The organism is Pseudomonas asiatica, assembly GCF_009932335.1.
In the GTDB taxonomy this organism is placed as follows: Bacteria; Pseudomonadota; Gammaproteobacteria; order Pseudomonadales; family Pseudomonadaceae; genus Aquipseudomonas; species Aquipseudomonas asiatica.
This window is the reverse complement of sequence record NZ_BLJF01000003.1, coordinates 56,535-281,471: the sequence shown is the minus strand read 5'-3', so window position 1 is coordinate 281,471 and position 224,937 is coordinate 56,535. Positions and strand designations below refer to the sequence as shown.

Sequence of the window (224,937 nt, the reverse complement as noted above, 5' to 3'; positions counted from 1 at the left end):
CGGTAAGGTTCGGGATACGCTGAGCTTTCTCTGAACCGAGCGAGGCATCGCTCTTGTCGATCTGTACCACGGCCTGGCGCATTTCTGCGGTCTGATCGAGCTTCGCCAGCAGCTCTTCAGTCCGCGGTGGCAGTCCCGGGGAGAGGGTTGGCGATTCGAGTCGATCAAAGACGGTGACCGAGCTCCCGGTAATTTGAGCGAGTTGCTGGTAAGCGGTCGTCTTTTCGGTTTCGGCACGTCGAACTTGCAGCTTTGCTTCGGCCAGTTGTACTTGGGCGCGGGTGGCCTCTACTGGAGACGATTTACCTGCGCGAACACGACCATCGACGATGCGGAGACCGCGCTCAGTCAGTTCGAGAGATTGCTTGGCCAGGTCAAGGCCTGTCTGGGCCCGCAATGCGGCGTAGAAGGCCTGTACGACGTCTGCCCGCAGACCGTTCACGCGACGGTCCAACTCCAGCTGTGCGGCGGTCTGCCCGTAAGTGGCGACGTCAACACGAGCTCCCCGCTTACCACCCAGCTCCAGGGTTTGGCTAAGCGACACGGTCGTCGTGCTGGTGTTACGACGGGTGTCTTCCACGTCGTACGAAATAGTGGGGTTGGGGATAAGCCCGGCCTGCTTGCGAGCACCATCAGCGATGCCAATCTCTTGCCGGGCCGCGGCCAGGTCAGGGTTGGCATCCATGGCCGTCGAAAGCGCCTGGGGCAAGCTGATGCTTTGAGCAAGAGCTGCAGGTGCCATCAATCCAGAGATGACTGCACAGAGTGCAGCGATCTTCCAGGGCGAGACGGAGGTCTTGGATAAGACATTGCGGTTATACCGGGGCACTTTGATGGTCCTCGTGCACAAACTTCGATAAAGCTTGGCGAGAACGCCGAAACAGCTGCCAAGCCCCACTTGATTAGGTGATGGCACTCTAATGAGCGGTAGCTATCAGAGGGGTGGCTAGAAAATTACAATTTCGTAAGAAAGTCCTGTAATGCCCGAAAATACTGGGAAACCAAACCCGGCACTAGGATTTCGTTACAAGCAACGGAGATGGCAAACACGCGGTGCGAAGGCGCCGAATAACAGGCAGATGACGAAATTGTAATTGTCCTATCACCCTCCCGTTATCTTCGGCCTGCAAATATGAGCTCGCGCTACGCTAGGCGCGCCGCCGGGTCAGAACAATTAACGACACCCGCGCCGGTAAACATAATAAAAACTGCCGTGAATCAAAGGAGCATCGGATGAAAATCAAAGTACCACTGTATTTGGCGGCAGTTTCTGCGCTGTCTGGAAGCTACGCTATTTCGGCACAAGCTGAAGACAAGCCAGAAGGCTTCATTGAAGGCAGCAGCCTTACAGTGTTGAACCGTAACTTCTACTTCAACCGTGATAATCGCGACAGCACCGCCCCCACTTACAACAGTGGCAAGGGCAATACCAACGGCTACTCCGAAGCCTGGGCGCACGCGATCATCAGTAAATTCAACTCTGGGTTTACCCAGGGTACCGTTGGCTTCGGCGTTGATGCCTTCGCCATGATCGGCCTCAAGCTCGACACCGGTGATGGGCGCAACGGCGGCCGTAGCTCCTTCGACGTGCTACCCGTTGATAACAAGGGCGAAGCTCGCGACGAATACACCAAGGTCGGCGGTGCAGCCAAAGTCCGCTTGTTCGATACCATCGTGAAAGTAGGTGATGTTTTCCCATCGACTCCGGTCGTTGCATCCGGTGACTCTCGCCTGCTGCCAGAAAGCTTCCGCGGCGTGACCGTTGAGAACACCAGCATCCAAGGCCTCACCCTTCAGGGTGGTCGACTGCACGCCATGAGCCAGCCAGTCTCCAGCAACCTGAACGACAACTTCGTGACCTTCTACGGCGGCCCGGTCAACTCGCCATGGATCGGTTACGGTGGTGGTGACTACTCGATCAACGACAACTGGACTGTGAGCGTCTACGCCAGCCAGCTGAAAGACGTCTGGAATCAGTACTACGCCGGCACCAGCGTTGTTTACCCGCTGAGCGACGATCTGGCGCTGATCGGTGGCTTCAACTACTACAAAGCCGTAGATGAAGGTAAGAAGCGCCTGGGTGAATTCGACAACAACATCTGGAGTGCCAAGGTCGGCGTGCGTTACGGCGCCCACACCCTGGCCCTGTCGCACCAGCGCAACAACGGCGACGACGATTTCGACTATCTGCGTCAGTCGGACTCGATTTTCGTCGACAACTCCATCCAGTACAGCGACTTCAACTCGCCGAAAGAGCGTTCCTGGATGCTGCGCTATGACCTGAACTTCACCAGCTACGGCATCCCAGGCCTGACGTTCATGACCCGCTACGCCAGAGGCTCGGGCGCGGATTACTCGAACGCTAACCAGTTCTACATGCGCACCGACGACAACGGCAACCCGCTCGACAATCAGAAGCGTTGGGAGCGTGACGTCGAAGTCAAATACGTTGTGCAAACCGGTCCGGCAAAAGACTTGTCCTTCCGGTTGCGCCAGGCAACCACGCGTGCCACTGCTTTCGAATCGGATCTGGATGAAACTCGTGTAATCATCGAGTACCCGCTTTCGATTCTGTAATTCGCTGAGCGGGCCAGTCTTTCGACGGCTGGTCCGATTAGTAAAACGAGCATTACGAATTCACCTTGAGTGGCTTAATTGCTCCTTTGGTAAAAGGTGGATATTTGGCGCCCATTGGGCGCCTTTTTTTTGCCTAAAATTCAAGTAAGCGTTCGATTGTACGCATTGCATGCCGGTGAAGTTCATGACTACACCAATGACCAGTCTCCTCAACATGAGCGACCTCGCCGTCATCCGAACGGAACGAAGCTAGCACAAAGAAGAAAATAACCCAGTATTTCATATGGTCAAATCATCCGCTGGAGAGAGGGCCCGCAACTGTCAAACCCAAGCCGCGACAAGATATACCTCCAGACTATCAACTGTATTACCTAGAAATTACAAATCCGTCATTTGAACCCCAACACGCTCATTTTGATTTACCATCCATTTCAATAATGCCGGCGCGCGTGCGCGGTTAATTGCTCAGTGATATCGAGACATAATCCCATGCGAATTCTGGTAATTGAGGATGAAGTAAAAACTGCGGAGTATGTGCGTCAAGGCCTTACAGAGTGTGGCTATGTCGTAGATTGCGTCCACACCGGATCAGATGGATTATTCTTGGCCAAGCAGCATGAGTACGAGCTGATTATCCTCGATATAAACCTACCAGAGATGGACGGTTGGCAGGTCCTTGAGTTGTTGCGCCGTAAAAACTGCCCGTCCCGCATCATGATGCTGACGGCGAGAAGCCGATTGGCGGATAAGGTCCGGGGGCTGGAGAACGGCGCAGATGACTATCTGATCAAACCATTTGAGTTCCCAGAGCTGCTAGCCCGGGTTCGCGCCTTGATGCGCAGGTCAGATCACCCCGCATCTGTGGAGGTCATTCGCGTGGCCGATCTGGAACTTGATCAAAGCCGGCACAGGGCATTCAGGGACGGTCAGCGTATTGATTTGACCACCAAAGAATTCGCGTTGCTGCACTACTTGATGCGTAACACCGGGGTGGTACTGAGCCGTACGCAGATTATCTCTCAGGTTTGGGATATGAATTTTGATTGCGACACGAACGTTGTAGAGGTGTCGATTCGAAGACTCAGAGCCAAGATAGATGACCCCTTCGAAACCAAGCTGATACACACACTTAGAGGCGTAGGGTATGTACTTGAAAAGCGTTAATTGCCAAACTATATAGTATCGAGATCGGCTAACTAATTCCGTCGCAAACGTGCCTACTGAACTGGATTTTACTATTTACGACCCGCGGCGCTGATTCCTTACCCCGCAAATGAGGTAGGCTGTGCATGAGGTATAGCATTGATTATCAGCAGGTCTCGGAGGATCAAGAGTTTGTCAGGCCTGATGACCGCTCAGCTGATATTGTCTTTAACAGTGAGCATGGCTTAGCTCTTATCCCATGTGTTGGCGATGTAGTCAACCTACCCTCTACGGCCGTCAAAGCGGGGGTTTGTGGCGTCGTCAGATCAAGAATTTTCAATTATCTCAGGGGTCCTGAAGAGTTTTACTGCCACGTCAATATTTTTGTTGAAGAGGCCGACATCAATTTCGGCAATCTAATATCCGAATATATGCGTAACCAGGCACGCTCACGATCACCCTCCTCATAGTGGTTTGAATAGTCAATACGGATTCCGTCCTTTTATTGAGTGCTCAGTAGAACCCACGTTGCAGAGCTCTACTGAGCCCAAAAACCTTATTTCCGCTGCTGTGCAAAAACCACTAACTGCCACTCAATCTTGCCCGCGTCAGGTGCATGCTGGTGATGGTTCTGTGGAGGAAGAACATGCCCTTTGGCAATACCGATCTCATCCCCGCAGGAGACGCATCGGTAAATGCCTGGATTTGGCGCTTCGGTACCAGGCGAATACTTTTTATCGTACTCCGAATGATCACTTTTGTGCAGAAAATTGCCGTGCTTATACTGAGCCATATCTATTCCCTTGAACTGTTGCTCTATATTTTTGTGCCACTTTACCGGGGCACAGAATAATTTTTATCACGTAATGACGAATAGATTCCAGCGAAGTTTTCCATAATCGCTCAGTACGCAGCCTACTTTCGTAGCATTTATTATTCTGATTGTGTCAGGCAGGAGATTTTTATGCCGGCGGAATTTTGGCGCCATGCTATGGCACCAGGATAGAGATCAAATCACGCCATCAAGTGACTCTTGCTATTCGAACCTGCCCCTACAAGAACAGGTAGTCACGGCACCCTGCTAGAGCGCGGGAGAGGCGGAGCACACAGAGCAGGCGTCATTGTTTTTTGAATAGCGCACTGAAAAATATAGAAGTACAAGAAGCCCGCAAAGAGAACAGTAGGCGCCATCAGAGCCAATTGAGGATCCATAAACCCTGAAATTACATACTGCTTAAGTGTAAGAGAAGCCAGGATAAAGGCCGAACAATACAAAGCACCTGTAAATTGATTCCCTAGAAAGCTTAGCACCCCACTAAAGGCATTATTGGCGCTCAATAACACTGCCTTCAATATGGTCCAACCGAAAAGCGGAAGGAAAATCTTCACCATAAAGGCAAATAAAGTTGTTGAGGCGAACAGTTTCAGTGGTATCTCTGCCCATGGCTTGATGGTACCGTCGTTTTCTACACCAAAGAATAGGATGGCATTCAGGATAATTGCTATAGAGCAGCATATGATGAGGCGTATCACCTCCCGTTTAAGCGGGGCCATCATTATAACTGAGTTAATGCTTTTCGCGATATATTGCTTTAGAGCCTGGGTCATTGACCTATTGCGTCCTATGCTAGCCGAGGTGATAATATTGTATTGATGCAGCAGTAATAGACTGACGTTTTATTTATTTCTCAGTCAAGGAGAATCCTGATGATTTACGAGTCTGATGATTGGAGGAAGTCACTTCTTCGTTCAGCTCGTTGGCTTGAGAAGGCTCGTGTAAAAGAGTGTTCTGAAGGGCGCATTTATGCGAAAGCAGAACGTGAAATTTTTGTCAGTTTTTATACGGTACGCAAGCTAATCGAGACCTACAAAATCTCTGAATCAACGAAGAAAATTAAGCTCCATCTACCGTACTACCCGATCACCAGTGGCAAGACAGTAGACTACTTCAATCGGCACAACATAATGGAAAACTACGAAACTACTAAAGTTTACAAAGAACTGCGGGATATGACTTTTGTCGCGAACCAGGTAATCCACTCGTACGTATTCGAATTCGCGACTAGTGAGGATGGACGGATTGACGGGGTGTTTGTGGCCTCAGACAAGGGACGACACCAGCGACTCTATTACTATTCTATGACGCTAATGCTCAGTATTTTTAGGTCCGTAGGCTTGGATGTCGTCTCAGAGCAGCATTTGGTAAGGGACCCTGAAACAGAGCAGTGGAAGATCAGGTGAGTAGCCACCAAGCCAAACCCGCTACGGCAGCTGTAATTAACCCAACGGTTGCATAGAAGGCAGGTCTGCCGATCCAAGGGTGACAAGCCAGCATGATTCCCAGATGGGTCTTCGGCTTTATGCTATCCCACTCAGACTCGACGATGGTCCCATCTAGAATATAAGGCTTCCAATATTTGACGATATGGTCCTTGTCGGGCTCAAAAAAATCGCTATGGCCGTAATCAAAGTAACGGTCAGCTACACGTGTATTTTTAAATCCGTTTCGACCAGTCCCGCCGTAGCCTATAGTCGAAAAGGTAGCTAGGACGGGGTAAAAATCTCGCGTCCCGACATCGTTGACGATGTTGCCTGCAGCCATGTGCCGAGCATGCTTCTCCCAGGCATAATTGCCTTTTATTATGGAGCCGCAGAGAACAATTCTCTCAATGTTGATGTCAGTGTATTTGGCGAGGATCCGACTAATGATATAGGTGCCGAAGCTGTGGGCAATGACCATAATGCGAGCAGTCGGTTCCATAAGCCGTGCGTCTCGGAAGTCATTTGCGATCTTATTGATTGGCGTAGATCGAAACGGACACGCAAGCTGCAGCGCGGTCACACAATGGTAGCCAAGACCTTTGACTCTGACATGAGCAACATCTCGGAAGGCTGCTTTTACCAGCTCGTGCCAGGAACCATCAGTTTGAATACCATGGACAAGCATGAGCGTGATGGCCTGAGCATCATCTTTGACATTAGAAATCTGCATATCGACTAACGAGTCAAACAGCTCCAGATGCTCGGCATCCAGAGTTGCCCTAATTGCCTGCAGCTGGGCCAGTCGTTTGGTCTCAATCGTATTTTCCCAAGTCGATCGAACAAGGGTAACAATATCAACAGGCTTCAATCGAGCACCAATCTATAGGTTGGTTCCACGTTGGCGGCAAGTACTTCAAATTCGGTATCCATCCCAGGATCACGAACAATCTCTGGGATATCGCCGTAAGATTGGAATGAGAGACCTTCGCCGCTGGGGCACCTAACAATAAGGAATCTCTTGATAATCCGGCCCGTTACCAAGATATTAATCAAGATTGCAAGGTGCGCGGAAGTACCGGCTTGCATAATATCGAACATGCGATTCGGGTTTAGCCGAATTCTAGGCAAAGCTTCGCCACCCTGGGATTCATAGCCCTGGATAAAACTAGCCAATCTTCGGAGGCCTTCAGCCTCGTCTGGATGGTTAAGTATTAAAGGCGATAACTTTTCCGCGAACATATTCGTATTCTCCGGCGGAGCACGCTACGGTCACCGCAAACTCGTTTCTCTCACCCGAAATCAAAAGCCTCAGTTCACGGGGAGGATCACTGTCTGGTAGTTTAACGTAAATATTGGCTCCCGTCACTTCGCCATCACGCTCCAAGAAGCGATCCAACGCAGACATCGAACCCTCATCCGATGAAAGGTTTTCATCAACCGATGCGGAGGTAATCTGCATTTGGGCCCCGAATTCATTTCGAGCCGTTGAATTGCTATATCTGATTTCTTGGGAGAGGTTATCGCGCTCGCGCAGAATCTTATTCTTAGCGGGGCTAAGCGAAACTTCAGCGAACCCATCGTCCGGTAGAAATTTCCTTACTTTGTTTTTCAACACCCACAAGAGCTCGGAATATTTCTTTGCCTGATTATCTTGAGAGGCAATACGAAACTCCAATAAACCAGTGTGGTCCAGGTGAACAATATTCACCGCACGTTTTTTTGTGGTCGCATAGCGTCGAATCAGTTCGCCAGTTGCTGGATCCGTCTCCACAGCGCTGAGACGATTGATGTCACGGCTTTCGACGACTTTGATCGTAAGCGAAACCGGTGTCTTCTGCGGGTCCGGACGGTACAGGCGGATGTCGACGATTGTGGCCTCGTCGGGCATCTCAAGATCCAGCGGGTGAGTAAACAGCCCCGAAAGGCCCTCAGCTGCTGCGATTGAAGCGATGCGCGTAGGAGACAGCAGGCCGATTGCCCGCTCTTCAGTGCACTGGAAAAGGAACGAGTGCTGCTTGCCAAACTCCTCCACCTGCTGCAGTAGATCACGGAGGTCTTTCAGGGCAAGTTTTTTATCCTTGAGGGCAGGCTCGATCCGCTTCTCATAGAGATCGTCCCAGTTTTGCGCAGAAACGGGGATGCCCTTCGTCCGGAGGAATTCCTTGACGACGGCTTGGCTAGTCGCATTTTTCAGAAGGCCAAAAAGGATCTTGGCTAGCTTTTGGTCGTCGTCACTCAGCACATCACTCTCCACAAATTGGCATTAAGCTTAAAGGCTCGTGCGAGCCTTGGCTGTGGAGGCATGAAGCCGGTGACATCCTGCCACGAGAGCGCCGACCTGCGCGCATCATGCCTTCCATTGCGCGCGCATTCTCGCCTTTTTATCCAGCGGTACACAATGAGTGGAGAAGGTCAAAATGCCATCAGCGATGTAGGATCCCTTGGCCACGTGGAGTAGGTTCCATCAGATTTTGCCGTAATGTTCAGCTTTTTCGGGAAGATGGGTAGGAATTCCCAGCTTTTCTGTGAACCGCAAGCAACAGCCTGAGCCCCAGTCATCCGGGACCTAGCATCACAATTGTTGGTGAAGCTGACTGCTGTGGTGGCCCGCCTGGGCCTAAAATCAAATTTGCTCTGCAACACTGAATATGGAACATCAAAATCTGAATAAGCATCAAGGAATGCTTCTATCTCGGGCACTTCAGCCGAGTGAAACACTAGAGTTGACACCATAAGGATCAACGCCGCCGCGTTGTGCAGCAGTGCCCGCCGCACTACCTCCCGCGGGTAAACACTCGCCCGGTCTATCGTGCCCCTGAACAGGATCTCGAACGCCAACGGCCGGTGCTTGGTATCCAGAAACAGGCAACCGAATACTTCACTGATCTCATGGCGCAGCATGGCCTTGAGATAACGCCGCACCGCCGCTGGGCTTTCGAGAGCCGCTGCGCGCTCGATGTCCTCATCCAGATAACGCCGGCCAATTTCCAAAAGCACCTGCAACTGTGCGTATTTCACAGCGCCAATGCCCGGCTCGCGAAGCACTGCTGCGCGATCGGCCTCGAGAAACTGCCTGAGCCCACCAAAACGCCCCAGCAGCCCCCGCGCAAGGTCCAGCACATTCCGCCCGGCAACCCCCGACCCTAACAGCACGGCGAGCAGTTCGGCATCCGACAGCGCTGCCGCCCCGCGCTGCAGCAACTTCTCCCTCGGCCGCTCTTCAGCCGGCCACTCCCTGATATTCATCCCGCTCCTCTGCCCTTGCTGCGGCCCATTTCGGCCCTGTGTTAATCTATTTCGCCTCGTACATGCGACGTTCCGCCGCAGGCATTTTCAAACGTCGTCGCCCGCTCTCACTGGAAAAAGGCAAGCCTATGCAGCGGCTGTATCGCAAGCGCATCGTTCTCGGCGTGGGTGGCGGCATTGCCGCCTACAAAAGCGCCGAACTGATTCGCCGACTCCTGGAGCACGGCGCGCAGGTGCGCGTCGTCATGACCCGTGGTGGTGCAGAGTTCATCACCCCGCTAACCCTGCAAGCGCTGTCAGGCCACCCGGTGCACATGGACCTGCTCGACCCTGCCGCCGAAGCGGCCATGGGCCACATCGAACTGGCCAAGTGGGCTGACCTGGTGCTGATCGCCCCGGCCACCGCCGACCTCATGGCGCGCATGGCCCAAGGCATGGCCGACGACCTCCTGACCACCTTGGTACTGGCTACCGATGCCACTGTCGCCGTGGCCCCGGCCATGAACCAGGCCATGTGGCGCGACCCGGCCACCCAGGCCAACCTCGAACTGCTCAAGAGCCGGGGCATCCAGGTGTTCGGCCCAGCGTCCGGCAGCCAGGCCTGTGGCGACGTCGGCCTAGGCCGCATGCTCGAAGCCACCGACCTGGCCTGGTGTGCCGCGGAAAGCTTCAAGCGCCAGGCCCTGACCGGCAAGCACGTGCTGATCACTGCCGGCCCGACCCAGGAAAACATCGACCCGGTGCGCTACATCACCAATCATAGCTCCGGCAAGATGGGCTTCGCCTTGGCCGAAGCGGCCGCCGAAGCCGGGGCTCGGGTGACCCTCGTCACTGGCCCGGTGCACCTGCCGACCCCCGACCGGGTCAGCCGTATCGACGTGGTCAGCGCGCGGGACATGCTCGCGGCCTGTGAAGCGGCCATGCCGTGCGACCTGTTCATCGCTTCTGCGGCGGTAGCGGACTACCGCCCGGAAGTCGTTGCCACGCAAAAATTGAAGAAAGATCCTACGACCGGCGACGGCATGCTGCTGCAGATGGTGCGCAATCCCGATATCCTTGCCACCATCGCTGGCCGCGCCGACCGCCCGTTCAGCGTCGGTTTCGCCGCCGAGACCGAACACTTGCTCGATTACGCCACGCGCAAGCTCAAGGACAAGAACCTCGACCTGATCGTCGCCAATGATGTGGCCAACCCCAGCATCGGCTTCAACAGCGAGGAAAACGCCTTGACCGTGATCGACCGCCAGCAGCACCAGACCCTCTTCGCGCAGACCAGCAAGGGCAAGATTGCCCGGCAACTGGTCGCCTTCATCGCCGAACGGCTCAATCAGGTTCAATAAGTTACATGCACGCTCTTCAAGCCAAGATCCTCGACCCACGCCTGGGCACCGAATTCCCCCTGCCGCAGTACGCCACCCCCGGCTCCGCCGGCCTGGACCTGCGCGCCCTGCTCAAGGAAGACACCGTCCTCGAGCCAGGCCAGACCCTGCTGATCCCCACCGGCCTGTCGATCTACATCGGCGACCCGGGCCTGGCGGCGGTGATCCTGCCGCGCTCGGGCCTGGGCCATAAGCACGGCATCGTGCTGGGCAACCTGGTCGGGCTGATCGACTCGGACTACCAGGGCGAGTTGATGGTGTCGTGCTGGAACCGCGGCAACACCCCGTTCACCATCGCCGTTGGCGAGCGCATTGCCCAGCTGGTGCTGGTACCGGTGGTACAGGCCCATTTCGACATCGTCGAAGCGTTCGATGAAAGCCAGCGCGGTGCTGGCGGCTTCGGCCATTCCGGCAGCCACTGAGCCGAGAAATGACCGTTCAGGCCAAGGATGGCGAACTCTCTGGCGAAACCACCGTCCAAGCGTTCAGTTTGCGCCTGCCCAGAAAGCCTTTGACTAATGGAGCTTCCAGAGATGAACGACATGGCCCACCTGGTACCCGCCGCACTGCCAGACAGCATTTTCCGCGCGTATGACATTCGCGGCGTGGTCGGCAAGACCCTTCACGCCGAAACCGCCTACTGGATCGGCCGCGCCATCGGCGCGCAGAGCCTGGCCCAGGGCGAACCGCAGGTTTCGGTCGGCCGCGATGGCCGCCTGTCCGGCCCGATGCTGGTCGAACAGCTGATCAAGGGCCTGGTCGATGCCGGCTGCCAGGTCAGTGACGTCGGCCTGGTACCCACCCCGGCGCTGTACTACGCAGCCAACGTGCTGGCCGGCAAGTCCGGTGTGATGCTGACCGGCAGCCACAACCCGTCGGACTACAACGGCTTCAAGATCGTCATCGCTGGCGACACCCTGGCCAACGAACAGATCCAGGCCCTGCTGACGCGCCTGAAAACCAACGACCTGACCCGCGCCGAAGGCCGCGTGGAAAAGGTCGAGATCCTTGACCGCTACTTCCAGCAGATCGTCGAAGACGTGAAGCTGGCCAGGAAGCTCAAGGTGGTCGTGGACTGCGGCAACGGTGCCGCCGGCGTGGTCGCGCCGCAACTGATCGAAGCCCTGGGCTGCGAAGTGATCCCGCTGTTCTGCGAAGTCGACGGCAACTTCCCCAACCACCACCCGGACCCGGGCAAGCCGGAGAACCTCGAAGACCTGATCGCCAAGGTCAAGGAAACCGGTGCCGACATCGGCCTGGCCTTCGACGGTGACGGCGACCGCGTCGGCGTGGTGACCAACACCGGCAGCATCGTCTACCCCGATCGCCTGCTGATGCTGTTTGCCCAGGACGTACTGTCGCGCAACCCGGGTGCCGAGATCATTTTCGACGTGAAGTGCACCCGTCGCCTGACCCCGCTGATCGAGCAGCACGGCGGCCGCGCACTGATGTGGAAGACCGGCCACTCGCTGATCAAGAAGAAAATGAAGCAGACCGGCTCGCTGCTGGCCGGCGAGATGAGCGGTCACATCTTCATCAAGGAACGCTGGTACGGTTTCGACGACGGCATCTACAGCGCCGCGCGCCTGCTGGAGATCCTCAGCAAGGCCGGGAAGAGTGCCGAAAACCTGTTCGCCGCGTTCCCGAACGATATTTCCACGCCGGAAATCAATATTGATGTGACCGACGAGGGTAAATTCAGCATCATTGATGCACTGCAACGCGACGCCGACTGGGGCGAAGCCAACCTGACCACCATCGACGGTGTGCGGGTGGACTACGCCCACGGCTGGGGCCTGGTTCGCGCCTCCAACACCACCCCGGTGCTGGTGCTGCGCTTCGAGGCTGACAGCGACGCCGAATTGCAACGTATCAAGGATGTTTTCCGTACCCAGTTGCTGCGGGTTGAGCCTGAGCTGCAACTGCCGTTCTGACCGACTATCTGTTCCTTACAGGAGCCCTGCATGACCCTCGATCGCGATGCCGCTTCCCATGTAGCCGAGGTTTTGTCCGAAGCACTGCCTTACATCCGCCGCTTTGTCGGCAAGACCCTGGTGATCAAGTACGGCGGCAACGCGATGGAGAGCGAGGAGCTCAAGACCGGCTTCGCCCGTGACATCGTGCTGATGAAGGCTGTGGGCATCAACCCGGTGGTGGTCCACGGTGGTGGCCCGCAGATCGGCGACCTGCTCAAGCGCCTGTCGATCGAAAGCCACTTCATCGACGGCATGCGCGTCACCGACTCGGCGACCATGGACGTGGTGGAGATGGTGCTGGGTGGCCAGGTCAACAAGGACATCGTCAACCTGATCAACCGCCACGGCGGCAGCGCCATCGGCCTGACCGGCAAGGACGCGGAGCTGATCCGCGCCCGCAAGCTGACCGTCAGCCGCCAGACGCCCGAGATGACCACCCCGGAAATCATCGACATCGGCCACGTGGGCGAAGTGGTGAGTGTGAACACCGACCTGCTGAACATGCTGGTGAAGGGCGACTTCATCCCGGTGATCGCGCCGATCGGCGTGGGTGCCAACGGTGAGTCGTACAACATCAACGCCGACCTGGTGGCGGGCAAGGTAGCCGAGGCGCTGAAGGCCGAGAAGCTGATGCTGCTGACCAACATCGCCGGCCTGATGGACAAGCAGGGCGAGGTACTGACCGGCCTGACCACCGAGCAGGTCAATGAACTGATCGCCGACGGCACCATCTACGGCGGCATGCTGCCGAAGATCAAGTGCGCGCTGGATGCCGTGCAGGGCGGTGTGAATAGCTCCCACATCATCGACGGCCGCGTGCCGAATGCGGTGCTGCTGGAGATCTTCACCGACAGCGGCGTGGGTACCCTGATTACCAACCGCAAGCAGCGCTGATTGGTTGGTTAGCCTGCACTGGCCCTATCGCCGGCAAGCCAGCTCCCACAGAGATCCCACAAGATATGAAACCTGTGGGGTATTTGTGGGAGCGGGCATGCCCGCGAAGAGGCCGGAACAGGCGACACAAAAAAAGGCGACCTTCACAAGAAGGTCGCCTTTTTCATTTCCAGGCCCGAATCAGATACCGTACTGCGCCCGGTAAGCCTCGACCGCCGGCAGATGCTGCTTCAGCTGCGGGTCATCGGCCAGGAACTCCAGCACCTGGGTCAGCGAAACGATGCTGACCACCGGAATACCGAAGTCGCGTTCCACTTCCTGGATCGCCGACAGCTCGCCATTGCCACGCTCTTCGCGGTTCAGCGCGATCAGCACGCCAGCGGCCTTGGCCTGCTGGGCATTGATGATCTGCATGACCTCACGAATGGCGGTACCGGCGGTGATCACGTCGTCGATGATCAGTACGTCACCGGCCAGCGGTGCACCGACCAGGCTGCCACCTTCACCGTGGTCCTTGGCTTCCTTGCGGTTGAAGCACCATGGCACATCGAGCTGATGCTGATCGGCAAGGGCCACGGCAGTTGTCGCTGCAAGCGGGATACCCTTGTAGGCCGGGCCGAACAGCACATCGAACGGGATCTTGCTGTCGACGATGGCTGCGGCATAGCAACGGCCCAGTTCGGCCAGGGCGGAACCGGTGTTGAACAGGCCGGCATTGAAGAAATACGGGCTGGTACGCCCCGATTTCAGGGTGAATTCACCGAAACGCAGTACCCCGCGATCGATGGCAAAACGGATGAAGTCGCGCTGATACGGCTGCATGGATAGTCCCGGACACCACGGATTTAGCTAAATGGGTTGAGCTCGGGTATCATACACGCACGAGATTTTTGGGGCCATTTATGCGGATCATCAGTGTGAACGTAAATGGCATTCAGGCTGCGGCCGAGCGTGGTTTGCTCAGCTGGCTGCAAGCCCAGAATGCCGACGTCATCTGCCTTCAGGATACCCGCGCCTCGGCCTTTGAACTCGATGACCCAGCTTTCCAGCTCGATGGCTATTTCCTTTATGCCTGCGACGCGGAGGTGCCTGCCCAAGGTGGTGTGGCCCTGTATTCGCGCATGCAGCCCAAGGCAGTCATCACCGGCCTGGGCTTCGAGACAGCCGACCGCTACGGGCGTTACCTGCAAGCAGATTTCGACAAAGTCAGTATTGCCAGCCTGCTGCTGCCTTCGGGTATGAACGGCGACGAAGACTTGAACCAGAAGTTCAAGTTGATGGACGACTTCGCCAAGTACCTGGACAAACAGCGTCGCAAGCGTCGCGAATACATCTACTGCGGCTCGTTCTACGTGGCGCAGCAGAAGCTCGATATCAAGAACTGGCGTGACAGCCAGCAGTCGCCGGGTTTCCTGGCGCCGGAGCGTGCCTGGATGGATGCGATCACCGGCGAGATGGGTTACGTCGACGCCCTGCGCGAAGTCAGCCGTGAAGGCGACCAGTACAGCTGGTGGCCGGACAACGAGCAGGCCGAGATGCTCAACCTGGGCTACCGGTTCGACTACCAGATCCTCACCCCGGGCCTGCGCCGCTTCGTGCGCAATGCCCGCCTGCCGCGTCAGCCGCGCTTCTCCCAGCATGCGCCGCTGATCGTCGACTATGACTGGACGTTGACCATCTGAAGGCATGGGGCCGCTTTGCGGCCCTATCGCGACACAAGGCCGCTCCTACAGGGGAATGCACATCCCTTGTAGGAGCGGCCTTGTGTCGCGATAGGGCTGCAAAGCAGCCCCAGCTTTATTTGATCGGCCGCCAGATCATCGGGTAGCGATACGGCTTGCCCTCATTCGCCCGCACAGCCGCAATGATGATCAGGATCATCACCGCGACCATCAGCATGGCGAACAGCACCAGCCCGATGAACACGAACATCAGCAGGAAGCAGATGAACCCGGCAATGGTCACGCTGATCTGAAAATTCAGCGCCTCTTTGCCCTGGGCGTCGATGAAAGGGTCTTGCTCGCGCTTGAGGTGCCAAAGCACCAGCGGGCCCAGCAAGTGCCCGAGCGGCACCACCAGGCCCAGCAGCGCGGAGAGGTGGCAGAACATCGCCCACTGCCGGATTTCGGCATTGGGCGGGGTGATCGACAGGTTCGATTCGCTCATGCCCCGCACCTCCCTGGCTGGGTTCAGTCGGCCAGTGCCGCCTGCTGCAGTTCGAAGATCTCGCTCATGCCCTTCTGCGCCAGGGCGAGCATGGCGTTGAAGTCTTCAGGCTGGAACGGCGCACCTTCAGCAGTACCCTGCACTTCGATGAAACCACCGGCGCTGGTCATGACCACGTTCAGGTCGGTTTCGGCGGCGGAGTCTTCCAGGTAGTCCAGGTCGAGCACCGCTTCGCCCTGATACATGCCCACCGACACTGCGGCGATCATGTGCTTGAGCGGGTTGCCGGCTTTCAGGCCACCGCGCTTCTTGATCACCGCCAGGGCATCGCACAGAGCGACCATTGCACCGGTGATGGACGCGGTACGGGTGCCACCATCGGCCTGGATCACGTCGCAGTCGACGTACAGGGTGATATCACCGAGCTTGCTCATGTCCAGCGCGGCGCGCAGCGAACGGCCGATCAGACGCTGGATTTCCAGGGTGCGGCCACCCTGCTTGCCACGGCTGGCTTCACGCTGGTTACGCTCGCCGGTGGAGCGCGGCAGCATGCCGTACTCGGCAGTCAGCCAGCCTTGGCCCTGGCCTTTGAGAAAGCGCGGCACACCGTTTTCCACGCTGACCGTGCAGATGACCTTGGTGTCACCGAACTCGACCAGTACCGACCCTTCGGCGTGCTTGGTGTAGTTGCGGGTAATGCGGATCGAGCGGAGCTGATCGGCGGCGCGACCACTTGGACGTTTCATCTGGGATACCTGTACTGGGACTTTGAATCTGCCGAGCATTATAGAGCCCATGGCCCGGGGAAGACATGCCTATTGTCGCGCCCGGCACAGCCCGTCGCCTTTTCCTACCGGCCAGGCCACCCGTCGGTAACATGGGTGGATTGGGCGCCAAGGCCCCACTGCGCTACAATCCTGCGCCTTGCAGCCGAGAGGCTCCCACCGTTCATTCATATACGCGAGGTACTCCCCATGGTGCACAGCATGACCGCTTTTGCTCGTGTCGAGCGCGCCGGCAGCCAAGGCACCCTGGTCTGGGAGCTGCGTTCGGTCAACCACCGTTACCTGGAGCCGCACCTGCGCCTGCCCGAGGCCCTGCGCGACCTCGAAGGCGCCGTGCGTGAAGGGCTGCGCCAAGGCCTGTCGCGGGGCAAGGTAGAATGCACCTTGCGCCTCAACGAAGACAGCAACGGCAAACCGCTGAAGGTGGACCGCGAGCGCGCCGCGCAGCTGGTTGCCGCCGCCGAGGAAGTGGCCGGCCTGATCAAGCAGCCGGCACCACTGAACCCGCTGGAGGTGCTGTCCTGGCCAGGCGTGTTGGTGGCCGACGCCAACGATCCGCAGGCACTGAATACCGAAGCCATGGCGTTGTTCGATGAGGCGCTGGCCGAGCTCAAGGCCGGGCGTCAGCGTGAAGGCCTGGAACTGGCCCGGCTGATCAACGAACGCCTGGACAACATGGCCAGCGAAGTCACCACCCTGCGCGCCCTGGTGCCGCAGATGCTGGCAGCACAGCGGCAGAAGATCCTCGACCGCTTCGGCGATATGCAGGCCGAACTCGACCCGCAACGTCTGGAGCAGGAGATGGTGCTACTGGCCCAGAAGAGCGACGTGGCCGAGGAGCTCGACCGCCTCAGCACCCACGTCACCGAAGTGCGCCGCGTGCTCAAGGGTGGCGGTGCTGCCGGGCGGCGCCTCGACTTCCTGATGCAGGAACTCAACCGCGAGGCCAACACCCTCGGCTCCAAGGCCTTCGACCCACGCAGCACGCAAGCGGCGGTCAACCTGAAGGTATTGATCGAACAGATGCGTGAACAAGTACAGAACATCGAGTAAGGCCACCCCGACCATGAAGCAAAGCAGCGGCACTCTCTACATCGTTTCGGCCCCTTCGGGCGCCGGCAAGACCAGCCTGGTCACTGCCCTGACCCAGGACGACTCGCAAATCCGCGTCTCGGTCTCGCACACTACCCGGGCCATGCGCCCGGGTGAGCAGCACGGGGTGAACTACCACTTCGTCGTCCACGAGGAATTCAAGGCTCTGATCGACCAAGGCGACTTCCTGGAGCATGCCGAGGTGTTCGGCAACTTCTACGGCACCTCGCGCAGCGCCATGCAGCAGACCCTGAACCAGGGTTACGACCTGATCCTGGAAATCGACTGGCAAGGCGCCCAGCAGGTACGCAAGCTGATGCCGCAGGCTTTGTCGGTGTTCATCCTGCCACCAAGCCAGCAGGCACTGCGCGAGCGCCTGGACGGCCGCGGGCAGGACAGCGAAGAAATCATCGCCGGGCGCATGAAGGAAGCGGTCAGCGAGATGGTGCACTACGACGAGTATGACTACGTGATCATCAACGATGACTTCGACGAGGCGCTGGAAGACTTGAAGGCAGTGTTCCGCTCGAACCGCCTGCTGCTGAACAAGCAGCAACAGCGCAACAGCGGGCTTCTGAAAGAACTGCTCTCCTGAAAGACCGCATGGGGCTGCTTTGCAGCCCATTCGCAGCACAAGGCTGCTCCTACAATGGCGCAATGTACGCCATCGATGTAGGAGCAGCCTTGTGCTGCGAATGGGGCGCGAAGCGCCCCCAGCCTTATTCCTGCAATGGCAAGGTAGCCTGCTGACGCAGGGTAGCCCCCAGGAAGTACGCCGGCGCGCGCAGCCGCGACAGCATCATCAGCACGATCCCCAGCACCGAGATGATCGCGGCGATCACGAACACCAGCCCCAGCCCGCCCACATGCGAGCCGCTGCCGAAGTCCGGCGAGGCGCTGTCGATGGCTGTACGCACGAAGATAACCGACAAGATCACCCCACCCACCAGCGGGCACAAGCCGCGCATGAGGAAGTGGCGCAGGCTGTCGAACAGGCTGTGGCGGAAGTACCAGACACAGGCAAAGGCCGTCAGCGAATAGTAGAAGCAGATCATCATGCCCAGTGCAGTGATGGTATCTGCCAACACGTTCTCGCTCAGGGTGCGCATGGTCACGTAGAACAGACCCGCGGCCACGCCGGCGCAGATGGTGGCGTAACGCGGGGTCTGCGAACGAGGGCAGACGCTGGCGAACTTCTGCGGCACCGCACCGTAGTAACCCATGGCCAACAGTGTGCGCGCCGGCGACACGAAGGTCGACTGCAGCGACGCCGCGGTGCTGGCCAGCACCGCGATGGACATCAGGATCGCCAGCGGCCCCATGACCGGGCCGGCCAGGTGAGCGAAGACGTTTTCCTGGATGCGCGGGTTGTTAAGGCCCAGGCCTTGTTCGCTGATACCGGCAAACTGCAGGGTGGCAATCGCGGTGAACAGGTACAGGCCGAGGATCAGCAGCACGGTCCAGGTGGCCGCCTTGCCCGGCACCTCGTCACTGCCGACCGATTCCTCGCTGACAGTCAGGCACACGTCCCAGCCCCAGAAGATGAAGATCGACAGCGACAGCCCGGCGGCAAAGGCCGAGAAAGATTCGACGCCGAACGGGTTGAACCAGGCGAAATCGAATTCCAGCGGTGGCGGCGCCGTGGTTTCGCCGAAAGCGGCAAAGGCAAAGCCGATCAGCACCAGCAACTGCAGGGCCACCAGGCCGTATTGCACCGTCATGGTGGTGGTCATGCCGCGGCAGCAGATCCACACCGCCAGGGCGATGAACACGCAACAGGTGGTTATGTTGATGAGCAGGTTGTCGGCCAATGCCGCCAGTTCATGCTTGCCGGTGATCTGACCAAGGAACAGGTAGAAGAAGTCGACCGCCACCCCTGCCAGGTTCGACAACACGATGGTGGTGGCGACCACCAGACCCCAGCCACCGATCCAGCCGATCATCGGACCGAAGGCACGCGCCGACCAGGTAAACGAAGTACCGCTGTCCGGCTCCGCCGAGTTCAGTTCGCGATAGCCCAAGGCTACCAACAGCATCGGCAGGAAGCCGACGATGAATACCGCTGGCAGGTGCGCGCCCACTTCACGCACGGTCGGGCCAAGGGCGCCGGTCAGGGTGTAGACCGGGGCGATGGTGGAAATGCCCAGCACCACGCTGGCCAGCAAGCCCAGCCGGCCGGTGGCCAGCCCCTTGCTGCGCTGGGTGTTGCCCGCGTCGGCCGCCACATCGGGTGGGCGGCCGGCTTCTGTGTAATTGCTCATGAGTATTTGCCGTAAATTTTGGAATTGTTTTCACAGGCCTTGCGTACAAGGCCCGCTTTCACTCATTGAAAGCTTGCTGCCGGGAACAAGTCATCCGAGACCTTCGGGTGACGTCAGAGTGCCTCCTGCCGTGCGCCCTCCCGTGTTGCATAGGCAAAACAGGCCTCGCGAAACGCCTGGAACAGGCGCAACGAGACCGGGTTTTCGGTAAATCGCCACTCCGGGTGCCATTGCACGCCGAGCACAAAGCCCGGCGCGGCAGGCATGGACACCGCTTCGATCAGGCCATCCGGGGCCCGTGCCTCGACGCGCAGGCCCGGGGCCAGGCGGTCGATGCCCTGGCTGTGCAGCGAGTTGACCTCGAACTGCGCCGCCAGGCCCAGGCGCTCGAACAACCCGCCAGGCTCGATACCGACAAGGTGACGAGGGCCGTATTGCACCTCCAGAGGTGCGTCCTCTGGTTCACGGTGGTCCAGGTAGCCGGGCAGTTCCTGCACGCGCTGGTGCAGGCTGCCGCCCAGGGCCACGTTCAATTCCTGGTAGCCACGGCAAATACAGAACACCGGCACACCGGCGGCAATGGCCGCCTGCAACAGCGGCAGGGTCAGGCGATCGCGTGCCAGATCGTGCCGGGTACCTGCCGCGCTGGGGGCGCCATTGTAATGATGCGGTTCGATATTTGAAGGTGAGCCGGTAAAAACAATGCCATGCAGACGGGCCAGCAGCGCCTGCGTGTCGCTGCCCCCGTCACGGGCCGGCAAGATCAATGGCAAGCCGGCAAAGCCGGCCGCCTCGACATACTTGTCGCCTACCGTATGCGACGAGTTCTTCCCCACCTGCTGGCGGCAGGCGCTGACACCGATCAAGGGGACCGCATTTGCGCTCATGGGTTTACACCGTGTGCAGGTACCAGTTGTACTCGAGATCGGAAATCGACACTTCGAACTCGGCCAGTTCGCTTTCCTTGCAGGCCACGAAGATATCGATGTAATCCGGGCTGATGTATTGGTTGAGGACTTCGCTGTCGTCCAGTGCGCGCAGGGCATCGCGCAGGTTGTTTGGCAGGCTCTGCTCCAACTGTTCGTAGGAATTGCCTTCGATCGGCGCCTGCGGCTCGACCTGGTTGGTCAGGCCGTGGTGAACACCGGCGAGGATCGCCGCGAGCATCAGGTAGGGGTTGGCGTCGGCACCGGCCACGCGGTGCTCGAGGCGCACGTTATCGCTGCTGTCGGTGGGCACGCGCACGGCCACGGTGCGGTTGTCCAGGCCCCAGCTTGGCGCATTGGGCACGTAGAACTGCGCGCCGAAGCGGCGGTAGGAGTTGATGTTCGGGCAGAGGAAGGCCATCGACGCCGGCATGGTCTCCAGCACACCACCGATGGCATGGCGCAGCGCGTCGCTTTGCAGCGGGTCGTCACTGGCGAAGATGTTCTTGCCGGTTTTCTTGTCCAGCAACGAAATGTGCACGTGCAGGCCATTGCCTGCCTGGCCCGGGTAGGGCTTCGCCATGAAGGTGGTATCCATCTCATGGTCGTAGGCAACGTTCTTGATCAGGCGCTTGAGCAGGATCGCGTAGTCGCAGGCCTTCAGTGGGTCGGCCACATGGTGCAGGTTGACCTCGAACTGTGCCGGGGCGCTTTCCTTGACGATGGCGTCGGCGGGCAGGCCTTGCTCCTTGGCCGCTTCGAGCATGTCCTGCAGGCAGTCGGCATATTCATCGAGGTCGTCGATCAGGTACACCTGGGTCGACTGCGGGCGTTTGCCGGAAATCGGCGAGCGCGGCGGCTGCGGGCGACCGTTGAGGTTGTCCTGGTCGATCAGGTAGAACTCCAGCTCGAACGCGGCGCAGATATCCAGGCCCAGGTCATCGAACTTGCTCACCACCTGGCGCAGTACTTCGCGCGGGTCGGCGAAGAACGGCTGGCCATCCAGTTCGTGCATGGTCATCAGCAGCTGGGCGGTGGGGCGCTTCTGCCACGGCTCGTCCGACAGCGTGCCGGGGATCGGGAAGCAGATGCGGTCGGCATCGCCGATGTCCAGGCCAAGGCCGGTGCTCTCGACGGTGGACCCGTTGATGTCCAGGGCGAACAGCGATGCTGGCAGGTTGATGCCCTTCTCGTACACCTTGTGCAGGCTGGCCCGCTCGATGCGCTTGCCACGTACCACGCCGTTCATGTCGGAGATCAACAGGTCGACGTACTGCGTGTCCGGATGGGCCTGGAGGAAGTCATTCATCTCGCTGGAAGAACTGGCGCACGGGGTTACCGACGTCATGGCTGTACATCCTTTGATTTGCTGCGGCGATGTGGGGGATACGGCTGGCGCCTCACGGGCGACGATGGTTGCAGCTGTTGTTCTTTTCACTTTCCCATCGTGGGGATTGGTTACCCGACCGGGCGCATTGATTCCCGGGGGCCGTTTCACTATAAAATGGCCAAAACGCAACAGACATTGGCAATTCGGCAAGCAGAGCGTGCACCAATGCAATATCAGATTACCCATGCCGACCTCTCCCTGGTCCTGGCCCTGGAACGTGGCCGCTCGCTGGCCAAGGCTGCCGAGTTGCTCAAGGTCGATGTTTCGACGGTGTTCCGCTCGATCCGCCGGCTGGAGTCGGCGCTGGGCACCGCCTTGTTCGTCAAGAGCCGCAAAGGCTACCTGCCGACCGACACCGCCCAGGCCCTGGCCGAGCAGGCCGAGCGCGCCGAGCAGGCGCTGGAGGCGGCGCGCATCGCCATGACCAGTGGCGAGCAGGTGGTCAGCGGCACCGTGCGCCTGACCTGTACCGAGGCGGTGATGCACAGCCTGCTGCTACCGGCGCTGGCCGAGTTCATGCCCAACTACCCGGCCTTGTCGCTGGAGATGGGCACCTCCAACACCTTCGCCAACCTCAGCCGGCGCGATGCCGACATTGCCCTGCGCCTGACCAACACGCCGCCGGAGCACCTGGTGGGCCGCAACCTGGGGTCCACCTCCTACGTGGTCTGCGGCCAGCCGCAGTGGCGCGAGCGCCTGGCCGAGTCACCTGCCAGCGTGCCGTGGATCGCCCCCGACGACTCGATGCAGGACCACCCCACGGTGGTCTGGCGCAACCAGCAGCACCCGGGGTTGAGCCCGCGCTACCAGTGCAGCGGCATGTCGACCATCGCTCAACTGGTCACGGCCGGGCTCGGCGTGGCAGCGCTGCCGGACTACATGGTGCATGCTCTGCCCGGGGTGGATGCGCTGAGCGGGCCGCTGCCGGGTTGCGACACCCAGCTGTGGCTGCTGACCCGGCCGGACTGCCGGGCGTTGCGCTCGGTGCAGACCCTGTTCGAGGAGCTGACCCCGCGGTTGCGTGACGCGATGCTCTGAGGTTATCGTCAGGTTCAAGCGATAGGGTGTCTGTTCCGGCCCTTTCGCGGCTGAAGCCGCTCCCACAGGGTGCGGTGATTAACCTGAGGACAATGCGGTCCCTGTGGGAGCGGCTTCAGCCGCGAAGAAGGCAACACAGGGCTTGAAGGTAACCACCCGACAAAACAGCGCTTCCCTATTGGCTGGTGATTTTTTAAACTATCGAGTCCGCCTGCCCATTATCGGGCTGCACGCCCACCGCAATTGCTACTGAGGAAGACCATGGCCCGCGTAACTGTTGAAGACTGCCTGGAACACGTGGATAACCGCTTTGAGCTGGTCATGCTCTCGACCAAGCGCGCTCGCCAGCTGGCGACCGGCGGCAAAGAGCCACGCGTTGCGTGGGAAAACGACAAGCCGACCGTTGTTGCCCTGCGTGAAATCGCCGAAGGCATCGTCACCAACGAGTTCATCGCCGCTGAAGAGATCGTCACCGAGGATCCGGTGTTCGCCGCGTTCGAGGACGAGAACAACGAGGCTGTCTGATTGATGCCAGGTCGACGTCGCACGGCGCAAGGCCCCCTTCCTCGGCAGGAGGTGAACCCATGCCGGGTATAGAAGCCTTGGCCGAACGGCTGTCGACCTACCTTGGCCCCGAACAGGTCAACCTGGTCCGGCGCGCCTATTTCTACGCCGAACAGGCCCACGATGGGCAGCGCCGCCGCAGTGGCGAGCCCTACGTAACCCACCCGCTGGCCGTGGCCAGCATCCTTGCCGACATGCACATGGACCATCAGAGCCTGATGGCGGCCATGCTGCACGACGTGATCGAAGATACCGGCATCGCCAAGGAAGCCCTCAGCCAGCAGTTTGGCGAGACCGTGGCCGAACTGGTCGATGGGGTCAGCAAGCTGACCCAGATGAACTTCGAGACCAAGGCCGAGGCGCAAGCCGAAAACTTCCAGAAGATGGCCATGGCCATGGCCCGCGATATCCGCGTGATCCTGGTCAAGCTGGCCGACCGCCTGCACAACATGCGCACCCTGGAAGTGCTGTCCGGCGAAAAACGCCGGCGCATCGCCAAGGAAACCCTCGAGATCTACGCCCCCATTGCCAACCGCCTGGGCATGCACACCGTGCGCGTTGAGTTCGAGGACCTCGGCTTCAAGGCCATGCACCCGATGCGTTCGTCGCTGATCCACCGTGCGGTGAAAAGCGCACGCGGCAACCGCAAGGAGATCGTCGCCAAGATCGAGCATTCGCTGGCCAACTGCCTGGCCGCCGACGGCATCGAGGGCGAGATCAGCGGCCGGCAGAAACACCTCTATGGCATCTACAAGAAGATGCGCGGCAAGCGCCGCGCCTTCAACGAGATCATGGACGTGTACGCCTTCCGCATCGTCGTGGACAAGGTCGATACCTGCTACCGCGTACTCGGTGCGGTGCACAACCTCTACAAGCCGCTGCCCGGTCGCTTCAAGGATTACATCGCGATCCCCAAGGCCAACGGCTACCAGTCGTTGCACACCACGCTGTTCGGCATGCACGGCGTGCCCATCGAAATCCAGATCCGCACCCGCGAGATGGAAGAGATGGCCAACAACGGCATCGCCGCACACTGGCTGTACAAGTCCAACGACGACGAGCAACCCAAGGGCAGCCACGCCCGCGCCCGCCAGTGGGTCAAGGGCATCCTCGAGCTGCAGCAACGTGCCGGCAACTCGCTGGAATTCATCGAAAGCGTGAAGATCGACCTGTTCCCGGACGAGGTCTACGTGTTCACGCCCAAAGGCCGCATCATGGAGCTGCCCAAAGGCTCCACGGCGGTCGACTTCGCCTACGCGGTGCACACCGACGTCGGCAACAGCTGCATCGCCTGCCGCATCAACCGCCGCCTGGCGCCGCTGTCCGAACCGCTGCAAAGCGGCTCGACAGTGGAAATCGTCAGCGCCCCGGGCGCGCGGCCGAACCCGGCCTGGCTCAACTTCGTGGTTACCGGCAAGGCGCGCACGCACATCCGCCACGCGCTCAAGCAGCAGCGTCGCTCCGAGTCCATCAGCCTGGGCGAACGCCTGCTGAACAAGGTGCTCACCGGCTTCGACAGCAGCCTGGAAATGATCCCCCAGGAGCGTATCCAGGCCATTCTCGCCGAGTACCGCCTGGAGCTGATCGAAGACCTGCTCGAAGACATCGGCCTGGGCAACCGCATGGCCTACGTGGTCGCGCGCCGCCTGCTGTCGGCCGAAGGCGAGCAGCTGCCGGCACCGGAAGGCCCGCTGGCGATTCGTGGTACCGAAGGGCTGGTGCTGAGCTACGCCAAGTGCTGCACGCCGATCCCGGGCGACCCGATCGTCGGCCACCTGTCAGCCGGCAAGGGCATGGTCGTGCACCTGGAAAACTGCCGCAACATCAGTGAAATCCGCCACAACCCGGAAAAGTGCGTACAACTCTCCTGGGCCAAGGACATCACCGGTGAGTTCAATGTCGAGTTGCGTGTCGAACTGGAACACCAGCGCGGCCTGATTGCCCTTCTGGCCAGCAGTGTCAACGCCGCCGACGGCAACATCGAGAAGATCAGCATGGACGAACGCGACGGCCGTATCAGCGTGGTCCAACTGGTGGTCAGCGTGCACGACCGCGTGCACCTGGCGCGTGTGATCAAGAAGCTGCGTACCCTGACCGGTGTGGTCCGCATCACCCGCATGCGTACGTAGTCCGCCAACCGCAAGGAGTCATCATGAGCAAGACCGTCATCAACAGCGACAAGGCCCCTGCCGCCATCGGCACCTACTCGCAGGCGATCAAGGCCGGCAACACCGTGTACATGTCGGGCCAGATCCCGCTGGACCCGAAGACCATGGAACTGGTCGAAGGCTTCGAAGCCCAGACCGTACAGGTGTTCGAGAACCTCAAGGCCGTGGCTGAAGCCGCTGGCGGTTCGTTCAAGGACATCGTCAAGCTGAACATCTTCCTCACCGACCTGAGCCACTTCGCCAAGGTCAACGAGGTGATGGGCCGCTACTTCGAGCAGCCTTACCCGGCCCGCGCCGCCATCGGCGTTGCCGCGCTGCCGAAAGGCGCCCAGGTCGAAATGGACGCCATTCTGGTCATCGAATGATGCCCTCGGTGACGGGCACCCCGCCCGTCACCTTCCCTCCTTTGCAAGGTTATCCCCTCATGCGCCAAGCACTGCCCCTCGCGCTGGCAGCCCTGCTTATGGGCGGCTGCGCCAGCCACAAACCCGAAGATTTCAACGGCACCTGGATCAATCAGGACGCCATCAATGCGGCCGTCAAGGGCGGCAGCCTGCGTCAGGCGCTCAATGAGCACGGGCCGGTATTCGAGTGGAAGCTCGACGTAGCCAGCCAACAGGCCAGCTACAGCAATGGTTTCGAAGCGGCCGACGGCCAGCTGAGCGCCACCGACAAGCAATGGCAGGCCAGCTTCCAGGGTGGCCAGACCGAACAGCTGTCGCTCGATGGCGACGAACTGCAGGCGGTCGATCAACGCGGCGGCAAGCAGACCTTCGTTCGCGCCAAAGCACCAGCGGCGACCAATGCGCCACTGGGCAGCACCTTCGAGAAAGCCCTGTACCAGGCCTATCTGGGCGGCAACTGGAAGATCGTCGAAGGCCAGGGCAAAGGTGCCAGCGTGCGCTTCGGCGACACCGGCAACGTCACCGGCCTGCCAGGGCCAGACCGTTTCGCCCTGTGCCTGGCGGGTGACTGCGCGACCATGGGTGGCAGCAATGACAGCCTGTGGCTGGAGCGCAACCAGCGTGGCGCGCCGTTCATCCTCAAGCGCGATGGCGACAAGCTGGAGATCTTCCAGGCGGTGAACCGCGCGCAGCCGGATGAAATGCCAGTGTTGGCGGCCGGCAAGCGCCAGTGGGTGCTGGAACTGGACTGAAAACCTGCGCGGTCCCTGTAGGAGCGGCCTTGTGTCGCGATGGGGCGCGCAGCGGCCCCAGGATTTCAGCGTCGCCGCATAGAATGCCGGGGCTGCTTCGCAGCCCTATCGCGGCACAAGGCCGCTCCTACAGGGGGCGCATCAGGCCTGAGGCTGGTTTTTACCCTCAAGGATGGCCGCATAACCTTCCCTGTAACTCGGATACACCGGCGCCCAGCCCAATGCCCGCGCCCGGGCATTACTGCAGCGCTTGCTGCCGGTACGGCGCACCCGCTGCTCATCCGACCACTCGGTTACCCCCATGTACGCCCGCAGCCAGGCCACCACATCGGCCAGCGGCGCCGGGTCGTCGTCGACGCCGATGTAGCAGTCGTCGAGCACCTTGCCGTCGGCATCGGCCTGCAACAGGAACGCCAACAGGCTGGCAGCATCCTCAGCATGGATGCGGTTGCCATACAGCGGTGGCTCCTCGGCCACGCGGTAGCCCTGGCGCACCTGACTGAGCAGCCACTCGCGGCCGGGGCCATAGATGCCGGTCAGGCGCACCACACTGGCCGGGATGCCGCTGGCCAGTGCCAGCCGCTCAGCCTCCAGCATCAACCGCCCGGAATAACCTTCAGGCTCGGTGGCCGCGCCTTCTTCGATCCACTCGCCGTCCTTCTGTGCATACACGCTGCTGCTGGACACGAACAGCAGCCGTCGTGGGCGTTGGCCGCGCTCGGCCAGCCAGCCCAGCACATGGCGCAAACCGTCGACATAGGCTGCCTGGTAACCCGCCTCGTCATGCTGGCTCGCCGCCACGCAATACACCAGGTAGTCCGGCGCGCGCTGCGGCCAGGCGTCTGGAAGCGATGGCACGGACAAGTCCGCTGCCACAGGCACGACCCCCGCAGGCAACTGCCCGACCGAGCGACGCAGGCCGCTCACCTGCCAACCGCGCGCAAGCATCTGCCGGGCAAGGCGCCCGCCTACATCACCACATCCCACCACCATCACGGAAAGGTCTGACATCTCTAAACTCCCTAGACCAATTGATCAGCCCGACCACGCTACACGATGGATGGCTAGACCATAGGCGAAAAAAGCAACAAGATTACTTTTGTTAACAAGAATTACTTGCAATAATGGCCGCCAAATTGTTCTCGGCCTACCTCGAGGCCTTGGAGAACGTTAACTTCATTCTTCATCAGGTCCGGCCAGCATGACACGTACTCAACCTTCCGCTTCGCCAACCCCGTTGCGCGCCTGGCGCGCCATCGCCGCGCTGACACTCAGCCTGGTGCTGGCCCCAGTGGCCATGGCCGATGAGCCAACCGCCAATGCTGCCGCGCCTGCTGCCGCTACCGCACCGGCTGCTCCGGCAGTTGCTCCAGCCGCAGCACCGGCCAGCGGTGCAGTTGCCGCCACCCCGGCTGATGCCCCGGTCGCTGCAGACCCGAGCGTCGAGGCTCTGGTTGAAGACACCTCGCTGGGCATGGCCCACGACCTGTCCCCTTGGGGCATGTACAAGAACGCCGACGTGGTGGTGAAGGCGGTGATGATCGGCCTTGCCATCGCCTCCATCATCACCTGGACCATCTGGATTGCCAAAGGCTTCGAGCTGATGGGCGCCAAGCGTCGCCTGCGTGGTGAAATCGCCCTGCTGAAGAAATCCGCCAGCCTCAAGGAAGCCAGCGACGTTTCCAACAAGGAAGGCACCCTGGCCCACACCCTGGTCCACGACGCGCTCGAAGAGATGCGCCTGTCGGCCAACGCCCGCGAAAAAGAGGGCATCAAGGAGCGCGTCAGCTTCCGCCTGGAGCGCCTGGTACACGCCAGTGGTCGCACCATGAGCAGCGGCACCGGCGTACTCGCCACCATCGGCTCCACTGCGCCATTCGTCGGCCTGTTCGGTACCGTATGGGGCATCATGAACAGCTTCATCGGCATCGCCAAGACCCAGACCACCAACCTGGCCGTGGTTGCCCCAGGTATTGCCGAAGCCCTGTTGGCCACCGCCCTGGGTCTGGTCGCCGCAATTCCGGCCGTGGTCATCTACAACGTCTTCGCCCGTTCCATCGCCGGCTACAAGGCCCAGGTGTCCGACGCCTCCGCCCAGGTGCTGCTGCTGGTCAGCCGTGATCTGGACCACCAGGGCAGCGAGCGTGTTGCCCCGCACATGGTGAAAGTGGGGTAAGCCATGGGCCTGCATCTCAACGAAGGTGGCGACGACCTCGCCGAAAACCACGAAATCAACGTTACGCCGTTCATCGACGTGATGCTGGTGCTGCTGATCATCTTCATGGTCGCAGCCCCCTTGGCCACGGTCGACATCAAGGTCGACCTGCCGGCCTCGACCGCCAAGCCGGCGCCGAGGCCCGAGAAACCGGTGTTCGTCAGCGTCAAGGCCGACCAGAAGCTGTACGTCGGTGATGACCAGGTCCCTGCCCCCGACCAGCTTGGCCCGATGCTCGACGCCAAGACCAAGGGCGACAAGGAAACCACCATCTTCTTCCAGGCTGACAAAGGCGTGGATTACGGTGACCTGATGGAAGTGATGAACAACATGCGCGCGGCCGGCTACCTGAAAGTCGGTCTGGTAGGTCTAGAGACGGCAGCCAAGAAATGACAAGAACGCGCTCGAACATGGCGCGCTACGGTGGCAGCCTGGCGATCGTGCTGGGCGTGCACGTGGTCGCCGTGCTGCTGACGCTCAACTGGTCGGTGCCCCAGGCCATCGAACTGCCACCGGCAGCCATGATGGTCGAGCTGGCGCCGTTGCCGGAGCCTGCGCCACCACCGCCCCCGAAAGCGGCGCCGCAGCCACCGGCACCGGTCGAGGAACCGCCGCTGCCGAAGCTGGCCGAGGCACCCAAGCCCAAGATCGCCATTCCCAAGCCGCCCAAGCCAAAGGCCAAGCCACAGCCGCCCAAGCCCGAGAAAAAGCCTGAGCCGCCGAAGGAAGCACCGCCGACCGAACAAACGGTAGACGCACCGCCCAGCAACACGCCACCGCAGAAGTCCGCGGCACCGGCACCGAGCATTGCGTCCAACAGCAAAGCCCTGCCGACCTGGCAGAGCGACCTGCTGCGTCACCTGGCCAAGTACAAGCGTTACCCGGAAGACGCGCGCCGTCGCGGGCTGCAGGGCATAAACCGCTTACGTTTCGTGGTCGACGCCGAAGGCAAGGTGGTGTCGTACTCCATGGCCGGAGGTTCGGGTAGTGCCGCCCTGGACCGGGCGACCCTGGAAATGATCCGTCGGGCCGGCACGGTACCCAAGCCGCCACCCGAGTTGTTGAACAATGGCACGATCGAAGTCGTGGCCCCGTTCGTCTACTCGCTGGACCGCCGCTGAGACTTTTGTTTCTGTCACAAATCGGCAAGTCTGATAACGTGCGTCTATCGATTGCAGCCGCTATGCTGGGCTCGCAACTTCATGGACGCACGTTATGACCCTCACAGAATTACGCTACATTGTCACACTCGCCCAGGAACAGCATTTCGGCCATGCCGCCGAACGCTGTCACGTGAGCCAGCCGACCCTGTCGGTCGGTGTGAAGAAGCTCGAGGATGAGCTTGGCGTGCTGATCTTCGAGCGCAGCAAGAGCGCGGTCCGCCTGACCCCGGTCGGCGAAAGCATCGTCGCCCAGGCGCAAAAGGTACTGGAGCAGGCCCAGGGCATTCGCGAGCTGGCCCAGGCCGGCAAGAACCAGCTGACTGCGCCACTCAAGGTCGGTGCCATCTACACCGTCGGCCCGTATCTGTTCCCGCACCTGATTCCGCAGCTGCACCGCGTGGCACCGCAGATGCCGCTTTACATCGAAGAGAACTTCACCCACGTACTGCGCGAAAAGCTGCGCAACGGCGAACTGGACGCGGTGATCATCGCCCTGCCGTTCAACGAAGCCGACGTGCTGACCCTGCCACTTTACGATGAGCCGTTCTGCGCCCTGATGCCGGCTGACCACCCGTGGACAGCGAAAAAGACCATCGACACCGCCATGCTCAACGACAAGAGCCTGTTGCTGCTCGGTGAAGGCCACTGCTTCCGTGACCAGGTACTGGAGGCCTGTCCAACGCTGAACAAGGGCGGTGAAGGCTCCAAGCACACCACGGTGGAGTCCAGCTCGCTGGAAACCATCCGTCACATGGTGGCCTCGGGCCTTGGCGTGTCGATCCTGCCGCTGTCGGCGGTGCACAGCCACCACTACGCCCCCGGTGTCATCGAGGTTCGCCCACTGACCGCACCGGCACCATTCCGCACCGTAGCCATCGCCTGGCGCGCCAGCTTCCCGCGGCCGAAGGCCATCGAGATCCTCGCCGACTCGATCCGCCTGTGCTCGGTCGCCAAAGCCCCTGCGGAACAACCGGCCTGAGTCATGAGTGAGCTGTCGAAGGTCCCGGTGACGGTACTCAAGGGGGTTGGCGAGGCCATGGCGGAGAAGCTCGCCAAGGTCGGCCTGGAGAACCTGCAGGACGTGCTGTTCCACCTGCCCCTGCGCTACCAGGACCGCACCCGCGTGGTGCCGATCGGTCAACTGCGCCCTGGCCAGGACGCGGTGATCGAGGGCGTGGTCAGCGGCGCCGACGTGACCATGGGCAAGCGCCGCAGCCTGGTGGTGCGCCTGGGTGACGGCAGCGGTGTGCTGAGCCTGCGCTTCTACCACTTCAGCAACGCGCAGAAGGAAGGCCTCAAGCGTGGCACCCACCTGCGCTGCTACGGCGAAGCACGCCCCGGCGCTTCGGGCCTGGAAATCTACCACCCGGAATACCGGGCGCTGAACGGCGACGAACCGCCGCCACCGGTCGAGCAGACCCTGACGCCGATCTATCCGTCCACCGAAGGCCTTACCCAGCAACGCCTGCGGCTGCTGTGTCAGCAGAGCCTGGGCCTGCTGGGCCCGCGCAGTCTGCCGGACTGGCTGCCCGACGAACTGGCCCGGGACTACCAACTGGCGCCGCTGGACGATGCCATCCGCTACCTGCACAACCCGCCGGCCGATGCCGACCTCGACGAGCTTGCCGAAGGCCAGCACTGGGCCCAGCACCGCCTGGCCTTCGAAGAGCTGCTGACCCACCAGTTGTCGCAGCAACGCCTGCGTGAAAGCCTGCGCAGCCTGCGCGCGCCAGTGCTGCCCAAAGCCCAGCGCCTGCAGGCACAGTACCTGGCCAACTTGGGTTTCCAGCCGACCGGCGCACAGCAGCGGGTGGCCAACGAAATTGCTTACGACCTCAGCCAGCAAGAGCCGATGATGCGCCTGGTGCAGGGCGATGTGGGTGCCGGCAAGACCGTGGTCGCCGCCCTGGCCGCGCTGCAGGCCTTGGAAGCCGGCTACCAGGTGGCCCTGATGGCACCCACCGAGATCCTCGCCGAACAGCACTACATCACCTTCAAGCGCTGGCTCGAACCGCTGGGCATCGAAGTCGCGTGGCTGGCCGGCAAGCTAAAGGGCAAAGCCCGGGCAGCCGCCCTGGAGCAGATCGCCAATGGCGCGCCAATGGTGGTCGGCACCCATGCGCTGTTCCAGGAAGAGGTGAAGTTCAAGCACCTGGCCCTGGCGATCATCGATGAACAGCACCGTTTTGGCGTGCAGCAACGCCTGGCCCTGCGCAAGAAGGGCGTGGCCGGGGAATTGTGCCCGCACCAGCTGATCATGACCGCCACACCCATTCCGCGCACCTTGGCCATGAGCGCCTACGCCGACCTGGACACCTCGGTGCTCGACGAACTGCCACCCGGACGCACCCCGGTGAACACCGTGCTGGTGGCCGATAGCCGCCGCTTCGAAGTGGTCGAGCGGGTGCGCGCCGCCTGCGCCGAAGGGCGCCAGGCCTACTGGGTGTGCACACTGATCGAAGAATCCGAAGAGCTTACCTGCCAGGCCGCCGAAAGCACCTACGAGGAGCTGGGCAGCGCCTTGGGCGAGCTGCGGGTGGGGCTGATCCACGGGCGCATGAAGCCGGCGGAAAAAGCTGAGATCATGGCTGAGTTCAAGGCCGGCAACCTGCAGTTGCTGGTCGCCACCACGGTCATCGAGGTGGGCGTGGATGTGCCCAACGCCAGCCTGATGATCATCGAGAACCCAGAGCGCCTGGGCCTGGCACAGTTGCACCAGTTGCGTGGCCGGGTTGGCCGGGGCAGCGCCGTCAGCCATTGCGTGCTGCTGTACCACCCGCCACTGTCGCAGATCGGCCGCGAGCGGCTAGGGATCATGCGGGAAACCAACGACGGCTTCATCATCGCCGAAAAGGACCTGGAGCTGCGTGGCCCGGGCGAGATGCTCGGCACCCGCCAGACAGGCCTGTTGCAGTTCAAGGTCGCCGACCTGATGCGTGACGCCGACCTGCTGCCGGCCGTGCGCGACGCCGCCCAGGCCCTGATCGCACGCTGGCCGGAGCACGTCAGCCCGCTGCTCGATCGCTGGCTGCGTCATGGCCAGCAATATGGCCAAGTGTGACGCTGGTCCCATAATGGATCCAGATTTGCCCAGAGGCTGGTTATACTTCGCGTTTAAAGGAATCAGTGGATACGGACCATGACTGAAGTTGCCCTGGACACCGCAACCCCACACGCTCCCTCGGTCATCCGGCTGCTGCTCGACAAACTCGGCGTGGCCTACCGCGAGGTGGTCGAACATCCGCACCTGCCGGCAGCGTCGCGGGTACAGGCCGTGCTGCTCGACGACGAGGTCGGCGCCCTGATGGTGCTATTCCCGCAGAGCCAGCTGCTGGACCTCAACCGCCTGGCCGAACTGACCGGTCGCAAGCTCACTGCGGTGTCGGTGCCTCGCCTGAAGCAGATGCTGGACAAGCACCAGCTCAAGGCCCTGCCGGGCATCCCGGCGCTGACCAGCTCGCCGTGCCAGTACGAAAAGAGCCTGCTCGACGCCGAAACCGTATTTATCCAGTCTGGCGAAGCCGGCCTGCTGCTGGAAATCGAACGCGCACACTTCAAGCGGATGCTGGCCAAGGCCAGCGCCAGCAGCTTTGGTCAGGAAGTCGAGGCAATCAACCCCAACCTCGACCGCCCCGATGATGACACCCGGGAAATCACCAACGCCGTCCAGGCCTTCACTGCCCGGCGCATCCAGAAGCGCCTGGAAGAAACCATCGAAATCCCGCCGCTGGCCGACACCGCGCAAAAGATCATCAAGCTACGTGTAGACCCCAACGCCAGCATCGACGATATCACCGGCGTGGTCGAAACCGACCCGGCGCTGGCGGCACAGGTGGTAAGTTGGGCGGCATCGCCCTACTACGCCTCCCCTGGCAAGATCCGCTCGGTGGAAGACGCCATCGTGCGTGTGCTGGGCTTCGACCTGGTGATCAACCTGGCCCTGGGCCTGGCGCTGGGCAAGACACTGAGCCTGCCGAAAGACCACCCCCAGCAGGCCACGCCGTACTGGCAGCAGTCGATCTACACCGCCGCGATCATCGAAGGCCTGACCCGCGCCATGCCACGGGCCGAGCGCCCCGAGGCCGGCCTGACCTACCTGGCCGGGCTGCTGCACAACTTTGGCTATTTGCTGTTGGCGCACGTGTTCCCGCCGCACTTCTCACTGATCTGCCGCCACCTGGAGGTCAACCCGCACCTGTGCCACACCTATGTGGAACAACACCTGCTGGGCATCAGCCGCGAGCAGATCGGTGCCTGGTTGATGAAGCTGTGGGACATGCCGGAAGAACTGTCCGCCGCACTGCGCTTCCAGCACGACCCGGCATATGAAGGCGAGTTTTCGGCGTTCCCCAACCTGGTGTGCCTGGCTACCCGCCTGCTGCGCTCGCGGGGGATTGGCTCTGGGCCACAGCAGGAGATTCCTGACGAGCTGCTGGAACGGCTGGGGATTACCCGGGACAAGGCCGAGGATGTGGTGAACAAGGTGCTCGAGGCAGAGAGCCTGCTGCGTGAGCTGGCTTCGCAGTTCCACGCACCGCACTGATATCAAAAGGGGCCGCTTTGCGGCCCAATCGCCGGCAAGCCAGCTCCCACAGGGATAGCACTGCCCTCAGGCCTGTGTCGAACCTGTGGGAGCCGGCTTGCCGGCGATTGGGCTGCAAAGCAGCCCCTTCAATTTCAGGCCTTCTTCTTCGGCTTCAGGTACTTCATCAACCCCTGGAACCACATCACCAGCGCCGGGTTGCCCTTGATCTGGATGTGCTTGTCCTGAATCCCCTGCATGAACGCCAACTGCTTGTTACCTGCCTGCATGGTGGTGAAGCCATAGGCGGCGTCCTTGAAGGCAATGGCGAACGCTGGCTGCGGGTGCGCACCGCCTTTGCTGCTGACGCGTTCGTTGTTGACTATGAAGTGCCGGGCGACCTTGCCGTCCAGGGTCTGCATCTGGAACACCAGGTCCTTGCCCTTGAGCTGCTGCTGGAACGCCGGGTTGTTGCGGCTGGCCCTGGCCATCAACAGCCCCATGGCCCAGAGAAGAAAGCGGAACTTCATCAACGCGCCTCGAATTAAAAGTGACTAAGGCGCGCAGTCTATCCTTTTCCAGAACTATTTATGCAAGTTCGAAACATTTTGCCTGCAGAAAGCACAACGGGCGCCCTGGGGCGCCCGCTTGGCTGACACTGGAGTTGTCAGGGAGCGATCACTTGCCTTTCTTGGCCGGCTTGACGGGGGCGTTGACGCTGTCGCGCAGGTTCTTGCCTGGCTTGAAAGCCACGGTATTGCTGGCCTTGATCTTGACCGGTTCACCGGTTTGCGGGTTCTTGCCGGTACGCGCACCGCGATGACGTTTTTCGAAGGTGCCGAAACCGACCAGGGTCACGGTGTCCTTGTCCAGGGCACCCGTGATGCTGTCGAGAATCGCGTTCAAAACCTGATTGGCCTTTTCCTTGGTCAGATCGGCCTTTTCGGCGATGACGGCGGCGAGTTCTGGTTTGCGCATAGTGAAGCCTCTTTGACGGAATTCTTGTTGTTATGCCGTGCTGCCCTGGGAGCAGCGCTCAAGGCACCGCAGGCTCTAATCTGCGGCAGACGGAAGTGAGGATGGCACGTGCACAGGGGCCGCGCCAGTATCTGGGCGGCCATTGTGCAAGCAACAACAGGATAAATCCGACAGAACGCCAGCTATTTACGCCATCACGGCCGGCAGCTGGCGATTCAGGGCCAGCTTTTCCATCACGGCCGCCCCGGTGAGGGCGTAGCCCAGCAGCTTGCCCTCTGCATCAAGGCAGAGCACCTTGAGGTCACTGCCCTGCCCCTCTACCTGCCAGGTGCCTTCGTGGCCCTGGGGCGGCGGCGAGACCACCAGCGGGCAGGCCGGGGTTTTCACGGTGATCGGCATCGGCCCGTAGGCGACCGTTGTCGGCTTGCCGGCCAGGGTTTGCGCCAGGGCCCGGGCACAGCTCATCAGCGGCATCACATAAAGCAGGTTGATGCCATCGACTTCGGCACAGTCGCCAAGGGCAAAGATATTGGCGTGGGACGTGCGCAACTGGCGGTCCACGCAAACGCCGCGGTTGGTCTGCAGGCCAGCAGCGGCAGCCAGGTCGGTGCGCGGGCGCAGGCCGATGGCCGAAACCACCAGGTCACAGGTGATCACGCTGCCGTCGGACAAGTGCGCCTCCAGGCCCTGCGCCACCTGCTGCAGGCGGGTCAGTACCGGACCGAGGTGAAAGCGCACGCCCAGGCCTTCCAGCCCGGCCTGCAGGGCAGTGGCAGCAGCCGGGTGCAGCAGGGTCGGCATGACTTGCTCGCACGGCGCCACCACGTCGACCTGGAAGCCGCCCAGGCTCATGTCGTTGGCGAATTCGCAGCCGATCAGGCCGGCACCGAGGATCAGCACACGCTGTTTGCCGACGGCGGCGGCACGGAAGCGCGCGTAGTCTTCCAGATCGTTGATCGGGAACACCCGATCGCCGCCATCACCTTCGATCGGCACCTGCACCGTCTGCGCACCCCAGGCCAGCACCAGATCGCGGTATTCCACCGCCTCTTCACCTATCCACAAGCGCTTGTGGCCCGGGTCGATGCCGCTGATGCGGGTATGGGTGCGAATCTCGGCATTCAGTTGCTCGGCCATGGCGCCCGGCTCGGCCATGCACAGGCCGTCGGCGTCCTTCTGCTTGGCAAAGCCGGTGGACAGCATGGGCTTGGAGTAGGAACGACCGTCATCGGCGGTGATCAGCAGCAGCGGCGTCTGCGCATCGAGCTTGCGAAATTCACGGGCCAGGTTGTAGCCCGCAAGGCCGGTACCGATGATTACCACAGGGGACGTCATGTCGTGCTTTCCTCGATTAGCCGATGGAGATCATTTCAAAGTCGCTCTTGCCCACGCCGCAGTCGGGGCACAGCCAGTCTTCAGGCACGTCTTCCCAGCGTGTGCCGGGGGCGATGCCGTCGTCGGGCCAGCCTTCGGCTTCGTCGTAGATCAGGCCACAGACAATACATTGCCACTTCTTCATCAGGTCTTTCTCCTCGGTTCAAGCTGGAGCTTTGTGTTGCTGCCGATGGCCTCTTTGCGGGTGAACCCGCTCCTACAGCGACCGCGTAGCCTGTGGGACCGGGTTTACCCGCGACGAAGCCTGCGCGCAATTCGTGGGGCTTTGTAGCGGCCCTGTCAGCAGTATGCAAGCAGTCCGGGCAATCATGCTAAGCTCGCCGCCTCTCTGGTTGTAACAAGCAGACCGACGTGTCGTACGAATCCCCGCAAGCAGCCGCTGTCGCGTGGCTGCCGTATTCACGGCTGGCGACCGACATCGACCAGCCCACCCTTGACTGGCTGTTCGACGAGGGCTCGCTGACCCGTCGCCTGACCCGCCTGTCCAACGACCACTTCTCCGTTACCCCGCTGTTCGAGGGCTGGCAACCGCTGCGCGATGACGAATGCCAGGCACTGGGCATCGCAGCCGGTGCCGAAGGCTGGGTGCGCGAGGTATACCTGCGCGGCCATGGCCAACCCTGGGTGTTCGCCCGCAGCGTCGCCAGCCGCAGCGCCCTGGAGCGCGGCGGGCTGGACCTTGAAACCTTGGGCAGCCGTTCGCTGGGCGAGTTGCTGTTCTGCGACCAGGCATTCATCCGCCACCCCATCGAGGTGTGCAGTTATCCACAGGCCTGGCTGCCGAGCGAGGCCGCCCATACTGCGCTGTGGGGCCGCCGGTCGCGCTTCGAACGTGGCGGCCTGGACCTGCTGGTGGCAGAGGTGTTTCTGCCGGCATTGTGGCAAGCGGCCAAGGAGGAAAACCGCTGATGTACCTGCAACTGCTGAAGTCTCTCAACCGCCTGCACCCACGGGCCTGGGACTTTGTCCAGCTCAGCCGCATGGACCGGCCAATTGGTATCTACCTGCTGCTGTGGCCGACCTTGTCGGCGGTGTGGATTGCTGGCAACGGTTCACCAACCCTGGCCAACGTGCTGATCTTTGGCCTCGGTGTGGTGTTGATGCGCGCCGCAGGTTGCTGCATCAACGACTTTGCCGACCGCAAGGTGGACGGCCACGTCAAACGCACCGCCGACCGCCCCCTGGCCAGCGGCCGGGTCCGCCCGCGCGAAGCATTGGCGCTATTCGCCATCCTGGTCGGAGTGAGCTTCCTGCTGGTGCTGTGCACCAACAGCCGCACGGTGTGGCTGTCGTTCGGTGCGGTAGCTCTGGCGTTCTGCTACCCGTTCATGAAGCGCTACACCTATTACCCGCAGGTGGTGCTGGGGGCGGCGTATTCCTGGGGCATTCCCATGGCCTTCACCGCAGCGGGTGGCGAGCTGCCGGCCAGCGCCTGGCTGCTGTATATCGCCAACCTGCTGTGGACGGTGGGCTACGACACCTACTACGCCATGGTCGACCGTGATGACGACCTGAAGATTGGCGTGAAGTCGACCGCCATCCTGTTCGGCGATGCCGACCGCACCATCATCCTGACCTTGCAGCTGCTATCGCTGGGCTGCCTGTTGCTGGCCGGCAGCCGCTTCGAGCTGGGTGGCTGGTTCCACCTGGGGCTGCTGGGCGCGGCGGCGTGCTTTGCCTGGGAGTACTGGTCGACGCGCAAGCTGGACCGGGAGTCGTGTTTCAAGGCGTTTCTGCACAATCACTGGGCGGGGATGCTGGTGTTTATCGGGGTGGTGCTGGATTACGCACTGCGCTGAATATTCTGGGGCTGCCTTGCAGCCCATCGCGACACAAGGCCGCTCCTACAGGGTATCGCGCATTCCTGTAGGAGCGGCCTTGTGTCGCGATGGGCCGCAAAGCGGCCCCGGCAATCTCAAGGCTTGGCAACGTGCCAGACGTCCTTCATGCCGTCACCGGTCATGTCGCCGGCCTTTTTGTCCTTGATGAAGGTGTACAGCGGCTTGCCGTCATAGGCCCACTGCTTGCTGCCATCATCGCGCATCACTACTGTCCACTTGTCCTTGGCCGGTTCGTCATTGGCCTTGACCATCAGCGGCGGCCAGTTCTTGGCGCATTCGCCATTGCACATCGACTTGCCGCCCGCATCCTTGTCGAAGGTGTACAGGGTCATGCCGGCATGATCGACCAACATGCCGCCCTTCTCCATCGCATGGTCGGCCAAGGCCACCCCCGGGAGCGCCAGCGCAGTGAAAAGGGCCATCCAGCTCAGCGTTTGTCGTGTCATTGGATTCACCATTGTTTCGGGGGGATTGGGTTCAAGTTGCCGCAACCACGGCCCTTTCAAGCCTAGTTCAGTCACGGAATGTCGCCAGAACGGCCAACACCCTGTCACACAGCTGCAATAATTCCGTTATCTAATGCGGGCCAAGACACCGTATCCAGGAGAGGTTTTGAGCATGGTTGGCAGGAACATTCTGATCGTCGACGACGAAGCACCAATTCGCGAGATGATCGCCGTTGCCCTGGAAATGGCCGGCTATGACTGCCTGGAAGCGGAAAATTCCCAACAGGCCCACGCGATCATCGTCGACCGCAAACCGGACCTGATACTGCTCGACTGGATGCTGCCGGGCACCTCCGGCATCGAGTTGGCCCGCCGCCTCAAGCGCGACGAGCTGACCGGCGACATCCCGATCATCATGCTCACCGCCAAGGGTGAAGAGGACAACAAGATCCAAGGCCTGGAAGTGGGTGCCGACGACTACATCACCAAGCCGTTCTCACCACGCGAGCTGGTCGCCCGCCTGAAAGCCGTGCTGCGCCGCACCGGCCCGAGCGACAGCGAGGCACCGATCGAAGTCGGTGGCCTGCTGCTCGACCCGATCAGCCACCGCGTGACCATCGACGGCAAGCCAGCCGAGATGGGCCCTACCGAATACCGCCTGCTGCAGTTCTTCATGACCCACCAGGAGCGCGCCTACACCCGTGGCCAACTGCTGGACCAGGTATGGGGCGGTAACGTCTATGTCGAGGAACGCACCGTCGACGTACACATCCGCCGCCTGCGCAAGGCGCTGGGTGAAGCCTACGAAAATCTGGTACAAACCGTCCGGGGCACCGGCTACCGCTTCTCGACCAAGAGCTGATCGAGCTGAAAGGCGCCAAGCTGCACGTCGTTGTACAAGGACCGTCAATTGAACCAGAACTGGCACGCGACCCTGATTCGCCACCTGCTACTGCTGATTACCGTCTGCCTGATCGGTGGGCTGCTCAGTGGCTACTATGGCTGGAGCCTGGCCATCGGCCTGGCGCTCTACCTGGGCTGGACCCTCAAGCAACTGCTGCGCCTGCATGACTGGCTGCGCAACCACCAACCCGACGAAGCACCGCCCGATGGCTACGGGCTGTGGGGCGAGGTGTTCGACAGCATCTACCACTTGCAACGCCGCGACCAGCGTGTACGCGGCCGCCTGCAGGCGGTGATCGACAGGGTGCAGGAGTCTACTGCCGCACTGCGAGACGCAGTGATCATGCTCGACAGCGATGGCAACCTGGAATGGTGGAACCGCGCCGCCGAGACCCTGCTGGGCTTCAAGACCCCACAGGACGGCGGCCAGCAGGTGACCAACCTGGTGCGCCACCCGCGCTTCAAGGAGTACTTCGAGGCAGGAAACTACCTCGAGCCGCTGGAAATCCCTTCGCCGATCAACGACCGCATGCGCGTGCAGTTGCACATCACCCGCTACGGCAACAACGAGCACCTGATGCTGGTGCGCGACGTTACCCGCATCCACCAGCTGGAGCAGATGCGCAAGGACTTCGTCGCCAACGTGTCCCACGAGCTGCGCACTCCGCTGACGGTCATCACCGGCTACCTGGAAACCCTGCTGGACAACGTCGAGGACGTGAACCCGCGCTGGAGCCGAGCCCTGCAACAGATGAGCCAGCAAGGCTCACGCATGCAGACACTGCTCAACGACCTGTTGCTGCTGGCCAAGCTTGAGGCCACCGACTATCCGTCGGACAACCACCCGGTGGCGGTCGATGCCTTGCTCTGCGCGATCAAGAACGACGCCCAGGCTCTGTCCGGGCCCCGCAAACAGCGCATCACCCTTGAAGCCGCGCCCGGTGTGCAGTTGAAGGGCAGCGAGTCAGAGCTGCGCAGTGCCTTTTCCAACCTGGTGTTCAACGCGGTCAAGTACACCCAGGACGAAGGCAGCATCCGGATTCGCTGGTGGGCCGATGCCCAGGGCGCACACCTGTCGGTGCAGGACTCGGGGGTGGGCATCGATGCCAAGCACCTGCCACGTCTGACCGAGCGCTTCTACCGGGTCGACTCCAGCCGTGCGTCGAATACCGGGGGCACCGGGCTGGGGCTGGCGATCGTCAAGCATGTGCTGATGCGCCACCGCGGCAAGCTGGAGATCAGCAGCGTGCCGGGGCATGGCAGTACGTTTACCTGTCACTTCGCGCCGGCACAATTGGCCAACGGCAAGGCTTGAGGGCCTCGGGGGCTGCTTTGCAGCCCATCGCGACACAAGGCCGCTCCTACACGGGATCGCGGAGCGGCCTTGTGTCGCGATGGGGCGCAAAGCGCCCCCAAAGAATCCATCGCCCTTTGCTTTTACGGTCCCAGCCGCTACATTGGACCCCCTGTGCCAGCAAGAGCTGGCACTTTTTTTCTCTCTATCTCGAAGACGGACCCCGTAAAAACTCCATCATGGACCCTTCCCCTGGTATCAGCCTCACCTCGTTATTCGCCGATTTCGGCATGATCATCTTTGCCTTGCTCCTGGTGCTGCTCAACGGCTTCTTCGTTGCCGCCGAGTTCGCCATGGTCAAGCTGCGCGCTACCCGCGTCGAGTCCATCGCCGAGTTGCATGGCTGGCGTGGCAGCATCCTGCGCAAAGTACACAACCAGCTCGACGCCTACCTGTCGGCCTGCCAGCTGGGGATCACCCTCGCCTCGCTGGGCCTGGGCTGGGTCGGTGAACCGGCGTTCGCCCACCTGCTCGAGCCGCTGCTGGCATACCTTGGCGTGGACACGCCCGAGCTGATCAAAGCGATCTCGTTCTTCGTCGCCTTCTTCGTCATTTCGTACCTGCACATCGTGGTCGGTGAGCTGGCGCCCAAGTCCTGGGCCATCCGCAAGCCAGAACTGCTGTCGCTGTGGACCGCCGTGCCGCTGTACCTGTTCTACTGGGTGATGTACCCGGCCATCTACCTGCTCAATGCCAGCGCCAACACCATCCTGCGCATTGCTGGCCAGGGCGAGCCCGGCCCGCATCACGAGCACCACTACAGCCGTGAAGAACTCAAGCTGATCCTGCACTCCAGCCGTGGCCAGGACCCGAGCGACCAGGGCATGCGCGTGCTGGCCTCGGCCGTGGAAATGGGCGAGCTGGAGGTGGTCGACTGGGCCAACTCGCGCGAGGACATGGTCAGCATCGACGCCCATGCGCCGTTGAAGCAGATCCTGGCGCTGGTGCGCCGCCACAAGTTCAGCCGCTACCCGGTGTACGACGCCGAGCGTGAGGAGTTCACCGGCCTGCTGCATATCAAGGACCTGCTGCTGGAACTGGCCGAACTCGAGCACCTGCCCGAAACCATCGACCTCGACGACCTGGCCAGGCCGCTGGAGCGCGTGTCGCGGCACATGCCCCTGGCGCAATTGCTGGAGCAGTTCCGCAAGGGCGGCGCGCACTTCGTGCTGGTGGAGGAAGCCGATGGCAAGGTGATTGGCTACCTGACCATGGAAGATGTGCTGGAAGTGCTGGTAGGTGACATCCAGGACGAGCACCGCAAGACCGAGCGCGGCATCCTCGCCTACCAGCCGGGCAAGCTGCTGGTGCGTGGCGACACGCCGCTGTTCAAGGTCGAGCGCCTGCTGGGCGTCGACCTTGACCATATCGAGGCGGAAACCCTCGCGGGGCTGGTCTACGAGACACTCAAGCGCGTGCCTGAAGAAGAGGAAGTGCTGGAGGTCGAAGGGCTGCGCATCATCATCAAGAAGATGAAAGGGCCGAAGATCGTGCTGGCCAAGGTGCTCAAGCTGGATTGAGGGCCAGGGGGCTGCAAAGCAGCCCCAAAAATCTCAGGGGTTACCCGCGGTAAAGTCAGGCAACCCACCAATCGGCCTGTCGAACCGATAAGGTATCGACTCCAGCGCCAACCCCACATTGCGCTGTACTACGAAATGCAGGTGCGGCCCGGTGCTGTTGCCGGTATTGCCCGACTTGGCCAACATCTGCCCCTGCCGCACCCGTTGCCCCTCTGCCACCACCACCGAACCGCGCATCAGGTGCAGGTACACACCCATGGTACCGTCCGGGTGCAGGATCCTGACGAAATTGCCCGAGGGGTTGGGGCCGCGCCCGCTCTGGCTGTTCTCCGTCTTCACCACCACCCCTTCCCTCGCCGCGATGATGGTGGTGCCTTCGGGCATGGCGATGTCCATGGCGTAACGCCCCTTGGGCCCAAAATGACTGACCCGGCCATTGGGGCCCTGGGTCACGCGGAACGGCCCGCCAATCCAGGGGAATGCATAGCGGAAGCCCTGGGGCCGCTTGCCCGGGTCGCCCATGGCCTGTAGCAGGGTCGAGCGGTAGTTCAGCAGCATCCCGGGGCGCCCCCTGAGCACGCTGAGCATTTGCGTGGTGCGCGGCGGCAGTACCCGGCGCACGGTACGCGGGGCATTGCCACCTTGTGCGTTCACCAGGTTGTCCAGGCGCAACTCCACCTCCACTGGCACGTGTAGCTGGTTGCGGGCCGAAAAGCTCACGCCGCCGTTGAAGGTTATCGCGTTCAGCAGAACCTGGCCTTCGGGCACCTCGACCATAGGCACGCGCCGCACAAAGGTTTTGGCACCGGGGCCGGGCCGGTCGGAATAGGAGGTCACACGGCCATCATCGGTGATCTCGTAAATAGTCATGCCCAGGCTCGACGCCGAGGCCATGAGCAATGCACAGAACAGCAGCAGGCGGGCGGGCATGATAGTGGCTTTTTGACAGTTATGATTTGTCGAAGCCTAGCAGGGGGTTTTGCGGCGGGTATGACAGTTGGTCGGATGGCCCTGGGGTGCGCAGTTTTTTGTAGGAGCAGCCTTGTGCTGCGAATGGGCTGCAAAGCAGCCCCGGCAATGCTTGCGGCGGCATTCATGCCTGGGGGCTGCTCCGCAGCCCATTCGCAGCACAAGGCTGCTCCCACAAAAAATGCGGTGTGAGACTGGGATCAGGCACCAGGGGTAAAGTGCTTCTGCGCCGTCCCGCGGGCAATCAGCCGCGACAGGTAGTCGAGCTTCTGGGCATCCTGATCGACGAACTTGAAGGTCAGTTGCAACCAATCGCTGTCGGGCTTGGGCTCAAGTGCCGCGACGGCATGCAGGTAGCCATTCAGGCGCGCAACTTCGGCGTTCTCGCCCTGTTCCAGGTCCAACACTGCGCCTTCCAGTACTTGGGGCAGCGCTTCGCCACGGCGCACCACCAGCAGAGCCTCTTTCAGGCTCAGCGCCTTGATCACGCACGGCTGCATGCCGCCGGCCAGGCGCAACTGGCCCTGGCCACGGCCGGTCGGCGCGGGAGTGGCGGGCCGGGGGGTATTGGCCAATGGCCTGGCGGGTGCGGTTGCAGGTGCCGGAGCTGGCGCCGCGACCTTCACCGCTTCAGGCTTGCCGGCTGTCAGCGCATTCAGCGAGTCATTGGCGAACGCCGAGTTGACCCGTGCCGGGCCGCTGGACATCAGGCTGTCGAGCTTGCCGATCTTGGTCAGGGCCTTTTTCACCTTGGTCAGCAATTGCTCGTTGGTGAATGGCTTGCCGACAAAATCGGAAACGCCCGCCTGAATCGCCTGGATGACGTTTTCCTTGTCGCCACGGCTGGTCACCATGATGAATTGCAGGTTCTTCAACTCAGGCTGCTGGCGGCACCAGGTGAGCAGTTCCAGGCCGGACATTTCCGGCATTTCCCAGTCGCACAGAACCAGGTCGAACGCTTCCTTGCCCAGCATGGCCATTGCCTTGCGACCGTTGACGGCATCGTCGATGGTCATGCCCGGGAAGGCATTGCGCAGGCATTTGCGGACCAGATCACGGATAAACGGGGCGTCATCCACGACCAGCACATTCACTTTACTCATCGATACTCCTTCTGAATCCCGACTAGCCTACCGCCGAATAATGGCCACTTGCTACAACCTGGTCACGCCGGGACTTCTTCACATCGTTCGCGGGTGCCTGCCGGCTCCTCGACCGCAAACGAAAACGCCCGGCCAAGGCCGGGCGTCGATGCTCGGGAGCAACCTTACTTATCGTCAGGTTCAGCCGGAACATTAGCGTTTTCGCCGTCGGAAACAGCAGTGCCTTGCACTTCTGCCGTCATGCGCTTGAGGCCCATGTGACGCACGTCGGTGCCGCGCACCAGATAGATCACCAGCTCGGAGATATTGCGCGCATGGTCGCCGATACGCTCCAGCGAACGCAGGACCCAGATCACGCTCAGTACCCGCGAGATCGAGCGCGGGTCTTCCATCATGTAGGTCACCAGCTCACGCAGGGCGGTCTTGTATTCGCGGTCGATGGTCTTGTCGTACTGGGCCACCGACAGTGCCAGGTCGGCGTCGAAGCGGGCAAAGGCGTCCAGCGCGTCACGGACCATGTTGCGTACCTGGTCGCCGATGTGGCGCACCTCGACATAGCCACGCGGTGACTCGCCTTCCTCGCACAGCTGGATGGCGCGGCGGGCGATCTTGGTCGACTCGTCACCGATGCGCTCCAGGTCAATCACCGACTTGGAGATGCTGATGATCAGACGCAGGTCGGAGGCCGCCGGCTGACGACGGGCGAGGATGCGCAGGCACTCCTCGTCGATGTTGCGCTCCATCTGGTTGATCTGCTCGTCGACTTCGCGCACTTGCTGGGCCAGGCCCGAGTCGGCTTCGATCAGCGCAGTGACTGCGTCGTTGACCTGTTTTTCGACCAGGCCGCCCATGGCCAGCAGGTGGCTACGCACCTCTTCGAGCTCGGCGTTGAACTGCTGGGAAATGTGATGCGTAAGGCTTTCTTTGTTGATCATCGTTCGCTCCGCGAAGAAGCTGCAAGCTTCAAGTAGTTCGTGTCGTGCCCTGGCTGGCCAGGCTTAGCCGTAGCGACCGGTGATGTAGTCTTCGGTCTGTTTCTTCGCCGGGTTGGTGAACAGGGTGTCGGTATCCCCGAATTCGACCAGTTTGCCCATGTACATGAACGCGGTGTAGTCCGAAACACGGGCCGCCTGCTGCATGTTGTGGGTCACGATGACGATGGTGTACTTGGATTTCAATTCGTAGATCAGTTCCTCGACTTTCAGGGTCGAGATCGGGTCCAGTGCCGAGCACGGTTCGTCGAGCAGCAGCACTTCCGGCTCCACGGCGATGGTGCGGGCGATGACCAGACGCTGCTGCTGGCCACCGGACAGGCCCAGTGCCGAATCGTGCAGGCGGTCCTTGACCTCGTCCCACAGTGCCGCGCCCTTCAGCGCCCATTCGACCGCTTCGTCCAGCACGCGCTTCTTGTTGATGCCCTGGATCCGCAGGCCGTAGACCACGTTTTCGTAGATGGTCTTTGGGAACGGGTTGGGCTTCTGGAACACCATGCCCACACGACGGCGCAGCTCGGCCACGTCTTCGCCCTTGCGGTAGATGTTATTGCCATACAGGTTGATGGCGCCTTCCACGCGGCAACCATCAACCAGATCGTTCATGCGGTTGAAGGTGCGCAGCAGGGTCGACTTGCCGCAGCCGGACGGGCCGATAAAGGCGGTCACGCGCTGCTTGGGAATGTTCATCTGCACATCGAACAGCGCTTGTTTGTCACCGTAGAACAGGCTCAGGCCCGGCACTTCGATGGCTACGGTTTCTTCGGCCAGGCGCAGGCTCTGCTTGTCGCGGCCCAGGGCAGACATGTCGATGCCGTGGGTATGGGATTCTTGCTGCATGGTCAACTCCATACGCTAACAATTCGTTTCTAAGGGCCGCCCGTTTAACGGGCGGCACGCTTGCAATCAGGATCAGCTGTCGAGGGCCTTGTACTTCTCGCGCAGGTGGTTACGGATCCACACGGCCGAGAGGTTGAGGGCCGCGATCACCAGCACCAGCAGCAACGCCGTGGCGTATACCAGCGGCCGCGCGGCTTCTACGTTGGGGCTCTGGAAGCCGACGTCATAGATATGGAAGCCCAGGTGCATGATCTTCTGGTCCAGGTGCAGGTACGGGTAGTTCCCGTCCACCGGCAGGGATGGAGCCAGCTTTACCACACCCACCAGCATCAGCGGCGCCACTTCACCGGCGGCGCGGGCCACGGCGAGGATCATGCCGGTCATCATCGCCGGGCTGGCCATCGGCAGGACGATCTTCCACAGGGTTTCGGCCTTGGTAGCGCCCAGGGCCAGCGAGCCTTCGCGCACGGTGCGCGGGATACGCGCCAGGCCTTCCTCGGTGGCCACGATCACCACCGGCACGGCCAGCAGCGCCAGGGTCAGCGATGCCCACAACAGGCCTGGGGTACCCAGGGTTGGCGCCGGCAGTGCTTCGGGGAAGAACAGGCGGTCGATCGAGCCACCCAGCACGTAGACGAAGAAGCCCAAGCCGAACACGCCGTAGACGATCGCCGGCACACCCGCCAGGTTGTTCACCGCGATGCGGATCAAGCGGGTCACCGGGCCCTGTCTGGCGTATTCGCGCAGGTACACGGCAGCCAGCACACCGAACGGGGTGACGATCACGGCCATGATCAGGGTCATCATCACGGTACCGAAGATGGCCGGGAAGATACCGCCCTCAGTGTTGGCTTCACGCGGGTCATCGCTGAGGAACTCCCAGACCTTGGTAAAGTAGGTGCCCAGCTTGGTGAACCCCGACATGGCGTTAGGCTGGATGGCGTGCACCACCTTGCTGAGGTTGATTTCCACTTCACGGCCGTTGCCATCACGGGCCACCAGGCTGTCGCGGGCGAAGGCCTGGTGCAGACCGGCCAGGCGGTCTTCGATGGCCTTGTAGCGACTGTTCAGCTCGGCGCGCTCGGCGTCCATATCGGCCTGGGCGGCGGCGTCCAGCTTGCCGTCCAGCTCCAGCTTGCGCGCTTGCAGACGCAGGCGCTCGAGGCCATGGTTGATGGCGCCGATGTCTTTCTTTTCGAGGCTTTGCAGTTCGCTGTTGAGCTGGTTGGCGCGCTTGAGGCGGGCCTGCAGCTCGGCCCAGGCCGCAGCGCCTTCGGCGACCACGCGGCCTTCTTCCTTGACGCTGACCAGGTAACCGTAGAAGTTGCCCCACTCGCGGCGCTCCAGGGCGACCAGGTCGGTCGGGTGCCTTTCGTCGACCAGCCAGTCGCCGACCACCCAGGTGAAGTCGCTGCCGTTGAGGTCGCGGTTGCCCACCTTGATCAGCTCACGGGTCATGAACTCCGGGCCTTGGTCAGGCACTGGCAGGCCAGCGCCCTTCAGGCGGGCACGGGGTACTTCTTCCTTTTGCACCACTTCGCCAATGACGACATGGTCGGCCTGGCCCGGCACCTTGTAGGTAGCCTGGACAAGATCGGCCGGCCAGAAGTGGCCCAGGCCGCGCACGGCAATCACCGCCAGCAGGCCAACGGTCATGATCACTGCCATGGCCACCGCGCCGCCGCTCATCCAGACGCCTGGGGCGCCGCTCTTGAACCAGCCTTTGAGGGAATCCTTTTTCACGGATCGCTACCTTTCTATCAAAGCGACGAGTATTTCTTGCGCAGACGCTGGCGAATCAGCTCGGCCAAGGTGTTCATGATGAAGGTGAACATCAGCAGCACCAGCGCGGCCAGGAACAGCACGCGGTAGTGGCTGCCGCCGACTTCCGATTCCGGCATTTCCACCGCCACGTTGGCGGCCAGGGTGCGCATGCCCTCGAACAGGTTCAGCTCCATCACCGGGGTGTTGCCGGTGGCCATCAGCACGATCATGGTCTCGCCCACCGCACGGCCCATGCCGATCATCAGCGCCGAGAATATACCTGGGCTGGCGGTGAGGATGACCACGCGGGTCAGGGTCTGCCAGGGCGTCGCACCCAGCGCCAGGGAGCCCAGGGTCAGGCTGCGCGGCACACTGAACACGGCGTCTTCGGCGATGGAGTAGATGTTCGGGATGACCGCGAAGCCCATGGCGATACCCACGACCAGGGCATTGCGCTGGTCGTAGGTTATCCCCAGGTCGTTGGTGATCCACAGGCGCATGTCACCGCCAAAGAACCAGTTCTCGAGGTGCGGGCTCATGGTCAGGGCGAACCACCCGGTGAACAGGATGACCGGGATCAGGATCGCCGCTTCCCAGCCATCCGGGATACGCAGGCGAATCGACTCGGGCAGGCGGGTCCAGGCGAAGCCGGCCAGCAGGATACCGAGCGGCATCAGCAGGAACAGGCTGAACACGCCCGGCAGGTGGCCTTCCAGATACGGGGCCAGGAACAGGCCGGCGAAGAAGCCGAGGATCACCGTCGGCATCGCTTCCATCAGTTCGATCACCGGCTTGACCTTGCGGCGCATGCCCGGGGCCATGAAGTAGGCAGTGTAGATGGCCGCGGCAATCGCCAGCGGGGCCGCCAGGATCATGGCGTAGAACGCAGCCTTGAGGGTACCGAAGGTTAGCGGCGACAGGCTCAGTTTGGGCTCGAAGTCGGTGTTCGAAGCGGTCGATTGCCAGACGTATTTCGGCTCGTCGTAGTTCTCGTACCACACCTTGCCCCACAGCGCGCTGAAGGAAATTTCCGGGTGCGGGTTGCGCAGGCTAAGTGGCAGCAGCTTGCCACCTTCCTCGATGATGATGCGGTTGGCACGTGGCGACAGGGCCAGGATGCCTGGGCCTTCGGCGGCCGGCTCGACCAGCAGGGTACGGTGCGCGGTGCTGTGGAACACGCCCAGCTCGCCTGCGGCGTCGAGGGCCACGAAGCCCTTGCGACGCTCTTCGGCGTCGATCTGCACGACTGCGGCCTTGCCCATCTGGAAAGTGCGGATCAGCTTGAAGCGCGATTCACCATCCGGGTCACGGGCCATGAACCACTGGGCCAGGCCGCCCTTGGAATCACCGATGATCAGCGAGATGCCGCCGACCAGCTGGGCGGTGGCGGTAATTTCGGTGTCGGCGCTTTCAGACAGTTTGTAGCGGCCGTTGAGGCTCTTGTCGCGCAGGTTGAACACGTCCGCGGTGGCACGGCCGTTGATCACGTACAGCCACTGCTGACGCGGGTCGATGAAGATGTTCTTCACCGTTTCGGTCATCTGCGGCAGTTCGATGCGGTTCTGCTCGGTCGTGACCTCTTCGGTCATCATGTTCTCGGTGCGGGTCAACTCGACCACCTGCAGGTGCGCGCCGGTGGAAGCAGCCAGCAGCAGGGTGTCGCCATTGACGTTTACGCTGACATGATCCAGCGCACGCCCCTGCTCGTCGAGCACGAACGGCTGCTCGCCGTACGGGTAGTCGATGCCGGGGGCGATGGTTTTCTTGTTGTCCGGGTAGGTGATCTTGTAGGTGTGGTGAAACACCAGCGCCTGGCCATTGGACAAGCCCAGCACCACCAGCGGGCTACCCGGCTGGTCGGCACTGATCGAAGTGACCTGGGTGCCTGCCGGCAGTGGCAGGTCGACACGCTTGAGCTCGTTACCGGTCTTGGTATCGAAGAACAGTGCCTGGCCCTTGTCCGAAACACGCATGCCCACCAGGTTCTGCTCTTCAAGCGCGATCATCAGCGGCTTGCCGGCATCCTGTTGCAGCCAGGTCGGCTCCAGGGCTTTTTTGCTGGTCAGCTCGGCCCCCTGGAACAGCGGCAGCACCACATAGGCCAGATAGAAGAAGATCAGGGTGATAGCCGCCAATACGGCAAGCCCGCCTACCAGTACATACCAGCGGGTCAGGCGGTCCTTTAGCGCGCGCATGCGGCGCTTGCGTTGCAACTCCGGCGTATTGAAATCAATCCGCACGGGCTGGGAGTTTTGGGTCATGTTGGAATTGGCCAGATCATTCATGCGCACACCCTAGCGGTCCCGTGTGACAAAAACATTACAAAGTGGTGACGCACGAAAGCCCGCCGCACAGGAAACCTGGCTTCGGACTGGAGCTTCGTGGAAGAGGCCGGGCATCAGCGCCGGCCTCCCCTTCAGTTACTTACTTTTTTGCGACGTTACCTGCGTGGGACAGGCCCAGGTCAGCCAAGGTCTTGTCGACGACTTTGGCCGGCAGCGGGATGTAGCCATCCTTCACCACGACCTGCTGGCCAGCTTGCGACAGCACCAGCTTGACGAACTCGGCTTCCAGCGGGGCCAGAGGCTTGTTCGGGGCCTTGTTGACGTAGACGTACAGGAAGCGCGACAGCGGGTAGGTGCCGTTCAGGGCGTTGGCTTCATTGTCCTCAACGAACTCACCGCCTTCCTTCTTGGCCAGGGCCACGGTCTTGACGCTGGCGGTCTTGTAGCCGATACCCGAGTAGCCGATGCCGTTCAGCGAGGAGCTGATCGATTGCACGACCGAAGCCGAGCCAGGCTGTTCGTTGACGTTAGGCTTGAAGTCGCCTTTGCACAGGGCTTCTTCCTTGAAGTAGCCGTAGGTGCCCGATACCGAGTTACGGCCGAACAGCTGCACCGGCTTGTTGGCCAGGTCGCCGGTCACGCCCAGGTCACCCCAGGTCTTGACGTCGGCTTTGCCACCGCACAGGCGGGTGGAAGAGAAGATGGCGTCGACCTGGGCCATGGTCAGGCCTTTGATCGGGTTGTCCTTGTGCACGAACACAGCCAGGGCGTCTACGGCGACCGGGATGGCGGTCGGTTTGTAGCCGTACTTCTGCTCGAAGGCCTGCAGCTCGACGTCCTTCATCTTGCGGCTCATCGGGCCGAGGTTGGCGGTGCCTTCGGTCAGCGCGGGTGGCGCGGTGGAGGAGCCGGCAGCCTGGATCTGGATGTTTACGTTCGGATATTCCTTCTTGTAGGCCTCGGCCCACAGAGTCATCAGGTTGGCGAGGGTGTCCGAACCGACGCTGGAGAGGTTGCCCGAAACACCAGTGGTCTTGGTGTAGGTCGGGATCGCAGGATCGACAGCGGCTACCGCGTTGGCGGTTGCAACGCCAGCGGCGGCAAAGGTGAGGGCCGCCATCAAACGCTTCAGTTTCATGCCTTGCTCCTAGCAGGAATATTGGGGTGTTGGATGGAACGGGCCCAAGTATCTGTAGGCCGCATGAATACGATATGACTTGAATATGACAATTGGATGAAAGGCCATCATCAAAAGCAGGTCTGGCCTCTTCGCGGGCACGCCCGCAGACAGGGCTGTGTGACCCTTGTGGGAGCGGGCGTGCCCGCGAAGAGGCCAGTAGCCCTGGCGTAGATCAGCGCTTGTTGGCGAGCAGGTACAGACCCACGACCAGACCAACGGCACACAGCCCCGCCACATAGTAGGCCGGCGCCATCGGGCTCACTTTCAGCAGCGCAGTCACCACCATCGGTGTCAGCCCGCCAAAGATCGCGTAGGCCACGTTGTACGAGAACGACAGCCCGCTGAAGCGCACCACCGCCGGGAACGCCTTGACCATCACATAAGGCACCGCGCCAATCACGCCCACGCACAGGCCGGTCACTGCATACAGCGGGAACAGCAGCTCGGGCCGGGTCGGCAGGCTGTGGTAGAAGGTCCAGGAGGTCGCCAGCAGCAGCAGGCTGCCGATCACGAACACCCGGCCCGCGCCGAAGCGATCGGCCAGGCTGCCAGCGCCGATGCAGCCGAAGCTGAGCAGCACGATGGCCAGGCTGTTGGCCTTGAGCGAGTCGGTGGGGCTGATGTGGTAGATGCTCTGCAGCAGCGCCGGAGTCATCAGGATGAGCACCACGATGGCGGCCGACAGCATCCAGGTCAGCAGCATCGACAGGATGATCGCACCGCGATGGTCACGCAGCACCGCGCGCAACGGCAGCTCCTCGGCCAGCGCCTTGCGCTGCTGCATCTCGGCGAACACCGGGGTTTCGTGCAGCCAACGGCGCAGGTACACCGAGAACAGGCCGAATACACCGCCGAGCAGGAACGGGATACGCCAGGCGTAATCTGCCACTTCCTGTGCGCTGTACACAGTGTTGATCAGGGTCGCCACCAGCGAGCCAAGCAGGATACCTGCGGTCAGGCCAGCAGTGAGGGTGCCGCAGGCGTAGCCGGTGTTGCGCTCTGGCACATGCTCGGACACGAACACCCAGGCGCCCGGTACCTCGCCGCCGATAGCCGCGCCCTGAATTACGCGCATCAGCAGCAACAGGATCGGCGCCCACATGCCGATCTGTGCATAAGTGGGCAGCAGGCCCATGATCAGCGTTGGCAGGGCCATCATGAAGATGCTGAGGGTGAACATCTTCTTGCGCCCTAGCAGGTCGCCGAAATGGGCCATGATGATGCCGCCCAGCGGCCGCGCCAGGTAGCCGGCGGCGAAAATGCCAAAGGTTTGCATCAGGCGCAGCCATTCGGGCATGTCAGCCGGGAAGAACAGCTTGCCGACCACTGTGGCGAAGAACACAAAAATGATGAAGTCGTAGAACTCCAGCGCGCCGCCCAGGGCGGACAGTGAGAGGGTCTTGTAGTCACTGCGGGTCAGCGGCCGCGAAGGCTGCTCGATACTGCTCGGCACGGAGGTCATCGCTCATTGTTCTCTTTGTGGGCATGCAGGCCGCTTGGCATGCGGCTTCTGGATTGGAAGACAGGCGAAGATAGCAAATTGCTGAGCTGCGCCGAAAGCGATACAAAATCCCTACACATATTCATGAATGCGCGGTCGTCGCTGGCCGTTATGCTCTATATACTGGCACTTCGTAGGAAAAGGTTGCTCCTAACGTGGGATGTTGTGCGAAAACGCCGGTCATTACTGTCAGGCGGTTTCGCAGAGTTTCCCTACGGCCGCCCAGTGAAACGAAATCGGCGTAGTATGTTTCAAGCTGAATCGTTTACCCGGCCTTTGCGCCACACCAACGAAAAGCGTCACGGGTCAGAGGCCCCATCGCATGATTGAGCTCGAACAAGAAGATCCAATCCCGCAAGGCGACCTGGCCTTGCAGATCACCGCACTCCCGCGCGAAACCAACGGGTTTGGCGACATCTTCGGCGGCTGGCTGGTCGCCCAGATGGACCTGGCCGGCACCGCCATGGCCAGCCGTGTCGCCGGCGGCCGCGTGGCCACCGTGGCCATCGACCGCATGGCCTTTCTGGTCCCGGTCGCCGTCGGCGCGCAGCTATCGTTCTATACCCAGACCCTGGAAATCGGCCGCAGCTCGATCCAGATGATGGTCGAAGTGTGGAGCGACGACCCGCTGTCCAGCGAATGGCGCAAGGTCACCGAAGCAGTCTTCGTCTTCGTCGCCATCGACGGCAGTGGCCGCACCCGCTCCGTACCTCGTCGCTGAGCCACGCCGGCGGTAAACTCATTGCATGTGCCCGGGTCCAAGGCCCACTGGCAATCAATGAGATAAATGCAATGGCTACCTTCCAGGTCGTAACCGAGCAACATGGCGAACTCAACTGCTGGCGTATCAGCAGCGACCACGCCGAACTACTGATCGCCCAGCAGGGCGCACAGATCCTCAGCTACCAGCGCGTTGGCCAGCCACCGCTGCTGTGGCTGAGCGACCAGGCCATCTTCCGTAAGGGCAAGTCGGTACGCGCCGGTGTGCCGGTGTGCTGGCCGTGGTTCGGCAACCTGCAGCGCAACCCCCAGGCCGTGCAGGCCATGTACCACGGCGAACAGGCACCCGCCCACGGCCTGGCGCGCGCGCGCGACTGGCAATTGCTGGGTATCGAGGAAGCGGGCGAAGGCCTGCGCATCGAATTTGAACTGCCGGAAGCGCAGGGTGACCTGCCTGGCTGGCCTCATGACGTCGAGCTGAAGCTGGTAGTGGAGCTGGGCGAGGACCTGCAGCTGAACCTGACCAGCCGCAACATGGGCAATACCCCCGTGACCATCAGCCAGGCCCTGCACAGCTACTTCGCGGTCAGTGACGTGCGCCAGGCGCGGGTCGAAGGGGTGGAGGGGCTGAGCTATATCGAGACCCTGGCGGACTGGGAGCAGCGCCAGCAGAAGGGGCCGCTGGCGTTTGCCGGGGAGACTGACCGGATCTACCTGGCGACCCCGCAAACCCTGAGCATCGTCGACCCGCACTGGGAGCGGCGCATTACCTTGACCAGCAGTGGGTCGCGCTCGGCGGTGATCTGGAACCCTTGGACTGAACGGGCCAGGGAACTGCCGGACATGGCCGACGATGGGGGGCAGCGGATGCTGTGCATCGAGACGGCGAATGTGTGGGATGACCTGGTGGAATTGAAGCCTGGGGGCAGCAGCTCGCTGGGGGTCAGGATTGGCTGTGAAATGATCTGAGTCTTGCAGTGCCTGTTCGGGCCCCTTCGCGGGTAAACCTGCGAAAGCGCCGGTGCAGGCAATCAGAGGTCTGCGTCCTCCACCACCCTCACCTTCCCGGCATCCAGCGCATAGGCCGCATCGGCCAGGTCATTGCTGACCTTCTCCACCTTCAGCTTGCCGCTGACCCACAGCGGTGTGTAGATATCATCGATCTTCAGACCCTTCGGGTAGCGCACCAGCACCAGCTGGTTCGGCGGTGGCGGCGGCACATGGATGCACGCGCCTGGGTACGGCACCAGGAAGAACAGCGTGCTGTTGCCCTTGGCATCGCTCTCCAGCGGTACCGGGTAGCCCCCAAGGCGAATATCCTTGCCATTCATGGCCGCCACAGTCTTGGTCGAGTACATCACCGCCGGCAGGCCCTTGTTCTGCTTCAGGCCGCCCTTGTCAGTAAAGGTACCCATGGCTTCCGGCGAGTTGTGGTCGATTTCGGGCATTTGCTCGAGCGCCTGCTGGTCAGACTCGGGCATCAGCTCCAGCCAGTCGGTTTCAGGCAGTTCGGCATGGGCCAGGGTGCTGGCCAACAACAGTGAGACGAGGAAAAAGGCACGCATGAAAATGCTCGGCAACTCCAGTGAATTGCCGGGCATTCTAACCACTAATCAGCGCTTCTTGATGAATCCGTAAATCACCAGAAGGATCACGGCACCGACCAGCGCGCCAAGGAATCCCGCAGCCTGCCCGGCCTGATAGATGCCCAGCGCCTGACCGCCGTAGGTGGCCAGCAGGGAGCCGGCAACCCCCAGCAGGATGGTCATGATCCAGCCCATGCTGTCGTCGCCCGGCTTGATGAAGCGGGCCAGCAGGCCAACGATGAGGCCGATGAAGATGGTTCCAATGATACCCATGGCAATCCCTCTGCAGTGAAGATGGAACAAGCCAAAGCCTAGACAGCGCTTTGGCTCGTTGCCATTTCAGAGGGCAAGCCGCTGGTAGAAGTTCGATCAGTTGCCGATCAGGGCTTCTACTTCGGCAATCTTGCGCTCGAGGGTGGCCATGTCGTGGCAGCGCAGGGTGGCGTGGCCAACCTTGCGACCGGCCTTGAACGCCTTGCCGTAGTGATGCAGGTGGCAGTCACCGATGGCGACGACCTTTTCCACCGCCGGCACTTCACCGATGAAATTGAGCATCGCGCTCTCGCCGACCTTGGCGGTCGAGCCCAGCGGCAGGCCGGCGACGGCACGCAGATGGTTCTCGAACTGGCTGCACTCGGCGCCTTCGATGGTCCAGTGCCCGGAGTTGTGCACGCGCGGGGCGATTTCGTTGGCCTTCAGGCCGCCGCCGACTTCGAAGAACTCGAAGGCCATCACGCCCACATAGTCCAGTTGCTTGAGCACGCGGCCCACGTAGTCTTCGGCCAGGGCCTGTAGCGGGTGCGCCTGGCTGGCGACCGACAGGCGCAGGATGCCGCTTTCGTGGGTGTTGTGCACCAGAGGGTAGAAGCGGGTTTCGCCATCACGGGCACGCACGGCCACCAGCGACACTTCGCCGGTGAACGGCACAAAGCCTTCCAGCAGGCAAGGTACGCTGCCCAGCTCGGCAAAGGTACCGACCACGTCCTCAGGCGTGCGCAGCACCTTCTGGCCCTTGCCGTCGTAACCCAGGGTGCGGGTTTTCAGCACGGCCGGCAGGCCGATGCTGGCCACCGCGGCGTCCAGGTCGGCCTGCGAGAGGATGTCGGCGAAGGCCGGGGTAGGGATACCCAGGTCGCGGAACATGCTCTTCTCGAACAGGCGGTCACGGGCGATGCGCAGAGCTTCGGCGCTGGGGTACACCGGCACGAACTGCGAGAGGAAGGCCACGGTCTCGGCCGGGACGCTTTCGAACTCGAAGGTGACCAGGTCGACTTCGTCGGCCAGCTGGCGCAGGTGGTCCTGGTCGCCGTAGTCGGCACGCAGGTGCTCGCCCAGCGGCGCAGCACAGGCGTCCGGCGCCGGGTCGAGGAAGGCGAAGTTCATGCCCAGCGGGGTACCCGCCAGGGCCAGCATGCGGCCCAGCTGGCCGCCACCGATTACACCGATCTTCATGGGTTGAGCCTCAAGCCTGGCGCGGGTCTGGGTTGTCCAGCACGGTGTCGGTCTGTTCCGTGCGGAACTGCTTGAGCGCCGCGTGGTACTGCGGGTACTTGGCACCGAGGATGCTGGCCGACAGCAGCGCGGCGTTGACCGCACCGGCACGACCGATGGCCAGGGTGGCAACCGGCACGCCGGCTGGCATCTGCACGATCGACAGCAGCGAATCGACACCCGACAGCATCGACGATTGTACGGGCACACCCAGCACCGGCAGGTGGGTCTTGGCGGCGCACATGCCTGGCAGGTGGGCAGCGCCACCGGCACCGGCGATGATCACCTCGATGCCACGACCCTCAGCCTCCTCGGCATACTGGAACAGCAGATCCGGGGTACGGTGGGCGGAAACCACCTTCACCTCGTAGGGAATGCCGAGTTTTTCCAGCATATCGGCGGTGTGGCTAAGGGTGGACCAATCTGACTTGGAGCCCATGATCACGCCAACCAGTGCACTCATCGTCGAGCCTCTCCTGCAAGCGCCTTCTGGCGCGCTAAAAGCAACAAGCCACGCAGGTGGGCCGGCGTGGCTTGTCATACGGATTCTAAATCGACCAGGTCGGCCGAAGGCGCGGGATTGTAGCGTATTTCAAGGCCCTGCGCCCACCCCCGCAAGCACATGTCGGATCAAAGGGCAAGCTGTCTCGCAGGACAACTTTTTCCTGCCGCCTCTGGGTCGACGAATACCAGACGCTTGTATCCCCGATCTCGAAAACTCAGGTACGTACATATGAGTGTTTCACGCCTCTTCGCGCTTTCGTGTGGCCTGGTGCTCAGCTTGCAACTGCCAGCTGCTACTGCTGCCCGCTCGCTTACCGTCACCGTCTATGTTCACGACGACCTTGCCGACATGAGCAATGAACAATTGAACAAGGACTTCTTTCAGCATTGGCTGGACGAGATGCGCAGTTTCAGCCAACAGTCCATCGAGGTCATATTTCAACGCGAGGTAGAACACATTACCGATATTGCTTATGCAGGAATGCCGTCCGCTCAACTACTCGAGGCCTTCACCCGGCAACTGCATGAACAACAGCGCCACCCATCCTTTTCCTTTATGGATAAACAGCTGCTGCTGACGCGCAACAGCTATGATCACAGCGGTCTGAACTATAACGCCGGCCTTGCCTATCAGAAGCAAAACACGGCTATTGCGTCGGCAGGTGCATACGGTGCTCCAGCCCATGAAATCGGTCATTTGCTAGGCGCCACGCACGAAGATGCCGAACTGAAATTCAATGGCTGGGTGTGTGAAACGTACACCCACCCCCGTGTACCGGCCCGATCCAATTGCTACCGCTACAGCGACAAGAATCGCGCGAATATCGCGGACTACTTGAAATACAACTCAAACTGAAGCCTCACCTTGTGCGCCTGACGACTCAAGCTTGCGCCACAACAAGCGGACGTTGGCCTTGCGCACCAGTGCGCAGCGGTACAGACGAATTTCCAGTGGCACATGCCACTGGCTGCCGCCGCAGATCGCCAGTTCGCCCCGCTCCAGTTCGCCACGCATCGACAGGCGCGGCACCCAGGCGATGCCCATGCCCTCCAACGCCATGCTCTTGAGGCTGTCGGCCATGGCGGTTTCGTAGACGGTGGTATAGCGCAGGTTTCGCTGGCGCAGCAGCAAATTGACCGACCGACCGAGGAAAGCGCCGGCGGTATACGCCAGCAGCGGCACACTGCCCTCGCCTTCCAGGTCGAACAACGGCTTGCCGTCGGCATCCACGGCGCACACCGGCAACATTTCAGTGGTGCCCATGTGCAGCGACGGGAAGATTTCGGCATCCATCTGCAAGGCGGCATCCGGGTCATAGAAGGCCAGCATCAGGTCGCAGCCACCTTCACGCAATGCATGCACGGCATCTCCGACGTTGGTCGCAACCAGGCGGGTGGCGATGTTCAAACCATCGTTGCGCAACTGGGCCACCCAACGCGGGAAAAAGCCCGACGCCAGCGAGTGTGCAGCGGCCACCTGTACCACTTCACCCTGCCCGCCCTCCAGGTGATGCAAATGGCGGAGAATTTCGCTCAATTGGTCGACAACAGTACGCGCGGTGACGAGAAACAGCTGCCCGGCCTCGGTCAGTTCGATCGGCGTGCGGGAACGATTCACCAATTGCAGGCCCAAAGCTGCTTCCAGACTGCGTATACGCCGGCTGAAGGCAGGTTGGGTAACGAAACGCCGCTCTGCAGCCTGGGAAAAACTGCGGGTCGCAGCCAGCGCGCTGAAGTCTTCCAGCCATTTGCTTTCAAGGTTCACGAAGCACATCTCCTGGCGTGCACCAAAATGGAACACGCTCGAACATCAATTGGCGTCACATGAAACACTATGCCGTTTGTGCATAGGTTAGCGTGCAACAGCATTGGCCGCAAAATCACCTTCAGGCCTAGGATTGGCGCCATTCCGGCATGTGCCGGGTCAAAATCGAGATGATATACATCATGTCCTCCGCTGCATCGTTCCGCGTCGAAAAAGATTTGTTGGGTACCCTTGAAGTTCCTGCAGATGCCTACTACGGCATCCAGACCCTGCGCGCTGCCAACAACTTCCACCTCTCCGGTGTTCCGCTGTCGCACTATCCGAAGCTGGTCGTGGCCCTGGCCATGGTCAAGCAGGCTGCTGCTGACGCCAACCGTGAGCTGGGCCACCTGAGCGATGCCAAGCACGCTGCCATCACCGCAGCCTGCGCCCGCCTGATCAAAGGCGATTACCACGACCAGTTCGTGGTGGACATGATCCAGGGCGGTGCTGGTACTTCTACCAACATGAACGCCAACGAAGTGATCGCCAACGTTGCGCTGGAGGCCATGGGCCACCAGAAGGGTGAGTACCAGTACCTGCACCCGAACAACGACGTGAACATGGCGCAGTCGACCAACGACGCCTACCCGACGGCTATCCGCCTGGGCCTGCTGCTGGGCCACGACGCGCTGCTGGCCAGCCTCGACAGCCTTATCCAGGCCTTCGCTGCCAAGGGTAAAGAGTTCGACCACGTACTGAAGATGGGCCGTACCCAGCTGCAGGACGCCGTACCGATGACCCTGGGCCAGGAATTCCGTGCCTTCGCCACCACCATGACCGAAGACCTGCAGCGCCTGCGCTCGCTGGCCCCGGAACTGCTGACCGAAATCAACCTGGGCGGTACCGCCATCGGTACCGGCATCAACGCCGACCCTGGCTACCAGGCCCTGGCCGTACAGCGCCTGGCTGCCATCAGCGGCCAACCGCTGGTACCGGCTGCCGACCTGATCGAAGCCACCTCCGACATGGGCGCCTTCGTACTGTTCTCCGGCATGCTCAAGCGTACTGCAGTCAAGCTGTCGAAGATTTGCAACGACCTGCGCCTGCTGTCTAGCGGCCCACGCACCGGCATCAACGAAATCAACCTGCCAGCGCGTCAGCCAGGCAGTTCGATCATGCCAGGCAAGGTCAACCCGGTTATCCCGGAAGCCGTCAACCAGGTGGCCTTCGCCATCATGGGCAACGACCTGGCCCTGACCGTCGCCGCCGAAGGTGGCCAGCTGCAGCTGAACGTGATGGAGCCGCTGATCGCCTACAAGATCTTCGACTCGATCCGCCTGCTGCAACGTGCCATGGACATGCTGCGCGAGCACTGCATCGTCGGTATCACCGCCAACGAACAGCGCTGCCGTGAACTGGTCGAGCACTCGATCGGCCTGGTCACCGCACTGAACCCGTACATCGGCTACGAAAACGCCACCCGTATCGCCCGCGTTGCCCTGGAAACCGGCCGCGGCGTACTGGAACTGGTGCGTGAAGAGAAGCTGCTGGACGACGCGATGCTCGACGACATCCTGCGTCCGGAAAACATGATCGCTCCCCGTCTGGTTCCGCTGAAGGCGTAACCAGGCCGCTGTAAACAGTCTCACCAGGTCGAGGGACTAGACACCTCTCAACCTTTCCAAGGCCCGAGCCTATGCTTCGGGCCTTTTTTTTGCCTGAAGGATTTGGGGGCTGCTTTGCAGCCCCCCGAACATCGGCACACAACTTGCTCCATAATGCGTCCCAGGCCAACGGGATTACCCAGCATGCTGCACAGCCACCTGACCACCCTCAACGCGGTTTCGCTGATCCTCAACGTCTTCCAGGCAGACGGTTGCGAGGCGTCGGCGCTGCTGGCCGGCAGCGGCATCGGCCCGGCAGACCTGGGCCATGCCGATGCGCGTATCACCACCCAGCAGGAACTGCAGGTGTGCGCCAACGCCGTTGCCCGACGCGAAGATATAGGCCTGGAGCTGGGCCAGCGCATGCATGTGTCGTGCTACGGCATGCTCGGTTACGCCCTGCTCTCCAGTGCCACTTTGGGTGACGCCTTGCGCTTGGCGCTGCAGTATCCGGCACTGCTGGGAACAGTCTTCAAACTGCGTTTGCTCGACGACGGCCAGCGCATCTGGCTCAGCGCCAGCGACTACCACGACAGCCCGGCGCTGACCGCCTTCAATGCAGAGTTCTGCCTGGTGTCGCTGAAGGTCATCTGCGACGACCTGCTCGGCCGCCCGCTGCCCCTGCTGGGTGCTCGTTTTGAACACCCACGGCCCGGTTACCATGCTCTCTATGCCGGGGCATTCCAGTGCCCGGTAGGTTTCGACGACGAGGACAATGCCTTTGCCTTCGAACGGCGCTGGCTGGACACGCCACTGCCGCTGGCCGACCCGATTACCCACAAGGCCATGAGCGAACGCTGCCGACGCCTGAACCTGGAATTCACCGGCCGCCAGGCCTGGCTGGGGCGGATTCGCCAACTGCTGGCGCAGCAACTGGATGCAGCGCCCGGGCTGGAAGGGCTGGCGCGGCAGATGAACTGCTCATCGCGCACCCTGCGCCGGCATTTGCAGGCGTTGGGCAGCAGTTATCAACAGCTGCTGGATGAACTGAGGTTCGAGCGGGCCAAGCAGTTGCTGGCTGATGAGCAGATGCCGATCTATCGGATTGCCGAGTGCCTGGGGTTCAGCGAGACCGCCAGTTTTCGGCATGCCTTCCAGCGTTGGAGTGGCGTCGCGCCCAGTCACTTCCGCGGTTGACCTGTACCGGCCTCTTCGTGGGCTTGCCCGCGAAGAGGCCGGTACAGGAAAAGTGGGCCAAAGAGCTTGGCCATATCGATCCCCTTTTGGCCACTTGCGTCGTTCTCCACCACTGGCCCGCCCATGAAAATGGGCCCACGCCAGTACCTACCGGAGAACAACAATGCTGACGATCTATTCCGATGACCACCGCCTGCACCATGGCCGCTGCGAGCTGATCGACGGCAAGCTGATGCCCTGTTTCGAAATGCCGTCACGCGCCGACCATGTGCTCGACCAAGTGAAAAAACGCAACCTTGGCGACATCCAGGGCCCCACCGACTATGGCCGTGCACCGTTGCTGCGCATCCACAGTGCCGATTACCTGAATTTCTTCGAAGGTGCCTGGGCGCGCTGGGCCGCACTGGGTCAGGATGGCGACCTGCTGCCATTCACCTGGCCCGCACGCACCCTGCGCCAGATAAAACCCACCGGCCTGCACGGTGAACTGGGCTACTACAGCTTCGACGCCGGCGCACCGATCACCGCCGGTACCTGGCAGGCTGCCTACAGCGCCGCCCAGGTCGCCCTCACCGCCCAGGCGGCGATCCAGCAAGGCGCCCATTCCGCCTTCGCCCTGTGCCGCCCGCCAGGGCACCATGCGGCTGGCGAAGTCATGGGCGGCTATTGCTACCTGAACAACGCCGCCATCGCCGCCCAGGCCTTCCTTGACCAGGGCCGGCGCAAGGTCGCAATCCTCGATGTCGACTATCACCACGGCAACGGCACCCAGGACATCTTCTACAGCCGCAACGATGTGTTCTTCGCCTCGATCCATGGCGACCCGCGCGACGAATTCCCGTTCTTCCTCGGCTATGCCGATGAAACCGGCGAGGGTGCCGGCGAAGGCTGCAACATCAACTACCCACTGCCGGCTGGCAGCGACTGGGCCGCCTGGAACGCCGCCCTGGAGGACGCCTGCCAGCGCATCGCCGCCTATGACGCTGACGTGCTGGTGATCTCGCTGGGCGTGGATACCTTCAAGGACGACCCGATCTCGCAGTTCAAGCTGGACAGCCCGGACTACCTGGAAATGGGCAAGCGCATCGCCCAGCTCGGCAAGCCGACCCTGTTCGTGATGGAAGGCGGCTACGCTGTGGAAGAAATCGGTATCAACGCGGTCAATGTGCTGGAAGGCTTCCAGCAGGCCCAGCCAGGAGCCCGATAATGGTTCGACTCAAGCGTCTGCTCGCCCCGTTCATCGCCGCTACCCTGTTCACCGGTGCCCTGCAGGCCCAGACCGAACAGCGCACCCTGCGGGTGTTCAACTGGTTCGACTACATCACTCCGCAAACTCTCACCGAGTTCCAGAAAGACAGCGGAGTGAAGCTGGTCTACGACATCTTCGACACCAACGAGGCGCTGGAAGCGAAACTGCTGACCGGCAACTCAGGATATGACGTGGTAGTGCCATCCAACGTGTTCCTCGCCAAGCAGATCGAAGCGGGTGTGTTCCAGCCGCTGGACCGCAGCAAGCTGCCGAACTGGCAGCACCTGGACCCGGCGCTGATGAAGCTGATCGAAGCCAACGACCCCGGCAACAAATTTGCCGTACCCTACATGTACGGCACAGTGCTGATCGGCTTCAACCCGGCCAAGGTCAAGGCTGCGCTCGGCGAGAACGCCCCGGTGGACAGTTGGGACCTGATCTTCAAGGAAGAGAACATCGCCAAGCTCAAGCAATGCGGCGTGGCCCTGCTCGACTCGCCGTCGGAGATCATGCCGCTGGCCCTGCAGTACCTGGGCCTGCCACCGAACAGCGACAAACCGGCTGATTACAAGAAAGCCGAAGCGCTGATGCTGAAGATCCGCCCGCACATCACCTACTTCCATTCCTCGAAGTACATGGCTGACATCGCCAACGGCGATATCTGCGTGGCAGTGGGCTACAGCGGCAGCTTCTCTCAGGCAGCCAACCGCGCCCGCGAGGCGAAGAATGGCGTTGTGGTGGACATGCGCCTGCCCAAGGAAGGTGCACCGATCTGGTTCGACATGCTGGCGATTCCGAAGAACGCGACCAACCCGGAAGATGCCCACGCGTTCATCAACTACTTACTGCGGCCTGAGGTGATTGCGCCTATCAGCGACTTTGTCGGGTACCCGAACCCGAACAAGGATGCGACCGACAAGGTCGACCCGGCGATTCGCAACAACCCCAACCTGTATCCGACAGCGGAGGCGATGGCCAAGCTGTATACCCTCAAGCCCTTGGCGCGGGATGCCGAGCGAGCTCGGACCAGGGCCTGGACACGGATCAAGTCCGGTACCTGATTTAGAGCCGGGGCTGCTTTGCAGCCCAATCGCCGGCAAGCCAGCTCCCACAGGATCTCCACTACCTGTGGGAGCTGGCTTGCCGGCGATTGGGCCGACTAGCGGCCCTATTCACTTCCTCCAGGCCTTGCGCAAGCGCATCAAAGCCTCGGCAATCTCCCCCTCCGGCACCGCTGCAAACCCCAGCACCAGCCCTGCCCTTTTATCCACAGGCACCTCGCTGTCAGCCAGCCAGAAATTGCTCAGCGGCGTCACCTCCACCCCCACCGCTTCAGCCTTGGCCACCAACTCCTGCTCCCGCGCAAAGTTATCCACATCGACCTTCACATGCAGCCCGGCCGCCACCTCCGGCATGCCGCTCAAACCCGGAATATCCACGGGCCAGCCAGCCTTCAGCACATTGCGCCGGCTCAACGCCGCCTTGCGCATGCGCCGAATATGCCGCTGGAAGTGCCCCCGTGCCATGAACTCTGCCATCACGCACTGGCTACTGACCTCCGAATGCCGCACCGCCAGCGCCCTGCCCTGGCTGAACGGCTGCGCCAGTTGTGGTGGCAGTACCAGATAGCCCAGGCGCAACGCAGGAAAGGCGATCTTGCCGAAGGTACCGACGTACAGCACCCGCCCGTGCCGGTCGAGCGCCGCTAGCGGGGCCAAGGGCGCACCGCTGTACCGGTACTCGCCGTCGTAGTCGTCTTCGATGATCCAGCCTTCGCTGCGCTCGGCCCATGCCAGCAGCTCCAGGCGTCGCGCCAGGCTCATGGTCACCCCGGTCGGGTACTGGTGGGCTGGCGTGACATAGGCCAGCCGGCAATCCGTCAGTTGCCCGAGCCGGCGACAGTCCATGCCGTCCTCGTCCACCGGCACGCCACACAGCCTGCCACCGGCCAGCGCAAAGGCATGCCCGGCTGCGCGGTAACCCGGGTTTTCCACAGCCACACCGTCGCCGGGCTGCAATAGCAACTGTGCACAAAGGCTGATGGCCTGCTGCGCACCACTGGTGATCACAATTTGTTCAGCAGTACAACTCAGCCCACGCGAGCGACGCAGGTAGGCCGCGATCAGTTCGCGCAGCAGCGGCTCGCCTGCCGGGTCACCATAACCCAACTGCGCCGGAGCCGGGTTGCGCCAGAAACCCGCCTGCAGCTTGGCCCAGACGTCGAACGGGAACAGGTCGAACGCCGGAATACCGACGCGAAAAGCACGCGGTGCACCGCTTCTTGGGGGCGGCAGATGGTTACTTTTCAGGCGCTGCAAAGGCTCGCTGGAACGACGCTTGCTGGATAAATCCTCAGTATTTTCTGAGGGAGATGTGGATAAGTCTGTTGATAACCCACGGGATAACCCTGTGGATACTTGTGTGGATAGTTTTGCAGTGGAGAGCTTCGGTAACTGGCTGACATAGGTGCCGTCGCCTACCCGGCTTTCGATGTAGCCCTCGGCATATAGCTGGTCATAGGCCCGCACCACACTATTGCGTGACAGCGCCAGCATGGCGGCCAGATCACGAGTGGCCGGTAGCCGCGTGCCACTGCTCAGGCGCCCGTCCAGCACCCGCGCACGTAGCGCCTGGTACAGCTGCTGGCTGAGCCCGCGGCGGCGATCGAGGTCGATCCCGGCAGGGTCGAAAGGCAACACGAGGGGGCGCTCGCTCATGGCATTGGACCTATAAAAACAGCTGTTAATGGCTCTTACTATGAACCAATAGCCTGCCTAGGATGGAGCCATCGCACAAGGAAACCGAGCATGTACAACAGCAAACCCCATCAGGAACACGACCTCGGGCGCCTGCACCAGCACATGCTCGACACCCGCCTGGCCATCCTGGTCAGCCAGGGCGAACAAGGCCTGCTGGCCACGCACCTGCCAGTGCTGGTCGATATTGCCGAAGGCGAATTCGGCACCGTCTATGCCCACCTGGCGCGGGCCAACCCCCAATGGCACGACCTGAGGCAAGGTGGCGAAGCCCTGCTGGTGTTCCCCGGCGCCGATGCCTATGTCAGCCCCGGTTACTACCCGAGCAAGACCGACAACCCCAAGGTGGTGCCAACCTGGAACTACCTGGCGGTGCACGCCTATGGCCCAGCCGAAGTGATCCACGAAGCCGAAACCTTGCTGGCCATTGTCAGCCGACTGACCGAGCGCCACGAACAAGGCCGCGACGAACCGTGGAAAGTAACCGACGCCCCGCGTGATTACCTCGATGGCATGCTCCGCGCCATCGTCGGTGTTCGCTTGCCCATCACCCGCCTGCAAGGCGCGCGCAAGCTAAGCCAAAACCGCTCTGAGCAAGACATTGCCGGCGTGCGTGAAGGCCTTAGCGCCAGCCCCGATTACCTGGATAACCAACTCGCGGCGCATATGCGCCAACTCTGAAGGAATAGCCCATGTCCAGCGTTACCCTGCGTCCTGTCACCACCCAAGACCATGCTGCCTGGCTCGCCCTGTGGCAGGCCTACTTGCACTTCTATAAATCCGAATTGGCCGATGAGGTCAGCCTCAGCACCTGGCAACGCCTGCTCGACCCAAACGAACCGACCCATTCAGCCTTGGCCTGGGTCGATGGCAAGGCGGTGGGCATGGTCAACTTCATCTACCATCGTTCCAACTGGAGCATTGGCAACGCCTGCTACCTGCAGGACCTGTACGTGGAAAGCGGGCAGCGCTGCCTGGGCATCGGCCGCCAGCTGATCGAGCACGTCTACGCCCAAGCCAAGACCGACAACTGCATCAAGGTGTACTGGGTGACCCATGAGACCAACGCCACCGCCATCAGCCTGTACCAACAGGTTGCCGAGCGCTCGGGCTTCATCCAATTCCGCAAAGAGTTCTAAGGCCGAACATGACCGACGCATTGAACTGGAAACCCGCCGCAGTCCCACAGGCCGACCCTATCGACGGCCGTTTCATCCGCCTCGAAAAGCTTGACCCGGCGCGACATGGCGACGACCTCTGGGAGGTGTTGCAAGGCCCGGCTGCCGATCCGGTACTGTGGGACTACTTGCCCTATGGCCCATTTGCCGAGCGTGCCGCCTTCGACCGTTGGCTGGAAGGCAACGCCGCCGGCCGCGACCCGCTGTTCTACACCGTCATCGACCGCACCAGCGGCCAGGCCCAGGGCATCCTCAGCCTGATGTCGATCGTGCCCGACCACGGTCGCATCGAAATTGGCCACATCGCCTTCGGCGCCGCCATGCAGCGTACACCCAAGGGCACCGAGGCGGTGTACCTGCTGGGCAAGCTGGGCTTCGAGCTGGGCAACCGCCGGCTGGAGTGGAAGTGCAACAACGCCAACGCCCGCTCCAAGCGTGCTGCGGAGCGGTTTGGCTTTGTCTATGAAGGAGTGTTCCGCAAGCACCTTGTGGTGAAGGACCACAATCGGGATACGGCGTGGTATTCGATTACCGATGATGAGTGGCCAGCGGTGGCCGCCGGGTTCGAGCGGTGGTTGAGCGATACCAACCAACAACCTGGAGGTCAGGTAGAAACACTTGAGGCATGCCGTAAAAGTTGAGAGTTGTGTTGGATCAGCCGGCCTCTTCGCGGGTACTGACCTCAGGCTTGCGGGGGCCTGTAGGAGCAGCCTTGTGCTGCGAAGAGGCCGTCAGATTCAACGCAAAAAAAGGGGAGCATTCGCTCCCCAGAGGTTAACCGCTTATAGATGAGGGCTTATCTCAGCCCTCGATCTCGATCAGGATCTCGCCCGGAGTCACACGGTCGCCCTTGGCCACGTGGATGGCCACGACCTTGCCAGCGATACCCGCCTGCACTTCGGTCTCCATCTTCATGGCTTCGGTGATCAGCACGGCCTGGCCGGTCTTGACCATGTCGCCTTCCTTGACCAGCACATCGACGATGTTGCCTGGCATGGTGGTGCTGACGTGGCCCGGGGCACTGGCCTGCTTGCGCTTGCTGCTGCCGCCGCCGACGAATTCGTTGAGTGGCTCGAACACCACTTCTTCCGGCATGCCGTCGATCGACAGGTAGAAGTGGCGCTTGCCTTCGGCCTTCACGCCCACACCGGTGATGTCGACACGGTAGGTTTCGCCGTGCACATCGATGACGAACTCAGTCGGTACGCCTTCACCGCTGTGGGACGCCACTGCGCCCGCTTCAGGAATTGGCAGCAGAACTTCGGGAGTCAGGGTGCCGGCTTCACGCTCTTCGAGGAACTTGCGGCCAATGTCAGGGAACATGGCGAAAGTCAGCACGTCTTCTTCGCATCGGGCCAGGGCGCCGATATCGGCACGCAGCTTGGCCATTTCCGGCTTCAACAGGTCGGCTGGGCGCACGTCGATCACTTCTTCACTGCCGATCGCCTGACGGCGCAGCTGCTCATTGACCACGCCCGGAGCCTTGCCGTAACCGCCTTGCAGGTACAGCTTCACCTCGTTGGTGATGGTCTTGTAGCGCTCGCCGGCCAACACGTTGAAGAATGCCTGGGTACCGACGATCTGCGAGGTCGGGGTCACCAGCGGTGGGAAGCCGAGGTCTTCACGCACGCGCGGGATCTCAGCCAGCACTTCGTTCATGCGGTTGAGGGCGCCCTGTTCCTTGAGCTGGTTGGCCAGGTTGGAAATCATGCCGCCCGGTACCTGGTTGACCTGCACGCGGGTGTCCACGGCGGTGAACTCGCTTTCGAACTGGTGGTACTTCTTGCGCACGGCATAGAAGTACAGGCCGATTTCCTGCAGCAGTTCCAGGTCCAGACCAGTATCGAATTCGCTGCCCTTGAGCGCGGCAACCATCGACTCGGTACCCGGGTGGCTGGTGCCCCAAGCGAAGCTGGAGATGGCGGTGTCGATGTGATCGGCGCCGTTTTCCACAGCCTTCAGCTGACACATTGCGGCCAGGCCGGCAGTGTCGTGGGAGTGGATGAACACCGGCAGCGACTGCTCGGCTTTCAGCGCCTTGACCAGTTCGCCGGTGGCGAACGGGGTCAGCAGGCCGGCCATGTCCTTGATCGCGATCGAGTCGCAACCCATGGCTTCCATCTGCTTGGCCTGGTTCACGAAGGCTTCGATGGTGTGCACCGGGCTGGTGGTGTAGGCGATGGTGCCCTGAGCGTGCTTGCCGGCAGCCTTGACCGCTTCAATGGCCACGCGCAGGTTACGCACGTCGTTCATGGCATCGAAGATACGGAATACGTCGATACCGTTGACTGCGGCCTTGGCGACGAACGCCTTGACCACGTCGTCGCTGTAGTGGCGGTAGCCCAGCAGGTTCTGGCCGCGCAGCAGCATTTGCAGGCGGGTGTTGGGCAGCGCTGCGCGCAGCTTGCGCAGGCGCTCCCACGGGTCTTCCTTGAGGAAGCGCACGCAGGCGTCGAAGGTGGCGCCACCCCAGACTTCCAGCGACCAGTAGCCGACCTTGTCGAGCTTGTCGCAGATCGGCAGCATGTCTTCGGTACGCATGCGGGTGGCCAGCAGGGACTGGTGGGCGTCGCGCAGGATCGTGTCGGTTACGTGAATTTTCTTGGACATTATGGGGTTCCTCACAGGCCTGCGTGGGCGGCGATGGCGGCGGCGATGGCCAGGGCCAGCTCTTCGGGTTTGCGCTTGATCGAGTAATTGGTCAGTTCCGGGTGGCTTTCGACGAAGCTGGTGTTGAACTGGCCGCTACGGAATTCCGGATTGCGCAGGATTTCCTGGTAGTACGCGGCGGTGGTCTTCACCCCTTGCACGCGCATGTCGTCCAGGGCCCGCAGGCCGCGGTCCATGGCTTCTTCCCAGGTCAACGCCCACACCACCAGTTTCAGGCACATGGAGTCGTAGAACGGCGGGATGGTGTAGCCGGTGTAGATCGCTGTGTCGGTACGCACGCCTGGGCCGCCGGGTGCGTAGTAACGGGTGATCTTGCCGAAGCTGGGCAGGAAGTTGTTCTTCGGATCTTCGGCGTTGATGCGGAACTGCAGCGCGTAACCGCGGTGCTGGATGTCTTCCTGCTTGACCGACAGCGGCAGGCCCGAGGCAATGCGGATCTGCTCACGGACGATGTCGATACCGGTGATTTCCTCGGTGATGGTGTGTTCCACCTGCACCCGGGTGTTCATTTCCATGAAGTACACCTCGCCATCGGCGAGCAGGAACTCCACGGTACCGGCGTTCTCGTAGTTCACCGCCTTGGCCGCACGCACCGCCAGGTCGCCGATGTAGGCGCGCTGTTCGGGGGTGAGCTGGGGGCTCGGAGCAATTTCGATGAGTTTCTGGTTGCGGCGCTGGATCGAGCAGTCGCGCTCGAACAGGTGCACGACGTTGCCAAAGCTGTCACCGAGGATCTGCGCCTCGATGTGCTTGGGGTTGACGATGCACTTTTCCAGGAACACTTCCGCAGAACCAAAGGCCTTGGTAGCCTCGGAGATGACGCGGGGGAAATTCTGTTCCAGTTCTTCACGGCTGTTGCAACGGCGAATACCACGGCCGCCACCACCAGAGGTGGCCTTGAGCATGACCGGGTAACCGATGCGGTCACCTTCGCTCAGGGCTTCGTGAATATCGGCAACGTTGCCTTCTGTACCCGGGGTTACCGGCACACCAGCGGCGATCATGGTGCGACGCGCTTCGGTCTTGTCGCCCATGCGGCGGATGACCTCGGCGGCCGGGCCGATGAACTTGATCCCGCGCTCGGCGCAGATCTCTGCCAGTTCAGCATTTTCCGACAGGAAACCATAACCTGGGTGCAGGGCATCACAGCCGGTTTCCACAGCCAGGTTCACCAGCTTGCGCGGGTTCAGGTAACCGGCCAGCGGCTCGGCACCAATGCTGTGGGCTTCATCGGCACGCTTGACGTGCAACGCATGGCGGTCGGCGTCGGAATAGATCGCCACCGAGCGAATGCCCATTTCGGCGCACGCACGCACGATCCGAACTGCAATTTCACCTCGGTTGGCGATCAGGATTTTTTTTATCACTGGAGTCTTCCCAAAGCCGTAGGAACAGTCGAGCCGGTTCTCCCGGTCGGCGCGTGACCAGACGTTGCTGGCCAGTCGCACATTCACCCTAGCGCTGTAGGTTGATAAACAAAAATCAATATTTGTTAGGGGCTGTATTAGCAAAAGCTTATAGTGCGGTAACAAGGTGTTGCCGAAGGGCGGATAAAAATGCGTAAGTCCTTGATGCGTATGACTTTGCGTCAACTGCAGATCTTCAACGAGGTGTGCGATTTGCGTTCATACAGCCGTGCGGCAGAAGAGATGGCGCTTACGCAACCCGCCGTTAGTCTACAGATCCGTCAGCTCGAAGAGCTGATCGGTCAGCCGCTGTTCGAGTACGTGGGTAAGAAGCTTTACCTGACCGAAGCTGCCGAGGCCCTGCAACGCGCCAGCCGCGATATCTTCGGGCGCCTGGAGAGCCTGGACATGCAGCTTTCGGACATGCAGGGCTCATTGCAGGGGCAGTTGAAACTGGCGATCGAGTCCAGTGCCAAGTACTTCGTGCCACACCTGTTCGCGGCTTTCAAGCAGCGTCACCCGGAGGTCAACCTGACCCTGACGGTGGTCAATCGCGCCCAGGCCATCCGCCGCCTGTCGGACAACCGCGACGACCTGATCATCATGTCCATGGTGCCGCAGGACATGGGCCTGGAGTTTCTGCCGTTCCTCAACAACCCGATCATCGCGGTGGCGCCGCCCGAGCACCCGCTGTGCAAGCTGGAGCAACTGCGCCTGCAGGACCTGGAGCCTCATACCCTGCTGGTCCGCGAACAGGGTTCGGGCACGCGCAAGGCTTGCGAGGAATACTTCAAGGACAAGCGCGTGCATTTCACCCAGACCCTGGAGGTGGCCTCGGCCGACGCCCAGCGCGAGTGCGTAATTGCCGGGCTGGGCATTGCCATGCTTACCCGCCATGCGGTCAACCTGGAGCTGGCTACCGGTGTATTGAGGGAGCTGCCGGTGGAAGAACTGCCGCTGTACCGCAGCTGGTGCGTGGTGCAGTCCAAGGCCAAACGGCAGTCGCCGGTGGCCTTGGCTTTCCTGGCGTTCATCCGCAGCGAACGTGCGCTGATCAGCGCGCTGGTTGAGCGTTTTTCGGGGAAGCTGCTGCCGACGCCTGCCAGACCGTGAGCTCTTGCAGTTCGGGGTAGTCCACTAGTTCGCGGAGCAATTGACGTTGGTCGCAATAGCTTTCGATCGCGCGGCGGTATTCCATGCGGCGCTGATCCTTTTCCTGCTGCTTGCGAGCCTTGGCGCTGGGTTGGTACGTACCGTCGAAGTCACGAGCCATTGCCTGTCTCCCAGATAGGATGCGGGAGTTTCAGACTGGCTTGAGTGGTTTACGGTTTGGCTGTGGAATGGTGACAGAATCGTGAATTTTCACTCCCTGTACCGGCCCATTCGCGAGCAAGCCCGCGAAGAGGCCGGCGCAGGGAGAATTCAGTCGTCGGTAGCCTTGATCGACTTGGGCGACAAGCGCAGGCTGCGCAAGCTGCGCTTCACGCTCTTCAGGTGGTTGACCAGGCTCGGCCCGCGCGCCATGGCTACGCCCATGGCCAGCACGTCGATCACCACCAGGTGGGCGATACGCGAGGTCAGCGGGGTGTAGATTTCGGTGTCTTCATGCACATCGATCGCCAGGTTGACAGTCGAAAGCTCCGCCAGCGGTGTCTGGCTTGGGCACAGGGTAATCAGGTTGGCGCCGCTCTCACGGACCAGGTTGGCGGTAATCAGCAGGTCCTTGGAACGGCCCGACTGGGAAATGCATACCGCCACATCACCTGGTTTCAGGGTCACCGCCGACATCGCCTGCATGTGCGGGTCGGAATAGGCTGCCGCGCTGAGCAACAGACGGAAGAATTTGTGCTGAGCATCGGCCGCCACCGCACCGGAGGCGCCAAAGCCATAGAACTCCACACGCTGCGCCTGGGCCATGGCAGTCACCGCCTGCTGCAGCGCCTGTGGGTCGAGGTGCTCGCGCACTTCCATCAGGGTGTGCAGCGTGGTGTCGAAGATCTTCAGGCTGTAGTCGGCGACCGAGTCGTCTTCATGGATGGCGAACTGGCCGAAACTCGCCCCCGCAGCCAGGCTCTGCGCCAGCTTCAGCTTCAGGTCCTGGAAGCCCGAGCAACCGATCGCGCGGCAGAAACGCACGATGGTCGGTTCGCTGATACCCACGCTGTGCGCCAGATCGGCCATGGAGCTGTGCATGACGGCAGCCGGGTCGAGTAGCACGTGGTCGGCTACCTTGAGTTCCGATTTGCGCAGCAGGTGGCGCGATTGGGCGATATGTTGCAACAGATTCACAGGCTGGACTCGGTTATGATCGGCTGGCCGGGTTGTAGCTTTCTTGTAGTTATACTACATGGACGCCAACCCGCCCAGTTAAACGAACGTGGAGAGTGGTGGTTTGACTATTCCTTGCGACATTCTGGTCTTCGGCGGCACCGGCGATCTGGCCCTGCACAAACTGCTTCCGGCGCTCTACCACCTGTTTCGCGAGGCCCGTCTGAACAACGCCGTGCGGATCATCGCGCTGGCACGACGCAACTTGCCACGTAACGATTATCTCAAGCTCGCCGAACGCCATTGCCGGGCACAGATTGCCCGCAGCGACTTCGACGAAGAGGTCTGGCAGCGGTTTTCCGCGCGGGTCGACTATTTCGCCATGGATGCTTCGCAAAGCGCCGACTTCGGTCGCCTGGCGCGCTACCTGGGCGAACCCGGCGGCTTGACGCGCATCTTCTACCTGGCCACCGCCCCCAATCTGTTCGTGCCGATTGCCAAGCACCTGCATAACGCCGGCCTGGCAGACACTGAGGCGCGCATCGTGCTGGAAAAGCCGATCGGCCACTCGCTGGAATCGGCTACCGCCATCAACGAAGCGATTGGCGCAGTGCTGGAGGAAAACCAGGTATTTCGCATCGACCACTACCTGGGCAAGGAAACCGTGCAGAACCTCATGGCCCTGCGTTTTGCCAACGCCCTGCTGGAGCCGGTGTGGCGCAACAACCAGGTTGATCACGTGCAGATCAGCGTTTGCGAGACCCTGGGTGTAGAGAACCGTGGTGCCTACTACGACCGCGCCGGGGCGACCCGCGACATGTTGCAGAACCACCTGCTTCAGCTGCTATGCCTGGTGGCCATGGAGCCCCCCGCGCAGTTCGAGGCCGAAGCGGTGCGTGACGAGAAAGTGAAGATCCTGCGGGCCCTCAAGCCCATCACTGGCCAGGACGTGCAGGACAAGACCGTACGCGGCCAGTATGGCGCCGGGCGCATCGGCGGCCAGGAAGTGCCGGCTTATTACTTCGAAAAGGACGTCGACAACGACAGCGACACCGAAACCTTCATCGCCATCGAGGCGCACATCGACAATTGGCGCTGGGCGGGCGTGCCCTTCTACCTGCGTACCGGCAAGCGCATGGCACGGCGCTCATCGCAGATCGTCATCCAGTTCAAGCCGGTGCCCCACGAGCTTTTCAATGGTGGCCAGGTCAACCAGCTGCTGATTCAGCTGCAACCGGACGAACGCATCAGCCTGCGCATGATGACCAAGAGCCCAGGCAAGGGCATGCGCCTGGAACCTGTGGACCTGGACCTGAACCTGGCCCAGGTGTTCAGCCAGACCCGCCGCTGGGACGCCTACGAGCGCCTGCTGCTGGATGTGCTGGAGGGCGACTCGACGCTGTTCATGCGCCGCGATGAAGTGGAAGCGGCCTGGGCCTGGATCGACCCGATCATCAAGGGCTGTGAAGAGCACTTCCAGGCGCCGCGACCGTACCCGGCAGGCTGTAATGGGCCAGAGCAAGCCAACAGCCTGCTCGCCAGGCACGGCAGGCACTGGCATAGCTGAAGCACTGCCCTGCTCCCCTGGCAGGCCAAAGGGCAGAAAGTAGCCCAGCGCACTGGCGCTACTTTCAACCCGAGACAGGAGCAGGCAATGGCTACTATCACCAACCTCGTTGCAATCAACGACATCGCCCACGGCAAGCAGGTTTTCAGGGTTCACGGCACCGTTACGGTCGCCTCCCCGGCCGTAGAACCGGTGCTGGTCGAACCCAAGCTGCGCCACAGGGGTGGCTGGGAAGTGCTTGAGCTTCAACTTCTGGATAGCGGCGCAATCACTCCGCAGGTGCTGACGGAAAAAACCGTGGCTTTCGAGCGTGCAGGCGGCACTGGCTGGAAAACCGTGGAGATCATTCATGCAGACGGTTCGCAGCGCTGCGAAATTCGTACCATCGAGGCGATTGACTGAGCCGCTGCCGGCCAGGTCGCCCGAGCGGTGGCCTGGCACCTTCCATCGGCTCGATGAACGGACATGTGGCAGGTGAATATTTATACAGTAGAGGTTTGCCCCATTTCCTGCCGCGCCCTAGAATGGCCCGATGCGCACAGACGACCTCTCCCTCCTGCTGAACTCCCTCAACGATGCCCAACGCCAGGCCGTAGCGGCCACGCTCGGGCGTCAACTGGTGCTTGCTGGCGCCGGTTCCGGTAAAACCCGCGTGCTGGTGCACCGCATTGCCTGGCTGATCCAGGTGGAGCAGGCATCGCCGCACTCGATCCTGTCGGTGACCTTCACCAACAAGGCCGCGGCAGAAATGCGCCAGCGTATCGAGCAACTGCTGGGTATCAACCCGGCGGGCATGTGGGTCGGCACCTTCCACGGCCTGGCCCATCGCCTACTGCGGGCCCATTGGCAGGAAGCGAGGCTGGTGCAGAACTTCCAGATCCTCGACAGCGACGACCAGCAGCGCCTGATCAAGCGGGTGATGCGCGAGTTGGGCCTGGACGAGCAGAAATGGCCGGCACGCCAGGCCCAGTGGTTCATCAACGGGCAAAAGGACGAAGGCCTGCGTCCACAGCATATCCAGGCCGGGGGCGACCTGTTCCTGTCGACCATGCGCGACGTCTATACCGCCTATGAGCAGGCCTGCGAGCGCGCCGGGGTCATCGACTTCTCCGAACTGCTGCTGCGCGCCCTGGACTTGTGGCGCGACCACCCGGGCCTGCTGGAGCACTACCAGCGGCGCTTCCGCCACGTGCTGGTGGACGAGTTCCAGGATACCAACGCCGTGCAGTACGCCTGGCTGCGCCTGCTGGCGCGCGGCGGTGACAGCCTGATGGCGGTGGGCGATGACGACCAGTCGATCTACGGCTGGCGCGGTGCCAAGATCGAGAACATTCACCAGTACACTGCCGACTTCCCCGACGCCGAGATGATCCGCCTGGAGCAGAACTACCGCTCCACCGGTGGCATCCTCAAGGCGGCGAACGCACTGATCGCCAACAACAGCGGGCGCCTGGGCAAAGAGCTGTGGACCGACATGGGTGAAGGCGAACCGCTGACCCTGTATGCGGCCTACAACGAGCACGACGAAGCGCGCTACGTGGTGGAAACCATCGAGAGCCTGGTCAAGAAGGGCAATGCGCGCAACGAGATCGCCATACTGTACCGTTCCAACGCCCAGTCGCGGGTGCTGGAAGAAGCCCTGCTGCGCGAACGCATCCCCTACCGCATCTACGGTGGCCAGCGCTTCTTCGAGCGCGCCGAAATCAAGAACGCCATGGCTTACCTGCGGCTGATAGAAGGCCGCGGTAACGATGCTGCCCTGGAACGGGTGATCAACGTGCCGCCACGTGGCATTGGCGAAAAAACTGTCGAAGCCATACGCGAGCACGCCCGCCACAGCCAGCTGTCGATGTGGGAAGCAATGTGCCAGCTGCTTGCCGCCAAAGCCCTGAAAGGCCGCGCTGCCAGTGCCCTGGGTGCATTTATCGAGCTGATCGAAGGGTTAGCTGCCAAGGTCGTGGACATGCCGCTGCATACCATGACCCAAACCACCATCGAGCAGTCCGGGCTGATCATCTACCATCAGGAAGAAAAGGGTGAGAAGGGCCAGGCACGGGTAGAAAACCTTGAGGAACTGGTCAGCGCAGCGCGCAACTTCGAGTCTACCGACGAAGACGCCGACCTCTCGCCTCTCTCGGCATTCCTTGGCCACGCCTCGCTCGAAGCAGGCGATACACAGGCCGACGAGCATGAAGACAGCGTCCAGCTGATGACCTTGCACAGTGCCAAGGGCCTGGAGTTTCCGTATGTGTTCCTGGTGGGCATGGAAGAAGGCCTGTTCCCGCATAAGATGAGCCTGGAAGAGCCTGGCCGCCTGGAAGAGGAACGCCGCCTGGCTTATGTGGGTATCACCCGCGCCATGCGCCAGCTGGTCATGACCTACGCCGAAACGCGTCGCCTGTATGGCAGCGAGACTTACAACAAGGTGTCACGTTTCGTACGCGAAATTCCGGCAGGCTTGGTTCAGGAAGTGCGCCTGTCCAACAGCGTCAGCCGACCGTTCGGCGGGGCCAAGACGGCCACGAACAGCAACCTGTTCGCCAATGCCAGCATTCCGCAGACCGCGTTCAACCTTGGCCAACGTGTGCAGCACGCGGTGTTTGGCGAGGGTGTGATCCTCAACTTCGAGGGCTCCGGCGCCCAGGCGCGTGTGCAGGTGAATTTTGCCGAAGGGAGCAAGTGGCTGATGCTGGGGTATGCCAAGCTCGAGGCCATCTGAAAGCCTGCGCGGTCCCTTGTAGGAGCGGCCTTGTGTCGCGATAGGGCCGCAAAGCGGCCCCACAATCATGGCGTCGACGCTGATATCTTAGGGCTGCTTCGCAGCCCTTTCGCAACACAAGGCCGCCCCTACAGGTCCGTCATAAGCACCTTGTAACATTCAGGCAAAAGCTCGAAACATTATGTCGCTGGTCATGTGCCCGGGAACCTGTGCACCATGACGCGCGTGCAATCCACAACAGGGGATATCCCACTTATGCAACGTTTTCTTAGCATCGCTCTGGCGCTCTGCGTCGGCCTGACGCTGAGCCTGGACGCCAACGCCAAGCGTTTTGGCGGCGGCAAGAGCTCGGGCTCCGCGCCTATTCACCAGACCCGCCAGGCCACGCCAACCACGCCTGCCGCCGCGCCGACCGCACCTGGCCGTGCCGCTCCGGCCGCCAGCGGTGCTTCGCGCTGGTTAGGCCCTCTGGCCGGCCTCGCCGCCGGTGGCCTGCTGGCTTCCATGTTCATGGGCGACGGTTTCGAAGGCTTCCAGATCATGGACTTCCTGATCGTGGCGCTCATCGCCTTCCTGGTGTTCCGCTTCATCGCCGCGCGCCGTCGCCAGCAGCAGCCGCAAATGGCCATGCCGGGCCATGCGCCGATGCAGCGTGAAACTCACGCGCAGCCGGCCCAGCCGTCGATCTTCGGTGGTTCGGCCGCACCTGCTGCCGCAGCCGCCCCGGTGATCAACGCCCCGGCCTGGTTCAATGAGCAGAACTTCCTGGCTGCTGCCCGTAACCACTTCCAGGCGCTGCAGCAGCACTGGGACGCCAACGAGATGGACAAGATCGCCGAGTTCGTCACCCCGCAGATGCTCGAGTTCCTCAAGCGCGAGCGCGCCGAACTGGGTGATGGCTTCCAGTCCACCTACATCGACAACCTCGAGGTACAGCTGGACGGTGTTGACGACCGCGCCGACCGTACCGACGCCACCCTGACCTTCCGTGGCGTGTCGAAGAACTCGCGCTTCGACCAGGGCGAAGTGTTCAGCGAAAGCTGGCACATGGTTCGCGCCCAGGGCGAAAACCAGCCTTGGCTGGTGGCCGGTATCCGTCAAAACGGCTAACCGCTGCGTGCTGCACAAAAAACCCCGGGCCTGTCCCGGGGTTTTTGCTTTTGCCAGAGTGGCCTACTAGGGTATAACGCGCAGCGTTGTCATCTAGGTCAGAGGAAGTGAACCGTGGAAGAAGTGATCGAACAACTCCGTGAAGCCAACGAGCCAGTGCCGGTGCCCCTTGAGCTTCCCGACGAGGACCTGCTGGTCGAAATCGAAGAAGAGCTGTTCATTAACATTCCTTTCGTGTTCAAGGAGTTCCTGCTGACCGTCAGTGACGTGGTGTATGGCTCACTGGAGCCGGTGACCGTTACCGACCCACAGTCACATACCTACCTGCCCGACGTCGCCGCCAACGCCTGGGATGCCGGCGTGCCACGTGACCTGATTCCACTGTGCCAGGACGGCGACAACTACTACTGCGTCGAAGAGGATGGCACCGTGGTGCTGTGGGATGCCGAAGAGGAAATCGTCGGTGAAGACAGCTGGGAATCGGTGTGGCACTGGGCGCGGGATGTCTGGCTGGAGAGCTGATCTCTATTCCATTGCCCAGGCCCTGATTGGATTTAGCAGGGTCCTGTGGGAGCGTCGCGCTTACGAATTGAGTTCTCCGATCTGAGACAGAGAATTATGGCCTAGTGCCATCTATACAGTTAAAATCGCCAGGCTTTCTGCGCCTGGCGACATCGCTACCGCTCCATCCCCTCGGACGACGGTGAAATCTTGCGCAGGGAGCATTGCCCTCTTCAGTGCGTATTCTCGCGGCTGTTCTCCAGCGTCTCCAGCAAGGCAATCTGCATGCGCGTATGCACGCGGATAAACCAGCGCCACAGCAAGGCCACCACCACTGCAGCCACCACGGCGATCACCAGCAGCAGCTCGCTGGTCGGTAGAATGCTCGCCGACAGCGCCGACAGCAGCAGGAAAATCACCAGCAGCGACAACAACGGAATCACCTCGGCAATAACTCGTCGCACGCGCTGAGTATGCCGTCCGGCCGTTTCCGGTTTGACGCCCATCTCTGCCAGTAGCATCGACAGCGCCTTGAGCTTGCGATAGGCCGCAATCAGGAATGGTAACGACAGCAATAACGCTACCCCCCAGATCAGCGCTTTCTGTTGGCTGGTATCGCTGACCCACTCGCTGAGCCAGTTGCCGATCCGCCCGGCGAAATAGCCACCACTGAAGAAGATGGCGATCACCAGCGCCAGGTTCACCCCAACCTGCAACAGGATGCGCCGGATCATCGCCGCGAGCATGGCGCCCTCGCCCTGCGGCTGGATGCTGCGCAACCATTCGCCATACAACGACAACACCCGCGCCAGGCGGCTGGGCACCACCTTGCCCAGCTTGAGCGACAGCGGGTCGGCGGCACGGATCAGGTAGGGTGTCAGCAGCGTGGTGATTGCCGATACCGCCACAGCCACCGGGTAGAGGAAGTCGCTGGTCACCTGCAGAGTCATGCCCAGCGCGGCGATGATGAAAGAAAACTCGCCAATCTGCGAAAGCCCCATGCCCACCCGCAGCGATGTGCGCCCGTCATTGCCTGCAATGAACGCGCCCATGCCACACGACAACATCTTGCCCAACACCACCGCTAGGGTAATGACCACGATCGGCCAGGCGTAGTCGATCAACACCTGGGGGTCGATCATCAGCCCGATGGCGACGAAGAAGATGGCGCTGAACAGGTCGCGTACCGGTTCGATCAGGCTCTCGATCTTCAGCAACTGGCGCGACTCGGCCATGATCGCGCCAATCAGGAAGGCGCCAAGCACCATGCTGTACTCGAGCTTCACCACCAGCAGGCAGAAGCCGAAGCACAGGCCCAATACGGTTATCAGCAGCATCTCGTTGCTTTCGAACCTGGCCACGTAGGCCAGCAGGCGCGGCACCAGCAGGATGCCGATGACCAGCGCAACGATCATGAACAGCGACAGCTTGCCGACAGTGGAGAACACCTCGCCCGAGCTGACCGTGCCGCTGACGGCGATGCCCGATAGCAGGGCGATGATGCCGATACCGAGGATGTCCTCGACGATCAGCACGCCGAATATCAGCTGGGCGAAACGCTCGTTCTTCATCTTCAGGTCGTTGAGCGCCTTGACGATGATGGTGGTCGAGGAAATCGCCAGGATGGCGCCGAGGAACAGCGAATCCATGGTGTTCCAGCCGAACCAGCGGCCGATCTCGAAGCCGATCCAGATCATCAGCACAATTTCCAGGAACGCCGCGATGAACGCCGTGGCGCCTACCTTGAACAGCTTGCGCAGGCTGAATTCGAGCCCCAGGCAGAACATCAGGAAGATCACCCCCAGCTCGGCGAGGGTCTTGATGGTGTCTTCATCGTGGATCAGGCCGAACGGTGGGGTGTGCGGGCCGATGATGAAGCCGGCGACGATGTAGCCCAACACCACGGGCTGCTTGAGGCGGTGAAAGAGAATGGTGACCACGCCAGCAACCAGCATGATGACTGCCAGGTCCTGGATGAAGCTGATGGCATGCATGGCGTGATACTCCTTTTCTCGTCCGTTGCTGGATGCCTGGGCAGACCGCTCCTCTGCCAAGGCAACCCTGAGCGAGCAGCAAGTACTTACTGTTTTGAATGCAGGAAAAGCCCATGTTGCATGGGTGCAGTCAGGTTAACATCGCACCCCGCCGCAAAAAGGCGGTGCAATATGCAGAAACAGATCGGCTGGAAAAGCGCCGCTGATGGCATGATCGGCGTGACGATGGAGCGTCAGCCAACGTCCCGTATCAGGAAGGCAAATTCAAAAGAGGGGAACAGAAGTGTCTGCAGATAATGCCCCCCATTCGCCCGATTCAGCGCAACCTCACCGTGAGCACACTATGGAACCTGGAAACGCCCAGCTGAGCATGACCGTCCTGATGACCCCGGACATGGCCAACTTTTCTGGCAACGTACATGGCGGCACCCTGCTCAAGTACCTCGACGAAGTGGCCTATGCGTGCGCCAGCCGCTATGCCGGCAGCTATGTAGTCACCCTGTCGGTCGACCAGGTGATCTTCCGTGAGCCGGTGCACGTGGGTGAACTTGTGACCTTCCTGGCGTCGGTCAACTACACCGGCAACACCTCGATGGAGGTGGGCATCAAGGTGGTGACCGAGAACATCCGCGAGCGCTCGGTGCGCCATTCCAACAGCTGCTTCTTCACCATGGTCGCGGTCGACGACAACCGTCGCCCGGTGCAGGTGCCGCCGCGCCAGCCGCAAAGCAGTGAAGAAAAGCGCCGTTTCCTGCAGGGCCAGCAGCGCCGACAGATCCGCCAGGAGCTGGAAAAGCGCTACCAGGACCTGAAAACCGACGCGATTTAAAGCGCCAGCAGCTGTGCCTCGAAGCGTACCCTTGGGTGCGCAATGCGGTCCTGGGCCCGCACCAGTTGCAGTTCATAGCTGGAGCAGGCCTGGGTTTCGAGCAGCACTTCGTGTACGGCCGCAGCGGTGAATTCGAACGCCTGCACCCAGCTGTCTCCGAGTAGGACGCGGGCCAGGAACAGGCCTGAGGTCAGGTCACCCACCCCTACCGGCTGCCGCGGGAACGCCAGCAGCGGGCGGCGCAGGTGCCAGCTTTGCTCGGCGGTCACCAGCAGCATCTCGAACTGGTCCTCGGCGCGCCCGGGGTAAGCAAGGTGCTTGACCAGCACCACCTGCGGCCCGCGCTGCAACAGGCTGCGCGCCATGTTCACGCAGTCCTCCAGCGACTGCGCTCGGCGGCCACAGAAGCTGTCCAGCTCCAGCTGGTTGGGGCACAGGATGTCGGCCCTGGTAGCCGCCTCATCGAGCAGGAACTCGCTCACTTCCGCTGGCACGATACAGCCCTTCTCAGGGTGCCCCATGACCGGGTCGCAAAGGTACAAAGCCTTTGGGTTGACTGCCTTGATCCGCTCGACGCCGGCCAGAATCGCCCGACCTTGTTCGGCACTGCCCAGGTAACCGGACAGCACCGCGTCGCAATGGCCCAGCTCGCCGATGTTGGAAATGCCTTCCACCAACGCAGGAATTTGCGCAGGGGCAAGCACTTCACCTGCCCACTGGCCATACTGTGTGTGATTGGAGAACTGCACGGTATTGAGCGGCCACACATTGACCCCGATACGCTGCATGGGAAACACCGCGGCGCTGTTGCCGGCGTGGCCGAACACCACGTGGGACTGGATGGCGAGCAGGTGCGGGGTACGTTTCATGCGGGAGGTTTCCAAAGCTGTTTCAGGGATTGTGCGCGACGCAGTATGAACTCGATTGCCACCTGTACGACAGGCCAGGGACGCAGTTAAGCTGGATCGACCTGTTTGGAGCATATGCAAATGTTGACCCTGGAAAACCTCTTCGTCCTGATGCTGGTCGCCACGGCAGGCGCCTGGTTGTGGCACAACCACGGGTTGCGCGAGAAAGCCCTGGAACGGGTCAAACAGCATTGCGCCAAGCTCGACCTCGAACTGCTCGACGACGCGGTCGCACTCAAGCGTATCGCCTTTGTCCGTGACGCCAACGGCCGCAAGCGCCTGGCGCGCGTCTACGCCTTCGAGTTCACCGTCACGGGCGAGCAGCGCCACCCCGGTACCGTGACCCAGTTCGGCGCCCACAGCGTGCAGATTGAACTGGCGCCCTACCCGTTCGAGATCAAGACCCCACCGCGCACCGACAATGTCATCGAGATGCAGCAGTGGCGCCAGGAGCACAACCGCTGGCGCAACTGATCAGTTGACACGACATTCGCTCAACCCGGCCTGCAGCGCGGATTGCGATTGCGGCTGGTCGAAAATCAGCTCGATACGCGTATCCCTGCGCCAGTCGCTGGGCTGCCAGGCGGGCATGTCCCCATTCAGGCCATTGAATGATTGCCAACCCTCCACGCTGTGGATAACCCCTTTCGCGCGCCGCCACGGCCAAGCCCGCAAGAACGCCTGCAGCCGCTGTGGATAAAACTGCTGGCCAGGGTGCCAGCGCCAGCCGATGCTCCAACCCCCCTCTCCCTGCTGTGCAAGACAGATCGGCTGCCCGGGGTCTGCCCATAGCGCTGCCGGTGGATTTACAAGATTGTCGACAATACTGTTATCCACAAGCGAGCTGTCGACAATGCCATGGGGTACAGCCGGAAGGTCCGACAAGGGCAGCCAACCTTGGACGGTCCAGAATATTTTCTTTTCATTAAATTTATTATTTATCAACAACTTAGTGTTTTCATCCACAGCCTCTGATTTGTTCAAGACAACGCTCTCAGCAGCATCGAACGCCTGCTGTTGAGCCTCCGGAAGCTGTTCGTTCCGGACCATCGACTGCGCGTCGACGACCATCAGCAATGGCTGTATTGTCAGCACTCCAGTCCAATGGGCTTTTTGCAACTGAGCAAGCAACTGCAAGGGATGACCCAGTCCGGACGGCTCTATGAACAGCCGGTCAGGGCGGGATTTGCGCAGCAGTCGGCCCAGGCCCACCTGGAACGGCATGCCATTGACGCAGCACAGGCAGCCACCTGCGACCTCGCCGATGGCGATGCCGTCTTCGTCACGGCTGAGCAAGGCCGCATCCAGGCCTACCAGGCCGAATTCGTTGATCAATACCGCCCAGCGCTCATTGGCCGGGCGCTGGGCCAGCAGGTTACGGATCAGGGTGGTCTTGCCGGCCCCCAGCGGGCCGGCAATCACGTGGGTGGGAATGTTCTGCAGCATGGGGAGGCTTCGGGCGATGGCGATGGCGATGCCTCACTATGCGCCGTCAGGCCAGCCAGTCAAGGCTGAGCAGCAGGCGCCCCTGCTGCCCCGATGGCGACCGATGCACCAGACCCGCGCCTTCGTTGCCCTGCCACTTTTCACCTTTGAGCACCGCCACATCGCCAGCTTGCAAGTACTGAACGTTATCCACAGGAAGTATTGCTGTGTGTAAGTTGTCACGAGGGCTCGCGTCCTCTTTCAACCACTCGCTACCTGGACCTGCGTAGGTAGTGAGCAGACGCAGCGGTACGTTATCCACATGGAAGCGCGGGCACATAGGGCCGGTCAGTACCCGCAGGCGCAAACCAACCCGCTGCGCACCCACCAGGCAGGTATAGGCCGCCACCAGCCAGGCCACATCTGCCACGAATGCCTCATAGCCGTGCAAGTCGGCCGCTTCGCGCAAGAGTTCGGTGAATACCGGCATGTGCCGCTCGTCCACATCGATGACGCGCTGGTCTGCCAAGGGCTGGCCGAGGCTAACCACCAGCGCGGCAAAGTCCTCCAGTTGCGGCGGCAAACGTCGGCGCCATACCGCCAGGTTTACGCCATCCTGCAGCACATCGGTCAGCACCTGCGGTGTCTCGCCAAATACCTGGAAAATATCCACAGGCTTGCGTGCAGGGTTCATGCTGCGGCCTCCTCATGCCATGAACCGAACGGATCGGGCAGGCGCAACCAGCCCATGTGCCCCAATTCCATTTCCTGATCGGTCAAAAGGCATGCATCGAGTGCTGTGGATAATTTTTCGAAGTCGATATTCTGCCCGATGAACACCAGTTCCTGGCGGCAGTCACCGCTCTCGGCAACCCAGTTCTTCAAGATCGCGGCAGTGTTATCCACATGCTGTGGCCACTGCTCGCGCGGCACGAAACGCCACCAGCGGCCCGCCAAGCCATGGCGCATCATGCCGCCTGCCTGCGACCAGCTTCCAGCTTCCTGGTATTTGCTGGCCAGCCAGAAAAAACCTTTCGAACGCAGCAGGCGGCCATTGCTCCAGGGCTTGTGGATAAAGTCGAAAAAGCGCTGTGGATGAAAGGGGCGCCGGGCCTGCCAGGTGGTGGCGGCAATGCCATACTCTTCGGTTTCCGGCACATGCTCGCCGCGCAACTCTTGCAGCCAGCCCGGTGCCTGGGCGGCCTGGTCGAAGTCGAACAGGCCGGTGTCGAGGATGCGGTCCAGCGGTACCTGGCCCATGACCATGGGCACGATCTGCGCCCGAGCATTGAGGCTGCGCAGAATGGCCATGAGCTCTTCGCGCTCGTGCTGGCTGATCAGGTCGATCTTGCTCAGCAACAGTACATCGGCGAACTCGATCTGCTCGATCAGCAAGTCACTGATTGAGCGCTCGTCTTCCTCACCCAGGGTTTCGCCACGGCTGGCCAGGCTGTCTGCTGCCTGGTAATCACGCAGGAAGTTCAGGCCATCGACCACAGTGACCATGGTGTCCAGGCGCGCCATGTCGGACAGGCTACGGCCCTGTTCGTCGCGGAAGGTGAAGGTCTCGGCCACAGGCAGTGGCTCCGAGATCCCCGTGGACTCGATCAGCAAATAATCGAAACGCCCTTCTTCAGCCAGCCGCGCCACTTCCTCGAGCAGGTCTTCACGCAGCGTGCAGCAGATGCAGCCATTGCTCATTTCCACCAACTTCTCCTCGGCACGGTTGAGGCTTACGTTGCGCTGCACCTCGCTCGCATCGATGTTGATTTCGCTCATGTCATTGACGATGACCGCGACTCGCAGGTTGTCGCGGTTACGCAGCACATGGTTGAGCAAGGTGCTCTTGCCGGCGCCAAGGAAGCCGGATAGCACGGTGACAGGGAGACGGTTGGACATGGCGAAACCTCTTCAGGCGAGCGCATTCGAAACGATGCATTGCACAATGTTATAAAGTAACAATACAATTTCGCCAAGCCGTTCGTGACGAATGAGTGCCCACCGGGAGGAAAAGTGAACCCGCCACGTGCCAGGGTGCCCCTCCCGGCATTGCAGCTTGATCGGTGGTGGCCGCTGATCTCCCTTTTGTTTGGAATAGCAGATGACTCAGCTCAAGCTCCCCGACATAGCCGCACAAACCCATGAATACGCCTTACCTTTGAACTGGGTGGGTATGTGCGGGATCGCCCAACCTGTGCAGTTCGAGGGGCGCACAGCAGCTGCCACGGTCGATGCCGGCGTTAGCCTGGTAGACGGCAGCTCACGCGGTATCCATATGTCACGGCTTTATCTCGCCCTGGAGTCGTTGGAGCACCAGCCCCTGACGCCGCTCACCATCCACCAGCTGCTGACTGACTTCCTCAGCAGCCATGAAGGCCTTTCTTCCTCAGCCTATTTGCGTCTGCGCTTCGAGCATCTGCTAAAAAGGCCTGCATTGATCAGCCCGCTGCAGGGTTGGAAAAGCTATGCCGTCACAGTCGATGCAAGGATCGAAAATGAAATGTTCCACGTGGAACTATCCGTTTCTGTCCCTTACTCCTCGACCTGCCCATGCTCGGCTGCACTTGCACGGCAACTGATTCAGCAGCAGTTCCAGGCGCATTTCAGTGCAGAGCAGGTCGACAAATCTGCAGTGCTGCAGTGGCTTGGCAGCGCCGAAGGCATCGTAGCGACGCCCCATAGCCAACGTAGTAGCGCGCAAATCCAGGTAAGGCTGCGCAGCAATCAGCAGGTTCTGCCAATCACCGAGTTGATCGACCGCATAGAAGCAAGCCTGGGGACAGCGGTGCAGACCGCAGTTAAGCGCGCAGACGAACAAGCCTTTGCCTTGGCCAACGGCCAGAATCTGATGTTCTGCGAAGACGCCGCACGACGCCTGCACAAGGCGCTACGGCAAATGGAATGGAGCACGGCCTTCAAGCTGCGCGTGGAACATGCAGAAAGCCTGCATGCCCACGATGCTGTCGCGACCAGCCAGTGGCAATGGGATGTCAGCTGCGCGGCTTGACCGAGCCGCAGTCATTACCCAACCACACGGCACGGGTGTTCATGCTGCCTTGCTGCTGTACACCCGAAGCGTTGAATGTACCGTTGACCTGGGTGGTGAATTCCCGGTCACTGAGGAAAGTCGCCTGGCCACTGCCCTGCGCTTTGGGGCAGCTGAACTGGAACTTCCATACATTGCCGGTGCGGTCGGTTATCTTTTGTGTACAACCTGACTTCGGGTCCTGCAGGGGGATATCGTTGGTTGCCACCTGTTCTGGCGTCAGGCACGAGCGCACCCCCTTACCCCCAACAGTCACTCCCTGCTTGGCCAGCACCCCTTCCATCATCGCGCGCTGCTCTGGCGGCAGGTTCTTCAACTGGCCGAGCATGAACTCCATATCGGGTAACGGCTTGCCATCGACCTGCATGTTGCTGGTGGTCAGCTCCCACAAACCTGGCTGTAGCATCTGAGCATGCACCAGCGGGCTGCTCACACCTAGGGCCAACGCCAACAGTGGCAGACGAATCTTCATGGACGAACGCTCCTGGAAAAAGCCGGCCAAGCGGGCCGGTCTGTGCCTTAGACGCCAAATCCACCTGCAGGTTGCAAGGCGGACCGGGAACGTGTTCTGTTACTCAAGTGTACTCGGCAAGCAGGATGCATATGGACTACCACAGCCCCTACTTCTTCGGTTACCTACTCGGCCTGGTTCATTTGCTGGGTATTGTCGCCGCATTACACGCACTGTTCACCGTGCGCACTGCCCAGGGCGCAATCGCCTGGGCCATGCCGTTGTTCTTCATCCCCTACCTCACCCTGATCCCTTACCTGATCTTCGGTGCGCGCTCGTTCTATGCCTACATCAAGGCTCGGCGCCAGGCCAACCAGGAAATGCATGTGGCCATGGCCAACCTCAACTGGCGGCCTTGGGTAGAAGAAGCCCTTACCGCCCGCGAGTCGGAAAGCTATGCGGCCTTGCGCGCCATGCCCAAACTCGGGCGGATGCCCTGCCTTGCCAATAACGAGGTGAAGCTGCTGATCGATGGCAAGGCAACATTCGATGCAATATTTGCCGCCATCGAAAAAGCCCGCGACGTGGTGTTGGTGCAGTTCTTCATCATCCATGACGACAACCTTGGCAAAGCATTGCAGCAACTGCTGCTGCGCAAAGCCGCCGAGGGGGTGCGGGTGTTCGTGCTGTATGACCGTGTCGGCAGCCATGCCTTGCCGGCAAGCTACAGCCAGTTGATGCGCGACGGTGGTGTACAGATTCATGCCTTCGCAACCCGTCGGGGCTGGTTCAACCGCTTCCAGGTTAATTTCCGTAACCACCGCAAAATCGTGGTGGTGGATGGCTTGCTCGGTTTCATCGGCGGGCACAACGTGGGCGATGAGTACCTCGGTGGCCACCCGCAGCTTTCACCTTGGCGCGACACCCACGTGCAGATCAGCGGGCCGGTGCTAGCCTGCCTGCAGGAGTCGTTCGCCGAGGACTGGTACTGGGCCACGCGCCAACTACCGCCGCTGATTCTGCCGGACGCCTACCCTGACAACGGCGTGCTGTGCCAAGCCTTGGCCAGCGGCCCGGCCGATCCACAGGAAACCTGCTCGCTGTTCTTCCTTGAGGCGATCCATTCAGCCACCCGGCGCGTGTGGATCACCAGCCCGTACTTCATCCCCGACGAGGCGGTGTTCGCCGCGTTGCGTTTGGCGGTACTGCGTGGGGTCGATGTGCGAGTGCTGATTCCGTCACGCCCAGACCATCGCATCGTCTATGCCGCCTCCAGCCTTTTCGCCTTCGAAGCGGTACGTGCGGGTGTACGCATGTTCCGCTACCAACCGGGTTTCCTGCATCAGAAGGTGGTGCTGGTGGATGACGATGTCAGCGCTATAGGCAGTGCCAACCTGGACAACCGCTCGTTCCGCCTGAACTTCGAAATCACCCTGTTGACAGTCGATCGCGGCTTCGCTGACCAGGTCGAGAACATGCTGAACAATGACTTTGAACAGGCACGGGAAATTACTGCGGAGGACAGCCGCGATACTCATCGGCTGCAGCAACTGGGGATGCGGATTGCTCGGCTGATTTCGCCGATTCTCTGATGCGCCTGCGCCCGTTGCAGGGTATCGCGGACCTTGTGGGAGCGGGTTTACCCGCGAAGACGTCAGTGGCTGTACCGACGCATTCGCGGGTAAACCCGCTCCACAGGGTATGGTGTCGCGCTTGCGTGCTTTGTTGCAATTCAGCGATACAGGTCTTCACGCGTCCAAGGCAGGTCATGGTGCCCATCGGCGTACGGCTTCACGGCCAGGATCTGATGCAGGTTGATCCAGCCCTTCTGGAAGGCATAGGCACACCCGGCCAGGTACAGGCGCCAGATGCGCAAGGTCTTCTCGGGCACCAGCGCCGCCGCCTTGTGCAGCTGGTTCTCCAGGTTCTCGCTCCAGTGGTGCAAGGTCTTGGCGTAGTGCAAACGCAGGCTCTCCACGTCTACTACCTCCAATCCCGCTTCACAGATGCTGGCACTGATCATCGACAGGTGCGGCAGCTCGCCATGGGGGAACACGTAGCGATCGATGAACTCGCCAGCGCCACGCCCGACCGGGCGACCATCCACATGCTTGGCGGTAATACCGTGATTCATCACCAGGCCCCCTTCCCTCACGGCACCGAACAGCTTCTGGCTATACAGCGCCAAGTTGGCATGCCCGACATGCTCGAACATGCCAACGCTGACAACCTTGTCGAAGCGGCCGTCCTGAGGCAGGTCGCGGTAGTCGAGAATCTGCAGGTCGACCTTGTCGGCCAACCCCTCTGCCTTCACCCGCTCGCGACCGAGCTTGAGCTGCTCCTTGCTCAAGGTGATACCAAACACCTTGGCGCCATATTCGCGAGCAGCGAAACGCGCCAGCCCACCCCAGCCGCAGCCAACGTCGAGCAGGTAATCACCCGCTTCCAGGCGTAGCTTGCGGCACAGATGATCGAATTTGTCCTGCTGTGCCTGATCCAGCGTGTTGTCCGGCTCACGGAAGTAGGCGCACGAGTAGGCCATGTCCTGATCCAGCCATAGCTGGTAGAACGCGTTTGAAACATCGTAATGGTAGGAAATCGCTTCGGCGTCGGTGCTCTTGTCGTGGGCCTGACGCTGCGGTGGGGTGTCGTCTTCGTCGGTCATTAGCGCTTCGCTCAGCTCATCGCATACGCGGATGGCTTCACCAATATCGCCTTCAAGCTCCAGCTTGCCTTCGACGAATGCCGTGCCCAGTTGGTCCATGCTCGGGTGGCTCAACTGGCTGATCAGCTGTGGCTCCTTGACCAGGATAGTGACCTGCGGGCTAGGCCCCAGATCGAACTGGTTACCGTCCCACAGTTTCAGCCGCAGCGGCAGATGCAGGCTCTGCAGTGCCGGTGGAAGTTGCGCAAGCATGAACGACCCTCCTGTCCGTATTTGGCCACGACGCCTGATATTTCGAACGTCGCCGGATCAGAGTAGTTCATTCGTGGGATGTTTCCTCTAAACGAGACCATGGTCTAGAACCAACTAGTCTTATGCACACCGCGGATTGTATACAATTCTTGCATCTCAGCTTAACCTTGTGCCCCTCTTGCGCTTCTTCATCCTGGAGTTGAACCCATGAAATCCTATGACGTGGTGATCATCGGCGGTGGCCCTGGCGGCTACAACGCAGCCATCCGCGCCGGCCAACTGGGCCTGAGCGTAGCCTGCGTGGAAGGCCGCTCGACCTTGGGCGGCACCTGCCTGAACGTGGGCTGCATGCCCTCCAAGGCACTGTTGCATGCTTCCGAGCTGTACGAAGCTGCCAGTGGTGACGAGTTCGCCCACCTCGGTATCGAAGTCAAACCTACCCTCAACCTCGCCCAGATGATGAAACAGAAGGACGAGAGCGTGACCGGCCTGACCAAGGGCATCGAGTACCTGTTCCGCAAGAACAAAGTCGACTGGATCAAGGGCTGGGGTCGCCTGGATGGCGTCGGCAAGGTCGTGGTCAAGGCTGAGGATGGCAGCGAAACCGCACTGCGGGCCAAAGATATCGTCATTGCCACCGGCTCCGAACCTACGGCCCTGCCGGGCGTGACCATCGACAACCAGCGCATCATCGACTCGACCGGCGCGCTGTCGCTGCCACAGGTGCCCAAACATTTGGTCGTCATCGGAGCTGGCGTGATCGGCCTCGAGTTGGGTTCGGTATGGCGCCGCCTGGGCAGCCAGGTCACGGTCATCGAATACCTCGACCGCATCTGTCCGGGCACCGACGAAGAAACCGCCAAGACCCTGCAGAAGGCCTTGGCCAAACAAGGCATGGTGTTCAAGCTGGGTAGCAAGGTGACCCAGGCGAACGCCAGCGCCGATGGCGTGAACCTGACCCTAGAGCCAGCAGCTGGTGGCACCGCAGAAACGCTGCAGGCTGACTATTTACTGGTCGCCATCGGTCGCCGCCCCTATACCAAAGGGCTGAACCTGGAAAGCGTGGGCCTGGAAACCGACAAGCGCGGCATGCTCGGCAATGACCACCACCGCACTTCCGTGCCGGGTATCTGGGTGATTGGCGACGTCACCTCCGGCCCGATGCTGGCGCACAAAGCCGAAGACGAAGCGGTGGCCTGCATCGAACGCATCGCCGGCAAGCCCCACGAGGTCAACTACAACCTTATCCCTAGCGTGATCTACACCCGCCCCGAGTTGGCCACCGTGGGCAAGACCGAAGAGCAGCTCAAGGCCGAAGGGCGTGCCTATAAAGTCGGCAAGTTCCCGTTCACGGCCAACAGCCGGGCCAAGATCAACCACGAGACCGAAGGCTTCGCCAAGGTCATCGCCGATGCCGAGACCGACGAAGTGCTGGGTGTGCACCTGGTAGGCCCAAGTGTCAGCGAGATGATTGGTGAGTTCTGCGTGGCCATGGAGTTCTCGGCCTCGGCGGAAGACATCGCCCTCACCTGCCACCCCCACCCGACCCGCTCCGAGGCCTTGCGCCAGGCAGCGATGAATGTGGACGGGATGGCGATGCAGATTTGATGTGAGATAGCCGGGGGCTGTGGATTTAGAGAATTAAAACTGTCGCAAAGAGGCCCAGTTTCCGTGGCCTTCAGCCCGATTCGGAGTAAACGCAAAACTGTCGCGAGCCCCCAAAACCGTTGACTCGGACAAATGCGCCAGAGAATAAAAACTGTCTAGCCCAGTAATGACGGGCCTTACAGCCACCTCTGAGATTTCAGGAGTGGATGTCCTGCCCGCTATTCGGGTTGAACCCAGCAGCCCGGGCTCTCACTGTCGAAGAAATCGACGTCAACTGGCCCCAGGTCATCCTGAATGATTTGGTAAGCCATGTTGCAATAAGGCTGATATCCCCGAAAGACTGAGACGGCTACGCGCTCAATGCCCGTCCCCTTCATTCGCTTGAGCAAATGCCTGTCGTGCTCCCCCAAGCCCCAACCGAACAGTGTCAGTGTCTTCCGGGGCGCCGTAAGCACCTCTCGATAGACAGTCGACAGGTAGTAGCTATTTTGAATCGAAGCTACCTTCTGACGCATGGTTCCTTCACTGACAAACAGCGGTACCACACGCTCGTTTTTCCACTCCTGAAGAATGGCTTCCAGCAAGCCGCCGCCCAATGCGCGGATCTTGAACTCTTCCTCTATGTTGTTGCGGCATAAAGCTAAGCTGCCATGGGGGTAGAACACCAACGTATTCACTCGCTCCTTGTACAGCTTCCGGAATCGACGCCAGTCGTCATCGAATACCCCGCCATCGACGAAGCAGTCTTTGAACATATGGCCGTCCGGGATGTTGAGACCATAGGCCACCGTCCAGTAAACCAGCAGGTCATAGTTTAGCGACAAGACCGTGTCGAACTCCTTCAGATACCGGTACATGTTCGGCAGATGATCGGTGATCTGGTGATATTCAGGGTGAACATCCCGCACTGCCTGGATCAGGCAATCCCGGACGCGCACGTAGGCTTCGTGGGTACGCTGATCTGGGATCTCCAACGATTTGTTGACGTTGGATGCTTGCCAGACGACCCGCAGAATTAGCTCAAAATCTTCTGTCTCAAAAAACTCGAACAGACGCGCCACGTCGTTCTGGAGCAGCTCATTTTCCCTGACATGTTCTAGCAGTGAGCGGTACGCAAAACTCTGCGACACAGCGATACTCGCGCCGTTGCCCAACAAGATGGTACCGCGCTGATAATGCTGAGCTATTTCTGCCCATGGCTTTACGGGGTATGGCATAGAGGCCACCTTCGAGTTGTGATCGCAGGATCATATCTCTGATGGTTCCATCGAGTCTTCTAGGCCGCCGACGTGTCTTCGCAACACGCTAGCTCAGATTCAAGCCCTGGTGACGAAACGCTCAGCGGCCGCTCAAATGGACCCTTCAAAATGGACCTCATGTTCTAACGCGGCATCGGGATTTGGGATAAGAAGCTTGTAGGAGCCTCAGGCCGACAACCCTCGCCACCGAAATCAAACCGCCAATATCCCACGTCATGCCACGCACCGAGTTTGAACCCGACCTGCGAAAACGTACCGATGTGCTGAAAGCCGAGTCGCTCATGGAGACCCACGCTTCCTTCGTTCGGTAAAGAAATACCCGCGTATGCAGAACGATATCCTAGCTGCTTCAGAACCGGCAGGAGAACGTCATAAAGCTGCCGGCCAATCCCACTCCGACGCTGCCCCTCTGCAACGTAGACGGTCACATCTACCGCCCACCGATATGCCGCTCGCGCTCGATGCTGGCTAGCATAGGCATAACCGACCACCCGACCTTGCTGCACAGCCACAAAATATGGATAGGTATGAAGCGTCGTCTCGATACGCTGGCGCATTTCTTCCGCGCTCGGCGCTACCTCTTCAAACGAGATGGCAGTGTGGAGCACAATCGGAGCGTAGATAGCCTGTATGGCTGCAGCGTCTTCTGGACCAGCAATACGAATCTCGATTCCGCTATGCATCCGGCTGCTCCAAGCTGTTCAGGTATTCCACTACTTCGTTTACGGTGCTGCGCGCGGTACGGGTGACGCCGATCAGCGTCGCCGAGGCCAGGGCGGTCCAGTCGCCATATCCGACCAGCCAGAGGCGCGGCTCGCGAATAGAGCGCGACCCGTCAACCTCGACCTTACCGCTGTCATCCAGCACGTCCAAGTCCCGCAAGTGATCCAGAGCCGGCCGGAAACCGGTACACCAGATCACCGCATCGACCTGGGTTTTCTCACCATTGGGCCAGACGACCCCGTCAGGCGTGAATGAGACAAAAGGCCTTACAGACCGTAGGGCTCCTCGCTCGCGGGCCCGGACCACCGGGGGCACCATGACTATATCGCCAAGCCCGCCGACCGGTACGTTGATAACACGGCCCTCCTGTTGAGCCTTGAGGCGCTCGGTAGCCCGCTCGAACAGCACCCGGCCATCGACATCATCAGGCAGAAACGCCGGCTCCTCCGTGGTTACCCACGTTGCGTCGGCGACCTCGGACAGCTCCGCATAGATTTGCGCCCCCGAGTTGCCACCACCAACGACCAGCACGCGCTTTCCTTGGAAAGCCTCTGGTGACTGATAATGGGCGGAGTGAATTTGCTGCCCCCCGTACAGCTCTATCCCCGGATAAACCGGAACATAGGGTTTGCTCCAAGTCCCCGTTGCGCTGATGACGGCACGGGCTTCCCAGTCGCGGTCCTTCGAGCGAACACGAAGGCCACGCCCGGTTCGCTCCACCGCCGTAACGCTGACGGGGCGAACGATAGGAAACCCGTAGCGCGCCTCGTACTGCTCCAGATAGCTGACCACGTGATCCCTATCGGGATTACCTTCGGTGACTAGCGGCATCGGCCAGCCCGCGATCGAGCTCCATGCTGAGGGTGAGAATAGCGTCAGCGAGTCCCAGCCATGGCGCCACGCCCCGCCCGCAGCCTCTTCGGCGTCGAGCAGCAGAAACGACAACTTGGCCCGCTTGAGAAAATAGGCCACCGTAAGCGCGGACTGCCCGCCGCCAATCACGATGACATCGAGTAGTTCGCCGTCGGTGGCCATGGTCTCTCCTGTCTGGCTGGAGCGCTCAGTCTTCGCCGAATTGGTTGATGTAGTTGATGTGCGCAGGCTTCTGAATCGCCCGTGGGCGAAGCTCCTGCACCCAAGCGATCGCCTCGCGACGCGGCATTCCGGATTCGATCAGCAGACGGGCAGCGAACAGCCCGGTGCGACCGGAGCCGCCCTTGCAGTGGATGGCCAGGGCCTTGTTGGAAGCGAGCAAATCGTCTAACTGGTGGCGAATCTCCCCCAACCGAGCCTCGAAGGTTTGATCAGGAGCCTGATCATCCTCGATCGGCAACTGGTACCACTCCAACCCATACTGCCTGGCCGCGACGCCAAGCTCACCAACGCCGTTTTCCTGAAGCTCTGTATCCGACATCAGGGTAACCAGCGCCACGGCGCCAGCCTGCTTCAGCGTCTTCAGGCTTTCAGCAAGATCGCTGGCCTGGGTGCCCGGGCAGGGTGTGAAAATTAGCGCTCCTGGGGCATGGGGCAGCGATTTCATCGAGTAGGGATGTGACATGCTCATGACCTCAAATGGACCGCAGATTGACTCGCTTGGACAGCTCTTCCGCCGACTCCTTGCGCTCGGAGTAGCGATCCACCAGGTAATCCTGGCGGTCGCGCAATAGCAGCGTGAACTTGGTCAGTTCTTCCATCACATCAACCAGCCGGTCATAGAAGGAAGAAGGTTTCATGCGCCCGGCATCATCGAACTCCAGGAAGGCTTTTGGAACCGACGACTGGTTAGGGATAGTGAACATGCGCATCCAACGGCCCAGCACGCGCAATTGGTTCACCACGTTGAACGACTGCGAGCCACCACAAACCTGCATCACCGCTAATGTCTTGCCCTGGGTCGGACGTACGGCGCCCATGGCCAAAGGTACCCAGTCGATCTGCGCCTTAAAGACTGCGCTCATAGAACCGTGACGCTCGGGCGAGCACCACACCTGGCCCTCGGACCATTGCATCAGCTCGCGGAGTTCCAGCACCTTCTCGTGGGAGTCCGGAGCGTCATCCGGGAGCGGCAGGCCGGAAGGGTCGAAGATACGGGTTTCGGCGCCGAACTCTTCCAGCAGGCGCGCAGCTTCCTGGACCATCAAGCGGCTGAATGAGCGTTCGCGGGTCGATCCGTACAGCAGCAGGATGCGTGGTTTATGCGTGGAGGGATCCTTCGGCTCCAGACGCTCCAGCGACGGCAGATCGATCAGTTCTGGCTGGATATTTGGCAGGTGGTCGTTCATTTCAGTCTCCATTGATCCAGGGCCTACAGCGCGCCGATGCGAGCAAGTTCGGCTTTCAGTTCGTCCTGGCTCAGTTGCGAGAAGGGCAGCGCAATGAAAGCGCGCACGCGCTCATCGATCTTCGCAAGTGTGGTCTGGAAGGCTTGTTCGATTTCCGCCTCACTGCCGGTAACCGCCGAAGGGTCGGCCAGGCCCCAGTGGGCTTTGAGCGATGGACCGAAGAAGATCGGGCAGGCTTCGCCGGCAGCTCGATCGCACACGGTGACGACTATGTCGGGAGGAGAGCTCTCGAAGACATCCGAGGCCTTGCTTGAAAGACCAGCGGTGGGGATACCGGCGGCTTCCAAGGTCTTCAGCGCCCGCTCATTGACCTTGCCGCTTGGGAAGCTACCCGAGCTCACAGCTTCCATACCCTCGGGGGCCAGATGATTGAACAGCGCCTCGGACAGGATGCTGCGGCAGCTGTTGTGGGTGCACATGAACAAGACTTTCATCAGATATCTCCGGTTCAAAAGCTCAGGCGTATGGCCAATGCGGCCAAGGTGGCAAGCAGGATCGGCAGCGTCAGGACGATACCGGTGCGGAAGTAGTAACCCCAGGTGATAACGATGTTTTTGCGGGCCAGCACGTGCAGCCACAGCAAGGTGGCCAGGCTGCCGATTGGGGTGATTTTCGGACCGAGGTCACAGCCGATGACGTTGGCGTAGATCATGGCCTCACGCACGATGCCAGTGGCCTCGGCGGAATGGATCGACAAAGCTCCTACCAGTACAGTGGGCATGTTGTTCATGACCGACGACAGGCCAGCGGCGAGCAGCCCCGTCCCGAGGGATGCGCCCCAGACCCCGTAGCCGGTGAAGACATTGAGGATCTGCGTCAGGTAGTCGGTGAGGCCGGCATTACGCAGGCCATAGACCACCAGGTACATGCCAAGCGAGAACACCACGACCTGCCAAGGCGCGTCCTTGAGCACCTTGCGGGTTGAGATCACGTGCCCATGCGCAGCGATCAGGTAGAGGATCAGCGCACAGGCAGCAGCGATGGCGCTGATCGGAACGCCCAGCGGCTCGATGGCGAAGAAGCCGACCAGCAACAGCGCAAGCACCCACCAGCCGGCAACGAACGTCGCCTTGTCGCGGATAGCGGCTTCGGGAGCCTTCAGTTGGTCGAGTTCATAGGTTCGCGGCAGGTCCTTGCGGAAGAACCACAGCAGCATTCCCAGCGTGGCGGCGATACTGACCAGGTTCACCGGCACCATGATCGAGGCGTACTCGCTGAAACCGATGCCAAAGTAGTCGGCGGAAACGATGTTCACCAGGTTGGACACCACCAGCGGCAGGCTCGCGGTATCGGCGATAAAACCTGCTGCCATGACAAATGCCAACGTCGCCGCCGGGGAAAAACGCAGGGCAAGCAGCATGGCGATAACGATCGGCGTCAGGATCAGCGCTGCGCCATCATTGGCGAATAACGCCGACACTGCTGCTCCCAGGAGAATGATGAAAGCGAACAGCTTGCGGGTACTGCCGTTGCCCCAGCGGGCCACATGCAACGCTGCCCATTCGAAGAAACCCGCCTCATCCAGCAAAAGGCTGATGATGATGACAGCGATAAACGTTGCGGTGGCGTTCCATACTATCTGCCACACCACTGGGATATCAGACAGATTCACTACGCCCGCCAGTAGCGCCACGACCGCCCCTAGACCAGCGCTCCAGCCCACCCCCAGACCCTTTGGCTGCCAGATCACCAGAACGATCGTTGCGAGAAAAATCAAAAATGCGATGAACATGGCTCAACTCAGTCAGCGAAGTGAAAATCAAGCACAAGCAGCAGGGCTTTGTGGACGCTCGCCCATTTCAGCAAGGCGCACAGCATCGGCGCTTAGCCACTGGGCGTTTGCATCGACAACACTCTTGAGCATCATCTGCACCCATTCTGGCAAGGACGGATTGAGGCGGTAATACACCCATTGTCCCTGCCGCCGGTCCATGAGGATTCCGGCTTCTCGCAATTGAGCAAGATGCCGAGAAATCTTCGGCTGGCTGAGGTCGAGTGCGCAGGTCAACTCACATACGCATAGCTCGCCTTCACTGGCGATCAGCAAGGTCATCCGGGCTCGTGTTTCGTCAGCGAGACATTTAAAAACGATGGGGGGGGTTAGGGTTTCCCGCATTTGACCTCCTGGGGAACGCAGCACGGGCGGCTCATATCTGGAGGCTCGAATATATGACCATTCAGATATACGGTAAAGCAGATATTAATTCACTGACCAGATGACCGAGTCACAGTAGGAGGCAAAATCCAGGGTTCGCGCCCTTATCCGGATATTGATTCCCTTCCCATCGAGTCCACGATGAACCACCCTGAGATGTCTCTCCGATTGCTTGGTGCCGATCAGATCCAGGGGTTGGATGAGTATCTTTCCGCAGCCGGCTTGCCTACCCCGGACCTTCTGCAGCACGACCGCATGTTCTATTCCTTTCACCGTGGAGAAACGGAACTGGGATATGGGGCATCGAAGGATGGCCAGGCTCGTCTAATTCGTTCGCTGGTTGTGGATCCTGGGAAAGAGGATCCGGGGTCGGTACCTTGCTGCTTAGAGCACTTGAACGCATAGCCGAAGCCGACGGGGCTTAAAGCCTCTGCGGACCACAATTGCGCCCGATTTATTCGAGGCTCGGGGATATGAGCGCAGAGAGCGATCCCTAGCCCCTAGGGTGATTTCCAACTCCGCAGAGTTTGAAAAGCTCTGTCCCGTGTCGGCTTTACCTTAGGCACCCGCAAACTGTCTATGAGGGAATAGCGCTGTCAACCCAGCACAGCCTTACAAAGATGTAATGCCTGGATCACATGGATGACAGCTACCGGGCCTTAGGCTGCAGTCATGTTTTCATGGAGTAATTGAAATGATCAAAGCCAAATGCATCGCCGGCCTACTTCTCTTAATCGCCTCCTCATCCGCTTTTTCCGAAGGAGGTTCTGATCGTTTGCACGGAAAAATGATTCAGGCGAATGAGCAGGCTATGCGTGCATACGCAGCGGCCAATGGAAAAAAGCCACCTGAGGTGATCCATTATCGCTATGGAATGAAGCTGGACGTGGCGAGAGTCATCAGCAGGACTTCGACCAACGGCAGCTGCGACGTGATGCCGGCACAGATGAATTACGAGGACTCAACAGGAGAGCTGAAAATCCTTGAATATCGCACTGCCGGAATTAACTGCAGGGGTCAAAACTGACCGAAGCACAGGTTAATTCTTGAAGTCAGCTGATCACCAGTAGCGCCAGCTGATCGGCCGCCAGGGGGCTTGTGATCGACCGACCGAGGTCTTCCCTAAGTACTTTGCAAAAGAACGACGGTCGGTCGAAATTAATTAGGCAGCCATTGCTTCGCAGGATTGTGCGCAGGCCAAACAGGCTTGTGCGCAATGCTGACAGTGGTCTGCCGTGTGCTTACTGCACTCCTCCCCGCAGGCGCGGCAAATCCTGGCGCACAACGCACAAAATTCCTTGGCGAGCATGCTTTCTCGTGCCATCAAGGTAGCCGCCAGCCTGCACATATCTGCGCAATCCCTGTCCAACTTGATGCAGTCAGCCATCATTTTTACGTCCTGCTCTTGCAGGCAGGCTGACGCGCAGCCTTCACAGGCCAGCGCACAGCGCAGGCATTCCGAGATGCATTCATCAAAGCTACTGTTCATGATCATATCTCCGGTATCGGGTCGATGTGATGCCAGTGCACCGTCTCATGACGGTATGTAGCGTTCGACCTGAGGGGTTCCTGAAGATTGATTACATTTCTGTAAGCTTGTCCGAATCATCTCAGTATGAAGGCGTGCCCGATCATTCAAGGCTTTTCAATCACTGCTTCTGGATGCTCACGATTTTCGCGGAGCTTCCCTCCATGCGGAACCCAAATTTCACCTTGTCGCCTACGTTCAAGCCCTTCAGCTGTGCAGGCTCAGATTGGAAGCCCATGGTCATCGCCGGCCATTTGAGCTCTGCTACCGGGCCGTGCGCTAAGGTGATTTTCCCGCTTTGAAGATCCAGCGCCTTTATTGTCCCCTCAGCATGCGCAGTGGGAGCCGCCTGGCTCCCTTGGCCCCCCTCGGCGGAGGCTGGCATTTTCTTCATGTCCATACCATCCATGTCCTGGGCATGCACACTGGTGGCAAAAGCGGTGACCAGGCCTGCGATGACAATTAGCTTTTTCATTGGATTTCTCCTGAGAGGTTGGGGGTAGTTACAGCAAGTTCGCGGCGACGGATCAGCCAGTACGCCGCAGGGATTACAAAAAGGGAAAGCAAGGGGGCGGTGAGCATGCCGCCCACCATGGGAACCGCGATGCGGCTCATGACCTCGCTGCCGGTACCGCTGCTCCAGAGGATGGGCAGCAAGCCTGCAACGATGACCGCCACAGTCATTGCCTTGGGCCTGATGCGTTGCACCGCGCCCTCACGGATCGCGTCGAGCAGCGCTGTTCGTGTGGTTTCGCCTTTGGCTTGACGCTCAGCCCAAGCGTTATTCAGGTAGATGAGCATGATCACTCCGAACTCCGCCGCTACGCCGGCCAGGGCAATGAAACCAACGCCTGTGGCCACCGACAGGTTGTAGCCCAGCAGGTACAGCAGCCAAACGCCTCCGGTCAGCGCGAACGGTAGTGTGCCCATGATGAGCAACGCCTCACCGAGGCGCCCAAAGGTCAGGTAGAGCAGCACGAAGATGATGGCCAGCGTCGCCGGCACCACCCAGGCCAGACGGGCATTCGCCCGCTCCAGGTATTCGAACTGGCCGGAGTAGCTCAAGCTCATGCCTGGATCGAGCTTCACCTCGCTGTTGATCGCCTGACGAAGGTCTGCCACAACAGACGATAGATCCCGGCCGCGCACATCGATGTACACCCAACCCGAGGGGCGAGCATTCTCGCTCTTAAGCATGGGCGGGCCATCAGCGATACGTATGCGGGCCACGCTGCCGAGCGTCAGCTGACCGCCCTGCGAGGTGTAGATCGGCAGCTGACGCAACGCCTCCACGGAATCACGCCATTCGCGTGGATAGCGCACGCTGATGGGATAGCGGGCCAAGCCTTCAACCGTTTCTCCAATGGTTTCGCCACCAATGGCGCCAGCCACGAGGGCCTGTACGTCGGTGATGTTCAGACCGTAACGGGCAGCGGCATGGCGATCGATATCCAGATCAATGTAGCGGCCACCAGTCAAACGCTCCGCCAGCGCCGAAGTCACTCCAGGAACCTTTTTCGCTGCCCGCTCCACAGCGAGGGTAGCCCGGTCTATCTGGTCTAGGTCGCTGCCGGCCACCTTGACGCCTATTGGGCTCTTGATACCGGTGGCCAGCATATCGATGCGGTTGCGGATGGGCGGGATCCAGATGTTGGTCAGCCCAGGCACACGCACAGTGCGATCAAGCTCCTCGATGAGCTTCTCCGTGGTCATTCCTGGACGCCACTCACTCTTGGGCTTGAGCCGAACGATGGTCTCGAACATCTCCAGCGGTGCCGGGTCGGTAGCGGACTCGGCGCGGCCGGCTTTACCAAAGACACTGGCCACCTCGGGAACAGTTCGAATCAGACGATCCGTTCGCTGCAACAGCTCTGAAGCTTTCTGCGCCGAGAGTCCAGGCAAGGCTGAAGGCATGTAAAGCAGATCACCTTCATCGAGCGGAGGAAGGAACTCGCCCCCAAGATGATTCAAGGGCCACAGACTGCTGAGCAGGATGAGCAATGCTCCAGCGAGGGTAACCAGAGGCCGGCGCAGGACGACCTCTAATGCCGGACGGTACAGCCGGATGAGGCCCCGGTTGAGCGGGTTGCGCTGTTCCGCAGGCAGTGGCCCTCTGATCCAGTACCCCATCAGCACCGGAATCAGGGTCACCGATAGCGCAGCCGCCGCTGCCATTGCGTAGGTCTTGGTAAAGGCCAGGGGTGCGAAGAGACGCCCTTCCTGGGCTTGCAGCGTGAACACCGGGATGAACGATAGCGTGATGATCATCAGGCTGAAGAATAGTGCCGGTCCTACCTCGACGGCCGCCTCTGTCATTACCCTCCAATGCGCTTCGCCTCGCAAGGGTTGACCAGGATGCCGGGCATGCCAAGCCTCAACACGTTTGTGGGCGTTCTCGATCATGACCACGGCAGCGTCCACCATTGCACCGATGGCAATAGCGATTCCGCCAAGGGACATGATGTTGGCATTGATACCCTGATGACGCATGACAATCAGCGCAATCAAGATTCCCACGGGAAGCGACACGATAGCCACCAACGACGAGCGCAGGTGCCAGAGAAACGCTGCGCATACCAACGCCACTACTACGAATTCCTCGATCAGCTTGTGACTGAGGTTCTCCACGGCACGGTCGATCAACTGGCTGCGGTCGTAGACGGTGACAAGCTCCACCCCGGCTGGCAGGCCTTTCTTCAGGGTTTCTAGCTTGGCCTTGACGTGCCCGATGGCCTCACGAGCATTCTTCCCGCTGCGCAGGATCACCACCCCTCCTACGGCTTCGCCGAGGCCGTCCAGTTCGCCTATGCCTCTGCGGGCTTCCGGACCTATCTGCACCGTAGCGACGTCGCCTAATGTCACCGGCACGCCCTTGGTAGCCAGTCGCAGCGGTATCGCTCTGAAATCATCCAGCGATCGCAGGTAGCCGGCCGCACGTACCATGAACTCCGCTTCGCCCTGCTCCAGTACACCGCCACCGGTCTCCTGGTTGGCCTTGCCTATAGCCTCAACCACCTCAGCCTGGGTGATACCGAGGCTGGCCATGCGCAGCGGATCGAGGACGACTTGGTACTGCTTGACCATACCGCCGATGGTGGCTACCTCAGCGACATCCGGCAGGGTCTTGAGCTCATAGCGCAGGAACCAGTCCTGCAGGCTGCGCAGTTGCGACAGGTCATGGCCGCCGTTGCGATCGACCAACGCATACTGATAAATCCAGCCCACTCCGGTGGCATCCGGGCCCAGTACCGGCTTGGCTGCCTCAGGTAATCGCGATTGCGCCTGGCTCAGGTACTCAAGCACCCGTGAGCGCGCCCAATACAGATCGGTGCCGTCCTCGAACAGCACGTAGACGAAGCTGTCACCGAAGGCGGAGAAACCGCGTACCGTTTTGGCCCCCGGAACCGAGAGCATGGTTGTGGTCAGCGGATAGGTCACCTGATTCTCAACGATTTGGGGAGCCTGGCCTGGGTAGGACGTGCGGATGATCACCTGCACGTCCGACAGGTCGGGCAAGGCGTCGATTGGCAGGCTACGCACCGAGACGAAGCCCCATGCCACCAGAAACAGCGTGGCGAGGAGCACCAGCACACGGTTGCCTACCGACCAGCGGATCAGTTTGGCAATCATGGTTGGCCCTCCACCACGTTGATCTGCTCAACTACCATGCCCTCGTCGCGTTCGCGTATGCCAAAGCGAATCTGCGCACCGACCTTGAGGCCATCAAGGAGAGACTGATCAACCACAGGAAAGGTCATGGTCATCCCTGGCATGCCCAGGGTGATGAAAGGACCGTGGGCAACGGTGAGCTGGGTGCCGTCTATCTGCACGACACGGCCATCCGCTTCATGCAGGGCTGGCCCCGCATTAGGCTGACTATCCTGCGCCGTCGCCGCCTCGATGCCTTTCAAATTAGCGTCGGAGTCCAACAGGAATTGCCCGGACGCGACGATGCGCTGTCCTGGCTGAAGGCCCTGCAACACCGCAACTTTCCCTCTGCTCTCCTGGCCCAACACGACTTCCACCGGCCGGAAGCGACCACCGTCTTCAGCCAGCATCAACAGGTCTCGCTTGCCGGTGCGGATGACCGCCTCGGCAGGCACCAAGAGGCTTTGCTCGGAAGACTCGCCGGGATGGAGAGCCACTTGAGCGGTCATCCCAGGACGAAGCCGTCCATCCGGGTTGGGCAACTCGATACGCAGGCGCAACGTGCGGCTCTGCAAATCGGCATCGGCGAGCAACGCGGTCAACTTGCCCGGTATGGGATCGCCTGGGAACGCTGGCAATTGCGCCCGCACAGGCTGGCCTTCGCGAAGACCTTGAGCCTGGGCTTCCGGCACAGCCGCTTCCAGCCAGACGTTGGCCACTCCATTGATCCTCGCCAAGGTAGCCCCCGGCGTCAACGTCATTCCGGGTCGCAAATCGAGAACCTGGATGACTCCGGCCGTGGGTGCGGAGAGTGTGACCGAGAGCTGCACCTTCCCAGTGCTCGCGACCCGGTTGATCAGGTCGGCCGGCATGCCGGCGAGCACAAGCCGCTGTCGTGCCGCCGCCGTCAGCTGCGTGTCGCCGGAATGCCGCAGCGCCAGGTATTCCTCCTGCAAACCAGCCCACTCCGGGGTTAGCACATCGGCTAGAGGAGCCCCTTTGGCAACGATGTCGCCCGTCGCTCGACCATAGACGCGCTCGACGTAGCCGCCAGTCCGGGCCTGCAATACGCTGAAGTCGCGTTCGTCGAACGTTAGAACGCCGCTCACACTCAGGGTCCGTTCTAGCCGGCCAGCCGTCACCGTCGCCAATCGAATCCCAAGGTTTTGCTGGAGCCCAGCCGAGACCTGAACCGCAGGCTGCTCCTCGCCAGCCGTGTCATCCGAATACTTGGGCACGAGCGGCATGTCCATGAACGGCGATTTTCCGGGCGCCGGGAAGTGCTGCTGGGGATACATCGGGTCATACCAGTACAGCGCTTTTTTTTCCTCACCTACTGGCTGGGATGAGGAATACGCACCTCTTCCACCTAGCCAGAAGCCCGCGCCTATCCCAATAGCAAGGGCAGCAGCCACGAGCAAACCAATCGACCTATTCCTCATGCCCGCACCTCTCCATAAACGAAATGCAGACGCGCTGCTGTTGCCGCCAACTGTCCTTGCAGGTCCACATCCTGTAGCAGCGCTTCCACACGCTGCCGGCGTGCCGACAGCACTTCACTCAACGGCGAATTACCGGCGCGGTAGTCCGCCAGAGCGAGGCGTACCCGGTCCTCGGCCAGGGGCAAAAGTGTTTCGCGACTGCGCCGTACAGCCCGTTGCAAGCGTTGGTACTCGGCAAGGTCTGTTTCAAGCTGAGCTTGATGCTCGCGCAGGGCAGCGTCCTGCTCATTTTCCAATTGGCGAACTTGTGCGCGTCGTGCCGCAATCATTGGGTCTTGCCGGGAGCTGGTGAACAACGGCAACTGGAAGCTGACTTGCAGGCTGACCATGTTGCTGAAGTCCGGACCACGGCGCTGATAATCCACCCCCCAGGACCAATCCGATTTCTTTTCCGCCTGAGCCTGGTGTACCTGGGCTTGAGCCTCGCGTGTCATGGCGTTGTAGGTATTGAGCTCCGGATGGGCATGGACGGAGTGCAAGTATTCAGCTGCATCTACAGGCCAGACAGGGAACGTCGGCGCGCCCACTTCGGCGTCCTGCCCAATCCAGCGCTTCAGCGCGGCTCGCGCCTGAGCTGACTGACTCAACAGAACGTCTTTCTGCTCGTCCAACTGTGCCAATTCCTGTTTGGGAGCCAACGTATCGGCCGTTGAGCCTGCGCCTCCGGCCAGGCTGGCCCGCACCGTGGAAGCCAGCAGCTGGTTTTCTTTGTAGAAGGCGTCGAACTGTTCAAGCTTTCGCTGCACGGTGTATGCAGCCACCCAAGCCTGTGCGGTTGCCGCCCGAACTTTCAGCCGTTCGAACAGCGCCTCGGCATCGGCTCGCTCGACCGTGGCCTGCGCTGTCTCTATGCGAGCTTTGCGTTTGTCCCGGTTCGGTACTTCTTGGGACAGGCCAACCACCTGCATGGTCATGAAGTCTCTGTTCATGCTCCAGCGGTCGGTGCCTTCAATCGGCAGGTTCTGTACCCCGAGATTCAGGCGCGGATCGGGTAGTTCGCCCGCTGGAATGACTGCGCTGCGCGCAGCTGATGCCTGCTCCTGGCGGGCCTGTAGAGAGGGAGCGTTGCGTTCAGCCAGTTGCAGCGCCTCATCCAGCGACAGCGTTGCAGCCTGTGCCGAGACAGCCGGCAGCAGTATGAACAGGACGGCCGTGGTTATCCGTCCCTGAAAACGTTGGGGAGTCATGAAAATGATTCCTCGAAAGATCAGCGCCCAGGCGCGTGCCATCGCCCCGCTGCTAGGCGGAACGACGGTGTGAAATTAAGAGGGAATCAGACGCGGGGAGGCCGCCATGGATCGGGGGGAGAGCCTGTCGCTATGCCTACCGCGTAGGTATCGGCAGGTCGTGGCTTGGCAAAGGTCAGCCCAGGCGTCAGGAAGCTGAGCTGCACTGTGCTAGCAGTCCTGCACTCCTGGCCGACCTTGCAGGATTTGGCGTGATCGCCGGCCTTGCCCAGGTCTTGGTCCTGGCAGCAGTCATGATCCATACCCGCCATCATTTCCATGCCCATGGTCTGCATTGGGCAAGGTTCAGTCGCCGAATCGATGCCCGCCATCCCGTTAAGCGGAAGCGCCACGATAAGCATCAGGATGGTGAGCAGTCGAATGAACCGATTCATGATGGGCGAGTATAGATTACCGGGATGAGTTCAGCATTAAGGGGTTGGGGCTGCACTAACCCACCGCTTAGAGGCTGGGAGACTGATGAAGAAGGTTGTGACACCCTCCGCTGAAGTACACCAGATTCGTCCGCTATGAGCCTCGATGATAGAGCGGGTTATCGACAGACCCAGGCCTGCATTGCTTGGGCCGCCTTCGCGCCTGGCTGGATCGGCTCGATAGAATCGGTCGAAGATCTTGCCAATGTGCTGGGAATCGATGATTACCCCGCTGTTACGCACGGAAAGCGTCACGCTTTCAGGCGTCTGCTCGATTCGCACTGATATCTCGTTACCTTCCGGGGTGTAGCGCAACGCGTTGGATAGAAGGTTGGAAAGCGCTCGGTCAATCATCAGGCGATCGCCACGAACCTTACCCTGCCCGTGTAGGGTCAGCTGGATGCCTTGATCCTCAGCCAGGAACTGGTAGTACTCGAACAGCTTGGAAACGAGGTCGGAGAGCTCCACATCAATCTGCTCAGGGACGATCAGACCGTTATCCGCCTTGGCGAGGAACAGCATGTCGTCGATCATGCGCGACATACGCTTGAGGTCTTCCAGGTTCGAATAGAGGTTCTCCTCATAGGCATCCAGGTCACGCTTCTTGGTGAGCACCACTTCAGTATGGGTCAGAAGGTTGCTGACTGGCGTTCTCAACTCGTGAGCGATATCGGCAGAGAAGTTGGACAACCGAACGAATGCATCCTCCAACCGTCCCAGCATCCCGTTGAAAGACAGGATGAGCTCCTGAAGCTCTAGCGGCACGGGCTCCAGGGGAATGCGCTCGCGGAGCGATCTTGCCGACATCCCGGTGGCCACTTTGGTGATTTGCCCAACAGGCCGAAGCCCACTCTTGGCCACGACCCAACCCAAGCCTGCGCTTACAATCGCGCTGATCACCAGGCCAATTCCGAACCACCATTGCAGGGTGACAAAGAAATGGGCGTGAGTGGTGACATCGAGCATCAGCACGGCCGTCACCGGTTCCGGCTCGCCTGCAATGGTCAGCTGGGCGGTAATGCCGCGAAAGTTCTGCGATTCATCCTGCCATTCCCAGACCGCACCCCGGTGCGCCTGCTCGAACCGCTGGGGAATTTGGGAGGCTTTGGGGTCTGAAAACAGGACCGTACCGTCAGCCTTGGTGATTTTCGCCGACAAATCCTGATGTGCGCCGAGCAATGCCCGCAGCTGCTGCTCCTGATCGTGGAGCCCGCCTCGCGCTGCTGAGATGGACAGGATATGACGCGTTGACTCCAGCTTTTCGGAAAGCGCCTGCTCATCCAGCATCCGGAAATGGTGCTGGCTGAGCCCGTAGAAAGCCACCCCGGCAACCACCAGGACAGCAGTCACTGCGAACATGAACATCAGGGTCAGTCGCTTGACGAGCGATGATTGCGGGCGCATCACTCGGGCACATCCATCATGTAGCCCATGCCTCGGGCGGTATGGATGAGCTTTGGCGCGAAGTCGTCATCTATTTTGGCCCGCAGTCGGCGAATCGCTACCTCAATCACGTTGGTGTCACTGTCGAAGTTCATGTCCCAGACCTGAGAAGCGATCAGCGACTTGGGGAGCACCTCGCCGCGTCGGCGCATGAGCAGCTCCAGCAGGGAAAACTCCTTTGCGGTAAGGTCGATCCGCTTGCCGTTTCGCGTAGCTCGACGCTTGAGCAGGTCTACCTCAAGGTCTGCCATCTTCATGGTGGTTTGAGCAGCACCACCGTTGCCTCTGCGCAACAACGTGCGAACCCGAGCCAGCAGCTCCGAGAACGCAAAGGGCTTCACCAGGTAGTCATCAGCGCCCAGTTCCAAACCTTTCACGCGGTCGTCTACGCCGTCTCGGGCCGTCAAGAAAAGAACCGGCACATCCTGACCCGCCGCACGGATCTTGCGCAGGACATCCCAGCCATCGAGCCCCGGCATCATCACGTCGAGTATCAGCAAGTCATACGCTTCGCTCTGTGCCTGTTGCAGGGCGTCAGTGCCTGTCATCACCCGGTCAACGGTGAAGCCAGCTTCTGTCAGACCTTGCTGGAGGTAGACACCGGTTTTTGGCTCATCTTCGGCTACGAGTAATTTCATCTGCTCTCATCCACGCGGGGTGCATCTCCAGTTTGCAGGAAAAAAGACGCCCAACCAGAAGCTGACGGAAAAGTAATGTCGAGATCAGTTTTCTGACAGCACCGCGAAGCTAACTTGACCCTGTACCTGACGCCATGAGGCGCAGAACCCACTGAGGATCTCCAGATGAACATGGTCAAAGCAATTGTGATGGTCGTTACCTTCGGCATGGCAGGCATCGCCCTGGCAGAGGGCGGCGCGGACCGGACCTTTGCGCGGATGGAAGCGGCTCGCCAAAGCTCCATGCAGGCATTCCAAGTTGCGCAGGAGAAGAAAGAGCAGGCGCCAGTTGCCGCCCAGTCCAGCAAGCATGCCGGCCACGAAAGCTGCTGATCCCAGCTTACAGAAATGTAATCACCCCGGAATCTGAACTATGGCAGTTTCAGACTACGGCCTCTCATCAGCCTCGCGCAGTGACGAAAGTCTACGAGACTGGTGAGAGCTCCAATGAACCCAAGGGCTGCCCCATCGAGCAGCCTGGATATCAGCGATCTACCTGACTGGACGCAACGGCATGCAAAGCAAAACCACGAGACGATCTTTCGTCAAAGGCCTGGCCGCTACCGGACTTCTGGGTGGGCTCGGCATGTGGCGCGCGCCGGTCTGGGCCGTGACCAGCCCTGGCCAACCGAACGTGCTGAGCGGCACGGACTTCGATCTGTATATCGGCGAACTCCCCGTCAATATCACGGGTGCAGCTCGCACGGCCATGGCCATCAACGGTTCGGTGCCAGGGCCGATCCTGCGATGGCGCGAAGGCGACACCGTGACACTGCGCGTACGCAACCGGCTGAAACAAGACACCTCCATTCACTGGCACGGCATCATCCTGCCCGCCAACATGGACGGTGTGCCGGGCTTGAGCTTCCACGGCATCGCTCCCGATGGCATGTACGAATACAAGTTCAAGGTCCACCAGAACGGCACCTACTGGTATCACAGCCACTCAGGCTTCCAGGAACAGTCCGGGGTCTATGGGGCGTTGGTGATCGATGCCAAGGATCCGGAGCCGTTTGTGTACGACCGTGATTACGTCGTCATGCTCAGCGATTGGACGGATGAAGACCCGGCGCGGGTGCTCTCCAAACTCAAGAAGCAATCTGACTACTACAACTTCCACAAGCGCACTGTTAGCGACTTCGTTGACGATGTGAGCGAGAAAGGCTGGTCGGCCGCTGTAGCGGATCGGAAGATGTGGGCTGAAATGAAGATGAGCCCCACCGACCTCGCTGACGTGAGCGGGTATACCTACACCTACCTCATGAACGGCCAGGCTCCGAACGGCAACTGGACGGGTATCTTCAAGCCCGGCGAGAAGATCCGCCTGCGCTTTATCAACGGCTCGGCCATGACCTATTTCGATGTCCGGATTCCTGGGCTCAAGATGACGGTTGTGGCTGCCGACGGCCAGTACGTCAAACCCGTATCGGTCGATGAGTTCCGGATCGCCGTTGCCGAAACCTACGATGTCATCGTCGAACCTGAAAACGAGCAGGCCTATACAATCTTCGCGCAATCCATGGACCGTACCGGGTACTCCCGAGGCACCCTGGCAGTTCGTGAAGGCTTGCAAGCGCCCGTGCCGGAGGTAGATCCACGCCCGATCATCGCCATGAGCGATATGGGCATGGACCACGGCAGCATGGGCGGAATGGATCACGGCGGCATGGCTGGCATGGACCAGGGGAACATGGCCGGGATGGATCACAGCAAGATGGCTGGGATGGACCATGGCAGCATGGCCGGCATGGACCACAGCAAGATGGCTGGAATGGACCATAGCAGCATGGCCGGCATGGACCACAGCAAGATGGCTGGAATGGACCATAGCAACATGGCCGGCATGGATCACAGCACGATGGCTGGGATGAGTCATGAGGGCATGGCCGGCATGAGCGGTGCAATGCAGAGCCATCCGGCTTCCGAGACAAACAACCCGTTGGTCGATATGCAGACCATGTCGCCGACCCCGAAGCTGAACGATCCGGGAATTGGCCTGCGCAACAACGGGCGCCGAGTGCTGACCTACGCCGATTTGCGGAGCACCTTCATCGATCCCGATGGTCGAGAGCCTGGACGCACAATCGAACTGCACCTTACCGGCCACATGGAGAAGTTCGCGTGGTCGTTCGACGGTATCAAATTCTCTGATGCTGAACCGCTGCGGTTGAAATATGGCGAGCGTCTTCGCATCACCTTGGTCAACGACACCATGATGACTCACCCCATCCATCTCCACGGTATGTGGAGTGATCTGGAGGACGAGAACGGCAACTTCATGGTTCGCAAGCACACCATCGACATGCCACCTGGCTCAAAACGAAGCTATCGCGTCACCGCAGATGCCTTGGGACGTTGGGCCTATCACTGTCACCTACTGTTCCACATGGAAATGGGCATGTTCCGAGAAGTCCGTGTGGACGAATGAGCTGGAGATTTGAGATGAGCAAACCAATGAAACGAAGCGCCTTTTTCCTCTCTGCTGCGATGGTCGGCATGTTGGCTGTTTATGCCCCGTCGTCGTGGTCCAGCGACAACCATGATCAGCATTCCCAGAAATCTACCGAGGCCGGTAAAGCCAAAGGTTCGCAGGACAAGCAGGGTCAGGGGATGAACCATGAAGGCATGGACCATGGGTCCATGGAAAGTATGGACCACGGCTCGATGAAGGGGATGGACCATGGCTCGATGGAAGGCATGGACCACGACAAAATGATGGAATCGCATGGCAGCGACAAAGCTAAGGCAGGGAAAGATGGTCAATAGCCTTGGGCGGCCTTCGCTGCTGGCCCTGACTGTTTCAATCGGCATGCTGGGCGTAACGCCCAGCTTCGCCGCTGAAGAAATGGATCACTCGGGCATGGATCATTCGAAAATGGGGCACGGTTCCATGCAAATGGATGCTGTTCCGTCCGAATCGATGCCGGCGATGGATCACAGCAAGATGGGGGTGAGCAAACAGCAGAAACAGCCTGCCCCTGTTGATCACAGCCAGATGGAGCATGCTCAAAGCCAGAGCAAATCCAGCCCGGTGGACCATAGCAAGATGGACCACAGCAAAATGGGCCATGGAAACATGAAGGGCATGGATCACGGTTCGATGAAGGGCATGGACCATTCCCAGATGAATCATGGTTCAGCGATTTCTCCGACCACAACGAGTCGCACGCCGATTCCAGTGCTCACTGATGCCGACCGCGAGGCAGCCTTTCCGCCTTTGGGTGGCCACCAGGTGCACGACAGCGGAATCAACAGCTTCTTCCTGTTGGACCAGCTCGAATACCAAGACGCCGATGAGGGCAGCACCCTGGCCTGGGACGCATCAGGCTGGGTAGGCGGCGACATCAATCGACTCTGGGTTCGCTCGGAAGGCGAGCGCACCAATGGGGTAACCGAAGACGCTGAGCTGCAACTGCTATACGGGCGCTCGGTCAGTCCTTGGTGGGACGTGGTCGCCGGAGTCCGTCAGGATTTCAAACCGGAATCACCGCAGACCTGGGCAGCCTTTGGTATTCAGGGCATGGCCTTGTATGACTTCGAGGCCGAAGCTACGGCGTTCATCGGCGAGAACGGCCAGACTGCTGCGCGTCTTGAAGGCGAATACGACATCCTGCTGACCAATCGCTTGATTTTGCAGCCCACGGCCGAGGCGAACTTCTATGGCAAGAACGATCCTGAGCGCGGTGTTGGATCGGGTCTGGCCAATACCGAAGTCGGGCTGCGTCTACGGTATGAAATCGTCCGCCAGTTTGCCCCGTACATAGGCGTTACCTGGAGCCGCTCCTACGGCAACACCGCTGACTTCATCCGAGACGAGGGTGGAGATGTTGATGAGGCACGCTTCGTTGCCGGTATCAGGATGTGGTTCTGAGAATTCCAACATGAAAAGAACAATTACAACGCTGCTTGTGGCCGGTGCTGTCGGAAGTGCTGCGGTATTGGGCACCGCGTATTTCGGCTTGGTGAATGTCGGCGCCGATGATCCTCACTTCCCGGCTGTCCATTCGTTTCTCGCCATGGCTCGCGACCGGTCGATTGAGGTTCGAGCGCGAGACATTGAAGTGCCTGACCTGAAGAACGCTGCGTTGATCAAGGCAGGCGCAGGCAACTACAACGCCATGTGCATTGGGTGCCACCTCGCCCCTGGCGTTGGAAAGACAGAACTTAGCCAAGCGCTATACCCGTCGCCACCTGACCTCACCAAGGTGGGTGTCGGAGGCGAACCGGCTGCCGCATTCTGGACGATCAAGCACGGCATCAAAGCCACCGGCATGCCCGCTTGGGGCAAGAGCATGGGTGATGAGTACATCTGGGGAATAGTCGCGTTCCTGGATCAACTTCCCGAAATGAATCCCGAGCAGTACAAGGCTTTGGTGGCCACGAGCGGTGGCCATCAGCACGGCGGCGGCGAAAGCGATATGCATAACCATGAGGGCCAGCACGGCGGGAGCGGGCATGCCGAGCATGGCGATCACGACGAAGCGGCAGACAACGATCATGCCCAGGCAGCTCACGACCATGGAGCTCCACCCGCAGGCGCCACCCAAGCGGCAGATCATCACGGTGACCACAATGCGGCCGAAGCCCATTCGGACGCCCACCCGAAATCGTCGACAAAGACGCATGTTCACAAAGACGGTAAGGAGCACACTCATGCCAACTAACCGGATACTCGTTCGTCTAGCCGCTATCGCTGGGCTGCTGGTGACCTCAGCGGCCTACGCTGCCGAGCCTTTGTCCATCGACGTTCACCGAGACGCGAACTGCGGTTGCTGCAAGAAATGGATCGCGCACTTGGAAGCCAATAGTTTCAAAGTGACCGACCATATTGAGACGGACATGAGCGCAGTGAAACAGAAGCTGGGCGTAGCGCCACGGTTAGCGTCCTGCCACACAGCCGTGATTGATGGAAAGTTTGTTGAAGGTCACGTGCCAGCTGAGCAGATTCGAGAACTCAAGGAGCGGAACGATCTGGTCGGGATCGCCGTGCCAGGAATGCCAGCTGGATCCCCAGGCATGGAGGTTGATGGCGTAAGCCATGCCTACCAAGTCATTGGGTTAACCAAAAGCGGCGCGGACCTAGTAGTCGCCAACTATCCAGCCAAATAACGCACCGACCAGAAGGACGGCAGTAGGCTGACTGCCGTCCCATGTATCCCCGCTAGAAAGCTTCATCAGCTCAACACGACGACACAGAGGGCCTGCAACGCGTAGCTAATCAGATTCGCGGCGCTCGCGGACTGGCTTGAGTACGATATCGCCGTTGATGAGCTCTATGGAGAGTCTGTCGCCCGTCGTGACCCCGAGCTCGCGCAGAATGTCGTCAGGTAATTCCACAATCACATCGCCGGAGCCGTCGCCGGGATCCAGGCACTTTACCGTGGTGCGCGCTGATTCAGTCATTGGGCTCTCCTGCCAGAGCTACCAGTCCCCATCATACTCCAGCAGCCATGCAAGCGGTGATTTGCTCAAGCAGCTTTGCAAATGCCATTTTGTTGGAGTGTTCAGTACGCCGGAAGCCCCTTGCGACTGAGCTAGATCCCATCGACGAACATCGAAAGGGGCCGCAACCCCAAACGGTGCGTAGCTCGTCCGCTTCAATCGGACGGCAAGTTCGTGCCGAAGCTGCGTTCAATCTTTCTGCGGTGCAGCCCGGTTAGGCAATCCCTAGCAGCAGCTATGCCTGAATTGCTCGCTCTTGGTGATGACGCTCAGTGGCAGCCGCACATGGATGAGGTTTGTCGGGACAGGGCGATATCATATGGCCAGTTTACGCTCTGGTCGCTACAGTATCAGCAGTACAATAAGGACGTGCCTGTATGAGAAGGAAAGCTCGCATACTAATCCTATGCAAAACATACCCGTCACCCAGCGCTGCCTATACAGAGACTTCGTGCGTTGCGGGGATGGACGAGGCAGGCAATCTGATCCGTCTTTACCCTGTACCGTTCCGCCTGGTCACTGATGATCAACGATTTTCAAAGTGGCAGTGGATCGAAGCCTCCATCGAAAAAAGCTCCAACGATCACCGACCTGAAAGCCATAAGATTGGCGTGGATACGATTCAGCCCCAAGACATTATTCCAACCTCGAAAGCGTGGATTCGAAGGAGGGAAATGCTTAGCAAGCTGCCCATCTACGACAGTTTTGAGGCTCTGGAGCAGGCTCGACAGAATTCCAATGTCACGCTCGGCTTGATCAAGCCTGAGCGAATTATTGGATTAGAGATCCGTAAAGCCGCGTCAGAAAGCTGGACTGATGAGGAGCTTGAAAAACTGGAGAGACTGCAGCGCCAGCCCGGTTTATTCGATCAGGACGATGTCAAAGCCAGCATCAAGCGCCTAGAGAAGGTGCCCTTCGATTTCTACTACAGCTATGAGTCAGTACTTGATGGTGAGGTAAAGATTTATAAGCACAAGATCGTAGACTGGGAGGCAAGCCAGCTGTACAGAAACATGCGCCGAGCTCATGGGCCTAACGGCTGGGAAGCGCCGTTTCGACAGAAGCTGGAGGTCGAGTTACCAGGAAAAGATCTTATGCTTCTAATGGGAACGATTCATCGATTTCCGCAACAGTGGCTTATCATCAGTCTCATCTATCCACCTAAGCAACCGCCCGAAGCAAATCAGCAAATTTCTCTATTTTGAGAGGCAGATGCCGCGTATCCAGGGATGAATCCAATTCACTCGCAGCCTCGGCGATAAGGCTGCGGTGACAAAAATTCGCGTCAGCTTCGTAGCAAACCATACAAATGCGCTGGCTTGAGGCATCAGCTGTCAGGTTCTCCAGAAGGTCCATCCGGGTACGGATGTAAGCCCTGAAGTCGCGCGCATAGACCCCCCAATCGCCATCGACCTTATAGCGGTTTCGAATCGGTTTTGGGCAACCCAAGGGAGGGGAATGCTCGTAGGCAATTCCTGCATCCGCCAAGCACTGGGCGAAAGCCTTCTTGGAGAAACCAGGCTTTCTGGACAGAGGGTACTCGCGAACGTCCAGAACCTTGTCGATCTGAGCTTGCTTAAGACGAGCGATGAAGGCGTCGATAGACAACCCTTCATAGCCTGCGGTGTAGATCGCCATGTGAAATCTCCCAGCGGCTTCCTGCGGCTGTTCTGCAAATAAATGAGAGACTATACCATTCTAGCCATGCTGTACCCCATGGGCATTGGATGGATGGCCATCTCCAAGAGGTAGCGACGAGCGGATGGTAGGGGCCAGAAATCATCTCGGTCCGCGTTAGGTGGAAGCGCCTTCGCCGAGAGGCTATTGAGGTTTAGGACTTCGAATAGAGCATCGCAGCAGCCAAACCAGTGCATTCCTCAAGAAGCGCCGCTATCACGGATCGGAGCTTACTCGCGTCATACACACCTGATTCAACATCCTCCTGAGTGGTTTCATAAAACGCCTTTGCGTAGCTATCTTTGAAATCGAGGGCGCCCTGATAAATACCTAACGACTCCTTGTAATTCGTATGCGTACGGCCAAGTCATCTACCCAGCCCTGCAAAGCCAAGACATGGTGTGCACTTACATTTAAGTGGGCACCAGTTCTAGCCTTTTAAGCGGGTATTTCATGCAGCCAACACGCCGTTCCTATTCCAAATCCTTCAAAGCTCAGGTCATTCAAGAGTGTGCCCAGCCCGGTGCTTCGATTGCCAGCATCGCACTCAGCCATAACCTCAACGCAAACCTCGTCCACAAATGGATTCGCCTGCAAGCGCAGAAAAGCACGGCGCTGCAACCTGCATTTATTCCGTTACCCGTGCCGCTGGCAGGGGCGAAATCCCACACATCATCATCGAATATTTGCGTTGAAATACAGCACCCGCGTGGCACCGTCACAGTGAACTGGCCCACTGAAAATGCTGCTGCCTGCGCGACCTTTCTTCGAGACCTTCTGCGATGATTCGCATCGACTCCATCTGGCTCGCCACCGAGCCGATGGACATGCGCGCTGGTACCGAAACGGCATTAGCCAAGGTGATTGCGGTGTTCGGTGCGGCGCAGCCGCACTGTGCTTATCTTTTCGCCAACCGCCGCGCCAATCGCATGAAAGTGCTGGTGCATGACGGCTTCGGCATATGGCTGGCGGCGCGCCGGTTGAGCCAGGGCAAGTTCCACTGGCCAAGCATTCGTCATGGCTCTGAAATGCAGTTGGACACCGAGCAACTCCAAGCCTTGGTATTGGGCCTGCCATGGCAACGAGCAGGTTCCGGCGGCTCGATCACACTGCTTTAACGGCTGCCATTAGCCTATCGGTCTATCGCCGCGAAGCGCCTGCTCTGGCAAAATTCGGCGCATGACTTCTTCTCCCAATCTCGACCAAATGACTCCCGACCAACTGCGTGCCTTAGCTGCGCAATTGCTCTCGCAAGTCGAAACAATGGGTAAGACGGTCGAAACCATGGGCAAGAAGATCAACCGCGATCAGACGGTGATCGAGAAGCTGACCTTCGAAATTGCGCAGCTCAAGCGCTTGAAATTTGCCAAGCGCAGCGAGCAGATGAATCCTGAGCAGGCCAGTTTGCTCGATGACCTGATCGATACAGATATCGCAGCGATTGAAGCAGAGCTTCAGGCCTTGCAAACAGTGCCAGCGGCGACCGAGAAAAAGCAGAAGCCCAAGCGCACTGCATTGCCGGCTGAGTTTCCACGCACACTGATCCATCACGAACCTGACAACACTCACTGCCCATGCGGCTGCGCGCTGAAACGCATCGGTGAAGATGTCAGTGAGAAGTTGGATTACACACCGGGCGTGTTCACCGTCGAGCGTCATGTACGTGGCAAATGGGTCTGCGATGACTGCGAAACGCTTATCCAGGCACCGGTTCCGGCTCAGATCATCGACAAGGGCATCCCAACCGCTGGGCTGCTGGCCCACGTCATGATTGCCAAGTTTGCTGACCATTTACCGCTTTACCGTCAGGAATCGATCTTCGGTCGAGCGGGCCTGGCGATTCCACGCTCAACCTTGGCCGAATGGGTTGGCGTGACTGGGGTTCAGTTGCAGCCGCTGGTCGATGCGCTGCGCGAAGTGGTACTCGGGCAGCAGATTATTCATGCCGATGAAACACCCGTGCAAATGCTCATGCCGGGAACAAAGAAAACCCACCGTTCCTATGTTTGGGCCTACGCCACCAGCCAGTTCTCGGATGTGGCAGCGGTGGTTTATGACTTCAGCCCCAGCCGTGCCGGAGAGCATGCTCGCAACTTCCTGCAAGGCTGGAGGGGCAAGCTGGTCTGTGACGATTTTGGCGGTTACAAAGCCAGCTTCGAACTCGGCGTGACCGAAATCGGCTGCATGGCCCATGCACGGCGCAAATTCTTCGAGCTGCACGCTACGAATAAAAGCACGCTTGCTGAGCAAGCCCTGCGCTATATCCAGTTGTTGTACGAAATCGAGAGCGAAGTCCGCGATCTGGAGCCGGATTTACGGCGGCGAATACGGAAAGAAAAAGCCGTCCCGGTAATGGACATGCTACATGTCTGGATGAGCGCCCAGCGCGACCTTGTGCCCGAAGGCTCAGCCATCAGCAAAGCACTCGATTACAGCCTGAAACGCTGGGCAGCGCTGTCGCGCTACCTCGATGACGGGGCTGTACCCATAGACAACAATTGGGCAGAGAACCAGATCCGACCATGGGCTCTTGGACGCAAGAACTGGCTCTTCGCAGGGTCGCTACGCAGCGGAAAGCGGGCGGCGGCGATCATGAGTTTGATCCAGTCTGCGCGGCTCAACGGTCATGATCCGTATGCCTATTTGAAGGACGTGCTCACACGCCTGCCGACGCAGCGGGCGAGTGAAATCGATCATTTGCTGCCGCATATTTGGCAACCGGTCTAATTGCGTAAGACGTGATGCTCGGATGCAAACGTTCAGTTGCGCCCAGTAAGCAGCGATGATGTCATATTGGACAAGCACGCTTATCGTGAGAAATTGGAACAGCCTTACGAGGTTGTGCCCGATACAGTTACATCAGAGCTCTTCCTTTGCCTCGGCGAACTGGCGCACGGCGTCGACTACTTGCCGTGCTCCGCTCTGAATTTCCTCTATCACAAAGCCGGCTTGGCTGACCAAATCGACGCCTTGATCGACCTTTTGGCGACTAGCCTGCATGCTCTCCACAGCATCCTGCGCTAGTTCATGGTTGCGCTTCACAACATCGACGATTTCCACGGTGGCCTGCGCCGTGCGGGCTGCAAGGTTTCGTACTTCATCGGCGACCACCGCAAAACCTCGGCCTTGTTCACCCGCCCTTGCAGCTTCGATAGCAGCATTTAGAGCAAGTAGGTTGGTCTGCTCGGCGATACCTCGGATGGTCTGCACGATGCTGCGGATCATCTCTGACTGCTGATTGACTGCAGTGATGCCTTCAGCCGCTCGTGAGAGCTCGGCTGCTATGCCTTGTACCACCTCGACCGTTTCACTAATGACCTCGGCACCATGGCGAGCGCTTCTGTCCGTCTGCTGGGATATATTGTAGGCGAACGTGGCTGCATCGGATTCTGCCTGCTGCTGGCGCACTTGGGACGTAATATCACGGGCAAACTTAACTACTTTGTAAAGCCGGCCACTGGCATCGAATACCGGGTTGTAGGTTGCGCTCAGCCAGACGGTATCGCCATGCCGGTTGAGTCGCTGGAAGCGTCCAGAGAAGAACTCACCACGGTTCAGTCGCTCCCAGAAATCGCGGTATTCAGGAGAGTCCGCTTCACCTCGTGTGCAGAACATGCGGTGGTGCTTTCCCCGAATCTCATCCAGGCGATAGCCCATGGCCTGCTCGAAGTTTTCGTTGGCGTCGAGAACCTCACCTTTCAAGTTAAAGGAAATCGCAGCCATCGAGCGACTGATGGCCTGAACCATGCTGCTCTGCTCCTGCTCACGGATCACCTGAGTAGTAATGTCGGTGGCCAGCTTCAGCACGCCTTCGACGCGACCATCGGCGCCTCGGATAGGGTTGTAGCTGGCTTCGAGCCAGACCTCCAGGCCTTGCTTATTACGCCTCAGGAAACGTTCACGTATGTACTCGCCACCAGCCAGGCGCTGCCAGAACTTACGATAGTCGGCACTCGCCTGGTAATCAGGAAAACAGAAAATACGATGGTGCTGTCCGACGATCTCCTCCAGTCGGTAGCCCATGGTGGTAAGAAGGTTCTCATTGGCACCTATGATGGTGCCATCGGGTTTAAATTCAATTGTTGCCGTCGAACGGTCAACGGCCACGGCCCTTGCTTCTGCGGCCTGAAGCTTTTGCAGAGCCTCAGCCAAGGTCTGCTTGATTGCCTTGTTGAACATTGATTAGCCTTAGAGTGAATTTTACTATCGGACGAATGAGGAGAAGCCGTAAATCCCAATTCGAATGTTTAACTGATGCTTAAATCAGGTGATGTAGCGGGTCTGCAAATTGCACCAGCAAGCACCAACTTGAATCTATGGCTTGTGCAGTATCACGCTAGAGTCTTGGTCGCGCTTAAGCTTTCCAGCATCCTCTCTGCGCTCATCGGCTTGCCCAGCAGGTAACCTTGCAAAATGTCGCAACCCAACTCGGTAAGCATCTGTTGTTGTTCAGCGGTTTCCACACCCTCTGCAACGATCCTCAGCCCCAGCGTTTTACCGAGCGCTACTATGGCCGAAACGATAGCCGCGTCATCGTTACACTTAGCCAGCTCGGTGATAAAACCTCGGTCGATCTTCAGTTCGTTGGCTGGTAGGCGCTTAAGATAAAGCAGGCTGGAATAACCGGTACCAAAGTCGTCGATGGAGATATTCACGCCCAATGCTGCCAATTGATCAAGAACAATCAAAGCAGCTTCAGCGTCCCGCATCGCCGTAGATTCGGTAACTTCCAGTGTCAGGAAACGGGGGGGCAGGCCACTGCTTTGCAGGGCATTGCGCACGACATCAACGAGCTTTGCATGGGCCAGTTGTACCGTCGAAATGTTGACCGCAATACTCCATTCGTCTTTACCTTCGCCTAACGCTTGCCATTCGGCCATCTGCCGGCACGCCTCATGGATTACCCAGCTACCGATTGGCACGATCAATCCAGTACGCTCTGCCAAGGGCAGGAAACGGACGGGCGGCACCAAGCCCAAACCTGGCTTGTTCCAACGCAGTAAAGCTTCAACGCCGATCATAGGGCCATTTGGGGCGAGCATCTTCGGCTGGAAGTGCAGGATAAATTCATTCCGATCCAGTGCGCACCGCAGATCCTGTTGCATTTCCAACTGCAGGTGAGCGTTAACGTTCATAGCTTTTTCAAAGAAGCAGTAGCCATCGCGGCCCTGCTCCTTGGCGTGGTACATAGCCGCATCGGCATTGACCATCAGCTCATGCTCGGTTAGGCCATTTTCTGGGAATATAGCGATACCGATGCTAGCGGACACATGCACTGTCTGCCGCCCAAGTACGTAAGGTAATCGAATATTTTCCACCAAGCGTTGCGCCAACATCGCAGCGTCTTCAGGTTCGCCGGGATCGATAAGCAGAACGAACTCGTCGCCTCCGAGGCGAGCCACCGTATCTTCGCCGCGTTTGGCGTCGTTGATTCGCTTTGCTACTTGCAGAAGCAACTGGTCGCCAGTGTGATGACCGTAAGTATCGTTAACAGCTTTGAAACCATCCAGATCCATGAAGAGTACGGCAAAGTGGCTCTTCTGCCTGATGGCTTTATGAATCGCTTGCTGAAGACGGTCGTTTAGGAGGATACGGTTAGGGAGGCGAGTAAGATTGTCGTGAAGAGCTAGCTGCACCAGTTCACTGTTTGCGAGGTCAAGGGAGCTGGCAAGTATGCTGGTGCGGACGTCAAGCATTGATACGATCAAGGCAATAGCGCAGACAGCCAGCGTGATCAGAATCACCAAAACCATTAGCCAGTTGCTATCAATGCCTGCATTGACCGCTCCGCACACGCTCCCGATAGGAAATTGGGCAGCCGCCATTCCGGTATAGTGCATTCCAACAATGGCACACCCCATAATTAACGAGGCGCCGATGCGTGTACGATTGATGTACTGACCTTCGCCACGCATGCGGAAAGCGATCCACAAAGCCACGCCCGAAGCAAGGATAGCAATCAGCACCGATAGCGCGAACAACGACGGAACGTATTCCACTACAGGATTCATCAGCAGCGCCGCCATTCCAACGTAGTGCATGGATGCAATTCCGATACCCATGAGCACCGCACCAAGCAGCAAACGCGGCAGTGGCATTTCCGTCTGGCATGCTAGCCACAAAGCAAAGGCGGAGGAGGCGATGGCGATCAACAACGATAAGCCAGTCAGCGTCAGGTCGTAACCCAGCTCGATGGGCAGTTGGAAGGCCAACATGCCAATAAAATGCATCGACCAGAGGCCCGTGCCCATGGCGGAAGATCCACCGGCAAGCCAAAGTGCCGATGCTTTGCCTTCGGTACGGGTGACTCGACCAGTCATGTCCAGCGCGGTATAAGACGCCAGGATCGCTACGGCGAAGGAAAACAGCACATACACGCTGTTATAGCTGCTTACTAGCATTGAAACCCCGAAGGTTGAATTTGGCTCCTCTGGGCCATCGGCGGCACGAGCAGTTTCTGAAGAGTACGCTTCATCCTATCGTCAAAAATTTTACAAAAAAAAGCGTCATGCCAGCCTTGCGACTTCCACGGGCACGCTTACGGCTGAATGCGATGCTGGCAATTGTAGTGCCGTGCTGGGCACCCATATTGAATGACCTGGGCTTTGAAGGCCTTGGAATAGGAACCGAGTGTTGGCTGCATGAAATACCCGTTTAAAGGCTAGATCTGGTGCTCACTTAAATTTGAGTGCACTCGATGTCTTGGCTTTGCGGGGCTGGGTAGATGACATGGCCGGACGGTTACTGTAATTCGTCCAGGTCACCTGCGCTGGGGGTCGCCCCTTAAGATTGAGATCGAGATAGCACTCGATAGCGGCCGCGCAGCCGTTGATGTCAGCGTTGGCAACACCACACGGGCCTTTCGCCGGAAACTCGCGCAGCTCGTCCAAGTCAGGAAGAACCATAGCTTTCATGTTCACTGGGAATTGAAAGCGTTTGAGTAGATTTTTATAGGTATCCACTCCTTCGGCGTCGTTATCGAACAGGAAGACCACGCGATTGTGAACATCAATTTTGACCAGTCCCTCGGCGAACTTGGACAGATTACCTGTACCGGAAAATGGGTGACGCTCCTCGATGTCAATGAATCGAAAAAAATCCTCGATGTCCGGGCGGAGCAGCGCCAGACCCCGCTTCAGAATGTGGGTATCAGAAGTGCCTTCAGTCGCTATCAAATAGGTCTGGGTCCGACGTGCGTTCCCAATGAAATCCTCATTTTTAGCCCATCCTGCATCCACAAAATTGCCGTAATCCCAGACGACATCTTCACCTAGATTAGCGGGGTTTTCGGCAAGGATTCGCAGAGTTGCATATGGGCTCAGAAATCCTAACATTGAGCCGAAATGGCTGCGCTCGGAGTAGCCTCCGATGTCTCGATCAAACACTCCCGTCGGGAGTAGAGATGCCGCTGGATCAGCCGCAAAGCGGCCCCGGCCCTGTGCATGATCGGAATCGTAGCTGGCGACATAGTCGCTTTTTAGGTCTCGCAATGCGTACGCTTTGATGAAGTCGATAAATTGATCGAAAGTCAAACGGTCGGATCGACGCTCACCTGGCAGGTATTCCTCGAACTGGTCTCTGTCGAGCACGACCTGATTTTCGTATTCCGACCTCACCGCCGCCAATGTGTATCCGAGCAGCTCCAACCGTGACACCATCGAACCAAGTGTCCGGCAAAAACACAGCTCCATTTGCTCCAGACTTTCAGGGCTATGAGCGTAGTCGTAGTCGATGCCCTCGTGCCGACGGTACTGGCGGTCGGACTCTTGATAGAGCATCCCGTGATCCATGCCCATATAGCCAGTGTTGTATGTGAGATCGAGGCTACCCACAGACAGCGTAATTGGTGTGCTCATAAGATCTTTGTACCTGGAGTTAACTGTCTAACGCCAATGCATGACGCGAATCTGGACATGCTTGTACTGGCACGTGATAGCACATTTCAGCGGCGTCGGAGATGCATCCGAGCTCAGGTGCTCTATCCTGGTGTACCTGCCCCTCGCTAACTCAGGCGTGTAAACCTGTTTTTTTCACTGTAAACCACTCTGGTTAACAGTGAAAAAAATAGGTTTACACGCCAGCAATCATAGGGCCCGCGAACGGAATTCTTCGCCACACCATCACTTGGGTTTGGGGTCCTTGTCGTCCTCCATCAAGGCAAAGAAAGCTTTGGCCTGCTCTTCCTCGGAGAGCTCCTCAACCGGAGTCCGCCGCGGGCGCGCAGTCGGCTTCTGCAGAGCATTCGCTGAGGCATCAAGTTGCTTTTTTACAGATCGTTCCGACGCAGTGAGCGATGAGTCGAAAACCTTCTGGGTGACTCGGTCCTGCCGTTCAGCTCGCGCAAATTTCACTACGTTGGACGTGAACGCGGCTGGCAGGTCAAACGGACACCGCAGGTCTGGATGCTGTTTGGACACCCGACCACCCAGAGCCAATTTTTGAAGGTGTTCGACCTGTTTGGCACTGGACGTGTAAGCCGCTGAGCGGTAAGCATGGCCGATGTCTTGAAGGGAGGCCGCATGACGGCCTGCACTGCGGCACTCAATGTACGCCTGCTTCAACAACTCCACCGCCAGGCGCTTGATACCGAAGGTGCAACGGTAAATTTCCCTTGCCAATTCACCCTGATTACCGCGAATCGCGCCATTGCCCACGCGAACACATTCATCAATGAAAGCTTTCCAGTCGGAACTGCCAGGCTCATCGGGAAGCATGATTCTTGGGTCCGTCAGCAAGCGCTGCTGATCCTCATTGTTTCTCTCAAACAACTTGTGACCCAAGCTGTAATTGCACACGTAGACCATTGGCGGACCGATACCAGCCATGTTCAAGAGGATATCGGTAACCTTCGCTGCACCAAGCCCCTTTTGGATGTACTGCATTTCATCCAGGATGACTAACGATACCCCATCACGATTCGCCCTACGCCGGCATTCACTCAGCAGCTCAGCAACGGTCAGTCGCGACAGAGGCAACTCAACGAACTCTCGAAGAAGGGCCTTAGCATTGGTGGTACCTCGGGCGCTTGCATACCAATGCGACCGCAACGGTAGCTCACCCTGGAAGTGATCGCAGGACAGATCAACGGGGCCAGGCAGAACCTTGCGCAGCGCAGCAATGGTCTGGCTCTTCCCAACCCCTGCAAGCCCTGTAAAACACACCGGCACAGCATCGACTGCAGGTGCTTCATAGAGCCCTCGGGCGTACTCGCGCTCAGAAGAGAACAATGCTCGCGCATGCAGCGCTGCGCGCCCCACCATCTCCTGGATGAACTCAATCGTAAATGCGTTGGGAATGAACGATTCACGCAATGCTTGAAACAGCACCTCTGCCGCCAACCGAGGTTCAATTTCGTACAGACTTTCCAATGGCTCAGGTCGACGCGTGATGATCTGGCGGACCTGATCAGCCGTTTGGCAGCCGTCGAACCAACTCGCAATGGCCTCATTCATTTGGCTTTACCTCGGAATCGATCATAGTCATCTGTATCTCGCTGCGCAGATGCCGATTTAGGTGGTCGACCAATTCTTCTCACGCCACCTTTACACTCTTCACCGGTATCTTCTTTGAATCTATCATCGTGAAATTGATGAATTGCCGGCATCTCATTACGAAGCAAAGTTTGAGATTTTCGCCTTAAGGCATCTAGTGACTGAAGATCACGTAATGATATGTCCCGATCACCGTCAACGGTCCTTTGCGTCGTTACAAAGTCCAGTTCGAACAGTGTGCCTCCTACCTCAATCCATATATGCCGAACGCACATAGTCAGTACATATACATCAACTTCAATAACGCTGCTCCTAGCAACTCGATCAAATATCCCGGTATTGATCAAATCAACAGACCTATACTTGCGCCCGTACAGATAGACTGCGTCTTGACGTACAACGGCCGGGTGCACAGACAGGAAGCTCTTTATGGCAACCTCTTGCTGCATCCCGATTGCAGAATTACGGAAGCGGCTGTCCCAGTAATTCCAGATACCCAGCGGGGTGGGCTTTATTCCGCACCAATACATTTCGGTTTCCATGCGGCCACTTGCGTCAGACGACCGGTTGTCTTTCAGGACTTGGTGAATCTCCCTGCGGGCCATTTGGACAAAATTCAGTGTGCTATGAACATAGGTGGGTTGATCGAGGTCGGATTTTGCTCGCGGGTGCGATGACTCAACCGTAGCTTTAGACTGGCCAGAAAAAACTGGCGTATTTTCAAGTGTGCCTAGCCAGTGGATCTCAGGCTCCGTGTCCAGGGCTGCTGCAGGACCTCGATCAAACACCAGCCCACCTGCCAAGCCTTCGCAGGGCCACCAGTCCGGTTTGATGGTTACTCCGAAAAGCCCACAAAACCATACTTTGTCGACAGCCATGGAAAACAGACACATCCGATAAGCTTCTTTGGTTTCTTTACCTTCGGCAAATCCAATGCCAACCACCATTCCGGACAATCCACACACGGCACGAACGACGCAAAATCCGTCAACGGGGCTACCCTCTGTCAGGCCCGAAAGTTTTTCAACTATGTAGTAACCATCAAACTCGACCTGCTGATTTAGATTCGTCAAGCGTTCTGAGAAACTGCCCAAACTGCCGCTCTGGTCGCGGGTCTTTTGTTTACCTCTTACGCCAATAGATTTCTCTTTAGCGCTAACTTGTTGTTCGATGCAGTAACGCACTTGGTCAATAGTTGGAAATGGGTGCCCTTTACGATTGATGAAAAATGCTACTCCATTTCGTTCAACGGAAACGCAACCAAATTCCTCTGTAAGGATTTTTCGGTAAACTTGACTATATGTTTTGTCAGCGGAACGGAACCTAAGATACGCAGAAAGGATTCTTTCCCTCATGGCGCTATCGGCCCGGTAACCCCACTCTTTGCCATTGGGTGATGGCCGGCCCAGCCTGCGTAATTTCCCCGGCCCCTCCCTGTCCCACCTCCCGATGCGGTGCAGGGGAGGCATGAGAGCCCACTTGTTTTGTCCAAAAGTAATGTAAGTGTAGAACCACAACCTCAAGCGAGCTGCATTTTGCTGAGGCGACTGGCTTTTGGCATGAGCGTTAATTACAGCGTCCGGATCGTCACTGGCTAGAACCTCCTGGAGACGAACCATCAGGCCTGAGATAGCCAGAAAACGGCGGTTGACCTTTTGGTCGTAGGTTTCCTTAGCAGAAACCCGCTTCGTTTCACGATCTGAAATTGCGATCCCCTTAATCGGTTCCAGCCATGGCGGAAATTTGTCCGTCTCCCCTGACGCCAGCAGCGCACCCGCTTCGAGCGCTTCTTCGAACTCGAACCTTGTGAGGGTGATCAAGGTGGTGCGCACGTCTTTCGCTAGATCACTGAACTCCACCAAGCGCACCCGGTTGTGGACCGCATCACTGTTCAGGAAATGGTAATAGTGGCCTTTGACAAGGCTCCGATAACCTTCAGGCGCAAATAACCTAGCGCCCGTGATCACGGCTCAATCTCCAAGAAAAATTTGCCGTAGGCTGCCAGCAGATCACCACCGTCGGTATCGAGAGGATGGTCGATCAGAATCGGCTTGAAGAAATTTACTGGCAGCTTTCGGTCCCAGATGTCTTGGTAGACCTTCGCAATAAACTGGTCACGCTTACCCCATCGGGCTGCATACCGGTAAATGATGGGGTGGATCAAGGCCCCAGCATGCACAGCGCCCTCAATCTCAGCGCTAAACTCCCTGAGCAGCTCGGGGTCGTGGGTCAGCGGCAAGCCATGCATCGGAAATAGCAGATCGAGATTGCCCATGACGATCGGGTCCAGACGATCCAAAGACATTTGCACGGTCCTGATACCGCCGCTTGCGTAATGCAGTTGCTCTAGGGCTGTGCGTAGCTCAGCATGATCACGGTCCTTTTTTTGCTGATTAGGGGTCTTGGCTGCTGAGTAGCGCCTCTCGCTGAAGGCATGAGCTTGATCCTTCACCGTCCAATTGACCGCGTAGGGTTTCCCATCTGAACCCATCAAATACAGTAAAAGGTCCCCCTGATAGGGAAAGGGCATTCTCTGTCGGCTACCAGCTTTAGTGGTAATCACCACCTGGTGATGCTTGAAGCCAATTTGCTTGGCAATTTCCATCGTCCCAGTGACAGGATGAGAAAAATGTCCTTTGGTGAGTGGATGCCCGTGCAATGGATGCGGGGCGTGATATGGCCACAGCATCTTCTGCTCGTGAATATCGAGCAGCTGAGGATGGAAGAGCGCGAGCTGTGCGAACACCGCTTCTGGGGTGGACAGCGAGTGAATCGCACGGCCGAGCTTCCGGCTATTCATTCTGCTGATACGAGAGCCCTTAGGGGCTTCTCGTGGAACCGCTAAAATCGAAGGCGTGTAGATATCGCCCCACGCGAAGTGAGCTTGTCGGCTCCTGATGAGGGCAAATCTCTCCTGCAAAGTCATCAATACAGTCCAATGTCTACGGACCTAGGATCGTCATCCAGCCTGGGGATAATTTGCTGGATGCCCCTATAGCCCTTGCCTCCCGGGCGTACCCAAGAGTGCGGGTTGTGGATAACGCTCACCTTCTTGTGGATGAACGAAGCCCTGCAGGACTTGACGTCCCGCATGTTCGGAATAGACAATGGAAAGGTCAGGTCGCTAAATTCTGACTTATCCACAGAGGCCCAAGGTCGCACTTGGGCCTTTGTCTATCTGAATTCTAGCGCTAATTAACTAGTCAGATTTCATTCAATACTTCCTTATTATTCATACGTGTTAAGAATCTAGGACATAGTTAGCAGCTATCTGCAATGGATTCGCTGGGTGTACACGTATCTGTGTGCACATTTTAAAGCGCTTCGCTTAGCAGGGTATGTTACCGCCGTGGTTAACAGGGTGACAACTGAAAAGTCATCCCTCTCTGGGTCGCGACTGGATTCAAAATTGTCCAGCTTGGGTCATTATCTAGATCAACCGTGCGCCTCACACCCATCGGATATATATCTTCACCCCCTTATCTCAACTGATAATTTAAGGGTTTAGCCCCAATCAAATAAAATGTTGAAAACGACAAGCGTTTGGTGAGGGAAATGGCTGATTCTGCAAATGCATCTGTCCCTGTCGTTCGATGGCTACCGGATGAGACCTTTTTCAGTATTTGTTGTCGTCAGCATCGTTTTATGTGCCACGTTACTAAGGCTAGCACCACTGCATGGCTATTTGGTGAGGGATCAAGTAGTGTGCAGCATGACTTTCCTAGCAGACTAAACTCTTTGCCCCAAAAAGCCAAAGAAGTATGGGGAAGCCCATTCAACATCATTACAGAACATACGATATTGCCGTTGTTTTTTCCTTTTCAATCCAAGGAAAGAATTGACGACGTCTTTCATACAGTTTCAAACAATTCTTTGGGCACCTTAAAATATCGCCTGGGTCTGGTGACCGGTCGCTTTGGCGCAGAGCACCCATTGAAAGCATGCCTCGAATGTTTAAGGGAAGACCGTATCAATCATGGGGTCGCCTACTGGCACCTGTCCCATCAGTATCCAGGCGTCACGTTATGCCCTAAGCACGGAACTCTCATCAGGATTTGCTCGGCCAACCGGCAGTGGTCGGACTCTGCGCACTGGGTATTACCTGCCGAGCACCTAATAGCGAGCGTTGCAGAGCAGCCCGTATGCCCGACAGTGGTACAAACCCTCAAGCGTTTAGGACACTCAGTGATTGAGTTAGCCAAGCTAGGCATTTCTGAGCAATTTCGTCCAGAAAATGTCACGGCTGCTTATAACGAAGCTATTCGTCGCCTCTCAGTCAATACAGAAGCATGCTTTGATGCCCAAGCAGACCTAGCTTCGTTCGCTTCACAACTGCAACCGTATCTTCCACTGGCCTCGCTTCCGACCACTCCAAAGAGAGCTGAAACTTTTATACAGAGTCTGACCCGTACACCGCGCGTTTACTCCCATCCGCTCAAACATCTGATTTTGATCACCTGTATATTCGGCGAGTTTGCGCCGTTTTTATGTGCGTTAAAAAGATTTCAGTCTCCAGGGGATCAGGAAACCCCAGTACAGTCTCCAGACCACGGAAGACGAGCAGTAGGCGATAAAGCAGCACACCGATTTAAAGGTCAGGAAATCAGGGATAGAGTCTTCAAAAAACTGAAGCCTAAAAAGCTGAAACCCGAGCTTCGGGAACAAATCTTGGGTTGCTTGGGCAAAGGAGTGGAGAAACATTCCATAGCGGAACGATATGACGTTTCGGTTTCTACAATAAACAGGATCCTAAGTGCTGATCCTCTACTGATGGCTGCTTGGACAACTCAGCGCAGGGAGCTACTGCTACACAATCACCGTGCGGAGTGGGTTAGCGCCATCGGCATGAATCCAGACGCCAGTCCGAAAAGCCTGAGATCAATGCTCCCCAAGGTCTATCAATGGCTATACCGGAACGATAATGACTGGTTGATGGCTCAAACTAAGCGGATGCCAAGTGGTCGCGTAGGCAACAATCAAAAAATCGATTGGAGTGCTCGCGACAGGCAACTATGCGAATCAATTGAATTGAGCATTCAAAGACTGAAATACTCGGCCACGAATTTCCCTGTTCGAGCTAGTCATATTTTCGCGTTGGTGCCCACACTGCATCGGTGCCTAGAAAAAAGGAATCGCTACCCAGAAGCACGAAACCTACTAGAAATTGTTACCCAATCGACCAAGACTTAACATGCAAGTGCAGCAACGCTCAGTCAGCTATTCCCGACAAGTGGTCGCATACCTACCATTACCATAATTTCGCCATAGAGACTCAATAGGAATCAAATCTTTATCATACTCGTACAAATCAACAACAAATTCATCGAAAGTCTCATAGGCATAAACCACGATTTTCAAAATTTCTTCGGGGAAAAATTCCGTCTTTACAACAGGACTCTCAAATCTTTTTTCTTCCAAATTATTTGAAATCCGATCGAGATACTCAATCATGGCTGTCCGCTCAGATTTCATCCGCTTCGTCAGTTTCTTGAGGCTGCGCAACTTATCGGAGAGAATGGCCACTGCAGAATGGATTGAAATGGAGAATTCATAAGCGCATAGCGCTTCTACGAAGCGAGCATGTTTGAGAGCATCTTCATCCAAGTTCATTACGCTCTCTGCGTTACCGAGGTGTCGCCCAGAACACTTTCTCCACATCACATCGAGATTGTGGCCTTTTGATGAGAAAGGTTGATCGCAATATGGGCAAGTGGACAGCAGCACCACATTGTGTGTGGCACACACGCTCACATGATCAGGGAAATTTCGTCGCCAGTAGGAAAAGCCCAAATCCTGCACGTCCTGCCTGACGCATTCCGGGCAGTAGGCGTGCAAGTCGGAATTAGTAATCGCCATTCGGGGTTTGAGATACGCCGTTCGAGAATAACTGGCATCTCGGGTATCCCTGATAACAAACTGCAGGGGCAATTGAGTGTGTTCGTGCAGCAAGCGGTTGAAGCCATAGCATCCTTGCCAACCCATCGTTGAGGCGATCACCTTAACTGCTTGGTGAGTAATCTCCCCTTCAGAAAGCCATCGTAACCTGTCTACCCTCCAGTCCATAAAATTCACGAGCAAATTGCGGTCAACATATGAGCGCAAAGATTCATCAGGTTGGATACGCAACAGCATGGATGGGTTGGCCCCTCAGCGACTGATCCCGCGTCATCGTTCAAAGGTTGCGGTTGAGCAAACATTGCCAGAAATAAGGTGTAAAAAAGGCACCCAAAGGTGCCTTTTCGGAAGGTTCGAGGAGTAGTCGCAGCGATCCTTTAACTCCCAGCCTTGCGACCTTGGGTTCAGAATCCGACCGGCTATGCCCGTCGTCACTACTTCAGAGAAACCAGCATTCTCTGCTGCCGAAATTGCGGGGGGGCCTTGCTGGTACCCAGTCCCAACGGATGCGCAGTTGCAGTCCTCGACTACAAGCCTATACAGCGTGACACACCTGTCAATTAGATTCTGAGGCGTAATTCCAAGTCGGGACAACGGCGTGCATCACTGCACCCCGCCAACCCGGATTGGTCACGAACAGGGTTACCCGCGACAGCTTTATTTCCCTTGCGACAGGTTTAATTCCCTAAATCTAGCTGCAAAGCGCCCCTGGCTTCTGGCTTACTCGACCGTAACCGACTTGGCTAGGTTACGCGGCTGGTCCACGTCGGTGCCCTTGAGCACGGCCACGTAGTAAGACAGCAGCTGCAGCGGGATGGTGTACAGGATTGGTGCCAGGGCGTCGGCGATGTGCGGCACCTTGATCACGTGGGTACCTTCGCCATTGGTCATGCCGGCCTGCTCGTCTGCAAACACTACCAGCTCGCCACCACGGGCGCGTACTTCCTGCAGGTTGGACTTCAGCTTCTCCAGCAGTTCGTTATTCGGCGCAACGGTTACCACTGGCATGTCGTTGTCCACCAGAGCCAGCGGGCCGTGCTTCAGCTCGCCTGCCGGGTAGGCTTCGGCGTGGATGTAGGAGATTTCCTTGAGCTTGAGCGCACCTTCCATCGCCACCGGGTACTGCGCACCACGGCCGAGGAACAGGGTGTGGTGCTTGTCGGCGAACAGCTCGGCGATTTTCTCGACGGTGGCGTCCATGGCCAGGGCTTCGCCCAGGCGGGCCGGCAGGCGGCGCAGTTCATCAACCAGCTCGGCTTCGACGCCGGCTTCCAGGGTACCGCGCACCTGGCCCAGAGCCAGGGTCAGCAGCATCAGCGAAACAAGCTGGGTGGTGAAAGCCTTGGTCGAAGCCACGCCGATTTCCGGGCCGGCCAGAGTCAGCAGGGTCAGGTCCGACTCACGCACCAGCGAACTGATACCGACGTTGCAGATCGCCAGGCTGCCGAGGAAGCCCAGCTCCTTGGCGTTGCGCAGTGCGGCCAGGGTGTCGGCGGTTTCGCCAGACTGCGAGATGGAGACGAACAGGGTGTCCGGCTGCACTACCACCTTGCGGTAACGGAACTCGCTGGCCACTTCGACCTGGCACGGGATCCCGGCCAGGCTTTCCAGCCAGTAACGGGCGACCATGCCGGCGTGGTAGCTGGTACCGCAGGCAACGATCTGCACGTTACGCACCTTGGCGAACAGTTCGGCAGCCTGCGGGCCGAAGGCCTGGACCATAACGTTGTCCTTGCCCAGCCGGCCTTCCAGGGTGCGCTGCACCACGCTTGGCTGCTCGTGGATTTCCTTGAGCATGAAGTGGCGGTAGGTACCTTTGTCGGCAGCTTCGGCACCTTCGTGGTACTGCACGGTTTCGCGCTGGACCTTGTGGCCATCCTGGTCCCAGATGGAGACCTGGTCACGGCGGATTTCGGCGATGTCGCCTTCTTCCAGGTACATGAAGCGGTCGGTGACCTGGCGCAGGGCCAGCTGGTCGGACGCCAGGAAGTTCTCGCCCAGGCCCAGGCCGATCACCAGCGGGCTGCCACTGCGTGCGGCTACCAGGCGGTCAGGCTGCTTGGCACTGATCAGCGCCAGGCCGTAAGCACCATGCAGGCGCTTCACCGCAGCCTTCAGGGCATCGGTCAGGTCCGGAATGCTCTTCAGGGTGTGGTGGATCAGGTGGACGATGACTTCGGTATCAGTCTGCGAAGTGAAGACATAGCCAAGGCCCTTCAGCTCTTCGCGCAGTTCTTCGTGGTTCTCGATGATGCCGTTGTGCACCACGGCCACTTCATGGCCCGAGAAGTGCGGGTGGGCGTTGCCCTCGGTCGGCGCACCGTGGGTGGCCCAGCGAGTGTGGGCGATGCCCAGCTGGCCGGCCAGTGGCTCGGCGGCAACAGCGGCTTCCAGTTCACTGACCTTGCCGATACGGCGACGGCGCTGCAGTTCACCGTTCTGGGTGAGGACGGCCAGGCCGGCGCTGTCGTACCCGCGGTACTCAAGACGCTTGAGGCCTTCGATCAGGATGGCTGTGATGTTGCGCTCGGCGACGGCACCAACGATTCCACACATGGTTTATTGCTCCTGGCTGATCGCGGCGCAGATCAGGTTGATGCCGCGGGCTTGAATTTGTTCGCGTGCCGCTGCGGGCAGGCGTTCGTCAGTAATAAGGGTGTGCACGCTGCCCCAGGGCAGCTCGAGGTTAGGGATCTTGCGCCCTACCTTGTCCGATTCGACCATCACGATCACTTCACGGGCGACTTCGGCCATGACCCGGCTCAGCCCGAGAAGTTCGTTGAAGGTGGTGGTACCGCGGCCGAGGTCGATGCCGTCGGCGCCGATGAACAGTTGGTCGAAATCGTAGGAGCGCAACACCTGCTCGGCCACCTGGCCCTGGAACGACTCGGAATGCGGGTCCCAGGTGCCACCGGTCATCAGCAGCACCGGCTCGTGTTCGAGGTCGCAGATGGCGCGGGCCACGTTCATCGAATTGGTCATCACCACCAGGCCAGGATGGCGGCCCAGTTCAGGGATCATGGCTGCCGTGGTGCTGCCGCTGTCGATGATGATGCGCGCATGTTCGCGGATACGCGCCACAGCAGCGCGGGCGATGGCCTTTTTATAGGAAGACACCGGCTGGGCAGGTTCACCGAGCAGCTCTTGAGGCACCGGGACCGCGCCACCATAACGCCGTAGCAACAGGCCATTGGTTTCCAGGGCAGCGAGGTCCTTGCGGATGGTGACCTCCGAGGTAGCGAAACGCTTGGCCAACGCGTCCACACTCACCTCGCCCTGCTCGCTGAGCAAAGCCAGGATGTTGTGCCGCCGCTGCGGGGTGTTTCGTTTCGACATGAGCGCTTAAGTTTCGATTCGAAAGATAATGATGGCAATCAAAACCTAAGATGAGCGATTCGTCAAGTCGTCACTGCCCTGTGGATAGATTCTCTCTGCACTGGCGCGGCCCCTGTAGGAGCGGCCTTGTGTCGCGATGGGCCGCAGCGCGGCCCCAGGGTTTTCGAGGCAAAACAGAAATTGTCGGGCCTACTTTGCAGTCCATCGCGACACAAGGTCGCTCCTACAGAGGCTGCGATATGCCGCAAAATAAAAAGCCGACTTATTCACATAAGTCGGCTTTCGATCGAAACAGCTGTGTATAACTCAGCTCTTCTTGATCTTTTCCGGCCGCTTCCAACCCGAGATGTTGCGCTGACGTGCACGAGCCACCGCCAGATCGCCTGCCTCAACGGTCTGAGTGATGGTCGAACCGGCTGCAGTGGTCGCACCAGCCTTGATTTCCACAGGCGCTACCAACGAGTTGTTCGAGCCGATGAATACATCCTCGCCCATCACGGTCTTGAACTTGTTCGCGCCATCGTAGTTGCAGGTGATGGTGCCGGCGCCGATGTTGGTACGAGCACCGATTTCGGCATCGCCCAGATAAGTCAGGTGACCGGCCTTGGCGCCCTCACCCAGGTGAGCGTTCTTCAGTTCGACGAAGTTACCCACATGTGCCTTGGCGTCCAGCACGCTACCCGGGCGCAGGCGGGCGAACGGGCCGGCATCGCTGCCCTCGCCCATCACGGCGCCTTCAAGGTGGCTGTTGGCCTTGACCACTGCGCCTTTGCGCAGGGTGGTGTTCTTGATCACGCAGTTAGGGCCGATCTGCACATCGTCCTCGATGACCACCTTGCCTTCGAGAATCACGTTGATATCGATCAGCACGTCACGGCCAACGGTCACTTCACCGCGGACATCGAAGCGCGACGGGTCGCGCAAAGTTACGCCCTGGGCCATCAGGCGACGGCCTTCACGCAACTGGTAGTGGCGCTCCAGTTCGGACAGCTGGCGACGGTCGTTGGCACCTTGCACTTCCATCGGGTCGTGCGGCTGTTCAGTAGCCACTACCAGGCCGTCAGCTACAGCCATGGCGATGACATCGGTCAGGTAATACTCACCCTGGGCATTGTTGTTCGACAGGCGACCCATCCAGTCGGCCAGACGCGCGGCCGGCAGGGCCAGAATACCGGTGTTGCCTTCCTTGATCGCTTTCTGCGCATCGTTGGCGTCCTTGTGCTCAACGATGGCGGTCACCTTCCCCTGCTCGTCACGCACGATACGGCCATAACCGGTCGGGTCGTCGAGGGTCACCGTGAGCAGGCCCAGCTGCTGCTCGTTGGCCTTCGCCAGCAGGCGCTGCAGGGTTTCCACTTCAATCAAAGGCACATCACCGTACAGCACCAGCACGGTTTCGGCGGTCAAGGCCGGCAATGCCTGGGCAACCGCATGGCCGGTACCCAGCTGCTTATCCTGCATGACGAAGTTCAGGTCGTCGGCGGCCAGGCGCTCGCGAACCAGCTCGGCACCATGGCCAATGACCACATGAATACCTTGCGGCTGCAGCTGGCGCGCGCTGTGGATAACATGGCCGAGCATGGAGTTGCCGGCAACCGGGTGCAGCACCTTGGGCAGCGCCGAGCGCATGCGGGTGCCTTGGCCGGCGGCGAGAATAACGATATCGAGTGACATTACTGGCTACCAATCCTGGGTGGTCAGTGAAATGACCGGGGGAGAGAAATCAGAAAAAGAAAAAGGGTAGCCGAGGCTACCCTTTTACTCAATCGCAACAGAAGTTATCAGCCGAGGGCCGATTACTTGCCTCTGCGCATTTGCTGGACGGTACGCAGCTGAGCTGCGGCCTCGGCCAGACGTGCGGCGGCGGCGCCGTAGTCGAAGTCCGCGCCTTTCAGATTCAGGGCGTTCTCGGCAGCCTTGAGGGCTTCCTGAGCCTGAGCTTCATCCAGGTCTGCAGCACGTTGCACGGTATCGGCAAGCACCTTGACCATGTTCGGCTGAACCTCGAGGAAACCACCAGAGATGTAGAACACCTCTTGGGCGCCACCCTGCTTGGTCAGCGTGATCGGACCAGGCTTGAGATTGGTGATCAGCGGCGCGTGACCCGGAGCGATACCAAGATCACCCAGGTTACCGTGCGCAACTACCATCTCGACCAGGCCGGAGAAGATCTCTCCTTCCGCGCTGACGATATCGCAATGGACTGTCATAGCCATCTGCTTGCCTCAACCTGATAGCGCCCCTTGCGGGGCGCAGGAATTACAGTTTCTTGGCTTTCTCGATCGCTTCGTCGATGCTGCCGACCATGTAGAACGCTTGTTCTGGCAGGTGGTCGTAGTCACCTTTGAGGATGCCGCTGAAGCCAGCGATGGTGTCTTTCAGGGAAACGTACTTGCCTGGCGAACCGGTGAAGACTTCGGCCACGAAGAACGGCTGCGACAGGAAGCGCTGGATCTTACGAGCGCGGGCTACCAGTTGCTTGTCGGCTTCGGACAGTTCGTCCATACCCAGGATCGCGATGATGTCTTTCAGCTCTTTGTAGCGCTGCAGAACATACTGAACGCCACGAGCGGTCTCGTAGTGCTCGTTGCCGATCACGTTCGGGTCCAGCTGGCGCGAAGTCGAGTCCAGTGGGTCGACCGCTGGGTAGATACCCAGGGAGGCGATGTCACGGGACAGAACGACGGTGGCGTCCAAGTGGGCGAAGGTGGTCGCAGGCGACGGGTCGGTCAAGTCGTCCGCAGGTACGTATACGGCCTGAACGGAGGTGATCGAACCTTCCTTGGTGGAGGTGATACGCTCTTGCAGAACGCCCATCTCTTCAGCCAGGGTCGGCTGGTAACCTACTGCCGAAGGCATACGGCCCAGCAGTGCGGATACTTCGGTACCGGCCAGGGTGTAACGATAGATGTTGTCGACGAACAGCAGAACGTCGTTACCTTCGTCACGGAACTTCTCGGCCATGGTCAGGCCGGTCAGCGCTACGCGCAGACGGTTTCCTGGTGGCTCGTTCATCTGACCGTAGACCAGCGCTACCTTGTCGAGAACGTTGGAGTCCTTCATCTCGTGGTAGAAGTCGTTACCCTCACGAGTACGCTCACCCACACCAGCGAACACGGAGTAACCACTGTGTTCCATGGCGATGTTACGGATCAGTTCCATCATGTTTACGGTCTTGCCGACACCGGCACCACCGAACAGACCAACCTTACCACCCTTGGCGAACGGGCAAACCAGGTCGATAACCTTGATGCCGGTTTCCAGCAGGTCGTTGCCGCCTGCCTGGTCAGCGAACGAAGGCGCTGGCTGGTGGATACCGCGACGCTCTTCTTCGCCGATCGGGCCGGCCTCGTCGATCGGGTTGCCCAGTACGTCCATGATACGGCCCAGGGTGGCCTTACCAACAGGAACGGAAATGGCAGCGCCGGAGTCAACGACTTCCAGACCGCGCTTCAGGCCTTCGGTCGAGCCCATCGCAATGGTACGAACCACGCCGTCGCCCAGCTGCTGCTGAACTTCCAGGGTGGTTTCCGCGCCTTGTACTTTCAGCGCGTTGTAAACACTCGGCACGACGTCACGTGGGAATTCCACGTCGATGACGGCGCCGATGATTTGAACGATACGTCCGCTACTCATAGCTGGATCCTCTGAATATTTGAACCGTTAAACCGCGGCAGCGCCGCCGACGATTTCCGAGATCTCCTGGGTGATCGCAGCCTGACGCGCCTTGTTGTAGATCAACTGAAGCTCTTTGATCAAATCACCGGCGTTGTCTGTGGCGTTCTTCATGGCGATCATCCGGGCCGCTTGTTCAGCAGCGTTGTTCTCGACCACCGCCTGGTACACCTGCGACTCCACGTAACGCACCATCAAGCCGTCCAGCAGCTCTTTTGCGTCGGGTTCGTACAGGTAGTCCCAGTGATGCTTGAGATCCTGATCCGGGGTTGCCACCAACGGTACCAATTGCTCGACCGTTGGCTTCTGGGTCATGGTGTTGATGAACTTGTTCGAAACCACCGAGAGGCGATCGATACGGCCGTCCAGGTAGGCGTCCAGCATCACTTTGACGGAGCCGATCAGATCGTTGATCGATGGCTCTTCGCCCAAGTGGCTGATCGCGGCTACGACGTTGCCGCCAAAGATGCGGAAGAAAGTCGCACCCTTGCTGCCGATCACGCACAGGTCGATTTCCACGCCCTGTTCGCGGTTTTCGTTCATGTCCTTGACCAGGGCCTTGAACAGGTTGGTGTTCAAGCCACCGCACAGACCACGGTCACTGCTCACCACGATATAACCGGCGCGCTTTACAGGGCGCTCGATCATGAACGGGTGGCGGTATTCCGGGTTGGCGTTGGCCAGATGACCGATCACCTGGCGGATACGCTCCGCGTAAGGACGGCTAGCAGCCATGCGCATTTGTGCCTTGCGCATCTTGCTGACCGCCACTTTCTCCATGGCGCTGGTAATTTTTTGCGTGCTTTTGATGCTCGCAATCTTACTGCGAATCTCTTTTGCGCCTGCCATGTATCACCTATCAGGTTAGCAAGCGGGGGCCTGAGCCCCCGCTGCGGCTTACCAGGTCTGGGTGGCCTTGAACTTCTCGATACCGGCTTTCAGGCCTGCGTCGATTTCGTCGTTGAAGTCACCCTTCACGTTGATCTTCGCCATCAGTTCAGCGTGATCACGGTTGAAGAAGGCGATCAGTGCTTGCTCGAAGCTACCGATCTTGGAGACTTCTACGTCAGTCAGGAAGCCACGCTCAGCGGCGTACAGCGACAGAGCCATGTCCGCGATGGACATCGGCGCGTACTGCTTCTGCTTCATCAGCTCGGTAACGCGCTGACCATGCTCCAGCTGCTTGCGGGTCGCTTCGTCCAGATCGGAAGCGAACTGGGCGAATGCAGCCAGTTCACGGTACTGAGCCAGAGCGGTACGGATACCACCGGACAGCTTCTTGATGATCTTGGTCTGAGCGGCACCACCTACGCGGGATACCGAAACACCGGCGTTCACTGCTGGGCGGATGCCCGAGTTGAACATGGCCGATTCCAGGAAGATCTGACCGTCGGTGATGGAAATCACGTTGGTCGGAACGAACGCGGAAACGTCGCCAGCCTGGGTTTCGATGATCGGCAGGGCGGTCAGGGAACCGGTCTTGCCAGTGACTGCGCCGTTGGTGAACTTCTCGACGTACTCTTCCGAAACGCGCGATGCACGCTCCAGCAGACGGGAGTGGAGATAGAACACGTCACCTGGGTACGCTTCACGTCCTGGTGGACGGCGCAGCAGCAGGGAGATCTGACGGTAGGCAACGGCCTGCTTGGACAGGTCGTCGTAAACGATCAGGGCGTCTTCACCGCGGTCACGGAAGAACTCGCCCATGGTGCAGCCGGCGTATGGCGCCAGGAACTGCAGTGCGGCGGATTCCGAAGCACTGGCAACGACCACGATGGTGTTGGCCAGGGCGCCGGCTTCTTCCAGCTTGCGAACGATGTTGGCAACGGTGGAACGCTTCTGGCCGACAGCAACATAAACACAGAAAATACCGGAGTCTTTCTGGTTGATGATGGCGTCGATGGCCATGGCGGTCTTGCCGATCTGACGGTCACCGATGATCAGCTCGCGCTGGCCACGGCCGACAGGGATCATGGCGTCGACGGACTTGTAGCCAGTCTGTACAGGCTGGTCTACCGACTTACGCCAGATCACGCCTGGAGCGACCTTTTCGACCGCGTCGGTTTCGGTGGTGGTCAGAGGACCTTTGCCATCGATCGGGTTACCCAGAGCGTCGACGACGCGGCCCAGCAGGCCTTTGCCGACCGGAACTTCCAGGATGCGACCGGTACACTTGGCGCTCATGCCCTCGGCGAGGGTGTCATAGGCACCCAGGATCACTGCACCTACGGAGTCTTGCTCCAGGTTCAGGGCCATGCCGAATACGCTGCCAGGGAACTCGATCATTTCGCCGTACATGACGTCGGCCAGACCGTGGATCCGCACGATACCGTCGGATACCGAAACAACGGTACCTTCGTTACGGGCTTGGGAGCTCACATCGAGGTTGTCGATGCGGCCCTTGATGATTTCACTAATTTCGGAAGGATTGAGTTGCTGCATTGCTCTGCTGCCCCTTCAAACTCAAGATTTCAATGCTTCGGCCAGTTTCGCGATTTTGCCGCGAACAGAGCCATCGATTACCAGGTCACCGGCGCGGATGACGACGCCGCCAATCAGGCTGGCATCCTCCGACGCGTGCAGGCGCACTTCCTGGCCTAACCGTGCACTGAGAACCTTGGCGAGTTTGTCTTGCTGTTCTTGGTTCAACGCGAAGGCACTGGTGACTTCCACGTCCACGGATTTCTCTTGCTCGGCCTTGTACAGGTCGAACAGGGCGGCAATCTCCGGCAGAAGCAGGAGACGGTCGTTTTCCGCGGCAACATGAATGAAATTCCGTGCCTGTGCATTGAACTTGTCACCGCACACGTCAATGAACGTGGCGGCCTTTTCTGCGCTCGTCAGTCGCGGGGCCTTGAGCAGGCGCTGCATGGTGTCGTCTTGCGACACCGCAGCAGCCAGGCCGAGCATGGCTGACCAATTGGCCAGTTGCTGATGGGCCTGGGCATGCTCAAAGGCAGCCTTAGCGTAAGGTCGGGCCAACGTGGTCAGTTCTGCCATGATCGCCCTCGCTTAAATTTCAGCGGCCAGTTTGTTAACCAGCTCCGCATGCGCGTTTTGATCGATTGTGGCGCCAAGGATCTTTTCAGCACCACCAACGGCCAGGGCACCCACTTGGGCGCGCAGGGCGTCTTTAGCGCTGTTCAGTTCCTGTTCGATCTCGGCCAGAGCCTGAGCCTTCACACGGTCAGCTTCGACGCGGGCCTGATCACGGGCTTCCTCGACAAGCTGAGCAGCGCGTTTCTTGCTTTGCTCGATGATTTCGGCTGCCTGTGCTTTAGCTTCGCGCAGTTGCTGACCCGCTTTCTCTTGGGCCAGCTCCAGGTCGCGAGCTGCGCGGTTGGCAGCGTCCAAGCCGTCGGCAATCTTCTTTTGGCGCTCTTGCAGGGCAGTGATGACCGGAGGCCACACATACTTCATGCAGAAGAGTACAAAAATCAGAAAAGCAACGGATTGGCCAATCAGGGTTGCATTAATGTTCACGCCAACACCTCGCTCGGTCTTAATTCATACAGCCATCAACTCGTGGTGACGAGTGATTAGCCGGCGATCTGACCAACGAACGGATTCGCGAAGGTGAAGAACAGAGCGATACCAACACCGATCATGGTTACGGCGTCGAGCAGACCGGCAACGATGAACATTTTAACCTGCAGCATCGGAACCATTTCTGGTTGACGAGCAGCGCCTTCCAGGAACTTGCCGCCCAGCAGGCCGAAACCAATGGCGGTACCCAGAGCACCCAGGCCGATCAGCAGAGCAACAGCGATAGCGGTCAGACCAACTACAGTTTCCATCTTTCCTCCCGACTTTTACGTCGTATTGGTTAGGTTTTTAGTTTGAAGCGGTAAAACAAATCGTTTGGTACAGCATGCCCTTGCGGACTTTTTAAGCCCTCCCCCCGAACAGGCGGGGAAGGCTATCAGACACGCCAGGCGGTCTTAATGGTTATCTTCGTGAGCCATCGACAGGTAGACGATGGTCAGCATCATGAAGATGAAAGCTTGCAGGGTGATGATCAGGATGTGGAACACAGCCCACGCCCATTGCAGCACCACACCCAGGCCGCTGAGCCACAGCAGGCCGGAGCCGAACATTACAGCGATCAGGATGAACACCAGTTCGCCGGCGTACATGTTGCCGAACAGACGCAGTGCCAGCGAGATCGGCTTGGCGATCAGGGTGACGAATTCCAGCAGGAAGTTGACCGGAATCAGCAGGATCTGAACGAAGATGTTCTTGCTGCCGAACGGGTGCAGGGTCAACTCACCGATGAAGCCGCCCAGGCCCTTGACCTTGATGCTGTAGAAGATGATCAGGGCGAACACGCAGAAGGCCATGGCCAGGGTCGCGTTCGGGTCGGTGGTCGACACGGCGCGGAACGGAATGTGCGGGTCACCGGAGATCAGGATGGCCAGCTGAGGAATCCAGTCGACCGGTACCAGGTCGACGGCGTTCATCAGGAATACCCAGACGAAAATGGTCAGCGCCAGCGGAGCGATTACTGGGCTACGGCCGTGGAAGGAGTCCTTCACGCTGCCGTTGACGAAGTCCACCATCACTTCTACGAAGTTCTGCAGGCCGCCAGGTTGGCCGGAAGTCGCCTTCTTGGCCGCCATGCGGAAGATGAACAGGAAGATCAGACCCAGCGCGACGGACCAACCCAGGGTGTCCAGGTGGAACGCCCAGAAGCCCATTGCCTTGGCTTCTGCAGCCGAATGGGCGAAGCCCCAGCTGCCGTCTGGTAGTTGACCGTAGGTCAGGTTCTGCAAGTGGTGCTGGATATAGCCCGAAGCGGTTTCTGCTGCCATGGTTGCCTCAAACGCCCTAAGGTCTCGAAAGTCTTTTATTCATCAGCAGGGGCGCGAACCAGCTGACCAAAAGGGTCAACACGAAGACGCCGAATACTGCTAGCGGCGCCAGTGGCTTCACTCCTGCGAAGGTCAGTGCAAAAAGCACTGCCGTCAAAATCATCTTGCCTGCCTCGCCAGCGTAGAACGACTTGACGATGGCTTGTGCCGCCCGGGCCCCACTGAAGCGAAAAGCCTTCCAGGCGAAATACACATTGGGTAGCCAGGCAATCAAACCTCCGCAAAGGCCTGAATATCCACTGACCGCCCCTTTCCACTGCCACAACACCAACGTTGCCAGCAGCAGTACGACGAATTGAGCCAGCAGTACCGGGAAAACCGCCCAGCGATGGAAAGGCAGGCGGTTTGGCGTGCGGATTTCCATCACAACTGCTCCTCGGAAGTCGACCAGCAAGTCAGTTATGACTTGGCATAATTTGTGCCGACAAAATGCGCGCAGAGTATAGGGGTGGATTAACCCCTATTCAACTATTCGGTAGTGATTTCCGACTGCGCGCTACAACGGGAATTGTTTCAGCGGATGTGAGCAAGCACGCCTTGCAACTCGTCAAGCGAGTTGTAGCGAATAACCAATTGGCCTTTGCCCTTGTTGCCATGGCGTATCTGCACGGCCGAGCCCAGGCGCTCTGCGAGCCGCTGTTCAAGGCGTGCGATATCCGGATCAGGTTTGCTCGGTTCGACCGGATCAGGTTTGTCACTGAGCCACTGGCGAACCAGTGCCTCGGTTTGGCGCACGGTGAGGCCACGTGCGACAACATGACGCGCCCCCTCCTCCTGCCGGTGTTCTTCCAGGCCGAGCAATGCTCGGGCGTGGCCCATCTCCAGGTCGCCATGGGCAAGCATGGTCTTGATCGCGTCAGGCAGGGTGATCAGGCGCAGCAGGTTGGCCACGGTTACCCGCGACTTGCCTACGGCATCGGCCACCTGTTGCTGGGTGAGTTCGAACTCCTGCTGCAGGCGCTGCAGGGCCAGCGCCTCTTCCAGCGGGTTGAGGTCTTCACGCTGGATGTTCTCGATCAGCGCCATGGCGATGGCGGCTTCGTCGGGCACTTCGCGGACCATCGCCGGGATCTTGTCCAGGCCAGCCTGCTGGGTGGCGCGCCAGCGGCGCTCACCGGCGATGATCTCGTAGCGGTTGCCATCGATCGGGCGCACCACGATCGGTTGCATCACGCCATGGTTGCGAATCGAGTGCGCGAGCTCTTCCAGCGCCTCCGGGTCCATGTCCCGACGCGGCTGGTATTTGCCACGCTGGATCAGCTCGACCGGCAGGTGTTGCAGTTCTTTCTGGTCGATCTTCACAGCCTGCTCTTCGAGCGCGCTGACGGAAGGACCACTGAGCAGTGCATCCAACCCACGTCCGAGACCCCGTTTCTTGACGGCCATACGGATTCCTTAAGTTGTTTGTGCAGTGCGTGATTGACGGCGTTGACGGCGTACCAGTTCCCCAGCCAGGGCCAGATAAGCCAGCGCGCCTCGCGATTGCTTGTCGTAGGCCAGGGCCGGCATGCCGAAGCTCGGGGCCTCGGCCAGGCGAATGTTGCGCGGAATGACCGTGTCGTACAGCTGCGGGCCAAAGTGCTCCTTCAGCTGCGCCGAGACATCGTTGTTCAGGCTCAGGCGCGGATCGTACATGGTCCGCAGCAGGCCCTCGATCTTCAGCTCCGGGTTCAACCGGGCGGCGATGCGCTTGATGTTATCCACAAGGTCGCTGAGACCTTCCAGTGCGTAATACTCGCACTGCATCGGGATGATCACGCCATCTGAAGCGACCAGTGCGTTGAGCGTCAGCATCGACAGCGACGGAGGGCAATCGATGAGGATGTAGTCGTAGTTCTCGCGGATAGGCGCCAAGGCGTTGCGCAGGCGGCTCTCCTTGACCTGCATTTCCAGCAGCACCACTTCGGCGGCTGTCAGGTCACGGTTGGCCGGCAGCAACTGGAAACCACCGTGCTCGGAGTAATGCATGGCCTGGGCCAGGTCGCATTCCCCGATCAACAGGTCGTAGACCGAGTGCTCGAGCTCGTGCTTGTCCACACCGCTGCCCATGGTGGCGTTGCCCTGCGGATCGAGGTCGATCAGCAGCACACGACGCTTGGTCGCGGCCAGCGAGGCAGCGAGATTGATACAGGTGGTGGTCTTGCCCACACCACCTTTCTGGTTCGCGATTGCGAATACCTTAGCCATTGTTGCGTGTGTTCCCAGTCATGCCTTGCGGCGCAGTATCAGCAGATGGCGCTGGCCCTGGCAACCTGGAACGGTCAGGGCCTGCTCGCTTTCCACTGTGAAGTCTGCGGGCAATGCTACCAGTTCATCGGCAGGATGCAGCCCCTTCATTGCAAGCCATTGCGTCCCGGTGTCGCCCAGGTGGCGGGTCCAGTTGGTGAAGTTCTCCATGCTGCTGAAGGCGCGAGAGATGATTCCGCTGAAAGGTTGTGCCGGCTGGAAGGCTTCGACCCGGCTGTGGATAACCGTGAGGTTGTCCAACTTGAGCTCCATTTTCACCTGGGTCAGGAAGCGGGTCTTCTTGCCATTGGCGTCCAGCACCGTCACGCGCTTGTGTGGATGCAGGATAGCCAACGGGATACCGGGCATGCCACCGCCACTGCCGACATCCAGCCAATTATCACGCTCGCTGTGGATAAACGGCATGACACTGAGGCTGTCGAGCAGGTGACGCGACACCATCTCGTTGGGGTCGCGCACGGCGGTGAGGTTGTAGGCTTTGTTCCATTTGATCAGCAGGGCCAGGTAGCCGAGCAGCATCTCGTGATGCTCGGCGCTCAGCTCGACACCGAGCTGACGCGCACCTGTGGACAACTCTTCAGCGTGTTGCGGGGTGACCAGGGAACTCAAGCGCTTTGCTCCAATTCGCGGCCAGCGCCGCGTTTTTTCAAGTGAATCAGCAACAGGGAAATCGCCGCCGGGGTCACGCCCGGGATACGCGAAGCCTGACCCAGGGTTTCCGGACGGGTCTGGCCCAGCTTGCCCTGGATTTCCTTGGACAGGCCGGAAATCGTCGAGTAATCGATATCCACAGGCAGGCGGGTGTCTTCGCTGGCGCGCAGACGTGCGATTTCATCCTGCTGGCGGTCGATGTAGCCGGCGTACTTGGTGCGAATTTCGACCTGCTCGGCGACCTGTGGATCGATCGCTTCGCCGCCGGTTGCCTCGATCAGGCCGGCGTAGTCGATTTCCGGGCGCGCCAGCAGGTTGAGCAGGCTGTACTCGTGGCTGAGCGGGGTACCGAACTTATCCACAATCGCCTGGCCTTGCTCGGTGTTCGGGCGTACCCAGGTCGACTTCAGGCGCTGCTCCTCGCGTTCGATGCCGTCGCGCTTGGCGCAGAAGGCGGCCCAACGCTGGTCGTCGATCAGGCCGAGTTCACGGCCCTTTTCGGTCAGCCGCAGGTCGGCGTTGTCTTCGCGTAGGATCAGGCGGTACTCGGCACGCGAAGTGAACATGCGGTACGGCTCCTGGGTACCCAGGGTAATCAGGTCGTCGACCAGTACGCCGATGTATGCCTCGTCGCGGCGCGGGCACCAGCTGTCTCGGCCCTGCGCCCGCAGGGCCGCGTTGGTCCCGGCCAGCAAACCTTGGGCGCCGGCTTCTTCGTAACCGGTGGTGCCGTTGATCTGGCCGGCGAAGAACAGGCCGCCGATGACTTTGGTCTCGAGGCTGTACTTGAGGTCACGCGGGTCGAAGTAGTCGTATTCGATGGCATAGCCCGGGCGCACGATGTGGGCGTTCTCCATGCCACGGATCGACCGCACCAGCTCCAGCTGCACGTCGAACGGCAGCGAAGTGGAAATACCGTTGGGGTACAGCTCATGGGTGGTCAGGCCTTCCGGCTCAATGAACACCTGGTGGCTTTCCTTGTCGGCGAAGCGGTGGATCTTGTCTTCGATCGACGGGCAGTAGCGCGGGCCAACACCTTCGATGACACCCGAGTACATCGGCGAACGGTCGAGGTTCGAGGCGATGATCTCGTGGGTGCGCGCATTGGTGTGGGTAATCCAGCAGCTCACCTGACGCGGGTGCATCTGGGCATTGCCCATGAACGACATCACCGGAATCGGCGTATCGCCTGGCTGCTCGGTCATTACCGAGAAGTCCACCGAGCGGCCGTCGATGCGTGGCGGGGTACCGGTTTTCAGGCGGCCGACCCGCAGCGGCAGTTCACGCATGCGGTGGGCCAGGGCAATCGAAGGTGGATCGCCGGCGCGACCACCGGAATGGTTTTGCAAACCAATGTGGATAAGCCCGCCGAGGAAGGTACCGGTGGTCAGTACCACCGATTCGGCGAAGAAACGCAGGCCCATCTGGGTCACCACGCCTTTGACCTGGTCCTGCTCGACGATCAGGTCGTCGCAGGACTGCTGGAATATCCACAGGTTCGGCTGGTTTTCCAGGATTTCACGCACCACTGCCTTGTAGATGGCGCGGTCGGCCTGTGCACGGGTGGCGCGTACAGCCGGGCCCTTGCGGTTGTTCAGAACGCGGAACTGGATGCCGCTCTTGTCGGTGGCCAGCGCCATGGCGCCGCCGAGGGCATCGATCTCTTTGACCAGATGGCTTTTGCCAATACCGCCAATGGCGGGGTTGCAGCTCATGTGACCGAGGGTTTCCACGTTATGGGTCAACAACAGGGTTTTCACACCCATGCGTGCAGACGCAAGCGCAGCCTCGGTACCGGCATGGCCGCCGCCGATGACGATCACTTCAAAACGGGAAGGGAAATCCACCACGCACCTCGTGCCTGTTTTTGCGAATAGAGAAGGTAAGCGGACAAGTATAGGGACTTCACCCCCTTTAAAGAAACCGTCTGAGCAAATTTTGACCAGTCTGTGGATGAGTGGCAGCCAACAGAAATCAAAGAGGAAAAATTTAAAAAAGCTTTGTTTTTATGTTTATTCTTATGCACAAGCCTTTCTGTGGATAAGCTTATGCAGGCCTTTATCCATGCTGTGTAGAGAAAAATTAAACCCTGTGGCTGGAGTACCATGAGGGCTATGGATAACACGATTTAGCCTGTGGATTAAATGGCTGTTTACCCACAAGCGGGTTTGTCCTCAGAAAAAAAGCCTGCTTATCAACGGAGCTGAAGGCGAGTTTTCCACAGGGCTCCTGAGAGCAGATTGGGGTAGGTGAATAAAAAAAATGTGAACCTGCACCGGCCTCTTCGCGGGTGAACCCGCTCCCACAGGGTTCTGCACAGCCTTCAGGTGCGGCGCGATTTCCGTAGAAGCTGCGAAATTTGAGGCAAAAAAAAGCCGCTCCCGAAGGAGCGGCTCTTGGTTTTGCCTGGCTGTGAATTACTTGCCGATGCAGAAACTGGAGAAAATCCGCCCCAGCAGGTCATCAGAGCTGAATGCCCCGGTAATCTCCCCCAGGGCCTGCTGCGCCTGCCGCAGGTCTTCCGCCAACAGCTCACCCGCGCCAGCCAGGGTCAGTTGTGCACGGCCATGTTCCAGGTGCTCACTGGCCTGGCGCAGGGCATCCAGATGGCGCCGGCGAGCGCTGAAGCCACTCTCGGCCGTCTGTTCATAACCCATGCAGGCCTTCAGGTGGTCACGCAGCAACTGCAGCCCTGCATCGTCCCCTTTGGCACTGAGGGTGATCGTTACATGGCCGTCATCGCACTGTTCCAGCGCTACCCGCTCACCACTAAGATCAGCCTTGTTCCGAATCAGCGTCACCTTGGCCGGGTCTGGCCGCTGGTCGAGAAATTCTGGCCACAGGGCGAACGGGTCGCTGGCCTCGGGCGCGGTGGAGTCCACCACCAACAACACCCGATCTGCCTCGCCAATGGCCTTCAGGGCACGTTCCACGCCAATCTTTTCCACATGGTCATCGGTGTCGCGCAAACCGGCAGTATCGACCACGTGTAGCGGCATGCCGTCGATGTGGATATGTTCGCGCAGGATGTCCCGCGTGGTGCCGGCAATATCAGTCACGATGGCCGCTTCCCGCCCGGCCAGCTGGTTCAGCAGGCTCGACTTGCCAGCATTCGGCCTACCGGCGATGACCACAGTCATGCCGTCACGCAGCAAAGCCCCCTGCCCGGCTTCACGCTGTACTTTGGACAACTCGCCCCGCACGGTATCGAGCATCGCCAGCACATGGCCGTCGGCGAGGAAGTCGATTTCCTCTTCAGGGAAGTCGATCGCCGCCTCGACGTAGATGCGCAGCGCAATCAACGCATCGGTCAGGAAGTGCACGCGCTTGGAGAACTCCCCCTGTAGCGAACGCAGGGCATTGCGCGCAGCTTGGCTGGAACTGGCTTCGATCAGGTCGGCAATGGCTTCGGCCTGGGCCAGGTCGAGCTTGTCGTTGAGGAATGCACGCTCGCTGAACTCACCCGGGCGAGCCAGCCGGCAACCAACCTGTACACAGCGCTGCAGCAGCATATCCAGCACCACCGGGCCACCGTGGCCCTGCAGTTCCAGCACGTCCTCGCCGGTGAACGAATTCGGCCCGGGGAAGAACAGCGCGATCCCTTCGTCCAGCACCAGGCCTTCCTCGTCGCGGAACGGGCCGTAATGGGCGTGGCGCGGGGTAAGCGTACGGCCGGTGATCAACTGGCCGGCCTTGGCAGCCAGAGGGCCGGACAACCTGACAATACCCACACCGCCGCGGCCCTGGGCGGTGGCGATGGCGGCGATGGTTTCACGCACAGTGTTCATGCTGGAAAGCCTCTACGACAAAAACGACAGATAGCAAAAACGCCCCACTAGGGGGCGTTTTTATTCACAGGCTAGCGCAGTAGCCTGTCAAGCAGCAGCTTTTTTGGTGGCTGCTTCGATGCTGCGGGTGATGTACCACTGCTGTGCGATCGACAGGCAGTTGTTCACAACCCAGTACAGCACCAGACCAGCCGGGAACCACAGGAAGAAGAAGGTGAAGATGATCGGCATCATTTTCATCACCTTGGCCTGCATCGGATCCGGCGGCGTCGGGTTCAGGCGCTGCTGGATGAACATGGTGGCGCCCATGATGATCGGCAGGATGAAGAACGGATCCTTGATCGACAGGTCGGTAATCCACAGCATCCATGGAGCCTGGCGCATTTCCACGCTTTCCAGCAGTACCCAGTACAGGGCCAGGAACACTGGCATCTGCACCAGGATCGGCAAGCAGCCGCCCAGCGGGTTGATCTTCTCTTTCTTGTACAGCTCCATCATCGCCTGGGACATCTTCTGGCGATCGTCACCGAAGCGTTCCTTCAGTGCAGCGAGCTTCGGCGCAACGGCACGCATGCGCGCCATCGAACGGTAGCTGGCAGCCGACAGCGGGAAGAACAGGCCTTTGATCAGCATGGTCAGCACGATGATCGACCAGCCCCAGTTACCCAGCAGGCTGTGGATATGTTGCAGCAGCCAGAAGATCGGCTGGGCGATGAACCACAGGAAGCCATAGTCGACGGTCAGTTCCAGGCCTGGGGACAACTCTTTCAGCTTGGACTGGATTTTCGGGCCGGCGTACAGCATGGCGCTGGTTTCGACCTTGCCGCCAGCAGGCACGCTGATGGCCGGGCCGGTGTAGCCGATGATGTAGTTGCCCTGGCTGTCCTTGCGGGTCTGGACAACGTTGTTGTCCGACTTGGCCGGAATCCAGGCGGTCACGAAGTAGTGCTGCAGCCAGGCAACCCAGCCGCCGGACACATTTTCTTTCAAACTACCTTTGTCGATGTCCTTCATCGAGACCTTTTTGTAAGGCTCGGAAGCAGTCCACAGGGCAGCGCCCAGGTAGGTGGCGGTGCCGGTGGCAGTACTCGACGACGGATCGGAGCTGGCGTCACGCTTGAGCTGGGCAAACATGTTGCCGCTCCAGGCCTGACCGCTCTGGTTGTCGATCAGATAGCTGACGGTCAGGTCGTACTCGCCGCGCTTGAAGCTGAAGCGCTTGATGTAGTTGACGCCGTTGTCACTGAACTTCAGGTCGACCACCAGTTGTTCCTGGCCATCGGCCAGCTGGTAACCCTTCTTGTCGGTAGCGTACAGAGGGCGACCGGCAGGGCGGGCATCCGGACCGTTTACGCCGGTCAGGCCGCTTTGTGCCAGGTAGACACGTTCGCCACCGTTGTCGAACAGCTGGAACGGAATTTCCGGGTGGTCCTGGCGACGTGGGTACTGCGGCAGGTTCAGCTGGACGATGTCACCACCGACCGGATCGATAGCCAGCTCCAGGACATCGGTCTTGACCCGGATCAGGTCCTTGCTGACCGCAACCGGTGCCAGTTCGGCTGCGCTGGTTTCGGCGTTGGCGCTTGGCACATCGGCGCTGGCGCCGGCGTTACCGGCCGGTACGCCATCCGGCAAACCCGGGGCAACGGTGCTGGCAGCAGTATTCTGAGTCGGCAGGGCAGCCTGGCCGTAGTCCTGGTTCCACTTGAGGACCATGACGTAGGACACGATTGCCAGGGCGACGATCAGGATCGTGCGTTTAATATCCATGATTACTCGGCTATCGAAGAAGTTCGGGAGGAAGGAGCGGGAGGAACGGGATCGAAACCGCCGTCGTTCCACGGATGACAACGCCCCAGGCGACGAACGGCTAGCCACCCACCACGCCAGAGGCCGTGGTTTTCGATGGCTTCATAAGCGTAACAGGAGCAACTGGGGAAGAAACGACAGTGATTGGCCATCAGAGGACTAATGGCGTAACGGTAAAACTGGATCGGAACGAGCGCCAGTTTACGCATCTTGGCTGTCTACCCCTACGGAATTGGCGGTTACTGCTGGACTGGGCCGGCTGCGCGCCAGGCGTTTCCAGAGTTTGCCAAAGTGTTGGTGCAATTCCGGGTTTTCTATCTCACCCAATCCCTTGCGCGCGACGATCACAATGTCCAACCCGGCAAGCAATTGCTGGTTCAGGCGAAAGGAATCGCGCATCAAGCGCTTGAGGCGGTTGCGTTGAACGGCGAGCTTGACGCTCTTCTTGCCGATCACCAGGCCAAGGCGTGGGTGATCGAGGCCGTTCTCGCGAGCAAGGATCAGCAGGTTTTTCCCTGGAACCTTGCCGGTTGGGGAGTCGAAGACCGCTTTGAAATGTCGGGGTGTAAGCAGTCGCTTTTCCCGACTGAAGTCCTGACTCACCACCTGTGCCGAAAAATCAAATGGCCAGACGCTTACGGCCTTTGGCACGACGACGCGACAGAACAGCGCGGCCGTTCTTGGTAGCCATACGGGCACGGAAGCCGTGGGTGCGCGCGCGCTTGATGGTGCTTGGTTGGAAAGTACGTTTCATGGCGTGTTACCTGGTTTGTCGACGACGGGCCGGGATGGCCCCCTTTTTAAGAGACCGGCGATTCTAGAGAAAGCAAGCCCGTAGGTCAATTTCCAACCAGTCTTTCCATATAGAGCACGTGATGGACGGTGCGTGCTTGTTCATCCCCCAAGGGTGCTTGATCGGACACACGAATTGGGGACAACATGAAAAAAAAGAAGAGACATATAAAAAGCTTTTCTGAAGAATCTATAAATCTTAAGTGGATAACCTTCTGTGTATAACCTGCTTGAGGCCAGAAAATCCGGGCTGTATAGAGTTTTACAACTGTGTTCTCAACCGGTGCTGCGCTTGTTTTCTTCGTGGTCAAAAGCTGTGGATTAAATCGCCGCTTATCCACAGCGGAGTTATCAACAGACCTGGCCTCAGGGTTGTGCATAGCGCTCATGGCTGCTTATCCACAGGGCTTATTCACAGTGTGAGGAAGCCGTTTTGGTCGATAAATGGCTGTTTTGTCATGGTTCCTAACGTGTCCACATGTGGATAACTGGACGCTCGACCGGTACAATGGCGGTTTGTTTTTGCCTCATCCGGCTTTCAAACTCAGGGGATATCCGTGTCAGTGGAACTTTGGCAGCAGTGCGTGGAGCTTCTGCGCGATGAACTGCCTGCCCAGCAATTCAACACCTGGATCCGTCCGCTACAGGTCGAAGCCGAAGGCGACGAGTTGCGCGTCTATGCGCCTAACCGTTTCGTTCTCGATTGGGTCAATGAAAAGTACCTGGGTCGTTTGCTCGAGCTGTTGGGCGAAAACGGCAGCGGCATTGCGCCTGCCCTTTCCTTGTTGATCGGCAGCCGTCGCAGCTCCGCGCCACGTGCCGCACCCAACGCGCCAGTAAGTGCTGCGGTGGCCGCCTCGCTGGCCCAGAGCCAGACACAGAAGGCAGTGCCGGCAGCGGTCGAACCCGTCGCCGTCGCGGCGGCCGAGCCAGTGCTGGTCGATGAACTGGCCGAGCCATCCTCGCGTGACAGCTTCGATGCCATGGCCGAACCGGCTTCTGCGTCGTCTGGCAGTGCCCGGACCGAACAGCGTACCGTGCAGGTTGAAGGTGCGCTCAAACACACCAGTTACCTGAACCGCACCTTCACCTTCGACACCTTCGTCGAAGGTAAGTCGAACCAGCTGGCGCGCGCGGCTGCCTGGCAGGTGGCAGACAACCCCAAGCATGGTTACAACCCGCTCTTCCTTTATGGTGGTGTGGGCCTGGGTAAAACCCACCTCATGCATGCTGTGGGTAACCACCTGCTGAAGAAGAACCCGAACGCCAAGGTCGTGTACCTGCATTCGGAGCGCTTCGTCGCGGACATGGTCAAGGCGCTGCAGCTCAACGCCATCAACGAATTCAAGCGTTTCTACCGCTCGGTGGATGCGTTGCTGATCGACGATATCCAGTTCTTTGCCCGTAAAGAGCGCTCGCAGGAAGAGTTTTTCCACACCTTCAACGCCCTGCTCGAGGGTGGCCAGCAGGTAATCCTTACCTCTGACCGCTACCCCAAGGAGATCGAAGGCCTGGAAGAGCGTCTGAAGTCGCGCTTTGGTTGGGGCCTGACGGTGGCCGTCGAGCCACCAGAGCTGGAAACCCGCGTGGCGATCCTGATGAAGAAGGCCGACCAGGCCAAGGTCGAACTGCCGCATGACGCGGCCTTCTTCATTGCTCAGCGCATCCGTTCCAACGTCCGTGAACTGGAAGGCGCATTGAAGCGGGTGATCGCTCACTCGCACTTCATGGGCCGCGACATCACCATCGAACTGATTCGTGAGTCGCTCAAGGACCTGCTGGCGCTCCAGGACAAGCTGGTCAGTGTGGATAACATTCAGCGTACCGTCGCCGAGTACTACAAGATCAAGATCTCCGATCTGTTGTCCAAGCGTCGTTCGCGTTCCGTGGCGCGTCCACGCCAGGTGGCCATGGCCCTGTCCAAGGAACTGACCAACCACAGTCTGCCGGAAATCGGCGACATGTTCGGTGGTCGCGACCATACGACCGTGCTGCACGCCTGCCGCAAGATCAACGAACTGAAGGAATCCGACGCGGACATCCGCGAGGACTACAAGAACCTGCTGCGGACGCTGACGACCTGATGGCCGTCTGCGCAGCTAATTGAAGGCAAGGGACTAGACCATGCATTTCACCATTCAACGCGAAGCCCTGTTGAAACCCCTGCAACTGGTCGCCGGTGTCGTCGAGCGCCGCCAGACCTTGCCGGTCCTGTCCAACGTATTGCTGGTCGTGCAAGGCCAGCAACTGTCGTTGACTGGTACCGACCTGGAAGTCGAACTGGTAGGCCGCGTGCAACTGGAAGAGCCGGCCGAGCCTGGCGAAATCACTGTCCCGGCACGCAAGCTGATGGACATTTGCAAAAGCCTGCCGAACGACGTCCTGATCGATATCAAGGTCGACGAGCAGAAACTGTTGGTCAAGGCCGGCCGCAGCCGCTTTACCCTGTCGACCCTGCCAGCCAATGACTTCCCGACCGTGGAAGAAGGCCCGGGCTCGCTGACCTGCAACCTGGAACAGAGCAAGCTGCGCCGCCTGATCGAGCGCACCAGTTTCGCCATGGCCCAGCAGGATGTGCGCTACTACCTCAACGGTATGCTGCTGGAGGTTTCCCGCAACACCCTGCGAGCTGTGTCCACTGACGGTCATCGCCTGGCGCTGTGCTCCATGAGCGCACCGATCGAGCAGGATGATCGCCACCAGGTCATCGTGCCACGCAAAGGTATCCTCGAACTGGCACGCCTGCTGACCGACCCGGAAGGCATGGTCAGCATCGTCCTGGGCCAGCACCACATTCGCGCCACCACCGGTGAATTCACCTTCACTTCCAAGCTGGTGGACGGCAAGTTCCCGGACTACGAGCGCGTACTGCCCAAGGGCGGTGACAAGCTGGTGGTCGGCGACCGTCAGGCGCTGCGTGAAGCCTTCAGCCGTACTGCGATTCTTTCCAACGAAAAGTACCGCGGTATCCGCCTGCAACTGGCTGCTGGCCAACTGAAGATCCAGGCCAACAACCCCGAGCAGGAAGAAGCTGAAGAAGAAATCAGCGTGGACTACGAAGGTAGCTCGCTGGAAATCGGCTTCAACGTCAGCTACCTGCTGGACGTGCTGGGCGTAATGACTACCGAGCAAGTTCGTCTGATCCTGTCCGATTCCAACAGCAGCGCCCTGCTGCAGGAAGCTGGCAATGACGATTCTTCCTACGTTGTCATGCCAATGCGTCTGTAACCCGTAGCAGGCGAAATGTCTCTTCGACGTATCATGGTCACCGCGGTGCGCAACTTGCACCCGGTGACACTCTCACCGTCCCCCCGCATCAACATCCTTTACGGCGCCAACGGCAGCGGCAAAACCAGCGTGCTTGAGGCCGTGCACCTGCTCGGGCTGGCGCGCTCGTTCCGCAGCACCCGCCTGAATCCGGTTATCCAGTACGAGCAGCCTGCCTGTACCGTGTTCGGCGAAGTGCAGTTGGCCGAGGGTGGCAGCAGCAACTTGGGTGTATCCCGGGAGCGGCAAGGGGAGTTCACTATTCGCATCGATGGGCAGAATGCGCGGAGTGCAGCGCAGCTCGCTGAATTGCTACCGCTTCAGCTCATCAATCCGGACAGTTTCCGCTTGTTGGAAGGCGCTCCGAAAATACGTCGCCAGTTCCTGGATTGGGGGGTGTTCCACGTGGAACCTCGTTTTCTGCCAGCCTGGCAACGGCTGCAGAAGGCACTCCGGCAGCGGAACTCATGGTTGCGGCATGGTACACTTGACCCAGCTTCGCAAGCCGCCTGGGACCGGGAATTGTGCCTGGCCAGTGCGGAAATAGATGAATACCGTCGCAACTACATCAAGGCCTTGAAGCCCGTCTTCGAGCGAACCCTGAGCGAACTGGTCGAGCTGGACGGGTTGACCCTTAGCTACTACCGAGGCTGGGACAAGGACCGGGAACTGCAAGAAGTACTCGCTTCCTCTCTCCTTCGCGATCAGCAGATGGGCCACACCCAGGCCGGTCCGCAGCGTGCTGATCTGCGTCTTCGTCTGGCTGCCAACAATGCAGCCGACATCCTGTCGCGTGGTCAGCAAAAGCTGGTGGTGTGCGCATTGCGCATTGCCCAAGGCCACCTCGTTAGTCAGGCTCGCCGCGGTCACTGTATTTATCTCGTGGATGACTTGCCGTCCGAACTGGACGACCAGCATCGCCGCGCGCTGTGTCGCTTGCTTGAAGAATTACGCTGCCAGGTGTTCATCACCTGTGTAGATCACGAATTACTGAGGGAAGGCTGGCAGACGGAAACGCCAGTTGCTTTGTTCCACGTGGAACAAGGCCGTATCACCCAGACCCACGACCATCGGGAGTGAATGCATGAGCGAAAATCAAACGTACGACTCCTCCAGCATCAAGGTGCTGAAAGGTTTGGATGCCGTGCGCAAGCGCCCCGGCATGTACATTGGCGACACCGATGATGGTAGCGGCCTGCACCACATGGTCTTCGAGGTGGTCGACAACTCGATCGACGAAGCCCTCGCCGGTCACTGCGATGACATCACCGTCATCATCCACCCGGACGAATCCATCAGTGTGCGCGACAACGGTCGCGGCATTCCGGTCGACGTGCATAAAGAAGAAGGCGTTTCCGCAGCCGAGGTCATCATGACCGTGCTGCACGCTGGCGGTAAGTTCGACGACAACTCCTACAAGGTATCCGGCGGTCTGCACGGCGTAGGTGTTTCTGTAGTGAACGCCCTGTCTGAGAAACTGGTACTGACCGTTCGCCGTAGCGGCAAGATCTGGGAACAGACCTACGTTCACGGTGTTCCACAGGCACCGATGGCGGTTGTCGGTGACAGCGAAACCACCGGTACCCACATCCACTTCAAGCCTTCGGCTGAAACCTTCAAGAACATTCACTTCAGCTGGGACATCCTGGCCAAGCGTATCCGCGAGCTGTCGTTCCTCAACTCGGGCGTTGGCATCCTGCTGAAGGATGAACGTAGCGGTAAGGAAGAGTTCTTCAAGTACGAAGGTGGCCTGCGTGCGTTCGTTGAATATCTGAACACCAACAAGACCCCGGTCAACTCCCAGGTGTTCCACTTCAACGTCCAGCGTGACGATGGCGTGGGTGTTGAAGTCGCCCTGCAGTGGAACGACAGCTTCAACGAAAACCTGTTGTGCTTCACCAACAACATTCCGCAGCGTGATGGCGGTACTCACCTGGTGGGCTTCCGTTCCTCGCTGACCCGTAGCCTGAACAGCTATATCGAACAGGAAGGCCTGGCCAAGAAGAACAAGGTGGCAACCACTGGCGACGACGCCCGTGAAGGCCTGACCGCGATCATCTCGGTGAAGGTGCCGGACCCTAAGTTCAGCTCGCAGACCAAGGACAAGCTGGTCTCTTCGGAGGTGAAAACCGCCGTGGAACAGGAGATGAACAAGTACTTCGCCGACTTCCTGTTGGAAAACCCGAGCGAGGCCAAGGCCGTCGTTGGCAAGATGATCGATGCTGCCCGTGCCCGTGAAGCGGCACGTAAAGCCCGTGAAATGACTCGCCGTAAAGGCGCGCTGGATATTGCCGGCCTGCCAGGCAAACTGGCGGACTGCCAGGAAAAGGACCCTGCCCTTTCCGAACTGTACCTGGTGGAGGGTGACTCCGCGGGTGGCTCGGCCAAGCAAGGCCGCAACCGTCGTACCCAGGCTATCCTGCCGTTGAAGGGTAAAATCCTCAACGTCGAGAAAGCGCGTTTCGACAAGATGATCTCGTCCCAGGAAGTGGGCACGCTGATCACTGCACTGGGCTGCGGTATCGGCCGCGAAGAGTACAACATCGACAAGCTGCGTTATCACAACATCATCATCATGACCGATGCTGACGTTGACGGTTCGCACATCCGTACCCTGCTGCTGACCTTCTTCTTCCGTCAGCTGCCGGAGCTGGTCGAGCGCGGCTACATCTACATTGCCCAGCCACCGCTGTACAAGGTGAAGAAAGGCAAGCAGGAGCAATACATCAAGGATGACGAGGCCATGGAAGAGTACATGACCCAGTCGGCCCTGGAAGATGCCAGCCTGCACCTGGACGAGTCGGCACCAGCGGTTTCCGGTGTGCAGTTGGAAGCACTGGTGAATGAATTCCGTAGTGTCATGAAGACACTCAAGCGTCTGTCTCGCTTGTACCCGGAAGAGCTGACCGAGCACTTCATCTACCTGCCGGAGGTCAGCCTGGAACAGCTGGGTGACCACGCTGTGATGCAAGCCTGGCTGGCACAGTTCCAGGAACGTCTGAATAACAGCCAGAAGTCCGGCCTGGTTTACAAAGCCAGCCTGCGCGAAGACAAAGAGCGCAACGTATGGTTGCCAGAAGTGGAAGTTACCTCCCACGGCCTGGCCAGCTACGTCACCTTCAACCGGGACTTCTTCGGCAGTAATGACTACCGTACCGTAGTCAACATTGGTGCCAAGCTGTCCAGCTTGTTGGGCGAAGGTGCTTATGTGCAGCGCGGTGAGCGCCGCAAGGCAATTGTCGAGTTCAAGGAAGGCCTGGATTGGCTGATGAACGAAACCACCAAGCGCCACACCATCCAGCGATACAAAGGGCTGGGCGAGATGAACCCTGAGCAGCTGTGGGAAACCACCATGGACCCAACCGTCCGCCGTATGCTCAAGGTCACCATCGAGGATGCGATCGCTGCCGACCAGATCTTCAACACCCTGATGGGTGATGCGGTCGAGCCGCGTCGTGACTTCATCGAAAGCAACGCGCTGTCGGTATCGAACCTGGACTTCTGATTCGGTGTAGGTTTACAGAAAAGCTGCACGCTTTCACAGATAGATGACCGGCCGGGCCCAGATTCTGGTCCCCACCGGTCAACATCAAGCTCGCACGCGCGGGCTTTTTTTGCCTCTATTTTCTTCAGCCTCACCTGAAGGCCCCGAAGGCATTTGATGGCCGCCGTCGTAGGCTGATAGCCTACCCGTAACTAGGTTAGCAACCTGTTCAGCGACAGAGGCTTCTAAGCAGTGAGCGATTCCACGCTGGTTGCAAAATTGCGGGCAGAGAATGAGCGACTTGTAGCCTTGCTTGAGGCGCATGGCATTGAGTGGCAGCTTCCAGCTGAGTCTGTATGTATGCCGGTACTGGGTAATCAGCCGCTCACCAACCTTGATACTGATAGCAAACTCGCTCTTTTCCGTAGCTTGTTCAAAGGACGTATCGACACCTACCCGTTGCGCTGGGAAAGTAGAGGCGGCAAGTCTGGGTATGCACCTGCCTGTGCCAATGAATGGCGGCCCGGAATCTGTGAAAAGCCACTTATCAAATGCGGTGATTGTGGCAAGCGTCAACTCCTACCAGTGAACGACGAGGTCATTTATCGTCACCTCTCAGGGACTATTGTGGTTGGGGTCTATCCGCTGCTTTCGGATGATACGTGTCACTTCCTAGCTGTCGATTTCGATGAAGCTGACTGGCGAGAGGATGCGCTGGCGTTTGTGCATGCTGGCCGTTCTCTCGATGTTCCTGTAATTCTGGAAATCTCGCGTTCTGGCAATGGGGCACACGCGTGGATTTTCTTCCAAGACAAAGTGCCTGCCAGTGACGCCCGCCGTTTGGGAGCCGCGATCATAAGTCATGCTTGCGAGCGCACCCGACAGCTGTCACTCAGTTCGTACGACAGGCTCTTCCCGAATCAGGACTTTATGCCCAAGGGTGGGTTCGGCAACCTGATTGCTCTGCCGCTGCAGAAGCGAGCCAGGGCAAACAATCACAGTGTTTTTGTCGACGACTCACTGGAACCGTATCCCGATCAATGGGGGTTCCTGGCTTCTGTTCGGCGGATGAGTCCAGAAAGCATCCAGCCGGTTATCAATCAAGCCATGGGCAATCGAGATCCTTTGGGTGTTGCTTTTTTTGACGAGCAGAGTGAAGCCGAACCCTGGAAACATCGTGAGCCAACTTCCCGGTCGCTGACATGCCCTTTACCAGATACCCTCAACGTTACGCTGGCTAACCTGATTTATTTTGAGAAGTCACAGCTACCCCAGCCATTGGCTAACCAGCTCATTCGGCTTGCGGCTTTTCAAAACCCTGATTTTTACAAGGCGCAGGCAATGCGGCTATCGGTTTGGAATAAACCCAGAGTCATTGGCTGCGCTCAAAATTTCCCTCTGCATATTGGGATTCCTCGCGGCTGTTGGGATGCGGTAGAGGATCTCTTAAAAGACCACAAGATCACTCCGCAACTTCAGGATGAACGCTTTGCTGGCGCTGCCCTCGAGGTCAAATTCTTGGGTGCATTACGTCCAGATCAGGACGCGGCAATCCTTGCACTGATTCCGCATGACACAGGAGTACTTTGCGCCCCAACGGCGTTTGGTAAAACAGTAACCGCCGCTGCTCTAATTGCCAGGCGTAGAGTTAACACTCTGGTACTTGTGCATCGCACGGAACTGCTTCGGCAGTGGCAAGCCCGATTACAGACCTTCTTGGGCGTAGGAAAGGAGGTAGTCGGTACGATTGGCGGTGGAAAGCCTAAGACAACCGGGCTGATTGATATCGCTGTGATGCAGTCACTTTCGCGGAAAGGTGAAATCAGTGACCTGATCAAAAATTACGGTCAGATTATTGTGGATGAGTGTCATCACCTCTCTGCGGTCTCCTTTGAAGCATTACTACGAAGCGCCCCCGCGCGCTATGTGCTTGGTCTGACTGCTACACCCATCCGCCGAGACGGACAGCAGCCAATTATTTTCATGCAGTGCGGTCCCATTCGGCATACTGCGGCACGACCAGAAAATGCCCCCCACGATTTGTCAGTCACTCCTCGGATGCTTAGTGGTCCGGTTCCTGTATCTGATGGTGCGGGAATACAAGAGGTCTTCAAAAGACTTGCCGACGACCCGGGGCGTACTGCGCAGATCGTTTCAGAGATCCGCTCAGCCTATGAGCAAGGTAGAAAAGTACTAGTGTTGACGCAACGCACGGAGCATGTGGATGCCTTAGAGCAGGCACTGAAGGCGTATATTGAAAACCTCTTTACCCTTCATGGAAGAATGCCCAAGAAGCAGCGATTATCCCGTCTTGGAGAGCTTGAATCCTTGTCTGAAGACACGCCTCGAGTCCTCCTTGCTACGGGAAAACTGATTGGTGAGGGCTTTGATCATCCTGCATTGGATACACTCGTGCTGGCTATGCCCATTTCCTGGCGGGGAATCCTCCAGCAATACACTGGTCGATTGCATCGAACGCACACCGCCAAGACTGATGTACAAGTCATCGATTTTGTTGATGAGGGCAACGTCGCATTAATGCGAATGTGGGAGAAGCGAAAAATAGGCTACAAGATGATGGGGTATCGGCTGACGGACAGTCTGGCCACTATGAAACTTCTCTAGTGCCGCCTAATCTACGCCAATTGCCGTACTTGGTGATTGTTGATAGCGGCGTAGCCCCTCAAGTGGAAGCCATCCATCGTTTGTATGGGCGCGGTCTCTCGGTGTGCCGGGAGGAGACCTTCGGCGATTTTTCAGATGACGTTGTTGAGGAACTGCGCCGAGTGGAGTGGGACCATGATAGTTGGCTTTGGGAAGCGGGTTCTTAGGCTAGTGACCTTTCCCTATTCCTCCAAGGCTTATTCGCTCTTCCACAAATAGTGTGGACAGCTGGCTTCAAGCTGTCTTCATTGGTTTGATCAGGCTTTCAGCCGGAATGCCAAACATTTCGTGCAATTTCCAAATCATTGGCAGCGTCAATGAACGCTTACGATTTAGCACTTCATAGACCCGGTTTGTCTTACCTATGGCAGGAGCCAGATCGGCAGCGGTTAGGCCGGACTGTTCCATACGAAACTTGATGGCCTCGATCGGGTCTGGCAGCTCCACCGGAAAATGCTTGCTCTCGTAAGCCTCGATCAAGGTGATCATGACTTCAAAAGCGTCTCCCTCGGGTGTGCCAGGTTCTGGCTCATTCTCGAACAGCGGAGAGATCTCCTTGAGTGCTGCCCGGTAGTCGTAGTCGGTGCGGATTGGGCGGATGTTCATTGATAGTCACTCCATCTCCACAGTGTTTGCGTCGATTTTGTCGTACTCCTCGTGCGTTCCGACAAACTTGATGTAGACCGCTCCAAAGCGGTAGGCAACGGCTACCACCAGCCTGTAATCGTTCCCTTTGATATTGAAGACGACGCGTCTGCCTTTCAGGATGCTTGCGTTACGGTACTGGCTCTTGATGGTATCAGGACTCGTCCATGTCGCTTTCCTGGCTTCGTCGACCCATGCGCGTAGTGGTTGTTCAGCGTTTGGGTAGGTTTCCCAAAAGGCTTTCAACTGGCTGATGGCGATGATCTTCATGTTTGGTAGTGTAGTCCCATGGTGGGACTGCACGCAAGGGTTGGTAGAGTCGCTCCGACAACGATTCAACGTTCCACGTGGAACAGGTATTCAGTAACCGCTGAGGACGTTGACGATCACACCACTGGCAATAGCCACCAGCACATAGTCCCCGTTCACATACAACCAACGGTGATCACGCGGTGGCGCATACAGGTGGCGTGCTTTCCAGTCGGTCACCCAGTAACGGTCGCCACGATAATGCGGGTCAACCACATGGCCACGCTGCCACTGCTGATGCGGAACCGGCATGCCCTGTTGTGGGCGGAAGTTCGGGTCGCGGTAGGCGGGACCGCGGCCATTGTCATGTCGGCCTTGGTACTGTGGCTGACCATGCGGTGGGTTGCCCTGGTGCGATGGGCCGCCATCATGCCGGTCAGGTGGGCCTGGCTGCGCGAAACTGGCCAAGGGGGCGCTGAGCATGAGCGCGGCGCAGATCACGGTCAGGGTTTTCTTCATTTTGCGGTCCTCTGCATGTTGACGCCTGGCGGGAGCTGACTGGTTGCCAGGTTCGGTTAACTGATCAGACCACAATCATTCCCGCTTAATGTCAGGACAGAGGTAAAGGTCCGGTAAAGGTCCGTGAAGCGCCATCACTATGGGAGCGGGTATTGCGCCGTATTCGGGGCCTGTACTGTACCTGTGGGAGCTGGCTTGCCGGCGATACGGCCAGCACAGCCAACGCGTCAATTCAGGCCAAGCTCCTTCAACCGGCGATATAGGGTGCGCTCGCTCAGGCCAAGGTGACGGGCCAGTTCACTGCGCGAGCCCTTGAACTGTTCCAGTGCCTGCGCCAGCTCACCCAGGTGATTGCGCCGGCCACCTGTCTTGATCGCCCCCGCTGGGCCGATATCCTCCGGCAAATGCTCGGGCCGGATCAGCCCGTCATCGGCAAACAAGCGCGCCCTTTCCAGAATGTTGCGCAGTTCGCGAATGTTGCCCGGGAATGGATGCAGCCCAAGCTGCTGCAAAGCTTCGTCGCTCAGCCTGGGCGTCGGCTTGCCTGCCATGCGCTGCAGCAGGCTCTGGGCGAGCAAGGGCAGGTCCTCTACGCGTTCGCGCAACGCCGGCAGACGGATCGGGAAGCCGCTGATGCGGTAATACAGGTCTTCGCGGAAGGTGCCGTCCGCGACCATTTGCCTGAGCGGTTTATGGGTTGCCGACACCAGGCGAAAATCCGAATGCACCGTGCGCAGGCTACCCACCGGGCGGAAGCTGCCGGACTCGATCAGGCGCAGCAGCTTCACCTGCATCGCCAGCGGTACCTCGCCAATTTCATCGAGGAACAGAGTGCCGCCATGCGCCGCTTCAGCCAGGCCGATCTTGCGCTGATTGGCGCCGGTGAACGCGCCCTTCTCGTAGCCGAACAATTCGCTCTCGAACAACGACTCGGTCAGGCCGGTACAGTCGACCACCACCAATGGGCCGTTGGCCCTGGGGCTGCCCATGTGCACCGCACGGGCGAACAGTTCCTTGCCGGTACCCGACTCACCCTGTAGCAACACCGGGATCTGCGCCGGTGCCGCACGTTGCAGGCTGGCCAGGGCCGCTTTGAATGCTGGCGCGCGGCCGACCAGCCCTTGTTCCTGAGGCTGCGCCGACGCGAGGGTGATGCTGGTCAGGCGTTCGACAAAGGCCACCACCCTGCCCTGTTCATCCAGGATCGGCCGCAGCTCTACATCCACATGCTCGGGGCCGCGTGGCGTGTGATGAATGTGCAAAACCCGCTCCGGTGCCTTGCTGTGCCACGCCTTGCGCATCGGGCAATGCTCGCCGGCCTGGTCGCAAGGCACGGCGTAGTGGTGCGAGACCTTGTGGCATTTCTCGCCCAGCGGCGCCTGCTCGTGGCGACCGAACTGGCGGCGATAGGCAGCGTTGGCCGCCAGGATGTTGTAGTCGGTATCCAGCACGATGGTTGGCAGGGCATCGTGCTCAAGATAGGAAACCAAAGCTAGGATGAGGGGATGGGCTTCAGGCATGACGGCACCGATTGGATGACCGGCGCAGGGTAACAAGGACTGCCAAACACTGCCATTGGCTGACAGTCGACTGCCATCTGCGCTGCCACTGTCGTCGGCAATTGTCAGCAACGGGCCGGTTTCATTGGCCCAAGCGCAGGAAAATGCCTGGCATGCATCTTGATAAACCTCCTGGCACTGCCTACGCCTGTACAAGGCTGGGCGGATAAATTGGAGAACGCGATGATCATCGGCAACAACCTGCACGTGGACGCCTTTTACGACAAGGCGACCTCGACCATCAGCTACCTGGTCATGGACGGCGAAACGCGCAAGTGTGCGTTGATCGACAGTGTCCTGGACTATGACCCCAAGTCGGGGCGTACCTGCACTGCTTCGGCGGACCAGTTGATTAACCGGGTAAAGGAGCTGCGAGCTGACGTGCAGTGGGTGCTGGAAACCCATGTGCATGCCGACCACCTTTCGGCGGCGGCCTATTTGAAGGAAAAGCTTGGCGGCCATACCGCCATCGGCGCGCATATCACCCAGGTACAGAAAGTGTTCGGTGCCCTGTTCAACGCCGAGCCTGGCTTCGCCCGCGATGGCAGCCAGTTCGATGTGCTGTTCGAGGACGAGGAAGGTTTCCGCATTGGCAACCTGCATGCCCGTGCGTTGCACACCCCGGGGCACACACCTGCGTGCATGAGCTTCATGATCGAGGACGCCGGCGAGACAGCGGTGTTCGTCGGCGACACCCTGTTCATGCCCGACTACGGTACCGCCCGTTGCGACTTCCCTGGGGCTGATGCTCGCACCCTGTACCGCTCGATCCGTCGCCTGCTGGCCTTCCCCGACCAGACCCGGCTGTTCATGTGCCACGACTACCTGCCAGGTGGCCGTGACATGCAGTACGTCACCACCGTGGCCGAGCAGCGCGCCAACAATATTCATATCCACCAGGGCATCGATGAGGACAGCTTCGTCGCCATGCGTGAAGCCCGCGACAAGACCCTCGACATGCCCGTGCTGATCCTGCCTTCGGTGCAGGTGAACATGCGCAGCGGCCAGTTCCCCGCGCCGGAAGATAACGGTGTGAGCTACCTGAAGATACCGCTGAACAAGCTGTGACCGCCCTGCCCCATAACCAGATTTACAGGATTTACCGCCATGCCTGCCTTGTTGTCCCCTGCCAATACCGATCACCACAAAGTGGTCATCGTCGGTGCCGGCGCCGCCGGAATCGCCACCGCTTCCAGCTTGATCAGCCGTGACCCGTCGCTGGATGTGACCTTGATCGACCCCGCCGAAGTGCATTACTACCAGCCCGGCTGGACCATGGTCGGTGCCGGTGTGTTCATGGCGCCAAGCACTGCTCGCACTATGGCCTCGACCACTCCGCGCGGCGTTCGCTGGATAAACGCACGTGTGCAGGGGTTCGACCCGCTGGGCCAACTGGTCCTCCTCGAAGGCGGCCGCGCCATCAGTTATGAACAGTTGGTGGTCTGCCCCGGCCTCAAACTGGATTGGGCGGCCATTGATGGCCTCAGCGAGACCTTGGGCCTCAACGGCGTCACCTCCAACTACCGCTACGACCTGGCGCCCTACACCTGGGAACTGGTACAGAAGCTCAAGCAAGGCCGAGCCCTGTTTTGCCAGCCGCCCATGCCGATCAAGTGCGCAGGCGCGCCGCAGAAGGCGCTGTACCTGTCTTGCGACCACTGGCTGCGGCATGGTCACCTGGGGGCTGTGAAAGCCAGTTTCTTCAATGCCGGCGCAGTATTGTTCGGTGTGGCGGACTACGTGCCCGCATTGATGAAGTACATCGAAAAGTACGCCGTGGACCTCAATTTTTCCCACCGCCTAGTCGCCGTGGACGGTCCGAACAAGCGCGCCACCTTCGTGCGCACATTGGCCGATGGCAGCAACGAAACGCGTATCGAGGCCTTCGACATGCTGCATGTAGTACCGCCGCAGGTGGCACCGGACTTCATTCGTGAAAGTCCCTTGGCCGACAGCGCCGGCTGGGTCGATGTCGATCCGCATACCCTGCGCCATCGCCACTTCACCAATGTCCATGCCCTTGGGGACGTGGCCAATACCAGCAATGCCAAGACCGCCGCCGCTGCACGCAAGCAGGCTCCGGTCGTGGCCAACAATGTACTGGTGGCCCTGGGCAGGCTGCCTACCATGGCCCAGTACGATGGTTATGGATCGTGCCCGCTCACCGTCGAGCGCGGCAAGATCGTGCTGGCCGAGTTCACCTATGGAGGCAAGCTGGCACCGAGCTTCCCCAACTGGCTATTGGATGGTCGTAAACCGACACGTCTGGCCTGGTTGCTCAAGGCGCAGGTGCTGCCACCCTTGTACTGGAAAGGCATGCTCAAGGGCCGCGAGTGGTTGGCACGGCCACAGCCGTTGGTAGCCGAGGGTCGGCAGTGATCGAACATCAAATACTGGGAGCGGGCCTGGGCGCGATCATCGGTGCCGTGCTGGCATTGACCGGTGCCGGCGGTGGCATTCTCGCAGTGCCTTTGCTGGTGTTCGGCCTGGGGCTGTCGATGGTCGAGGCGGCACCGGTCGGCCTGCTGGCCGTAGGCATCGCGGCAGCGGTGGGTGCTGTGCTGGGCTTGCGGCAGGGCCTGGTGCGCTACCGGGCGGCGCTGTTCATCGCATTGATCGGTGTGGCAGCGGCGCCGTTCGGGCTGACGCTGGCGCACCGCCTGCCGAACACGCCACTGCAGTTGGTGTTCGCCGGGGTGTTGGTGTATGCCTGCCTGCGTATCTGGCGCAAGGCGGCCAAGGAACTGCGCGGCGAAGCCAATGATGCCCATCGCTACATCGAACCCTGCGTGCTGAACCCGCTGCAGGGCCGTTTGCGCTGGACCCTGCCCTGCGCGCGCGCCCTGGCCTTTACCGGCGCATTGTCAGGGCTGCTGTCCGGCCTGCTGGGCGTGGGCGGTGGCTTTGTCATCATCCCGGCCCTTAACCGCTACACCAACCTGCGGATGGCCAGCATCGTCTCCACTTCGCTGGCGGTGATCGCGCTGGTGTCCACCGGCAGTGTGGTCAGCGCCAGCCTCGCAGGGGTCATGCACTGGCAGGTTGGCGCCCCGTTCGCCGTCGGTGCGGTGCTCGGCCTGCTGCTGGCGCGGCCATTGGCGGCCAGGCTGGCCGGGCCGCGCTTGCAGCAGATGTTTGCCGTGGCCGGTTGGGCTGCGGCCCTGCTGCTGTCCGGCAAGGCGCTACTGGGCTAGCAGCTCGCTCTGTTCTGCCGCGCACAGCGCCAGCAGGTAGTCCCACACTACCCGCAGGCGCACTGACTTGTGCAGTTCGCGGCGGGTGCAGATCCAGTAGCTGCGCTGGATGGTTTCGCCAGGCAGCACGCGCACCAGCGTCGAGTCGTGGCGGGCCATGTAGTTGGGCAGTACGGCGATGCCCAACCCGGCGCGGGCGGCGGTTTGCTGGGCGATCACGCTGGTGCTGCGAAACACCACGTTGGGGGCCCGACAGAAGCTGTTGAGAAACAGCAGTTCCTGGCTGAACAGCAAGTCGTCGACGTAGCCGATCCAGCTGTGCCGGGCCAGGTCCTCGCGGTTGCGCAGCGGGGGCGCGCGATCCAGGTAGTCCTGGCTGGCGTACAGGGCCAGGCGATAGTCGGTGAGTTTGCGGGTGATCAGCAGGTCGGCGTTGGGCCGCTCCAGGTGGATGCTGATCTCCGCCTCGCGGTTGAGGATGCTGACGAAGCGCGGCACTGCCACCAGCTCCACTTCCAGGCCGGGGTAGCGGTCGAACAGCGCATTCATGCGCGGGGTGAAGAACATGATGCCGATGCCTTCGGTCACCCCCAGGCGAATCTTGCCCAGCGGCGTGATGGCCTGGGTGATTTCTTCCTGCGCCAGCAGGGCGACGTTTTCCATGGCTTCGGCGTGCTTGAGCAGGGCCTGGCCCGAGGGGGTCAGTTCATAGCCCTGGGCATGCTGCACGAACAGCGCAGTCCCCAGGCTCTGCTCGATGCTCTCGATGTGCCGGGCCACGGTGCTGTGGGTGGTGTTGAGGCGCTTGGCGGCGGTAAGCAGGCGGCCGCTGCGCTGCAACTCGAGGAAAAACCGCAGATCGTTCCAGTCGAACATGCTGATCCTTTTTGGCAGTTCGTTCCGGCCTCTTCGCGGGCACGCCCGCTCCCACAGGGATCGCGTTACCTTGTGGGAGCGGGCGTGCCCGCGAAGAGGCCAGCACAGACTTACCACTGTGCTAAAACGCACAGCGGCTGCGCGAAATCTCGTGTTTCCTCCACGAAATTACTCACTAAGATGGATCGGGACAAGAATAATAATCAGGCCCGAGGTTGCACATGCCATCAGCCGATTCTGTCTTCGACTACGTGGTCGTAGGTGCCGGTCCCGCCGGTTGCCTGTTGGCCAATCGTTTGTCCGCCGATCCTTCCTGCCGAGTGCTGCTGCTGGAAGCGGGTGGGCGCGACAACTATCCCTGGATCCATATCCCCGTCGGTTACCTCTATTGCATCGGCAACCCGCGCACCGACTGGTGCTTCAAGACCGAGGCGCAGCCCGGCCTGGGCGGTCGTGCGCTGGGCTATCCACGCGGCAAGGTGCTGGGTGGCTGCTCCTCGATCAACGGCATGATCTACATGCGCGGCCAGGCCGCCGACTACGACCGATGGGCCGAGCAAGGCAACGACGGCTGGGCCTGGAAGGACGTACTGCCGCTGTTCAAGGCCAGCGAAAGCCACTTTGCCGGCGCCAGCGAGCACCACGGTGGTGATGGCGAATGGCGGGTCGAGCGCCAGCGCTATAGCTGGCCGATCCTCGATGCCTTCCGTGATGCCGCCGAGCAAAGCGGCATCGGCAAGGTCGAGGACTTCAATACCGGCGACAACCAGGGCTGTGGATATTTCCAGGTCAACCAGCGCAGCGGTGTGCGCTGGAACGCTTCCAAGGCTTTTCTACGGCCGATCAAGGATCGCCCCAACCTCACCGTGCTGACCGGCGTTCAGGTTGACCAGGTGCTGCTCAACAACACCCGTGCACGGGCGGTAAAGGCGTTCTGGCAGGGTGCCTGGCACGAGTTTGCGGCACGTCGCGAGATCATCCTCTGTGCGGGTGCTGTGGGCTCTCCCGGTATCCTGCAGCGCTCCGGCATCGGCCCGCGGCAGTTATTGGAAAGCCTGGGCATTGGCGTGCGTCACGACATGCCCGGTGTTGGCGGCAACCTGCAGGATCACCTGCAGCTGCGCCTGATCTACCAGATCCGCAATTCCCGTACCCTGAACCAGATGGCCAACAGCCTGTGGGGCAAGATGGGCATGGGCCTGCGCTACCTCTATGACCGCAGTGGCCCGCTGGCCATGGCCCCGAGCCAGCTGGGTGCATTCGTGCGTTCAAGCCCGGAGCAGGCCACCGCCAACCTGCAGTACCACGTGCAGCCGCTGTCACTTGAGCGATTCGGCGAACCACTGCACACGTTCCCGGCCTTTACCGCCTCGGTGTGCAACCTGCGCCCGGCCAGCCGCGGGCGTATCGATATCCGCAGCAGCGACATGAACAGCACGCCGCTGATCGACCCCAACTACCTCAGCGACCCCCAGGACCTGCGCGTCGCCGCCGATGCCATTCGTCTTACCCGGCGTATCGTCCAGGCCCCTGCCCTCGCTGCGTTCGACCCAAAGGAGTACCTGCCGGGTTTAGCCCTGCAAACCGAAGAAGAGCTTTTCGAAGCCGCCGGCAAGATCGGCACCACCATCTTCCACCCGGTAGGCACCTGCCGCATGGGCAATGGCGAACTGGACGTTGTGGATAACCAGTTGCGCGTGCACGGCATCCCTGGCCTGCGCGTGGCGGACGCCTCGATCATGCCGCAGATCACCTCCGGCAATACTTGTTCACCCACCCTGATGATCGCCGAGAAGGCGGCGCAACTGATCCTCAAAGGAGCTGCCACCCAGACCTATTTGAACGAAGACGCGATACCGACGCCCTGACCCTGGGTGCGTGCAGTACCGGCAGCTGGCGGTCAGAAGCTGCCGACAGTGGAACAACAAGAATAATCACTGTGGCCTGCGGGCCGAGGACAGCAACGATGTCGGATTACATCCAAGAGCAGAGTGCGGCGGCCAGCAGCTCCAGCCGTCGTGAAGAACGCAAGATCATTTTCGCGTCATCCCTCGGGACAGTTTTCGAGTGGTATGACTTTTTTCTCTATGGTGCGCTGGCAGCGGTCATCAGCAAGCAGTTTTTCGCTGGCGTGAACGACACCACCGCCTTCATCTTCGCCCTCATGGCCTTTGCCGCCGGCTTCCTGGTGCGGCCGTTCGGCGCGCTGGTATTCGGCCGGCTGGGCGACATGATCGGGCGCAAGTACACCTTCCTGGTCACCATCGTGCTGATGGGCCTGTCCACCTTCGCGGTGGGGTTGTTGCCCACCTACGCCAGCATCGGCATCGCGGCACCGATCATCCTGGTGGTCCTGCGCATGCTGCAGGGGCTGGCGCTGGGTGGTGAATACGGCGGTGCGGCCACCTATGTGGCCGAGCATGCGCCGCCCGGCAAGCGCGGTTTCCACACGGGTTTCATTCAGTCCACTGCCACCCTTGGCCTGTTGTTGTCGCTGGTGGTGGTGCTGGGCAGCCGCTATATCAGTGGCGACCAGTTCGAAACCTGGGGCTGGCGCCTGCCGTTCCTGCTGTCGATCGTGCTGTTGGCGATTTCCACCTGGATCCGCATGAGCATGCACGAGTCGCCGGCCTTCGTGAAAATGAAGGCCCAGGGCAAGGTCAGCAAGTCGCCGATCCGTGAGTCGTTCACCTCCTGGCCGAACCTTAAAGTGGTGCTCACCGCCCTGTTCAGCATCAACGCCGGGCAGGCCGTGACCTTCTACACGGCGCAGTTCTACGTGCTGTTCTTCATGACCCAGATGCTGAAGATGGACCCGGCCCAGGCCAACACCCTGCTGATCATCAGCGTGGTCATTGGTGCGCCGTTCTTCGTGTTCTTCGGCTGGTTGTCCGACCGTATTGGCCGCAAGCCGATCCTGATGCTCGGCCTGCTCCTGGCCACGGTGCTGTACTTCCCGCTGTTCAAGGCGCTGAGCCACTACGCCAACCCACAGATCGACGCAGCCAGCCGCCAGGCGCCAATCGTTGTCACTGCCGACCCGCAAGGCTGCACCTTCCAGTTCGACCCGGTGGGCAAGGCGCGTTTCGACAGCCCGTGCGACAAGGTCAAGACTTTCCTGGTCAAGCAAGGCCTACCGTACAGCTCTGTGGATGTGGCCGGCAGCGATGTGGTGGTTAACATCGGTGACAAGACCATCAACGGCTTCGACGAAGCAGCCATGCGTGCTGCGGTGGAACAGGCCGGTTACCCGGCCAAGGCCGACCCTGGGCAGGTCAACCAGGTGATGGTGGTGGTGCTGATCGTGGCGATGATCCTGATCGCGACCATGACCTATGGCCCGCTGGCGGCGGTGATGGTCGAGCTGTTCCCCACTCGCATCCGCTACACCTCCATGTCACTGCCCTACCACATTGGCAACGGCTGGTTCGGTGGCTTCCTGCCAACGGTGTCGTTCGCGCTGGTGGTGTACACCGGGGATATCTTCTATGGGCTGTGGTACCCGGTGCTGGTGACCGGGATCAGCCTGGTGGTGGGGATCTTCTGCCTGAAAGAAACCAGGGATGTGGATATCGACAAGATCTGACGGCTGCAACGGGCCGTTTCTACACGCCCGCATGAGGCAATAAAAAACCGGCTGTAAAAGCCGGTTTTCTTATGCCTCAAAAAACTTATGCACGATTTTCAGAAAAATGTCATACACAGAAATAAACAGCTAATTCAAACACTTAGCGATCACTTCAGGCTTTTAATCCAAAAACAGTTCACAAGTTATCCACAGATGGTCAGGCCATCTGTTCCTGGGGTTTTTCCTCTGCTGGCGGCAGCGAACCCATGGCCCGCTGGGTCGCTTCGTTCCACGCCGCAGCGCGGTCGTTGAGCTCGGCAATGGCCCGTGGCCCGGTGCCGTTGGCGTACATCGGCTCGCCAATCACCACCTCGATTGTGCCCGCGCGCTTGCCCCAGCCGGTCTTGGGCCAGAACTTGCCGGCGTTATGGGCAATCGGCAGCACCGGCAGGCCGGCATTCACTGCCAGCGCGGTACCGCCACGGGAGAACTTGCCCATGGTGCCGAATGGCACGCGGGTACCTTCCGGGAAGATCAGTACCCAGGTCTTCTGCTTGAGCAGCTCGTCACCCTTGCTGGCTACCTGGCGCAGGGCTTCCTTGGGGTTATCGCGGTTGATCGCGATCGGCCGCAGCATGGCCATGGCCCAACCGAAGAACGGCACGTACAGCAACTCGCGCTTGAGCACCTGGCTCAGCGGCGAGAAATACTGGGAAAGGAAGAAGGTTTCCCAGGTGCTCTGGTGGTTGGACAGGATCACGCAAGGCTCATCAGGCACGTTCTCGGCGCCAGTGATCTTGTAGTCGATACCCAGGATGGTGCGCACCAGGAACAACGCGCAACGGCACCAGTACACGTTGATGAACTTGTAGCGCTTGGGGAACGACAGGAACGGCGCAACGAAGAAGCTCAGCGAGCACCACAGCAGCGAACTGGTGCCCAGCAGCAGGTAAAAAAGAAAGATTCTGATCGCCTGCAGGATCGACATAGTGGCTTGTACCATTGCGGGGCATGCCCGCCTGAGAAAAATGCGCCCGAAGGCGCACTGTTTAAATTAGTTCTCTGGCGATAGCTGCCAGATCGTCGAAAATCAGTGTAGTTTCCGGGACGCCTTTTTCCAGGGTCCGCTCGCCCTTGCCGGTTTTCACCAACACGGGTTGTGCACCGACGGCCAGGGCGGCCTCCAGGTCACCTTTGCTGTCGCCAACGAACCAGACGCCTTCCAGGCCGACCTGGTAATGCTCGGCGATCGCCCGCAGCATGCCAGGCTTGGGCTTGCGGCAATCGCAGCCTTCGTCCGGCCCGTGCGGGCAATACACGATGTGGCCCACTTCGCCACCCTGCTCGGCCACCAGCGCGCGCAGGCGCGCGTGCATGGCCTCGAGGGTAGTCAGCGCATAGTAGCCACGGGCAATGCCGGACTGGTTGGTGGCCACGGCCACCGTCCAGCCCGCCTTGCTCAACTGCGCGATCGCATCGACCGAGCCAGGGATCGGCACCCACTCGTCCAGCGTCTTGATGTAGGCGTCGGAGTCGTAGTTGATTACTCCGTCACGGTCGAGAATCAGCAGTTTCAAGGCTTACCCCAGCAGCGAAATGTCGGCCACGCCCAGGAACAGGCCGCGCAGGCGGCTGAGCAGGGCATAACGGTTGGCGCGTACCTTGGCATCCTCGGCGTTGACCATCACCGCCTCGAAGAAGGCATCGACCGGGTCACGCAGGGCCGCCAGGCGGGCCAGCGATTCGCTGTACTGGCGTGCAGCAGCCATCGGTTGCACGGCCTGGTCGGCCTGCTGGATGGCCGAGTACAGGGAGAACTCGTTGGCGTTGTCGAAGTACTTCGGCTCGACGTGATCGGCGATGGCGCCTTCGGCCTTGCTCAGCAGGTTCGACACGCGCTTGTTCACCGCGGCCAGGGCCTCGGCTTCCGGCAGCTTGCGGAAGGCTTGTACAGCCTGCACGCGCTGGTCGAAGTCCAAGGCAGAACCTGGCTGCAGGGCACGGACCGACAGGTAGGTGGCCACGTCGATGCCTTCGTCTTCGTAACGCGCACGCAGGCGGTCGAAGATGAACTCCAGCACCTGTTCGGCCAGGCCGGCGGCCTTGACCTTGGCGCCGAACTGCTTGACCGCGAACTCGACCGCACCGGTCAGGTCCAGGTCCAGCTGCTTCTCGATCAGGATACGCAGCACGCCCAAGGCGGCACGGCGCAGGGCGTACGGGTCCTTGCTGCCGGTAGGCAGCATGCCGATGCCGAAGATGCCGACCAGGGTGTCGAGCTTGTCGGCGATGGCCACCGCAGCACCGGTGAGGGTCTGCGGCAGCTCGGCGCCAGCACCGCGCGGCATGTACTGCTCGTTCAGGGCCAGGGCCACGTCTTCCGGCTCACCGTCGTTGAGCGCGTAGTAGTAACCGGCCACACCCTGCATCTCAGGGAATTCGCCGACCATCTCGGTGGCCAGGTCGCACTTCGACAGCAGGCCGGCACGGCCGGCGCGCTGGGCGTCGCCGCCGATCAGCGGGGCGATGAAGGCGGCCAACCGAGAAACGCGCTCGGCCTTGTCGTACACGGTACCCAGCTGAGCCTGGAACACCACGTTCTTCAGGCGCTCGTTGAAGGTTTCCAGCGGTTGCTTCTTGTCCTGCTTGAAGAAGAACTCGGCGTCGGTCAGGCGTGGGCGCACGACCTTCTCGTTGCCTTGCACGATCTGCTTCGGGTCGCGGCTCTCGACGTTGGCCACGGTGATGAAGCGCGGCAGCAGCTTGCCTTCGCTGTCCAGCAGGCAGAAGTACTTCTGGTTGTCCTGCATGGTGGTGATCAGGGCTTCCTGCGGCACTTCGAGGAAGCGCTCCTCGAACGAGCACACCAGCGGCACTGGCCACTCGACCAGGGCGGTCACTTCGTCCAGCAGCGCCGGCGGCACGATGGCGCTGCCTTCCTGCTGCATGGCCAGTTCGGCGGTACGCTTGCTGATCAGCTCCCGGCGCTCGGCGAAGTCGGCCAGCACGTAGGCTTTGCGCAGGTCTTCGACGTAGTTGGCCGGGGTGGTGATGACCACGTTTTCCGGGTGGTGGAAGCGGTGGCCACGGGATTCACGGCCTGCCTTCTGCGACAGGATGGTGCAGTCGACCACTTGGTCGCCCAGCAGCATCACCAGCCATTGGGTCGGGCGCACGAACTCTTCACGGCTGGCCGCCCAGCGCATGCGCTTGGGGATCGGCAGGTCGTTGAGCGAATCTTCGACGATGGTCGGCAGCAGGCCGGTGGTGGCCTTGCCCGGGATGTGCTGGGAGAAGCGCAGCTTGGGGCCGCTCTGGTCGATTTCCGACAGCTCCACACCGCATTTCTTGGCAAAGCCCAAGGCAGCCTGGGTCGGCTCGCCGTCTTTGAAAGCAGCCTGCAGGGGCGGGCCGTCGATATTGATGCTGCGGTCAGGCTGTTGCACGTCGAGCTGGCGGATCAGCACGGCCAAGCGGCGCGGCGCGGCGTAAACCTGCTTGCCGGTGTAGTTCAGGCCAGCGGCCTGCAGGCCCTTCTCGATACCCGCCAGGAAGGCTTCGCCAAGGCTGGCGAGGGCCTTCGGTGGCAGCTCCTCGGTGCCCAGTTCTACCAGGAAATCTTGAGCACTCATTGTGCAGCCTCCAGCTTAGCCAACACTTCGTCACGCAGTTCAGGGGTGGCCATCGGGAAGCCCAGGCGTGCGCGGGCTTGCAGATAGCTTTGCGCCACGTCCCGGGCCAGGGTACGTACACGCAGGATGTAGCGCTGGCGCTCGGTTACCGAGATGGCGCGGCGGGCGTCCAGCAGGTTGAAGGTGTGCGAGGCCTTCAGGACCATTTCATAGGTCGGCAGCGGCAGCTCAAGCTTGATCAGGCGGTTGGCTTCGCTTTCGTAGAAGTCGAACAGCTCGAACAGCTTGTCGACGTTGGCGTGCTCGAAGTTGTAGGTCGACTGCTCCACCTCGTTCTGGTGGAACACGTCGCCGTAGGTGACCTTGCCGAACGGGCCGTCGGCCCACACCAGGTCGTACACCGAGTCGACGCCCTGGATGTACATGGCCAGGCGCTCCAGGCCGTAGGTAATTTCACCAGTGACTGGGTAGCACTCGATGCCGCCTACCTGCTGGAAGTAGGTGAACTGGGTGACTTCCATGCCGTTGAGCCAGATTTCCCAGCCCAGGCCCCAGGCGCCGAGGGTCGGCGATTCCCAGTTGTCTTCGACGAAGCGAATGTCGTGGACCAGCGGGTCCAGGCCGATGGCTTTCAGCGAGCCGAGGTACAGCTCCTGGAAGTTGGCCGGGTTGGGCTTCAGTACCACCTGGAACTGGTAGTAGTGCTGCAGGCGGTTGGGGTTTTCGCCATACCGCCCGTCGGCAGGGCGACGGCTAGGCTGCACATAGGCGGCGTTCCAGGTTTCTGGACCCACGGCGCGCAGGAATGTAGCGGTGTGGAAAGTGCCGGCGCCTACTTCCATATCGTAGGGCTGAAGCACCACACAACCTTGCTCGGCCCAGTAGTTCTGCAGGGCGAGGATCAGGTCTTGGAAGGTACGCACGGCTGGCGTAGGCTGGCTCACGAAATTCACCTGTATCTGGGGATGCGGATGTAAAGAGCGGGAGTATAACCTGATTCGCCTCGCCCTCTACTCATTGGAGCCTTATGCCACGCTGCTTTTGGTGTACCGACGATCCGTTGTACCAGGCCTACCATGACCAGGAATGGGGAACGCCCCAGCGTGACCCGGCGTTGCTGTTCGAGATGCTTTTGCTCGAAGGGTTCCAGGCGGGGCTTTCGTGGATCACCGTATTGCGTAAACGCGAGCGTTATCGCGAGGTGATGCACGGCTTCGATCCGGTGAAACTCGCCGTCATGAGCGACGAACGCATCGAGGAGCTGATGCAGGATGCCGGCATCATCCGCAACCGCCTCAAGCTCAAGGCTGCCAGGCGTAATGCCCAGGCCTGGCTGGCTGTGGACAACCCCGCCGACTGGCTCTGGTCATTCGTCGGTGGTGCGCCGAAGATCAACCACTTCACTGGCCGCAGCGAGGTGCCAGCGGTTACCGATGAAGCCAAGGCGATGAGCAAAGCCCTGCAGAAAGCCGGCTTCACGTTCGTTGGCCCGACCATCTGCTATGCCTTCATGCAGGCCACCGGCATGGTCATGGACCACACCACCGATTGCGATCGCTACGCCGCCTTGTTGCGCTGAGGGGTTACAATGCGCGCCTTGCTGAAATAAGGAATTCGCCTGTGGAAAAGTTCAAGGGCGCCCTGATGGTCGGGGTGCTGCGTCTGTTTGCCAAGCTGCCCTGGGGCGCTGTGCAGCGCGTCGGCGCCGGTATCGGCTGGCTGATGTGGAAGATCCCCAACGGCTCGCGCAATGTCGTGCGCATCAACCTGGCCAAGTGCTTCCCGGAGATGGACCCGGCCGAGCGCGAGCAGCTGGTGGGCCGCGCGTTGAAGGATATCGGTAAATCCTTCGTCGAAAGTGCCTGTGCCTGGATCTGGCCGCCGCAGCGCTCGCTGGAGCTGGTCAAGGAAGTGCACGGCCTGGAAGTGCTGGAGCAGGCGTTGGCCTCGGGCAAGGGCGTGGTCGGCATCACCAGCCACCTGGGTAACTGGGAAGTGCTGAACCACTTCTACTGCAACCAGTGCAAACCGATCATCTTCTATCGCCCGCCGAAGCTGAAGGCGGTGGATGACCTGCTGCGCGAGCAGCGGGTGCAGATGGGCAACCGCGTGGCGCCTTCGACCAAGGAAGGCATCCTCAGCGTGATCAAGGAAGTGCGCCGTGGTGGTCAGGTGGGTATTCCTGCCGACCCGGAGCCGGCGGAGTCGGCCGGGGTGTTCGTGCCGTTCCTGGGTACCCAGGCGCTGACCAGCAAGTTTGTTCCGAACATGCTGGCCGGGGGCAAGGCGGTTGGAGTGTTCCTGCATGCCCTGCGGTTGCCTGACGGCTCGGGCTTCAAGGTGTTCCTGGAGGCGGCGCCGGAAGAGATGTACAGCACCGATGTGACCGTGTCGGCGGCGGCGATGAGCAAGGTGGTCGAGCGCTATGTGCGCGAGTACCCGAGCCAGTACATGTGGAGCATGAAGCGCTTCAAGAAGCGCCCGGCTGGCGAGGCGCGCTGGTACTGAGATTTTCACTGTCCCCTGTTGGAGCGGGTTTACCCGCGAATGCGTCGGTGAATCCAACATCGCATTCGCGGGTGAACCCGCTCCCACAGGGACCGCGTTAACCTGATGTCTTGCTGAGCTTCTTCAGAAACACGGTCATCTCTTTCTCGGCCTGCTTGTCCCCATGGGCCTGCGCCGCCACGATCCCCTCCTCCCAGGCCTTGCGCGCCGCCGCCAGGTCACCCTGCAGCTGATGCGCCTTGCCCAGCAGCTTCCACGCCGCCGAGTACTTCGGGTCCTGTTCCACGCACCGTGCCAGATGCACCGCCGCTTCAGCACCATTGCCTTCGTCCAGCCAGGCCTTGCCCAGGCCGAACCTCAACAACGGGTTATCCACACCCTTGGCCAGCATCTTCTCCAGCGATTCGCGCATGCCCTGTGCTCCTAGAAGAAACTCAAGCCGACGTGGAACAGCTTCTCCACATCCCGGATATGCTTTTTATCCACAACGAACAGGATCACATGGTCGCCCGATTCGATCATGGTGTCGTCGTGGGCAATCATCACCTCTTCGTCACGAATGATCGCGCCGATGGTGGTGCCCGGTGGCAGGGCGATGTCTTCGATCGCCTTGCCGACCACCTTGCTCGACTTCGAATCCCCGTGCGCCACCGCTTCGATAGCCTCGGCCGCGCCGCGGCGCAGCGAGTGTACGCTGACGATGTCGCCCCGGCGCACGTGCGCCAGCAGGGTGCCGATGGTGGCCAACTGTGGGCTGATGGCGATGTCGATGTCGCCACCCTGCACCAGGTCGACATAGGCCGGGTTGTTGATGATGGTCATCACCTTGCGGGCGCCCAGGCGCTTGGCCAGCAGCGACGACATGATGTTGGCCTCGTCGTCGTTGGTCAGGGCCAGGAAGATGTCGGCGTCGGCGATGTTCTCCTCCAGCATCAGGTCCTTGTCCGAGGCGCTGCCCTGCAGCACCACGGTGCTTTCCAGGGTGTCGGAGAGGTGTCGGCAACGGGCCGGACTCATCTCGATGATCTTCACCTGGTAGCGGCTTTCGATAGCCTCGGCCAGGCGTTCGCCGATTTGCCCGCCACCGGCGATGACCACACGCTTGTTGGTTTCGTCGATACGGCGCAGCTCACCCATCACCGCGCGGATGTCCTTCTTCGCGGCGATGAAGAACACTTCGTCGTCTGCTTCGATCACCGTGTCGCCCCGCGGGGTGATCGGGCGGTCGCGGCGGAAGATGGCCGCCACGCGGGTGTCGACGTTGGGCATGTGCGCGCGGATCTGGCGCAGTTGCTGGCCTACCAGCGGGCCACCGTAGTACGCCTTCACTGCCACCAGCTGGGCCTTGCCTTCTGCGAAGTCGATCACCTGCAGCGAGCCTGGGTGCTCGATCAGGCGCTTGATGTAGTTGGTCACCACCTGCTCGGGGCTGATCAGTACGTCGACCGGGATATGGTCGTTGTCGAACAGCTCTTCGCGGGTCAGGTAGGCCGACTCGCGCACCCGGGCAATTTTGGTCGGGGTGTGGAAAAGCGAATAGGCCACCTGGCAGGCGACCATGTTGGTTTCGTCGCTGTTGGTTACCGCCACCAGCATGTCGGCGTCGTCGGCACCGGCCTGGCGCAGCACCGTAGGCAGCGAGCCGCGGCCTTGAACGGTGCGGATATCCAGACGGTCGCCCAGGTCGCGCAGGCGGTCGCCGTCAGTGTCGACCACGGTGATGTCGTTGGCTTCGCTGGCCAGGTGCTCCGCCAGCGTACCGCCTACCTGTCCTGCGCCGAGGATGATGATCTTCATCCGCTACTCCCTACCTTTTGTTTTTATCCGCGCGAGGCGGCGATCTTGATCAGCTTGGCATAGTAGAAACCGTCGTGGCCGCCTTCCTGGGCCAACAACTGGCGGCCGTGGGGCTGGCGCAGGCCGGCTTCGGTGGCCAGGTCCAGCTCACGGGCGCCCGGGGTGCGGGCAAGGAAGGCATCGATCACTTCGGTGTTCTCGGTCGGCAGGCTGGAGCAGGTGGCGTATAGCAGCATGCCGCCCACTTCCAGGGTCGGCCACAGGGCATCGAGCAGCTCACCTTGCAGCGTGGCCAGGGCCGGGATGTCGTCGGCCTGACGGGTCAGCTTGATGTCAGGGTGGCGGCGGATCACGCCGGTGGCCGAACAGGGGGCATCGAGCAGAATGCGCTGGAACGGCTTGCCGTCCCACCAGCTGGCGGTGTCGCGGGCATCGCAGGCGATCAGCTCGGCGTCCAATTGCAGGCGGTCGAGGTTCTCGCGCACGCGGGTCAGGCGCTTGGCTTCGAGGTCGATGGCCACCACGTGGGCCAGGCCGGCTTCGGCTTCCAGCAGGTGGCAGGTCTTGCCACCCGGTGCACAGCAGGCGTCGAGCACGCGCTGGCCGGGGGCCAGTTCCAGCAGGTCGGCGGACAGCTGCGCGGCTTCGTCCTGCACGCTCACCCAGCCTTCGGCAAAGCCTGGCAGGCCGCGCACATCGCAGGCTTCGGCCAACACGATACCGTCACGGCTGTACTGGCAGGCGCTGGCGCCAACGCCCGCCTCGGCCAGCAGTGCCAGGTAGGCATCGCGGCTGTGGTGGCGGCGGTTGACCCGCAGGATCATCGGCGGGTGGGCGTTGTTGGCGGCGCAGATGGCCTCCCACTGCTCCGGCCAGAAGGCCTTGAGCGACTTCTGCAGCCAGCGCGGGTGGGCAGTGCGTACCACCGGGTCGCGCTCCATGCCGGCCAGCAATTCTTCGCCTTCGCGTTGGGCGCGGCGCAGCACGGCATTGAGCAGGCCCTTGGCCCACGGCTTCTTCAGCTTGTCGGCACAGCCGACGGTCTCGCCAATGGCCGCGTGGGCCGGGATACGGCTGTAGAACAGCTGGTACAGGCCGACCAGCAGCAACGCCTGCACATCGGCATCGGCGGCCTTGAACGGCTTCTGCAGCAGCTGCGCCGCCAGCAGGTCGAGCCGTGGCTGCCAGCGTGCGGTACCGAACGCCAGGTCCTGGGTCAGGCCGCGGTCGCGTTCATCGACCTTGTCCAGTTGCGCTGGCAGCGAACTGTTCAGCGAGGCCTTGCCACTGAGTACAGCGGCAAGGGCACGGGCGGCGGCGAGGCGTGGGTTCATTGGCCCAGCACCTTGCCGCTGGCGAATTTCTCGCGACGGCTGTTGAACAGGTCGCTGAAGTTCAGTGCCTTGCCGCCGGGCAGTTGCAGACGGGTCAGGCTCAGTGCCTGGTCACCGCAGGCGACAACCAGGCCGTCCTTGCTGGCGGAGAGGATCTCACCCGGGGTGCCTATCGCTGTGGACAAGTTGGCGGCCAGCACTTTCACGCTTTCGCCATCGAGGGTGCTGTGGCACACCGGCCACGGGTTGAAGGCACGGATCAGGCGTTCCAGCTCGACGGCCGGGCGGCTCCAATCGATGCGCGCTTCGTCCTTGTTCAGCTTGTGCGCGTAGGTGGCCAGGGCATCGTCCTGCACTTCACCCTGCAGCGAACCATCGGCCAGGCCGGCGATGGCTTGTACGACTGCGGGCGGGCCCATCTCGGCCAAGCGGTCGTGCAGGCTGCCGCCGGTGTCTTCGGCGCTGATCGGCGTGACCACCTTGAGCAGCATCGGGCCGGTGTCCAGGCCCGCTTCCATACGCATCACGGTCACACCGCTCTCGGCGTCGCCGGCTTCCACGGCGCGCTGGATCGGTGCGGCACCGCGCCAGCGGGGCAGCAGGGAAGCATGGCTGTTGATACAGCCCAGGCGCGGGATATCCAGCACCACCTGCGGCAGGATCAGGCCGTAGGCGACCACTACCATCAGGTCCGGCTTCAGCGCCGCAAGTTCGGCCTGGGCTTCGGCGTTGCGCAGGGTCGGCGGTTGGAACACCGGGATGTCATGGGCCACAGCCAGTTGCTTGACCGGGCTCGGCATCAGCTTCTGGCCACGGCCAGCGGGGCGGTCGGGCTGGGTGTAGACGGCCACGATCTCGTACGGGCTGTCGAGCAGGGCCTTGAGGTGTTCGGCGGCAAACTCTGGAGTGCCTGCAAAGACGATGCGCATGGAGTTCTCGCTTCAAAAAAGAAAAAGGCTTGCCGGAGCAAGCCTTCTGGAAGGTGGGGATCAGGCTTGCTGGCGGTGCTGCTTTTCCAGCTTCTTCTTGATCCGGTCGCGCTTGAGCTGCGACAGGTAGTCGACGAACAGCTTGCCGTTGAGGTGATCGAACTCATGCTGCACGCACACCGCCAGCAGGCCTTCGCACTCCAGCTCGTAAGGCTTGCCGTCGCGGTCCTGGGCCTTCACCCGCACACGCAACGGGCGGTCGACGTTCTCGTAGAAGCCAGGTACCGACAGGCAGCCTTCCTGGTACTGGCCCATGTCATGGGTCAGCTCTTCGACCGTAGGGTTGATGAAGACGCGCGGCTCGCTGCGGTCTTCACTGAGGTCCATGACCACGACCTGCTGGTGCACGTTGACCTGGGTGGCGGCCAGGCCGATGCCAGGGGCTTCGTACATGGTTTCAAACATGTCGTCGATCAGCTGACGCAGGGCGTCGTCGAACACCGTCACCGGCTTGGCGATGGTGCGCAGGCGCGGGTCCGGGAATTCGAGAATGTTCAAGATGGCCATAAGGTCAGGCAGTCACTGTGCGTTCGGTTGAAAACTGAGCACACATAATAAAGGGAAACGAGGATTTCAGCACCTGGGAAAGCTCGTCTAGGGTTTTCAGGGCCAGCTTATTGCCCATTCGATGGACAGGTTGTCAAAGCGTTATCAACAAAGTTATCCACAGTTTGTGCCACGTCGATGGCCCCGTTTCGATCAAGGATGATCCCCATGCAGACCTACCATTCGTCGCCTCTTCCGCCTGCCGAACTGGAGGCCCGATTACGCCTGCACCGGCTGCCGGAGACGGGATTGCGTCGCTTTAACACCTTGCTTGAGGCTTTTGGCAGTGCCTCTTCGGCACTGTGTGCACCCGCCGGCGCCTGGCGCGCATTGGGCATACCCCAGGCCACCATCGATGCCCGGCGCAGTGCCGAAGTTCGTGAGGGTGCATTGGCCGCAATGGCCTGGCTAGAGCGCCAGGGCCAGCATTTGCTGATGTGGGACGGCCCTGGCTACCCGCCACTATTGGCGGAAATCGACGATGCCCCTCCACTGCTTTTCGTAGCTGGAGACCCGGCCTTGCTCGAGCGCCCACAACTGGCAATTGTGGGCAGCAGGCGTGCTTCACCACCGGCGCTCGACACCGCTGCGGCATTTTCCCGCTACCTGGCGCAGGCCGGTTTCACCATTACCAGCGGCTTGGCCGTGGGCATCGACGGTGCCGCTCATCGGGCCGCATTGCAGGCTGGCGGGGGCACGATCGGCGTGCTCGGTACGGGGTTGCAAAAACTTTATCCACAGCGCCACAAGTCGCTTGCGCAAGCGATGATCGACAATGGCAGCGCGCTGGTATCCGAGTACCCGCTGGATGCCGGGCCGCTGCCCGGTAATTTCCCGCGGCGCAATCGCATCATCAGCGGGCTGTCGCTGGGCGTGCTGGTTGTCGAGGCAAGCCTGGCCAGTGGTTCGCTGATCACCGCACGCCTGGCTGCCGAGCAAGGCCGCGAGGTGTATGCCATACCGGGATCCATTCACCATCCTGGGGCCAAGGGCTGCCACCAGTTGATCCGTGACGGCGCGCTGCTGGTGGAAAGCGTGGAGCAGATACTGGAAAGCCTGCAGGGTTGGCAGAACCTGCCACCTGCGGTTGTGGATAAATTTGACCATCCACTGCTCGCCCTGCTGCATGCCGCGCCACAGACCAGTGAAAGCCTGGCCCACTGCAGCGAGCTGCCGCTGGCCGACGTGCTCGCGCAGCTGACCGAACTGGAGCTGGAAGGCCGGGTCAGCAATGAAGCCGGGCGTTGGTTTGCCCGCGCGGGCTAAGTACACTGCTCACAAGCAAGGTATATAGGCGGAGTAACAGAAATGGTGAGCAGTTTTCGTGTGCAACAAGCCGCACGTGAGATCCGGGCGGGCGCAGTGATCGCCTATCCGACGGAAGCGGTCTGGGGCCTGGGCTGCGACCCGTGGAACGAGGACGCGGTGTATCGCCTGCTGGCGCTGAAGTCGCGGCCTGTGGATAAAGGCCTGATCCTGGTAGCCGACAACATCCGCCAGTTCGACTTCTTGTTTGAGGATTTCCCCGAAGACTGGATCGACCGCATGGGCAGCACCTGGCCGGGGCCGAACACCTGGCTGGTGCCGCACCAGGACCTGTTGCCCGAGTGGGTTACCGGGCAACATGACACCGTGGCACTGCGGGTCAGTGACCACCCGGTGGTACGTGAGCTGTGTGCGTTGGTGGGTCCGTTGATTTCCACTTCGTGCAACCCGGGCGGGCGCCCGGCGGCGAAGACCCGGTTGCGGGTGGAGCAGTACTTCCATGGTCAGCTGGATCTCGTGCTGGGGGGGGCGTTGGGTGGAAGGAAGAACCCTAGTGTGATTCGCAACCTGGCCACTGGCGAAGTCGTTCGCCCGGGCTGATACATATCCACAGGCCTGGCCGGGACCTCCTGTGGGAGCGGGCGAGCCCGCGAAGAATCCAACGCGGTGCCTGGCACGGGCTTCGCCCGTGTTCGCGGGCATGCCCGCTCCCACAGGTCAGGGCCAAGCCCCCGCAGATTTTTCTGATTTTGTTTCGAATGCCTGTCCAGCTTGCGGCTTGGGAAATATCCTACGAGCCGCGTCCCCTGCCATCACCTTCTCAGTGGGAACCTCCGCCCTTAGTCTTCAGCCGTCGCCGAATAACTTGGCGATCGGGTGTGGTAACCCGGGTTCTGGGTGATCTTGGCAGTCCATGGCGGCTGTTCGCAGGAGGCTTCGTGCCTGCTGGGTTTTAGATCTCCCACCCGGTTTACCACCCTGCGTACAGCTGCCACCTATTCGTGTGGTAACGACTGGGTGGTGCCATGAAGCGAGATCTAGTGATGAAGAAGATTGTCCCCGATCCACCCCTACCCTGCACATCCACCCGCCCCTTCGGCCGCTGCGATGCCGGCCACGAACCGCTGTTCACCGTAAACCCGAACATTTCCGCCGAGGACGCCTTGGTTCATGTAGCTCTGTATCTGCGAGGCGCCTACGAAACGGGCTCGAAAGCCCTCGAGTACCTGCGCGAAGAAGGCCGTGGCATGTATTGGTCGAGCCTGCATTCCATTGAATTGGCGGAGGGATTGGTGGAGGCGATTCTCGATGGTATCGAGTCGATACCAACTACCCGTCCTCCACAGGCATAGCGCCCTGTTCAAGGCCGACGCAGTACCTGTGGGAGCGGGTTCACCCGCGAACACCGGCGCAGCCGGTGCCATGCACCGCGGTGCTTGCTTCGCGGGCATGCCCGCTCCCACAGGGATGGCACTGCACTTAAGATCGGTGCAGTACCTGTGGGAGTGAACTCAAGGAAGCAGAATTGTGGAACCCACAGTCCGCCGAGCCGACAGCTCCGCCTGTGCCTTGGCCGCCTCGCTGAGCGGATACCGCTGTTGGATATCCACAACCAGCTTGCCACTGCCGATCATCGCAAACAGGTCATCGGCCATGGCCTGGGTATTCTCGGCATTGTTGGCATAGGTCGCCAACGTCGGGCGGGTCACATACAGCGACCCTTTCTGCGCCAGAATCCCCAGGTTCACCCCGCTCACCGCCCCCGAGGCATTGCCAAAGCTCACCATCAACCCGCGCGGCTGCAGGCAGTCCAGCGAGGTCAGCCAGGTGTCGGCACCCACACCGTCATACACCACCGGGCATTTCTTGCCGTCGGTCAGCTCCAGCACCCGCTTGGCTACGTCCTCACGGCTATAGTCGATGGTCGCCCACGCCCCAAGCGCCTTGGCCCGTTCGGCCTTCTCGGCAGAACTCACGGTACCGATCAGCTTGGCCCCCAGCGCCTTGGCCCACTGGCACGCCAACGAACCCACGCCGCCAGCTGCTGCGTGGAACAGGATCACGTCACCCGCCTTCACCTCATAGGTCTGCTTCAGCAGGTACTGCACGGTCAAACCCTTGAGCATCACCGCCGCTGCCTGCTCGAAGCTGATGTTGTCGGGCAGCTTCACCAGATTAGCTTCCGGCAGCGTATGCACCTCGCTGTACGCGCCCAACGGGCCGCCGGCATGGGCCACGCGGTCACCCACTTTCAGCCGGGTCACGCCCTCGCCCACGGCCTCGACCACGCCAGCCGCTTCAGTGCCCAGCCCCGAAGGCAGGGATGGCGGTGCATACAGCCCGCTGCGGAAGTAGGTATCGATGAAGTTCAGGCCGATCGCATGGTTACGTACACGCACCTGCTGTGGCCCTGGCGGGGCTGGTTCGAATTCCACAAACTGCAGCACTTCCGGGCCGCCATGCTGGCTGAACTGGATACGCTTGGCCATCTCGCACTCCTGTCGTATGGGTCGGGAAAGACCTTCTATCGGACGCCTTTGCTTGATCGCCGTCAACTGCGGCGCGCGGGCTGGGGGTGGTATGCTACGCGGCGAATTCTTCCCTGCCCGTTCCTGGTGACCCGATGACTAGCCGCACCGAGGCCGTGAAAGCCTACCTGCTCGACCTGCAAGACCGCATCTGCTCTGCCCTCGAAGCTGAAGACGGCGGCGCCCGCTTCGTCGAGGACGCATGGGTGCGCGAAGCCGGTGGCGGGGGCCGCACGCGGGTGATCGGCGATGGCAAGGTGATCGAGAAAGGGGGGGTCAACTTCTCCCACGTGTTCGGCGCCGGTCTGCCGCCGTCGGCCAGTGCCCACCGCCCCGAGCTGGCGGGCCGTGGCTTCGAGGCCTTGGGCGTGTCGCTGGTGATCCACCCGCACAACCCGCATGTGCCCACCTCCCACGCCAACGTGCGCTTCTTCATCGCCGAAAAGGAAGGTGAAGAGGCTGTCTGGTGGTTCGGCGGCGGCTTCGACCTGACTCCGTACTACGGCAATGAAGAAGACTGCATCCACTGGCACCGTGTGGCCGAGCAGGCCTGCGCGCCGTTCGGCGCCGACGTGTACCCGCGCTACAAGGCCTGGTGCGACCGCTACTTCCACCTCAAGCACCGTGGCGAGCCACGCGGCATTGGTGGGTTGTTCTTCGATGACCTGAACGAGTGGGACTTCGACACCTGCTTCGCCTTCATCCGCGCCATTGGCGACGCCTACGTCAACGCCTACCTGCCGATCGTCCAGCGCCGCAAGGGCACGCCCTACACGCCGCAGCAGCGCGAGTTCCAGGAGTATCGCCGTGGCCGCTACGTGGAGTTCAACCTGGTCTACGACCGTGGCACCTTGTTCGGCCTGCAGTCCGGCGGTCGCACCGAGTCCATCCTCATGTCGCTGCCGCCGCAGGTGCGCTGGGGCTACGACTGGAAGGCCGCGCCCGGCAGCGAAGAAGCACGCCTGACCGAGTACTTCCTGCAGGACCGCGACTGGCTCGGCCAGTAAGCCTGTGGATAATCAAGGAGCCGTCATGGACCAGTACGTCGTTTTTGGTAACCCCATCGGCCACAGCAAGTCGCCGCTGATCCATCGCCTGTTCGCCGAACAGACCGGCCAGGACCTGGAATACGCCACCCTGCTGGCGCCGCTGGACGAGTTCAGCGACTGCGCGCGCGGCTTCTTCAAGCAAGGCCGCGGCGGCAACGTCACCGTGCCGTTCAAGGAAGAGGCCTACCGCCTGTGCGACAGCCTGACCCCGCGTGCTCGGCGCGCTGGTGCGGTGAACACGCTAAGCAAGCTGGCCGATGGCACACTGCAGGGCGACAACACCGATGGCGCTGGCCTTGTGCGCGACCTGACGGTGAATGCTGGGGTCGAGCTGGCGGGCAAACGCATTCTGATCCTGGGTGCTGGTGGCGCGGTACGTGGCGTGCTGGAGCCGATCCTGGCGCACAAGCCGCAGTCGCTGGTGATTGCCAACCGTACCGTGGAAAAGGCTGAGCAGCTGGCGCGTGAGTTCGATGAACTGGGGCCGGTGGTGGCCAGCGGGTTTGCCTGGTTGCAGGAACCGGTGGATGTGATCATCAATGCCACCTCGGCGAGCCTGGCCGGTGAGTTGCCGCCGATCGCCGACAGCCTGGTCGAGGCGGGGCGCACGGTTTGCTACGACATGATGTATGGCAAGGAGCCTACGCCGTTTTGCCAGTGGGCCGAGAAGCTGGGGGCGGCCAAGGTGCTGGATGGGCTGGGGATGCTGGCTGAGCAGGCGGCTGAGGCTTTCTTTATCTGGCGTGGGGTGCGGCCGGATACGGCGCCAGTGTTGGCTGAGTTGCGCCGGCAGCTGGCTCGCGGCTGAGACACAAGGCCGCTCCTACAGGGGACCGCGTCAGCAGGCTTTGCGCGGTCGGTGTAGGAGCGGCCTTGCGTCGCGATGGGCTGCGCAGCAGCCCCAAAAATCTCAACCCAACATCACTCTTCAAACCGGATCGGACAAAGCTCCACCCCTTCCAGCTTCTGCAACTCCTCGATCACCTGCGGCCTGGCCCGGTGCAGGGTCAGACTCCCCCCTGCCCGCCGCAACCGCCGCGCCTCGCGGTGCAACATATCCACACCCGAGTAATCGATGAAGTTCACCTGCCGCGCATCGATAACAACATGCGGCCCCTGGCAGCGCTGCAAGCGCACCTGCAGGTAATGCGCCGCACCAAAGAAGATCGACCCGCCCACCCGCAGCACGTCCGCCTCCCCTTCACGGCTTTGTTGCACCCGTGGTCGCGAGGTGCGCTTCAGATAGAAGAACAGCGACGCCAGCACTCCGGCATAGATCGCCGTCTGCAGCTCCAGCAACAAGGTCGCTGCCGCCGTCAGCGCCATTACCAGGAACTCCGAGCGGCTGACCCGGAACAGCGCACGAATCCCCTGGTGGTCCACCAACCCCCAGCAGATCAGCAGGATGCTGCCGGCCATGGCCGGAATCGGCAGGTGCGCAATCAGCCCGGCCCCGGCAACGGCGAACACCGCCACCCACAGCGCCGAGAATACCCCGGCCATGGGCGAGCGGGCGCCGGCGTCGTAGCTCAGCCCGGAGCGGGTGAATGAGCCGGAAGACAGGTAACCGGAGAAAAACGCACCGACGATGTTCGACAGGCCCTGTGCGCGTATTTCCTGGTCTGCGTCGATCAACTGCTCCGAAACTGCCGATAACGAGCGGGCGATCGACAGGCTGGTGACCAGCCCGAGCATGCCCACTGCCACGGCGCTGGGCAGCAGGCGCAGGATCAGTTCCACATCCAGCAAGGGCAGCGGGCTGAAGGGTGGCAGCTGGCCGGTGAATGTCGGCACACGCGGCACATGGCCAAAGAACCCGGGCAGCAGCCAGGCCAGCAGGCTTACCAAAATCAGGCTTATCAACAGGCTGGGCCAGCGTGGGCGCCAGAGCTTGAAGACCACGCCGATCACCACTGTGGCCAGGCCCAGAACCAAGGAAGGCAGGTCGACCTCGCCGGCATGGCTGGCCAGGTCCTGCACGGTCTTCAGCGCCGTGGCCTGGCTTGGCAGGTCCATGCCCAGCAGGTTGGGCAGCTGGCCCAGGGCAATGACGACAGCGGCGCCCAGGGTGAAGCCGAGCACCACGGAATGGGAGACGAAATTGACCAGTGCGCCGAAGCGCAAAAGCCCCAGCAGCAACTGGAAGATGCCGCCGAGGAAGGTCAGCAGCAGCACCAAGGTGACATAGTCGGCGCTGCCGGCAACGGCCAGCGGGCTGATACTGGCGTAGAGGACGATGGAGATGGCAGCGGTCGGGCCGCAGATCAGGTGCCAGGACGAGCCCCACAGGCAGGCGATCAGCACTGGCACGATGGCGGCGTACAGCCCGTACTCGGCCGGCAGGCCGGCGATCAGGGCATAGGCGATGGATTGCGGCAGGGCGAGGATTGCACCGCTCAGGCCCACCAGCAGGTCCTGGCGCAGGCTGCGGCCCGATTGGCGGGGGAGCCAGGAGAGGAAGGGCAGCAGGTGAGTGAGGCGATGCATGGGTTATCCACAATCCTGAAATTGCACTGTCCCCTGTGGGAGCGGGTTTACCCGCGAATGCTGCAGTGAATCTACCGTCGCATTCGCGGGTGAACCCGCTCCCACAGGGATAGAGGTTTGCTTGTGAGGTTACAGTTTGGCTTTGACCGCCTCCAGCGCATTGCCATCGGCCTTGGTCGTCACCCCGGCCAACCACCCTTCCAGCAACTCGGGGTGCGCCTTCAGCCAAGCCTTGGCCGCATCATCGAAGCTCATCTTCTTGTCCACAACTTCGGCCATGATGGTGTTTTCCATGTCCAGCGTGAACTTCAGGTTGCCCAGCAGCTTGGCCGCATTCGGGCAGGCTTGTGGATAACCCTTGCGGGTCAGGGTATACACCTCGCCCTTGCTGCCAAACCACTTCTCCCCGCCGCTCAGGTAATGCATCTTCAGCTTCACGTTCATCGGGTGCGGGGTCCAGCCGAGGAAGGTGATGAACTGTTGTTTCTTCACCGCCCGGTCGACCTGTGCCAGCATCGCCTGCTCGCTGGACTCCACCAGTTTCCACTGGCCGAGGTTGAATTCATTCTTGTCGATGATTTCCTTCAACGACAGGTTGGCCGGTGCCCCGGAACCAATCCCGTACAGCTTCTTGTCGAACTGGTCGGCGTGCTTCTGCAAGTCGGCGAAATCCTTCACTCCGGCATTCCACACATAGTCGGGCACTGCCAAGGTGAACTCGGTTCCTTCCAGATTGCGCGAAAGCTGCTGCACATCGCCATTTGCGATGAACTTGTCATGAAAGCCCTGCTGCGCCGGCATCCAGTTACCGAGGAAGGCATCGACGCGGCCATCCTTGAGGCCGCCGTAGATGATCGGAACGGCCAGGCTGTCGATTTTCACCTGGTAACCCAGGCTTTCCAGAAGCACGCGGGCCAAGGCGTTGGTCGTTGCGATGTCGCTCCAGCCGGGGTCGGCCATCTTCACGGTGGTGCATTGCGCGTCGCTGTCGGCGGCGTGGGCCGTGGCGGTACCCAGGCTCAGGGCCAGGGCGAACACGGCGGCGGAGAACTTGTGCATGGCGGCCTCTCTTCTCAATCCAGGGGGGCGGGCTGTGGATAACGTGCCTTGCGCTCGAGGTCGTCGAGATCGATGTGGTTGCGCATGTACTGTTGGCTGGCGTCCACCAGCGGTTGGTGGTCCCAGCTTTTCAGCTTGCCGACGGCCAGCGCCTCGGCCACCAGGCGGCGGCGCCGCTGGCTGGCCAGAACCTGCTGGCGCAGGCTGGGGATATCCCAACGCTGCTGTGCTTCATCGACAAATGCCTGCAGCAGCGCCTGGTGTTCCGGGCTGCCGGTTAGGTTCTCCCGCTCGTGCGGGTCGCGGCTCAGGTCATAGAGTAGGCATGGGTCGTCTTCGCTGTACACGAACTTGTACGGCCCGCGGCGGATCATCATCAGCGGGCCGACGGTGCCTTCGGCCATGTACTCGCCGATCACTTCGTCATGGCCGCCCTGCCCTTGCAGATGGCCGACCAGCGAGCGGCCATCCAGATGCAGGTGGTTATCCACAGCACCACCGGCCAGCTCGACCAGGGTCGGCAGCAGGTCGCAGGTAGACACCGAAGCGCTGACCCTGGCTGGCGCGAAGTGCTTCGGCGCGTGCACCAGCAGAGGCACCCGCGCCGACATCTCGAACCAGTGCATCTTGTACCAGAGGCCGCGCTCGCCGAGCATGTCACCGTGGTCGCCGGAGAACACGATCAGGGTGTCGTCAGCCAGGTTGCATTCCTCCAGGGTTTGCAGCAGCAGGCCGATGTTGTCGTCGATATAGCTGCAGGCGCCGAAGTAGGCACGGCGGGCGTCACGGATCTTGTTCACAGGCAGCGGCTTGTTCCACAGGTCGTAGACCTTCAGCAGGCGTTGCGAGTGCGGGTCAAGCTCTGCCTGGCCCAGTTCGGCGCGGGGCATGGGGATATCCACACCCTCGTAGCGATCCCAATAGCGCCTGGGGATGGTGTATGGGTCGTGCGGGTGGGTCATCGACACGGTCAGGCAGAATGGCCGGCCATCGTTTTCGCGCACATGGTCGTACAGGTACTGGCGCGCCTTGAATACCACTTCTTCGTCGAAATCCAGCTGGTTGGTGCGCACGCACGGGCCGGCCTGCAGCACCGAGGACATGTTGTGATACCAGCTCGGGCGCACGTCCGGCTCATCCCAGTTCACCGCCCAGCCGTAGTCGGCCGGGTAGATATCGCTGGTCAGGCGTTCTTCGTAGCCATGCAGCTGGTCCGGCCCGCAGAAGTGCATCTTGCCCGACAGCGCGGTGCGGTAACCCAGACGGCGCAGGTAATGGGCATAGGTCGGTACATCGGCAGGGAAGTCGGCGGCATTGTCGTAGGCACCGATGCGGCTGGGCAGCTGGCCGCTGACCAGAGTGAAGCGCGACGGTGCGCACAACGGGCTGTTGCAGTAAGCCGAGTCGAAAACCACCGCCTGTTCGGCAAGGCGGCTCAGGTGCGGCATCTGGATCGGCGAAGAGGCGTAGATCGGCAGCAAGGGCGCGGCCATCTGGTCTGCCATGATGAACAGGATATTCGGGCGCGTCATGGTGGCTTCCATCGTTGAGGGTTATGCGAACCGCTTGCCTATCAAGATGCGACTGTGGATAACATGGGTAAAGCCCATGGCGGGCAATGACTGGGATTAGCCCTGCTTATGTTTGACCACCTTGCCAAGTTGTCGCTGGATACACTGCGCGTGTTCGAGGCTGCCGCACGGTTGCGTGGCTTTACCGCTGCGGCACTGGAGCTGGGCACCACGCAGCCGGCGGTGAGCCAGCAAGTCAAACGGCTGGAGGCACAGCTGGGCACGCGGTTGTTCGACCGCATTTACCGGGGTATCGAGCTGACCGAGGCCGGCCAGGTGCTGTTCGAACAGGTGCACCAGGGCCTGCAGGCCATGGAGGACGGCATTGCCCAGGCCAGTGGGCGCGGCCAGAGGGAAGTGCTGCAGGTGGCTACCGACTTCGCCTTTGCGGCGTTCTGGCTGATGCCACGGCTGCAGCGTTTTCACGAGGCTTATCCACAGGTGGACGTGAGCCTGGTGACCGGTGAGCGCAGCCAGGGCATGTTGCGCCCGGACATCGATGTGGCGGTGCTGTTTGGCGACGGGCGCTTTCACCAGGGCGAGAGCCGCTGGCTATTCGATGAGGAGGTTTTTCCGGTGTGCAGCCCCCGGCTGATTCATGGCAAACCCTTGTCAGCCGTGGCTTTGCAACGATTGCCCTTGCTGCACTTGAAGGGAGAGCAGGCTAGCCGCTGGTTTGATTGGGCAGGGGTGTTTCGCGGGTTTGGTGTGGCCAGCCCGCCACCGGCCGGGCAGTTGAGGTTTGATAACTATACGTTGCTGATCCAGGCGGCGATTGCCGGGCAAGGGGTGGCGATTGGCTGGGGGCACCTGGTGGATGGGCTGGTGGAGCAAGGGTTGCTATGCCGGCCGTTGGAGGGGAGTTTGCGCTCGGCGCGCGGGTATTACGCAGTGCTACCACCACGCAAGCGGCGTGGGGCTTTGATCGAGCGGTTTGTGGATTGGCTGGAGCAAGAGCGTAGCCTTTGAGATTTGGGGCCGCTTTGCGGCCCATCGCGACACAAGGCCGCTCCTACAAAGGTACTGCGCACGCCGGCCCGTGTAGGAGCGGCCTTGTGTCGCGATGGGCTGCGCAGCAGCCCCGGCAATCTAGACCACGAAGTTCAGATGCTCGCCCCGGTGCAAATCCAGCTCCAGCATATCCACCATCCCTGCCGCGACCCTGGCCAGGTGCCGCAACGGCTCGGCCAACCCCGGCTCCAGCGTACCTTCAGTGCTGCGAAAATGCTCCATCCCCAACCCGGCCAGTTCCTGCGGGGCATTGATCAGCGTCCAGTGCAAGGCACTGCGCTGTAACCCGTCCACCACCTGGTCCACACACTCCCGCTCCGCCTCGCTGTAATTGCCCGGCTTATCCAGCACATCGAAATCGCCCACCAGCAACAGCCGGCGTATAGTCGTACGCTTAAGCCCCGCCACCAGCGCCTCGCTCATGCGGGCTTGCCTGGGCAGATCGCCCGGCGCCAGCGTCGACAACAGGGCAATTACTGCCGACCCGCCTGCCGCGCCCTGCTCCGCCTGGTCGGCATTGCCCAGCCCGCCTATCTTGAAATGCAGGCCGGGGCGCGGCGCATGGCGATTAAGGTCGTCGACCACGGCGGTGACTTCGTGCTGGCGCGACAGCAGCTCTACCATCAGGGCATTGCCCAGGCTGCTTTCTGGCCCGAACAGGACCAGTTTGAACACTGGGGTTTCGGCGTTTTTCACTGCATCACTCCCTTTGCAGGTGGTGATGTTTGGACCGCAATCAGGAGTTATCGTGCAGAGGATCAAGGGTTACCACGCCCACGTTTACTACGACGCAGCGACCATGGACCAGGCCCGTGAGCTGTGTGAGGAAGCGGCGCGGCTGTTTCCCGTGACCATGGGGTGCATGCACCAGAAACCGGTGGGGCCGCACCCGGACTGGAGCTGCCAGCTGGCCTTCGAGCCGGAGTTTGTGGGGGTGGTGCTGCCGTGGTTGGCGCTGTATCGGAAGGGGTTGGTGGTGTTCATGCACCCGCTGACCGGGGATGAACTGGCGGACCACCGTGACCATGCGATCTGGATGGGGGCGGTGCGGCCGCTGGATCTGTCGATGTTTGGGGGCTAGTTCTTCATAGTCTGTACTGGCCTCATAGCCGGCAAGCCAGCTCCCACAGGGATATCACAGGGCCTGAGGGCGGCGCTGTACCTGTGGGAGCTGGCTTGCCGGCGATGAAGGCGACGCGGTTTAACGGCGGGCGCCGCGCACCCCTTCAGCCAGTGCCGAGCACAGGCTCAATACATCGTTGACTGCCTGCTCGGCACTCTTGGCCTGGGCAATCTTGTCGACCAGCGCCGAGCCCACTACCACGCCGTCCGACAGGCGGGCAATGGCCGCAGCCTGCTCCGGCGTACGAATGCCGAAACCTACGCTGATTGGCAGATCGGTATGCCGACGCAGGCGGGCAATGGCTTCGGTCACGTGCTCGGTGGTCGCCGAGCCGGCGCCGGTCACACCGGCCACCGACACGTAGTAGACGAACCCGGAGCTGCGCTCCAGTACGCGCGGCAGGCGCGCGTCGTCTGTGGTCGGGGTGGTCAGGCGGATGAAGTCGATACCCGCTGCCTGGGCCGGGGTCGCCAGTTCGGCGTCGTGCTCTGGCGGCAGGTCGACGATGATCAGGCCATCGACACCCGCTTGCTTGGCTTCGGCCACGAACTTTTCCACGCCAAAGCGGTGGATCGGGTTGTAGTAGCCCATCAGTACGATCGGTGTGGCCTGGTTATCCACACGGAATTCGCGAACCATCTGCAGGGTCTTGGCCAGGGTCTGGCCGGCTTCCAGGGCACGCAGGGTGGCCAGCTGGATGGCCACGCCGTCGGCCATTGGGTCGGTGAACGGCATGCCTAGTTCGATCACATCGGCACCGGCTGCCGGCAGGCCCTTGAGGATCTGCAGCGAGGCGTCATAGCCCGGGTCGCCCGCGGTGACAAAGGTGACCAGTGCCGAGCGGCCTTCGGCCTTCAGCTCGGCGAAGCGTTGTTCAAGACGGCTCATGCCTGTTTCTCCTGGGCGGCCATGTGGTTCATGACGGTTTGCATGTCTTTGTCGCCGCGGCCCGACAGGCACACGACCATCAGGTGGTCCTTGGGCAGCTTCGGTGCGCGCTTGATCGCCTCGGCCAGGGCGTGGGAGCTTTCCAGGGCCGGGATGATGCCTTCCAGGCGGCAGGTGGCGTGGAATGCATCCAGCGCTTCGTCGTCGGTGATGCTGACGTACTCGACACGCTTCACTTCGTGCAGATAGGCGTGCTCCGGGCCGATGCCCGGGTAGTCCAGGCCGGCGGAAATCGAGTGGGCGTCGGTGATCTGACCGTCTTCGTCCTGCAGCAGGTAGGTGCGGTTGCCGTGCAGCACGCCCGGTACGCCGCCGTTGAGGCTGGCGGCGTGCTTGTCGGTGTGCACACCGTGGCCACCGGCTTCGACGCCGATGATCTGCACGCTTGGCTCTTCGAGAAACTCATGGAACAGGCCCATGGCGTTGGAGCCACCACCGACGCAGGCAACCAGGCTGTCTGGCAGGCGCCCTTCCTTCTCTTGCAACTGGGCGCGGGTTTCCTTGCCGATGATCGACTGGAAGTCGCGGACCATGGCCGGGTACGGGTGCGGGCCGGCCACGGTGCCGATCAGGTAGAAGGTGTCTTCGACGTTGGTGACCCAGTCGCGCAGGGCCTCGTTCATGGCGTCCTTCAGGGTGCCGGTGCCGGCAGTGACCGGGACGATTTCGGCGCCCAGCAGCTTCATGCGGAACACGTTAGCCTGCTGGCGCTCGATGTCGGTGGCGCCCATGTAGATCACGCAAGGCAGGCCGAAGCGGGCAGCGACGGTGGCGGTGGCCACGCCGTGCATGCCGGCGCCGGTTTCTGCGATCAGGCGCTTCTTGCCCATGCGCTTGGCCAGCAGCACCTGGCCGATGCAGTTGTTCACCTTGTGCGCGCCGGTGTGGTTGAGCTCTTCACGCTTGAAGAAGATCTTGGCGCCGCCGCAGTGCTCGGTCAGGCGCTCGGCGAAGTACAGCGGGTTGGGGCGGCCGATGTAGTCGCGCTGGAAGTAGGCCAGCTCTTCGAGGAACTTGGGGTCTGCCTTGGCCGCTTCGTATTCGCGGGCCAGGTCCAGCACCAGTGGCATCAGGGTTTCGGCCACGTAGCGGCCGCCGAACGAGCCGAACAGGCCATTGGCGTCGGGGCCGGGGCGGTATTGGGACTGGGTCATGGGGGCGCTCCAGGGCGTAATGAATGAGTGATGGGCTTTACTCTAACCACGGCAAGCCCAGCTGAAAACCGATAAGATTGCGCAAACTTGTCAGAAAAACTCACAGGTAAAATGGCCCACGATCTCCCTCCCCTCAACGCCCTTCGGGCTTTCGAGGCCACCGCTCGTCTCAACAGCGTCAGCCAGGCGGCCGAAGCGCTGCACGTCACCCATGGCGCCGTCAGCCGGCAGATCAAGGTACTTGAAGAGCACCTGGGCGTAGCGCTGTTCGTGAAGGACGGGCGTGGCATCAAACTCACAGATGCCGGCGTACGTCTGCGCGATGCCAGTGGCGAAGCCTTCGATCGCCTGCGCAGCGTGTGCGCCGAGCTCAGCCACGACGTCAGCGAGGCGCCATTCGTGCTGGGCTGCTCGGGCAGCCTGCTGGCGCGCTGGTTCATCCCGCGATTGGGGCGGCTGCAGGCGGATTTACCTGAACTGCGTCTGCACCTGTCGGCCGGTGAAGGCGACCTGGACCCACGGCGGCCAGGGTTGGATGCGCTGCTGGTTTACGCCGAGCCGCCGTGGCCGACGGACATGCAGGTGCATGTACTGGCCGAGGAGCGCATCGGGCCGGTGCTTAGCCCGCATTTCGCCGGTTTCGAGCGCTTGCATGGCGCGCCGGCCAAGGCCTTGCTGGACGAAGCCTTGCTGCACACCACCTCGCGCCCGCAGGCTTGGCCGACCTGGGCGCTGGAACAGGGTTTGGAGCCGGCGGCCCTCCACTATGGCCAGGCCTTCGAGCACCTGTATTACCTGCTGGAAGCTGCCGTGGCCGGGCTGGGTGTGGCGATTGCGCCGCAGCCGCTGGTCGCTGACGACCTGCGAGCTGGCCGTTTGAGTGCGCCGTGGGGCTTTTCACCTACCCCTGCGGCATTGGCGCTGTGGGTGCCCAGGCGCGCCGCGGACGGGCGCGCCGAGCAGTTGGCGCAGTGGCTAAGGGCGGAACTGGCGCGACAGGGCGCTTAGTTGCGTTTGCACATCAGGTACGCCGCCAGCAAGCCTAGCGCGCCAATGGCAACGCCGGCAGTTGTGTACGGGTGTTCCTGGGCATAGTCGCGGGTGGCGATGCCGGTCTGGCGGGTGCGGTGCTTCACTTCCTCGTAGGCATCGCTCAACAGGTGGCGCGAATGACGCAGGGCACTCTCGGCGTTGCTGCGGATTGCCTTCACCGATTTCTGGGACTCCTCCGACGCATCATGCTTGAGGTTTTCCAGGCTTTTCAGAAGGCTCTCGATCTCCGCTTCCATGCTTTCCAGGGACGTTCTACGCAGCGAATTGCGGTGCATGTTGACTCTCCTTTGCAGTATGGACTGTAAGGATTGCGACCTTGGGTCCGCGGGAAAGTGCGATCGAACTTTCGTCAATGGTGACCGCTCGCAGGTAAACCAGGCCTGCGCTGCTAGGCTCAATCTCACCATCATCCGAGGAGAGCGCTCATGACCGATCATCACACCTACAAGAAGATCGAGCTGGTGGGGTCTTCGACCACCAGCATCGAAGAGGCGATCAACAATGCCCTGGCCGAAGCCGGCAAGAGCATCAAGCACCTGGAGTGGTTCGAAGTGATAGATACCCGTGGCCATATCCGTGACAACAAGGCGGCGCATTTCCAGGTCACGCTGAAGGTCGGCTTCCGTATCGCCAATAGCTGAAACACTGCCGGGCTGGATGAGCCCGGCATGATGGGGTATTTAGGGAGGGGGCGCCTTGGCGGGCGCCTTTTCTGATTTCATCTGCACAAGGAAAGCGAGTGATGAATAAACTGATTCTGGCGCTGGGCCTGATGACGCTGGCCGGTGGTGCGCTGGCGGCGGGCAAGCCGTGCGAGGAGCTCAAGGCAGAGATTGCGGCCAAGCTGGATGCCAAGGGGGTCACCGGCTACAAGCTGGAGATAGTCGACAAGGGCGACCCGGCCGGCAAGGTGATTGGCAGCTGCGAGGCTGGTACCAAGGAGATTGTGTACCGCCGCGGCTAATATGCTGGCCTCTTCGCGGGCTCGCCTGCTCCCACAGGCATATCACAGGCCTGAGAGCGACGCTGTACCTGTGGGAGCGGGCAAGCCTGCGAAGAAGATCACGCGGTCTTGAGAGCCTGCGCCATCAGTTCATAGGACCGAATCCGGTCCGCATGCTCATACAAATCACAGGTGAAGATCAGCTCATCTGCCCCGGTCTGCTCCAGCAGTACTTCCACCTTGGCCCGCACCTTCTGCGGGCTGCCAATCATCGCCAGGCCGAGGAAGCTACCCACCGCGTCCCGTTCATGGGGCAGCCACAGCCCATCCATGCTTTCCACAGGCGGCTTCTGCATCAGGCTCTGCCCGCGAATCAGCGCGAGGATGCGCTGGTACACCGAAGTGGCCAGGTACTCGGCCTTTTCGTCGGTTTCCGCCACCACCATGGGGATGCCCAACATCACATACGGCTTGTCCAATGTGGTCGAGGGCTTGAAGTGGTTGCGGTACACGCGGATCGCCTCGTGCATGTAGCGCGGCGCAAAGTGCGAGGCGAAGGCGTAGGGCATGCCGCGCATGCCGGCCAGTTGAGCGCTGAACAGGCTGGAGCCGAGGAGCCACATCGGCACCTCGGTATCGTGCCCTGGCACGGCGATCACTTTTTGATCATCGGTACGCGGGCCGAGGTAGCGTGACAGTTCCTCGACATCGTCCGGGAAGTCATCCGGGCCTCCGGCGCGGTCGCGGCGCAGGGCGTAGGCGGTCATCTGGTCGGAACCTGGCGCGCGGCCCAACCCCAGGTCGATGCGCCCCGGGTACAGGCTGGCCAGGGTGCCGAACTGCTCGGCGATTACCAGCGGTGCATGGTTGGGCAGCATGACCCCGCCAGAGCCCACGCGAATGCTCGAGGTACCCCCCGCCAGGTAGCCGATCAGCACCGAAGTCGCCGAGCTGGCGATGCCGTCCATGTTGTGGTGCTCGGCTACCCAGAAGCGGTTGTAGCCAAAGCGCTCGACGTGCTGCGCCAGGTCCAGCGAGTTGCGCAGCGACTGCGCCGGGCCGGCGTCGGCGCGTACCGGCACCAGGTCGAGGGTGGAAATCTTCAGGTCACGCAGCTGCGTCATGGAGCCTCCGCAAAGGTGTTTGGCCCACAGGCCTTTTCAACTCTGTATGGGCACATTCGACGGATTCAATGCTTGCCGTGCGATTGCTCTGAACTTGCCGTAGGCGGCTGACCTCTGAAGCCATAAGCATGTAACCCGAGACCAGGAGGCATCATGAAAAAGACAGCATCGGCGATCTGGCAAGGTGGCCTGAAGGACGGCAAAGGCCTGCTTTCTACCGAAAGTGGCGCGCTCAAGCAGAACCCCTACGGCTTCAACACCCGTTTCGAGGGCTCGCCCGGGACCAACCCGGAGGAGCTGATTGGTGCGGCGCATGCCGGCTGTTTCTCGATGGCGCTGTCGATGATGCTGGGCGAAGCGGGGTTCACCCCGGACAGGATCGACACCGCTGCCGAAGTGACACTCGACAAGCAAGCTGATGGCTTTGCCATTACCGCGGTGCATCTGGTACTGAGGGCCAAGGTACCCGGTGCAAGTGAAGCGCAGTTCTTGCAGATCGCCGACAAGGCCAAGGCCGGGTGCCCGGTGTCCAAGGTGTTGAACGCGAAGATCAGCCTGGATGCGGCGCTGGTGGGTTGAAGCAGTGCAATGAGGGCGGTTTGCTGTAGTCTAAACAGCGTCGGCAGCACGCTGCCCTTTCAGGAGCCGTTTCATGATTCGCGTAGCAATCGCCGTGTTGGCTTCCCTGGTCGCCACATCTGCAGTGGCGGCGGTCAAGCCGTGCGAGGAACTCAAAGCCGAGATCGAGGCCAAGATCCAGGCCCAGGGGGTTTCGTCCTATACCCTGGAGATCGTGCCCAACAGCGAGGTCAAGGACCAGAACATGGTCGTCGGGACCTGCGATGGCGGGACCAAGAAGATCATTTATCAGAAGAATGATCGGTAGGTTCAGAATTTTGGGGGCCGCTTTGCGGCCCTATCGCGACACAAGGCCGCTCCTACCGGGATCGCGTATCTCCTGTAGGAGCAGCCTTGCGCTGCGAATGGGCTGCAAAGCAGCCCCAGGTCAAGGAATGCAGAACACCTCGCTAGGCTCGTTCACCACCACCTTGCGGCTGCCGTCATACAGCAGCACCTGCGGTTCCATCACCGGCGCCCGTGCCTCCAGGCGATAGCGTTCACCGGCCTTGAAGTTGTCAAAGCGAACAGTCAGGTAACAGGTACGATCCCGGGGCTGGGTCATGAGGCCGCCCCCATATATCTCGTAATCGAAGCGCACTACCAGTTCGTGCTTGCCCGGCGTCACCTGGAAGTAACGGCCATCTTCCAGGCGCTTGTCGTCGAGGCGGTCGGCCATGATCACCCTGCCGGGAGTCATGGTATACAGGTCGACCCAGGCCTGCTTGGGGTCGACGGGCGGCAAGGGGCTGGCGCATGCCCCCAGTGCACTGAGGGCGATCAGCATCATGGGCTGGCGCATGGCAAGACTCCCACTTGCGATTCATAGGCTACAAGCATAGCGCCGTTTGTGCGTTTCAGGTGCGCTGGCAGCCTGCAGGCAAGCCCTGGCCAACCAGTTTTTGCTGATGGTCGTAGAGTTTGATCCAGGGGCGGAAACCGATGCTGCCAGCCTGCAGCTGGTAGCGCTGGCCGGCACTGAAATCCTTGAAGGTCAGTTTGACCTGGCAATCCCGCCACAACGGCTCCTCGACCGGGCCGATATTGCTGGGGGTAACCGGAAACTGGTAGCGCACGGTCAGCTCGTGGCTGCCGGGCTGTACTTCGAAATAACGGCTGTCGGCCCAGTCGCGTTCATCTACCTGCACGGCGTGCAGCGAGGTGTTGTCGTAGGGCGTGAGGTCGATCCAGGCCTGGTTCGGGTCCGGGTCTGGCAAGGTCGAACAGGCGGATATCAGCAGCAGTGAGCCGGTGACCAACAGTGCACGCATGGCGAAACTCCCCCTTGGCGAGATAGTCTTGGAGTGAATCGGCCTTGAGCGAGTCAGACAGTCCCGGATGCTTCGACTTATTCTTATGCAGCGCTCAGGCCCTGGGCCACTCGACCTTGTTTTCACCCGTTTGGTTCCCCTGCTGGCGGTGCTCCTGCTGAACGGTTGCAGCAGCGCCGCCTACTATGGGCAGTTGGCCGAGGGCCAGTGGCAGCTGCTACGCGCACGGCAGCCAGTGGATCAGGTAGTGGCCAACCCGGCCACTTCAGCGCAATTGCGCGCGCGCCTGGAGCACGCCAAGCAGGCGCGGGCATTTGCCAGCCAGCAGCTGAAGCTGCCGGACAACCGCAGCTACCGGGTGTACGCCGACCTTGGCCGGCCCTACGTGGTATGGAATGTGTTCGCCACCCCCGAGCTGTCGTTGCAGCCAGTGACGCACTGCTTCCCGATCGCAGGGTGTGTGGCCTATCGCGGCTATTACCAGCAAGGCGCGGCGCGTGGGGCGGCGGCGTTGATGCGCCAGGACGGCATGGATGTATACGTGGGCGGCGTGGAGGCCTATTCGACCCTGGGCTGGTTCGACGACCCGATTCTGTCGTCGATGGTGGGTTGGAGCGACGAGCGCCTGGCCACGCTGATCTTCCATGAGCTGGCCCACCAGCGCTTCTATGTGCAGGACGACACCGAGTTCAACGAGTCGTTTGCCTCATTCGTCGAGCAGGAAGGCACGCGGCAATGGCGCGTGGCGCGGGGCCTGGCTGCCTCTGGCGGGGAGCAGGGGCAGCAGCGTGAGCAGTTCATCCGGTTGGTGCTGGCCAGCCGCGAGCGGTTGCAGGCGATTTATGCCGGGCCTCTGGATGATGCGCAGAAGCGGACGGCCAAGCAGGCGGAGTTCGAGCGGCTTAGGCGGGAATACCGGCAAGTGCGTGATACCCAGTGGGGTGGTGACAAGCGCTATGACGCCTGGATGTATGGGCCGATGAGCAATGCCAAGCTGCTGCCGTTCGGGCTGTATGACCAGTGGGTACCGGCGTTTGCGGCGGTGTTCCGTGAGGTTGACGGGGATTGGCAGCGTTTTTATCACCGGGTCGAGCAATTGGGGCGGTTGCCGATCGATGAGAGGAAGGCGGCCTTACGGCGGTTGATGGCTAGCCGGTGAGGTTTTGGGGCCGCTTTGCGGCCCATCGCCGGCAAGCCAGCTCCCACCTCGACCGCATTGACCTCAAGCCATGTGCTACCCCTGTGGGAGCTGGCTTGCCGGCGATGGGCTGCAAAGCAGCCCCAATGGCCATCAAGCCTTGAGGAATGCCTGATGCATCTCGGCCAAGGTAGCAAAGTGGTAGGCCGGCTCTTCCGCCATCAGTTCTTCCTGGCTACCAAACCCGTACCCCACCGCCACCGCCTGCAAGCCATTGCTGCGCGCACCGATCAGGTCATGCTTGCGGTCGCCGATCATCAGCGTCTGCGCCGGGTCCAGCCCTTCTTCCTCAAGCAGGTGACGAATCAACTCGACCTTGTTGGTGCGCGTGCCATCCAGTTCACTGCCGTAGATCACCTTGAAGTGGTGGTCGAAGGCGAAGTGCCGGGCGATTTCACGGGCGAACTCCCACGGCTTGGAGGTGGCGATGTACAGCGTGCGACCCTGGCCGTTCAGGGCATCGAGCAGCTCCGGCACACCTTCGAATACCAGGTTTTCGTACAGGCCGGTGACCCTGAAGCGTTCCCGATAGAAGTTCACCGCATCCCAGGCCTTGGCTTCGTCGAAGCTGTAGAACTGCATGAAGGCCTGCAGCAGGGGTGGGCCGATGAAGTGCTCGAGGCGGGTCAGGTCCGGCTCGTCGATGCCCAGTTTGGCCAGGGCATACTGGATCGAGCGGGTGATGCCCTGGCGTGGGTCGGTCAGGGTGCCGTCGAGGTCGAAGAGGATGTTTTGCTGGTGCATTTGCGGGTTCCACTTGAGTGCTGCGTGGCCTTCTTCGCGGGCTTGCCCGCTCCCACAGGTACGGCACTGGCCTTGAAGGCTTCGCTAGACCTGTGGGAGCGGGCGCGCCCGCGAAGGGGTTATTCCGGTTGGTCGTAGCCTTCGGCCAGGTGCTGGTCCTTGAGCTTCACGTAGTTACTGGCGCTGTAGGCGAAGAACGCGTGTTCCTGGTCGTTCAGCAGCCGGGCTTGCTTCACCGGGCTGCCCATGTACAGGTAGCCACTGACCAGGCGCTTGCCCGGCGGTACCAGGCTGCCGGCGCCGATGATCACTTCGTCCTCGACAATGGCGCCGTCCATGATGGTGCTGCCCATGCCGACCAGGATGCGGTTGCCCAGGGTGCAGCCATGCAACATGACCTTGTGGCCGATGGTCACTTCGTCACCGATGATCAGCGGGAAGCCGTCCGGGTTGAACGGGCCGGCATGGGTAATGTGCAGCACGCTGCCATCCTGCACGCTGGTACGCGCGCCGATGCGGATGCGGTGCATGTCGCCGCGTATCACAGTCAAAGGCCATACGGAGCTGTCTTCACCGATTTCCACGTCGCCCAGCACTACCGCCGATCGGTCGACGAAGGCCCTGGGCCCAACTTTCGGAGTGTGTTGCTGGAAGCTTCGGATGGCCATGATAGCGTCTCTCATCTGTGCCGATAGGCAGGCTGCCTGCTGCGGTCGGCGTCGATTGTAATTAAGATGGGGCAGTGTTTCTTCTGCCAAGGTATCCAAACCGTGAGTGCGAACAACCCGCTTCTGCAGTCCTACGATCTGCCGCCCTTCTCGCAAATCCGTGCCGAACACGTGTTGCCGGCGATCGAAGCGATCCTGGCCGACAACCGTAAAGCCATTGCCGAGATCCTCGAAAAGCAGGGCAAGAACCCTACCTGGGCTGGCCTGGTGCTGGCCATTGACGAACTGAATGACCGCCTGGGCGCCGCCTGGAGCCCGGTCAGCCACCTCAATGCGGTGTGCAACAGCGCTGAGCTGCGCGAAGCCTACGAGTCTTGCCTGCCGGCGCTTAGCGCCTACTCTACCGAACTGGGCCAGAACCGTGCGCTGTTCGAAGCCTACCAGGCGCTGATCGACAGCCCCGAAGCCGCCGGCTTCGATGTGGCGCAAAAGACTATCCTCGAGCACGCCCTGCGGGACTTCCGCCTGTCGGGTATCGACCTGCCGGCGGATAAACAGCAGCGCTACGCCGAAGTGCAGAGCAAGCTCAGCGAGCTGGGCAGCCGTTTCTCCAACCAGCTGCTCGACGCCACACAGGCCTGGACCAAGCATGTTACCGACGAAGCCGCGCTGGCCGGCCTGACCGATTCGGCCAAGGCGCAGATGGCCGCGGCCGCCCAGGCCAAGGGCCTCGACGGCTGGCTGATCACCCTGGAATTCCCCAGCTACTACGCGGTGATGACCTACGCCAGCGACCGCGCCCTGCGCGAAGAGCTATACGCGGCCTACTGCACCCGCGCCTCGGACCAGGGCCCGAATGCCGGCCAGTTCGACAACGGCCCGGTGATGCAGGAAATCCTTGACCTGCGCCAGGAGCTGGCCGAACTGCTGGGCTACAAGAACTACGCGGAGCTTAGCCTGGCCACCAAGATGGCCGAGTCCAGTGACCAGGTGCTGAGCTTCCTGCGTGACCTGGCCAAGCGGTCCAAGCCGTTCGCCGCCCAGGACCTGGAGCAGCTCAAGGCTTATGCCGCCGAGCAGGGCTGCCCTGAGCTGGCCAGCTGGGACGCCGGGTACTTCGGCGAGAAGCTGCGCGAGCAGCGCTACAGCGTGTCGCAGGAAGCCCTGCGCGCCTACTTCCCGATCGACAAGGTGCTGGGTGGCCTGTTCAGCATCGTGCAGCGCCTTTACGGTATCGAGATTGCCGAGCTCAAGGGCTTCGACAGCTGGCACCCGGATGTGCGCCTGTTCGAGATCAAGGAAAACGGCCAGCACGTCGGCCGCTTCTTCTTCGACCTCTACGCGCGCGCCAACAAGCGTGGCGGCGCCTGGATGGATGGCGCGCGTGACCGTCGCCGCACAGCCGCTGGCCAGTTGCAGAGCCCCGTGGCCAACCTGGTGTGCAACTTCACCCCGGCCGCGCCCGGCAAGCCGGCGCTTTTGACCCACGATGAAGTCACCACCTTGTTCCACGAGTTCGGCCACGGTCTGCACCACATGCTGACCCGCATCGAGCATCCCGGTGTATCCGGCATCAACGGCGTGGCCTGGGACGCAGTCGAACTGCCGAGCCAGTTCATGGAAAACTGGTGCTGGGAGCCGGAAGGCCTCGCACTGATTTCCTCCCACTACGAAACTGGCGCCCCCCTGCCCCAGGACCTGCTGGACAAGATGCTGGCGGCAAAGAACTTCCAGTCGGGCATGATGATGGTGCGCCAGTTGGAGTTCTCGCTGTTCGACTTCGAGCTGCATGCAACCCATGGTGACGGCCGCAGCGTGCTGCAGGTGCTCGAAGGCGTGCGCGACGAGGTGTCTGTCATGCGCCCACCGGCGTACAACCGCTTCCCCAACAGCTTTGCGCACATCTTTGCTGGTGGTTATGCGGCGGGCTACTACAGCTACAAGTGGGCCGAGGTGCTGTCGGCAGACGCCTTCTCGCGCTTTGAGGAAGAAGGCGTGCTGAATGCCGAAACCGGCCGAGCCTTCCGCGAGGCGATCCTGGCACGTGGTGGTTCGCGCGAGCCGATGGAGCTGTTCGTCGACTTCCGTGGCCGTGAGCCTTCCATCGATGCCTTGCTGCGCCATAGTGGCCTGAGCGAGGACGCTGCAGCATGAGCGAGGTAGCCGTGAACAAGACCAAGAAACGCTTCATTGCCGGGGCGGTATGCCCGGCGTGCAGCGAGACCGACAAGCTGATGATGTGGAACGAAGACGGCGTACCGCACCGCGAGTGCGTGGCCTGCGGCTTTACTGACACCCTCAACGAGCAGGGCTTGTCGGTGCCGAAGGAGCTCGGCACCCGGGTCAACCATCTGGAGCCGAAAGCCGCGCCGGCCAAGGTACAGACGGTGCAGTTCTTCCCCAACCCGAAGCTGAAGAAACCGGCTGAATAAAGCCGTCGTGCCGCCCGGGTTCGTGCCCGGGCGGGCATGCCCCGGGTGGTAGATAGTCAGGCCACCTGCTGCACGCTGGCCATGCAAGCTCGCCTGCTCTTCTCTACGAGCAAGGTGTTGCACCATGGACAACCCCCTTCTGCAAAATAGCCGTATCCCCGTCGATTATCCTTCGATCACGCTTCAAAACATGCAGTTTGCCTTCGACCACGTGCTGTTGGTGCACGAGCAAGGCATCGAGCGCATCATTCGCGAACAGCAGGCACTGCCAACCTGGGATGACATGGTGCTGGCGGTGGACGGGCTGGATAGTCAACTGCTGACGGTGTTGTATGCCGCCTCGCCATTGGTTGGTCGGGATCAAGCCTGGGCCGTTGCCATCTTCGACTTCTTCGCCAAGGCCACGGAGCGGTTCGAACAGAAATTCGCCAATTCAGCACTGCAGGCCCTGTATGAGCGCTTGGCCAACAGCGACATCGGCAAGCAGCTGGATGCCCAGAAACGCGCCACGCTGCGCTGGCATCTGCACAAGTTCACCTCCAGTGGTGCATCGCTCGACCCCGCAGGCAAGGTACGCCTGGCCGAACTGCTGAAACGGATTGGCGCTGCGCGCGAGGCGTTTCGCAGCAACATCAACCGGCCAGGGCTGAGCATTACGGATGAGTCCGAACTGAGCGGTGTACCTCAACGCATCCGTGACGAGCTGGCTAGCAGGGCACAGGAGGCGGGTGAGCCGGGTTGGTTGATTGCATGTGAAAGCGTGACTACCGACGCCGTGCTCAAGCATGCCGACAACCGGCAGCTGCGTGAGCACGTATACCGGGCTTACAACACCCGAGGCGTCGGCCTTGGCCAACAGCAGGATAATCGCTCGCACCTGGAGCAACTGGCGAGGCTGCTGGAAGAAAAGGCCCACTTGCTCGGTTTTGCCAGCCATCTGGAGCAGAGCCTGCATTCGAAGAGCGCGGGTTCGGTTGCCCAGGTGCGCGGCTTTCTTCATGACCTTGCCGACCATGTGCGGCCGGCCGTGCTGCAGTGGCGTGCAGATATGCAGCATCAGGCCGCAGCCAGAGGTCTGGGGAATGTCCAGCCCTGGGACATTGCCTATCTGCAGGCCTCGTCGCGCGAGGTGCTTTCCACCGAAGCCTTGCGCGAACACTTCCCTCTGAATGCCGTGGTCAGCGCATTGCAGCAGTTGGCGGAAAAACTGTTTGGCGTAACGCTGCTGGCCAAGCCGCTGGCAACCTGGGATGAAAGCGTGCAACCGTTTGAGGTGTGGCAGGACAACGCCTTGATCGGTTTCCTGTACTTGGACGCCGTACAGCATGCTGGCAAGCAACCTGACTCGGTGTTCACCACCTACATTCGCAATCGTCGGGTCGATGCCGAGGGCATCTTCCAGGCGGCCTCGGTGGTGGTCTACAGCGACGTGCCTGCAGCGCTGCCGGGTAGTCAGCCGTTGCTGGACCATCTGTCACTGCGCAAGCTGTTCCATGAGTTTGGCCATGCCTTGCACCATTTGCTGGTGCGCACGACCAACCACGTGATGTCCAACGTCACCGAACTCGGTACCGATGGCGTGGAACTGTTCGGCAAGCTGTTTGAGCGCTGGGTCTGGGACGCGGATTACCTGGTGGCGATCTCTTCGCCACTTCAGGATGGCAGCAAGCTTTCCCGGGCCCGGGTCGATGAATGCCTGCGCCGCTTGCGGCAGCAAGGTGTGGAAGAAACCGCGCGCGACCTGAGCATGGCGCTGTTCGATCTGGACCTGCATGGCACGCCGAACGATGGCCGGTCCCTCGAGCAGCGCCTGGGCGATGCTCGTGAGCGTTGTGGCTACTGGCCCTTGGCCGATTTCGAGCACCCGGCGCATGCCTTCGACCATCTGGTAAATGGCTACGATGCCGGTTATTACGCCTATCTGTGGTCGGACGTGCACGCATTCGACCTGTTCACCCGCTTCGAGGCCCAAGGCCTGCTGGACCGGGCCACAGGCCGGGCGCTGCAGGAGACATTGCTTGCCCCTGGGGCATCGCGACCTTTACGTGACGGTATTGAGGCGTTTCTCGGCCGGCAGTCAAGCCAACTGCCCTTCCTGCGTTGGCATGGCCTGAAGTGAGAGTGGGCTGACCGGAGGTGCTGGAAAGAATCAGGCATGCGCGATACTGTACATGAATACAGTATCAGAGGTAGGCCATGATTCCTCCAGCACCGCAAAAGGGCCGTGGCACGGCGCACAATCCGCACAACCGCTTTGCCCCCAGCCATTCGATGGCGGAGGATGACGGCTGGTATCAGGAGGTGCCGCAAACCCAGGGCACCGAGGTACGGGTAGAGACGGCCAAATCGGTGATCAGTCGCAATACCTCGCCCGACCTGCCCTTCGACCGTTCCATCAACCCATACCGTGGCTGCGAGCACGGTTGTATCTACTGCTATGCCCGCCCTTCCCACGCTTACTGGGACCTTTCCCCCGGCCTGGATTTCGAGACAAAACTGATTGCCAAGACCAACGCCGCCGAGGTGCTTGCGCAACAATTGAACAAACCGGGTTACGTGTGCGCGCCGATCAACCTGGGTTCCAATACCGACCCGTACCAGCCGATCGAGCGTGAACAACTGCTGACCCGTCGCCTGCTCGAAGTGCTACTGCGTTTTCGCCACCCGGTGACCATCGTCACCAAGGGGGCGCTGGTGCTGCGCGACCTCGACCTGCTGGCCGAGATGGCTCGCCAGCGCCTGGTGCGGGTGATGATCAGCCTGACCACGCTGGACGATGACTTGAAACGGGTGCTGGAACCGCGTGCGGCGTCACCCAAGGCGCGCTTGCGGGCGATCCGCGTGTTGCGCGAGGCGGGAGTGCCGGTGGGCGTGTTGTGTTCGCCGATGATTCCGATGATCAACGACAGTGAACTGGAACGGCTGCTGGAGGCGGCGAGGGAGGCAGGTGCACAGAGCGCAGCCTACATGATGTTGCGCCTGCCGCTGGAAGTGGCACCGTTGTTCGAGCAATGGCTGCAGGACCATTACCCGCAGCGGGCGGCACATGTATTGAGCCTGATCCGCCAGAGCCGCGGCGGCGAACTGTATGACAGCCGCTTTGGTGCGCGCATGCGCGGTGAAGGCGTGTTTGCCGAATTGCTGGCGCAGCGTTTTGCCAAGGCCATGAATCGGCTGGAGTTCGAAGGGCGAGAAGCGCAGGCGCTGGATTGTTCGGCGTTTTGCCCGCCGGGTGGGCAGATGGCGTTGTTCTGATGCTTGAGCAGAGTACGGTCTTTGTGGGAGCGGGCGCGCCCGCGAACACCGGCACAGCCGGTGCCATGTACCGAGTTGCCTCCTTCGCGGGCACGCCCACTCCCACAGGTTCTGCGCAGGTTCCGGGTGCCCGCATGTGGCGCATTGCCAGCCCTCAATGCAACTAATTAAAGTTGATAATTGCAGTAATGGCTCTTGGCAGTTGATGTTTTTTTGCTATTATCCAATACCCGCCTTTCCTATCTGGAACACCCGTTCTAGAGCCTTCGAATTAAGTTTCAGTTAAGTTTTCCCCGCTAGCGTAGGAAATCAGTCTTCACCGACTGTGATCTATGGCCCGTGCGTGTCATCTAAATCCCTGCATAGCCAGAATCTTTCACCGGTAAAATGGATTTACCTACACACCGTCAAGAGGATGAATCATGCCCGTCAAGGACCCATCCAAGGTCGTACCGCAGGTCCCCGCGGAGAGCGCCGATGCCGCCCTGAAGCACATCGTCGACGGCTTCCTGCGTTTTCACCATGACGTTTTCCCCGAGCAGCAAGAGCTGTTCAAGAAGCTCGCCACCGCGCAAACCCCGCGAGCCATGTTCATCACCTGCGCCGACTCGCGCATCGTTCCCGAGCTGATCACCCAGAGTTCACCTGGCGACCTGTTCGTGACCCGTAACGTCGGTAACGTGGTACCGCCGTATGGCCAGATGAACGGCGGCGTTTCCAGCGCCATCGAATACGCCGTACTGGCGTTGAAAGTGCATCACATCATCGTCTGCGGGCACTCCGACTGCGGCGCCATGCGTGCCGTACTCAACCCGCAATCGCTGACCAAGATGCCGACCGTGTCCGCCTGGTTGCGCCACGCCGAAGTGGCCCGCACCGTGGTCGAGAACAACTGCTCGTGCGGCAGCGAACACGAAACCATGCAGGTGCTGACCAAGGAAAACGTCATCGCCCAGCTGCATCACCTGCGCACCCACCCTTCGGTGGCTTCGCGCCTGGCAGCCGGTGAGCTGTACATCCATGGCTGGGTCTACGACATCGAGACCAGCAAGATCGAAGCCTACGACGCCGCCAGCGATACCTTCCTGCCCTTGGCTGCTGGCGAGCCGGTCCCCTGCGCTACTCCGAGAGGCCGCTACTAAGCGACCCATCCACCCGCTGGAACCTTGATAGCCGGCTGCACCCCGTAGGGGTGTGGCACGGCCTTCGGCTGCCTTGAATTCCCTGACTGCCTTGCCGGCACGCCCGCTGGCGGCCCGCGCCTGCGCGCTCGTCAGGGGCAAACGTGCCCACGGCCAGGGGAATGGCTGTGTGACAAAGAAAGGAGAAACACGGTGAACATTACACAGTTGAAAGCGGCCCTGCCGCGTGAGTTGCTGGCGTCGGTGGTGGTCTTCCTGGTGGCACTGCCGTTGTGCATGGGCATTGCGATCGCCTCTGGCATGCCGCCGGCCAAAGGCCTGATTACCGGCATTATCGGCGGTATTGTCGTTGGTTTCCTCGCCGGTTCGCCGCTGCAGGTCAGTGGCCCGGCCGCCGGTCTGGCGGTATTGGTATTCGAGCTGGTACGCCAGCACGGCATGGCCATGCTCGGGCCGATCCTGCTGCTGGCCGGCTTGCTGCAGTTACTGGCCGGGCGCCTGCGCCTGGGCTGCTGGTTCCGGGTTACCGCACCGGCGGTGGTGTACGGCATGTTGGCGGGGATTGGCGTGCTGATCGTGCTTTCGCAGGTGCATGTGATGTTCGACACCGCGCCGCAGCCATCCGGCATGCAGAACCTGCTGGAGTTCCCGGCGACCGTGGCCGCCGCCCTGCCGCTGGAAAGCGTCGGCTCTGGTTGGATGGCCGGTGCGCTTGGCCTGGGCACCATCGCCATCATGTGGAGCTGGGAGCGGCTGCGACCGCAGCGGCTGCGCTTCGTCCCGGGTGCCCTGCTGGGTGTGTCGGCCATGACGGCCATCAGCATCTGGCTGGCTTTGCCGGTGAACCGCGTACAGGTGCCGGCCGACCTGTCCGAGGCTATCGACTGGATCCGCCCTGGTGACCTGATGCAACTGGCCGACCCTACCTTGTTGGTCGCCGCTTTTGCCTTGGCCTTCATCGCCAGTGCCGAAACCTTGTTGTCGGCTGCAGCGGTCGACCGCATGCACAGCGGCCAGCGTTCGGACTTTGATCGTGAGCTGTCGGCCCAGGGCATCGGCAACATGCTGTGCGGGGTGCTCGGTGCGTTGCCGATGACCGGGGTGATCGTGCGTAGCTCGGCCAACGTGCAGGCAGGTGCGCAGACCCGGGCTTCGGCGATCTTCCATGGCCTGTGGCTGCTGGCGTTCGTGGTGGCGCTGAGCAGCGTGCTGCAGCAGATCCCGGTGGCTAGCCTGGCGGGTGTGCTGGTGTTTACCGGGGTCAAGCTGGTGGATTTCAAGGCGTTTCGTGGGCTGGGCCGCTATGGCCGCATGCCGATGTTCACCTACGCGGCGACGGCGCTGGCGATCATCTTTACCGACCTGCTGACCGGTGTATTGCTGGGCTTTGCCCTGACCTTGCTGAAGCTGGCACTGAAGGCGGCGCGATTGAAGATCAACCTGGTCAGCCTGGAAAAGGCTGGACACATGGAGCTGCGGTTGAGTGGCGCGGCTACCTTCCTCAAGGTGCCGGCGCTGACCCAGGTGCTGGATAGCGTACCGGCGGGGACCACCCTGCATGTGCCGTTGGGTAACCTCAGCTATATCGACCACTCGTGCCTTGAGCTGCTTGAAGATTGGGGCCGCAGTAATTCAGCAAATGGGTCGCGGTTGCTGATCGAGCAGCGGCGCTTGAAGCGGCGGATCGAGGGGCGGATGCGGACTACGGCCGGGGTTGGGGCCTAGAGCCGGAATCTTTGCTGCATGAGCCGGCCCTTTCGCGGGCACGCCCGCTCCCACAGGTAATCCACAGTCATCAAGGCATGTGCTTTCCCTGTGGGAGCGGGCGTGCCCGCGAAGAGGCCGGGACAGGAACTTCAGGCCGGCTGGCCCAGCTCCACCCCCAGCTGCCGCGACAGGCACGGCCAGCGCTTCCATGCCGCGCCTGTTTCCGGGCTGCTCAATTTCTCGCGGTAGGCCTCTACCGATTCCACCGCGAAGCTTTCATCATTCAACATTTCATCCACCGAGTGGTGCACTACTTCATCCAGCTGATTGGCAAACGTCTCGCCAATCAACTGATGGGCAATCAGGTTGGCGACGGTGGTGTCGACCGGGATCAACGGTTGCTGGAAGTGACGGATGTACAGGTCGTTCACCTCTTCCACCAGGCGGTGTGCCAGGTAGGCCTCATCCAGCAGGCAGTCCAGGCCCACATGCCCTTGCATCACGCTGGGCGGCTGCAGGAAGTAGGCCTCGGCTATTTTCAGTACAGGTTTGATCTGCGATTCGATCCCGGCCTCGCGGGCGACCTCATGGGCGGCCTCCAGCAGTTCCGGAACCTGGTCGATGTAGGCGCTGACGAAGCGCGCCAAAGTACCCTGGGCGTCCTGCTCAGGCAGTTGGATCGAGGGGTGCAGGTGGGGCAGTTGCAGCTCGAGACGCTTTTTCAGTTGGCCGGTCTGGCCTTCGTGTTGATGGGCTTGGCTTACCTGCTCGCGTACAGCAGCGATGTTCATGACAACTCCAGGGACATTACGTTTCAAACGGAAGACACTAAATTAGCTCGGTATACAGAATACCTAAGACGCATTTGTTATAAGTCGCGCAAACGTGTGCATGCTCAGGCATATCGAAAAGCCACTATTGTGCCATGTCGTGTCAAGCGCGCGGTTTTCAGGCCATTCAGCCATTTCATGAAGTTCATTTCACGGGCTTCGTTGCGTGCCGTTGGTCGCTGTCTATACTCCCGGTGAACGTGATTCGTTGATGAGGCCCGACTGCTTTTAGCAGGGGCTCGGTCGTCGAAGCCAGGTAGTCTTGACCACCGTTCCCTCTTGCCGCAGGCCACGCCTCCGGGACTACAAGAACGAGAAGGGGAACCCGCAATGATGCGACATCCACATGTCTGGATGGGCCTCCTGTTGTGGTCGGTTTTTGGTCAGGCCAACGCCGCCTGGACCGTGAACATGCACCCAGGCGCGACGGAAGTCTCCAACGCCGTCTTCGACCTGCACATGACCATCTTCTGGATCTGCGTGATCATCGGCATCGTTGTCTTTGGCGCGATGTTCTGGTCCATGGTCATCCACCGCCGTTCCACCGGCCAGCAGGCTGCGCATTTCCACGAGCACACCTGGGTGGAAATCCTCTGGACCGTGGTCCCCTTCCTGATCCTGGTAGCCATGGCCATCCCGGCCACCAAGACCCTGATCGACATCTACGATGCCAGCGAGTCGGACATCGATATCCAGGTTACCGGCTACCAGTGGAAGTGGCACTACAAATACCTTGGCCAGGACGTGGAGTTCTTCAGCAACCTGGCCACCCCCACCGAGCAGATCCACAACAAGGCACCCAAGGACGAGCACTACCTGCTCGAAGTCGACCAGCCGCTGGTGCTGCCGGTTGGCGCCAAGGTGCGCTTCCTGGTAACCGCTGCCGATGTCATCCACTCCTGGTGGGTGCCGGCCTTCGCGGTCAAGCGTGATGCCATCCCCGGTTTCGTCAACGAAGCCTGGACCCGTATCGAGAAGCCCGGCATCTACCGCGGCCAATGCACCGAGCTGTGCGGCAAGGACCACGGTTTCATGCCGGTGGTGGTCGAGGTCAAGTCCAAGGCCGACTACGACACCTGGCTGGGCGAGCGCAAGGCTGAAGCTGCCAAGCTCAAGGAACTGACCAGCAAGGAATGGACCCTGGAGGAGCTGGTGGAACGTGGTGACAAGGTCTACCACACCACCTGCGTGGCCTGTCACCAGGCCGAAGGCCAGGGCCTGCCGCCGATGTTCCCTGCGCTCAAGGGCTCGAAGATCGCCACCGGGCCGAAGGAAGCCCATCTGGGCATCGTATTCCACGGCAAGCCTGGCACTGCCATGGCCGCGTTCGGCAAGCAGCTCTCGGAAGTCGACATCGCCGCCGTGGTCACCTACGAGCGCAACGCCTGGGGCAACAACAAGGGTGACATGGTCACGCCGAAGGACGTGCTGGCGCTGAAGCAGGCAGAAGCGCAATGAACCGGGTTACTCGCGGCAATCAATGGATTGCAGGAGACAGGACATGAGTGCAGTGATCGACGACCACGCCCACGGCCATGACCATGCGCACGGCCCGGCCAAGGGCCTGATGCGCTGGGTGCTGACCACCAACCACAAGGACATCGGCACGATGTACCTGTGGTTCAGCTTCATCATGTTCCTGCTCGGCGGCTCGTTCGCCATGGTGATCCGCGCCGAGCTGTTCCAGCCCGGCCTGCAGATCGTCCAGCCGGAGTTCTTCAACCAGATGACCACCATGCACGGCCTGATAATGGTGTTCGGTGCGGTGATGCCGGCCTTCGTCGGCCTGGCCAACTGGATGATCCCGCTGATGATCGGCGCGCCCGACATGGCCCTGCCGCGGATGAACAACTTCAGCTTCTGGCTGCTGCCGGCTGCTTTCCTGTTGCTGGTTTCGACCCTGTTCAGCCCGGGCGGCGGGCCCAACTTCGGCTGGACCTTCTACGCCCCGCTGTCCACCACCTACGCGCCGGCCAGCGTCACCTTCTTCATCTTTGCCATCCACCTGATGGGCATCAGCTCGATCATGGGCGCGATCAACGTGATCGCCACCATCCTCAACTTGCGCGCCCCAGGCATGACCTTGATGAAGATGCCACTGTTCGTCTGGACCTGGCTGATTACCGCATTCCTGCTGATTGCGGTGATGCCGGTGCTGGCCGGCGTCGTGACCATGATGCTGATGGACATCCACTTCGGTACCAGCTTCTTCAGTGCCGCCGGCGGTGGTGACCCGGTGCTGTTCCAGCACGTGTTCTGGTTCTTCGGCCACCCCGAGGTGTACATCATGATCCTGCCGGCCTTCGGCGCGGTCAGCTCGATCATCCCGGCGTTCTCGCGCAAGCCGCTGTTCGGCTACACCTCGATGGTGTACGCCACCGGCGCCATCGCCTTCCTGTCGTTCATCGTCTGGGCCCATCACATGTTCGTGGTCGGTATTCCCGTGGTCGGCGAGCTGTTCTTCATGTACGCCACCATGCTGATCGCCGTGCCTACCGGGGTGAAGGTGTTCAACTGGGTCAGCACCATGTGGGAAGGCTCGCTGACCTTCGAAACGCCGATGCTGTTCGCCATCGCCTTTGTCATCCTGTTCACCATCGGCGGTTTCAGCGGGCTGATGCTCGCCATCGCCCCGGCGGACTTCCAGTACCACGACACCTACTTCGTGGTAGCGCACTTCCACTATGTGCTGGTGCCTGGGGCGATCTTCGGCATCTTCGCCTCGGCCTATTACTGGCTGCCGAAATGGACCGGCCACATGTACGACGAAACCCTCGGCAAGCTGCACTTCTGGCTATCGTTCGTCGGCATGAACATGGCCTTCTTCCCCATGCACTTCGTGGGGCTGGCCGGCATGCCACGGCGGATCCCCGACTACAACCTGCAGTTCGCCGACTTCAACATGGTGTCGTCGATCGGCGCGTTCATGTTCGGCGCCACGCAGATATTCTTCCTGTTCATCGTCATCAAGTGCATCCGCGGCGGCGCGCCGGCACCGGCCAAGCCATGGGATGGCGCCGAGGGCCTGGAGTGGTCGATCCCTTCGCCTGCGCCCTACCACACCTTCCAGACGCCACCGGAAGTGAAATAGGAACCGTGCCATGAACGGCCTTTCGCTGAAACGTCTGGTGTTGCGCCTGTTGATGCTGACGGTGGTGATGTTCGCCTTCGGCTTCGCCCTGGTGCCTATCTATGACGTGATGTGCAAGGCCTTCGGCATCAACGGCAAGACCGGAGGGCAGTACGAAGGCAGCCAGGTCAGCGACCCGACGCGTTCGGTGCGGGTGCAGTTCATGTCGACCAATGCCAGCGACATGGTCTGGGACTTCTACTCCACCGCCGACCAGCTGGAGGTCAACCCGGGTGCGGTGAACCAGATGATCTTCATCGCCCATAACCCGACCGATCGGCCGATGAGTGCGCAAGCCATCCCCAGCATCACCCCGGCCGAAGCCGCGGCGTACTTTCACAAGACCGAGTGCTTCTGCTTCACCCAGCAGGTGCTGCAGCCCGGCGAACGCATCGAGATGCCGGTGCGCTTCATTGTCGACCGCGACCTGCCGGCCAGCGTGAAGCACCTGACACTGGCCTACACCTTGTTCGACATCACCGCTCGCCACCCGCCGGTCGCGCATGTAGCGGCCCAGGACGTCCAGGGCGCCCGTTAAGGGAAGGAGAACAGCAATGGCAAGTCATGAGCACTACTACGTTCCGGCGCAGAGCAAGTGGCCGATCATCGCCACCATCGGCATGTTCATCACGGTGTTCGGCCTGGGTACCTGGTTCAACGACATGAAGGCCGGCCACCCCGAGTCGCACGGGCCGCTGATGTTCTTCATCGGCGCGTTGTTCCTGGCCTACATGCTGTTCGGCTGGTTCGGTTCGGTGGTGCGGGAGAGCCGCGCGGGGCTGTACAGCCCGCAACTGGACCGCTCGTTCCGCTGGGGCATGAGCTGGTTCATTTTCTCCGAGGTGATGTTCTTTCTGGCCTTCTTCGGTGCGCTGTTCTACGTGCGCGTGCTGGCCGGGCCGTGGCTGGGCGGTGAAGGGGCCAAGGGTGTTGCGCACATGTTGTGGCCGACCTTCGAATTCACCTGGCCGCTGCTGCACACGCCCGACCCGAAACTGTTCCCGCCGCCCAAGGAAGTGATCGACCCGTGGCATCTGCCGCTGATCAACACCATCTTGCTGGTCAGCTCCAGCGTGACCATCACCATCGCCCATCATGCCCTGCGCCGCGACCACCGTGGCCCGCTGAAATTCTGGATGGCGCTGACCATCGTCCTGGGCGCCAGCTTCATCGCGTTGCAGGCCTACGAGTACCACGAGGCCTATACCAAGCTGGGGCTGACGCTGGGGTCGGGTATCTACGGCGCGACGTTCTTCATGCTCACCGGCTTCCACGGCGCCCACGTGACCTTGGGCACGATCATCCTGATCGTGATGTTCGTGCGCATCTTGCGCGGGCATTTCAACCCGGAGAAACACTTTGGTTTCGAGGCGGCCAGTTGGTACTGGCACTTCGTCGATGTGGTGTGGGTGGGGTTGTTCATCTTTGTGTATGTGCTTTAGGGCCAATCGCCGGCAAACCAGCTCCCACAGGGTCTCATTGGGCCTGAAGCATAGGTGATCCCTGTGGGAGCTGGCTTGCCGGCGATGAGGCCATCAAAACAAGTGCAGTTTCAGAAGGGGGCGTGTGAGACCAGCTGACCGCTGATGAAGCCCCAGGCCACCAGGCCGATGGTGAGGGCCGCCAGGGTCACCCGCACGGTCAGTGCCTTCAGCAAACGGGTCGAGTTTTCATCGTCCTTGACCAGAAACACCAGGCCGCTGAACAGGCTGGCAATCGTGGCCAACAGCATCAGGACAATCGCGGCCTTGAGCATGGCGATACTCCGGGGGGATGCGGTGATGTGGATAAGTATAGCGATCGGCCCGACGAGGCTCCGATGAGGCCGTTTCGTCCGGGCTGGGTACCAACCCTGGTGGTGCTTGCGCTGCTGCCGGGGCTGATCGCGCTTGGCTGCTGGCAACTCGGCCGTGCCGAGGAAAAGCGCGTGCTGCTGGCCGCCTATGCCGAGCGGCGGGTCGAAGCGCCCGTGGCCACGGCCCAGCTGACAGCGAACCAGGACAATGCCTTCCGCCGCGTGCATCTCTATGGCCGCTTCGACGCCGAGCACAGCTTGCTTCTGGACAACCGCATGCGTGACGGCCAGGCCGGTGTCGAATTGCTGCAACCCTTCCATGATCAGGCCAGCGGCCTGTGGCTGCTGGTCAACCGCGGTTGGCTGCCCTGGCCGGACCGCCGCGTGCCGGTGCATTTCGATACCCCTGCCCAGGCGTTGGCGCTGGACGCTTCGGTGTATGTCGCGCCTGGTAGCACGTTCCAGCTGCACCCCGACCCTGCAGGCGGCCAGTGGCCGCACCTGCTGACTGCCGTGGATGCCGCGCAGCTATGGCAACAGCTCGATCGCGATGGCTTCGCCCATGAGCTGCGCCTGGAACCCGGCCCGGCGACCTATCGCCTGGACTGGCCGGTCGTTGCCATGGGCCCGGAAAAACACCTGGGTTACGCCGTGCAATGGTTTGCCCTGGCAACCACTTTGGTACTGCTCTACCTCTACTTCGGCTGGCACCACAACAAGGAGAAACGCCATGGCCACCGCCACTCCACTGGACGTGCCTGAACGCAGCAAACCCAGAGCCCGCGGGCGTTTGCAGCTGCTGCTGATTCTGCTGGTGGTGCTCGGGCCGATGGTTCTGGCCACCAGCATGTACAAGCTCAAGTTCTGGGTGCCGGACGGCCGCAGCTACCACGGCGTGATGATCGGCAACGGTGAGAGCCTTTCCGATCTCGGCGTGGCGGGCCAGGACGAGCGCTGGCAGCTGCTGGTGAGCACACCCACAGCCTGTGCCGAGGATTGCCAGCGGCTGGTGTACCTGGCCCGGCAGATCCAGGTCGGCCTGGGCCGTGATGCCAGCCGTGCCAGCCATGCCCTGGCGGCCGCCCAGCCGGCAAGTGCCGATTACCAGGCGTTGCTCGGCCGCGAATACCCACAGTTGCAGCGTTACCCGCTTGATGCGCAACGCTACCTGCAAAAGGTCGGCGAGACCGGCCCGCAGCTGTGGATCGTCGACCCACACGGCAACCTGGTGCTGCGCTACGACGCCAAGGTCAACGGCAAGCATGTGCTGGACGACCTGCGCCACCTGCTCAAGCTGTCCAACATCGGCTAGGAGCCTGCCATGGCCAGACCCGGATTCCGCCTTGCTGTGTTCGCCACCTTGCTGGCACTGCTGGTCGTCCTGCTCGGTGCCTATACCCGCCTGACCCACGCCGGCCTCGGCTGCCCGGACTGGCCGGGTTGCTACGGCTTCATCAGCGTGCCCAAGAGCGAAGCGCAGCTGGCTCATGCCGAGCTGCATTTCCCCGAACATCCGGTGGAAGCCGCCAAGGGCTGGGCCGAGATGGTCCACCGCTACTTCGCCGGCACCCTGGCGATGGTGATCGCCCTGCTCGCCTTGCAGGCGCTGCGCCGGCATGCCCGCGATGGCCAGCCTTACCGCCTGCCCTTGCTGCTGCTGGGCGTGGTGCTGGCCCAGGCAGCCTTCGGCATGTGGACGGTCACCCTCAAGCTGTGGCCGCAGGTGGTCACCGCGCATCTACTCGGCGGCTTCACTACCCTGAGTTTGTTGTTCCTGTTGTCCCTGCGTCTGTCCCGGGCCTTTGCGCCTTTGCCAAAGCTGCCATTGAGCCTGCGCCGGATCGCCGCGCTGGCCTTGCTGGTGGTGATCGGCCAGATCGCCCTGGGCGGCTGGGTCAGTGCCAACTACGCGGCCGTCGCCTGCATCGACCTGCCCACCTGCCACGGCCAGTGGTGGCCGGCGGCGGACTTCAGCAACGGGTTCCATCTGACCCAGCACGTCGGGCCCAACTACCTGGGTGGGCAACTGGACAGTGATGCGCGCACGGCCATCCACATCAGCCACCGCCTGGGTGCACTGCTGGTGACCTGCGTGCTGCTGATGCTCAGCTGGAAGCTGCACCGCTGCGGCCTCCCTGGCCTGGCGCGGCTGGTGCTGCTGGCGCTGGTGGTGCAAGTCGGCCTGGGCATCAGCAATGTGCTGCTGCACCTGCCGCTGGCCGTGGCCGTGGCGCACAACGCTGGTGGGGCGCTGTTGCTGTTGAGCATGGTGCTGGTGAACTACCGCATCCGCGTGGTCGACAAGGTTCGCGTGGGTGTCGGCCATGGCTGGCGCCTGCGGCCCGTGGCTGGCGTGGGCATCTCCCACCACATGAGGAATGATTCGTGGCGACGCTTCTGAGCGCACAGAGGGCCAGTTGGCGTGACTACCTGGAGCTGACCAAGCCCAAGGTGGTGGTGCTGATGCTGATCACCTCGCTGGCGGGCATGTTCCTTGCCACCCGTGCGGGTGTCAGCTGGAGCGTGCTGCTGTTCGGCAACCTGGGCATCGGCTTTTGTGCAGGCGGCGCGGCGGTGGTCAACCATGTGGTGGACCGACGCATCGACGCGCTGATGGCGCGTACCCACAAGCGGCCGCTGGCCCAGGGCCGGGTCGAGCCGCTGCCGGCGCTGCTGTTCGCCCTGGCGCTGGCGCTACTTGGCATGGCCCTGCTGCTGGTGTTCACCAACGCCCTCACTGCCTGGCTGACACTGGCTTCCCTGCTCGGCTATGCGGTGCTCTACACCGGTTTTCTCAAGCGCGCTACGCCACAGAATATCGTCATCGGCGGCTTGGCTGGCGCCGCCCCGCCGTTGCTGGGCTGGGTGGCGGTCAGTGGGCATGTCAGCGCCGAGCCCCTGCTGCTGGTGCTGATCATCTTCGCCTGGACACCACCCCACTTCTGGGCTCTGGCGATCCACCGCAAGGAGGAATACGCCAAGGCCGATATCCCGATGCTGCCGGTGACACACGGCGAGCGCTACACCAAGCTGCATATCCTGCTGTACACCTTGGTATTGCTGGCGGTAAGCCTGCTGCCGTACGCCATCCACATGAGCGGCCCGCTGTACCTGGCTTGCGCCCTGGTGCTAGGCCTGCGCTTCCTGCAATGGGCCTGGGTGTTGTACCGTGGCAGCCGGCCGCACGCAGCGATCGGCACCTTCAAGTACTCTATCGGCTACCTGTTCGCGCTGTTCATCGCGTTGCTCCTCGACCACTACCTGTTGCTGAACCTATGACCCGAACCCAGAAAACCGTCTTCATCCTCGTTGCCCTGGTCGCGTTGATCCTGGGCCTGACCGTCAACAAGGTGCTCAATGGCCGCGACCAGCCCAACCCCACCGAACTGATCGATGCCGGCATCATCCTGCTGCCGCAGAGCCGTACCGTGGCCGACGTGACCATGACCAACCAGGACGGCCAGCCGGTGCAACTGGATGACCTGAAGGGCAAATGGTCGTTGCTGTTCTTCGGCTACACCTACTGCCCGGATATCTGCCCGACCACCCTGGCCCAGCTGCGCCAGGTGAAGAGCGAGCTGCCCAAGGAGGCCGTCGACCGGCTGCAGGTGGTGCTGGTGAGCGTTGACCCGAACCGCGACACGCCGAACCAGCTGAAGCAGTACCTGGGTTATTTCGACAAGGATTTCGTCGGGGTGGCGGGGTCGATTGAGGATACCCAGAAGCTGGCCAATGCCTTGAGCATTCCGTTCATTCCGGCCGATACCAGCAAGCCGGGGTATACCGTGGATCACAGCGGCAACCTGGCGGTAGTGGGGCCGGATGGGCGTCAGCGCGGGTTCATTCGGGCGCCGTTCAACAACCAGAAGCTGGTGGCGCAGTTGCCCGGGCTCGTGAAGCGGGATTGAGATTTTTGGGCCTGCTGCGCAGGCCTATCGCGACAC

At 60.5% G+C, this 224,937-nt stretch carries 214 protein-coding genes and 4 pseudogenes (1 of these 218 cut by a window edge); 99 read left to right on the top strand and 119 right to left on the bottom strand.

What is annotated here, in order from left to right; genetic code table 11:
- On the bottom strand, positions 1–829 hold the 5' portion of the coding sequence (locus tag GYA95_RS23905) for a TolC family protein (protein WP_016712696.1). The gene continues 443 nt to the left of window position 1, outside the view; the window shows 829 of its 1,272 coding nt (coding positions 1–829); its start codon is at positions 827–829; the stop codon falls past the left edge of the window.
- Between the two features lie 404 nt (positions 830–1,233).
- On the opposite strand from GYA95_RS23905, the gene GYA95_RS23900 reads away from it, so the two are divergent.
- Complete coding sequence (locus GYA95_RS23900; protein WP_003253422.1) at positions 1,234–2,577, top strand: OprD family porin; 1,344 nt, start codon at positions 1,234–1,236, stop codon at positions 2,575–2,577.
- A gap of 489 nt (positions 2,578–3,066) precedes the next feature.
- Complete coding sequence (locus GYA95_RS23895; protein WP_003253420.1) at positions 3,067–3,741, top strand: heavy metal response regulator transcription factor; 675 nt, start codon at positions 3,067–3,069, stop codon at positions 3,739–3,741.
- Positions 3,742–4,276: 535 nt separating this feature from the next.
- Here the strand turns inward: GYA95_RS23895 and GYA95_RS23890 are convergent.
- A complete protein-coding gene (locus tag GYA95_RS23890) occupies positions 4,277–4,513 on the bottom strand; it encodes a hypothetical protein (RefSeq protein ID WP_161551508.1) in 237 nt (78 codons plus the stop codon).
- A 275-nt stretch (positions 4,514–4,788) separates the two neighbouring features.
- Positions 4,789–5,328 (bottom strand): hypothetical protein, encoded by a 540-nt coding sequence (locus GYA95_RS23885; RefSeq protein ID WP_003253418.1) that lies wholly within the window; start codon positions 5,326–5,328, stop codon positions 4,789–4,791.
- A gap of 99 nt (positions 5,329–5,427) precedes the next feature.
- Between GYA95_RS23885 and GYA95_RS23880 the strand changes: the two genes are divergently transcribed.
- Complete coding sequence (locus GYA95_RS23880; protein WP_009682000.1) at positions 5,428–5,961, top strand: hypothetical protein; 534 nt, start codon at positions 5,428–5,430, stop codon at positions 5,959–5,961.
- Here GYA95_RS23880 and GYA95_RS28040 read toward each other — a convergent pair.
- The 3 genes and pseudogenes from GYA95_RS28040 to radC form a co-directional block, all read right to left on the bottom strand.
- Entirely contained in the window at positions 5,954–6,850 is an 897-nt protein-coding gene (locus tag GYA95_RS28040; RefSeq protein ID WP_014754857.1) for an alpha/beta fold hydrolase, read from the bottom strand. The genes GYA95_RS23880 and GYA95_RS28040 overlap by 8 nt on opposite strands.
- A 336-nt stretch (positions 6,851–7,186) precedes the next feature.
- Positions 7,187–8,224 carry a hypothetical protein gene (locus GYA95_RS23865; protein ID WP_003253411.1) on the bottom strand — a complete coding sequence of 346 codons (1,038 nt, stop codon included), beginning with the start codon at positions 8,222–8,224 and terminating at the stop codon, positions 7,187–7,189.
- A gap of 491 nt (positions 8,225–8,715) precedes the next feature.
- Positions 8,716–9,228 (bottom strand): annotated as a pseudogene (gene radC, locus GYA95_RS23860) (RadC family protein); the annotation flags it as partial.
- 128 nt (positions 9,229–9,356) lie between these two features.
- On the opposite strand from radC, the gene coaBC reads away from it, so the two are divergent.
- From coaBC to argB, 4 genes and pseudogenes are all read left to right on the top strand, one after another.
- The gene (gene coaBC / locus GYA95_RS23855) at positions 9,357–10,568 is read left to right on the top strand and encodes a bifunctional phosphopantothenoylcysteine decarboxylase/phosphopantothenate--cysteine ligase CoaBC (RefSeq protein WP_003253409.1); all 1,212 of its coding nucleotides are present in this window, start codon (positions 9,357–9,359) and stop codon (positions 10,566–10,568) included.
- Between the two features lie 5 nt (positions 10,569–10,573).
- Positions 10,574–11,029 (top strand): dUTP diphosphatase, encoded by a 456-nt coding sequence (gene dut / locus GYA95_RS23850; RefSeq protein WP_015272329.1) that lies wholly within the window; start codon positions 10,574–10,576, stop codon positions 11,027–11,029.
- Positions 11,030–11,173: 144 nt separating this feature from the next.
- Positions 11,174–12,541, top strand: a pseudogene (locus GYA95_RS23845) (phosphomannomutase/phosphoglucomutase); the annotation flags it as partial.
- Positions 12,542–12,571: 30 nt separating this feature from the next.
- Positions 12,572–13,477: an acetylglutamate kinase gene (gene argB / locus GYA95_RS23840; RefSeq protein WP_003258198.1), complete on the top strand. Its 906-nt coding sequence runs from the start codon at positions 12,572–12,574 to the stop codon at positions 13,475–13,477.
- Between the two features lie 180 nt (positions 13,478–13,657).
- On the opposite strand, the gene pyrE is transcribed toward argB, so the two are convergent.
- Positions 13,658–14,299, bottom strand: coding sequence for an orotate phosphoribosyltransferase (pyrE, locus tag GYA95_RS23835; protein ID WP_003253405.1), 642 nt, complete (start codon positions 14,297–14,299; stop codon positions 13,658–13,660).
- A gap of 80 nt (positions 14,300–14,379) precedes the next feature.
- Between pyrE and GYA95_RS23830 the strand changes: the two genes are divergently transcribed.
- On the top strand, positions 14,380–15,159 hold the full coding sequence (locus GYA95_RS23830; protein WP_003253401.1) for an exodeoxyribonuclease III: 780 nt from the start codon (positions 14,380–14,382) through the stop codon (positions 15,157–15,159).
- Positions 15,160–15,274: 115 nt separating this feature from the next.
- Here GYA95_RS23830 and GYA95_RS23825 read toward each other — a convergent pair whose 3' ends face one another.
- Both GYA95_RS23825 and rph read right to left on the bottom strand, forming a co-directional pair.
- The gene (locus tag GYA95_RS23825) at positions 15,275–15,643 is read right to left on the bottom strand and encodes a DUF4870 domain-containing protein (protein ID WP_003258195.1); all 369 of its coding nucleotides are present in this window, start codon (positions 15,641–15,643) and stop codon (positions 15,275–15,277) included.
- A gap of 23 nt (positions 15,644–15,666) precedes the next feature.
- A complete protein-coding gene (rph, locus tag GYA95_RS23820) occupies positions 15,667–16,389 on the bottom strand; it encodes a ribonuclease PH (protein WP_013974792.1) in 723 nt (240 codons plus the stop codon).
- 228 nt (positions 16,390–16,617) lie between these two features.
- Here rph and GYA95_RS23815 point away from each other — a divergent pair, with 228 nt between their 5' ends.
- Positions 16,618–17,481: a YicC/YloC family endoribonuclease gene (locus tag GYA95_RS23815; protein WP_015272331.1), complete on the top strand. Its 864-nt coding sequence runs from the start codon at positions 16,618–16,620 to the stop codon at positions 17,479–17,481.
- 13 nt (positions 17,482–17,494) lie between these two features.
- The gene (gene gmk / locus GYA95_RS23810; RefSeq protein WP_015272332.1) at positions 17,495–18,115 is read left to right on the top strand and encodes a guanylate kinase; all 621 of its coding nucleotides are present in this window, start codon (positions 17,495–17,497) and stop codon (positions 18,113–18,115) included.
- Positions 18,116–18,239: 124 nt separating this feature from the next.
- Here gmk and GYA95_RS23805 read toward each other — a convergent pair whose 3' ends face one another.
- From GYA95_RS23805 to GYA95_RS23795, 3 genes are all read right to left on the bottom strand, one after another.
- Positions 18,240–19,781, bottom strand: a complete 1,542-nt coding sequence (locus tag GYA95_RS23805; RefSeq protein ID WP_013974795.1) for an APC family permease — start codon at positions 19,779–19,781, stop codon at positions 18,240–18,242.
- 113 nt (positions 19,782–19,894) lie between these two features.
- Positions 19,895–20,668 (bottom strand): gamma-glutamyl-gamma-aminobutyrate hydrolase family protein, encoded by a 774-nt coding sequence (locus GYA95_RS23800; protein WP_015272333.1) that lies wholly within the window; start codon positions 20,666–20,668, stop codon positions 19,895–19,897.
- 4 nt (positions 20,669–20,672) lie between these two features.
- Positions 20,673–22,055 (bottom strand): glutamine synthetase family protein, encoded by a 1,383-nt coding sequence (locus GYA95_RS23795; protein WP_015272334.1) that lies wholly within the window; start codon positions 22,053–22,055, stop codon positions 20,673–20,675.
- A 207-nt stretch (positions 22,056–22,262) separates the two neighbouring features.
- Here GYA95_RS23795 and GYA95_RS23790 point away from each other — a divergent pair, with 207 nt between their 5' ends.
- From GYA95_RS23790 to GYA95_RS23770, 5 genes are all read left to right on the top strand, one after another.
- Entirely contained in the window at positions 22,263–23,135 is an 873-nt protein-coding gene (locus GYA95_RS23790; RefSeq protein ID WP_013974798.1) for a LysR family transcriptional regulator, read from the top strand.
- Between the two features lie 261 nt (positions 23,136–23,396).
- Positions 23,397–23,660, top strand: a complete 264-nt coding sequence (gene rpoZ / locus GYA95_RS23785; protein ID WP_003253383.1) for a DNA-directed RNA polymerase subunit omega — start codon at positions 23,397–23,399, stop codon at positions 23,658–23,660.
- 59 nt (positions 23,661–23,719) lie between these two features.
- Positions 23,720–25,828, top strand: a complete 2,109-nt coding sequence (spoT, locus tag GYA95_RS23780) for a bifunctional GTP diphosphokinase/guanosine-3',5'-bis pyrophosphate 3'-pyrophosphohydrolase (RefSeq protein ID WP_015272335.1) — start codon at positions 23,720–23,722, stop codon at positions 25,826–25,828.
- A gap of 23 nt (positions 25,829–25,851) precedes the next feature.
- Positions 25,852–26,232 (top strand): RidA family protein, encoded by a 381-nt coding sequence (locus GYA95_RS23775; protein ID WP_009684531.1) that lies wholly within the window; start codon positions 25,852–25,854, stop codon positions 26,230–26,232.
- 59 nt (positions 26,233–26,291) lie between these two features.
- Positions 26,292–27,023: a hypothetical protein gene (locus GYA95_RS23770; protein WP_015272336.1), complete on the top strand. Its 732-nt coding sequence runs from the start codon at positions 26,292–26,294 to the stop codon at positions 27,021–27,023.
- 141 nt (positions 27,024–27,164) lie between these two features.
- Here the strand turns inward: GYA95_RS23770 and GYA95_RS23765 are convergent, their stop codons facing one another.
- Positions 27,165–28,034: an NAD-dependent epimerase/dehydratase family protein gene (locus GYA95_RS23765; protein ID WP_015272337.1), complete on the bottom strand. Its 870-nt coding sequence runs from the start codon at positions 28,032–28,034 to the stop codon at positions 27,165–27,167.
- 190 nt (positions 28,035–28,224) lie between these two features.
- Between GYA95_RS23765 and exbB the strand changes: the two genes are divergently transcribed.
- From exbB to GYA95_RS23735, 6 genes are all read left to right on the top strand, one after another.
- Positions 28,225–29,199 carry a tonB-system energizer ExbB gene (gene exbB / locus GYA95_RS23760; protein ID WP_015272338.1) on the top strand — a complete coding sequence of 325 codons (975 nt, stop codon included), beginning with the start codon at positions 28,225–28,227 and terminating at the stop codon, positions 29,197–29,199.
- 3 nt (positions 29,200–29,202) lie between these two features.
- The gene (exbD, locus tag GYA95_RS23755; RefSeq protein ID WP_013974803.1) at positions 29,203–29,631 is read left to right on the top strand and encodes a TonB system transport protein ExbD; all 429 of its coding nucleotides are present in this window, start codon (positions 29,203–29,205) and stop codon (positions 29,629–29,631) included.
- Entirely contained in the window at positions 29,628–30,359 is a 732-nt protein-coding gene (locus GYA95_RS23750; RefSeq protein ID WP_015272339.1) for an energy transducer TonB, read from the top strand. Before exbD ends, GYA95_RS23750 begins: the two co-directional genes overlap by 4 nt.
- A gap of 94 nt (positions 30,360–30,453) precedes the next feature.
- The gene (locus GYA95_RS23745; RefSeq protein WP_013974805.1) at positions 30,454–31,380 is read left to right on the top strand and encodes a hydrogen peroxide-inducible genes activator; all 927 of its coding nucleotides are present in this window, start codon (positions 30,454–30,456) and stop codon (positions 31,378–31,380) included.
- Between the two features lie 3 nt (positions 31,381–31,383).
- Positions 31,384–33,462 carry an ATP-dependent DNA helicase RecG gene (recG, locus tag GYA95_RS23740; RefSeq protein ID WP_015272340.1) on the top strand — a complete coding sequence of 693 codons (2,079 nt, stop codon included), beginning with the start codon at positions 31,384–31,386 and terminating at the stop codon, positions 33,460–33,462.
- A gap of 78 nt (positions 33,463–33,540) precedes the next feature.
- A complete protein-coding gene (locus tag GYA95_RS23735; RefSeq protein WP_015272341.1) occupies positions 33,541–34,944 on the top strand; it encodes an aminoacyl-tRNA deacylase and HDOD domain-containing protein in 1,404 nt (467 codons plus the stop codon).
- Between the two features lie 134 nt (positions 34,945–35,078).
- On the opposite strand, the gene GYA95_RS23730 is transcribed toward GYA95_RS23735, so the two are convergent.
- From GYA95_RS23730 to GYA95_RS23715, 4 genes are all read right to left on the bottom strand, one after another.
- Positions 35,079–35,453, bottom strand: a complete 375-nt coding sequence (locus tag GYA95_RS23730) for a hypothetical protein (protein WP_015272342.1) — start codon at positions 35,451–35,453, stop codon at positions 35,079–35,081.
- 148 nt (positions 35,454–35,601) lie between these two features.
- On the bottom strand, positions 35,602–35,901 hold the full coding sequence (locus GYA95_RS23725; RefSeq protein WP_013974808.1) for an HU family DNA-binding protein: 300 nt from the start codon (positions 35,899–35,901) through the stop codon (positions 35,602–35,604).
- A 186-nt stretch (positions 35,902–36,087) separates the two neighbouring features.
- On the bottom strand, positions 36,088–37,236 hold the full coding sequence (locus GYA95_RS23720) for an NAD(P)/FAD-dependent oxidoreductase (RefSeq protein ID WP_015272343.1): 1,149 nt from the start codon (positions 37,234–37,236) through the stop codon (positions 36,088–36,090).
- A 16-nt stretch (positions 37,237–37,252) separates the two neighbouring features.
- On the bottom strand, positions 37,253–37,420 hold the full coding sequence (locus GYA95_RS23715; protein ID WP_003253349.1) for a rubredoxin: 168 nt from the start codon (positions 37,418–37,420) through the stop codon (positions 37,253–37,255).
- A 227-nt stretch (positions 37,421–37,647) separates the two neighbouring features.
- Here GYA95_RS23715 and GYA95_RS23710 point away from each other — a divergent pair, with 227 nt between their 5' ends.
- Together GYA95_RS23710 and ubiA are read left to right on the top strand one after the other, a co-directional pair.
- The gene (locus tag GYA95_RS23710; RefSeq protein WP_015272344.1) at positions 37,648–38,205 is read left to right on the top strand and encodes a chorismate--pyruvate lyase family protein; all 558 of its coding nucleotides are present in this window, start codon (positions 37,648–37,650) and stop codon (positions 38,203–38,205) included.
- Complete coding sequence (ubiA, locus tag GYA95_RS23705; protein ID WP_015272345.1) at positions 38,205–39,095, top strand: 4-hydroxybenzoate octaprenyltransferase; 891 nt, start codon at positions 38,205–38,207, stop codon at positions 39,093–39,095. Before GYA95_RS23710 ends, ubiA begins: the two co-directional genes overlap by 1 nt.
- 116 nt (positions 39,096–39,211) lie before the next feature.
- On the opposite strand, the gene GYA95_RS23700 is transcribed toward ubiA, so the two are convergent.
- Positions 39,212–39,583, bottom strand: a complete 372-nt coding sequence (locus GYA95_RS23700) for a COG4315 family predicted lipoprotein (RefSeq protein WP_024087921.1) — start codon at positions 39,581–39,583, stop codon at positions 39,212–39,214.
- A 172-nt stretch (positions 39,584–39,755) separates the two neighbouring features.
- Between GYA95_RS23700 and phoB the strand changes: the two genes are divergently transcribed.
- The 3 genes from phoB (at position 39,756) to GYA95_RS23685 (ending at position 43,360) form a co-directional block, all read left to right on the top strand.
- On the top strand, positions 39,756–40,445 hold the full coding sequence (phoB, locus tag GYA95_RS23695) for a phosphate regulon transcriptional regulator PhoB (protein ID WP_003253341.1): 690 nt from the start codon (positions 39,756–39,758) through the stop codon (positions 40,443–40,445).
- Between the two features lie 48 nt (positions 40,446–40,493).
- Positions 40,494–41,801, top strand: a complete 1,308-nt coding sequence (gene phoR, locus GYA95_RS23690; RefSeq protein ID WP_015272347.1) for a phosphate regulon sensor histidine kinase PhoR — start codon at positions 40,494–40,496, stop codon at positions 41,799–41,801.
- 218 nt (positions 41,802–42,019) lie between these two features.
- Positions 42,020–43,360 carry a hemolysin family protein gene (locus tag GYA95_RS23685; RefSeq protein WP_013974815.1) on the top strand — a complete coding sequence of 447 codons (1,341 nt, stop codon included), beginning with the start codon at positions 42,020–42,022 and terminating at the stop codon, positions 43,358–43,360.
- 33 nt (positions 43,361–43,393) lie between these two features.
- Here GYA95_RS23685 and GYA95_RS23680 read toward each other — a convergent pair whose 3' ends face one another.
- The 8 genes from GYA95_RS23680 to GYA95_RS23645 all read right to left on the bottom strand — a co-directional run bounded on the left by GYA95_RS23680 (position 43,394) and on the right by GYA95_RS23645 (position 53,955).
- Positions 43,394–44,290, bottom strand: a complete 897-nt coding sequence (locus GYA95_RS23680) for a M23 family metallopeptidase (protein WP_013974816.1) — start codon at positions 44,288–44,290, stop codon at positions 43,394–43,396.
- Between the two features lie 239 nt (positions 44,291–44,529).
- The gene (locus tag GYA95_RS23675; RefSeq protein WP_015272348.1) at positions 44,530–45,432 is read right to left on the bottom strand and encodes a response regulator; all 903 of its coding nucleotides are present in this window, start codon (positions 45,430–45,432) and stop codon (positions 44,530–44,532) included.
- A 164-nt stretch (positions 45,433–45,596) separates the two neighbouring features.
- Positions 45,597–46,367, bottom strand: coding sequence for a phosphate signaling complex protein PhoU (phoU, locus tag GYA95_RS23670; RefSeq protein ID WP_013974818.1), 771 nt, complete (start codon positions 46,365–46,367; stop codon positions 45,597–45,599).
- A gap of 63 nt (positions 46,368–46,430) precedes the next feature.
- On the bottom strand, positions 46,431–47,264 hold the full coding sequence (gene pstB, locus GYA95_RS23665; RefSeq protein ID WP_003258171.1) for a phosphate ABC transporter ATP-binding protein PstB: 834 nt from the start codon (positions 47,262–47,264) through the stop codon (positions 46,431–46,433).
- A gap of 72 nt (positions 47,265–47,336) precedes the next feature.
- Entirely contained in the window at positions 47,337–48,953 is a 1,617-nt protein-coding gene (gene pstA, locus GYA95_RS23660; protein WP_170976287.1) for a phosphate ABC transporter permease PstA, read from the bottom strand.
- Between the two features lie 71 nt (positions 48,954–49,024).
- A complete protein-coding gene (locus GYA95_RS23655) occupies positions 49,025–51,313 on the bottom strand; it encodes an ABC transporter permease subunit (RefSeq protein WP_015272350.1) in 2,289 nt (762 codons plus the stop codon).
- Between the two features lie 139 nt (positions 51,314–51,452).
- The gene (locus tag GYA95_RS23650; RefSeq protein ID WP_013974822.1) at positions 51,453–52,451 is read right to left on the bottom strand and encodes a phosphate ABC transporter substrate-binding protein PstS; all 999 of its coding nucleotides are present in this window, start codon (positions 52,449–52,451) and stop codon (positions 51,453–51,455) included.
- A 214-nt stretch (positions 52,452–52,665) separates the two neighbouring features.
- A complete protein-coding gene (locus GYA95_RS23645) occupies positions 52,666–53,955 on the bottom strand; it encodes an MFS transporter (protein ID WP_015272351.1) in 1,290 nt (429 codons plus the stop codon).
- 361 nt (positions 53,956–54,316) lie between these two features.
- Between GYA95_RS23645 and GYA95_RS23640 the strand changes: the two genes are divergently transcribed.
- Positions 54,317–54,715, top strand: coding sequence for an acyl-CoA thioesterase (locus tag GYA95_RS23640; RefSeq protein WP_003253317.1), 399 nt, complete (start codon positions 54,317–54,319; stop codon positions 54,713–54,715).
- Positions 54,716–54,786: 71 nt separating this feature from the next.
- On the top strand, positions 54,787–55,683 hold the full coding sequence (locus tag GYA95_RS23635; protein ID WP_015272352.1) for a D-hexose-6-phosphate mutarotase: 897 nt from the start codon (positions 54,787–54,789) through the stop codon (positions 55,681–55,683).
- 62 nt (positions 55,684–55,745) lie between these two features.
- Here GYA95_RS23635 and GYA95_RS23630 read toward each other — a convergent pair whose 3' ends face one another.
- From GYA95_RS23630 to purE, 4 genes are all read right to left on the bottom strand, one after another.
- Positions 55,746–56,279, bottom strand: coding sequence for a DUF3299 domain-containing protein (locus GYA95_RS23630; RefSeq protein ID WP_015272353.1), 534 nt, complete (start codon positions 56,277–56,279; stop codon positions 55,746–55,748).
- Positions 56,280–56,327: 48 nt separating this feature from the next.
- Positions 56,328–56,573 carry a GlsB/YeaQ/YmgE family stress response membrane protein gene (locus tag GYA95_RS23625; RefSeq protein WP_015272354.1) on the bottom strand — a complete coding sequence of 82 codons (246 nt, stop codon included), beginning with the start codon at positions 56,571–56,573 and terminating at the stop codon, positions 56,328–56,330.
- Positions 56,574–56,669: 96 nt separating this feature from the next.
- A complete protein-coding gene (locus GYA95_RS23620) occupies positions 56,670–57,752 on the bottom strand; it encodes a 5-(carboxyamino)imidazole ribonucleotide synthase (protein WP_015272355.1) in 1,083 nt (360 codons plus the stop codon).
- 10 nt (positions 57,753–57,762) lie between these two features.
- Entirely contained in the window at positions 57,763–58,254 is a 492-nt protein-coding gene (gene purE, locus GYA95_RS23615; protein ID WP_003253304.1) for a 5-(carboxyamino)imidazole ribonucleotide mutase, read from the bottom strand.
- A 270-nt stretch (positions 58,255–58,524) separates the two neighbouring features.
- Here purE and GYA95_RS23610 point away from each other — a divergent pair, with 270 nt between their 5' ends.
- A complete protein-coding gene (locus GYA95_RS23610; RefSeq protein WP_015272356.1) occupies positions 58,525–59,151 on the top strand; it encodes a zinc metalloprotease in 627 nt (208 codons plus the stop codon).
- Here the strand turns inward: GYA95_RS23610 and GYA95_RS23605 are convergent.
- On the bottom strand, positions 59,143–60,060 hold the full coding sequence (locus GYA95_RS23605; protein WP_013974829.1) for a LysR substrate-binding domain-containing protein: 918 nt from the start codon (positions 60,058–60,060) through the stop codon (positions 59,143–59,145). The two genes, GYA95_RS23610 and GYA95_RS23605, sit on opposite strands and share 9 nt — an antisense overlap.
- 182 nt (positions 60,061–60,242) lie before the next feature.
- Here GYA95_RS23605 and aspA point away from each other — a divergent pair, with 182 nt between their 5' ends.
- From aspA to GYA95_RS23585, 4 genes are all read left to right on the top strand, one after another.
- Positions 60,243–61,667 (top strand): aspartate ammonia-lyase, encoded by a 1,425-nt coding sequence (gene aspA / locus GYA95_RS23600; RefSeq protein ID WP_003260072.1) that lies wholly within the window; start codon positions 60,243–60,245, stop codon positions 61,665–61,667.
- Positions 61,668–61,850: 183 nt separating this feature from the next.
- Positions 61,851–62,843, top strand: a complete 993-nt coding sequence (locus tag GYA95_RS23595; RefSeq protein ID WP_015272357.1) for an AraC family transcriptional regulator — start codon at positions 61,851–61,853, stop codon at positions 62,841–62,843.
- A gap of 163 nt (positions 62,844–63,006) precedes the next feature.
- Positions 63,007–64,050 carry a histone deacetylase family protein gene (locus GYA95_RS23590; RefSeq protein ID WP_015272358.1) on the top strand — a complete coding sequence of 348 codons (1,044 nt, stop codon included), beginning with the start codon at positions 63,007–63,009 and terminating at the stop codon, positions 64,048–64,050.
- Positions 64,050–65,153 (top strand): polyamine ABC transporter substrate-binding protein, encoded by a 1,104-nt coding sequence (locus tag GYA95_RS23585; RefSeq protein ID WP_015272359.1) that lies wholly within the window; start codon positions 64,050–64,052, stop codon positions 65,151–65,153. The genes GYA95_RS23590 and GYA95_RS23585 overlap by 1 nt, the downstream gene beginning before the upstream one ends.
- 111 nt (positions 65,154–65,264) lie before the next feature.
- Here GYA95_RS23585 and pdxR read toward each other — a convergent pair whose 3' ends face one another.
- Complete coding sequence (gene pdxR / locus GYA95_RS23580) at positions 65,265–66,809, bottom strand: MocR-like pyridoxine biosynthesis transcription factor PdxR (RefSeq protein WP_043936034.1); 1,545 nt, start codon at positions 66,807–66,809, stop codon at positions 65,265–65,267.
- A 90-nt stretch (positions 66,810–66,899) separates the two neighbouring features.
- Here pdxR and GYA95_RS23575 point away from each other — a divergent pair, with 90 nt between their 5' ends.
- The 3 genes from GYA95_RS23575 to GYA95_RS23565 are packed head-to-tail and all read left to right on the top strand — an operon-like array spanning position 66,900 to position 68,667.
- Positions 66,900–67,529: an FMN-binding negative transcriptional regulator gene (locus GYA95_RS23575; protein WP_015272361.1), complete on the top strand. Its 630-nt coding sequence runs from the start codon at positions 66,900–66,902 to the stop codon at positions 67,527–67,529.
- Positions 67,530–67,540: 11 nt separating this feature from the next.
- Complete coding sequence (locus tag GYA95_RS23570; RefSeq protein ID WP_015272362.1) at positions 67,541–67,987, top strand: GNAT family N-acetyltransferase; 447 nt, start codon at positions 67,541–67,543, stop codon at positions 67,985–67,987.
- An 8-nt stretch (positions 67,988–67,995) separates the two neighbouring features.
- Positions 67,996–68,667: a GNAT family N-acetyltransferase gene (locus tag GYA95_RS23565; RefSeq protein ID WP_015272363.1), complete on the top strand. Its 672-nt coding sequence runs from the start codon at positions 67,996–67,998 to the stop codon at positions 68,665–68,667.
- Positions 68,668–68,827: 160 nt separating this feature from the next.
- On the opposite strand, the gene oadA is transcribed toward GYA95_RS23565, so the two are convergent.
- Positions 68,828–70,636, bottom strand: a complete 1,809-nt coding sequence (oadA, locus tag GYA95_RS23560) for a sodium-extruding oxaloacetate decarboxylase subunit alpha (protein ID WP_013974836.1) — start codon at positions 70,634–70,636, stop codon at positions 68,828–68,830.
- Between the two features lie 11 nt (positions 70,637–70,647).
- Positions 70,648–72,063, bottom strand: a complete 1,416-nt coding sequence (locus GYA95_RS23555; protein ID WP_013974837.1) for an acetyl-CoA carboxylase biotin carboxylase subunit — start codon at positions 72,061–72,063, stop codon at positions 70,648–70,650.
- Positions 72,064–72,252: 189 nt separating this feature from the next.
- Between GYA95_RS23555 and GYA95_RS23550 the strand changes: the two genes are divergently transcribed.
- On the top strand, positions 72,253–73,215 hold the full coding sequence (locus GYA95_RS23550) for a LysR family transcriptional regulator (RefSeq protein WP_015272364.1): 963 nt from the start codon (positions 72,253–72,255) through the stop codon (positions 73,213–73,215).
- Here GYA95_RS23550 and GYA95_RS23545 read toward each other — a convergent pair.
- The gene (locus GYA95_RS23545) at positions 73,157–73,375 is read right to left on the bottom strand and encodes a PA3496 family putative envelope integrity protein (protein ID WP_080563834.1); all 219 of its coding nucleotides are present in this window, start codon (positions 73,373–73,375) and stop codon (positions 73,157–73,159) included. The genes GYA95_RS23550 and GYA95_RS23545 overlap by 59 nt on opposite strands.
- A 149-nt stretch (positions 73,376–73,524) precedes the next feature.
- Positions 73,525–74,391: a transcriptional regulator HexR gene (hexR, locus tag GYA95_RS23540; protein WP_011536461.1), complete on the bottom strand. Its 867-nt coding sequence runs from the start codon at positions 74,389–74,391 to the stop codon at positions 73,525–73,527.
- A 103-nt stretch (positions 74,392–74,494) separates the two neighbouring features.
- Here hexR and zwf point away from each other — a divergent pair, with 103 nt between their 5' ends.
- From zwf to GYA95_RS23515, 5 genes are all read left to right on the top strand, one after another.
- Positions 74,495–75,937: a glucose-6-phosphate dehydrogenase gene (zwf, locus tag GYA95_RS23535; RefSeq protein ID WP_015272365.1), complete on the top strand. Its 1,443-nt coding sequence runs from the start codon at positions 74,495–74,497 to the stop codon at positions 75,935–75,937.
- An 87-nt stretch (positions 75,938–76,024) separates the two neighbouring features.
- Complete coding sequence (locus GYA95_RS23530) at positions 76,025–76,339, top strand: hypothetical protein (protein ID WP_015272366.1); 315 nt, start codon at positions 76,025–76,027, stop codon at positions 76,337–76,339.
- Positions 76,340–76,469: 130 nt separating this feature from the next.
- Positions 76,470–78,656: a DNA helicase II gene (uvrD, locus tag GYA95_RS23525; protein ID WP_015272367.1), complete on the top strand. Its 2,187-nt coding sequence runs from the start codon at positions 76,470–76,472 to the stop codon at positions 78,654–78,656.
- Positions 78,657–78,911: 255 nt separating this feature from the next.
- Entirely contained in the window at positions 78,912–79,766 is an 855-nt protein-coding gene (locus GYA95_RS23520; RefSeq protein WP_003260050.1) for a Tim44 domain-containing protein, read from the top strand.
- Between the two features lie 114 nt (positions 79,767–79,880).
- Positions 79,881–80,288 carry an SMI1/KNR4 family protein gene (locus GYA95_RS23515; RefSeq protein ID WP_013974843.1) on the top strand — a complete coding sequence of 136 codons (408 nt, stop codon included), beginning with the start codon at positions 79,881–79,883 and terminating at the stop codon, positions 80,286–80,288.
- 212 nt (positions 80,289–80,500) lie between these two features.
- Here the strand turns inward: GYA95_RS23515 and GYA95_RS23510 are convergent, their stop codons facing one another.
- A complete protein-coding gene (locus GYA95_RS23510; protein WP_015272368.1) occupies positions 80,501–82,261 on the bottom strand; it encodes a cation:proton antiporter in 1,761 nt (586 codons plus the stop codon).
- 343 nt (positions 82,262–82,604) lie between these two features.
- Between GYA95_RS23510 and GYA95_RS23505 the strand changes: the two genes are divergently transcribed.
- Entirely contained in the window at positions 82,605–83,090 is a 486-nt protein-coding gene (locus GYA95_RS23505) for an acyl-CoA thioesterase (protein WP_003260046.1), read from the top strand.
- Here GYA95_RS23505 and pdxY read toward each other — a convergent pair.
- Positions 83,087–83,959: a pyridoxal kinase PdxY gene (gene pdxY, locus GYA95_RS23500; RefSeq protein WP_013974845.1), complete on the bottom strand. Its 873-nt coding sequence runs from the start codon at positions 83,957–83,959 to the stop codon at positions 83,087–83,089. The two genes, GYA95_RS23505 and pdxY, sit on opposite strands and share 4 nt — an antisense overlap.
- A gap of 120 nt (positions 83,960–84,079) precedes the next feature.
- On the opposite strand from pdxY, the gene GYA95_RS23495 reads away from it, so the two are divergent.
- Positions 84,080–84,472: a DUF3301 domain-containing protein gene (locus tag GYA95_RS23495; RefSeq protein WP_015272369.1), complete on the top strand. Its 393-nt coding sequence runs from the start codon at positions 84,080–84,082 to the stop codon at positions 84,470–84,472.
- On the opposite strand, the gene GYA95_RS23490 is transcribed toward GYA95_RS23495, so the two are convergent.
- Genes GYA95_RS23490 through zigA form a run of 3 tightly spaced genes read right to left on the bottom strand, consistent with a single transcriptional unit; the run spans position 84,473 to position 87,322 of the window.
- Complete coding sequence (locus GYA95_RS23490; protein WP_015272370.1) at positions 84,473–85,444, bottom strand: CobW family GTP-binding protein; 972 nt, start codon at positions 85,442–85,444, stop codon at positions 84,473–84,475. It lies immediately after the preceding gene.
- A gap of 46 nt (positions 85,445–85,490) precedes the next feature.
- Positions 85,491–86,117, bottom strand: coding sequence for a DUF1826 domain-containing protein (locus GYA95_RS23485; RefSeq protein WP_161551507.1), 627 nt, complete (start codon positions 86,115–86,117; stop codon positions 85,491–85,493).
- A complete protein-coding gene (gene zigA, locus GYA95_RS23480; protein ID WP_015272372.1) occupies positions 86,114–87,322 on the bottom strand; it encodes a zinc metallochaperone GTPase ZigA in 1,209 nt (402 codons plus the stop codon). Before zigA ends, GYA95_RS23485 begins: the two co-directional genes overlap by 4 nt.
- A 202-nt stretch (positions 87,323–87,524) precedes the next feature.
- Between zigA and folE2 the strand changes: the two genes are divergently transcribed.
- Positions 87,525–88,430: a GTP cyclohydrolase FolE2 gene (gene folE2, locus GYA95_RS23475; protein WP_015272373.1), complete on the top strand. Its 906-nt coding sequence runs from the start codon at positions 87,525–87,527 to the stop codon at positions 88,428–88,430.
- Here the strand turns inward: folE2 and GYA95_RS23470 are convergent.
- Complete coding sequence (locus GYA95_RS23470) at positions 88,414–88,941, bottom strand: DUF3617 domain-containing protein (protein ID WP_015272374.1); 528 nt, start codon at positions 88,939–88,941, stop codon at positions 88,414–88,416. The genes folE2 and GYA95_RS23470 overlap by 17 nt on opposite strands.
- Positions 88,942–89,072: 131 nt before the next feature.
- Between GYA95_RS23470 and cls the strand changes: the two genes are divergently transcribed.
- Positions 89,073–90,512: a cardiolipin synthase gene (cls, locus tag GYA95_RS23465; RefSeq protein WP_015272375.1), complete on the top strand. Its 1,440-nt coding sequence runs from the start codon at positions 89,073–89,075 to the stop codon at positions 90,510–90,512.
- Between the two features lie 140 nt (positions 90,513–90,652).
- On the opposite strand, the gene cfaB is transcribed toward cls, so the two are convergent.
- Positions 90,653–91,837, bottom strand: a complete 1,185-nt coding sequence (gene cfaB / locus GYA95_RS23460; RefSeq protein WP_015272376.1) for a C17 cyclopropane fatty acid synthase CfaB — start codon at positions 91,835–91,837, stop codon at positions 90,653–90,655.
- 207 nt (positions 91,838–92,044) lie between these two features.
- Here cfaB and lpdA point away from each other — a divergent pair, with 207 nt between their 5' ends.
- The gene (gene lpdA / locus GYA95_RS23455; RefSeq protein ID WP_015272377.1) at positions 92,045–93,445 is read left to right on the top strand and encodes a dihydrolipoyl dehydrogenase; all 1,401 of its coding nucleotides are present in this window, start codon (positions 92,045–92,047) and stop codon (positions 93,443–93,445) included.
- Positions 93,446–93,663: 218 nt separating this feature from the next.
- On the opposite strand, the gene GYA95_RS23450 is transcribed toward lpdA, so the two are convergent.
- The 8 genes from GYA95_RS23450 to GYA95_RS23415 all read right to left on the bottom strand — a co-directional run bounded on the left by GYA95_RS23450 (position 93,664) and on the right by GYA95_RS23415 (position 99,885).
- A complete protein-coding gene (locus GYA95_RS23450; RefSeq protein WP_060519736.1) occupies positions 93,664–94,662 on the bottom strand; it encodes a DUF4917 family protein in 999 nt (332 codons plus the stop codon).
- A 164-nt stretch (positions 94,663–94,826) separates the two neighbouring features.
- Complete coding sequence (locus GYA95_RS23445; RefSeq protein ID WP_060519738.1) at positions 94,827–95,387, bottom strand: arsinothricin resistance N-acetyltransferase ArsN1 family B; 561 nt, start codon at positions 95,385–95,387, stop codon at positions 94,827–94,829.
- Positions 95,380–96,462 (bottom strand): ArsO family NAD(P)H-dependent flavin-containing monooxygenase, encoded by a 1,083-nt coding sequence (locus GYA95_RS23440; RefSeq protein ID WP_101195987.1) that lies wholly within the window; start codon positions 96,460–96,462, stop codon positions 95,380–95,382. The genes GYA95_RS23445 and GYA95_RS23440 overlap by 8 nt, the downstream gene beginning before the upstream one ends.
- Positions 96,463–96,487: 25 nt before the next feature.
- Complete coding sequence (locus GYA95_RS23435) at positions 96,488–96,991, bottom strand: cyclin-dependent kinase inhibitor 3 family protein (protein WP_082422063.1); 504 nt, start codon at positions 96,989–96,991, stop codon at positions 96,488–96,490.
- 4 nt (positions 96,992–96,995) lie between these two features.
- The gene (gene arsH, locus GYA95_RS23430; RefSeq protein ID WP_060519744.1) at positions 96,996–97,709 is read right to left on the bottom strand and encodes an arsenical resistance protein ArsH; all 714 of its coding nucleotides are present in this window, start codon (positions 97,707–97,709) and stop codon (positions 96,996–96,998) included.
- Between the two features lie 23 nt (positions 97,710–97,732).
- A complete protein-coding gene (locus GYA95_RS23425) occupies positions 97,733–98,203 on the bottom strand; it encodes an arsenate reductase ArsC (RefSeq protein WP_031314387.1) in 471 nt (156 codons plus the stop codon).
- 14 nt (positions 98,204–98,217) lie between these two features.
- Positions 98,218–99,501, bottom strand: a complete 1,284-nt coding sequence (locus GYA95_RS23420) for an arsenic transporter (RefSeq protein WP_060519746.1) — start codon at positions 99,499–99,501, stop codon at positions 98,218–98,220.
- A gap of 27 nt (positions 99,502–99,528) precedes the next feature.
- Complete coding sequence (locus GYA95_RS23415) at positions 99,529–99,885, bottom strand: metalloregulator ArsR/SmtB family transcription factor (RefSeq protein WP_060519748.1); 357 nt, start codon at positions 99,883–99,885, stop codon at positions 99,529–99,531.
- Positions 99,886–100,618: 733 nt separating this feature from the next.
- Here GYA95_RS23415 and GYA95_RS23410 point away from each other — a divergent pair.
- Positions 100,619–100,951, top strand: a complete 333-nt coding sequence (locus tag GYA95_RS23410) for a DUF2790 domain-containing protein (protein ID WP_039614978.1) — start codon at positions 100,619–100,621, stop codon at positions 100,949–100,951.
- A gap of 135 nt (positions 100,952–101,086) precedes the next feature.
- On the opposite strand, the gene GYA95_RS23405 is transcribed toward GYA95_RS23410, so the two are convergent.
- The 7 genes from GYA95_RS23405 to GYA95_RS23375 all read right to left on the bottom strand — a co-directional run bounded on the left by GYA95_RS23405 (position 101,087) and on the right by GYA95_RS23375 (position 110,343).
- Positions 101,087–101,413 (bottom strand): four-helix bundle copper-binding protein, encoded by a 327-nt coding sequence (locus GYA95_RS23405; protein WP_101195988.1) that lies wholly within the window; start codon positions 101,411–101,413, stop codon positions 101,087–101,089.
- A 160-nt stretch (positions 101,414–101,573) separates the two neighbouring features.
- Entirely contained in the window at positions 101,574–101,927 is a 354-nt protein-coding gene (locus tag GYA95_RS23400; protein ID WP_060519755.1) for a copper-binding protein, read from the bottom strand.
- Positions 101,924–105,082, bottom strand: coding sequence for an efflux RND transporter permease subunit (locus tag GYA95_RS23395; protein WP_060519757.1), 3,159 nt, complete (start codon positions 105,080–105,082; stop codon positions 101,924–101,926). The genes GYA95_RS23400 and GYA95_RS23395 overlap by 4 nt, the downstream gene beginning before the upstream one ends.
- A complete protein-coding gene (locus GYA95_RS23390) occupies positions 105,079–106,542 on the bottom strand; it encodes an efflux RND transporter periplasmic adaptor subunit (RefSeq protein ID WP_101195989.1) in 1,464 nt (487 codons plus the stop codon). Before GYA95_RS23390 ends, GYA95_RS23395 begins: the two co-directional genes overlap by 4 nt.
- Positions 106,539–107,789, bottom strand: a complete 1,251-nt coding sequence (locus GYA95_RS23385; RefSeq protein ID WP_060519761.1) for a TolC family protein — start codon at positions 107,787–107,789, stop codon at positions 106,539–106,541. Before GYA95_RS23385 ends, GYA95_RS23390 begins: the two co-directional genes overlap by 4 nt.
- Positions 107,790–108,259: 470 nt before the next feature.
- Complete coding sequence (locus GYA95_RS23380; protein ID WP_060519764.1) at positions 108,260–109,666, bottom strand: heavy metal sensor histidine kinase; 1,407 nt, start codon at positions 109,664–109,666, stop codon at positions 108,260–108,262.
- A complete protein-coding gene (locus GYA95_RS23375) occupies positions 109,666–110,343 on the bottom strand; it encodes a heavy metal response regulator transcription factor (RefSeq protein WP_060519766.1) in 678 nt (225 codons plus the stop codon). The genes GYA95_RS23380 and GYA95_RS23375 overlap by 1 nt, the downstream gene beginning before the upstream one ends.
- Before the next feature lie 165 nt (positions 110,344–110,508).
- On the opposite strand from GYA95_RS23375, the gene GYA95_RS23370 reads away from it, so the two are divergent.
- The 6 genes from GYA95_RS23370 to GYA95_RS23345 all read left to right on the top strand — a co-directional run bounded on the left by GYA95_RS23370 (position 110,509) and on the right by GYA95_RS23345 (position 115,491).
- Entirely contained in the window at positions 110,509–110,715 is a 207-nt protein-coding gene (locus GYA95_RS23370) for a co-regulatory protein PtrA N-terminal domain-containing protein (protein WP_060519770.1), read from the top strand.
- A gap of 181 nt (positions 110,716–110,896) precedes the next feature.
- Positions 110,897–112,810 (top strand): copper resistance system multicopper oxidase, encoded by a 1,914-nt coding sequence (locus tag GYA95_RS23365; RefSeq protein ID WP_060519772.1) that lies wholly within the window; start codon positions 110,897–110,899, stop codon positions 112,808–112,810.
- A gap of 14 nt (positions 112,811–112,824) precedes the next feature.
- Positions 112,825–113,148, top strand: a complete 324-nt coding sequence (locus tag GYA95_RS23360; RefSeq protein WP_019470286.1) for a hypothetical protein — start codon at positions 112,825–112,827, stop codon at positions 113,146–113,148.
- The gene (locus tag GYA95_RS23355; RefSeq protein ID WP_060519774.1) at positions 113,138–114,253 is read left to right on the top strand and encodes a copper resistance protein B; all 1,116 of its coding nucleotides are present in this window, start codon (positions 113,138–113,140) and stop codon (positions 114,251–114,253) included. Before GYA95_RS23360 ends, GYA95_RS23355 begins: the two co-directional genes overlap by 11 nt.
- Before the next feature lie 10 nt (positions 114,254–114,263).
- On the top strand, positions 114,264–115,046 hold the full coding sequence (locus tag GYA95_RS23350) for a c-type cytochrome (RefSeq protein WP_060519775.1): 783 nt from the start codon (positions 114,264–114,266) through the stop codon (positions 115,044–115,046).
- Positions 115,036–115,491 carry a DUF411 domain-containing protein gene (locus GYA95_RS23345; RefSeq protein ID WP_060519778.1) on the top strand — a complete coding sequence of 152 codons (456 nt, stop codon included), beginning with the start codon at positions 115,036–115,038 and terminating at the stop codon, positions 115,489–115,491. Before GYA95_RS23350 ends, GYA95_RS23345 begins: the two co-directional genes overlap by 11 nt.
- A gap of 105 nt (positions 115,492–115,596) precedes the next feature.
- Here the strand turns inward: GYA95_RS23345 and GYA95_RS23340 are convergent, their stop codons facing one another.
- A complete protein-coding gene (locus tag GYA95_RS23340) occupies positions 115,597–115,785 on the bottom strand; it encodes an AbrB/MazE/SpoVT family DNA-binding domain-containing protein (RefSeq protein ID WP_060519780.1) in 189 nt (62 codons plus the stop codon).
- Positions 115,786–116,288: 503 nt separating this feature from the next.
- Here GYA95_RS23340 and GYA95_RS23335 point away from each other — a divergent pair.
- Complete coding sequence (locus GYA95_RS23335) at positions 116,289–117,029, top strand: hypothetical protein (protein WP_197864294.1); 741 nt, start codon at positions 116,289–116,291, stop codon at positions 117,027–117,029.
- On the opposite strand, the gene GYA95_RS23330 is transcribed toward GYA95_RS23335, so the two are convergent.
- A complete protein-coding gene (locus tag GYA95_RS23330) occupies positions 116,986–117,462 on the bottom strand; it encodes a DUF488 domain-containing protein (RefSeq protein WP_060519784.1) in 477 nt (158 codons plus the stop codon). The two genes, GYA95_RS23335 and GYA95_RS23330, sit on opposite strands and share 44 nt — an antisense overlap.
- Before the next feature lie 492 nt (positions 117,463–117,954).
- Between GYA95_RS23330 and tnpA the strand changes: the two genes are divergently transcribed.
- From tnpA to tnpC, 3 genes are all read left to right on the top strand, one after another.
- The gene (gene tnpA, locus GYA95_RS23325) at positions 117,955–118,287 is read left to right on the top strand and encodes an IS66-like element accessory protein TnpA (protein WP_009682494.1); all 333 of its coding nucleotides are present in this window, start codon (positions 117,955–117,957) and stop codon (positions 118,285–118,287) included.
- Positions 118,284–118,619, top strand: a complete 336-nt coding sequence (gene tnpB / locus GYA95_RS28030) for an IS66 family insertion sequence element accessory protein TnpB (protein ID WP_009682493.1) — start codon at positions 118,284–118,286, stop codon at positions 118,617–118,619. The genes tnpA and tnpB overlap by 4 nt, the downstream gene beginning before the upstream one ends.
- Positions 118,620–118,680: 61 nt before the next feature.
- Positions 118,681–120,228 carry an IS66 family transposase gene (gene tnpC, locus GYA95_RS23315; protein WP_034128274.1) on the top strand — a complete coding sequence of 516 codons (1,548 nt, stop codon included), beginning with the start codon at positions 118,681–118,683 and terminating at the stop codon, positions 120,226–120,228.
- Positions 120,229–120,360: 132 nt separating this feature from the next.
- Here the strand turns inward: tnpC and GYA95_RS28405 are convergent.
- From GYA95_RS28405 to GYA95_RS23285, 7 genes and pseudogenes are all read right to left on the bottom strand, one after another.
- Positions 120,361–120,798, bottom strand: a pseudogene (locus GYA95_RS28405) (methyl-accepting chemotaxis protein); the annotation flags it as partial.
- Positions 120,799–120,903: 105 nt separating this feature from the next.
- Positions 120,904–121,680 (bottom strand): annotated as a pseudogene (locus GYA95_RS28400) (PAS domain-containing protein); the annotation flags it as partial.
- Between the two features lie 152 nt (positions 121,681–121,832).
- Complete coding sequence (locus tag GYA95_RS23305; protein WP_060501710.1) at positions 121,833–123,902, bottom strand: putative bifunctional diguanylate cyclase/phosphodiesterase; 2,070 nt, start codon at positions 123,900–123,902, stop codon at positions 121,833–121,835.
- Between the two features lie 273 nt (positions 123,903–124,175).
- Positions 124,176–125,357 (bottom strand): HEPN/Toprim-associated domain-containing protein, encoded by a 1,182-nt coding sequence (locus GYA95_RS23300; RefSeq protein ID WP_161551506.1) that lies wholly within the window; start codon positions 125,355–125,357, stop codon positions 124,176–124,178.
- Positions 125,358–125,621: 264 nt separating this feature from the next.
- The gene (locus GYA95_RS23295; protein WP_161551505.1) at positions 125,622–126,953 is read right to left on the bottom strand and encodes a Cdc6/Cdc18 family protein; all 1,332 of its coding nucleotides are present in this window, start codon (positions 126,951–126,953) and stop codon (positions 125,622–125,624) included.
- Positions 126,950–128,959: a transposase gene (locus tag GYA95_RS28015; protein WP_165961575.1), complete on the bottom strand. Its 2,010-nt coding sequence runs from the start codon at positions 128,957–128,959 to the stop codon at positions 126,950–126,952. The genes GYA95_RS23295 and GYA95_RS28015 overlap by 4 nt, the downstream gene beginning before the upstream one ends.
- Positions 128,956–129,918 (bottom strand): PDDEXK family nuclease, encoded by a 963-nt coding sequence (locus GYA95_RS23285; RefSeq protein ID WP_060519787.1) that lies wholly within the window; start codon positions 129,916–129,918, stop codon positions 128,956–128,958. Before GYA95_RS23285 ends, GYA95_RS28015 begins: the two co-directional genes overlap by 4 nt.
- A gap of 629 nt (positions 129,919–130,547) precedes the next feature.
- Here GYA95_RS23285 and GYA95_RS23280 point away from each other — a divergent pair.
- Positions 130,548–132,182 carry a TnsD family Tn7-like transposition protein gene (locus GYA95_RS23280; RefSeq protein WP_082422064.1) on the top strand — a complete coding sequence of 545 codons (1,635 nt, stop codon included), beginning with the start codon at positions 130,548–130,550 and terminating at the stop codon, positions 132,180–132,182.
- A gap of 27 nt (positions 132,183–132,209) precedes the next feature.
- On the opposite strand, the gene GYA95_RS23275 is transcribed toward GYA95_RS23280, so the two are convergent.
- The 23 genes from GYA95_RS23275 to GYA95_RS23165 all read right to left on the bottom strand — a co-directional run bounded on the left by GYA95_RS23275 (position 132,210) and on the right by GYA95_RS23165 (position 154,445).
- On the bottom strand, positions 132,210–133,124 hold the full coding sequence (locus tag GYA95_RS23275) for a TniQ family protein (RefSeq protein ID WP_110765414.1): 915 nt from the start codon (positions 133,122–133,124) through the stop codon (positions 132,210–132,212).
- Between the two features lie 483 nt (positions 133,125–133,607).
- Entirely contained in the window at positions 133,608–135,443 is a 1,836-nt protein-coding gene (glmS, locus tag GYA95_RS23270; RefSeq protein ID WP_015268399.1) for a glutamine--fructose-6-phosphate transaminase (isomerizing), read from the bottom strand.
- Between the two features lie 3 nt (positions 135,444–135,446).
- On the bottom strand, positions 135,447–136,223 hold the full coding sequence (locus GYA95_RS23265) for a DeoR/GlpR family DNA-binding transcription regulator (RefSeq protein ID WP_015268400.1): 777 nt from the start codon (positions 136,221–136,223) through the stop codon (positions 135,447–135,449).
- Between the two features lie 306 nt (positions 136,224–136,529).
- Positions 136,530–137,897: a bifunctional UDP-N-acetylglucosamine diphosphorylase/glucosamine-1-phosphate N-acetyltransferase GlmU gene (gene glmU, locus GYA95_RS23260; RefSeq protein WP_015268401.1), complete on the bottom strand. Its 1,368-nt coding sequence runs from the start codon at positions 137,895–137,897 to the stop codon at positions 136,530–136,532.
- Positions 137,898–138,019: 122 nt separating this feature from the next.
- Positions 138,020–138,439: a F0F1 ATP synthase subunit epsilon gene (locus GYA95_RS23255; RefSeq protein ID WP_003260039.1), complete on the bottom strand. Its 420-nt coding sequence runs from the start codon at positions 138,437–138,439 to the stop codon at positions 138,020–138,022.
- 43 nt (positions 138,440–138,482) lie between these two features.
- Entirely contained in the window at positions 138,483–139,859 is a 1,377-nt protein-coding gene (gene atpD / locus GYA95_RS23250) for a F0F1 ATP synthase subunit beta (RefSeq protein WP_013974904.1), read from the bottom strand.
- Between the two features lie 27 nt (positions 139,860–139,886).
- The gene (gene atpG / locus GYA95_RS23245) at positions 139,887–140,747 is read right to left on the bottom strand and encodes a F0F1 ATP synthase subunit gamma (RefSeq protein WP_013974905.1); all 861 of its coding nucleotides are present in this window, start codon (positions 140,745–140,747) and stop codon (positions 139,887–139,889) included.
- Positions 140,748–140,795: 48 nt separating this feature from the next.
- Positions 140,796–142,340 (bottom strand): F0F1 ATP synthase subunit alpha, encoded by a 1,545-nt coding sequence (atpA, locus tag GYA95_RS23240; protein WP_013974906.1) that lies wholly within the window; start codon positions 142,338–142,340, stop codon positions 140,796–140,798.
- A gap of 21 nt (positions 142,341–142,361) precedes the next feature.
- The gene (locus GYA95_RS23235; protein WP_003260034.1) at positions 142,362–142,898 is read right to left on the bottom strand and encodes a F0F1 ATP synthase subunit delta; all 537 of its coding nucleotides are present in this window, start codon (positions 142,896–142,898) and stop codon (positions 142,362–142,364) included.
- Positions 142,899–142,910: 12 nt separating this feature from the next.
- Positions 142,911–143,381, bottom strand: coding sequence for a F0F1 ATP synthase subunit B (locus GYA95_RS23230; RefSeq protein ID WP_003260032.1), 471 nt, complete (start codon positions 143,379–143,381; stop codon positions 142,911–142,913).
- Positions 143,382–143,437: 56 nt separating this feature from the next.
- The gene (atpE, locus tag GYA95_RS23225) at positions 143,438–143,695 is read right to left on the bottom strand and encodes a F0F1 ATP synthase subunit C (protein ID WP_003097235.1); all 258 of its coding nucleotides are present in this window, start codon (positions 143,693–143,695) and stop codon (positions 143,438–143,440) included.
- Positions 143,696–143,839: 144 nt separating this feature from the next.
- Entirely contained in the window at positions 143,840–144,709 is an 870-nt protein-coding gene (atpB, locus tag GYA95_RS23220) for a F0F1 ATP synthase subunit A (protein ID WP_003260030.1), read from the bottom strand.
- Between the two features lie 16 nt (positions 144,710–144,725).
- Complete coding sequence (locus GYA95_RS23215) at positions 144,726–145,133, bottom strand: F0F1 ATP synthase subunit I (protein WP_008092225.1); 408 nt, start codon at positions 145,131–145,133, stop codon at positions 144,726–144,728.
- A 149-nt stretch (positions 145,134–145,282) separates the two neighbouring features.
- A complete protein-coding gene (locus GYA95_RS23210; protein WP_003260029.1) occupies positions 145,283–146,155 on the bottom strand; it encodes a ParB/RepB/Spo0J family partition protein in 873 nt (290 codons plus the stop codon).
- Between the two features lie 9 nt (positions 146,156–146,164).
- Complete coding sequence (locus GYA95_RS23205) at positions 146,165–146,956, bottom strand: ParA family protein (RefSeq protein ID WP_012274913.1); 792 nt, start codon at positions 146,954–146,956, stop codon at positions 146,165–146,167.
- An 18-nt stretch (positions 146,957–146,974) separates the two neighbouring features.
- Entirely contained in the window at positions 146,975–147,625 is a 651-nt protein-coding gene (gene rsmG / locus GYA95_RS23200; protein WP_015268402.1) for a 16S rRNA (guanine(527)-N(7))-methyltransferase RsmG, read from the bottom strand.
- A complete protein-coding gene (gene mnmG, locus GYA95_RS23195) occupies positions 147,622–149,514 on the bottom strand; it encodes a tRNA uridine-5-carboxymethylaminomethyl(34) synthesis enzyme MnmG (protein WP_015268403.1) in 1,893 nt (630 codons plus the stop codon). The genes rsmG and mnmG overlap by 4 nt, the downstream gene beginning before the upstream one ends.
- Before the next feature lie 570 nt (positions 149,515–150,084).
- Entirely contained in the window at positions 150,085–151,455 is a 1,371-nt protein-coding gene (gene mnmE, locus GYA95_RS23190; RefSeq protein WP_015268404.1) for a tRNA uridine-5-carboxymethylaminomethyl(34) synthesis GTPase MnmE, read from the bottom strand.
- Positions 151,456–151,542: 87 nt separating this feature from the next.
- On the bottom strand, positions 151,543–153,225 hold the full coding sequence (gene yidC, locus GYA95_RS23185; protein WP_015268405.1) for a membrane protein insertase YidC: 1,683 nt from the start codon (positions 153,223–153,225) through the stop codon (positions 151,543–151,545).
- A gap of 2 nt (positions 153,226–153,227) precedes the next feature.
- On the bottom strand, positions 153,228–153,473 hold the full coding sequence (gene yidD / locus GYA95_RS23180) for a membrane protein insertion efficiency factor YidD (protein ID WP_015268406.1): 246 nt from the start codon (positions 153,471–153,473) through the stop codon (positions 153,228–153,230).
- Complete coding sequence (gene rnpA, locus GYA95_RS23175; protein WP_003260020.1) at positions 153,466–153,870, bottom strand: ribonuclease P protein component; 405 nt, start codon at positions 153,868–153,870, stop codon at positions 153,466–153,468. The genes yidD and rnpA overlap by 8 nt, the downstream gene beginning before the upstream one ends.
- 13 nt (positions 153,871–153,883) lie before the next feature.
- Positions 153,884–154,018, bottom strand: coding sequence for a 50S ribosomal protein L34 (rpmH, locus tag GYA95_RS23170; protein ID WP_003253163.1), 135 nt, complete (start codon positions 154,016–154,018; stop codon positions 153,884–153,886).
- An 85-nt stretch (positions 154,019–154,103) separates the two neighbouring features.
- Complete coding sequence (locus GYA95_RS23165; RefSeq protein ID WP_161551504.1) at positions 154,104–154,445, bottom strand: hypothetical protein; 342 nt, start codon at positions 154,443–154,445, stop codon at positions 154,104–154,106.
- 168 nt (positions 154,446–154,613) lie between these two features.
- Between GYA95_RS23165 and dnaA the strand changes: the two genes are divergently transcribed.
- The 5 genes from dnaA to GYA95_RS23140 all read left to right on the top strand — a co-directional run bounded on the left by dnaA (position 154,614) and on the right by GYA95_RS23140 (position 163,432).
- Complete coding sequence (dnaA, locus tag GYA95_RS23160; RefSeq protein WP_015268407.1) at positions 154,614–156,140, top strand: chromosomal replication initiator protein DnaA; 1,527 nt, start codon at positions 154,614–154,616, stop codon at positions 156,138–156,140.
- Between the two features lie 40 nt (positions 156,141–156,180).
- Entirely contained in the window at positions 156,181–157,284 is a 1,104-nt protein-coding gene (dnaN, locus tag GYA95_RS23155) for a DNA polymerase III subunit beta (RefSeq protein ID WP_015268408.1), read from the top strand.
- 15 nt (positions 157,285–157,299) lie between these two features.
- A complete protein-coding gene (gene recF / locus GYA95_RS23150) occupies positions 157,300–158,403 on the top strand; it encodes a DNA replication/repair protein RecF (protein ID WP_003260018.1) in 1,104 nt (367 codons plus the stop codon).
- Between the two features lie 4 nt (positions 158,404–158,407).
- Positions 158,408–160,828, top strand: a complete 2,421-nt coding sequence (gene gyrB, locus GYA95_RS23145; RefSeq protein ID WP_085721404.1) for a DNA topoisomerase (ATP-hydrolyzing) subunit B — start codon at positions 158,408–158,410, stop codon at positions 160,826–160,828.
- A gap of 231 nt (positions 160,829–161,059) precedes the next feature.
- Positions 161,060–163,432, top strand: coding sequence for a TOTE conflict system archaeo-eukaryotic primase domain-containing protein (locus tag GYA95_RS23140; protein ID WP_043935155.1), 2,373 nt, complete (start codon positions 161,060–161,062; stop codon positions 163,430–163,432).
- Between the two features lie 273 nt (positions 163,433–163,705).
- On the opposite strand, the gene GYA95_RS23135 is transcribed toward GYA95_RS23140, so the two are convergent.
- From GYA95_RS23135 to GYA95_RS23120, 4 genes are all read right to left on the bottom strand, one after another.
- Positions 163,706–164,077: a helix-turn-helix domain-containing protein gene (locus tag GYA95_RS23135; RefSeq protein WP_015268425.1), complete on the bottom strand. Its 372-nt coding sequence runs from the start codon at positions 164,075–164,077 to the stop codon at positions 163,706–163,708.
- A 6-nt stretch (positions 164,078–164,083) separates the two neighbouring features.
- Positions 164,084–164,386: a type II toxin-antitoxin system HigB family toxin gene (locus GYA95_RS23130; RefSeq protein WP_015268426.1), complete on the bottom strand. Its 303-nt coding sequence runs from the start codon at positions 164,384–164,386 to the stop codon at positions 164,084–164,086.
- A gap of 90 nt (positions 164,387–164,476) precedes the next feature.
- Positions 164,477–164,884, bottom strand: coding sequence for an RcnB family protein (locus GYA95_RS23125; RefSeq protein ID WP_015268427.1), 408 nt, complete (start codon positions 164,882–164,884; stop codon positions 164,477–164,479).
- 227 nt (positions 164,885–165,111) lie between these two features.
- Positions 165,112–166,404 carry a sigma-54 interaction domain-containing protein gene (locus tag GYA95_RS23120; protein WP_015268428.1) on the bottom strand — a complete coding sequence of 431 codons (1,293 nt, stop codon included), beginning with the start codon at positions 166,402–166,404 and terminating at the stop codon, positions 165,112–165,114.
- Between the two features lie 222 nt (positions 166,405–166,626).
- Between GYA95_RS23120 and GYA95_RS23115 the strand changes: the two genes are divergently transcribed.
- Genes GYA95_RS23115 through GYA95_RS23105 form a run of 3 tightly spaced genes read left to right on the top strand, consistent with a single transcriptional unit; the run spans position 166,627 to position 169,637 of the window.
- Positions 166,627–167,511 carry an MBL fold metallo-hydrolase gene (locus GYA95_RS23115; protein WP_015268429.1) on the top strand — a complete coding sequence of 295 codons (885 nt, stop codon included), beginning with the start codon at positions 166,627–166,629 and terminating at the stop codon, positions 167,509–167,511.
- Positions 167,512–167,550: 39 nt separating this feature from the next.
- The gene (locus GYA95_RS23110; RefSeq protein ID WP_015268430.1) at positions 167,551–168,822 is read left to right on the top strand and encodes an NAD(P)/FAD-dependent oxidoreductase; all 1,272 of its coding nucleotides are present in this window, start codon (positions 167,551–167,553) and stop codon (positions 168,820–168,822) included.
- Positions 168,819–169,637: a sulfite exporter TauE/SafE family protein gene (locus GYA95_RS23105; protein ID WP_015268431.1), complete on the top strand. Its 819-nt coding sequence runs from the start codon at positions 168,819–168,821 to the stop codon at positions 169,635–169,637. Before GYA95_RS23110 ends, GYA95_RS23105 begins: the two co-directional genes overlap by 4 nt.
- Here GYA95_RS23105 and GYA95_RS23100 read toward each other — a convergent pair.
- A complete protein-coding gene (locus tag GYA95_RS23100; RefSeq protein ID WP_015268432.1) occupies positions 169,626–170,513 on the bottom strand; it encodes a LysR family transcriptional regulator in 888 nt (295 codons plus the stop codon). The genes GYA95_RS23105 and GYA95_RS23100 overlap by 12 nt on opposite strands.
- 221 nt (positions 170,514–170,734) lie before the next feature.
- Between GYA95_RS23100 and GYA95_RS23095 the strand changes: the two genes are divergently transcribed.
- Complete coding sequence (locus GYA95_RS23095; protein WP_015268433.1) at positions 170,735–172,381, top strand: GMC family oxidoreductase; 1,647 nt, start codon at positions 170,735–170,737, stop codon at positions 172,379–172,381.
- Positions 172,382–172,479: 98 nt separating this feature from the next.
- Entirely contained in the window at positions 172,480–174,099 is a 1,620-nt protein-coding gene (locus GYA95_RS23090; RefSeq protein WP_015268434.1) for an MFS transporter, read from the top strand.
- A 199-nt stretch (positions 174,100–174,298) separates the two neighbouring features.
- On the opposite strand, the gene GYA95_RS23085 is transcribed toward GYA95_RS23090, so the two are convergent.
- The 4 genes from GYA95_RS23085 to glyQ are packed head-to-tail and all read right to left on the bottom strand — an operon-like array spanning position 174,299 to position 178,657.
- Positions 174,299–175,084, bottom strand: a complete 786-nt coding sequence (locus GYA95_RS23085; RefSeq protein WP_025337179.1) for a lysophospholipid acyltransferase family protein — start codon at positions 175,082–175,084, stop codon at positions 174,299–174,301.
- 46 nt (positions 175,085–175,130) lie between these two features.
- Positions 175,131–175,658: a D-glycero-beta-D-manno-heptose 1,7-bisphosphate 7-phosphatase gene (gene gmhB / locus GYA95_RS23080; RefSeq protein WP_015268435.1), complete on the bottom strand. Its 528-nt coding sequence runs from the start codon at positions 175,656–175,658 to the stop codon at positions 175,131–175,133.
- A 3-nt stretch (positions 175,659–175,661) separates the two neighbouring features.
- Complete coding sequence (gene glyS / locus GYA95_RS23075) at positions 175,662–177,713, bottom strand: glycine--tRNA ligase subunit beta (protein ID WP_003260006.1); 2,052 nt, start codon at positions 177,711–177,713, stop codon at positions 175,662–175,664.
- Positions 177,710–178,657, bottom strand: coding sequence for a glycine--tRNA ligase subunit alpha (gene glyQ, locus GYA95_RS23070; RefSeq protein ID WP_013970261.1), 948 nt, complete (start codon positions 178,655–178,657; stop codon positions 177,710–177,712). Before glyQ ends, glyS begins: the two co-directional genes overlap by 4 nt.
- A gap of 83 nt (positions 178,658–178,740) precedes the next feature.
- Here glyQ and GYA95_RS23065 point away from each other — a divergent pair, with 83 nt between their 5' ends.
- Complete coding sequence (locus GYA95_RS23065; RefSeq protein ID WP_003260004.1) at positions 178,741–179,292, top strand: DNA-3-methyladenine glycosylase I; 552 nt, start codon at positions 178,741–178,743, stop codon at positions 179,290–179,292.
- A 41-nt stretch (positions 179,293–179,333) separates the two neighbouring features.
- Positions 179,334–180,221, top strand: a complete 888-nt coding sequence (locus GYA95_RS23060) for a lysophospholipid acyltransferase (protein WP_015268436.1) — start codon at positions 179,334–179,336, stop codon at positions 180,219–180,221.
- A gap of 97 nt (positions 180,222–180,318) precedes the next feature.
- Here the strand turns inward: GYA95_RS23060 and GYA95_RS23055 are convergent, their stop codons facing one another.
- From GYA95_RS23055 to def, 5 genes are read right to left on the bottom strand one after another with little or no spacing between them, the layout of a single operon-like run.
- On the bottom strand, positions 180,319–180,633 hold the full coding sequence (locus tag GYA95_RS23055) for a tetratricopeptide repeat protein (RefSeq protein WP_015268437.1): 315 nt from the start codon (positions 180,631–180,633) through the stop codon (positions 180,319–180,321).
- 11 nt (positions 180,634–180,644) lie between these two features.
- On the bottom strand, positions 180,645–182,018 hold the full coding sequence (trkA, locus tag GYA95_RS23050; RefSeq protein ID WP_013970264.1) for a Trk system potassium transporter TrkA: 1,374 nt from the start codon (positions 182,016–182,018) through the stop codon (positions 180,645–180,647).
- 23 nt (positions 182,019–182,041) lie between these two features.
- Positions 182,042–183,352, bottom strand: a complete 1,311-nt coding sequence (rsmB, locus tag GYA95_RS23045; protein WP_013970265.1) for a 16S rRNA (cytosine(967)-C(5))-methyltransferase RsmB — start codon at positions 183,350–183,352, stop codon at positions 182,042–182,044.
- Positions 183,349–184,281: a methionyl-tRNA formyltransferase gene (gene fmt / locus GYA95_RS23040; RefSeq protein ID WP_015268438.1), complete on the bottom strand. Its 933-nt coding sequence runs from the start codon at positions 184,279–184,281 to the stop codon at positions 183,349–183,351. The genes rsmB and fmt overlap by 4 nt, the downstream gene beginning before the upstream one ends.
- 60 nt (positions 184,282–184,341) lie before the next feature.
- Complete coding sequence (gene def / locus GYA95_RS23035) at positions 184,342–184,848, bottom strand: peptide deformylase (RefSeq protein WP_003260000.1); 507 nt, start codon at positions 184,846–184,848, stop codon at positions 184,342–184,344.
- Positions 184,849–185,055: 207 nt separating this feature from the next.
- Here def and dprA point away from each other — a divergent pair, with 207 nt between their 5' ends.
- The 3 genes from dprA (at position 185,056) to GYA95_RS23020 (ending at position 187,505) form a co-directional block, all read left to right on the top strand.
- Positions 185,056–186,153 carry a DNA-processing protein DprA gene (gene dprA / locus GYA95_RS23030; protein WP_015268439.1) on the top strand — a complete coding sequence of 366 codons (1,098 nt, stop codon included), beginning with the start codon at positions 185,056–185,058 and terminating at the stop codon, positions 186,151–186,153.
- 42 nt (positions 186,154–186,195) lie between these two features.
- Positions 186,196–186,753 (top strand): L-threonylcarbamoyladenylate synthase, encoded by a 558-nt coding sequence (locus GYA95_RS23025; RefSeq protein ID WP_015268440.1) that lies wholly within the window; start codon positions 186,196–186,198, stop codon positions 186,751–186,753.
- 443 nt (positions 186,754–187,196) lie between these two features.
- Positions 187,197–187,505 (top strand): hypothetical protein, encoded by a 309-nt coding sequence (locus GYA95_RS23020; RefSeq protein WP_031324379.1) that lies wholly within the window; start codon positions 187,197–187,199, stop codon positions 187,503–187,505.
- A 159-nt stretch (positions 187,506–187,664) separates the two neighbouring features.
- Here GYA95_RS23020 and GYA95_RS23015 read toward each other — a convergent pair whose 3' ends face one another.
- On the bottom strand, positions 187,665–188,642 hold the full coding sequence (locus GYA95_RS23015) for an NADPH:quinone reductase (RefSeq protein ID WP_013970270.1): 978 nt from the start codon (positions 188,640–188,642) through the stop codon (positions 187,665–187,667).
- A 134-nt stretch (positions 188,643–188,776) separates the two neighbouring features.
- Between GYA95_RS23015 and hemF the strand changes: the two genes are divergently transcribed.
- Together hemF and aroE are read left to right on the top strand one after the other, a co-directional pair.
- A complete protein-coding gene (hemF, locus tag GYA95_RS23010; RefSeq protein WP_013970271.1) occupies positions 188,777–189,688 on the top strand; it encodes an oxygen-dependent coproporphyrinogen oxidase in 912 nt (303 codons plus the stop codon).
- A 25-nt stretch (positions 189,689–189,713) separates the two neighbouring features.
- Positions 189,714–190,538 (top strand): shikimate dehydrogenase, encoded by an 825-nt coding sequence (aroE, locus tag GYA95_RS23005; RefSeq protein WP_015268442.1) that lies wholly within the window; start codon positions 189,714–189,716, stop codon positions 190,536–190,538.
- A gap of 113 nt (positions 190,539–190,651) precedes the next feature.
- Here aroE and GYA95_RS23000 read toward each other — a convergent pair whose 3' ends face one another.
- The 3 genes from GYA95_RS23000 to betC all read right to left on the bottom strand — a co-directional run bounded on the left by GYA95_RS23000 (position 190,652) and on the right by betC (position 194,808).
- On the bottom strand, positions 190,652–192,217 hold the full coding sequence (locus GYA95_RS23000) for a SulP family inorganic anion transporter (RefSeq protein ID WP_161551503.1): 1,566 nt from the start codon (positions 192,215–192,217) through the stop codon (positions 190,652–190,654).
- 129 nt (positions 192,218–192,346) lie between these two features.
- On the bottom strand, positions 192,347–193,276 hold the full coding sequence (gene choX, locus GYA95_RS22995) for a choline ABC transporter substrate-binding protein (protein WP_015268444.1): 930 nt from the start codon (positions 193,274–193,276) through the stop codon (positions 192,347–192,349).
- A 14-nt stretch (positions 193,277–193,290) separates the two neighbouring features.
- Positions 193,291–194,808: a choline-sulfatase gene (betC, locus tag GYA95_RS22990; RefSeq protein ID WP_015268445.1), complete on the bottom strand. Its 1,518-nt coding sequence runs from the start codon at positions 194,806–194,808 to the stop codon at positions 193,291–193,293.
- Between the two features lie 108 nt (positions 194,809–194,916).
- Between betC and GYA95_RS22985 the strand changes: the two genes are divergently transcribed.
- Positions 194,917–195,816, top strand: coding sequence for a choline sulfate utilization transcriptional regulator (locus tag GYA95_RS22985; RefSeq protein WP_015268447.1), 900 nt, complete (start codon positions 194,917–194,919; stop codon positions 195,814–195,816).
- Positions 195,817–195,936: 120 nt separating this feature from the next.
- Here the strand turns inward: GYA95_RS22985 and GYA95_RS22980 are convergent, their stop codons facing one another.
- A complete protein-coding gene (locus GYA95_RS22980; RefSeq protein WP_015268448.1) occupies positions 195,937–196,554 on the bottom strand; it encodes an NAD(P)-dependent oxidoreductase in 618 nt (205 codons plus the stop codon).
- Positions 196,555–196,606: 52 nt separating this feature from the next.
- On the opposite strand from GYA95_RS22980, the gene GYA95_RS22975 reads away from it, so the two are divergent.
- Positions 196,607–196,939: a DOPA 4,5-dioxygenase family protein gene (locus tag GYA95_RS22975; protein WP_015268449.1), complete on the top strand. Its 333-nt coding sequence runs from the start codon at positions 196,607–196,609 to the stop codon at positions 196,937–196,939.
- Positions 196,940–197,059: 120 nt separating this feature from the next.
- Here the strand turns inward: GYA95_RS22975 and trpA are convergent, their stop codons facing one another.
- Positions 197,060–197,869 (bottom strand): tryptophan synthase subunit alpha, encoded by an 810-nt coding sequence (gene trpA, locus GYA95_RS22970; protein WP_015268450.1) that lies wholly within the window; start codon positions 197,867–197,869, stop codon positions 197,060–197,062.
- Positions 197,866–199,083, bottom strand: coding sequence for a tryptophan synthase subunit beta (trpB, locus tag GYA95_RS22965; protein WP_015268451.1), 1,218 nt, complete (start codon positions 199,081–199,083; stop codon positions 197,866–197,868). The genes trpA and trpB overlap by 4 nt, the downstream gene beginning before the upstream one ends.
- Positions 199,084–199,194: 111 nt before the next feature.
- On the opposite strand from trpB, the gene GYA95_RS22960 reads away from it, so the two are divergent.
- On the top strand, positions 199,195–200,091 hold the full coding sequence (locus GYA95_RS22960; protein WP_015268452.1) for a LysR family transcriptional regulator: 897 nt from the start codon (positions 199,195–199,197) through the stop codon (positions 200,089–200,091).
- Here the strand turns inward: GYA95_RS22960 and GYA95_RS22955 are convergent.
- Positions 200,088–200,411 carry a DUF883 family protein gene (locus GYA95_RS22955; protein WP_003261039.1) on the bottom strand — a complete coding sequence of 108 codons (324 nt, stop codon included), beginning with the start codon at positions 200,409–200,411 and terminating at the stop codon, positions 200,088–200,090. The two genes, GYA95_RS22960 and GYA95_RS22955, sit on opposite strands and share 4 nt — an antisense overlap.
- Positions 200,412–200,561: 150 nt before the next feature.
- On the opposite strand from GYA95_RS22955, the gene GYA95_RS22950 reads away from it, so the two are divergent.
- Together GYA95_RS22950 and GYA95_RS22945 are read left to right on the top strand one after the other, a co-directional pair.
- On the top strand, positions 200,562–200,777 hold the full coding sequence (locus GYA95_RS22950; protein WP_013970282.1) for a dodecin: 216 nt from the start codon (positions 200,562–200,564) through the stop codon (positions 200,775–200,777).
- 101 nt (positions 200,778–200,878) lie between these two features.
- Positions 200,879–201,100 carry a DUF1161 domain-containing protein gene (locus GYA95_RS22945; protein ID WP_003261041.1) on the top strand — a complete coding sequence of 74 codons (222 nt, stop codon included), beginning with the start codon at positions 200,879–200,881 and terminating at the stop codon, positions 201,098–201,100.
- 98 nt (positions 201,101–201,198) lie between these two features.
- Here GYA95_RS22945 and GYA95_RS22940 read toward each other — a convergent pair whose 3' ends face one another.
- Entirely contained in the window at positions 201,199–202,203 is a 1,005-nt protein-coding gene (locus tag GYA95_RS22940) for an LLM class flavin-dependent oxidoreductase (protein ID WP_015268453.1), read from the bottom strand.
- Between the two features lie 153 nt (positions 202,204–202,356).
- Between GYA95_RS22940 and GYA95_RS22935 the strand changes: the two genes are divergently transcribed.
- Positions 202,357–202,782, top strand: coding sequence for an OsmC family protein (locus GYA95_RS22935; protein ID WP_013970285.1), 426 nt, complete (start codon positions 202,357–202,359; stop codon positions 202,780–202,782).
- Positions 202,783–202,855: 73 nt separating this feature from the next.
- Positions 202,856–203,089, top strand: a complete 234-nt coding sequence (locus GYA95_RS22930; RefSeq protein WP_015268454.1) for a DUF1161 domain-containing protein — start codon at positions 202,856–202,858, stop codon at positions 203,087–203,089.
- Between the two features lie 120 nt (positions 203,090–203,209).
- Here GYA95_RS22930 and GYA95_RS22925 read toward each other — a convergent pair whose 3' ends face one another.
- Together GYA95_RS22925 and GYA95_RS22920 are read right to left on the bottom strand one after the other, a co-directional pair.
- Positions 203,210–203,623 carry a PA0061/PA0062 family lipoprotein gene (locus GYA95_RS22925; RefSeq protein WP_161551502.1) on the bottom strand — a complete coding sequence of 138 codons (414 nt, stop codon included), beginning with the start codon at positions 203,621–203,623 and terminating at the stop codon, positions 203,210–203,212.
- Between the two features lie 55 nt (positions 203,624–203,678).
- Entirely contained in the window at positions 203,679–204,092 is a 414-nt protein-coding gene (locus tag GYA95_RS22920; protein WP_015268455.1) for a PA0061/PA0062 family lipoprotein, read from the bottom strand.
- A gap of 85 nt (positions 204,093–204,177) precedes the next feature.
- Between GYA95_RS22920 and GYA95_RS22915 the strand changes: the two genes are divergently transcribed.
- Entirely contained in the window at positions 204,178–205,251 is a 1,074-nt protein-coding gene (locus tag GYA95_RS22915) for an aminopeptidase (RefSeq protein WP_015268456.1), read from the top strand.
- Between the two features lie 132 nt (positions 205,252–205,383).
- Here the strand turns inward: GYA95_RS22915 and GYA95_RS22910 are convergent, their stop codons facing one another.
- Together GYA95_RS22910 and GYA95_RS22905 are read right to left on the bottom strand one after the other, a co-directional pair.
- A complete protein-coding gene (locus tag GYA95_RS22910) occupies positions 205,384–206,034 on the bottom strand; it encodes an HAD family hydrolase (RefSeq protein ID WP_015268457.1) in 651 nt (216 codons plus the stop codon).
- 119 nt (positions 206,035–206,153) lie between these two features.
- Positions 206,154–206,702 carry a gamma carbonic anhydrase family protein gene (locus tag GYA95_RS22905; RefSeq protein ID WP_003261048.1) on the bottom strand — a complete coding sequence of 183 codons (549 nt, stop codon included), beginning with the start codon at positions 206,700–206,702 and terminating at the stop codon, positions 206,154–206,156.
- Positions 206,703–206,804: 102 nt separating this feature from the next.
- On the opposite strand from GYA95_RS22905, the gene prlC reads away from it, so the two are divergent.
- The 6 genes from prlC to GYA95_RS22875 all read left to right on the top strand — a co-directional run bounded on the left by prlC (position 206,805) and on the right by GYA95_RS22875 (position 215,256).
- Entirely contained in the window at positions 206,805–208,856 is a 2,052-nt protein-coding gene (gene prlC / locus GYA95_RS22900) for an oligopeptidase A (protein WP_015268458.1), read from the top strand.
- Positions 208,853–209,134, top strand: coding sequence for a YheV family putative zinc ribbon protein (locus GYA95_RS22895; RefSeq protein ID WP_013970292.1), 282 nt, complete (start codon positions 208,853–208,855; stop codon positions 209,132–209,134). The genes prlC and GYA95_RS22895 overlap by 4 nt, the downstream gene beginning before the upstream one ends.
- Before the next feature lie 124 nt (positions 209,135–209,258).
- A complete protein-coding gene (locus GYA95_RS22890; RefSeq protein WP_015268459.1) occupies positions 209,259–211,253 on the top strand; it encodes a M3 family metallopeptidase in 1,995 nt (664 codons plus the stop codon).
- A gap of 77 nt (positions 211,254–211,330) precedes the next feature.
- Entirely contained in the window at positions 211,331–212,389 is a 1,059-nt protein-coding gene (locus GYA95_RS22885; RefSeq protein ID WP_015268460.1) for a PA0069 family radical SAM protein, read from the top strand.
- A 422-nt stretch (positions 212,390–212,811) separates the two neighbouring features.
- Complete coding sequence (locus GYA95_RS22880; protein ID WP_013970295.1) at positions 212,812–213,531, top strand: carbonic anhydrase; 720 nt, start codon at positions 212,812–212,814, stop codon at positions 213,529–213,531.
- Between the two features lie 192 nt (positions 213,532–213,723).
- Entirely contained in the window at positions 213,724–215,256 is a 1,533-nt protein-coding gene (locus tag GYA95_RS22875; RefSeq protein WP_015268461.1) for a SulP family inorganic anion transporter, read from the top strand.
- A 131-nt stretch (positions 215,257–215,387) separates the two neighbouring features.
- Here GYA95_RS22875 and GYA95_RS22870 read toward each other — a convergent pair whose 3' ends face one another.
- A complete protein-coding gene (locus tag GYA95_RS22870) occupies positions 215,388–216,029 on the bottom strand; it encodes a hypothetical protein (protein ID WP_043935172.1) in 642 nt (213 codons plus the stop codon).
- 369 nt (positions 216,030–216,398) lie between these two features.
- Here GYA95_RS22870 and coxB point away from each other — a divergent pair, with 369 nt between their 5' ends.
- From coxB to GYA95_RS22850, 4 genes are read left to right on the top strand one after another with little or no spacing between them, the layout of a single operon-like run.
- A complete protein-coding gene (gene coxB, locus GYA95_RS22865; RefSeq protein WP_015268462.1) occupies positions 216,399–217,526 on the top strand; it encodes a cytochrome c oxidase subunit II in 1,128 nt (375 codons plus the stop codon).
- 43 nt (positions 217,527–217,569) lie between these two features.
- Complete coding sequence (ctaD, locus tag GYA95_RS22860) at positions 217,570–219,159, top strand: cytochrome c oxidase subunit I (RefSeq protein ID WP_015268463.1); 1,590 nt, start codon at positions 217,570–217,572, stop codon at positions 219,157–219,159.
- 10 nt (positions 219,160–219,169) lie between these two features.
- A complete protein-coding gene (locus tag GYA95_RS22855; RefSeq protein WP_015268464.1) occupies positions 219,170–219,736 on the top strand; it encodes a cytochrome c oxidase assembly protein in 567 nt (188 codons plus the stop codon).
- Between the two features lie 16 nt (positions 219,737–219,752).
- A complete protein-coding gene (locus tag GYA95_RS22850) occupies positions 219,753–220,640 on the top strand; it encodes a cytochrome c oxidase subunit 3 (RefSeq protein WP_015268465.1) in 888 nt (295 codons plus the stop codon).
- 110 nt (positions 220,641–220,750) lie between these two features.
- Here GYA95_RS22850 and GYA95_RS22845 read toward each other — a convergent pair whose 3' ends face one another.
- Positions 220,751–220,954, bottom strand: coding sequence for a twin transmembrane helix small protein (locus GYA95_RS22845; RefSeq protein ID WP_003258925.1), 204 nt, complete (start codon positions 220,952–220,954; stop codon positions 220,751–220,753).
- A gap of 63 nt (positions 220,955–221,017) precedes the next feature.
- Between GYA95_RS22845 and GYA95_RS22840 the strand changes: the two genes are divergently transcribed.
- The 5 genes from GYA95_RS22840 to GYA95_RS22820 are packed head-to-tail and all read left to right on the top strand — an operon-like array spanning position 221,018 to position 224,901.
- Positions 221,018–221,755: an SURF1 family protein gene (locus tag GYA95_RS22840; RefSeq protein WP_015268466.1), complete on the top strand. Its 738-nt coding sequence runs from the start codon at positions 221,018–221,020 to the stop codon at positions 221,753–221,755.
- Positions 221,724–222,305, top strand: coding sequence for a hypothetical protein (locus GYA95_RS22835; protein WP_015268467.1), 582 nt, complete (start codon positions 221,724–221,726; stop codon positions 222,303–222,305). The genes GYA95_RS22840 and GYA95_RS22835 overlap by 32 nt, the downstream gene beginning before the upstream one ends.
- A gap of 9 nt (positions 222,306–222,314) precedes the next feature.
- Complete coding sequence (locus tag GYA95_RS22830) at positions 222,315–223,394, top strand: COX15/CtaA family protein (RefSeq protein WP_015268468.1); 1,080 nt, start codon at positions 222,315–222,317, stop codon at positions 223,392–223,394.
- Positions 223,379–224,272: a heme o synthase gene (gene cyoE, locus GYA95_RS22825; protein ID WP_013970304.1), complete on the top strand. Its 894-nt coding sequence runs from the start codon at positions 223,379–223,381 to the stop codon at positions 224,270–224,272. The genes GYA95_RS22830 and cyoE overlap by 16 nt, the downstream gene beginning before the upstream one ends.
- Complete coding sequence (locus tag GYA95_RS22820) at positions 224,269–224,901, top strand: SCO family protein (protein ID WP_013970305.1); 633 nt, start codon at positions 224,269–224,271, stop codon at positions 224,899–224,901. Before cyoE ends, GYA95_RS22820 begins: the two co-directional genes overlap by 4 nt.
- Positions 224,902–224,937: the final 36 nt, after the last annotated feature.

What these genes read in the sequence shown, in the direction of transcription:
- GYA95_RS23900 (WP_003253422.1), top strand. Translation starts at nt 1,234, where the DNA reads ATGAAAATCAAAGTACCACTGTATTTGGCGGCAGTTTCTGCGCTGTCT.
- GYA95_RS23895 (WP_003253420.1), top strand. Translation starts at nt 3,067, where the DNA reads ATGCGAATTCTGGTAATTGAGGATGAAGTAAAAACTGCGGAGTATGTG.
- GYA95_RS23890 (WP_161551508.1), bottom strand. Translation starts at nt 4,513, where the DNA reads ATGGCTCAGTATAAGCACGGCAATTTTCTGCACAAAAGTGATCATTCG.
- GYA95_RS23885 (WP_003253418.1), bottom strand. Translation starts at nt 5,328, where the DNA reads ATGACCCAGGCTCTAAAGCAATATATCGCGAAAAGCATTAACTCAGTT.
- GYA95_RS23880 (WP_009682000.1), top strand. Translation starts at nt 5,428, where the DNA reads ATGATTTACGAGTCTGATGATTGGAGGAAGTCACTTCTTCGTTCAGCT.
- coaBC (WP_003253409.1), top strand. Translation starts at nt 9,357, where the DNA reads ATGCAGCGGCTGTATCGCAAGCGCATCGTTCTCGGCGTGGGTGGCGGC.
- dut (WP_015272329.1), top strand. Translation starts at nt 10,574, where the DNA reads ATGCACGCTCTTCAAGCCAAGATCCTCGACCCACGCCTGGGCACCGAA.
- argB (WP_003258198.1), top strand. Translation starts at nt 12,572, where the DNA reads ATGACCCTCGATCGCGATGCCGCTTCCCATGTAGCCGAGGTTTTGTCC.
- pyrE (WP_003253405.1), bottom strand. Translation starts at nt 14,299, where the DNA reads ATGCAGCCGTATCAGCGCGACTTCATCCGTTTTGCCATCGATCGCGGG.
- GYA95_RS23830 (WP_003253401.1), top strand. Translation starts at nt 14,380, where the DNA reads ATGCGGATCATCAGTGTGAACGTAAATGGCATTCAGGCTGCGGCCGAG.
- GYA95_RS23825 (WP_003258195.1), bottom strand. Translation starts at nt 15,643, where the DNA reads ATGAGCGAATCGAACCTGTCGATCACCCCGCCCAATGCCGAAATCCGG.
- rph (WP_013974792.1), bottom strand. Translation starts at nt 16,389, where the DNA reads ATGAAACGTCCAAGTGGTCGCGCCGCCGATCAGCTCCGCTCGATCCGC.
- GYA95_RS23815 (WP_015272331.1), top strand. Translation starts at nt 16,618, where the DNA reads ATGGTGCACAGCATGACCGCTTTTGCTCGTGTCGAGCGCGCCGGCAGC.
- gmk (WP_015272332.1), top strand. Translation starts at nt 17,495, where the DNA reads ATGAAGCAAAGCAGCGGCACTCTCTACATCGTTTCGGCCCCTTCGGGC.
- GYA95_RS23805 (WP_013974795.1), bottom strand. Translation starts at nt 19,781, where the DNA reads ATGAGCAATTACACAGAAGCCGGCCGCCCACCCGATGTGGCGGCCGAC.
- GYA95_RS23800 (WP_015272333.1), bottom strand. Translation starts at nt 20,668, where the DNA reads ATGAGCGCAAATGCGGTCCCCTTGATCGGTGTCAGCGCCTGCCGCCAG.
- GYA95_RS23795 (WP_015272334.1), bottom strand. Translation starts at nt 22,055, where the DNA reads ATGACGTCGGTAACCCCGTGCGCCAGTTCTTCCAGCGAGATGAATGAC.
- GYA95_RS23790 (WP_013974798.1), top strand. Translation starts at nt 22,263, where the DNA reads ATGCAATATCAGATTACCCATGCCGACCTCTCCCTGGTCCTGGCCCTG.
- rpoZ (WP_003253383.1), top strand. Translation starts at nt 23,397, where the DNA reads ATGGCCCGCGTAACTGTTGAAGACTGCCTGGAACACGTGGATAACCGC.
- spoT (WP_015272335.1), top strand. Translation starts at nt 23,720, where the DNA reads ATGCCGGGTATAGAAGCCTTGGCCGAACGGCTGTCGACCTACCTTGGC.
- GYA95_RS23775 (WP_009684531.1), top strand. Translation starts at nt 25,852, where the DNA reads ATGAGCAAGACCGTCATCAACAGCGACAAGGCCCCTGCCGCCATCGGC.
- GYA95_RS23770 (WP_015272336.1), top strand. Translation starts at nt 26,292, where the DNA reads ATGCGCCAAGCACTGCCCCTCGCGCTGGCAGCCCTGCTTATGGGCGGC.
- GYA95_RS23765 (WP_015272337.1), bottom strand. Translation starts at nt 28,034, where the DNA reads ATGTCAGACCTTTCCGTGATGGTGGTGGGATGTGGTGATGTAGGCGGG.
- exbB (WP_015272338.1), top strand. Translation starts at nt 28,225, where the DNA reads ATGACACGTACTCAACCTTCCGCTTCGCCAACCCCGTTGCGCGCCTGG.
- exbD (WP_013974803.1), top strand. Translation starts at nt 29,203, where the DNA reads ATGGGCCTGCATCTCAACGAAGGTGGCGACGACCTCGCCGAAAACCAC.
- GYA95_RS23750 (WP_015272339.1), top strand. Translation starts at nt 29,628, where the DNA reads ATGACAAGAACGCGCTCGAACATGGCGCGCTACGGTGGCAGCCTGGCG.
- GYA95_RS23745 (WP_013974805.1), top strand. Translation starts at nt 30,454, where the DNA reads ATGACCCTCACAGAATTACGCTACATTGTCACACTCGCCCAGGAACAG.
- recG (WP_015272340.1), top strand. Translation starts at nt 31,384, where the DNA reads ATGAGTGAGCTGTCGAAGGTCCCGGTGACGGTACTCAAGGGGGTTGGC.
- GYA95_RS23735 (WP_015272341.1), top strand. Translation starts at nt 33,541, where the DNA reads ATGACTGAAGTTGCCCTGGACACCGCAACCCCACACGCTCCCTCGGTC.
- GYA95_RS23730 (WP_015272342.1), bottom strand. Translation starts at nt 35,453, where the DNA reads ATGAAGTTCCGCTTTCTTCTCTGGGCCATGGGGCTGTTGATGGCCAGG.
- GYA95_RS23725 (WP_013974808.1), bottom strand. Translation starts at nt 35,901, where the DNA reads ATGCGCAAACCAGAACTCGCCGCCGTCATCGCCGAAAAGGCCGATCTG.
- GYA95_RS23720 (WP_015272343.1), bottom strand. Translation starts at nt 37,236, where the DNA reads ATGACGTCCCCTGTGGTAATCATCGGTACCGGCCTTGCGGGCTACAAC.
- GYA95_RS23715 (WP_003253349.1), bottom strand. Translation starts at nt 37,420, where the DNA reads ATGAAGAAGTGGCAATGTATTGTCTGTGGCCTGATCTACGACGAAGCC.
- ubiA (WP_015272345.1), top strand. Translation starts at nt 38,205, where the DNA reads ATGTACCTGCAACTGCTGAAGTCTCTCAACCGCCTGCACCCACGGGCC.
- GYA95_RS23700 (WP_024087921.1), bottom strand. Translation starts at nt 39,583, where the DNA reads ATGACACGACAAACGCTGAGCTGGATGGCCCTTTTCACTGCGCTGGCG.
- phoB (WP_003253341.1), top strand. Translation starts at nt 39,756, where the DNA reads ATGGTTGGCAGGAACATTCTGATCGTCGACGACGAAGCACCAATTCGC.
- GYA95_RS23685 (WP_013974815.1), top strand. Translation starts at nt 42,020, where the DNA reads ATGGACCCTTCCCCTGGTATCAGCCTCACCTCGTTATTCGCCGATTTC.
- GYA95_RS23680 (WP_013974816.1), bottom strand. Translation starts at nt 44,290, where the DNA reads ATGCCCGCCCGCCTGCTGCTGTTCTGTGCATTGCTCATGGCCTCGGCG.
- GYA95_RS23675 (WP_015272348.1), bottom strand. Translation starts at nt 45,432, where the DNA reads ATGAGTAAAGTGAATGTGCTGGTCGTGGATGACGCCCCGTTTATCCGT.
- phoU (WP_013974818.1), bottom strand. Translation starts at nt 46,367, where the DNA reads ATGATCAACAAAGAAAGCCTTACGCATCACATTTCCCAGCAGTTCAAC.
- pstB (WP_003258171.1), bottom strand. Translation starts at nt 47,264, where the DNA reads ATGCAGCAAGAATCCCATACCCACGGCATCGACATGTCTGCCCTGGGC.
- pstA (WP_170976287.1), bottom strand. Translation starts at nt 48,953, where the DNA reads ATGAGCGGCGGCGCGGTGGCCATGGCAGTGATCATGACCGTTGGCCTG.
- GYA95_RS23655 (WP_015272350.1), bottom strand. Translation starts at nt 51,313, where the DNA reads ATGAATGATCTGGCCAATTCCAACATGACCCAAAACTCCCAGCCCGTG.
- GYA95_RS23650 (WP_013974822.1), bottom strand. Translation starts at nt 52,451, where the DNA reads ATGAAACTGAAGCGTTTGATGGCGGCCCTCACCTTTGCCGCCGCTGGC.
- GYA95_RS23645 (WP_015272351.1), bottom strand. Translation starts at nt 53,955, where the DNA reads ATGACCTCCGTGCCGAGCAGTATCGAGCAGCCTTCGCGGCCGCTGACC.
- GYA95_RS23640 (WP_003253317.1), top strand. Translation starts at nt 54,317, where the DNA reads ATGATTGAGCTCGAACAAGAAGATCCAATCCCGCAAGGCGACCTGGCC.
- GYA95_RS23635 (WP_015272352.1), top strand. Translation starts at nt 54,787, where the DNA reads ATGGCTACCTTCCAGGTCGTAACCGAGCAACATGGCGAACTCAACTGC.
- GYA95_RS23630 (WP_015272353.1), bottom strand. Translation starts at nt 56,279, where the DNA reads ATGCGTGCCTTTTTCCTCGTCTCACTGTTGTTGGCCAGCACCCTGGCC.
- GYA95_RS23625 (WP_015272354.1), bottom strand. Translation starts at nt 56,573, where the DNA reads ATGGGTATCATTGGAACCATCTTCATCGGCCTCATCGTTGGCCTGCTG.
- GYA95_RS23620 (WP_015272355.1), bottom strand. Translation starts at nt 57,752, where the DNA reads ATGAAGATCGGTGTAATCGGTGGCGGCCAGCTGGGCCGCATGCTGGCC.
- purE (WP_003253304.1), bottom strand. Translation starts at nt 58,254, where the DNA reads ATGAGTGCACTGGTTGGCGTGATCATGGGCTCCAAGTCAGATTGGTCC.
- GYA95_RS23610 (WP_015272356.1), top strand. Translation starts at nt 58,525, where the DNA reads ATGAGTGTTTCACGCCTCTTCGCGCTTTCGTGTGGCCTGGTGCTCAGC.
- aspA (WP_003260072.1), top strand. Translation starts at nt 60,243, where the DNA reads ATGTCCTCCGCTGCATCGTTCCGCGTCGAAAAAGATTTGTTGGGTACC.
- GYA95_RS23595 (WP_015272357.1), top strand. Translation starts at nt 61,851, where the DNA reads ATGCTGCACAGCCACCTGACCACCCTCAACGCGGTTTCGCTGATCCTC.
- GYA95_RS23590 (WP_015272358.1), top strand. Translation starts at nt 63,007, where the DNA reads ATGCTGACGATCTATTCCGATGACCACCGCCTGCACCATGGCCGCTGC.
- GYA95_RS23585 (WP_015272359.1), top strand. Translation starts at nt 64,050, where the DNA reads ATGGTTCGACTCAAGCGTCTGCTCGCCCCGTTCATCGCCGCTACCCTG.
- pdxR (WP_043936034.1), bottom strand. Translation starts at nt 66,809, where the DNA reads ATGAGCGAGCGCCCCCTCGTGTTGCCTTTCGACCCTGCCGGGATCGAC.
- GYA95_RS23575 (WP_015272361.1), top strand. Translation starts at nt 66,900, where the DNA reads ATGTACAACAGCAAACCCCATCAGGAACACGACCTCGGGCGCCTGCAC.
- GYA95_RS23570 (WP_015272362.1), top strand. Translation starts at nt 67,541, where the DNA reads ATGTCCAGCGTTACCCTGCGTCCTGTCACCACCCAAGACCATGCTGCC.
- GYA95_RS23565 (WP_015272363.1), top strand. Translation starts at nt 67,996, where the DNA reads ATGACCGACGCATTGAACTGGAAACCCGCCGCAGTCCCACAGGCCGAC.
- oadA (WP_013974836.1), bottom strand. Translation starts at nt 70,636, where the DNA reads ATGTCCAAGAAAATTCACGTAACCGACACGATCCTGCGCGACGCCCAC.
- GYA95_RS23550 (WP_015272364.1), top strand. Translation starts at nt 72,253, where the DNA reads ATGCGTAAGTCCTTGATGCGTATGACTTTGCGTCAACTGCAGATCTTC.
- GYA95_RS23545 (WP_080563834.1), bottom strand. Translation starts at nt 73,375, where the DNA reads ATGGCTCGTGACTTCGACGGTACGTACCAACCCAGCGCCAAGGCTCGC.
- GYA95_RS23530 (WP_015272366.1), top strand. Translation starts at nt 76,025, where the DNA reads ATGGCTACTATCACCAACCTCGTTGCAATCAACGACATCGCCCACGGC.
- uvrD (WP_015272367.1), top strand. Translation starts at nt 76,470, where the DNA reads ATGCGCACAGACGACCTCTCCCTCCTGCTGAACTCCCTCAACGATGCC.
- GYA95_RS23520 (WP_003260050.1), top strand. Translation starts at nt 78,912, where the DNA reads ATGCAACGTTTTCTTAGCATCGCTCTGGCGCTCTGCGTCGGCCTGACG.
- GYA95_RS23510 (WP_015272368.1), bottom strand. Translation starts at nt 82,261, where the DNA reads ATGCATGCCATCAGCTTCATCCAGGACCTGGCAGTCATCATGCTGGTT.
- GYA95_RS23505 (WP_003260046.1), top strand. Translation starts at nt 82,605, where the DNA reads ATGGAACCTGGAAACGCCCAGCTGAGCATGACCGTCCTGATGACCCCG.
- pdxY (WP_013974845.1), bottom strand. Translation starts at nt 83,959, where the DNA reads ATGAAACGTACCCCGCACCTGCTCGCCATCCAGTCCCACGTGGTGTTC.
- GYA95_RS23495 (WP_015272369.1), top strand. Translation starts at nt 84,080, where the DNA reads ATGTTGACCCTGGAAAACCTCTTCGTCCTGATGCTGGTCGCCACGGCA.
- GYA95_RS23490 (WP_015272370.1), bottom strand. Translation starts at nt 85,444, where the DNA reads ATGCTGCAGAACATTCCCACCCACGTGATTGCCGGCCCGCTGGGGGCC.
- GYA95_RS23485 (WP_161551507.1), bottom strand. Translation starts at nt 86,117, where the DNA reads ATGAACCCTGCACGCAAGCCTGTGGATATTTTCCAGGTATTTGGCGAG.
- zigA (WP_015272372.1), bottom strand. Translation starts at nt 87,322, where the DNA reads ATGTCCAACCGTCTCCCTGTCACCGTGCTATCCGGCTTCCTTGGCGCC.
- folE2 (WP_015272373.1), top strand. Translation starts at nt 87,525, where the DNA reads ATGACTCAGCTCAAGCTCCCCGACATAGCCGCACAAACCCATGAATAC.
- GYA95_RS23470 (WP_015272374.1), bottom strand. Translation starts at nt 88,941, where the DNA reads ATGAAGATTCGTCTGCCACTGTTGGCGTTGGCCCTAGGTGTGAGCAGC.
- cls (WP_015272375.1), top strand. Translation starts at nt 89,073, where the DNA reads ATGGACTACCACAGCCCCTACTTCTTCGGTTACCTACTCGGCCTGGTT.
- cfaB (WP_015272376.1), bottom strand. Translation starts at nt 91,837, where the DNA reads ATGCTTGCGCAACTTCCACCGGCACTGCAGAGCCTGCATCTGCCGCTG.
- lpdA (WP_015272377.1), top strand. Translation starts at nt 92,045, where the DNA reads ATGAAATCCTATGACGTGGTGATCATCGGCGGTGGCCCTGGCGGCTAC.
- GYA95_RS23450 (WP_060519736.1), bottom strand. Translation starts at nt 94,662, where the DNA reads ATGCCATACCCCGTAAAGCCATGGGCAGAAATAGCTCAGCATTATCAG.
- GYA95_RS23445 (WP_060519738.1), bottom strand. Translation starts at nt 95,387, where the DNA reads ATGCATAGCGGAATCGAGATTCGTATTGCTGGTCCAGAAGACGCTGCA.
- GYA95_RS23440 (WP_101195987.1), bottom strand. Translation starts at nt 96,462, where the DNA reads ATGGCCACCGACGGCGAACTACTCGATGTCATCGTGATTGGCGGCGGG.
- GYA95_RS23435 (WP_082422063.1), bottom strand. Translation starts at nt 96,991, where the DNA reads ATGAGCATGTCACATCCCTACTCGATGAAATCGCTGCCCCATGCCCCA.
- arsH (WP_060519744.1), bottom strand. Translation starts at nt 97,709, where the DNA reads ATGAACGACCACCTGCCAAATATCCAGCCAGAACTGATCGATCTGCCG.
- GYA95_RS23425 (WP_031314387.1), bottom strand. Translation starts at nt 98,203, where the DNA reads ATGAAAGTCTTGTTCATGTGCACCCACAACAGCTGCCGCAGCATCCTG.
- GYA95_RS23420 (WP_060519746.1), bottom strand. Translation starts at nt 99,501, where the DNA reads ATGTTCATCGCATTTTTGATTTTTCTCGCAACGATCGTTCTGGTGATC.
- GYA95_RS23415 (WP_060519748.1), bottom strand. Translation starts at nt 99,885, where the DNA reads ATGCGGGAAACCCTAACCCCCCCCATCGTTTTTAAATGTCTCGCTGAC.
- GYA95_RS23410 (WP_039614978.1), top strand. Translation starts at nt 100,619, where the DNA reads ATGATCAAAGCCAAATGCATCGCCGGCCTACTTCTCTTAATCGCCTCC.
- GYA95_RS23405 (WP_101195988.1), bottom strand. Translation starts at nt 101,413, where the DNA reads ATGAACAGTAGCTTTGATGAATGCATCTCGGAATGCCTGCGCTGTGCG.
- GYA95_RS23400 (WP_060519755.1), bottom strand. Translation starts at nt 101,927, where the DNA reads ATGAAAAAGCTAATTGTCATCGCAGGCCTGGTCACCGCTTTTGCCACC.
- GYA95_RS23395 (WP_060519757.1), bottom strand. Translation starts at nt 105,082, where the DNA reads ATGATTGCCAAACTGATCCGCTGGTCGGTAGGCAACCGTGTGCTGGTG.
- GYA95_RS23390 (WP_101195989.1), bottom strand. Translation starts at nt 106,542, where the DNA reads ATGAGGAATAGGTCGATTGGTTTGCTCGTGGCTGCTGCCCTTGCTATT.
- GYA95_RS23385 (WP_060519761.1), bottom strand. Translation starts at nt 107,789, where the DNA reads ATGACTCCCCAACGTTTTCAGGGACGGATAACCACGGCCGTCCTGTTC.
- GYA95_RS23380 (WP_060519764.1), bottom strand. Translation starts at nt 109,666, where the DNA reads ATGCGCCCGCAATCATCGCTCGTCAAGCGACTGACCCTGATGTTCATG.
- GYA95_RS23375 (WP_060519766.1), bottom strand. Translation starts at nt 110,343, where the DNA reads ATGAAATTACTCGTAGCCGAAGATGAGCCAAAAACCGGTGTCTACCTC.
- GYA95_RS23370 (WP_060519770.1), top strand. Translation starts at nt 110,509, where the DNA reads ATGAACATGGTCAAAGCAATTGTGATGGTCGTTACCTTCGGCATGGCA.
- GYA95_RS23365 (WP_060519772.1), top strand. Translation starts at nt 110,897, where the DNA reads ATGCAAAGCAAAACCACGAGACGATCTTTCGTCAAAGGCCTGGCCGCT.
- GYA95_RS23360 (WP_019470286.1), top strand. Translation starts at nt 112,825, where the DNA reads ATGAGCAAACCAATGAAACGAAGCGCCTTTTTCCTCTCTGCTGCGATG.
- GYA95_RS23355 (WP_060519774.1), top strand. Translation starts at nt 113,138, where the DNA reads ATGGTCAATAGCCTTGGGCGGCCTTCGCTGCTGGCCCTGACTGTTTCA.
- GYA95_RS23350 (WP_060519775.1), top strand. Translation starts at nt 114,264, where the DNA reads ATGAAAAGAACAATTACAACGCTGCTTGTGGCCGGTGCTGTCGGAAGT.
- GYA95_RS23345 (WP_060519778.1), top strand. Translation starts at nt 115,036, where the DNA reads ATGCCAACTAACCGGATACTCGTTCGTCTAGCCGCTATCGCTGGGCTG.
- GYA95_RS23340 (WP_060519780.1), bottom strand. Translation starts at nt 115,785, where the DNA reads ATGACTGAATCAGCGCGCACCACGGTAAAGTGCCTGGATCCCGGCGAC.
- GYA95_RS23335 (WP_197864294.1), top strand. Translation starts at nt 116,289, where the DNA reads ATGGACGAGGCAGGCAATCTGATCCGTCTTTACCCTGTACCGTTCCGC.
- GYA95_RS23330 (WP_060519784.1), bottom strand. Translation starts at nt 117,462, where the DNA reads ATGGCGATCTACACCGCAGGCTATGAAGGGTTGTCTATCGACGCCTTC.
- tnpA (WP_009682494.1), top strand. Translation starts at nt 117,955, where the DNA reads ATGCAGCCAACACGCCGTTCCTATTCCAAATCCTTCAAAGCTCAGGTC.
- tnpB (WP_009682493.1), top strand. Translation starts at nt 118,284, where the DNA reads ATGATTCGCATCGACTCCATCTGGCTCGCCACCGAGCCGATGGACATG.
- tnpC (WP_034128274.1), top strand. Translation starts at nt 118,681, where the DNA reads ATGACTTCTTCTCCCAATCTCGACCAAATGACTCCCGACCAACTGCGT.
- GYA95_RS23305 (WP_060501710.1), bottom strand. Translation starts at nt 123,902, where the DNA reads ATGCTAGTAAGCAGCTATAACAGCGTGTATGTGCTGTTTTCCTTCGCC.
- GYA95_RS23300 (WP_161551506.1), bottom strand. Translation starts at nt 125,357, where the DNA reads ATGAGCACACCAATTACGCTGTCTGTGGGTAGCCTCGATCTCACATAC.
- GYA95_RS23295 (WP_161551505.1), bottom strand. Translation starts at nt 126,953, where the DNA reads ATGAATGAGGCCATTGCGAGTTGGTTCGACGGCTGCCAAACGGCTGAT.
- GYA95_RS23285 (WP_060519787.1), bottom strand. Translation starts at nt 129,918, where the DNA reads ATGACTTTGCAGGAGAGATTTGCCCTCATCAGGAGCCGACAAGCTCAC.
- GYA95_RS23280 (WP_082422064.1), top strand. Translation starts at nt 130,548, where the DNA reads ATGGCTGATTCTGCAAATGCATCTGTCCCTGTCGTTCGATGGCTACCG.
- GYA95_RS23275 (WP_110765414.1), bottom strand. Translation starts at nt 133,124, where the DNA reads ATGCTGTTGCGTATCCAACCTGATGAATCTTTGCGCTCATATGTTGAC.
- glmS (WP_015268399.1), bottom strand. Translation starts at nt 135,443, where the DNA reads ATGTGTGGAATCGTTGGTGCCGTCGCCGAGCGCAACATCACAGCCATC.
- GYA95_RS23265 (WP_015268400.1), bottom strand. Translation starts at nt 136,223, where the DNA reads ATGTCGAAACGAAACACCCCGCAGCGGCGGCACAACATCCTGGCTTTG.
- glmU (WP_015268401.1), bottom strand. Translation starts at nt 137,897, where the DNA reads ATGTCACTCGATATCGTTATTCTCGCCGCCGGCCAAGGCACCCGCATG.
- GYA95_RS23255 (WP_003260039.1), bottom strand. Translation starts at nt 138,439, where the DNA reads ATGGCTATGACAGTCCATTGCGATATCGTCAGCGCGGAAGGAGAGATC.
- atpD (WP_013974904.1), bottom strand. Translation starts at nt 139,859, where the DNA reads ATGAGTAGCGGACGTATCGTTCAAATCATCGGCGCCGTCATCGACGTG.
- atpG (WP_013974905.1), bottom strand. Translation starts at nt 140,747, where the DNA reads ATGGCAGGCGCAAAAGAGATTCGCAGTAAGATTGCGAGCATCAAAAGC.
- atpA (WP_013974906.1), bottom strand. Translation starts at nt 142,340, where the DNA reads ATGCAGCAACTCAATCCTTCCGAAATTAGTGAAATCATCAAGGGCCGC.
- GYA95_RS23235 (WP_003260034.1), bottom strand. Translation starts at nt 142,898, where the DNA reads ATGGCAGAACTGACCACGTTGGCCCGACCTTACGCTAAGGCTGCCTTT.
- atpE (WP_003097235.1), bottom strand. Translation starts at nt 143,695, where the DNA reads ATGGAAACTGTAGTTGGTCTGACCGCTATCGCTGTTGCTCTGCTGATC.
- atpB (WP_003260030.1), bottom strand. Translation starts at nt 144,709, where the DNA reads ATGGCAGCAGAAACCGCTTCGGGCTATATCCAGCACCACTTGCAGAAC.
- GYA95_RS23215 (WP_008092225.1), bottom strand. Translation starts at nt 145,133, where the DNA reads ATGGAAATCCGCACGCCAAACCGCCTGCCTTTCCATCGCTGGGCGGTT.
- GYA95_RS23210 (WP_003260029.1), bottom strand. Translation starts at nt 146,155, where the DNA reads ATGGCCGTCAAGAAACGGGGTCTCGGACGTGGGTTGGATGCACTGCTC.
- GYA95_RS23205 (WP_012274913.1), bottom strand. Translation starts at nt 146,956, where the DNA reads ATGGCTAAGGTATTCGCAATCGCGAACCAGAAAGGTGGTGTGGGCAAG.
- mnmE (WP_015268404.1), bottom strand. Translation starts at nt 151,455, where the DNA reads ATGAACACTGTGCGTGAAACCATCGCCGCCATCGCCACCGCCCAGGGC.
- yidC (WP_015268405.1), bottom strand. Translation starts at nt 153,225, where the DNA reads ATGGATATTAAACGCACGATCCTGATCGTCGCCCTGGCAATCGTGTCC.
- yidD (WP_015268406.1), bottom strand. Translation starts at nt 153,473, where the DNA reads ATGCGTAAACTGGCGCTCGTTCCGATCCAGTTTTACCGTTACGCCATT.
- rpmH (WP_003253163.1), bottom strand. Translation starts at nt 154,018, where the DNA reads ATGAAACGTACTTTCCAACCAAGCACCATCAAGCGCGCGCGCACCCAC.
- GYA95_RS23165 (WP_161551504.1), bottom strand. Translation starts at nt 154,445, where the DNA reads ATGAGCGCTATGCACAACCCTGAGGCCAGGTCTGTTGATAACTCCGCT.
- dnaN (WP_015268408.1), top strand. Translation starts at nt 156,181, where the DNA reads ATGCATTTCACCATTCAACGCGAAGCCCTGTTGAAACCCCTGCAACTG.
- recF (WP_003260018.1), top strand. Translation starts at nt 157,300, where the DNA reads ATGTCTCTTCGACGTATCATGGTCACCGCGGTGCGCAACTTGCACCCG.
- gyrB (WP_085721404.1), top strand. Translation starts at nt 158,408, where the DNA reads ATGAGCGAAAATCAAACGTACGACTCCTCCAGCATCAAGGTGCTGAAA.
- GYA95_RS23135 (WP_015268425.1), bottom strand. Translation starts at nt 164,077, where the DNA reads ATGAACATCCGCCCAATCCGCACCGACTACGACTACCGGGCAGCACTC.
- GYA95_RS23130 (WP_015268426.1), bottom strand. Translation starts at nt 164,386, where the DNA reads ATGAAGATCATCGCCATCAGCCAGTTGAAAGCCTTTTGGGAAACCTAC.
- GYA95_RS23125 (WP_015268427.1), bottom strand. Translation starts at nt 164,884, where the DNA reads ATGAAGAAAACCCTGACCGTGATCTGCGCCGCGCTCATGCTCAGCGCC.
- GYA95_RS23120 (WP_015268428.1), bottom strand. Translation starts at nt 166,404, where the DNA reads ATGCCTGAAGCCCATCCCCTCATCCTAGCTTTGGTTTCCTATCTTGAG.
- GYA95_RS23115 (WP_015268429.1), top strand. Translation starts at nt 166,627, where the DNA reads ATGATCATCGGCAACAACCTGCACGTGGACGCCTTTTACGACAAGGCG.
- GYA95_RS23110 (WP_015268430.1), top strand. Translation starts at nt 167,551, where the DNA reads ATGCCTGCCTTGTTGTCCCCTGCCAATACCGATCACCACAAAGTGGTC.
- GYA95_RS23100 (WP_015268432.1), bottom strand. Translation starts at nt 170,513, where the DNA reads ATGTTCGACTGGAACGATCTGCGGTTTTTCCTCGAGTTGCAGCGCAGC.
- GYA95_RS23095 (WP_015268433.1), top strand. Translation starts at nt 170,735, where the DNA reads ATGCCATCAGCCGATTCTGTCTTCGACTACGTGGTCGTAGGTGCCGGT.
- GYA95_RS23090 (WP_015268434.1), top strand. Translation starts at nt 172,480, where the DNA reads ATGTCGGATTACATCCAAGAGCAGAGTGCGGCGGCCAGCAGCTCCAGC.
- GYA95_RS23085 (WP_025337179.1), bottom strand. Translation starts at nt 175,084, where the DNA reads ATGGTACAAGCCACTATGTCGATCCTGCAGGCGATCAGAATCTTTCTT.
- glyS (WP_003260006.1), bottom strand. Translation starts at nt 177,713, where the DNA reads ATGAGTGCTCAAGATTTCCTGGTAGAACTGGGCACCGAGGAGCTGCCA.
- GYA95_RS23065 (WP_003260004.1), top strand. Translation starts at nt 178,741, where the DNA reads ATGCCACGCTGCTTTTGGTGTACCGACGATCCGTTGTACCAGGCCTAC.
- GYA95_RS23055 (WP_015268437.1), bottom strand. Translation starts at nt 180,633, where the DNA reads ATGCGCGAATCGCTGGAGAAGATGCTGGCCAAGGGTGTGGATAACCCG.
- trkA (WP_013970264.1), bottom strand. Translation starts at nt 182,018, where the DNA reads ATGAAGATCATCATCCTCGGCGCAGGACAGGTAGGCGGTACGCTGGCG.
- rsmB (WP_013970265.1), bottom strand. Translation starts at nt 183,352, where the DNA reads ATGAACCCACGCCTCGCCGCCGCCCGTGCCCTTGCCGCTGTACTCAGT.
- fmt (WP_015268438.1), bottom strand. Translation starts at nt 184,281, where the DNA reads ATGCGCATCGTCTTTGCAGGCACTCCAGAGTTTGCCGCCGAACACCTC.
- def (WP_003260000.1), bottom strand. Translation starts at nt 184,848, where the DNA reads ATGGCCATCTTGAACATTCTCGAATTCCCGGACCCGCGCCTGCGCACC.
- dprA (WP_015268439.1), top strand. Translation starts at nt 185,056, where the DNA reads ATGCAGACCTACCATTCGTCGCCTCTTCCGCCTGCCGAACTGGAGGCC.
- GYA95_RS23025 (WP_015268440.1), top strand. Translation starts at nt 186,196, where the DNA reads ATGGTGAGCAGTTTTCGTGTGCAACAAGCCGCACGTGAGATCCGGGCG.
- GYA95_RS23020 (WP_031324379.1), top strand. Translation starts at nt 187,197, where the DNA reads ATGAAGAAGATTGTCCCCGATCCACCCCTACCCTGCACATCCACCCGC.
- GYA95_RS23015 (WP_013970270.1), bottom strand. Translation starts at nt 188,642, where the DNA reads ATGGCCAAGCGTATCCAGTTCAGCCAGCATGGCGGCCCGGAAGTGCTG.
- hemF (WP_013970271.1), top strand. Translation starts at nt 188,777, where the DNA reads ATGACTAGCCGCACCGAGGCCGTGAAAGCCTACCTGCTCGACCTGCAA.
- aroE (WP_015268442.1), top strand. Translation starts at nt 189,714, where the DNA reads ATGGACCAGTACGTCGTTTTTGGTAACCCCATCGGCCACAGCAAGTCG.
- GYA95_RS23000 (WP_161551503.1), bottom strand. Translation starts at nt 192,217, where the DNA reads ATGCATCGCCTCACTCACCTGCTGCCCTTCCTCTCCTGGCTCCCCCGC.
- choX (WP_015268444.1), bottom strand. Translation starts at nt 193,276, where the DNA reads ATGCACAAGTTCTCCGCCGCCGTGTTCGCCCTGGCCCTGAGCCTGGGT.
- betC (WP_015268445.1), bottom strand. Translation starts at nt 194,808, where the DNA reads ATGACGCGCCCGAATATCCTGTTCATCATGGCAGACCAGATGGCCGCG.
- GYA95_RS22985 (WP_015268447.1), top strand. Translation starts at nt 194,917, where the DNA reads ATGTTTGACCACCTTGCCAAGTTGTCGCTGGATACACTGCGCGTGTTC.
- trpA (WP_015268450.1), bottom strand. Translation starts at nt 197,869, where the DNA reads ATGAGCCGTCTTGAACAACGCTTCGCCGAGCTGAAGGCCGAAGGCCGC.
- trpB (WP_015268451.1), bottom strand. Translation starts at nt 199,083, where the DNA reads ATGACCCAGTCCCAATACCGCCCCGGCCCCGACGCCAATGGCCTGTTC.
- GYA95_RS22960 (WP_015268452.1), top strand. Translation starts at nt 199,195, where the DNA reads ATGGCCCACGATCTCCCTCCCCTCAACGCCCTTCGGGCTTTCGAGGCC.
- GYA95_RS22955 (WP_003261039.1), bottom strand. Translation starts at nt 200,411, where the DNA reads ATGCACCGCAATTCGCTGCGTAGAACGTCCCTGGAAAGCATGGAAGCG.
- GYA95_RS22950 (WP_013970282.1), top strand. Translation starts at nt 200,562, where the DNA reads ATGACCGATCATCACACCTACAAGAAGATCGAGCTGGTGGGGTCTTCG.
- GYA95_RS22945 (WP_003261041.1), top strand. Translation starts at nt 200,879, where the DNA reads ATGAATAAACTGATTCTGGCGCTGGGCCTGATGACGCTGGCCGGTGGT.
- GYA95_RS22940 (WP_015268453.1), bottom strand. Translation starts at nt 202,203, where the DNA reads ATGACGCAGCTGCGTGACCTGAAGATTTCCACCCTCGACCTGGTGCCG.
- GYA95_RS22935 (WP_013970285.1), top strand. Translation starts at nt 202,357, where the DNA reads ATGAAAAAGACAGCATCGGCGATCTGGCAAGGTGGCCTGAAGGACGGC.
- GYA95_RS22930 (WP_015268454.1), top strand. Translation starts at nt 202,856, where the DNA reads ATGATTCGCGTAGCAATCGCCGTGTTGGCTTCCCTGGTCGCCACATCT.
- GYA95_RS22925 (WP_161551502.1), bottom strand. Translation starts at nt 203,623, where the DNA reads ATGCGCCAGCCCATGATGCTGATCGCCCTCAGTGCACTGGGGGCATGC.
- GYA95_RS22920 (WP_015268455.1), bottom strand. Translation starts at nt 204,092, where the DNA reads ATGCGTGCACTGTTGGTCACCGGCTCACTGCTGCTGATATCCGCCTGT.
- GYA95_RS22915 (WP_015268456.1), top strand. Translation starts at nt 204,178, where the DNA reads ATGCAGCGCTCAGGCCCTGGGCCACTCGACCTTGTTTTCACCCGTTTG.
- GYA95_RS22910 (WP_015268457.1), bottom strand. Translation starts at nt 206,034, where the DNA reads ATGCACCAGCAAAACATCCTCTTCGACCTCGACGGCACCCTGACCGAC.
- GYA95_RS22905 (WP_003261048.1), bottom strand. Translation starts at nt 206,702, where the DNA reads ATGGCCATCCGAAGCTTCCAGCAACACACTCCGAAAGTTGGGCCCAGG.
- GYA95_RS22895 (WP_013970292.1), top strand. Translation starts at nt 208,853, where the DNA reads ATGAGCGAGGTAGCCGTGAACAAGACCAAGAAACGCTTCATTGCCGGG.
- GYA95_RS22890 (WP_015268459.1), top strand. Translation starts at nt 209,259, where the DNA reads ATGGACAACCCCCTTCTGCAAAATAGCCGTATCCCCGTCGATTATCCT.
- GYA95_RS22885 (WP_015268460.1), top strand. Translation starts at nt 211,331, where the DNA reads ATGATTCCTCCAGCACCGCAAAAGGGCCGTGGCACGGCGCACAATCCG.
- GYA95_RS22880 (WP_013970295.1), top strand. Translation starts at nt 212,812, where the DNA reads ATGCCCGTCAAGGACCCATCCAAGGTCGTACCGCAGGTCCCCGCGGAG.
- GYA95_RS22870 (WP_043935172.1), bottom strand. Translation starts at nt 216,029, where the DNA reads ATGAACATCGCTGCTGTACGCGAGCAGGTAAGCCAAGCCCATCAACAC.
- coxB (WP_015268462.1), top strand. Translation starts at nt 216,399, where the DNA reads ATGATGCGACATCCACATGTCTGGATGGGCCTCCTGTTGTGGTCGGTT.
- ctaD (WP_015268463.1), top strand. Translation starts at nt 217,570, where the DNA reads ATGAGTGCAGTGATCGACGACCACGCCCACGGCCATGACCATGCGCAC.
- GYA95_RS22855 (WP_015268464.1), top strand. Translation starts at nt 219,170, where the DNA reads ATGAACGGCCTTTCGCTGAAACGTCTGGTGTTGCGCCTGTTGATGCTG.
- GYA95_RS22850 (WP_015268465.1), top strand. Translation starts at nt 219,753, where the DNA reads ATGGCAAGTCATGAGCACTACTACGTTCCGGCGCAGAGCAAGTGGCCG.
- GYA95_RS22845 (WP_003258925.1), bottom strand. Translation starts at nt 220,954, where the DNA reads ATGCTCAAGGCCGCGATTGTCCTGATGCTGTTGGCCACGATTGCCAGC.
- GYA95_RS22840 (WP_015268466.1), top strand. Translation starts at nt 221,018, where the DNA reads ATGAGGCCGTTTCGTCCGGGCTGGGTACCAACCCTGGTGGTGCTTGCG.
- GYA95_RS22835 (WP_015268467.1), top strand. Translation starts at nt 221,724, where the DNA reads ATGGCCACCGCCACTCCACTGGACGTGCCTGAACGCAGCAAACCCAGA.
- GYA95_RS22830 (WP_015268468.1), top strand. Translation starts at nt 222,315, where the DNA reads ATGGCCAGACCCGGATTCCGCCTTGCTGTGTTCGCCACCTTGCTGGCA.
- GYA95_RS22820 (WP_013970305.1), top strand. Translation starts at nt 224,269, where the DNA reads ATGACCCGAACCCAGAAAACCGTCTTCATCCTCGTTGCCCTGGTCGCG.